223 protein-coding genes, 2 tRNA genes and 1 riboswitch (1 of these 226 running past the window's edge) are annotated in these 224,612 nt (G+C 66.7%); of the genes, 82 read left to right on the top strand and 143 right to left on the bottom strand.

The features are described 5' to 3' along the window. Positions 1–127, top strand: partial view of a hypothetical protein gene (locus AC6EKW_RS03410; RefSeq protein WP_273886977.1) — the end only. Its footprint begins 167 nt before the window's first position; the window shows 127 of its 294 coding nt (coding positions 168–294); the start codon falls outside the window, past its left edge; its stop codon occupies positions 125–127. 180 nt (positions 128–307) lie between these two features. Then, positions 308–1,312: a CPBP family intramembrane glutamic endopeptidase gene (locus tag AC6EKW_RS03405; RefSeq protein WP_498513705.1), complete on the top strand. Its 1,005-nt coding sequence runs from the start codon at positions 308–310 to the stop codon at positions 1,310–1,312. 81 nt (positions 1,313–1,393) lie between these two features. On the opposite strand, the gene AC6EKW_RS03400 is transcribed toward AC6EKW_RS03405, so the two are convergent. After that, the gene (locus AC6EKW_RS03400) at positions 1,394–1,693 is read right to left on the bottom strand and encodes a helix-turn-helix domain-containing protein (RefSeq protein WP_273886975.1); all 300 of its coding nucleotides are present in this window, start codon (positions 1,691–1,693) and stop codon (positions 1,394–1,396) included. Between the two features lie 15 nt (positions 1,694–1,708). Next, positions 1,709–2,581: a deoxyribonuclease IV gene (locus AC6EKW_RS03395; RefSeq protein WP_498513704.1), complete on the bottom strand. Its 873-nt coding sequence runs from the start codon at positions 2,579–2,581 to the stop codon at positions 1,709–1,711. A gap of 88 nt (positions 2,582–2,669) precedes the next feature. Between AC6EKW_RS03395 and AC6EKW_RS03390 the strand changes: the two genes are divergently transcribed. Beyond that, positions 2,670–3,137, top strand: coding sequence for a hypothetical protein (locus AC6EKW_RS03390; protein ID WP_273886973.1), 468 nt, complete (start codon positions 2,670–2,672; stop codon positions 3,135–3,137). 89 nt (positions 3,138–3,226) lie between these two features. Next, positions 3,227–3,835 (top strand): rhomboid family intramembrane serine protease, encoded by a 609-nt coding sequence (locus tag AC6EKW_RS03385; protein WP_273886972.1) that lies wholly within the window; start codon positions 3,227–3,229, stop codon positions 3,833–3,835. On the opposite strand, the gene yidD is transcribed toward AC6EKW_RS03385, so the two are convergent. The 5 genes from yidD to AC6EKW_RS03360 form a co-directional block, all read right to left on the bottom strand. Continuing rightward, positions 3,828–4,058: a membrane protein insertion efficiency factor YidD gene (yidD, locus tag AC6EKW_RS03380; RefSeq protein ID WP_273886971.1), complete on the bottom strand. Its 231-nt coding sequence runs from the start codon at positions 4,056–4,058 to the stop codon at positions 3,828–3,830. The genes AC6EKW_RS03385 and yidD overlap by 8 nt on opposite strands. 93 nt (positions 4,059–4,151) lie before the next feature. Then, entirely contained in the window at positions 4,152–4,994 is an 843-nt protein-coding gene (lgt, locus tag AC6EKW_RS03375) for a prolipoprotein diacylglyceryl transferase (protein ID WP_498513703.1), read from the bottom strand. A gap of 25 nt (positions 4,995–5,019) precedes the next feature. After that, positions 5,020–7,062, bottom strand: coding sequence for a penicillin-binding protein 2 (mrdA, locus tag AC6EKW_RS03370; protein ID WP_498513702.1), 2,043 nt, complete (start codon positions 7,060–7,062; stop codon positions 5,020–5,022). 126 nt (positions 7,063–7,188) lie between these two features. Continuing rightward, positions 7,189–7,719 carry a hypothetical protein gene (locus tag AC6EKW_RS03365; protein ID WP_273886968.1) on the bottom strand — a complete coding sequence of 177 codons (531 nt, stop codon included), beginning with the start codon at positions 7,717–7,719 and terminating at the stop codon, positions 7,189–7,191. Beyond that, complete coding sequence (locus AC6EKW_RS03360; protein ID WP_273886967.1) at positions 7,716–8,249, bottom strand: CPBP family intramembrane glutamic endopeptidase; 534 nt, start codon at positions 8,247–8,249, stop codon at positions 7,716–7,718. The genes AC6EKW_RS03365 and AC6EKW_RS03360 overlap by 4 nt, the downstream gene beginning before the upstream one ends. Positions 8,250–8,415: 166 nt before the next feature. Here AC6EKW_RS03360 and AC6EKW_RS03355 point away from each other — a divergent pair, with 166 nt between their 5' ends. Next, on the top strand, positions 8,416–9,771 hold the full coding sequence (locus tag AC6EKW_RS03355) for a phosphomannomutase/phosphoglucomutase (RefSeq protein WP_273886966.1): 1,356 nt from the start codon (positions 8,416–8,418) through the stop codon (positions 9,769–9,771). Between the two features lie 48 nt (positions 9,772–9,819). Here AC6EKW_RS03355 and AC6EKW_RS03350 read toward each other — a convergent pair whose 3' ends face one another. The 4 genes from AC6EKW_RS03350 to AC6EKW_RS03335 form a co-directional block, all read right to left on the bottom strand. Continuing rightward, positions 9,820–10,473 carry a BON domain-containing protein gene (locus tag AC6EKW_RS03350; RefSeq protein WP_498513701.1) on the bottom strand — a complete coding sequence of 218 codons (654 nt, stop codon included), beginning with the start codon at positions 10,471–10,473 and terminating at the stop codon, positions 9,820–9,822. Positions 10,474–10,597: 124 nt separating this feature from the next. Beyond that, complete coding sequence (locus tag AC6EKW_RS03345) at positions 10,598–11,404, bottom strand: DR2241 family protein (protein WP_498513700.1); 807 nt, start codon at positions 11,402–11,404, stop codon at positions 10,598–10,600. Continuing rightward, the gene (locus tag AC6EKW_RS03340; protein ID WP_498513699.1) at positions 11,388–12,155 is read right to left on the bottom strand and encodes a CbiX/SirB N-terminal domain-containing protein; all 768 of its coding nucleotides are present in this window, start codon (positions 12,153–12,155) and stop codon (positions 11,388–11,390) included. The genes AC6EKW_RS03345 and AC6EKW_RS03340 overlap by 17 nt, the downstream gene beginning before the upstream one ends. Before the next feature lie 99 nt (positions 12,156–12,254). After that, a complete protein-coding gene (locus AC6EKW_RS03335; protein ID WP_273886962.1) occupies positions 12,255–13,139 on the bottom strand; it encodes a triphosphoribosyl-dephospho-CoA synthase in 885 nt (294 codons plus the stop codon). An 86-nt stretch (positions 13,140–13,225) separates the two neighbouring features. On the opposite strand from AC6EKW_RS03335, the gene AC6EKW_RS03330 reads away from it, so the two are divergent. After that, complete coding sequence (locus tag AC6EKW_RS03330; protein ID WP_273886961.1) at positions 13,226–14,398, top strand: carboxylate-amine ligase; 1,173 nt, start codon at positions 13,226–13,228, stop codon at positions 14,396–14,398. On the opposite strand, the gene AC6EKW_RS03325 is transcribed toward AC6EKW_RS03330, so the two are convergent. Then, positions 14,370–14,516: a hypothetical protein gene (locus AC6EKW_RS03325; protein WP_273886960.1), complete on the bottom strand. Its 147-nt coding sequence runs from the start codon at positions 14,514–14,516 to the stop codon at positions 14,370–14,372. The two genes, AC6EKW_RS03330 and AC6EKW_RS03325, sit on opposite strands and share 29 nt — an antisense overlap. A gap of 21 nt (positions 14,517–14,537) precedes the next feature. Then, positions 14,538–15,347 (bottom strand): hypothetical protein, encoded by an 810-nt coding sequence (locus AC6EKW_RS03320; RefSeq protein WP_273886959.1) that lies wholly within the window; start codon positions 15,345–15,347, stop codon positions 14,538–14,540. A 241-nt stretch (positions 15,348–15,588) separates the two neighbouring features. Here AC6EKW_RS03320 and AC6EKW_RS03315 point away from each other — a divergent pair, with 241 nt between their 5' ends. From AC6EKW_RS03315 to AC6EKW_RS03300, 4 genes are all read left to right on the top strand, one after another. Continuing rightward, positions 15,589–16,920 carry a glutamine synthetase family protein gene (locus AC6EKW_RS03315; RefSeq protein WP_273886958.1) on the top strand — a complete coding sequence of 444 codons (1,332 nt, stop codon included), beginning with the start codon at positions 15,589–15,591 and terminating at the stop codon, positions 16,918–16,920. A gap of 182 nt (positions 16,921–17,102) precedes the next feature. Further along, positions 17,103–17,747 carry an MBL fold metallo-hydrolase gene (locus AC6EKW_RS03310; RefSeq protein ID WP_498513698.1) on the top strand — a complete coding sequence of 215 codons (645 nt, stop codon included), beginning with the start codon at positions 17,103–17,105 and terminating at the stop codon, positions 17,745–17,747. Beyond that, a complete protein-coding gene (locus tag AC6EKW_RS03305; protein WP_498513697.1) occupies positions 17,744–18,259 on the top strand; it encodes a MogA/MoaB family molybdenum cofactor biosynthesis protein in 516 nt (171 codons plus the stop codon). The genes AC6EKW_RS03310 and AC6EKW_RS03305 overlap by 4 nt, the downstream gene beginning before the upstream one ends. Further along, on the top strand, positions 18,259–18,519 hold the full coding sequence (locus AC6EKW_RS03300; protein ID WP_273846277.1) for a hypothetical protein: 261 nt from the start codon (positions 18,259–18,261) through the stop codon (positions 18,517–18,519). Before AC6EKW_RS03305 ends, AC6EKW_RS03300 begins: the two co-directional genes overlap by 1 nt. Here AC6EKW_RS03300 and argH read toward each other — a convergent pair. Beyond that, entirely contained in the window at positions 18,516–19,913 is a 1,398-nt protein-coding gene (gene argH, locus AC6EKW_RS03295; RefSeq protein ID WP_273886955.1) for an argininosuccinate lyase, read from the bottom strand. The genes AC6EKW_RS03300 and argH overlap by 4 nt on opposite strands. 937 nt (positions 19,914–20,850) lie before the next feature. Here argH and AC6EKW_RS03290 point away from each other — a divergent pair. Continuing rightward, the gene (locus AC6EKW_RS03290) at positions 20,851–21,759 is read left to right on the top strand and encodes an HD-GYP domain-containing protein (RefSeq protein ID WP_498513696.1); all 909 of its coding nucleotides are present in this window, start codon (positions 20,851–20,853) and stop codon (positions 21,757–21,759) included. Between the two features lie 26 nt (positions 21,760–21,785). On the opposite strand, the gene AC6EKW_RS03285 is transcribed toward AC6EKW_RS03290, so the two are convergent. After that, positions 21,786–22,199, bottom strand: a complete 414-nt coding sequence (locus tag AC6EKW_RS03285) for an iron-sulfur cluster assembly scaffold protein (protein ID WP_498513695.1) — start codon at positions 22,197–22,199, stop codon at positions 21,786–21,788. A gap of 15 nt (positions 22,200–22,214) precedes the next feature. Beyond that, positions 22,215–23,090 (bottom strand): sulfurtransferase, encoded by an 876-nt coding sequence (locus AC6EKW_RS03280; protein ID WP_273886952.1) that lies wholly within the window; start codon positions 23,088–23,090, stop codon positions 22,215–22,217. 133 nt (positions 23,091–23,223) lie between these two features. Here AC6EKW_RS03280 and cofH point away from each other — a divergent pair, with 133 nt between their 5' ends. After that, positions 23,224–25,599, top strand: a complete 2,376-nt coding sequence (gene cofH, locus AC6EKW_RS03275; RefSeq protein ID WP_498513694.1) for a 5-amino-6-(D-ribitylamino)uracil--L-tyrosine 4-hydroxyphenyl transferase CofH — start codon at positions 23,224–23,226, stop codon at positions 25,597–25,599. Positions 25,600–25,608: 9 nt separating this feature from the next. Then, positions 25,609–26,049 carry a hypothetical protein gene (locus tag AC6EKW_RS03270; RefSeq protein WP_498513693.1) on the top strand — a complete coding sequence of 147 codons (441 nt, stop codon included), beginning with the start codon at positions 25,609–25,611 and terminating at the stop codon, positions 26,047–26,049. A gap of 3 nt (positions 26,050–26,052) precedes the next feature. Here the strand turns inward: AC6EKW_RS03270 and AC6EKW_RS03265 are convergent, their stop codons facing one another. Beyond that, positions 26,053–26,670: a YesL family protein gene (locus tag AC6EKW_RS03265; RefSeq protein WP_498513752.1), complete on the bottom strand. Its 618-nt coding sequence runs from the start codon at positions 26,668–26,670 to the stop codon at positions 26,053–26,055. 119 nt (positions 26,671–26,789) lie between these two features. On the opposite strand from AC6EKW_RS03265, the gene AC6EKW_RS03260 reads away from it, so the two are divergent. Together AC6EKW_RS03260 and mctP are read left to right on the top strand one after the other, a co-directional pair. Beyond that, positions 26,790–27,044, top strand: coding sequence for a DUF3311 domain-containing protein (locus tag AC6EKW_RS03260; protein ID WP_498513692.1), 255 nt, complete (start codon positions 26,790–26,792; stop codon positions 27,042–27,044). Positions 27,045–27,054: 10 nt separating this feature from the next. Continuing rightward, the gene (gene mctP / locus AC6EKW_RS03255; RefSeq protein WP_498513691.1) at positions 27,055–28,629 is read left to right on the top strand and encodes a monocarboxylate uptake permease MctP; all 1,575 of its coding nucleotides are present in this window, start codon (positions 27,055–27,057) and stop codon (positions 28,627–28,629) included. Here mctP and AC6EKW_RS03250 read toward each other — a convergent pair. From AC6EKW_RS03250 to cofD, 11 genes are all read right to left on the bottom strand, one after another. Beyond that, complete coding sequence (locus AC6EKW_RS03250) at positions 28,626–29,684, bottom strand: TIGR03668 family PPOX class F420-dependent oxidoreductase (protein WP_498513690.1); 1,059 nt, start codon at positions 29,682–29,684, stop codon at positions 28,626–28,628. The genes mctP and AC6EKW_RS03250 overlap by 4 nt on opposite strands. 4 nt (positions 29,685–29,688) lie before the next feature. Beyond that, positions 29,689–30,360: a queuosine precursor transporter gene (locus AC6EKW_RS03245; RefSeq protein ID WP_498513689.1), complete on the bottom strand. Its 672-nt coding sequence runs from the start codon at positions 30,358–30,360 to the stop codon at positions 29,689–29,691. Between the two features lie 178 nt (positions 30,361–30,538). Next, entirely contained in the window at positions 30,539–31,117 is a 579-nt protein-coding gene (gene cysC, locus AC6EKW_RS03240; protein ID WP_273886944.1) for an adenylyl-sulfate kinase, read from the bottom strand. A 50-nt stretch (positions 31,118–31,167) separates the two neighbouring features. Continuing rightward, entirely contained in the window at positions 31,168–32,343 is a 1,176-nt protein-coding gene (gene sat, locus AC6EKW_RS03235) for a sulfate adenylyltransferase (protein ID WP_498513688.1), read from the bottom strand. Beyond that, a complete protein-coding gene (locus AC6EKW_RS03230; RefSeq protein WP_273886942.1) occupies positions 32,340–32,693 on the bottom strand; it encodes a hypothetical protein in 354 nt (117 codons plus the stop codon). Before AC6EKW_RS03230 ends, sat begins: the two co-directional genes overlap by 4 nt. A gap of 2 nt (positions 32,694–32,695) precedes the next feature. Next, positions 32,696–33,889, bottom strand: a complete 1,194-nt coding sequence (locus AC6EKW_RS03225; RefSeq protein WP_498513687.1) for a Coenzyme F420 hydrogenase/dehydrogenase, beta subunit C-terminal domain — start codon at positions 33,887–33,889, stop codon at positions 32,696–32,698. A 4-nt stretch (positions 33,890–33,893) separates the two neighbouring features. Then, a complete protein-coding gene (locus AC6EKW_RS03220) occupies positions 33,894–35,519 on the bottom strand; it encodes a nitrite/sulfite reductase (protein WP_498513686.1) in 1,626 nt (541 codons plus the stop codon). Beyond that, a complete protein-coding gene (locus AC6EKW_RS03215) occupies positions 35,506–36,264 on the bottom strand; it encodes a phosphoadenylyl-sulfate reductase (RefSeq protein ID WP_498513685.1) in 759 nt (252 codons plus the stop codon). The genes AC6EKW_RS03220 and AC6EKW_RS03215 overlap by 14 nt, the downstream gene beginning before the upstream one ends. A 234-nt stretch (positions 36,265–36,498) precedes the next feature. Beyond that, positions 36,499–37,233 (bottom strand): coenzyme F420-0:L-glutamate ligase, encoded by a 735-nt coding sequence (cofE, locus tag AC6EKW_RS03210; protein WP_498513751.1) that lies wholly within the window; start codon positions 37,231–37,233, stop codon positions 36,499–36,501. Positions 37,234–37,238: 5 nt separating this feature from the next. Further along, the gene (gene cofC / locus AC6EKW_RS03205) at positions 37,239–37,823 is read right to left on the bottom strand and encodes a 2-phospho-L-lactate guanylyltransferase (RefSeq protein ID WP_273886937.1); all 585 of its coding nucleotides are present in this window, start codon (positions 37,821–37,823) and stop codon (positions 37,239–37,241) included. Further along, on the bottom strand, positions 37,820–38,833 hold the full coding sequence (gene cofD / locus AC6EKW_RS03200) for a 2-phospho-L-lactate transferase (protein WP_498513684.1): 1,014 nt from the start codon (positions 38,831–38,833) through the stop codon (positions 37,820–37,822). Before cofD ends, cofC begins: the two co-directional genes overlap by 4 nt. A gap of 33 nt (positions 38,834–38,866) precedes the next feature. On the opposite strand from cofD, the gene AC6EKW_RS03195 reads away from it, so the two are divergent. The 5 genes from AC6EKW_RS03195 to AC6EKW_RS03175 all read left to right on the top strand — a co-directional run bounded on the left by AC6EKW_RS03195 (position 38,867) and on the right by AC6EKW_RS03175 (position 42,497). Continuing rightward, positions 38,867–39,607: a lipoate--protein ligase family protein gene (locus AC6EKW_RS03195; RefSeq protein ID WP_498513683.1), complete on the top strand. Its 741-nt coding sequence runs from the start codon at positions 38,867–38,869 to the stop codon at positions 39,605–39,607. A gap of 160 nt (positions 39,608–39,767) precedes the next feature. Beyond that, positions 39,768–40,322 (top strand): hypothetical protein, encoded by a 555-nt coding sequence (locus AC6EKW_RS03190; protein WP_498513682.1) that lies wholly within the window; start codon positions 39,768–39,770, stop codon positions 40,320–40,322. A 120-nt stretch (positions 40,323–40,442) separates the two neighbouring features. Further along, on the top strand, positions 40,443–41,060 hold the full coding sequence (locus AC6EKW_RS03185; RefSeq protein WP_498513681.1) for a MarC family protein: 618 nt from the start codon (positions 40,443–40,445) through the stop codon (positions 41,058–41,060). 43 nt (positions 41,061–41,103) lie between these two features. After that, positions 41,104–41,823: an esterase/lipase family protein gene (locus AC6EKW_RS03180; RefSeq protein WP_498513680.1), complete on the top strand. Its 720-nt coding sequence runs from the start codon at positions 41,104–41,106 to the stop codon at positions 41,821–41,823. A gap of 32 nt (positions 41,824–41,855) precedes the next feature. Further along, positions 41,856–42,497, top strand: coding sequence for a flavin reductase family protein (locus AC6EKW_RS03175; protein WP_498513679.1), 642 nt, complete (start codon positions 41,856–41,858; stop codon positions 42,495–42,497). Positions 42,498–42,558: 61 nt separating this feature from the next. On the opposite strand, the gene rbsK is transcribed toward AC6EKW_RS03175, so the two are convergent. Both rbsK and AC6EKW_RS03165 read right to left on the bottom strand, forming a co-directional pair. Next, the gene (gene rbsK / locus AC6EKW_RS03170; RefSeq protein ID WP_273886929.1) at positions 42,559–43,476 is read right to left on the bottom strand and encodes a ribokinase; all 918 of its coding nucleotides are present in this window, start codon (positions 43,474–43,476) and stop codon (positions 42,559–42,561) included. 6 nt (positions 43,477–43,482) lie between these two features. Continuing rightward, the gene (locus AC6EKW_RS03165) at positions 43,483–44,379 is read right to left on the bottom strand and encodes a hydroxymethylglutaryl-CoA lyase (RefSeq protein WP_498513678.1); all 897 of its coding nucleotides are present in this window, start codon (positions 44,377–44,379) and stop codon (positions 43,483–43,485) included. A 132-nt stretch (positions 44,380–44,511) separates the two neighbouring features. On the opposite strand from AC6EKW_RS03165, the gene AC6EKW_RS03160 reads away from it, so the two are divergent. After that, positions 44,512–45,753 carry a Tm-1-like ATP-binding domain-containing protein gene (locus AC6EKW_RS03160; RefSeq protein ID WP_498513677.1) on the top strand — a complete coding sequence of 414 codons (1,242 nt, stop codon included), beginning with the start codon at positions 44,512–44,514 and terminating at the stop codon, positions 45,751–45,753. Then, a complete protein-coding gene (locus tag AC6EKW_RS03155; RefSeq protein ID WP_273886926.1) occupies positions 45,750–46,580 on the top strand; it encodes a phosphoenolpyruvate hydrolase family protein in 831 nt (276 codons plus the stop codon). The genes AC6EKW_RS03160 and AC6EKW_RS03155 overlap by 4 nt, the downstream gene beginning before the upstream one ends. On the opposite strand, the gene AC6EKW_RS03150 is transcribed toward AC6EKW_RS03155, so the two are convergent. The 12 genes from AC6EKW_RS03150 to AC6EKW_RS03095 form a co-directional block, all read right to left on the bottom strand. Next, positions 46,577–48,106 (bottom strand): amidase, encoded by a 1,530-nt coding sequence (locus AC6EKW_RS03150; protein WP_498513676.1) that lies wholly within the window; start codon positions 48,104–48,106, stop codon positions 46,577–46,579. The genes AC6EKW_RS03155 and AC6EKW_RS03150 overlap by 4 nt on opposite strands. A gap of 69 nt (positions 48,107–48,175) precedes the next feature. Further along, positions 48,176–48,442 (bottom strand): hypothetical protein, encoded by a 267-nt coding sequence (locus AC6EKW_RS03145; protein WP_498513675.1) that lies wholly within the window; start codon positions 48,440–48,442, stop codon positions 48,176–48,178. Between the two features lie 227 nt (positions 48,443–48,669). After that, a complete protein-coding gene (locus AC6EKW_RS03140; RefSeq protein WP_273886922.1) occupies positions 48,670–49,380 on the bottom strand; it encodes a Crp/Fnr family transcriptional regulator in 711 nt (236 codons plus the stop codon). Between the two features lie 113 nt (positions 49,381–49,493). Further along, the gene (locus AC6EKW_RS03135) at positions 49,494–51,464 is read right to left on the bottom strand and encodes an acetyl/propionyl/methylcrotonyl-CoA carboxylase subunit alpha (protein WP_498513674.1); all 1,971 of its coding nucleotides are present in this window, start codon (positions 51,462–51,464) and stop codon (positions 49,494–49,496) included. Then, the gene (locus tag AC6EKW_RS03130) at positions 51,461–52,261 is read right to left on the bottom strand and encodes an enoyl-CoA hydratase-related protein (RefSeq protein WP_498513673.1); all 801 of its coding nucleotides are present in this window, start codon (positions 52,259–52,261) and stop codon (positions 51,461–51,463) included. Before AC6EKW_RS03130 ends, AC6EKW_RS03135 begins: the two co-directional genes overlap by 4 nt. Further along, positions 52,258–53,133, bottom strand: coding sequence for an MBL fold metallo-hydrolase (locus AC6EKW_RS03125; protein ID WP_498513672.1), 876 nt, complete (start codon positions 53,131–53,133; stop codon positions 52,258–52,260). The genes AC6EKW_RS03130 and AC6EKW_RS03125 overlap by 4 nt, the downstream gene beginning before the upstream one ends. A 3-nt stretch (positions 53,134–53,136) precedes the next feature. Further along, positions 53,137–54,744, bottom strand: a complete 1,608-nt coding sequence (locus AC6EKW_RS03120) for a carboxyl transferase domain-containing protein (RefSeq protein WP_498513671.1) — start codon at positions 54,742–54,744, stop codon at positions 53,137–53,139. 1 nt (position 54,745) lies between these two features. Continuing rightward, positions 54,746–56,374 (bottom strand): acyl-CoA synthetase, encoded by a 1,629-nt coding sequence (locus AC6EKW_RS03115; RefSeq protein WP_498513750.1) that lies wholly within the window; start codon positions 56,372–56,374, stop codon positions 54,746–54,748. A gap of 35 nt (positions 56,375–56,409) precedes the next feature. Continuing rightward, complete coding sequence (locus tag AC6EKW_RS03110) at positions 56,410–56,757, bottom strand: DUF1330 domain-containing protein (RefSeq protein ID WP_273886916.1); 348 nt, start codon at positions 56,755–56,757, stop codon at positions 56,410–56,412. Between the two features lie 84 nt (positions 56,758–56,841). After that, positions 56,842–58,524, bottom strand: a complete 1,683-nt coding sequence (locus tag AC6EKW_RS03105; RefSeq protein WP_498513670.1) for a YhgE/Pip domain-containing protein — start codon at positions 58,522–58,524, stop codon at positions 56,842–56,844. Positions 58,525–58,623: 99 nt separating this feature from the next. After that, on the bottom strand, positions 58,624–59,253 hold the full coding sequence (locus AC6EKW_RS03100) for a TetR/AcrR family transcriptional regulator (RefSeq protein WP_498513669.1): 630 nt from the start codon (positions 59,251–59,253) through the stop codon (positions 58,624–58,626). 78 nt (positions 59,254–59,331) lie between these two features. Next, positions 59,332–60,510 (bottom strand): acyl-CoA dehydrogenase family protein, encoded by a 1,179-nt coding sequence (locus AC6EKW_RS03095; protein WP_498513668.1) that lies wholly within the window; start codon positions 60,508–60,510, stop codon positions 59,332–59,334. A 136-nt stretch (positions 60,511–60,646) separates the two neighbouring features. Between AC6EKW_RS03095 and AC6EKW_RS03090 the strand changes: the two genes are divergently transcribed. Genes AC6EKW_RS03090 through acs form a run of 3 tightly spaced genes read left to right on the top strand, consistent with a single transcriptional unit; the run spans position 60,647 to position 65,773 of the window. Next, on the top strand, positions 60,647–61,624 hold the full coding sequence (locus AC6EKW_RS03090; RefSeq protein WP_498513749.1) for a PPOX class F420-dependent oxidoreductase: 978 nt from the start codon (positions 60,647–60,649) through the stop codon (positions 61,622–61,624). A gap of 5 nt (positions 61,625–61,629) precedes the next feature. Next, positions 61,630–63,744, top strand: coding sequence for an MMPL family transporter (locus AC6EKW_RS03085; protein WP_498513748.1), 2,115 nt, complete (start codon positions 61,630–61,632; stop codon positions 63,742–63,744). A 58-nt stretch (positions 63,745–63,802) separates the two neighbouring features. After that, positions 63,803–65,773 carry an acetate--CoA ligase gene (acs, locus tag AC6EKW_RS03080; protein WP_498513667.1) on the top strand — a complete coding sequence of 657 codons (1,971 nt, stop codon included), beginning with the start codon at positions 63,803–63,805 and terminating at the stop codon, positions 65,771–65,773. Here acs and AC6EKW_RS03075 read toward each other — a convergent pair. The 4 genes from AC6EKW_RS03075 to AC6EKW_RS03060 all read right to left on the bottom strand — a co-directional run bounded on the left by AC6EKW_RS03075 (position 65,770) and on the right by AC6EKW_RS03060 (position 68,446). Continuing rightward, complete coding sequence (locus AC6EKW_RS03075; protein ID WP_273886910.1) at positions 65,770–66,702, bottom strand: lipid kinase; 933 nt, start codon at positions 66,700–66,702, stop codon at positions 65,770–65,772. The two genes, acs and AC6EKW_RS03075, sit on opposite strands and share 4 nt — an antisense overlap. Positions 66,703–66,774: 72 nt before the next feature. Next, positions 66,775–67,035, bottom strand: coding sequence for an HPr family phosphocarrier protein (locus AC6EKW_RS03070; RefSeq protein WP_273886909.1), 261 nt, complete (start codon positions 67,033–67,035; stop codon positions 66,775–66,777). A 60-nt stretch (positions 67,036–67,095) separates the two neighbouring features. After that, positions 67,096–67,773, bottom strand: a complete 678-nt coding sequence (locus AC6EKW_RS03065) for a class II aldolase/adducin family protein (protein ID WP_273886908.1) — start codon at positions 67,771–67,773, stop codon at positions 67,096–67,098. A gap of 205 nt (positions 67,774–67,978) precedes the next feature. Continuing rightward, complete coding sequence (locus AC6EKW_RS03060; protein WP_498513666.1) at positions 67,979–68,446, bottom strand: VOC family protein; 468 nt, start codon at positions 68,444–68,446, stop codon at positions 67,979–67,981. 65 nt (positions 68,447–68,511) lie between these two features. Here AC6EKW_RS03060 and AC6EKW_RS03055 point away from each other — a divergent pair, with 65 nt between their 5' ends. Continuing rightward, a complete protein-coding gene (locus AC6EKW_RS03055) occupies positions 68,512–69,687 on the top strand; it encodes an MFS transporter (protein WP_498513665.1) in 1,176 nt (391 codons plus the stop codon). On the opposite strand, the gene AC6EKW_RS03050 is transcribed toward AC6EKW_RS03055, so the two are convergent. The 4 genes from AC6EKW_RS03050 to AC6EKW_RS03035 all read right to left on the bottom strand — a co-directional run bounded on the left by AC6EKW_RS03050 (position 69,684) and on the right by AC6EKW_RS03035 (position 72,325). Beyond that, positions 69,684–70,142 carry an MOSC domain-containing protein gene (locus AC6EKW_RS03050; RefSeq protein WP_498513664.1) on the bottom strand — a complete coding sequence of 153 codons (459 nt, stop codon included), beginning with the start codon at positions 70,140–70,142 and terminating at the stop codon, positions 69,684–69,686. The two genes, AC6EKW_RS03055 and AC6EKW_RS03050, sit on opposite strands and share 4 nt — an antisense overlap. A gap of 4 nt (positions 70,143–70,146) precedes the next feature. Further along, positions 70,147–70,812 (bottom strand): SOS response-associated peptidase, encoded by a 666-nt coding sequence (locus tag AC6EKW_RS03045; RefSeq protein WP_498513663.1) that lies wholly within the window; start codon positions 70,810–70,812, stop codon positions 70,147–70,149. Positions 70,813–70,897: 85 nt separating this feature from the next. Further along, complete coding sequence (locus AC6EKW_RS03040) at positions 70,898–71,221, bottom strand: hypothetical protein (RefSeq protein WP_498513662.1); 324 nt, start codon at positions 71,219–71,221, stop codon at positions 70,898–70,900. A 33-nt stretch (positions 71,222–71,254) separates the two neighbouring features. Further along, on the bottom strand, positions 71,255–72,325 hold the full coding sequence (locus AC6EKW_RS03035; RefSeq protein ID WP_498513661.1) for an NADH:flavin oxidoreductase/NADH oxidase: 1,071 nt from the start codon (positions 72,323–72,325) through the stop codon (positions 71,255–71,257). A gap of 177 nt (positions 72,326–72,502) precedes the next feature. On the opposite strand from AC6EKW_RS03035, the gene AC6EKW_RS03030 reads away from it, so the two are divergent. Next, entirely contained in the window at positions 72,503–73,372 is an 870-nt protein-coding gene (locus AC6EKW_RS03030; protein WP_273886901.1) for a class E sortase, read from the top strand. A gap of 10 nt (positions 73,373–73,382) precedes the next feature. On the opposite strand, the gene AC6EKW_RS03025 is transcribed toward AC6EKW_RS03030, so the two are convergent. The 26 genes from AC6EKW_RS03025 to AC6EKW_RS02900 form a co-directional block, all read right to left on the bottom strand. Continuing rightward, positions 73,383–74,039, bottom strand: coding sequence for a sortase (locus AC6EKW_RS03025; RefSeq protein ID WP_273886900.1), 657 nt, complete (start codon positions 74,037–74,039; stop codon positions 73,383–73,385). Between the two features lie 60 nt (positions 74,040–74,099). Next, on the bottom strand, positions 74,100–74,498 hold the full coding sequence (locus AC6EKW_RS03020) for a hypothetical protein (RefSeq protein WP_498513660.1): 399 nt from the start codon (positions 74,496–74,498) through the stop codon (positions 74,100–74,102). A gap of 87 nt (positions 74,499–74,585) precedes the next feature. Beyond that, on the bottom strand, positions 74,586–75,395 hold the full coding sequence (locus AC6EKW_RS03015; RefSeq protein ID WP_498513659.1) for a heparan-alpha-glucosaminide N-acetyltransferase: 810 nt from the start codon (positions 75,393–75,395) through the stop codon (positions 74,586–74,588). A 59-nt stretch (positions 75,396–75,454) separates the two neighbouring features. After that, on the bottom strand, positions 75,455–75,958 hold the full coding sequence (locus tag AC6EKW_RS03010; protein ID WP_498513658.1) for a GNAT family N-acetyltransferase: 504 nt from the start codon (positions 75,956–75,958) through the stop codon (positions 75,455–75,457). A gap of 1 nt (position 75,959) precedes the next feature. After that, the gene (locus AC6EKW_RS03005; protein ID WP_498513657.1) at positions 75,960–76,922 is read right to left on the bottom strand and encodes a cation diffusion facilitator family transporter; all 963 of its coding nucleotides are present in this window, start codon (positions 76,920–76,922) and stop codon (positions 75,960–75,962) included. Next, a complete protein-coding gene (locus AC6EKW_RS03000; RefSeq protein WP_273845958.1) occupies positions 76,919–77,299 on the bottom strand; it encodes an ArsR/SmtB family transcription factor in 381 nt (126 codons plus the stop codon). Before AC6EKW_RS03000 ends, AC6EKW_RS03005 begins: the two co-directional genes overlap by 4 nt. Before the next feature lie 78 nt (positions 77,300–77,377). Continuing rightward, complete coding sequence (locus tag AC6EKW_RS02995) at positions 77,378–78,016, bottom strand: hypothetical protein (RefSeq protein ID WP_273845955.1); 639 nt, start codon at positions 78,014–78,016, stop codon at positions 77,378–77,380. A gap of 495 nt (positions 78,017–78,511) precedes the next feature. Beyond that, positions 78,512–79,213, bottom strand: a complete 702-nt coding sequence (locus tag AC6EKW_RS02990) for a cation diffusion facilitator family transporter (RefSeq protein WP_498513656.1) — start codon at positions 79,211–79,213, stop codon at positions 78,512–78,514. After that, positions 79,210–79,563: an ArsR/SmtB family transcription factor gene (locus AC6EKW_RS02985; RefSeq protein WP_273845948.1), complete on the bottom strand. Its 354-nt coding sequence runs from the start codon at positions 79,561–79,563 to the stop codon at positions 79,210–79,212. Before AC6EKW_RS02985 ends, AC6EKW_RS02990 begins: the two co-directional genes overlap by 4 nt. 65 nt (positions 79,564–79,628) lie before the next feature. Next, on the bottom strand, positions 79,629–81,158 hold the full coding sequence (locus AC6EKW_RS02980; RefSeq protein WP_498513655.1) for a multicopper oxidase family protein: 1,530 nt from the start codon (positions 81,156–81,158) through the stop codon (positions 79,629–79,631). A gap of 39 nt (positions 81,159–81,197) precedes the next feature. Then, positions 81,198–81,434 (bottom strand): SHOCT domain-containing protein, encoded by a 237-nt coding sequence (locus tag AC6EKW_RS02975; protein WP_498513654.1) that lies wholly within the window; start codon positions 81,432–81,434, stop codon positions 81,198–81,200. A gap of 93 nt (positions 81,435–81,527) precedes the next feature. After that, complete coding sequence (locus AC6EKW_RS02970) at positions 81,528–82,664, bottom strand: sensor histidine kinase (RefSeq protein WP_498513653.1); 1,137 nt, start codon at positions 82,662–82,664, stop codon at positions 81,528–81,530. Next, positions 82,661–83,344 carry a response regulator transcription factor gene (locus AC6EKW_RS02965; protein WP_273845938.1) on the bottom strand — a complete coding sequence of 228 codons (684 nt, stop codon included), beginning with the start codon at positions 83,342–83,344 and terminating at the stop codon, positions 82,661–82,663. The genes AC6EKW_RS02970 and AC6EKW_RS02965 overlap by 4 nt, the downstream gene beginning before the upstream one ends. 15 nt (positions 83,345–83,359) lie before the next feature. Next, complete coding sequence (locus AC6EKW_RS02960) at positions 83,360–83,824, bottom strand: hypothetical protein (RefSeq protein WP_273886888.1); 465 nt, start codon at positions 83,822–83,824, stop codon at positions 83,360–83,362. 42 nt (positions 83,825–83,866) lie between these two features. Continuing rightward, a complete protein-coding gene (locus AC6EKW_RS02955) occupies positions 83,867–85,243 on the bottom strand; it encodes an NADH-quinone oxidoreductase subunit N (RefSeq protein ID WP_273886887.1) in 1,377 nt (458 codons plus the stop codon). Further along, complete coding sequence (locus AC6EKW_RS02950; RefSeq protein WP_273845930.1) at positions 85,243–86,715, bottom strand: complex I subunit 4 family protein; 1,473 nt, start codon at positions 86,713–86,715, stop codon at positions 85,243–85,245. Before AC6EKW_RS02950 ends, AC6EKW_RS02955 begins: the two co-directional genes overlap by 1 nt. Before the next feature lie 12 nt (positions 86,716–86,727). Then, positions 86,728–88,473, bottom strand: coding sequence for an NADH-quinone oxidoreductase subunit 5 family protein (locus tag AC6EKW_RS02945; protein WP_498513652.1), 1,746 nt, complete (start codon positions 88,471–88,473; stop codon positions 86,728–86,730). Next, entirely contained in the window at positions 88,470–88,778 is a 309-nt protein-coding gene (nuoK, locus tag AC6EKW_RS02940; RefSeq protein WP_273845926.1) for an NADH-quinone oxidoreductase subunit NuoK, read from the bottom strand. The genes AC6EKW_RS02945 and nuoK overlap by 4 nt, the downstream gene beginning before the upstream one ends. Continuing rightward, positions 88,778–89,278 carry an NADH-quinone oxidoreductase subunit J family protein gene (locus tag AC6EKW_RS02935; RefSeq protein WP_420542017.1) on the bottom strand — a complete coding sequence of 167 codons (501 nt, stop codon included), beginning with the start codon at positions 89,276–89,278 and terminating at the stop codon, positions 88,778–88,780. The genes nuoK and AC6EKW_RS02935 overlap by 1 nt, the downstream gene beginning before the upstream one ends. After that, a complete protein-coding gene (locus AC6EKW_RS02930) occupies positions 89,275–90,174 on the bottom strand; it encodes a complex I subunit 1/NuoH family protein (protein WP_273845922.1) in 900 nt (299 codons plus the stop codon). The genes AC6EKW_RS02935 and AC6EKW_RS02930 overlap by 4 nt, the downstream gene beginning before the upstream one ends. Then, positions 90,171–91,829 (bottom strand): NADH-quinone oxidoreductase subunit D-related protein, encoded by a 1,659-nt coding sequence (locus AC6EKW_RS02925; RefSeq protein WP_498513651.1) that lies wholly within the window; start codon positions 91,827–91,829, stop codon positions 90,171–90,173. The genes AC6EKW_RS02930 and AC6EKW_RS02925 overlap by 4 nt, the downstream gene beginning before the upstream one ends. Next, the gene (locus AC6EKW_RS02920; protein WP_498513747.1) at positions 91,826–92,188 is read right to left on the bottom strand and encodes an NADH-quinone oxidoreductase subunit A; all 363 of its coding nucleotides are present in this window, start codon (positions 92,186–92,188) and stop codon (positions 91,826–91,828) included. Before AC6EKW_RS02920 ends, AC6EKW_RS02925 begins: the two co-directional genes overlap by 4 nt. Before the next feature lie 168 nt (positions 92,189–92,356). Next, positions 92,357–92,566, bottom strand: coding sequence for a copper ion binding protein (locus tag AC6EKW_RS02915; protein ID WP_273845917.1), 210 nt, complete (start codon positions 92,564–92,566; stop codon positions 92,357–92,359). Between the two features lie 27 nt (positions 92,567–92,593). Then, positions 92,594–92,905 (bottom strand): metal-sensitive transcriptional regulator, encoded by a 312-nt coding sequence (locus tag AC6EKW_RS02910; RefSeq protein ID WP_273845916.1) that lies wholly within the window; start codon positions 92,903–92,905, stop codon positions 92,594–92,596. Between the two features lie 3 nt (positions 92,906–92,908). After that, complete coding sequence (locus tag AC6EKW_RS02905) at positions 92,909–95,392, bottom strand: heavy metal translocating P-type ATPase (protein WP_498513650.1); 2,484 nt, start codon at positions 95,390–95,392, stop codon at positions 92,909–92,911. Between the two features lie 71 nt (positions 95,393–95,463). After that, positions 95,464–96,045 carry a class I SAM-dependent methyltransferase gene (locus AC6EKW_RS02900; protein ID WP_273886882.1) on the bottom strand — a complete coding sequence of 194 codons (582 nt, stop codon included), beginning with the start codon at positions 96,043–96,045 and terminating at the stop codon, positions 95,464–95,466. Between the two features lie 75 nt (positions 96,046–96,120). Between AC6EKW_RS02900 and idi the strand changes: the two genes are divergently transcribed. Further along, positions 96,121–96,696: an isopentenyl-diphosphate Delta-isomerase gene (idi, locus tag AC6EKW_RS02895; protein ID WP_273886881.1), complete on the top strand. Its 576-nt coding sequence runs from the start codon at positions 96,121–96,123 to the stop codon at positions 96,694–96,696. Here idi and AC6EKW_RS02890 read toward each other — a convergent pair. From AC6EKW_RS02890 to AC6EKW_RS02845, 10 genes are all read right to left on the bottom strand, one after another. Next, positions 96,693–97,535, bottom strand: a complete 843-nt coding sequence (locus AC6EKW_RS02890) for a phosphosulfolactate synthase (RefSeq protein WP_273845911.1) — start codon at positions 97,533–97,535, stop codon at positions 96,693–96,695. The two genes, idi and AC6EKW_RS02890, sit on opposite strands and share 4 nt — an antisense overlap. A gap of 17 nt (positions 97,536–97,552) precedes the next feature. Further along, positions 97,553–98,920 carry an MmgE/PrpD family protein gene (locus AC6EKW_RS02885; RefSeq protein WP_498513649.1) on the bottom strand — a complete coding sequence of 456 codons (1,368 nt, stop codon included), beginning with the start codon at positions 98,918–98,920 and terminating at the stop codon, positions 97,553–97,555. After that, on the bottom strand, positions 98,917–99,387 hold the full coding sequence (locus AC6EKW_RS02880; RefSeq protein ID WP_498513648.1) for a carboxymuconolactone decarboxylase family protein: 471 nt from the start codon (positions 99,385–99,387) through the stop codon (positions 98,917–98,919). The genes AC6EKW_RS02885 and AC6EKW_RS02880 overlap by 4 nt, the downstream gene beginning before the upstream one ends. Positions 99,388–99,405: 18 nt before the next feature. Next, positions 99,406–100,023 carry a DsbA family oxidoreductase gene (locus tag AC6EKW_RS02875; RefSeq protein WP_498513746.1) on the bottom strand — a complete coding sequence of 206 codons (618 nt, stop codon included), beginning with the start codon at positions 100,021–100,023 and terminating at the stop codon, positions 99,406–99,408. Between the two features lie 214 nt (positions 100,024–100,237). Continuing rightward, the gene (locus AC6EKW_RS02870; RefSeq protein ID WP_273886879.1) at positions 100,238–100,714 is read right to left on the bottom strand and encodes a hypothetical protein; all 477 of its coding nucleotides are present in this window, start codon (positions 100,712–100,714) and stop codon (positions 100,238–100,240) included. A gap of 113 nt (positions 100,715–100,827) precedes the next feature. Then, on the bottom strand, positions 100,828–101,274 hold the full coding sequence (locus tag AC6EKW_RS02865; protein WP_273886878.1) for an RrF2 family transcriptional regulator: 447 nt from the start codon (positions 101,272–101,274) through the stop codon (positions 100,828–100,830). A 128-nt stretch (positions 101,275–101,402) separates the two neighbouring features. After that, entirely contained in the window at positions 101,403–102,386 is a 984-nt protein-coding gene (locus tag AC6EKW_RS02860; protein WP_498513647.1) for a golvesin C-terminal-like domain-containing protein, read from the bottom strand. Positions 102,387–102,487: 101 nt separating this feature from the next. Then, complete coding sequence (locus tag AC6EKW_RS02855) at positions 102,488–102,694, bottom strand: hypothetical protein (RefSeq protein ID WP_273886876.1); 207 nt, start codon at positions 102,692–102,694, stop codon at positions 102,488–102,490. Positions 102,695–102,841: 147 nt separating this feature from the next. Then, the gene (locus AC6EKW_RS02850) at positions 102,842–103,606 is read right to left on the bottom strand and encodes a 3-hydroxyacyl-CoA dehydrogenase (protein WP_273886875.1); all 765 of its coding nucleotides are present in this window, start codon (positions 103,604–103,606) and stop codon (positions 102,842–102,844) included. A gap of 119 nt (positions 103,607–103,725) precedes the next feature. After that, positions 103,726–104,391: a glycerophosphodiester phosphodiesterase gene (locus AC6EKW_RS02845; protein WP_498513646.1), complete on the bottom strand. Its 666-nt coding sequence runs from the start codon at positions 104,389–104,391 to the stop codon at positions 103,726–103,728. Between the two features lie 309 nt (positions 104,392–104,700). On the opposite strand from AC6EKW_RS02845, the gene AC6EKW_RS02840 reads away from it, so the two are divergent. From AC6EKW_RS02840 to AC6EKW_RS02825, 4 genes are all read left to right on the top strand, one after another. Then, positions 104,701–105,705, top strand: coding sequence for a LacI family DNA-binding transcriptional regulator (locus tag AC6EKW_RS02840; RefSeq protein ID WP_498513645.1), 1,005 nt, complete (start codon positions 104,701–104,703; stop codon positions 105,703–105,705). A 96-nt stretch (positions 105,706–105,801) separates the two neighbouring features. After that, positions 105,802–106,605, top strand: a complete 804-nt coding sequence (locus tag AC6EKW_RS02835; RefSeq protein ID WP_498513644.1) for an ATP-binding cassette domain-containing protein — start codon at positions 105,802–105,804, stop codon at positions 106,603–106,605. A 1-nt stretch (position 106,606) separates the two neighbouring features. Next, positions 106,607–107,653 (top strand): ABC transporter permease, encoded by a 1,047-nt coding sequence (locus AC6EKW_RS02830; protein ID WP_498513643.1) that lies wholly within the window; start codon positions 106,607–106,609, stop codon positions 107,651–107,653. After that, the gene (locus tag AC6EKW_RS02825; protein WP_498513642.1) at positions 107,650–108,714 is read left to right on the top strand and encodes an ABC transporter substrate-binding protein; all 1,065 of its coding nucleotides are present in this window, start codon (positions 107,650–107,652) and stop codon (positions 108,712–108,714) included. The genes AC6EKW_RS02830 and AC6EKW_RS02825 overlap by 4 nt, the downstream gene beginning before the upstream one ends. On the opposite strand, the gene AC6EKW_RS02820 is transcribed toward AC6EKW_RS02825, so the two are convergent. Next, the gene (locus AC6EKW_RS02820) at positions 108,711–109,403 is read right to left on the bottom strand and encodes a phosphatase PAP2 family protein (RefSeq protein WP_498513641.1); all 693 of its coding nucleotides are present in this window, start codon (positions 109,401–109,403) and stop codon (positions 108,711–108,713) included. The genes AC6EKW_RS02825 and AC6EKW_RS02820 overlap by 4 nt on opposite strands. A gap of 244 nt (positions 109,404–109,647) precedes the next feature. Between AC6EKW_RS02820 and AC6EKW_RS02815 the strand changes: the two genes are divergently transcribed. Both AC6EKW_RS02815 and AC6EKW_RS02810 read left to right on the top strand, forming a co-directional pair. After that, positions 109,648–110,739, top strand: a complete 1,092-nt coding sequence (locus AC6EKW_RS02815; protein ID WP_498513640.1) for an MGDG synthase family glycosyltransferase — start codon at positions 109,648–109,650, stop codon at positions 110,737–110,739. Then, positions 110,736–111,590, top strand: coding sequence for a hypothetical protein (locus AC6EKW_RS02810; protein WP_273886872.1), 855 nt, complete (start codon positions 110,736–110,738; stop codon positions 111,588–111,590). Before AC6EKW_RS02815 ends, AC6EKW_RS02810 begins: the two co-directional genes overlap by 4 nt. Here AC6EKW_RS02810 and AC6EKW_RS02805 read toward each other — a convergent pair. Beyond that, complete coding sequence (locus AC6EKW_RS02805; protein ID WP_498513639.1) at positions 111,556–112,677, bottom strand: MGDG synthase family glycosyltransferase; 1,122 nt, start codon at positions 112,675–112,677, stop codon at positions 111,556–111,558. The two genes, AC6EKW_RS02810 and AC6EKW_RS02805, sit on opposite strands and share 35 nt — an antisense overlap. Then, positions 112,664–114,094, bottom strand: coding sequence for a metallophosphoesterase (locus AC6EKW_RS02800; RefSeq protein WP_498513638.1), 1,431 nt, complete (start codon positions 114,092–114,094; stop codon positions 112,664–112,666). The genes AC6EKW_RS02805 and AC6EKW_RS02800 overlap by 14 nt, the downstream gene beginning before the upstream one ends. Positions 114,095–114,201: 107 nt before the next feature. On the opposite strand from AC6EKW_RS02800, the gene AC6EKW_RS02795 reads away from it, so the two are divergent. Then, positions 114,202–114,540, top strand: a complete 339-nt coding sequence (locus tag AC6EKW_RS02795; protein ID WP_273886869.1) for a 4a-hydroxytetrahydrobiopterin dehydratase — start codon at positions 114,202–114,204, stop codon at positions 114,538–114,540. Between the two features lie 58 nt (positions 114,541–114,598). Here AC6EKW_RS02795 and AC6EKW_RS02790 read toward each other — a convergent pair whose 3' ends face one another. The 6 genes from AC6EKW_RS02790 to AC6EKW_RS02765 form a co-directional block, all read right to left on the bottom strand. Then, complete coding sequence (locus AC6EKW_RS02790; protein WP_498513637.1) at positions 114,599–115,174, bottom strand: type 1 glutamine amidotransferase domain-containing protein; 576 nt, start codon at positions 115,172–115,174, stop codon at positions 114,599–114,601. Between the two features lie 84 nt (positions 115,175–115,258). Beyond that, on the bottom strand, positions 115,259–116,242 hold the full coding sequence (locus tag AC6EKW_RS02785; protein ID WP_498513636.1) for an aldo/keto reductase: 984 nt from the start codon (positions 116,240–116,242) through the stop codon (positions 115,259–115,261). A gap of 86 nt (positions 116,243–116,328) precedes the next feature. Continuing rightward, positions 116,329–117,261, bottom strand: a complete 933-nt coding sequence (locus tag AC6EKW_RS02780) for an aldo/keto reductase (RefSeq protein ID WP_498513635.1) — start codon at positions 117,259–117,261, stop codon at positions 116,329–116,331. Continuing rightward, entirely contained in the window at positions 117,258–118,223 is a 966-nt protein-coding gene (locus AC6EKW_RS02775) for an aldo/keto reductase (RefSeq protein WP_498513634.1), read from the bottom strand. Before AC6EKW_RS02775 ends, AC6EKW_RS02780 begins: the two co-directional genes overlap by 4 nt. Before the next feature lie 16 nt (positions 118,224–118,239). Beyond that, complete coding sequence (locus tag AC6EKW_RS02770) at positions 118,240–119,115, bottom strand: aldo/keto reductase (RefSeq protein ID WP_273886864.1); 876 nt, start codon at positions 119,113–119,115, stop codon at positions 118,240–118,242. Between the two features lie 38 nt (positions 119,116–119,153). Then, positions 119,154–122,288 (bottom strand): alpha-mannosidase, encoded by a 3,135-nt coding sequence (locus AC6EKW_RS02765; RefSeq protein ID WP_498513633.1) that lies wholly within the window; start codon positions 122,286–122,288, stop codon positions 119,154–119,156. A gap of 129 nt (positions 122,289–122,417) precedes the next feature. Here AC6EKW_RS02765 and AC6EKW_RS02760 point away from each other — a divergent pair, with 129 nt between their 5' ends. The 3 genes from AC6EKW_RS02760 to AC6EKW_RS02750 all read left to right on the top strand — a co-directional run bounded on the left by AC6EKW_RS02760 (position 122,418) and on the right by AC6EKW_RS02750 (position 125,209). Then, on the top strand, positions 122,418–123,992 hold the full coding sequence (locus tag AC6EKW_RS02760) for an acyl--CoA ligase family protein (protein WP_273886862.1): 1,575 nt from the start codon (positions 122,418–122,420) through the stop codon (positions 123,990–123,992). 12 nt (positions 123,993–124,004) lie between these two features. Then, a complete protein-coding gene (locus AC6EKW_RS02755) occupies positions 124,005–124,793 on the top strand; it encodes an enoyl-CoA hydratase (protein WP_498513632.1) in 789 nt (262 codons plus the stop codon). Positions 124,794–124,885: 92 nt separating this feature from the next. After that, the gene (locus AC6EKW_RS02750) at positions 124,886–125,209 is read left to right on the top strand and encodes an ATP-dependent Clp protease adaptor ClpS (RefSeq protein WP_273886860.1); all 324 of its coding nucleotides are present in this window, start codon (positions 124,886–124,888) and stop codon (positions 125,207–125,209) included. A 4-nt stretch (positions 125,210–125,213) separates the two neighbouring features. On the opposite strand, the gene AC6EKW_RS02745 is transcribed toward AC6EKW_RS02750, so the two are convergent. Further along, positions 125,214–128,294 carry a PAS domain S-box protein gene (locus tag AC6EKW_RS02745; RefSeq protein ID WP_498513745.1) on the bottom strand — a complete coding sequence of 1,027 codons (3,081 nt, stop codon included), beginning with the start codon at positions 128,292–128,294 and terminating at the stop codon, positions 125,214–125,216. On the opposite strand from AC6EKW_RS02745, the gene AC6EKW_RS02740 reads away from it, so the two are divergent. Then, positions 128,256–128,378, top strand: a complete 123-nt coding sequence (locus AC6EKW_RS02740; RefSeq protein ID WP_273887100.1) for a hypothetical protein — start codon at positions 128,256–128,258, stop codon at positions 128,376–128,378. The two genes, AC6EKW_RS02745 and AC6EKW_RS02740, sit on opposite strands and share 39 nt — an antisense overlap. A gap of 232 nt (positions 128,379–128,610) precedes the next feature. Here the strand turns inward: AC6EKW_RS02740 and AC6EKW_RS02735 are convergent, their stop codons facing one another. The 5 genes from AC6EKW_RS02735 to AC6EKW_RS02715 are packed head-to-tail and all read right to left on the bottom strand — an operon-like array spanning position 128,611 to position 134,888. After that, positions 128,611–129,789 (bottom strand): acetyl-CoA C-acyltransferase, encoded by a 1,179-nt coding sequence (locus AC6EKW_RS02735; RefSeq protein ID WP_273886859.1) that lies wholly within the window; start codon positions 129,787–129,789, stop codon positions 128,611–128,613. Positions 129,790–129,799: 10 nt separating this feature from the next. Next, positions 129,800–132,166 (bottom strand): 3-hydroxyacyl-CoA dehydrogenase/enoyl-CoA hydratase family protein, encoded by a 2,367-nt coding sequence (locus tag AC6EKW_RS02730; protein ID WP_498513631.1) that lies wholly within the window; start codon positions 132,164–132,166, stop codon positions 129,800–129,802. Beyond that, positions 132,163–132,669, bottom strand: coding sequence for a DUF4442 domain-containing protein (locus AC6EKW_RS02725; protein ID WP_498513630.1), 507 nt, complete (start codon positions 132,667–132,669; stop codon positions 132,163–132,165). The genes AC6EKW_RS02730 and AC6EKW_RS02725 overlap by 4 nt, the downstream gene beginning before the upstream one ends. Continuing rightward, on the bottom strand, positions 132,662–133,072 hold the full coding sequence (locus tag AC6EKW_RS02720) for a PadR family transcriptional regulator (protein ID WP_273842602.1): 411 nt from the start codon (positions 133,070–133,072) through the stop codon (positions 132,662–132,664). Before AC6EKW_RS02720 ends, AC6EKW_RS02725 begins: the two co-directional genes overlap by 8 nt. Before the next feature lie 19 nt (positions 133,073–133,091). Continuing rightward, positions 133,092–134,888, bottom strand: coding sequence for an AMP-dependent synthetase/ligase (locus tag AC6EKW_RS02715; RefSeq protein WP_498513629.1), 1,797 nt, complete (start codon positions 134,886–134,888; stop codon positions 133,092–133,094). A gap of 142 nt (positions 134,889–135,030) precedes the next feature. Here AC6EKW_RS02715 and AC6EKW_RS02710 point away from each other — a divergent pair, with 142 nt between their 5' ends. Continuing rightward, the gene (locus tag AC6EKW_RS02710) at positions 135,031–136,233 is read left to right on the top strand and encodes an acyl-CoA dehydrogenase family protein (RefSeq protein WP_498513628.1); all 1,203 of its coding nucleotides are present in this window, start codon (positions 135,031–135,033) and stop codon (positions 136,231–136,233) included. Positions 136,234–136,344: 111 nt separating this feature from the next. Beyond that, positions 136,345–137,367, top strand: a complete 1,023-nt coding sequence (locus tag AC6EKW_RS02705; RefSeq protein ID WP_273886854.1) for a zinc-binding dehydrogenase — start codon at positions 136,345–136,347, stop codon at positions 137,365–137,367. A gap of 81 nt (positions 137,368–137,448) precedes the next feature. On the opposite strand, the gene AC6EKW_RS02700 is transcribed toward AC6EKW_RS02705, so the two are convergent. Next, entirely contained in the window at positions 137,449–138,330 is an 882-nt protein-coding gene (locus AC6EKW_RS02700) for a sigma-70 family RNA polymerase sigma factor (RefSeq protein WP_273886853.1), read from the bottom strand. Positions 138,331–138,606: 276 nt separating this feature from the next. Then, entirely contained in the window at positions 138,607–140,478 is a 1,872-nt protein-coding gene (locus AC6EKW_RS02695; RefSeq protein WP_498513627.1) for a transketolase, read from the bottom strand. 138 nt (positions 140,479–140,616) lie between these two features. Between AC6EKW_RS02695 and AC6EKW_RS02690 the strand changes: the two genes are divergently transcribed. Both AC6EKW_RS02690 and AC6EKW_RS02685 read left to right on the top strand, forming a co-directional pair. Next, entirely contained in the window at positions 140,617–141,111 is a 495-nt protein-coding gene (locus AC6EKW_RS02690; RefSeq protein ID WP_498513626.1) for a GFA family protein, read from the top strand. Positions 141,112–141,261: 150 nt separating this feature from the next. Beyond that, a complete protein-coding gene (locus tag AC6EKW_RS02685; RefSeq protein ID WP_498513625.1) occupies positions 141,262–142,554 on the top strand; it encodes an aldose epimerase family protein in 1,293 nt (430 codons plus the stop codon). Between the two features lie 36 nt (positions 142,555–142,590). Here AC6EKW_RS02685 and AC6EKW_RS02680 read toward each other — a convergent pair whose 3' ends face one another. From AC6EKW_RS02680 to AC6EKW_RS02670, 3 genes are all read right to left on the bottom strand, one after another. Beyond that, entirely contained in the window at positions 142,591–143,958 is a 1,368-nt protein-coding gene (locus AC6EKW_RS02680) for an RtcB family protein (protein ID WP_498513744.1), read from the bottom strand. 64 nt (positions 143,959–144,022) lie between these two features. After that, on the bottom strand, positions 144,023–144,436 hold the full coding sequence (locus AC6EKW_RS02675) for an archease (protein WP_498513624.1): 414 nt from the start codon (positions 144,434–144,436) through the stop codon (positions 144,023–144,025). A 46-nt stretch (positions 144,437–144,482) separates the two neighbouring features. Beyond that, on the bottom strand, positions 144,483–144,944 hold the full coding sequence (locus tag AC6EKW_RS02670) for a hypothetical protein (RefSeq protein WP_273886847.1): 462 nt from the start codon (positions 144,942–144,944) through the stop codon (positions 144,483–144,485). Between the two features lie 176 nt (positions 144,945–145,120). Here AC6EKW_RS02670 and AC6EKW_RS02665 point away from each other — a divergent pair, with 176 nt between their 5' ends. The 4 genes from AC6EKW_RS02665 to AC6EKW_RS02650 all read left to right on the top strand — a co-directional run bounded on the left by AC6EKW_RS02665 (position 145,121) and on the right by AC6EKW_RS02650 (position 150,144). Beyond that, positions 145,121–146,851, top strand: a complete 1,731-nt coding sequence (locus AC6EKW_RS02665; RefSeq protein ID WP_498513623.1) for a sensor histidine kinase — start codon at positions 145,121–145,123, stop codon at positions 146,849–146,851. Between the two features lie 67 nt (positions 146,852–146,918). Next, positions 146,919–147,620, top strand: a complete 702-nt coding sequence (locus AC6EKW_RS02660) for a response regulator (RefSeq protein WP_273886845.1) — start codon at positions 146,919–146,921, stop codon at positions 147,618–147,620. 80 nt (positions 147,621–147,700) lie between these two features. Next, positions 147,701–149,182, top strand: a complete 1,482-nt coding sequence (locus AC6EKW_RS02655) for an ABC transporter permease (protein ID WP_498513622.1) — start codon at positions 147,701–147,703, stop codon at positions 149,180–149,182. A 5-nt stretch (positions 149,183–149,187) separates the two neighbouring features. After that, positions 149,188–150,144, top strand: coding sequence for an ABC transporter ATP-binding protein (locus tag AC6EKW_RS02650; protein WP_498513621.1), 957 nt, complete (start codon positions 149,188–149,190; stop codon positions 150,142–150,144). Here the strand turns inward: AC6EKW_RS02650 and cydB are convergent. The 16 genes from cydB to AC6EKW_RS02570 all read right to left on the bottom strand — a co-directional run bounded on the left by cydB (position 150,141) and on the right by AC6EKW_RS02570 (position 172,611). After that, entirely contained in the window at positions 150,141–151,172 is a 1,032-nt protein-coding gene (cydB, locus tag AC6EKW_RS02645) for a cytochrome d ubiquinol oxidase subunit II (RefSeq protein ID WP_273886842.1), read from the bottom strand. The two genes, AC6EKW_RS02650 and cydB, sit on opposite strands and share 4 nt — an antisense overlap. Positions 151,173–151,174: 2 nt before the next feature. Next, a complete protein-coding gene (locus AC6EKW_RS02640) occupies positions 151,175–152,665 on the bottom strand; it encodes a cytochrome ubiquinol oxidase subunit I (protein ID WP_273886841.1) in 1,491 nt (496 codons plus the stop codon). Between the two features lie 136 nt (positions 152,666–152,801). Beyond that, positions 152,802–153,617 (bottom strand): SPW repeat domain-containing protein, encoded by an 816-nt coding sequence (locus tag AC6EKW_RS02635; RefSeq protein WP_273886840.1) that lies wholly within the window; start codon positions 153,615–153,617, stop codon positions 152,802–152,804. Continuing rightward, a complete protein-coding gene (cydC, locus tag AC6EKW_RS02630) occupies positions 153,614–155,350 on the bottom strand; it encodes a thiol reductant ABC exporter subunit CydC (RefSeq protein ID WP_273887084.1) in 1,737 nt (578 codons plus the stop codon). The genes AC6EKW_RS02635 and cydC overlap by 4 nt, the downstream gene beginning before the upstream one ends. 5 nt (positions 155,351–155,355) lie before the next feature. Then, the gene (gene cydD / locus AC6EKW_RS02625) at positions 155,356–157,086 is read right to left on the bottom strand and encodes a thiol reductant ABC exporter subunit CydD (RefSeq protein WP_498513620.1); all 1,731 of its coding nucleotides are present in this window, start codon (positions 157,084–157,086) and stop codon (positions 155,356–155,358) included. 63 nt (positions 157,087–157,149) lie between these two features. After that, complete coding sequence (locus AC6EKW_RS02620; protein ID WP_498513619.1) at positions 157,150–158,934, bottom strand: glycoside hydrolase family 15 protein; 1,785 nt, start codon at positions 158,932–158,934, stop codon at positions 157,150–157,152. Continuing rightward, positions 158,927–159,292 carry a hypothetical protein gene (locus AC6EKW_RS02615; protein ID WP_498513618.1) on the bottom strand — a complete coding sequence of 122 codons (366 nt, stop codon included), beginning with the start codon at positions 159,290–159,292 and terminating at the stop codon, positions 158,927–158,929. The genes AC6EKW_RS02620 and AC6EKW_RS02615 overlap by 8 nt, the downstream gene beginning before the upstream one ends. Next, on the bottom strand, positions 159,289–159,789 hold the full coding sequence (locus AC6EKW_RS02610) for a hypothetical protein (RefSeq protein WP_498513617.1): 501 nt from the start codon (positions 159,787–159,789) through the stop codon (positions 159,289–159,291). The genes AC6EKW_RS02615 and AC6EKW_RS02610 overlap by 4 nt, the downstream gene beginning before the upstream one ends. Further along, positions 159,786–160,781 (bottom strand): SDR family oxidoreductase, encoded by a 996-nt coding sequence (locus tag AC6EKW_RS02605; protein ID WP_498513616.1) that lies wholly within the window; start codon positions 160,779–160,781, stop codon positions 159,786–159,788. The genes AC6EKW_RS02610 and AC6EKW_RS02605 overlap by 4 nt, the downstream gene beginning before the upstream one ends. Positions 160,782–161,050: 269 nt before the next feature. Then, positions 161,051–161,959, bottom strand: a complete 909-nt coding sequence (nrfD, locus tag AC6EKW_RS02600; protein ID WP_273886834.1) for an NrfD/PsrC family molybdoenzyme membrane anchor subunit — start codon at positions 161,957–161,959, stop codon at positions 161,051–161,053. Next, complete coding sequence (locus tag AC6EKW_RS02595; protein ID WP_420542019.1) at positions 161,956–162,720, bottom strand: 4Fe-4S dicluster domain-containing protein; 765 nt, start codon at positions 162,718–162,720, stop codon at positions 161,956–161,958. The genes nrfD and AC6EKW_RS02595 overlap by 4 nt, the downstream gene beginning before the upstream one ends. A 137-nt stretch (positions 162,721–162,857) precedes the next feature. After that, positions 162,858–166,076, bottom strand: a complete 3,219-nt coding sequence (gene fdh, locus AC6EKW_RS02590; protein ID WP_273886832.1) for a formate dehydrogenase — start codon at positions 166,074–166,076, stop codon at positions 162,858–162,860. Positions 166,077–166,200: 124 nt separating this feature from the next. Continuing rightward, positions 166,201–166,638, bottom strand: a complete 438-nt coding sequence (locus AC6EKW_RS02585) for a PPC domain-containing DNA-binding protein (RefSeq protein ID WP_273886831.1) — start codon at positions 166,636–166,638, stop codon at positions 166,201–166,203. Further along, positions 166,639–169,716, bottom strand: coding sequence for an FAD-binding and (Fe-S)-binding domain-containing protein (locus tag AC6EKW_RS02580; RefSeq protein WP_273886830.1), 3,078 nt, complete (start codon positions 169,714–169,716; stop codon positions 166,639–166,641). Between the two features lie 15 nt (positions 169,717–169,731). Further along, the gene (locus tag AC6EKW_RS02575) at positions 169,732–170,820 is read right to left on the bottom strand and encodes an enolase C-terminal domain-like protein (protein ID WP_273886829.1); all 1,089 of its coding nucleotides are present in this window, start codon (positions 170,818–170,820) and stop codon (positions 169,732–169,734) included. Further along, positions 170,821–172,611, bottom strand: coding sequence for a thiamine pyrophosphate-requiring protein (locus AC6EKW_RS02570; RefSeq protein ID WP_273886828.1), 1,791 nt, complete (start codon positions 172,609–172,611; stop codon positions 170,821–170,823). A gap of 231 nt (positions 172,612–172,842) precedes the next feature. Between AC6EKW_RS02570 and AC6EKW_RS02565 the strand changes: the two genes are divergently transcribed. The 5 genes from AC6EKW_RS02565 to AC6EKW_RS02545 all read left to right on the top strand — a co-directional run bounded on the left by AC6EKW_RS02565 (position 172,843) and on the right by AC6EKW_RS02545 (position 176,149). Then, entirely contained in the window at positions 172,843–173,919 is a 1,077-nt protein-coding gene (locus AC6EKW_RS02565) for a lysylphosphatidylglycerol synthase transmembrane domain-containing protein (protein WP_273886827.1), read from the top strand. Positions 173,920–174,118: 199 nt separating this feature from the next. Then, positions 174,119–175,018: a manganese catalase family protein gene (locus AC6EKW_RS02560; protein ID WP_273886826.1), complete on the top strand. Its 900-nt coding sequence runs from the start codon at positions 174,119–174,121 to the stop codon at positions 175,016–175,018. A gap of 126 nt (positions 175,019–175,144) precedes the next feature. Further along, positions 175,145–175,279, top strand: coding sequence for a hypothetical protein (locus AC6EKW_RS02555; RefSeq protein WP_273886825.1), 135 nt, complete (start codon positions 175,145–175,147; stop codon positions 175,277–175,279). After that, positions 175,280–175,693 carry an AhpC/TSA family protein gene (locus tag AC6EKW_RS02550; RefSeq protein ID WP_498513743.1) on the top strand — a complete coding sequence of 138 codons (414 nt, stop codon included), beginning with the start codon at positions 175,280–175,282 and terminating at the stop codon, positions 175,691–175,693. It begins immediately after the preceding gene. A 24-nt stretch (positions 175,694–175,717) separates the two neighbouring features. Then, a complete protein-coding gene (locus AC6EKW_RS02545; RefSeq protein WP_273886824.1) occupies positions 175,718–176,149 on the top strand; it encodes a hypothetical protein in 432 nt (143 codons plus the stop codon). A 5-nt stretch (positions 176,150–176,154) separates the two neighbouring features. On the opposite strand, the gene AC6EKW_RS02540 is transcribed toward AC6EKW_RS02545, so the two are convergent. From AC6EKW_RS02540 to AC6EKW_RS02525, 4 genes are all read right to left on the bottom strand, one after another. Further along, positions 176,155–176,724 carry a DUF924 family protein gene (locus AC6EKW_RS02540; protein ID WP_273886823.1) on the bottom strand — a complete coding sequence of 190 codons (570 nt, stop codon included), beginning with the start codon at positions 176,722–176,724 and terminating at the stop codon, positions 176,155–176,157. Then, the gene (locus tag AC6EKW_RS02535) at positions 176,717–178,660 is read right to left on the bottom strand and encodes an APC family permease (RefSeq protein ID WP_273886822.1); all 1,944 of its coding nucleotides are present in this window, start codon (positions 178,658–178,660) and stop codon (positions 176,717–176,719) included. Before AC6EKW_RS02535 ends, AC6EKW_RS02540 begins: the two co-directional genes overlap by 8 nt. Positions 178,661–178,699: 39 nt before the next feature. Beyond that, positions 178,700–178,863: riboswitch (cyclic di-AMP (ydaO/yuaA leader) on the bottom strand. A gap of 337 nt (positions 178,864–179,200) precedes the next feature. Further along, the gene (locus AC6EKW_RS02530) at positions 179,201–180,082 is read right to left on the bottom strand and encodes an alpha/beta fold hydrolase (RefSeq protein ID WP_273886821.1); all 882 of its coding nucleotides are present in this window, start codon (positions 180,080–180,082) and stop codon (positions 179,201–179,203) included. A gap of 55 nt (positions 180,083–180,137) precedes the next feature. After that, entirely contained in the window at positions 180,138–181,031 is an 894-nt protein-coding gene (locus AC6EKW_RS02525; protein ID WP_273886820.1) for an ornithine cyclodeaminase family protein, read from the bottom strand. A 139-nt stretch (positions 181,032–181,170) separates the two neighbouring features. Between AC6EKW_RS02525 and AC6EKW_RS02520 the strand changes: the two genes are divergently transcribed. Further along, positions 181,171–182,235, top strand: coding sequence for an alpha/beta hydrolase (locus AC6EKW_RS02520; protein WP_273886819.1), 1,065 nt, complete (start codon positions 181,171–181,173; stop codon positions 182,233–182,235). Continuing rightward, complete coding sequence (locus tag AC6EKW_RS02515) at positions 182,232–182,993, top strand: haloacid dehalogenase type II (RefSeq protein WP_273886818.1); 762 nt, start codon at positions 182,232–182,234, stop codon at positions 182,991–182,993. Before AC6EKW_RS02520 ends, AC6EKW_RS02515 begins: the two co-directional genes overlap by 4 nt. On the opposite strand, the gene ahbA is transcribed toward AC6EKW_RS02515, so the two are convergent. Further along, positions 182,941–183,996: a siroheme decarboxylase subunit alpha gene (gene ahbA, locus AC6EKW_RS02510; RefSeq protein ID WP_273886817.1), complete on the bottom strand. Its 1,056-nt coding sequence runs from the start codon at positions 183,994–183,996 to the stop codon at positions 182,941–182,943. The genes AC6EKW_RS02515 and ahbA overlap by 53 nt on opposite strands. 94 nt (positions 183,997–184,090) lie before the next feature. Further along, positions 184,091–184,759: a uracil-DNA glycosylase gene (locus AC6EKW_RS02505; RefSeq protein ID WP_498513615.1), complete on the bottom strand. Its 669-nt coding sequence runs from the start codon at positions 184,757–184,759 to the stop codon at positions 184,091–184,093. A 67-nt stretch (positions 184,760–184,826) separates the two neighbouring features. Between AC6EKW_RS02505 and AC6EKW_RS02500 the strand changes: the two genes are divergently transcribed. The 3 genes from AC6EKW_RS02500 (at position 184,827) to AC6EKW_RS02490 (ending at position 187,207) form a co-directional block, all read left to right on the top strand. Then, positions 184,827–185,561 carry an amino acid ABC transporter ATP-binding protein gene (locus tag AC6EKW_RS02500; protein WP_273886815.1) on the top strand — a complete coding sequence of 245 codons (735 nt, stop codon included), beginning with the start codon at positions 184,827–184,829 and terminating at the stop codon, positions 185,559–185,561. Between the two features lie 88 nt (positions 185,562–185,649). Beyond that, the gene (locus tag AC6EKW_RS02495; RefSeq protein ID WP_273886814.1) at positions 185,650–186,456 is read left to right on the top strand and encodes a basic amino acid ABC transporter substrate-binding protein; all 807 of its coding nucleotides are present in this window, start codon (positions 185,650–185,652) and stop codon (positions 186,454–186,456) included. A 22-nt stretch (positions 186,457–186,478) separates the two neighbouring features. Next, positions 186,479–187,207: an amino acid ABC transporter permease gene (locus AC6EKW_RS02490; protein WP_273886813.1), complete on the top strand. Its 729-nt coding sequence runs from the start codon at positions 186,479–186,481 to the stop codon at positions 187,205–187,207. 28 nt (positions 187,208–187,235) lie between these two features. Here the strand turns inward: AC6EKW_RS02490 and AC6EKW_RS02485 are convergent, their stop codons facing one another. The 4 genes from AC6EKW_RS02485 to AC6EKW_RS02470 form a co-directional block, all read right to left on the bottom strand. Next, positions 187,236–187,574 (bottom strand): hypothetical protein, encoded by a 339-nt coding sequence (locus AC6EKW_RS02485; protein WP_273886812.1) that lies wholly within the window; start codon positions 187,572–187,574, stop codon positions 187,236–187,238. Between the two features lie 108 nt (positions 187,575–187,682). Continuing rightward, positions 187,683–189,002 (bottom strand): protein kinase domain-containing protein, encoded by a 1,320-nt coding sequence (locus tag AC6EKW_RS02480; RefSeq protein WP_273886811.1) that lies wholly within the window; start codon positions 189,000–189,002, stop codon positions 187,683–187,685. Positions 189,003–189,101: 99 nt separating this feature from the next. Beyond that, positions 189,102–190,763, bottom strand: coding sequence for an ABC transporter substrate-binding protein (locus tag AC6EKW_RS02475; protein WP_498513614.1), 1,662 nt, complete (start codon positions 190,761–190,763; stop codon positions 189,102–189,104). Positions 190,764–190,854: 91 nt separating this feature from the next. Beyond that, a complete protein-coding gene (locus AC6EKW_RS02470; protein WP_498513613.1) occupies positions 190,855–191,304 on the bottom strand; it encodes a hypothetical protein in 450 nt (149 codons plus the stop codon). Positions 191,305–191,493: 189 nt separating this feature from the next. Here AC6EKW_RS02470 and AC6EKW_RS02465 point away from each other — a divergent pair, with 189 nt between their 5' ends. Next, positions 191,494–192,147: a hypothetical protein gene (locus tag AC6EKW_RS02465; RefSeq protein ID WP_498513612.1), complete on the top strand. Its 654-nt coding sequence runs from the start codon at positions 191,494–191,496 to the stop codon at positions 192,145–192,147. After that, entirely contained in the window at positions 192,147–193,124 is a 978-nt protein-coding gene (locus AC6EKW_RS02460; RefSeq protein WP_498513611.1) for a golvesin C-terminal-like domain-containing protein, read from the top strand. Before AC6EKW_RS02465 ends, AC6EKW_RS02460 begins: the two co-directional genes overlap by 1 nt. Before the next feature lie 51 nt (positions 193,125–193,175). Here AC6EKW_RS02460 and AC6EKW_RS02455 read toward each other — a convergent pair whose 3' ends face one another. From AC6EKW_RS02455 to AC6EKW_RS02435, 5 genes are all read right to left on the bottom strand, one after another. Next, the gene (locus tag AC6EKW_RS02455; protein ID WP_498513610.1) at positions 193,176–194,537 is read right to left on the bottom strand and encodes a choice-of-anchor P family protein; all 1,362 of its coding nucleotides are present in this window, start codon (positions 194,535–194,537) and stop codon (positions 193,176–193,178) included. 199 nt (positions 194,538–194,736) lie between these two features. Next, entirely contained in the window at positions 194,737–195,837 is a 1,101-nt protein-coding gene (locus AC6EKW_RS02450; RefSeq protein ID WP_498513609.1) for an ABC transporter permease, read from the bottom strand. Then, a complete protein-coding gene (locus AC6EKW_RS02445; RefSeq protein ID WP_498513608.1) occupies positions 195,837–196,796 on the bottom strand; it encodes an ABC transporter ATP-binding protein in 960 nt (319 codons plus the stop codon). Before AC6EKW_RS02445 ends, AC6EKW_RS02450 begins: the two co-directional genes overlap by 1 nt. 300 nt (positions 196,797–197,096) lie before the next feature. Further along, complete coding sequence (locus AC6EKW_RS02440) at positions 197,097–197,735, bottom strand: response regulator transcription factor (RefSeq protein WP_498513742.1); 639 nt, start codon at positions 197,733–197,735, stop codon at positions 197,097–197,099. 17 nt (positions 197,736–197,752) lie between these two features. Then, positions 197,753–199,012 carry a sensor histidine kinase gene (locus AC6EKW_RS02435; protein WP_498513607.1) on the bottom strand — a complete coding sequence of 420 codons (1,260 nt, stop codon included), beginning with the start codon at positions 199,010–199,012 and terminating at the stop codon, positions 197,753–197,755. Between the two features lie 330 nt (positions 199,013–199,342). Here AC6EKW_RS02435 and AC6EKW_RS02430 point away from each other — a divergent pair, with 330 nt between their 5' ends. The 7 genes from AC6EKW_RS02430 to AC6EKW_RS02400 all read left to right on the top strand — a co-directional run bounded on the left by AC6EKW_RS02430 (position 199,343) and on the right by AC6EKW_RS02400 (position 206,953). Further along, entirely contained in the window at positions 199,343–200,518 is a 1,176-nt protein-coding gene (locus AC6EKW_RS02430; RefSeq protein ID WP_498513606.1) for an MFS transporter, read from the top strand. A gap of 43 nt (positions 200,519–200,561) precedes the next feature. Beyond that, the gene (locus tag AC6EKW_RS02425; protein WP_498513605.1) at positions 200,562–200,993 is read left to right on the top strand and encodes a peroxiredoxin; all 432 of its coding nucleotides are present in this window, start codon (positions 200,562–200,564) and stop codon (positions 200,991–200,993) included. Between the two features lie 11 nt (positions 200,994–201,004). After that, positions 201,005–202,606, top strand: a complete 1,602-nt coding sequence (locus tag AC6EKW_RS02420; protein ID WP_498513604.1) for an amidohydrolase — start codon at positions 201,005–201,007, stop codon at positions 202,604–202,606. 187 nt (positions 202,607–202,793) lie between these two features. Further along, a complete protein-coding gene (locus tag AC6EKW_RS02415; protein ID WP_498513603.1) occupies positions 202,794–203,786 on the top strand; it encodes a thiamine pyrophosphate-dependent dehydrogenase E1 component subunit alpha in 993 nt (330 codons plus the stop codon). A 10-nt stretch (positions 203,787–203,796) separates the two neighbouring features. Beyond that, positions 203,797–204,816, top strand: coding sequence for an alpha-ketoacid dehydrogenase subunit beta (locus tag AC6EKW_RS02410; RefSeq protein ID WP_273888863.1), 1,020 nt, complete (start codon positions 203,797–203,799; stop codon positions 204,814–204,816). Between the two features lie 29 nt (positions 204,817–204,845). Continuing rightward, positions 204,846–205,937: an acetoin dehydrogenase dihydrolipoyllysine-residue acetyltransferase subunit gene (locus AC6EKW_RS02405; RefSeq protein ID WP_498513741.1), complete on the top strand. Its 1,092-nt coding sequence runs from the start codon at positions 204,846–204,848 to the stop codon at positions 205,935–205,937. Next, positions 205,934–206,953: an ATP-NAD kinase family protein gene (locus tag AC6EKW_RS02400; protein WP_498513602.1), complete on the top strand. Its 1,020-nt coding sequence runs from the start codon at positions 205,934–205,936 to the stop codon at positions 206,951–206,953. Before AC6EKW_RS02405 ends, AC6EKW_RS02400 begins: the two co-directional genes overlap by 4 nt. On the opposite strand, the gene AC6EKW_RS02395 is transcribed toward AC6EKW_RS02400, so the two are convergent. Then, positions 206,950–208,074 (bottom strand): acetamidase/formamidase family protein, encoded by a 1,125-nt coding sequence (locus AC6EKW_RS02395; protein WP_273888860.1) that lies wholly within the window; start codon positions 208,072–208,074, stop codon positions 206,950–206,952. The genes AC6EKW_RS02400 and AC6EKW_RS02395 overlap by 4 nt on opposite strands. A gap of 133 nt (positions 208,075–208,207) precedes the next feature. Between AC6EKW_RS02395 and AC6EKW_RS02390 the strand changes: the two genes are divergently transcribed. Next, positions 208,208–209,902: a VanW family protein gene (locus AC6EKW_RS02390; protein ID WP_498513601.1), complete on the top strand. Its 1,695-nt coding sequence runs from the start codon at positions 208,208–208,210 to the stop codon at positions 209,900–209,902. A gap of 7 nt (positions 209,903–209,909) precedes the next feature. Here AC6EKW_RS02390 and AC6EKW_RS02385 read toward each other — a convergent pair whose 3' ends face one another. The 3 genes from AC6EKW_RS02385 to AC6EKW_RS02375 are packed head-to-tail and all read right to left on the bottom strand — an operon-like array spanning position 209,910 to position 211,513. Continuing rightward, the gene (locus tag AC6EKW_RS02385; RefSeq protein WP_273888858.1) at positions 209,910–210,698 is read right to left on the bottom strand and encodes an SDR family oxidoreductase; all 789 of its coding nucleotides are present in this window, start codon (positions 210,696–210,698) and stop codon (positions 209,910–209,912) included. Positions 210,699–210,701: 3 nt separating this feature from the next. Next, on the bottom strand, positions 210,702–211,154 hold the full coding sequence (locus AC6EKW_RS02380) for a hemerythrin domain-containing protein (protein WP_498513600.1): 453 nt from the start codon (positions 211,152–211,154) through the stop codon (positions 210,702–210,704). Then, the gene (locus tag AC6EKW_RS02375; RefSeq protein WP_498513599.1) at positions 211,151–211,513 is read right to left on the bottom strand and encodes a cupin domain-containing protein; all 363 of its coding nucleotides are present in this window, start codon (positions 211,511–211,513) and stop codon (positions 211,151–211,153) included. Before AC6EKW_RS02375 ends, AC6EKW_RS02380 begins: the two co-directional genes overlap by 4 nt. 158 nt (positions 211,514–211,671) lie before the next feature. Here AC6EKW_RS02375 and ric point away from each other — a divergent pair, with 158 nt between their 5' ends. From ric to AC6EKW_RS02350, 5 genes are all read left to right on the top strand, one after another. Continuing rightward, positions 211,672–212,376: an iron-sulfur cluster repair di-iron protein gene (ric, locus tag AC6EKW_RS02370; protein WP_498513598.1), complete on the top strand. Its 705-nt coding sequence runs from the start codon at positions 211,672–211,674 to the stop codon at positions 212,374–212,376. Continuing rightward, positions 212,373–212,594 (top strand): hypothetical protein, encoded by a 222-nt coding sequence (locus AC6EKW_RS02365; RefSeq protein WP_498513597.1) that lies wholly within the window; start codon positions 212,373–212,375, stop codon positions 212,592–212,594. Before ric ends, AC6EKW_RS02365 begins: the two co-directional genes overlap by 4 nt. 2 nt (positions 212,595–212,596) lie before the next feature. Continuing rightward, positions 212,597–212,908 carry a metal-sulfur cluster assembly factor gene (locus tag AC6EKW_RS02360; RefSeq protein WP_498513596.1) on the top strand — a complete coding sequence of 104 codons (312 nt, stop codon included), beginning with the start codon at positions 212,597–212,599 and terminating at the stop codon, positions 212,906–212,908. Positions 212,909–213,009: 101 nt separating this feature from the next. After that, the gene (locus AC6EKW_RS02355; RefSeq protein ID WP_498513595.1) at positions 213,010–213,246 is read left to right on the top strand and encodes a 4Fe-4S dicluster domain-containing protein; all 237 of its coding nucleotides are present in this window, start codon (positions 213,010–213,012) and stop codon (positions 213,244–213,246) included. Between the two features lie 66 nt (positions 213,247–213,312). Next, the gene (locus AC6EKW_RS02350) at positions 213,313–213,582 is read left to right on the top strand and encodes a 2Fe-2S iron-sulfur cluster-binding protein (RefSeq protein WP_273842796.1); all 270 of its coding nucleotides are present in this window, start codon (positions 213,313–213,315) and stop codon (positions 213,580–213,582) included. A gap of 7 nt (positions 213,583–213,589) precedes the next feature. Here the strand turns inward: AC6EKW_RS02350 and AC6EKW_RS02345 are convergent, their stop codons facing one another. Next, the gene (locus tag AC6EKW_RS02345; RefSeq protein WP_498513594.1) at positions 213,590–214,273 is read right to left on the bottom strand and encodes a hemerythrin domain-containing protein; all 684 of its coding nucleotides are present in this window, start codon (positions 214,271–214,273) and stop codon (positions 213,590–213,592) included. Further along, complete coding sequence (locus AC6EKW_RS02340; protein WP_498513593.1) at positions 214,266–214,655, bottom strand: cupin domain-containing protein; 390 nt, start codon at positions 214,653–214,655, stop codon at positions 214,266–214,268. The genes AC6EKW_RS02345 and AC6EKW_RS02340 overlap by 8 nt, the downstream gene beginning before the upstream one ends. 33 nt (positions 214,656–214,688) lie before the next feature. On the opposite strand from AC6EKW_RS02340, the gene AC6EKW_RS02335 reads away from it, so the two are divergent. The 10 genes from AC6EKW_RS02335 to AC6EKW_RS02290 all read left to right on the top strand — a co-directional run bounded on the left by AC6EKW_RS02335 (position 214,689) and on the right by AC6EKW_RS02290 (position 224,441). Beyond that, on the top strand, positions 214,689–215,933 hold the full coding sequence (locus AC6EKW_RS02335; RefSeq protein WP_498513592.1) for a tellurite resistance/C4-dicarboxylate transporter family protein: 1,245 nt from the start codon (positions 214,689–214,691) through the stop codon (positions 215,931–215,933). Positions 215,934–216,107: 174 nt separating this feature from the next. Next, positions 216,108–219,749: a nitrate reductase subunit alpha gene (locus tag AC6EKW_RS02330; protein ID WP_498513591.1), complete on the top strand. Its 3,642-nt coding sequence runs from the start codon at positions 216,108–216,110 to the stop codon at positions 219,747–219,749. After that, positions 219,749–221,374, top strand: coding sequence for a nitrate reductase subunit beta (narH, locus tag AC6EKW_RS02325; RefSeq protein ID WP_498513590.1), 1,626 nt, complete (start codon positions 219,749–219,751; stop codon positions 221,372–221,374). The genes AC6EKW_RS02330 and narH overlap by 1 nt, the downstream gene beginning before the upstream one ends. Next, complete coding sequence (narJ, locus tag AC6EKW_RS02320) at positions 221,371–222,003, top strand: nitrate reductase molybdenum cofactor assembly chaperone (RefSeq protein WP_273888848.1); 633 nt, start codon at positions 221,371–221,373, stop codon at positions 222,001–222,003. Before narH ends, narJ begins: the two co-directional genes overlap by 4 nt. Continuing rightward, positions 222,004–222,810: a respiratory nitrate reductase subunit gamma gene (gene narI, locus AC6EKW_RS02315; RefSeq protein WP_273888847.1), complete on the top strand. Its 807-nt coding sequence runs from the start codon at positions 222,004–222,006 to the stop codon at positions 222,808–222,810. Beyond that, positions 222,803–223,432, top strand: coding sequence for an SDR family oxidoreductase (locus AC6EKW_RS02310; protein WP_498513589.1), 630 nt, complete (start codon positions 222,803–222,805; stop codon positions 223,430–223,432). Before narI ends, AC6EKW_RS02310 begins: the two co-directional genes overlap by 8 nt. Before the next feature lie 114 nt (positions 223,433–223,546). Continuing rightward, a tRNA-Asp gene (locus AC6EKW_RS02305) sits at positions 223,547–223,620 on the top strand. Between the two features lie 11 nt (positions 223,621–223,631). Continuing rightward, positions 223,632–223,704, top strand: a tRNA-Phe gene (locus AC6EKW_RS02300). A 196-nt stretch (positions 223,705–223,900) separates the two neighbouring features. Continuing rightward, the gene (locus AC6EKW_RS02295; RefSeq protein WP_498513588.1) at positions 223,901–224,236 is read left to right on the top strand and encodes a transposase; all 336 of its coding nucleotides are present in this window, start codon (positions 223,901–223,903) and stop codon (positions 224,234–224,236) included. After that, the gene (locus AC6EKW_RS02290) at positions 224,223–224,441 is read left to right on the top strand and encodes a transposase (protein ID WP_498513587.1); all 219 of its coding nucleotides are present in this window, start codon (positions 224,223–224,225) and stop codon (positions 224,439–224,441) included. The genes AC6EKW_RS02295 and AC6EKW_RS02290 overlap by 14 nt, the downstream gene beginning before the upstream one ends. The last annotated feature ends 171 nt before the right edge of the window (positions 224,442–224,612 follow it).

Genomic DNA, 224,612 nt, shown 5'->3' with positions numbered 1-224,612 from the left:
CCTCACAGGCCACCTGATCGAGCTGGCGCGCCGGGCGGACTCGCTGGAGGATTACGAAGCAGCCCGAGATCGAGAGCTGGGACCGCTCCTCGAGGTGCTCGAGAACGTCGAACAGCGTGACGCCTGAGAAGGCGTTATCAAACCGTTACCCGGTGGTAACCCGCGTGTAATTCGGATCGGGGAGAATCTTTTTGGGCCATCGATCCCCCTCCGGCCCGGAAAGAGCGGCCGGCCCGCAGGCGAGCGGGCCGGCCGTCTTCGTGTGCTAACCTTTCCCAGGTGCACCCCGAACCGATGGAGATCCTGGATGACGACCGTCTCCAACCTGATCGCAGCCCTCATGGTCGGCGGGCTCGCCCTGTGGGCCCAGTGGGCCCGCAAGAGCCGGGCCGCCGAGATATCCCTCTGGGTTCTCATCCTGGCCCTCTCCTTCCTCACCCTGCTGGTCGGCGTGTTGCTCGTGGTCACGAGCGTCTCGGGCGCGGCCGCGTCCATCGTTCCGGGGCGTCTGATCCGGCTGGAGACCATCGGGATGCTGGTGGCCGGCGTGGCGGGGCTCGGCCTGTGCGTCCCCCCGCTGCTGAAGATACTCGGCAGGAGCCGGGGAGGGAAGTGGTCAGAGCCACCGGTCTTCCTCGCCCTGTGGCTCTTCGTGATGGTGCTGTTCACCAACAACCTGGTCGGAATCCTCGGTTTCGAACAGGTCACGAGCCTCGGGGCACGCTCGCTGGGTGAGGGAGCACGCCTCTCACCGACCACCGTACTGGGAACGGAGCTGCCGTTCGTGATCGTCGCCGTCTGCGGCGTCGGCCTCGGGGTCCGGCGCAACCTGCGCCAGACGCTGGCACGCCTCGGGTACGGGAACCTGAGCCTCAGAGGTCTGGCGGCCGCCGCGCTGTTCGTGGTGGCGGCCCTCGCGCTCTCCCCCGTGGCGGATCGCGTGTTCACCCTGCTGCAGCCGGAGCTCAGCCGACGAGTCGGGCATCTCTCCACGAGCCTCTTCGGGACCGGCGGGATGTCCCCCTCGCAGGCCGTGCTCTTCGCCCTGCTGCTCGGCGTAGGTGCCGCGCTCGGCGAAGAGACGCTCTTTCGCGGCGCGGTGCAGCCCGTACTGGGGATTCCCCTGACTTCGGTGCTCTTCGCCTCGATGCACCTCGAGTACGGCCCCTCGGTGATCCTCATCTACCTCTTCCTGATCTCGTCCGGGCTCGGCCTGCTGCGACGCCACTTCAATACCACGACGAGCTTCACGGCGCACGCCGCCTACAACACGCTGAGCGTGCTCATCCCCTACTTCCTCGGTAGCCCGTGATGAGCGGCGCCGGAGGCGGGCTCACGAACCCGGGACGGCACAGGGCAGGGCTCTACAGCCCCTGCGACAGGAGCTGCGGTCTCAGGCGGCGGCGAGGGACTCCGTAACGGGGAGCACGGGAGCGGGCTCCAGCGCGACCGCTATACGGACGAGGAGGTCGCTCACCTCCATCTCGAGCCCGTGGGCCACGCTCTCGAGCACTCGAGAGGAGGGGTCCTTCTCCCCCCGCTCTATCTCCGCCAGGTAAGAGACGGAGATATGGGAACGCTCGGCAACCTCGCGCAAGGTGAGGCCGCGGGCGTTGCGCTCGGCGCGAAGGGTCTCGCCGATCGCCGCGAGAAGGTCGGTTCTCTCCCGCCTGGGTTGCATCTCCACCTTCATGGGCCAATTCTAACTTTAGCCGGACCGTTTTGGCAACTCGCGGGCGAGCCGCTTCACCAGGCGCACCTGTCCGATGTCCACCTCGGACGTCGCGTAGGGCGTCTCCATCACGACCGGTATGCCAGGCAGACCTGCGAGCAACCCCCGCCACGCCTCCAGTGGCACCCGGCCCTCCCCTATGCGCCGGTGCCCATCCCGGTGGCTCCCGCGGGCGTTGGCCGCATCGTTGAGGTGCAGGAGCACGAGCCCATCCCCGAAGAGCCCCTGCATCTCCGCCGCGAGCCGACCTGCAGCCCCGGCATTCGAGAGGTCGTACCCGGCGGCGAAGGCGTGCGCCGTATCGACGCAGACCCCGACCCCGGCCCGCCGGGCCACGAGCGCGAGCTCCGACAGCGAGGAGCAGAGCTGGGTTCCCGCCCCGACGGAGTTCTCTATCGCGAGGTCGGCCGGAGAGGGCGTGAGCCGCAGAGACTCCTCCCGCGCCCTCTCGAGGCCCTCCACGAGCCGCTCCAGAGCCCGTTCATTCCCCTCCCCACCGTGGCTCCCGCAGTGGACCACCACCAGCTCAAGTCCCAGACTTCCGGCGGCGGCCAGCTCGAGCGCGAGCGCCCTTACGCTGCGTTCCCTCAGCGCGTCGTCGCGGGAGGAGAGGTTGATCAGATACTTCGCGTGCGCAACCGCCGGCCGGATCCCGAGCCGCCGTAGACCACGCACGAAATCGTCCGCGTCGGACCTCTCCGCGGGCGCCGCCCACGACTGAGGGTTGGAGACGAAGATCTGCAGCGTCTCCAGCTCCATCTCCCGCGCTCTCTGCAGGGTCTTCGAGAGCCCGCCGGAGGTCGGCAGGTGCCGGCCCACCCTGACCGTCCGTTCCTTCGAAGATCGCATGCCGGGATTGTACCGGCCTGAACATCACCCTTCGGCAGATATAATCCTTTCGTAGAATCAGCGAGAGACCCCAAGGAGCGATCCTGAGATGGCAGTCGAAGGCAAGGTCGCCAAGATACTCACCAACAACGAGATCGTCATAAACCGCGGCAGCAAAGACGGGGTCAAGCCGGGGATGCTCTTCGAGATCTTCTCACCCGGCGGCGAAGAGGTGTGGGACCCGGACACCGGCGAGACGCTCGGCACCGTGGAGGACGTGAAGGCCAGAGCCGAGGTCACCGAGGTCAAGGACCGGCTCGCCGTCGCCCGGCTGCAGGGCCCGATGACTCCGTTCGGAGATCTGGGCGAGATGCAGGAGAACCTGCAACGCATCTTCAGCCAGATGTTCGGCGAGAACGTCCAGGTACAGAGCTTCGGGACCAGCACGGGCGACGAGGACGACCTGGAATCGATGCTCGGCGGCCCCCTCAAAGACCTCTCCAAGGTACAGGTCGGTGACGCCGTGCGTGAGGTCGGACGCTCCGGGGGTCGCAGCGGCCGCTTCCCCGGCTTCTAGGGGAGGGAGACATCCAGCGTCTGCCCGCAACGACGGCCCTCATCGGGGCCAGCGTCCTGGCCTACCTCGTGGTGGCCTACCTGGGAGCGGTGCGTTACGGCTACCCGCTGAACGCGGGACTCGTCACCCAGCCGCCGCAGGTGCTCCGGGCTGGCGAGCTGCTCCCGGCGCTGGTCGCACAAGGACAGCTCTACCGGCTGTTGACGAGCATGTTCCTGCACGCAGGGCTCGTCCACATCGCCCTCAACATGCTCTCGCTCTACTTCCTGGGCTCTTTCGCCGAGCTCTCCTTCGGAAGGGTCCGCTACTTCGCCATGTACCTCCTGAGCGGCCTCGCGAGCGGGATAGCCTACCTCTACTTCGGCGGCTTCGATACGGCCGTGGTCGGGGCGTCCGGAGCCATCTTCGGTCTGGTCGGCGGCATCCTGGGTTACGCACTGCGGCGCGGAGCCTTCTCCTGGGAGAACCCCGTGGTGCGCCAGCTCATCATCCTCACCGTGCTCAACCTCTGGATCGGCTTCTCCATCCCCCACATAAGCAACACGGCGCACATCGGGGGTCTGGTGGGTGGGGCCCTCTACGGCTGGCTCATGGCTCCATCGCTCTACGCGAGAAAACCCGGGAGGACGGCGCTCCCGATCGTCGCCGTCCTCGGGATCGAACTCCTGCTGCTCGGCCTCTGGCTCTTTTCTACTTGACCGGGTCGTAGCCGCCCTTGCAGAACGGGTTGCAGCGCAGGAGACGCCAGACTGCCATGAGAGTCCCTTTGAAGGGACCGTGCTTGCGAATCGCCTGCACGGCGTACTCCGAGCAGCTCGGGTAGAAGCGGCACGACGGCGGGAACGCCGGCGAGACGAACCGCTGGTAGAGCCTGATGAACAGTATGAGGATACGCCCTATGAGGTCGGCCACGAACTTCACGATTCTTCCAGATGAGTATACCGCGGGCCAAGCCCCCCAGGGATACGCGAAACGCTATGGTGCCATAGCGTTTCGCTCTGGCTCAGGACTTCCTCACCCCCCCTGCTTCTCCCCCGCCCCCTTGCCGGAGCCCACGGTGTGCCGCAGGAAGATGACCAGCGAAAATCCTATCACCAGGGCGGCGCTCACCAGCAGGTTGCCGCTTATCCCCCCGACTATCGGGAACTCGGTGTCGACCCGCATCATCGTCGTGAAAAATCGCCCGAAGGAGTAGAGAACCACCCACAGGAAGAAAACATCCCCCTTCTTGAGGTTCCACCCGGAGCGCCGGGCGATCCACAACAGCGTGAGCCCGACGAAGAAGTCCCACACGGACTCGTAGAAGAAGGTGGGTTGAAACGAAGTGTAGTGGGCGTACTGGGGCGGTCGGTACTGCGGGGCTATCCTGATCGCCCAGGGCAGGTTCGAGGGGTGCCCGAAGAGTTCCTGGTTGAAGTAATTGCCCCAACGTCCTATGGACTGGGCGAAGGCGAGCCCGGGCGCGCCGGCATCCACGAAGCGCAGCAGGTCTATCTTGCGCCGCCAGCAGAAGAAGGCCAGCCCCACCAACCCTCCGGCGACCGCCCCGTATATGCCGAGGCCTCCGTCCCAGATCTCGAAGACCCCGGGGAACGGATGACCCCGGTAGAGCTCGTAGTCGGTCACCACATGGTAGAGCCTCGCCCCGATGAGCCCGGGTATGATCACGTAGATCAACGCATCCAGGGCGACCTCTCTGGGGTATCCCCGCCGCTCCAGCTCCTTGCCCCCGAGCCAGGTCGCGACCGCGACGCCCAGGGCGATGAACAACCCGTAATAGTGCAGCGTCAGCGGCCCGATGTGGAAGACCGGAGAGGGAGGACTGGGGAAGGACAGTAGCAAGATCGTCGGCATCATCGGCGTGAGATCACCCCTCTCGTCATCAATCCTGCGGTGGAACGCTGGTCTGGACCGGGGAAGACTGCTGGCTGGACGTGCCCTTCTGAGAGACACCGTAGTAGTACTCGAGTATGTTGCGTACGGCCACATCCGCCGTCCCCTCGCCGTTGCCCCCGTGCTCGACCATCACCAGCACGATGAGCGGCGGCTTGTCGTGCCTCCCGGCGGCCCACCCGACGAACCACCCGACCGGGTCCCCGCTGGTCTGTCCGGTCCCGGTCTTCCCAAGCACCTTGAGCGGGGAGTTCGCGAACTGCGGCCCGGCGGTGCCACTCGGACCCGTCACCATCGCGAGGCCCTGCTTGATGGCCGCCAGATCCTGCTGGCTCACCCCCACCTTCCCGACCGGCTTGGGGTCTATCCTCTTGACGACCTTGCCGTCCTGGTTGGTGATCTCGAGGCCGACATGAGGCCTCACGAGCGTTCCACCGTTCTCGATCGCCGCGTACGCCCTGATCAGCTGCAGCGGCGTCACCTGGAGTCCCCCCTGACCTATCGCGAGGTTGACCCAGTCGGCCTCGGTCCAGGCCTCCGGGTTCTTGACCCCTACCTGCTTCTGGTACTCCTTCTTCCACTGGCTCGTGGGCACGAGCCCGGCCGACTCCCCGGGCAGATCGACGCCGGTCCTCTCGCCGAATCCGAACCTGCGGTAGAAGTGAGGCAGCAGGTTGACGTCGTTGGTCTGGTTCCAGATACGGTCCGCGACCATGTAGAAGTACTTGTCGTTGGAGTCCCCGAGCGCCTGCGCGAGGTCTTCCGTACCGTGGGTGGTTCCGGTCCCGTCGAACTCGCGCCAGCTCTGCCAGCAGCCGTTCGTCCAGCCCGTGGGACGCCAGCAGGCCCCGGTGTCGGTGTAGGTGGTCTGGGGCGTTATGGCGTGGTAGAAGAGCCCGGCGAGCCCGGTGAACGCCTTGAACGTCGAGGCCGCGGGATAGGTTCCGGCTATCGCCCGGTCGGTGAAGGGCGAGTTCGCCTGCGGAGACATCAGATACTTGTACTCGGCGAGCTTCTTGCTCCCGGTGATCCCGCCGGCGAAGAGCTCAGGGCTGAAGGCTGGACGGCTCGCCAGCGCGAGGATCTGACCGTTCTCGGGGTTCATGGCGATGACCGCCCCTCCCGTCCCGGCGTAGCCGGCCGCCCGAGCCCGCTGCATCGCGCCCTCGAGCTCCTTCTCGGCGACCTGTTGCAGCCCGGCGTCGATGGTCAGCTTGAGGTTGTCCCCCGGCTTGGGTTCCTTCACCGCGACCGGGGTGGGTGAAGAGGAGGAAGAGCCGCTAGGGACCACGCGTCCCATCGCGTCTATCTTGTCCCCCTTGCCCACGATGCGTCCCTGCGCGTCGACGTTGTACTTCTCGTAGCCGGGTTTGCCCCGCAGGTAGTTGTCATACTGGGCCTCGACCCCGGAGAGCCCGACGATCGCGTCGTTGGGCAGCCCCTTGTACGGCCCCTTTCCGACCTCGTTCGGCGGGATCGAACCGACATACCCGATCACGTGCGCGGCGAGGCTGCCTTTCGGATAGTTGCGGATGAAGTCGTCGGTGACCGAGACGCCGGGGAACTCGCTGGAGTGCTCGCTGATGTAGATGACGGCGTCCTTGCCCACGTCCTGCTTGACCGGGATCGGGCTGTAGACGTCGTTGATCTTCTTGGCCGCATCGTACCGGGCGAGCACGTCCTTGGTGTTGGCACCCAGAACCTCGGCGAGTTTCTTGAGGTGAGCGCGCGAGATCTTGGCCGGGACGACCGTGACGTTGAGCGCGGGCTTGTTGTTGGCGAGAACGTGGCCGTTCCTGTCGTAGATGACGCCACGCTCGGCGGGGATCTCGACCTTGCGGGTCGAGGTCATCTGGGAACGGGAGTAATACTGCCGCCCGGTCAGGACCTGCAGGTACCAGAGCCTCCCCACGAGCACGATGAAGACGAGCGCCACGATGAAGGCGAGCGAGACCACCCGCACCTGCATCCGGCCCTTGGGGACGGCGGGGACCTGCTCGCGCCCTTCTCTGTCACCCCACCATATACGCAAAGCCCTGCCTCTCGCCTCCCGACGATCTCAAGAAAGATGGACCGGAGCCCACCTAAGCTTACCAGCGGCGGACGGACGATCAAGCATCACACCCCTATACGCGCCCTCCGCGGCGCAGGTTGCACCTCACCGGACGAGGAAACTCTTCCGCGCTTCTCCCCCTCCGGCCGAGCGCACCCTGACCTCGTACAGGCCCTCCGGCAACTTCCCGGAGTTCGACGAGACGACGAAGCGCAACACCCCCGAGACCCCCCGCCCCGCCGCGTAGAGCTGCCTGGAAGGCTGGCCGCGCACCCGCAGCCCCGTGGACGAGAGGCGCGAGAGGAGCGGTCCGCTCGTCTTGCGCGTGACGCTGGCCTCGACCCCGCCGCGCCCGGAGACCGAAAGGTCTCTCACCACGACGTAGACGTAGACTTTGCGCGGCCGGGTGCGGAAAAGGTCGGTATCGGGGGGTGGGTAGGCCCGGTCCTGCTCGCTCACGCTTATATCCGCGAACCCACCCGAAACGCTCTTCGTCTTCGCCGGGAGCTGTCCTTCGAAGAGGCGCCCGGCGAACGACCAGGCTCCGAGCACGAGCAGGGCCACCAAGACGAGCGCCGGCCATCGGCGCCCCTTCCTCCGTCTGCTTCCCACCCCGGTCTGCGGGAAACCCCTCACCGGTTCCACCTCGTCCGCTCGAGCTTCCACAGCGAGAGCATCACCCCGTTGTGCAGGGCGTGCGCGACCATCGGGGCCAGCAGCCCTCCCGTCGCCAGATAGAGCCAGCCGAATACGAAACCCGCGAGGGATGCCCACAGCGCCCAGGGCAGAAAGCGCCATCCCGGACCGAGGTGCATCAACCCGAAGATCAGGGAAGCCCAGACGATCCCGACCTCGGGCTGCAGAGCGCCCCTGAAGAAAGCCTCCTCCCCGACCCCGGAGAAGAGCGCGGTGGCGATCAGACCGCGCAACTTCACGCCGTCGATCAGACCCGGCGCCAGCTCGTCCGCCAGCGAGCGGAAGACCGGGACGAACCGGTAACAGAGCAACGCGGCTCCCACGGTCCCGGCGGCGGAGAGCGTCCCGAGCAGCAACGACCGGCCGGGCTCCCCGACGGGGAAGACCTCGTACCCCCGGTAGGCCCGCCACGAAAGCGCGACCACGAAAAGCGCCGCGTAGGCGACCGCGGCGCGCTCAGCGAGCCGCATGCCCCGCGACATCCCGGGCCGGGAAGCGATCGTCGGGTGGACGCATATCTTCTCATTGTATTTCACGAAACGCCCCCCGGGCCTCGTGCAGGAGAGCCCACGAGCGGGTATCGTACGTCTCGCAGGCAAACGGAGCGCGGCCGAGAGCCGGAGGTACGAGAGGCAGATGGACGAATCGATCTTCAAAGCGTACGACATCCGGGGCATCTACCCGGACACGCTCGACGAGAACGTCGCCCGCGACATAGGCCGGGCCTTCGTCAACTATCTGGGGCTCTCCGGGGCGCGGGTGATAGCCGCCCGGGACATGCGGCTCTCGGGCGAGGCGCTGGAGAAAGCGTTCATAGACGGGGTGACCGAGGCCGGAGCCGACGTGCTGGACCTCGGTATGATCTCGACCGACGCGCTCTACTTCGCCGTCGGGCACCACGAGGAGCCCGCCGGAGCCATGGTCACCGCCTCGCACAACCCCAAGGAGTACAACGGGTTCAAGCTGTGCCGCGAGAACGCCATCGCGCTCTCCGGCGAGGAGGGTCTCTACCAGATAAGGGATCTCATACTCTCCGGCAAGATACCCGGACCCTCGGAGGTCCGGGGCTCCGTCGAGCACGGCGACATCACACAGGAGTACGCCAGGCACTGCCTGAGCTTCATCGACACCCGGGGCCTGAGGCCGCTCAAGATCGTCGTGGATGCGGGCAACGGGATGGCCGGCAAGATGCTCCCCCCCATCTTCGAGCACCTCCCGTTCGAGGTGGTCCCGATGTACTTCGAGCTCGACGGCTCCTTCCCCAACCACCCGCCGAACCCCATAGAGCCCGAGAACATGCGCGAGCTGCAGGAGCGGGTCCTCTCCGAGGGGGCGGACTTCGGGGCCGCCTTCGACGGCGACGCCGACCGTTGCTTCATCGTGGACGAGAAGGGCCGCACGATCTCCGGAGACCTCCTCGCCGCGCTCGTCGCCAAGAACGTCCTGGAGAAGGAGCCCGGTGCGACGATCATCTACAGCGCGGTCTGCTCGAAGGCCCTGCCCGAGCTGATAGAGCGCGAGGGCGGAAGGGCGATCCGAACCCGGGCCGGCCATTCGATCATCAAACCGCAGATGCGCAAGCACAACGCGGCCTTCGGCGGGGAGCACTCGGGCCACTTCTACTTCCGCGACAACTACTTCGCCGACTCGGGGATAATCGCGATGCTCACCGTCGCCGAGCTCGTCGCCCGTCAGGAGAAGCCCATCTCCGAGCTGCTCGCCCCGATAGACCCCTACGTTCGCTCCGGGGAGATCAACTCCGAAGTCGAGGATCAGCAGGCGGTGCTGCAAAGGGTGGAGGAACACTACGCCGGCCGCGAGGGCGCCAGCATAGACCACCTCGACGGTCTGACGGTGGACTTCGGAGACTGGTGGTTCAACCTGCGCCCCTCGAACACCGAGCCTCTCCTCAGGCTCAACGTCGAGGCGAAGGACCGCGAGGTGATGGAGCGCGAGCGAGACCGGCTGCTCGAGATGATCCGGGGAGGCTGAGGCGGGGGTTCGGTCCCCCCTCACCTTCTCCGCCTCCGTCGGGAGGCCTCATGAAGACCGGTCGGACTCCTCTCCACCCTTCTGCCGGGTGGGGGCCTCCGGGTTCACGGTGATGAGGTTGCGCACCTCGCGCACCCCCTCGGTCGACGCGGCGATCTCACCCGCAGCCTGTCGGGCGTTCTCGGAGGGTGCCTCGCCGCGCAGCTCGGCCACGCCCTCATCGACCTCCACGTTGACCCGCGCCATCGTCGCGGTGCGCGGATCCTCTCCTATCTGGGTGCGGATGCGCTGCTCGACGCTCTCGTCCCGTCCCGTCGCCACCTCCGTCCGCGGGCGGCGCTCCTCGCCGACGAGCGGCCCCTCCGAGGGCTCCGAGTAGCTCCGCCCGGCCCCCGTCCGCGCGGGGGACTCCCCGACGGTGACGCCAGAACCCCAGCGCTCCGCGCCGGAGGTCCCGGCCTCGCGGCTCTGGATACCGCCGAAGGAAACCTCGGGACCTCGCCTGCTCCTCCTCGAACGGAAGATCATGACACCGGCCGCGAACCCCACGAGCGCCGCGAGCCCGTAGCGCAGAGCTCCGCTCCCGGCGAGGCCGCCTCTCCCGCCGGGGTTCCCGATCACCCCGAGATCCACCCTGGAGAGGCGGCGGGCCATCCCCGTGCGCCGCGGCCCCGGGGCGAACCGCGCGGCTCTGTCCTGCATCCACCCCACTCTCCTTAAGGCTCTGGACTTGCCGCGCCTGCTCCTGACCGCCAACTTCGGCACCTCCGCTCTAGCCGCTTCATGCCCTCAAGATAGGAGATACCCGCAGCGGGAGGGTCGAAAACTAACGCTCCCCGCGCAGCTTCGGGAGCAGGGTGAGCGCCCGGTAGCGCAGGCGGCGTCTGTTCAGAGGCTTCTCGAACTCGGCCTCACGCGCCAGGGCGAGCCGCCCCTCGGCCCCGGCCTCGACCAGGGCGGTCAGATCCTCCCTCTCGCTCGGCGTGAGCGTCCCTTCGGTGGTCTCTTCCTCCCGCTCGAAGTAGCGGATGCGGCGGGCGAACGAGATGAAGACGCTGCACGGCTCCGGGCAGGGTATCTCTCCCCCGCCGCGGTCCATCTCGAGCGGAACCCCGTCGTCCACGTCCCACAGGGTGCGCTTGAGGCAGACCTCGTCTCCGCAGCAGGCGCGGGCGGCGTTCTGCACCGCTTCGTCCGAGAGGTGCCGCACCCGCTCGTAGATCCCGCTCTGCCGCGCGGCACTCCGGCGGAAGCTGGTCGTCTTCAGCCTCCCCTCGCGCAGGAGGTACCAGTGCGCCACGCCGGCGGGGTAGAGGTAGTTCATCGCCCGCACGAGCTGACGTTCGTCACGCAGCCGGAGCACCCACCCGCGGCGCAGGTTCGGCGCGCTCTTGAGCGGACGGTGCTCCCCGGAGGCGGTGAGCCGGGCTATCTCCCGTGCATCCCCCGGGTCCGAGAAGGCCTCCAGATCCTCGCTCTCCCGGTCGTCCACGTGGCGCACCTCGAACCCTCCCCGCGGCAGGGCCCGCACGACGACCTGCCCGAAGACCCTTCCCTGCGGCTCCTCCCTCACCCACCCGGCGAAGGCCCGGCGGGAGGAGACCGCGACGTTCTCCTCAGGATACGCCGGCAATCGTTCCCTCGCTCTCCATCTCGCGGGCTCGGGCCACGATGAGGTCCGCCATCGAAGGATGGGTGCCGACCGGCTCCCCGTAGAAGATGGTCCGATCCGGCCGGTGGGTCACCTCCCCGGTGAGCTCAAGGTCGGCGGGGATCGTCTCCCGGGTGTGCCAGCCCTCGGCGACGAAGACCGGGATCAGGATCACGTTCTCCGCCTCCACGGTGGAGACCACCCGGCCCACCTCGGGCTCCTGGTCCAGGAACGCCACCTCCACCCGGTCGTAGGCGCCACGTTCGCGGATGCGCCCGGCGTTCAGGTAGATGACGCTCGAAGACTTCTGGTTGAGGTCGGTGCCGTGCCCGAGGAGGACGAGCGCCGTGCGTCCCTCGCACCGCTCTTTGCCGCGCATGAGGTCGTCCACCCGTTCGAGGATCACGTCGGCCATCCTCTCGAAGGTCCCGAGAGGGCCGGCGTAGTAGATCGTCTTGCCGCGTCTTTCGGTGACGGGCCCCTCCAACCCGAGCTCCCTCGGGATGACCTGCTGGGTGAAGTACCCCTCGGAGATGAACGCGGGCACGACGTAGACCTCGTCGCTCTCGACGAGGTCGAAGACGTGGCGCATGGAGGGCTCCTCCTTCCAGAAGCACTCCACCACCTCGTCGAAGGCCCCCTTTCGCCTGATGCGCTCGGCGTGCTCGTACACCGGGCGGCTCGAGTCGCCGTTGAGGTGAGATCCGTGCCCGACTATGACAAGCGCCTTCATCCGTCTACCAAGTCCTTCCCGTACGTCTCCCATCCGGGTTGCACCAAAATTCTAGGCCAAGGAGCGCGGCGGCGGGGCAATCAGGGTCGCAAACGCCTCCTAGCGCTGCCGGGCCGGCTGCAGCCGGTAGCTCAGCGCCTCCGGACCGTGCTCCAGGCTCACCATGAACGCGGCCGCAGCGACGAGGGACTCGGTGGCCGTCGGGGCGAGGCGCGAGTCCGCACGCAGCGCGCCGTCGAGGTTGTTCACCGCCTGCAGGCCCCTGCGGGAGTAGACCCCCCCGCTCTTCTGGACCCCGCGGGCCATGCGCGAGACCTCCTCCGCCTCCCGCCGGTTCGCCCGGGCGGCGACGTCGAGGTCTGGGACCTCCGAGAGCACCTCCAGGTAGGTGTGCACCAGCGCCGCCCGCGCCGAATCGGCGCGGGAGAGGGCGGAGAGGAGGACGTTCCGGGCGAGCTGACCGCTGATCTCGAAGTTCCGGGCGTACTCCCGGGCGAGGGGATCCCGGTCGGCGGCGAACCGCACGACCTCCCGCAGGGTGGTCTCCTCGCCGGCTTCGAGCGAGATCTGGACGGCCCCCGCGAGCGCTCCTCCGGACCCGGAGACCGAGAGAGCCCGCGCGAAGGCCAGCAGGTCCTCCCGCCCGAGACCGCGCAGCACCGAGCGCAGCGGCTCCGCCCGCAGCGCCGCCCGGGCCAGCGGAGCGAGAAACCCTCCGGCCCTCGGGTCCGCGTACCCCGCCACCCGCCGCGAGGCGAGGACGGCCTCCAGTACGGTCTGTCCCACGCCCCGTGCCCCGGCTCCGGCCACCGCCTGGCCCACCGCGGGTGCGGAGAGCATTCTGCTCTCGTGCGCCACCCCGGCGTCCGTGTAGCGGGACCCCACGCCGGGCATGGGCGCGCTGTAGACGAGGGTGAGGGCGACCATCGCCCCGGCGGCGACGGCTCCCTCCGGAACCCGGCTTACGTCCTCCCGTTGCGCCAACGCCACCTCCCCTCGAGAGAGCCACACGCCATTAATTCTAACCCCGGTCCCCTCGAGCCTCCGGATAGCTTAATATACGGTCCACGATGAGAGACCAAAACAGAGAAGAGGCGCCCCTCATCCCGGAGGACGCCTTCGAGACCGGGGCACCCGAAGGAACGGTCGGGGCGGAGGAGGAGCTCTGGCTGGCCGATCCGCAGACGGCGAAGCTCGCGGGAGGGGCTCAGAACATACTCGCCTCCTCCCCAGAAGGCCACTTCACGGGCGAGCTCATCGACTGCGAAATCGAGAGCAACACGGGCGTGCACCGCGAGGCTCACGGGGTGGCCCGGGACCTCGTCGCCCGCCGAAAGGAGCTCTTCGACCACGCCGAGAGGCTCGGGAGGATGCTCGGAGCGAGCGGGACGCACCCCCTCGGCGACTGGCGGGAGCAGGAGATCATAGACAAACCCCACTACCAGCGGCTGAACCGGCTCCTGGGGTGGCTGATCCGGCGCAACAACACCTTCGCGTTGCACATCCACTACGCCGTCTCAGGACGCGGCAAGGTCGTCTACCTCTTCAACCGTCTCAGGGAATACGTCCCCCACTTTCTCGCCCTCTCGGTGAACTCCCCGTTCTGGCAGGGCGAACACTGCGAGATGCTCTCCAGCCGCATCCTGATCTTCTCGCGCTCGATGCACCGGGCCGGGTTGCCGGAGCCGCTCTCCTCGTGGGAGGAATACGTCTCCTACGTGGACTTCCTCAAGCGTTCCGGCACGATAAACGGGCTACAGGAGATCTGGTGGGACGTGCGGCCTCACCCGAGACTCGGCACGATAGAGTTCCGCGCCCCCGACACCCAGACCGATCCCCGCCGCTCGGAGGCCCTCGTCGCGCTCGCCGCGGCGCTCTGCGACCGCCTGTGCGCCGAGTACGACTCGGGCGAGATCAGGCCCATCCGCCCGGTGCGGGAGATCGAGGAGAACAAGTGGAGCGCCCAGCGCTACGGTCCCTACGGGACCTTCGTCGACCACGACACCCACCTCTCCGTGGAGACGAAGAAGGTCCTCTACCACCTCGTCTCCGAGCTGGAGAAGGACGGCCGGCGCGACCTCTCCGGGGTGTGGAGGCTGCTCGACGAACCGACCGAGGCCGAGCGCCAGCTCGAGGTGTGGCGTGAGAGCGGCTCGGCCGAGGAGGTGGCGCAGGAGATCGTCCGGCGCACCCGCGAGGCCACGGAAGGCTACGCTAGCGGCGGCGCAGGCGGCGGTTCATGACCCTGAGCGCCAGGTGCATCGCCGTGCGGCGGACGCGCTGGCTTCGCACCAGGGTGTAGACGACCTGCCGCCCGAGCGGGCTCCTGAGTATCCTGACGGCGATGCGCAGCTTGCCCATATCTCCCTATCCTCTCTCGCTTCAGCTCGTACGGTCTATCTCGGCGTGGTAGCGGCTCCCGAGCCTGCCGCCCAAAAACCCGCCGAGCAAGGCTACCACGACGGCGCCGGCGATGGCGCCGATGCCGGGACCACCCGCTCCGAGAAGCGTGTTGAGCCCCGGGAGCACCCTGCCCTCGATGAGTCCGCGGAGCGCGCTGCCGCCGCTCGAGGGCAGGAAGGGCCCGGCGGCCGCGACGATGAACGCCACCACCACGCTCCAGAGGAGCGTGACCACCCCGTTTATCCCGCCGTCGAAGCGGGCGAGCCGCCCGGCGACGTACCCCCCGAAGAAATAGGTGAGGAACAGCAGCGCCGCGACGACGGCGCTGCCAGCGATGGCGGTGTTGCTCGGGGGCCAGGAGACGCTCGCCGGGAAACCCAGCGGCCGCAGCACGAATCCGGCGACGTAGGAGAGAACCGCCCCGGTCACGGCGCAGAAAACGAACCCCAGGAAGCTCGCCAGCCAGTCGACCCCGCCGTAGAGCTCCTTCAGGCGCTCCTCCCTCTCTTCGAATCCGAACCGGTACGACGCCGGGCGGGGAGCGGCGGGCGGGACCTCGGCCGTATCCCCCACGGCCGGGCGCATCACCCGGGTCTCACCCTCTCCTCCGGAAGAGCTCGTCGGCCTCCGGTAGGGCCTCTCCCACTCCTCGGGTTCCATCCGGCGGGTCGCCCCCGGATCCTGCGGCGGGACGCCACGCCGGGTCTTCTCGGTATCCTCGGATGGATCCTCCCCCAGCGGGCCAAGCCGCCGGCGCCTCTCGGGATCTCTGCCTGGCCCCTCGCTCATCTCTAGCCTCGCGCCTCCTGGTCTTCGAACCCTCTCAGGTCTATGGATTCTAACCCGCCCGGTGAACACGGTATCCTTAGCAGGTGCGGCCCGGGCGGGCCACGGGTCATCTTTGGACATCAGGACAAAAATCCCGCGCCTTCCCGCTCTTCAGATTGTACGCGCGGCTATATCCTTCGCCAACGGCCTCGCCTAAGATTCGTCCGTCGAATGGAAAAGTGCTCGATTCGGAGGAAAAACCATGACAGTCCAGACCCGTGAAGACGTTCTGAGGATCGCCGAGGAACGCAACGTACAGTTCATCCGGCTATGGTTCACGGACATACTGGGGACGCTCAAGAGCTTCGCGATAACCCGCGACGAGCTCGAGGACGCCCTCGACGGGGGGATGGGCTTCGACGGCTCCTCGATCACCGGCTACCAGGACATAGAAGAGTCGGACATGATCGCGATGCCCGATATCTCCACCTTCAAGATCATTCCCTGGAGCCCGCAGGACACGCCCACCGCCCGCATGATCTGCGACATACAGACCCCGGACGGCGACCCCTACGTCGGCGATCCGCGCTACGTTCTCCGGCGGGCGCTCGAGCGGGCGAAGGAGATGGGCTTCGACCACTTCTACGTCGGCCCCGAGCTGGAGTACTTCTACTTCAAGAGCCAGGACAACCCGGAGCCGCTGGACTACGGTAGCTACTTCGACCTCACCACGCTCGATGCGGCGACCGCGCTCAGGCGGGAGACGATCTTCGCGCTGCAGAGCCTGGACATCGACGTGGAATACTCGCACCACGAGGTGGGCGTCAGCCAGCACGAGATAGACCTGCGCTTCGACGACGCCCTCAAGATGGCCGACACCGTCATGACATACAAGACGGTGGTGAAGGAGATCGCCACCAACCACGGCGTCTACGCGACGTTCATGCCCAAACCCCTGCGCGACTCCAACGGATCGGGCATGCACACCCACCAGAGCCTCTTCAGCGGGGACCGCAACGCCTTCTTCGACCCCAACGACGAGTACTTCCTCTCCAAGGAGGCGAAGTCCTTCGTCGCCGGGCAGCTCAGGCACGCCCGGGAGATCAGCATAATCTTCGCTCAGTACGTCAACTCGTACAAGCGGCTGGTCCCGGGGTACGAGGCGCCGGTGTACATCGCCTGGAGCCGCCGCAACCGCTCGGCCCTGGTACGGGTTCCGCTCTACCACCCGGGCAAGGAGAAGGCGACCAGGGTCGAGATCCGCTGCCCGGATCCCGCCTCCAACATCTACCTCGTCCTGGCGGCGCTCCTGCACGCTGGGCTCGAGGGGATAGAGAAGGGCTACGAACTGCCCGAGCCGATGGAGCGGAACCTCTACCACCTCACCCCCGAGGAACGGCAGAAGCTCGGCATCAAGAGCCTGCCGGCGGATCTCGGCGAGGCGATCCGTGAGGCGGAGAACTCGGAGCTGCTCTACAAGACGCTCGGTGATCACGTGTTCAACCGCCTCTTGAACCTGAAGCGGGAGGAGTGGGAGGACTACAGGATCCAGGTAACCCCCTACGAGCTGCAGAAATTCCTTCCGATCCTCTAGAGAAACTCGTCGGACGTTTCAGACTGGGAGGGGGCTCGAGCCCCCTCCCAGTCTCTCTGCGCGGGACAGGACCGAAGCGACTGCTCTTTTACCATATAATCTACGCGGCTCGGTGACGGCGGAGAGATAGGAGGACGTTTGGTCCGCATCACGATCACCCGGCGCGTACCGGAGAGGACTCGATGATCCTGGAGAAGCTGACGGTCGGCCCCTTCCAGGAGAACTGTTACATACTGGGAGACGAGACCTCCGGCGAGGGAGTACTCTTCGACCCAGGAGACGAGGCGACCCGGATAGCGCTCGCCGTCGAGAAGACGAACCTCGAGATCTCCAAGATCGTGATAACCCACGCCCACATAGACCACGTGGGGGCGGTGGCCGCGATGGTAGACGAGTACGGCTGCCCGGTCTTGATGCACGAGGAGGCCGAGCCGATGCTCCAGCAGCTCCCAGCCCAGGCGGTCATGATGGGGCTCAGGTTCGGCAAGGTACCGCAGGTGGACGAACACATAGCCGACGGAGAGAAGGTCTCCGTCGGGAACCTCTCCTTCGAGGCGCTCTACACACCAGGACATGCCCCGGGGCACCTCTCCTTCTACTGCGAGCAGGAAGGCCTCGTCCTCTCGGGGGACGCGCTCTTCGCAGGCAGCGTGGGGCGGATCGACCTCCCCGGCGGCGACGGGCAGCTCTTGATGCGTTCGATCCAGGAGCGCCTGCTGACCCTCCCGGACGAGACGCGGGTCTACCCGGGGCACGGCCCGTCGACCACCATAGGGGACGAGAAGATCGGGAACCCTTTCCTGCAGGGAGGGGGACTGCTCCGATGAGCGAGAGCGTAAGCCGGCACCGGGAGGCGGCCCCGCAGAAGGTGAGGGTCGCCGTACTCACGATAAGCGACACCCGTACGAAGGAGACCGACACCGGCGGAGACACCATAGAGGAGCTGCTGCTGGGCGCCGGGCACGAGGTCGTGCACCGTCAGATAGTCAAAGACGAGGCGCACCAGATACGCTCGACGCTCACCAGCCTGCTCGCCCGCGCGGACGTGGACGCCGTGATCACCACGGGCGGGACCGGCATCTCGGCCCGCGACACCACCTACGAGGTCGCGAGCCGCATGATCGAGAAGAAGCTCGACGGGTTCGGGGAGATCTTCCGGATGCTCTCCTACGAGGAGGTCGGGGCGGCGGCGATCCTGAGCCGCGCCGTCGCCGGCGCCGTCGGAGCAAAATTCCTAGCCTGCCTGCCTGGCTCGCGCAACGCGGTGAAGCTCGCCACCGAGAAGCTGCTCGCACCCGAGATCGCACACGTCGTCTTCGAGCTGAGGAGGCACACCTGATGGAAGAACGCGAACCGCTCACACCGGAGACGGAGGCTCTCTGGCGCAGGCTCTGGGAGATGTGGCAGGAAAACGACGAGGACGACGTGATCCTGGACTCCTCGCGCCTGGAGGATCTCGAGGACGAGATCCCGGAGCTCGAAGGCCGCATAAAGACGGCGCTGGCCTACCTCCAGCGTGCCCGCTACATCCAGTACCGCACCGGGGTGAGCGAAGGGGAGCTCACCCCGGTCGTCTTCGACGTTTACGAGCCGCGCTAGCGCGCGGTCTTCTGCTGCAGCAGCTCCCTGGCGCGTCCCAGCTGCTCCTCGACCGAGGTCGGGGAGGTGGATCCTCGCGAGGACTTGTTCTCGACGCTGCCACGCGGCGTGAGGAGGTGTCCGGGGAATTCCCCGAGCGCTGCGTGAAAAGAAGCCAGCTCCTCAGGGGTCAGCTCCTGCAGCGAGAGACCCCGCTCCTCGCAGCGGCGCACGATCCCACCGACCACACGATGCGCCTCCCTGAAGGGAACCCCGCGAGCGGCGAGAAAGTCCGCGAGCTCGGTCGCGAGCGCGAACCCGCCGGCGGCCTCCTGCATCCGCCCGGCGTCGAAGCGCGCGGTCCGCAGCATCTCAGGCAGCACCCGCAGCATCGCGAGCACGCTATCCACGGCGTCGAAGATGGGCTCCTTGTCCTCCTGCAGATCCTTTGAGTAGCCGAGCGGGAGCCCCTTCAGCACGACGAGCAGGGCGTTCAAATCCCCGATCAGGCGCCCGGCCTTCCCGCGCATGAGCTCGTAGGCGTCGGGGTTCTTCTTCTGCGGCATGATGGAGGAGCCCGAGGAGTAGGCGTCGTCGAGCGTGGCGAAGGCGAACTCCTGGCTGGTCCAGAGCACCCACTCCTCGCCGAGGCGGGAGAGGTGCACCCCGAGCACCGCGCAGGCGTACAGCAGGTCGAGGGCGAAATCCCGCTCGGAGACGGCGTCGAGGGAGTTCAAGAGCGGCTCCATCCCGAGCTCCCGGGCGGTCAGCCCGGGATCGATCCGGTGCGGGGTGCCCCCGAGCGCGGCGGCCCCGAGGGGCGAACGGCCCGCCGCCTCCCGGGCGGCCTCCAGGCGCCGAAGATCCCGGGAAAACGCCCAGAAGTGCGCGAGCAGGTGGTGCGGGAGCAGAATGGGCTGGGCCCGCTGCAGGTGGGTGTAGCCGGGGAGCATTGTGTCTTTCTCCCTCTCGGCCACCTCGACGAGGGCCGCCATCGCTTCCAGCAGGCCGCGGATCATCTCTTCCGCCGCATCCCGGCAGAAGAGATGCAGATCGAGGGCCACCTGGTCGTTGCGGCTGCGCCCGGTGTGCAGTTTGAGCGCGACGTCGCCCACGAGCTCCCGCAGCCTGCGCTCTACGGCGGTGTGCACGTCTTCATCCTCTATGGACCAGGAAAACTCCCCCCTCTCGAACTCGCTCATCACCTCCTCGAGACCCCGCACCAGAACCTCCGCCTCCTCCCGGTCCAGTATCCCCCTCTCGCCCAGCATCCGGGCGTGGGCGATGGAGCCCCGGATGTCGTACGGCGCGAGCCGCACGTCGAAAGGAATGGACGCGTTGATCCTCTGGAAAGCCTCAGCCGGACTCTTCCCGAACCTCCCGCCCCAAAGCGGGCTTCTCTTCTCCTCGCTCATGAGCCGCAGTTTATCCCAAAGGGCGACCACAAATGGGCCGATCAGCCCTGTATGACGCTTTGTATGCCTGTTAGCCTTCCATCTGGTCAAACCGGTAGAATAATGTTCGTAAAAGTGCAAACGTGGATAGAAGGGGGGTGAAACAACATGCAGAACGCTCAGTGGCGCCTCAACGCCTGGTAGACGACCGGCCTCACAGTAATCGTTGGATAAAACCACCCAAGCTTAAAGGAGGTGCAAAATGCGGAAAGTTCAGCTTCGTCTCAACGCTTGGTAGTTCAAATAACAAAACCAAGCGGTTAAAAACCGGAATGGAATCGGGGTAGCTCTAGACGCAGAGCATTTGGTGCTTTATGATGTCTGTTTGTGAATGAAGCATCAAAGTTTCTGTGGGAGGATGGGAGTGCCTGAAAATCAGGCCAGGCCCCGAGCTACCCGTTGGTATATTTACGGTTTGGTTGCTGTTTCAATGGCTGCCTTGGGTGGCTGGGTCTATGACTACAATGTCACCTTTAATTGGGCAAGCATTTTGATCAGTGGAATACTCGCGGCAGTGAGTGTAGTCTCCTTGCGGCTGCCAGTGAGTTTCAACTTTGGCAAATCCACGTTTGACGCCGTTGATGTTGCGATCTTAGTTATGCTCGTTCTGGGTGGTCCCTTCTACGCACTATTAGTTGCTATACCTGCAATGTACTACAAAGATCGCCTGCGTATGCTGTTTAACGCTTCATCGCTTACGCTGGAGATCTTGGCCGCAGGATGCGTGTTCAACTTCTTTTCAAAACCTTTGCTTTTCAATCCGAGTCTTGACGATTCGATTGTGTACGGCGTAATCGGAGCAGGTTTCACACTATATACCGTGAATGCTTTGGTTGGCTCTACTCTACTTTGGATAAAGTACGAAACTTCAGCCACGCGGCTTTTCCTAGATATCGTCTTGCCGCTCGTACCCGCTGGTGTAGTCTCTATTCTCACCACCTTTGCCACCTCCTACGCGGCGATCAGGCTCGGGCCCGTGGCGGCGATAACGCTCTTTGGCGGCGCGGCACTCTCGCTGGGACTGATGAGCTTCACCGTAAAGCGTCAGCAGAGGCTCGCGGAGCTGGAGGAGGAGAACGGTCAGCTCAGGGAGAGGACCGGCGAGCTGGAGCGCAGCCTCTCCGAATCGCACCTGGACTTCGCGTGGCGGCTTCTCGAGAGCCTGGGACGCAGGGACGGGTACACCGCGAGGCACGCGGCGGCCGCGGCGGTGTACGCAACGGACCTCGCGGAAGAGTTCCGGATGGATGACAGGACCGCTTCCAGGCTCCGGGTGGCGGCGCTTTTGCAGGACGTGGGGATGGTCTCGGTGCCCGAGGAGGTCAGTGTCGCGCCACCGGAGAGGCTGAACGAGCTCGGCAGAGAGAAGCTCGAATCGCACCCGGAGGAATCGGAGAGGATCCTCTCTGGAATACCGGGGATGGATGCAGCAGCGAAATGGGTGAGGTGGCACCACGAGCGGGTGGATGGAACAGGCTACCCGGATGGGCTGCGTGGAGAATGGCTACCGCTCGAAGCCAGGATACTCGCGGTGGCCTCGCACTACGCCTCGCTGGTTCTGGAGCGCAGAAATTCTCCGGCGCTCGATCCCTCCGAGGCACGCCGGGAGATCATCGCGCTCTCCGGTCGGGCCTTCGATCCTCTGGTGGTGAGGACGCTGCTCAGGGTTCTGGATCAGAACGGCGAAGATTACGCCTCCGCCACCGGAGAGCGCTTCGCGGGTGCGCTCTCTGATATGGATGGCGGCCCCATCGAGAAACACGGGGGTCTCAGGGTGATCGGAGGTGGCAAAACCCCGGCCTCCTGAGGGGGCTGGCCGGTCCATCCCACGCCTCAGCTCACCCGACTGCTTCGTCTGGCTTCTTCCTCCCGATACTTCCTTATGGCGGCCTTGAGGGTGCTCAGGCCTAGTGTGGCGTTGCGGGTTCTGCTCCCCACCACGTCCCGACCGACGCGGTCTATGAACTCGTCGTAGTCGAGCGCGAGCACCTGGTCCATGGTGAGGCGTTCGCGCATCACGAGGTCGAGCGCCATGCTGGTCGCGCCCATGCTGATCGTATCTCCCTCGCCGGTGAACGAGAGCGCCTCTATCTCGCCCTCACCCCCTCCCTTGAGGTAGATGACGACCGATCCCCCGCACTCCGGGCTGCCACCGGGCACCGCGACGTCGGCGTCGGGGAGAACCCCCTTGTAACGGGGGTTCTCCCTGTGGTCGACGAGAGCTTTTATGCGGCCGTTGCGGTCCAACGCGCTCGCGCGGGGCTAACGCTCTATGGGCGCTCTGACGGCATTGCCCCACTCAGTCCAGGACCCGTCGTAGTTCCTCACCCGCTCGTAGCCGAGCAGATACTTGAGCACGAACCAAGTGTGAGAAGAGCGCTCCCCTATCCTGCAGTACGCTATCACGTCGTCTCCTGAGCTGAGGTGAGCCTCTCCCTCGTAGATCTCCCTGAGCTCCTGCGCGCTCTTGAAGGTACCATCGTCCCGCACGGCCCTCGCCCACGGTACGTTCGCCGCTCCGGGGATGTGTCCTCCCCTCAAGGCTCCCTCCTGCGGGTAGTCGGGCATGTGCAAAAGCTCCCCCTTGTACTCCCCGGGGCTCCTGACGTCCACAAGCGGCCTGCCCGCCTTCACGTGCTCTTCGACCTCGGCTTTGAAAGCCCTTATCTTCGTGTCATCCCTCTTCGGGGTGGGATAGTCAGCTCTGGGGAAGGTGGGCACCTCCTGGGTCATCTCCCTGCCCTCGTCCTCCCACTTCTTCCTTCCCCCGTCCATTATCGCCGTGTTGGTGTGCCCGAAGAGCTCGAAGACCCACAGCGCATAGGTCGCCCACCAGTTGTTCTTGTCACCGTAGAAGATCACCCTGGTCTCGGGTGTGATCCCCTTCTCGCTCATCAGCGAGGCGAATTTCTCCGGATCGAGGTAGTCGCGGATGAGGGGATCGTTGAGGTCCTCGACCCAGTCTATCTTCACCGCGTTTGGGATGTGCCCCACCTCGTAGAGGAGCACGTCCTCGTCGCTCTCTACGATGCGCACGTTCTCGGTGTCGGAGAGGTGATCCGCCACCCACTGGGTGGTGACCAGCTTCTCCGGATGGGCGTAGCCCTTCTCGCGTATCTGCTCTTCGACCTCGGCCATCTTTCTCGAATTCCTCCTTCTTCCATTTAGCGATCCGTGCAGGTCCCATTGTAGAACATATCCCGATAAATTTTGTCGGATATGGGGAGAGTCGATGTAAGGGTGGAGGCTCCGGGTTTATACTGCCCAAACCATGGAGGAGATTCACGTATACAGGGAGCTACTGGAGAGAGCGGCGGAGGCCTCGCTCGAGGCAGAAGAGGCCAGGGTGCTGGCGCGAATGGCCGTGGAGGATCCCGAGCCCGCGATGGCAGCGGCGGGGCGGGTACGAGACCGGGCGTACGGTCCGCGGATCTCGTACTCGCGCAAGGTCTTCATCCCGCTGACCAGGCTGTGCCGGGACAACTGCGGCTACTGCACCTTCGCCCATCCACCGCGTAAGGGAGAGAGGGCCTACCTCACGCCGGAGGAGGTGCTCGAGATAGCCCGGGATGGGGCCGAAGCCGGGTGCAAGGAGGCGCTCTTCACGCTCGGGGACAAGCCGGAGAAACGCTATCCTGAGGCCCGACGCGAGCTCAGGGAGATGGGCTTCGAGACGACCGTGGAGTACCTGGCGCACTGCTGCGGGCTGGTGGCCGAAGAGACCGGGCTCCTGCCGCACGCCAACCCCGGCGTGCTCTCGGAGGAGGACGTACGGCTGCTGCGAGGGGTGGCCGTCTCGCAGGGGATCATGCTGGAGGAGGTCTCGGGGAGGCTGCTGGGCCGGGGCATGGCTCACTGGGCCTCGCCGGACAAAGTGCCCGAGAGACGGCTCGAGACGCTCGAGGCGGCGGGGAGGCTCGCGGTGCCCTTCACGACCGGGCTCCTCGTCGGGATCGGGGAGAGCCCCGAGGAGCGGGCGGAGACTCTGCTCGCGATCCGCGAGGTGCACGAGCGCTACGGGCACATCCAGGAGTGCATCGTGCAGAACTTCCGGGCCAAGCCGGGGACCAGGATGCAAGACGCACCCGAGCCTTCTGAGAAGGAGATGCTCGCGGCGATAGCGCTCGCCCGGCTCATCCTGCCGCCCGAAGTCACGGTGCAGGCCCCGCCGAACCTGGCCGACGACGAGGCCGGGTACCTGAGGTACATAGACGCCGGGATCAACGACTGGGGAGGCGTCTCCCCCGTCACCCCCGACCACGTCAACCCCGAGCGGCCCTGGCCGCACCTCGAAGAACTCGAACGGGCCACCGGTAGCAAGGGATATCTGCTCCTCGAGCGGCTCGCGGTCCACCCACGCTACGCGCTTGAGGCGGAGCGGTGGGTTGACGAGGCCCTGAGGCCGAAGGTCCTCGCCGGGATGGACGCCGAGGGCTTCGCGCGCGTGGAGAGCTGGGCCCCGGGCAAGGACGAGCCGGTGCCGGAGAGGACGCTCGAGGAGATGAGAGGCCGGAGGCCCTCCCGGATGCGCCCCGAGTTCGTCGCCGCTCTCGCCGGGGCCGGGGAGAGGGATCTGGACGAGGAGGAGATAGCGCTGCTCTTCACCGCCCGCGGTCGGGAGCTGGCGGAGCTGTGCCGGGTTGCGGACGAGCTCAGGCGGGAGGTCAACGGGGACGTGGTCACCTACGTGGTGAACCGCAACATCAACTACACCAACCAGTGCTACTTCCGCTGCCGCTTCTGCGCCTTCTCCAAAGGACCGAAGTCGCTCAATCTGCGCGGCGAGCCCTACCTGATGGATGCCGGGGAGGTCGCGCGCAGGGCACGCGAGGCCTGGGAGCGGGGGGCGACCGAGGTCACGATGGTCGGGGGGATACACGGCAGGTTCACCGGCCAGAACTACCTGGACTACCTGCGGGCGGTGAAGGACGAGGTACCCGGGATGCACGTCCACGCCTTCACGCCGCTCGAGGTGTGGCAGGGGGCGCACACTCTGGGCATCTCGGTCGATGAGTTTCTGGTGCGGCTGAAGGAGGCCGGTCTCGCCACACTCCCCGGTACGGCGGCCGAGATCCTGGACGACGAGATACGCAGGATCATCTGCCCGGACAAGATCAACACCGCCCAGTGGGCGGAGGTGATGCGCAAGGCGCACGCGATCGGGCTGCGCTCTACCTCGACGATCATGTTCGGCCACGTCGACGGGCCGGTGAACTGGGCCCGCCACCTGCTGGTCCTGCGCGAGATACAGGCCGAGACGGGTGGGTTCACCGAGTTCATCCCGCTCCCGTTCGTGCACATGGCGACGCCCCTCTTCCTGCAGGGCCGCTCGCGGAGGGGCCCGACCTTCGCCGAGACGGTGAAGATGCACGCGGTCGGCAGGATCGCGCTGCACGGCTACATAGACAACGTGCAGGTCTCCTGGGTCAAGCTGGGTGTCGAGGGGGCGAAGGCGTGCCTCGAGGCAGGGTGCAACGACCTCGGCGGCACGCTCATGAACGAGAGCATCTCGCGCTCGGCCGGGGCGAGCCACGGGCAGGAGATGCTCCCGGAGGAGATGGAACGCATGATCCGGGAGATCGGACGCATCCCGCGCCAGCGCAACACGCTCTACGGCGAGCCCGAACGTCACGTGAAGGCGTCATGAGGAGGCGTCGTGGGCCGCTTCAGGAGGTTTTTGAGGAGGTTCTCGGGGGGTGATGAAGAGGGTCGGGGAAGCTCCCACCTGGGAGGCCTCACCGACGAAGAGCTCGAGAGGATAGGCACCGAGGAGGATCCCCTCGCGGACTACGAGGAGGCCCTCCGGCGCAACTTCGAGGCGATGGAGGCCGAGGGGCGGGGTGACGTGGAGCGGGCCATTTTGCTCTACGAGCAGAACGTCGCGGAGCGCTTCGTCGAGAGCCATCCCTACGAGAGGCTCGCCATGATCTACGAGCGCCGGCGGCGGTACGCCGAGGCCCTGCGGGTGACCGAGAGCTTCATCGAACTCGCACGGAGCGGGACGATGCCGCGCGGCGCGCAGAGGTCCGCCGACCGCAGGCTCGCTGGCTTCGAGGAACGGGCCGAACGCTACCGCAGGATGCTCGGTTCGGGGTGAAGCTCAGCGGTCTTCCCCATCCCGTCCCCTGATCCGCTCCACCTTCTCGAAGGTCCTCTCGCAGAGCCGGTAGACCAGGTAGGAGCCGACGCTACCCGAGACGAATATGGAGAGCGGGAAGAAGACGAACGCGGCGGCGGCGAGGATCAGCACCAGCAGGCAGGCGAGGGTCACCAGAGGACCGGTCATCGAGAAGAGGAGCGCGTTCCTTATCACGAGTGACCAGCGGGCCTCGAAGTTGACGATGACCGGGAAGATGTAGACCAGCGTGAAGACGTACAGGAAACAGACTACGAAGAGGACGACGTAGAGGATCTCGCTTACCGGGGATCCCATCCCGCGCACCACGGCGAAGTCGACCGCGAGGATGACCCCGACCAGCGCCCAGAGAAAGCCGATCCAGGTACTCTGACGGAAGTTCTCCCGGAAGAACGAGAAGAAGGAGCCGGTCACCCCGGGCTCCCTCCCCTTCACCCACTCCCGCACCACGCCGAACATCGCCGCCGTGGAGGCCGGAAACGTGATGACCAGGGTGCTGCAGACCAGCCAGAGCAGGTTCAGATAGAGAAAGTTGGCGCAAACCTCGAGCGCCCGGTACCATCTGCTCTCCAGCATGTTCATGCTCACACAGGCTACCTTTCAACCGGCGGCTCCACCACCCCCGGACGGCGTTCATTTGACAAAGATCTCCCGAAGTGGATAAAGTACGCGCGTTGGTGGGGTGCGGTGCCGGTTCATCCATGCGCTGCATACACGAATCTTTTGCAGAGAAGGGGGTCGATCTGGTGCGCAACGGACGTCCAAGAAGCGAGAACCGCGACAAACGCTGGTGGAATCTGTTGCTCCTATTACCATTCCTTGGTCTCCTGTTCCCGCAGCTGTACGCTTCGGATGCGCCACGGCTGTTCGGCTGGCCGTTCTTCTACTGGTACCAGTTCGTCTGGCTGTTCATAACGGCGGCCATCGTGACCACGGTATACCGGGCGACACGCTAGGGGGTCTGCAATGCCGCACACCTTCGACCCGGTCGCGCTGACGGTCTTCGCGATACTCTTCCTGCTGGTCACGGTGGTGGGGTTCGTCGCCGCCCGCTGGCGCAGGGGAGACCTCGGGCTGCTGAGCGAGTGGGGGCTGGGTGGCCGACGCTTCGGGACATGGGTGACGTGGTTTCTGGTCGGCGGGGACATCTACACCGCCTACACGTTCATCGCGGTGCCGGCGCTGGTCTACGGCGCGGGCTCGACGGGCTTCTTCGCCGTTCCCTACACGATCCTGGTCTTCCCGATCCTGTTCTTCATCTTCCCCCGGCTGTGGTCGGTGGCGAAGAAGCGCGACTACATAACCCCGGCGGACTTCGTCCGGGGACGTTACGGCAGCGGGCTCCTGGCGCTCATCGTGGCGTTCACCGGCATACTCGCTACGATGCCCTACATAGCGCTGCAGCTCGTCGGGCTGCAGGCGGTCATCGCGGCGATGGGCATCGGCGGCAGCAGCTCCGCCCTCGTCAACGACCTGCCGCTCATCATCGCCTTTATCATCCTCGCCCTCTACACCTACCAGAGCGGGCTGCGGGCCCCGGCGCTCGTGGCGGTCGTGAAGGACCTCACGATCTACATCACCGTGATCGTGATGGTCATCTACATCCCGTACAGGCTCGGGGGCTTCGGACACATCTTCGACGCGGCGGCCGCCGAGCTGCCCAAGCACAACCCGCCGGGCACCCTGATCCCCAGTGCCTACAGCGGCTACTCCTCGCTGGCGTTGGGCTCGGCGTTCGCGCTCTTTCTGTACCCGCACGCGCTCACAGGCGTCTTCAGCGCCAACTCGGGTAACGCGATCCGGCGTAACGCCACCCTGCTCACGGCCTACTCGATAGCGCTGGCGATCATCGCGCTCTTCGGGTACATGGCCATCGCGGCGAACCTGAAGCTCTCGAGCCCGAACTTCGCCGTTCCGGACCTGGTGCTCAAGTTCTTCCCCTCGTGGTTCGCCGGGTTCGCCTTCGCGGCGGTTGGGATCGGAGCGCTGGTCCCGGCCGCGATCATGTCGATAGCCGCGGCGAACCTGTTCACGCGCAACATCTACCGCGAGTACTTCAGGCGTAACATCTCCGACCGGGAGGAGTCGCAGGTCGCCAAGATCGTCTCGCTGATCGTCAAGGCCGGGGCGCTGGCGTTCGTCATCGGCATCCCGACACAGTACTCGATCAACCTGCAGCTCCTCGGGGGTATCTGGATCCTGCAGACGCTCCCGGCGGTTGTCCTCGGGCTCTACACCCGATGGTTCCACCGTTGGGCTCTCGCCCTCGGCTGGCTGGTCGGGATGGCGGCCGGCACCGCTATGGCGGTCTCGCAGGGGTTCTCCTCGATCTACCCGCTCTCGATCGGGGGCTTCAGCCTCTCGGCCTACGCCGGGCTCTACGCTCTGGTCGCCAACCTGGTGGCGAGCGTGGTGCTCACGCTGGCTTTCCGGGCGCTCGGTGCCCCAGAAGGCGAGGACGAGACCGTTCCGAGAGATTACAGCGACCTGGAAGTGGCAAGGGAAGGTGGGAAAGAGCCCGCGGAGGGCCTGGCCCACTAGAGATCCCGGAAGATCACGAGCTCATCGAGCGCTTTTCTCGTACGCCGCCGGGGTGGATCCCCGGCGGCGTACCCGAAGGTCAAGAGGGCGTGCGGGAGGAGGGATTCCTCCAGACCCAGCGCTTCCCTGACCGCTCCGGGTGAGAAGAGCGGAGCGCAGATCCAACCGCCGTCCAGCCCGAGGTCGTAAGCTGCGAGCAGCATGTTCTGCGCGGCCGCGCCGAGCGACTGCACGGCCATCGTGGTCTCGCACCGCTGTCTCTCGGGATCGGGATAGCGGTCGAGCTCCTCCAGGTACAGACACAGGAGCACGAGCACGGGGGCACCGAGCAGCCGTCTCTTGGAACCCTCGAGCCTCCTCTCGACCACCTCGGGTCCCTGCCCGTCCATCTCGAGCGCCCGCCGCCACTCCTCCCCCATCGCCTCGGCGAGCCGCCGCTTCGTCTCCTCCTTCCTCAGTAGAGCGAAGCGCCAGGGCTGCCTGCCGTGCGGGGAGGGGGCCCAGCGTCCGGCCTCGAGCACCTCCTCCACCATCCACCCGGGGACCCCCTTGTCCAGGTAGCGTCGCACCGAGCGTCGACCGCGCAGGGCGTCGATGAGGTGTCCATCCTCCGGCGGCTCATCCAGAGCACCCCAGGACGAGACCCGCTCGGGAACGATCCGGATGACGGGGTTGTCCTCTATCCTCATGCGCTCGTACTGGTGGTATTTGCCGCGCAGCAGGCGGATGGCGGCAGCATGTTCTTCGGCCCCGGGTTCGACGAGCCCGGCTTTCCCACGCACCATGACGTACGCGAGCAGGCTCCAGTCTTCGTCGTAGCGGTCGGCGACGAGCGCGACCCGCGGGTTCTGCAGGATGTTTTTGACCCGCTTGAGGCGGGTTGGGGGGACCTCCTTCGGTTTTTCGTCCAGCGCGATGTAGATGTGCTCCCCGTCGAAGGCGAAGCAGACCGGGACGGCGTGCGGGGCGCCGCGCGCGTCGGCGGTCGCGAGACGCGCCACCCGCCGACGCACGAGGAAGGCGGCTGCTTCGGCGGTGAGAACGGCCGGGCTCATCTCTTCATCTCCCGATCAGGAGCGGGTTGAAGCGGGTGTCGCGATCGTAGACGTCGAGGCCTTCGACACGCTTGAGATACCCCACGACGAGGTACGTCAGGGGGGTGGCCACGATCTCGTAGGCGCTCTTGAAAAGCCACTGGGAGACGATCGCCATCACCAGAGCGTGCGCGGGTATCGTGGCGGCGAAGGCGACCGAGACGAAGATCGCGGAATCCAGCCCCTCCCCCACCACGGTCGAGCTTATCGTGCGGCTCCACAGCCAGCGTCCCTCCGTGAGCACCTTCATCCGGGCCATCACGAAGGAGTTGGCGAACTCCCCCACGAGATACGCGAGGAAGGAGGCCCCGAGAAGCCGCGGCGTGTAACCCAGGATGCGTTCGTAAGCACCCTGCGCGTGCCAGACCGGAGCCGCGGGTAGCACTCCCCCGACCCAGATCGCCGCCACCGCGAGCAGGTTGCACAGAAACCCGAGCCAGATCACGCGCCGCGCCGCCGAGTACCCGTACACCTCGGTGAGTACGTCCCCGACGATGTAGCTGACCGGGAAGAGCACGACCCCGGCCGGCAGCACCAGCCCGAAAATCCCGACGAGCTTCACCGCCGTGACGTTCGCCGTGATGAGCGTGGTGACGAACACCGCCACCACGACCACGAACCACGGGCTGTATCTCATGCCACCAGAATCAGACGTCTCTTCGGACAGCGGCATCCTTCGACGGTCGACCTCCAGGAAACGGGAAACATGGCTCATATAACCATACACCCGACAACGGCGTCAATCCCGAGGCCGGCCGGTGCATGGCGGGAAAAAAGAGGAGCGCGGGAGGGCCCCGCCGTCCGGAGCGTCGCCTTCAGCGAGTGCCGCTGAGCGTCTGCACGGGCCTGAGATATCCTCTCTCCTCGAGGTAATCGATGACCCGGCGTGCGCTCTCCTGCGGGCTCTCCTGGGCGGTCTTTATGTGCAGCTCCGGGTTCTCCGGCGGCTCGTAGGGGTCTGAGACGCCGGTGAACGCCTTTATCTCGCCGGCGAAGGCCTTCTTGTAGAGGCCCTTGACGTCGCGCTCGGCGCAGACCTCCACGGGAGCGTCCACGTACACCTCTATGAAATCCTCGCCTATGTCTTCCCTGACCCTGTTGCGCGCCTCCCGGTAGGGGGAGATGGCGCTGACGATAACGGCCACCCCGTTGCGCGTCAGCAGATTCGCCACGAACCCTATCCTGAGGACGTTGGTGTCACGGTCCTCCTTGGAGAACCCGAGCCCCTTGGAGAGGTTCGTCCGGACGATGTCCCCGTCGAGGACCTCGACCTTGCCCAAACGCAACCTGAGCTCCCGCTCGACTATCTCCGAGATCGTCGTCTTGCCGGCCCCCGAGAGCCCGGTGAACCACAGCGTGAAACCGCGATCCCTGTCGTTACTCCCGTCCTGCACTCGAAAAACCTCCCTCCTGCGAAACTTCCTTCCGTAGAAATGCCCCGACCTCAGCCGTTCATGCCCTCGACCAGGATCTCGACGACCTCGGGCCTGGAGAACTCCGGCGGCGGGTACTCCCCACGTCTGAGCATCTCGCGTACCTTGGTGCCGGAGAGCATGACGCGCGACTCGTCGTCGTGCGGACAGGTCTTGGTGGTGGCCATCCCGCCGCAGTTGAGGCAGAAGAATGCGTTCTCGAAGAGGAGCGGGGTTATCTCTATCTCCCCCTCCTCGAACTCCTCGAAGATGTGGTGTGCGTCGTAGATGCCGTAGTAGTTGCCGGGGTCCGCCGGGCTGCGGCCGATGATGAAGTGGGTGCAGCCGTAGTTCTGACGGCAGATGGCGTGGAAGAGGGCTTCGCGCGGCCCGGCGAAGCGCATCGTCGCCGGGTAGACCGCGAGCACGGTGCGATCCTTCGGATAGTAGCGCTCGAGCAGCACCTCGTAGGAACGCATCCGCACGTCCGCCGGGATGTCCTCCGCCCGCGTCTCCCCGACGAGCGGGCTGAGCAGGAGCCCGTCGACGGTCTCGAGCGCGCTCTTCTGGATGTACTCGTGCGAGCGGTGGATCGGGTTTCTGGTCTGGAAACCGACGACCCGCCTCCAGCCGCGGGAGGCGAAGATCTCCCTGAGCTCCGCGGGTTCGTGGTAGTGCTCGGGGAAGGGCCGCGGCGTGGGCTCGTCCACGAGCAACGTGACCTTGCCGCCGAGAAGCACATCACCCTGCCGGAAGAGGTTGGCGACGCCGGGATGCTTCTGGTCCGTGGTCTGGTAGACCTCTTTCGCCTCCCGCTCCTTGTCGTGGTCGAAGACGTCCTCGACGGTCATCGAGGCAACCACCCGTCCCTCGCCGTCGGCGAGCGCTATCTCCTCCCCTTCCGAGAGATCCCGGGCCTCCTCCCGGCTCACCGGCAGGGTGATCGGTAGCGGCCAAGCGACGCCGTCCGCGAGGTGCATGTTCTCGACGACGCCCTCGTAGTCCTCGCGGGTCATGAAACCCTCCAGGGGTGAGACGACGCCGGTGGAGATCAGCTCCACGTCGGAGAGCTCCCGAGGCCCGAGACGGACCTTCTTCAACCTGGACGCCCGCTCTATCGCTTCCTCCCGCTCTTCCTCGGGGAGCCGGCGGTCTACGAGCACCCCGCCGTGCGGGGCTATGGTGGTGTAGCTCTGCTCCGTCTTCACCTGCAAACCTCCTCTGCCTCGGTTCTCTTCAGGGAAGACCGCGCCTCGGGTGGGATGCGCCTCAGAACCCTGCCGGCGAGCCCGGAGGCACAGTGCTCCCAGACGTGCTCACCGAAGACCCAGAGCCGGACCTCCGGTGCATACCCCCGCACGATCCGCCCGAACCTCTCGCGGTCCATGCCCACCGCGCCGAGCCGGGCTCCCCAATGTCTCCACAGATAATCCGCGAGAAAATCCCCCTCTTCCACGAGCCTCTCGCCCTCCGACGGCCGGTCTTCGAGGAGCTGCCGGATCTTACGCCTGAGCTCCACCGGCTCCTCCGGTACGCCGAGCACCCCACGCGTGTCCATGCTCAGTACCTCACCGCGTCGTGCTCGACCGGTGCACGGTCGGTCCCCGCATAACCATTCAGGTGCTCCTCGTAGTCGATGAACAGGGGAGCATCCGGGTCGAAGGCGCGTTTGAGGCTCTCGAACGCGATTCTCTTGTCCAATTCGTTCAGCTTATACAAAGCCTCCGGCTTGTCAAGCTCGCGCAGCTCGAGCTTCTCCCGGGCATGCTCGAAGGCCTCGAGCCCCTCCTCGCTGCGGATGAGCACCGAGGAGTACCCGTCGGCGCTCCCGACGCTCCCGACGGAGATGTCGGCGGCCCGCCCCATGAAGTCGGCGCACTCGTCGCAGCCTTTGAGCGCCGCGCCGTGGAAGTGCTTTATGGACTCCTCGAGGATCGTCTCGCCCGCGTGGTCCTGCAGGATGAGCTTGCCCCGGATCACATCGACCCGCCCCACCTCGTCGAGGTCTATGCCGCGTTCCTCGCTTATCTCCTGCAGCATGAGCTTCTCGTAGTTGAAGCTCTTGGTGCACAAGAGCGCTATCGTCAGCACGACGGCCTCGACCCGCGAGGACCCCCAGTTCCAGGGCCTGGCCTGCATGGCCTTTATGCCCTCTATCTCGCACGGGGTCCCGACCACGGCTATCCTCGGGTTGGGCGGAAGATCATAACCCTTGAAGTCAAGGTGCCCGAGCGCGAGCGTCTGGTTGTAGAAGCTGCCGGCGCACTCGCGGACCTCCTCCGGGGTGCGGGCGAGGAACGCCTCCCCCTTCCAGGGCTCGGTCTCGCTCTCGCGCGCGAGGAGCACCCCGTCTATCTCGCCATCCTCGAGCAGCGAGGTGAGGATCGCGGTGACCACCCCGCCGTCCTGCACGCCGGGGACGTCCTCCCTGAGCCGGGCGGTGTAGCTCTCCTCGACGCGCCCGAGCCCGTCGATGCCGTCATCCACGCCGGTTATCTTCCAGATCGCCTCGTGGCGCATCCCGCCGCGGGGGCAGAAGTCCCAGCACAGCGAGCAGCCGGTGCACATCTTGACCAGCCTGGGCAGATCGTCCTCCGCGATACCGATGGAATCCGAGGGGCAGGCGGCCACGCACGCCCCGCACTGCACGCAGCGGTCGGCGTCTATGACCGCTTTCTCAAGATCCCAGAACCAGACCTTCCCGGGAGCCTCATCGATGTCGTTCATCATCTCCCGGATGTCGAACCCGGCCATCCTTTCAGCCAGCCTCCCCCCGGATGATCGCCCTGAGCTCGGCGTTGGGTTTCCTGCGGGCCCACTGGTGGAAGCGCTCGCCCCCACGCCGCTCCTGCTGGAAGCGCCGCAGCAGACGCTCGAGGGCCTCGGGAACCCCGTCCGCCGGCCTGGCCCCTTCGACCCAGTCTATAAAGGCTGCATCCGCCCCGAGAGAACCGCCGAGGCCGATGTCCACCCCCTCGACGATACCGTCCTCCGTCTTGGCGGTCTCTCCCCGAAAGCCGATGTCCGCGATCTGGGGCTGGGCGCAGGAGGCCGCGCACCCGGAGAAATGCATCCGGATCACGTCCTGCCCGACCCCATCGCCGAAGCGTCGATCCATCTCGCGCGCCCACTCGACGGCCCGGATCTTGGTCTCCACGATCGCGAACCGGCAGAATTCGCTCCCGGTGCAGGCGACGACCCCGCGCTCGAAGGGTTTGGGGTCCGGTGAGTAGCGCTGGAGGAGCTTCTCCTCGAGAAGTTCCTCCAGCCTCTCCTCCGGTACGCCGGTGATGATGAGGTTCTGGTCGTTGGCGAGCCGGATATCCCTCCCGTACTCCTCCGCGAGCCGCCCGGCCTCCTCGAGATCCTCCCCTCTCATCCGACCCACGACGACGTTGAGGCCGACGTAGTAGCACCCGTCCTTCTGCTCGTGCACGCCCAGGTGGTCGCCCCGGTATCTCTTCGTCAGCTCCTCCCCGGCCGGCTCGAGCTCGAAGGCGACCCGGCTCTCGAGCTCCTCCCGGAAGCGCTCGGGGCCGAGCTCCTGCACCAGGTAGCGCATCCGGCAGGTCCAGCGGTTCTCGCGGTTGCCGAGCTCCCCGAAGAGCTGGGCGATGCCGCGCGCCACCTCGACCGCGTCCTCGGGCCTGACGAACACGTCTATGTCGGAGGCCATCCTCGGCCCGTCCCCGAGCCCTCCTCCGACGCGCACGTTGAACCCGAGCGTGCCGTCCTCCAGCCGCGCCGGGACCATCCCGATGTCGTTTATCTCCGCCTGCGCGCAGTCCTCGACGCAGCCGGTCACGCTCATCTTGAACTTGCGCGGCAGGTTGGCATACTCCCGGTTCCCGACGAAGAAGTCGGTTATCGCCCGTGCGACCGGGTAGGCGTCGAAGGCCTCCTCCCGATCGAGCCCGGAGACCGGGCAGCAGACCACGTTGCGTGCCGAGTCCCCGCACGCCTGCACGGTGGTCATCCCCACCTCCTCCAGACGGCGCCAGATCTCGGGGATCTCCTCTATCTGGAGCCAGTGCATCTGGATGTCCTGGCGGGTGGTGATATCCAGGAAATTGTTGCCGAAGTGGGGGTTGGGTTCGGGCCCGGTGGCGAAATCCTGCGCGATGCGCCCTATGACCTTCGCCTGCTCGGGCGTGAGCCTGCCCCCGGGCACCTTTATGCGCTGCATGAAGTTGTTGCCGCCCTGGTTCTGCGGGTAGATCCCGACCCACTTCAAGCGTTCGTGTTCGCCGGGGATCTCATCTATGGCCCCAACACCCTTCTTCGAGTAGACCTCGAGCACGGCCTCGCGCACGTCGAGCGGATGGCGCTCGAGCTTCCACCGCTCGACATCGTTGAGCCTCTCGTTCTCCCTAAGAATCCGCACGGCGCACCTTCCCGTTGACGATGTGTATCCCGCACTCGGTCTTCTCCATCCCGGGCCACCTGCCCGCCCGCTCATCCTCACCTTCGGAGACGGGGCGGGTCTGCGGAGCACACCCTATGCTCCTGTACCCCCTGCCGAGAAGCGGGTTGAGCGGCAGATCATGCTCCTCGACGTACCGCATCACCTCATCCCGGCTCCAGGCCGCGAGCGGCGAGATCTTCACCACCCCGAAGAACTCGTCCCACCCCACCACCGGGGTGTCGGCCCTGAATGGCGTCTGATCCCGCCTTATCCCGCTGACCCACGCGTCGTAGTTCTCGAGGAACCTCTTCTGCGGCTCGACCTTCCTTATCTGGCAGCAGAGGTCCGGCGAACAGCTCCTCATCCTCTCCCCGTAGCGCGCGACCTGCTCCTCCACGGAGAGCTCGGGCCTCACCACCTCCAGGCGCAGAGAGGGATAGCGCGACATCGTCTCTTCCCTGAACCTGACGGTCTCTTCGAAGAGAAAGCCGGTATCCAGCGTAAAGACCGTGGCAGACTCCGTGATCCTGGAGAGCATGTCCAGAAGTACGATCCCCTCGGCCCCACCGAAAGACACCGATAGCGCGAGCCTCTCTCCGAACCTCTCGGCAGCCCAGCGCAGCACCCGCTGGGGACTCTCGCCTTCGAGTTCGCCCCCCTCCCGCAACAGCTCCTCACGGTCCAAAACCGGGCTCGTCTGCTTGGATACCCGCGCTTCAGGCATAGAAATCCTCCCTACAAAGGCAGTGCTTGGGTGTCGACTGAAAGAAACCTGCCGGAGCGATGCGGTCTCAGCCGCGAACGCTACATCGCCCGCGCATTCGCCGCAAACCCGGCCCCCCAGCCACCAGAGGAGTGCTCCGCTCTTCGGCTCCGTATCTCACGCGAAAAATACTAGGCTACGAACCCCCGGCCGTCAATAAAAAACACGATAAATTTTGTCGGATTCGGAAAATTTCTATCTGAAGAGGTCTCTGCCGGGGTCCATGACCATCTCGGAGGCGGCGCCTTCGCCCGGCGTGTACGGGAAGCCGCGCACCAGGGCTGCGGGCACGGCGGCGGTCTTCCCCATCACGAGCTCGGCGGCGGCGGCGATCTCGTCGGCGGAGGCGAGGACGCTGGCGGAGAGTTCGTAGCCGTAGGGGTCGCGGTGGCCCCGGTAGTCCGAGAAGGGCTTCATCCCGGAGAGGCCGATGGCGACGTTGGTTATGCCGTTCCTCCAGGGCCGGCCGAAGGAATCCGAGACGATGACCGGGACGTCGATGGCGGTACGCTCGGCGATCCGGTGACGGATCCGGGCGGCAGAGGCATCGGGGTCGAGGGGGAGCAGGCATACGACTTCCTCTCCGGGGACGTTCGAGGCATCGACCCCGGCGTTGGCGCAGACGAAGCCGTGGCGGGTCTCGGAGATGATGAGCCCGCGGTCCATCCGGACGATGCGCCGGCTCTCGCGCAGGACCGCCTCGATCTGGCGGGGATCTTTGCCGTGCTCGGCGGCGAAGCTCTTCGCCAGTGGCGAGGGCTCGACGGTTCGCAGGTCGAGCAGCCGTCCCTCGGCCTTGCTCACCACCTTGTGCGTGACGACGAGGATGTCCCCCGGCGTGATCTCGTCTCGTACGGCCGCGCAGAGCAGGGCGGCGAGATCGTCGCCGGGGTGGATCTCCGGGAGCCCTTCTACCGGGATTATGGAGATGCCGCTCAAGAGACCAGCCGCTCCAGATCCGCCGCGGTATCGAGGTCGAAGGAGAAGTTCGGGCGCTCGCAGACCTCGACGGGAAGCCCCCTCCCCCGCGCGAGACGAAGATGCCGGGCGAAGCTACCCTCCCCGAACGCGAACGGCATGGCATCCGGAGGGCGGAGCAACAGCGCGTTGGTGCCGGTGCGCGCGCGGTCCGGGGCGATGACGACCGGAGCCCTCCCGGCGGATCGGAGCAAAACCCCGACATCGTCCGGCTGCAACAAGGGAAGATCGGAGGGGAGCACGAGCAGGGAGCCGGCGCCCCCGGAGAGCGCCCACGCCCGCGCCTCCTCGAGCGCCGGGTTCAGGCCTGCGCTCCTCTGGTGCAGGGGGTGGGCACCCTCTTCCCCTGCGACCCCGAGCACCCCCTCGTCCGGACTCACGACGCAGACCGGCCCGATCTCAGCCCCTCGCAGGGCGCCGAGGACCCGCCGCAGGGTCCTCAACGTCAGGGCGGCCCGCTTCTCCGCCGGCAGCACGCCACCGAGCCGGCTCTTCGTTTCGCGTAAGTCCTTGACGGGTACCGCGGCGAAGATCGGCTTCACGCGCGCAAACTCCCGCAGAAGTCGAGTACCTCCCCGGCGAGCCTCGCGCGATCCTCCTCCGAGCGCATCACGGCATCCGTGACGAGAACCTCCATCCCGAGATCTTCTATACCGGCCCGCTCCCTCTCGTCGGCCCGATCTACCACCATCCCCCCCACCACCCCCTCGTACTCCCGCGCGACGCCGAGCGCCGAGGCCTCCCTGCCCAGCGAGGACATCATCCTGTCGGCGGGACCCTTCAGCGCCCGGCCCCCGACGAGCGGGCTCACGGCCACCTTCGGCGCACCGCTCTCCGTGAGAGCACGCCGCATACCGGGCACGGACAGGATGGGCCCGATGCTCACCACCGGGTTGGAAGGGCATATCACGACGGCGTCCGCCGCCGAGATGGCATCCTCAACCTCCCGGCTCGCCCGGGCCTCCCCGATGCCGCGCAGCTCCACCCCGAGCACCTCGTCCTTTTGGGCGCGTCGGACGAAGTACTCCTGGAACTCGAGCTTCCCGGCGGACGTGTAGAGCAGCGTCGAGACCGGCTCGTCGCACATCGGCAGGATTCGGCCGGGCACGCCGAGCGCGGCAGCGAGGCGGGCGGTCACCTGCGTGAGCCTCTCCCCTTCGCGCAGCAGGCTCGTGCGCAGCACGTGGGTAGCGAGGTCTCTATCACCGACCCTGAACCAGGCGTCCTCCCCGTAACGGGAGAGCATACCCAGCGCACAGAACGTATCGTCCATCACGCCCCAGCCGGTCTCGGGGTTGGCGATCCCGGCGAGGGTGTACATCACGGTGTCGAGGTCCGGGCAGATGCGAAGGCCCCACAGCCAGAAGTCGTCGGCGGTGTTGACCACGACGGTGAGCTCTCCCGGGGTGAGAACCGCCTGCAAGCCCGAGGCGAGCTTCGCCCCGCCGACCCCCCCTGCGAGCGCCACGACCTTCACGACGGCTCCGCTGTGATCCTCCGCATCGTCACAGGCTGCTATCTTAGCACCGGAGGAGAACGCAACCTTCAGCAAAGAGCCGGAGCACCGGAAGAAGAGAGGAGCAGGATGGAGATCATCGCCGCCGGTCGGCTCGAGACCCCGGAAGAAGGGTTTGGGCTGCAGCAGGCAATCCTCGAAGATGTGGGCGCAGGAAGACGCCCTCCGACGGCCCTCCTCTGGTCCTCCGGTCCCTTCGTCGCCGCCACCCGTCCCGAGGCCCGCAGGGAAGGTTTCGCCGCGGCCGTCAAGACCGCATCGGCTCTGGGGTTCCCCACGCTCGTGCGCAACTCCGGGGGCGGGGCCGTCGCCGCGAACGAGGGGACGCTCTCCTTCTCGATCACGTACGCCGTGGAAGACCTGCGCAGCGGGCTCTACGAGCGCTACGCGGAGCTTTCCTCCCTCATCGTCGGCGCGCTGCGTCGCCTCGGGATCGCGGCGGAGACCGGTGAGGTCGAGGGGGCGTTCTGCCCCGGCGAATACTCCGTCAGGGTAGGGGACCCGGGCGGCAAGAAGGTCGCGGGTCTGGCCCAGAGGGTGACCCGGCACGCCGCACGGGTGGAGGCGCTGATCCTGGTCGAACGCACGCGGGAGCTCGTCCCGGTCCTGGAAGCCTTCTACGGGGCGCTCGGCCTCCCCTTCAGGCCGGGAAGCATCGGAGATCTCCCCGTGGGCGCCGCGGAGGTGAGCCGGGCCCTCGTGCGGGAGGTCGAACGGCGCTACGGCGCGCTGCGGTCCCCCCTTGAAGAGGAGCTCGCGCACCGGGCACGCTCGCTGTCCGGCACGTGGAGTCCGGCGGCGTTATCCTGAAGTGGAGGAGGCGGAAAGGAAGGAAAGATGAAGCAGAAGGAGCGGGAACGCGAGGAAAACATAGAGCCGGAGGAGGAGCTGGGGACCATCCTGCTCCCCGAGCCGGAGCAACAGCCCGAGGAGGAACCGCAGAAGAACGCCTCCTGAAGCAAACCCGGCGATGACCTCCAGGATACCCGTCCTCGGCGTCCGACACGTCGGGGTCCCGCGGTCCCACGCCGAGCCGGAGTTGAGGCTCGGGCGTGGTCAGGGTGCGATAGCCCCCGGCGAGGTGGCGGTGGCCACCTGCCGCCCCTACCCGCTGGAGAAGCTCCTGAGCGCCCTGCGCCCGCTCATGCCGGCGCTCGTCCCCGAAGAGGCGGGGGTGCTCCTCACGCCTCACACCTCACCGGCGCGCGAGTGCGTGTGCGGCATCTACGCCTACAACGAGATCGGGGAGAGGTTCAGGGACACCTACTTCTGCGTGTATCTGGGGTGGGGACGCGTCTACCACGGCAGACACTACTGGAGGGCACAGTACGCAAAGCCCCTCGCGCTCGGCAAGCTCGGCCGTCCCGAAAGGTACGATCCGGCTGGGAGGCGGGCCGCCTGGATAGAGAGGCTCGCACGGAGGTACGACATCCCGCTCCTGCCGCTCGACCGTCTGTACCGCTACGTGGAACACTTCGGGCGGTGGCCCGAAGAGCCCGGAGCGTACGAGAGGCACGACGGCTGACCGGTCGGCGATAGCCAGCAGCACCGGCGGCAACTACGCGCTCGGTCTCCCCGCGATCACGGCTCCCGTCCTAATCGGGGTGGCAGAGAGCACCCGGATCGGGGATATAATCGCCGTGGTATGCTCGCGCTTATCTTCAACTCTCTCGTGACACTTCTGGTGGTGGTCGACCCGCTCGGACTCGCGCCGGTCTTCGCCGCGCTCACCCGTGGTGCGCCCGAAGGCTACAGGCGACAAGCCGCCGTACGGGGAACGCTTCTCGGCGCGGCCATACTCTTCGTCTTCGCTTTCATCGGAGACGGGCTGCTCGCGGCGCTGGGGATAGGCATGCCGGCCTTCAGGATAGCTGGTGGCATCCTGCTGTTTTTGACCGCGCTCGACATGGTCTTCGGGCATCCCCTGGGCCACCCGTCCCAGAGCCAGGACCAGGAAGGGCAGGTGATAAAGAGCGATATCTCGGTCTTCCCCCTCGCCATCCCTCTCATCGCCGGTCCGGGAGCCATAACGACCGTTCTCCTCTACACGGGAGGGCGTAGCCTGCTGGAGACGGCGGCCTTCCTCGGCGTGCTCACGCTCGTGCTCGCCCTTGTCCTGGGGTCCTTGCTCCTGGCGCCGAGGGTGATGCGCCTGTTCGGCGAGACTGGTTCGGACGTGATCTCGCGGATACTCGGGGTGCTGCTCGCGGCGCTGGCCGTGCAGTTCGTCCTGGACGGGTTGCAGGCCGTGCTTCACCCTTAGGGGGAGAGAAAGCCCACAAACCAACGTATATACTCCGTACGGTATGAGCGGAGATCCGATAGTCGTGGTCGGTGGGTTCATGTCGTGGCCGTGGAGGTACAAACCCCTGGCCCGGGCGCTCCGGGAGGTCTCGGGCTCGCCGGTCTACGTGGTGCCGATGACGCCGCTCGACTGGATGATGGGCGCTTTCCGGGGCTTCGGCCAGCTGGTCTTCGCGATCGGCCGGACGGTAGATCGGGCCTTGCTGGAGACCGGGGCGGAGAGGGTCACCCTCGTCGGGCACTCGGCCGGGGGCATAGCGTGTCGGGTCTACATCGGCGGGGATCATCCCTACGGGGGAAGACGTTACTCGGGACACCGCAGGGTCTCGCGCCTCGTCACGCTCGGCTGCCCGCACGTGGTGGCCGACAAGAGGGGCCTGGCGACGATCGCGGAGGTCAACCGGCTCTTCCCGGGGGCGCTGCACAAAACCGCAGGTATAGACTACGTCTCCGTCGTCGGGGTCGCGGCCGACGGCTCGAAGTCCTTCCGGGCGCGCCGGCGCTACGAGCGTGTGACCGACGATGGTCGGGTCAGCGGGGACGGAGTGATCCCCATCTCCTGCGCCTTCCTGCCCGGTTCAAAGAGGATAATGCTCGATGGCGTCTTCCACCACGTGGGCCTGGGACGCTGGTACGGCTCGGACCCGGAGACGGTCGCGCTGTGGTGGTACGGTGAGTCCCCCGGGCGAACTCCTCTTGCGGAGGACGGAAGCGCGCGGTAGCCTCGAACCAGCAAACGAAGATCGGAGAGCCATTGTCCCAGGGAAACGATCCTGGAAGCAGGAAGAGAGAAGACCCACTCTGGGAGATCCTTCCCCCGGAGGGTTCCTCGCTGCGTGAGGCGATGCGCCACTTCCCCACGGGCGTCACCGTACTCACCACCGGTCGCGGAGAGCGGGCCGAAGGGATGACGGCGAACGCGGTGATCTCGGTCTCCCTCGACCCTCCCCTCATGCTGGTGAGCGTGAACCGGCAGGCCAGGATCCACGACCGTCTGCAGGAGGAGGGCTACTACGCCCTGAACCTCCTGGCCGACGACCAGGAGGGCCTCTCGAGGCTGTTCGCCTCCCCGGAGAGATCGAGCGGGCTTCAGGCCGTGAACTCACTCGGCGGCGGTTACGGCTCGACCGGCGCTCCCCTGGCAGCCGGGGCGCTCGCCGCGATAGAGTGCGAGATAGAAGCGGTCTACCCCGGAGGCGACCACGACCTCTTCCTGGGGCGCGTCGTGGGGGTGAGGCTCGGCGATGTGCGCAAAGGACCGCTCGTCTACCACGAGGGAACCTACCCCTCCCTGAGACCCACACCCTCCCCCGCAGAAGGGCCGGGGGCGTTCGTGGACGCGGTGCGCGGCTACGACGCCCGGGTGAGCGGCCTGCGCCGCAGAAAGCGCCGCTGAGGATAGACGGCGCGGCTCGCCGTCCCCTGTTTCGAGAACATACCCACCTCCCTCCGCAGGCTCATCCCCCGGATGCGAGCGAGATCACCTCGGACGATGAAGGCAGCGCGCTTCTAGCCCCGGGCCGGGTGACGGTGATGGCCCCCGCGGCAACCGCGTAGGAGACCGCCTCCTCCAGCGTGTCGTCCGCAGCGATGCGGGCGGCGAGCGCCCCGACGAAGGCGTCGCCGGCCGCGGTGGTGTCCACCGCCTCCACCCGGGGGGCCGGGACGTGGCGTACATCACCGGGGGCGGCCACGACCGCCCCCGAGGCGCCGAGCGTCACCACCGCGGAACCGGGACCGCGGGCGAGGAGTTCTCCGGCCGCCCGCGAAGCTCCTCCGACGCTCTCGACCTCGCGCCCGAGCAGGAAGGCCGCCTCGTGCTCGTTGACGACGAGGACGTCGGTCGAGCGCAGCAGGTCTTCCGGGATACGGGACGGCGGGGCCAGGTTGAGCACGAACCTGGCCCCGCTCTTCCGGGCGAGGCGGGCCGCCTGCTCGACGCAGGCGAAGGGTATCTCCATCTGGCAGACGACGACCGAGAGCCCGCCGAGACGTCGCCAGGCCAGGTCCACATCGGTGGGGCTCAGGACACGGTTCGCACCGGGGGCCACCGTGATGGCGTTCTCCCCGTCCGGGGTGACGGTTATGAACGCCGTGCCGGTGTGAACGCCCTCCGCGGAAGAGACCAGGCTCGTGTCAACCCCGGTCTCCCCCAGCTCCCGGACGAGCTCCTTCCCGAAGGCGTCGTCGCCCACGCGGCCGAGGAAGGCGACCCGCGCGCCGAGCAGGGCAGCGGCTGCGGCCTGGTTGGCACCCTTGCCCCCACCGTGCAGGGAGAGCTCGGCGCCGGTGACCGTCTCCCCGGGTTGCGGCCGGCGCTCGACCCGGAGCACGAAGTCCTGGTTTATCGAGCCGACGACCAGAACATCCGGCACGGGAGGCTACCCCGCGGCCCGGGCGAAGGCACCGGCCCTGTAGAGCTGCCCGGGAAGCTCCCTGCCCAGGTGCACCGAGAGCCAGCCGGCACAGGAGATCAGACGCTCGAGGTCCAGCCCGGTCTCGTACCCCATCCTCTGCAGGAGGTACGCGAGGTCCTCGGTGGCTATGTTGCCGGTCGCGCCCGGCGCGAACGGGCAGCCACCGACGCCCCCGATCGAGGAATCGAGCACCGAGACCCCGGCCTCCACCGCGGCCAGCGCGTTGGCGTACCCGGTGTTGCGGGTGTTGTGGAAGTGGCACCCGACGACGGGACCGAGGCCCAGGACCTCCCCGAGCAGGGCCCTCACCTGCGCGGGCGCGGCGACGCCTATGGTATCGGCGAGCACCAGCTCGTCCGGCCCGGCGGCCGCCACCTCGCGCGCGAGCTCCACGACCCGCTCCTGCGGCACGGTGCCCTCGAAAGGACACCCGAAGGCTACGGAGAGGGTCACCGAGACCCTCACCCCGTCGAGCCGGGCCCGCTCCACCAGATGGAGCGCGAGGTCGAGCGCTTCCTCGACGGTGGTGTTCTGGTTGTGCCTGGCGAACGATTCGGTCACCGGCAGGGCGTAGCGAACCTCGTCGACACCCGCACCGAGTGCCCGCTCGTAACCACGCTCGTTCAGAACCAGCCCGCAGTAGAGTACGCCGGGCTCACGCACCAGCGAGGAGAAGACCTCCTCGGCCCCGGCCATCTGCGGTACCAGATCCTCGTTGACGAAGCTCGCCGCCTCTATCCGGCGCACGCCGGCGGAGACCAGCCGCTCGCATAGCTCGGCGCGTATCTGCGGACGCAGCACGGTCTTCTCGTTCTGCAAGCCGTCGCGTGGTCCCACCTCCACGACTTCTATGTGGCGCATCGGATTCACTCCTCTCACCCGGACTCCCCCTGAACTTATATCACAGGATGCTGACCCATCGTTCAGCGGCAAGATACACCATGAAAGCAGGGATATACTGACGCGGACCACACGACGGGAAGAGGAGGGTGGATGGCGACGGTGGTTCTCGTGGGAACGCTGGACACCAAGGGAGAGGAGTACGCTTTCCTGCGCGAGCGGCTGCGGGAACTCGGGGTGGACGTGATCCTGGTGGACGCCGGGGTGCTCGGCGAGCCGAAGACGTCCCCGGACATCCCCCGCGAGGAGGTGGCCCGGGCCGCTGGGACCAGCATAGAGACGCTGGCCGAGGCGGGAGATCGCGGTGCGGCCGTCGGGACGATGTCGCGCGGGGCCGGAGAGATCGTGCACAGGCTCCACGAGGAGGGGCGGCTCGACGCGGTGCTCGGGCTCGGAGGCTCCGGAGGCACCTCGCTCGTGACGGGTGCGATGCGAAGCCTGCCGGTGGGCGTACCGAAGATCATGGTCTCCACGATGGCCTCCGGCGACACCCGCCCCTACGTCGGGGCGTCGGACGTAACGATGATGTACTCGGTCGTGGACATCTCCGGGATCAACCGCCTCTCCGCCCGCATACTCACCAACGCCGCGGCTGCGGCGGCGGGCATGGCGCGCGCGGAAACTCCGCAGGGGACCGGCGAAGACCGCCCGCTCGTCGGGGCAACGATGTTCGGGGTGACGACGCCCGCGGTCGAGGCGGCCCGGGAGCGGCTCGAGGAGCTGGGCTACGAGGTCCTGGTCTTCCACGCCACCGGGACCGGCGGGCGCTCGATGGAGGCCCTGATGCGCGACGGCTTCATCACCGGCGTTCTGGACCTGACCACCACCGAGCTCGCCGACGAGCTAGTCGGCGGGGTGCTCTCCGCGGGCCCCGACCGGCTGCAGGCGGCGGGCGAGCTCGGGCTGCCGCAGGTCGTCTCTCTGGGCGCCTTGGACATGGTCAACTTCGGGCCCAGGGAGACGGTGCCGGAGCGCTTCCGGAACAGGAGGCTCTACGAGCACAACCCCACGGTCACCCTGATGCGCACGACCCCCGAAGAGTGCGCCGAGCTCGGCAGGACGATCGCCCGCAAGTTGAGCGCAGCGCGGGGCCCGACGACCCTGTTCGTCCCGCGCGGCGGACTCTCCGCCATCGACCGCGAGGGGCAGCCCTTCCACGACCCCGAGGCCGACGGGGCGCTCTTCGAGGCCCTGCTGGAGAACCTCTCCGGGAACGTCGAGGTCGTCGAGAGCGAGGCCGACATAAACGACCCCGCTCTCGCGCGAGAGATGGCCGAGAAGCTGGACCAAAATTACAGGTCGTGGAGGAATGAAGAGCAGAAGGAGACAAGATGAAAAGAGAAGAGGCGCTCGCACGGCTGCGGAAAGAGGTTGAGCGCGGCAGGCCCATCATAGGGGCCGGGGCCGGCACCGGACTCTCGGCCAAGTGCGCCGAGGCGGGCGGGGCGGATCTGATCATCATCTACAACTCCGGGCGTTACCGGATGGCCGGGCGCGGTTCGCTCGCCGGGCTTCTGCCCTACGGGGACGCCAACGCGATAGTCGTCGAGATGGCCTCCGAGGTGCTACCGGTGGTGAAGGACACGCCGGTCCTCGCGGGGGTCTGCGGCACCGACCCGTTCAGGCTCATGCCAGGCTTCCTGAAGCAGCTCAGGGAGATGGGTTTCTCCGGGGTGCAGAACTTCCCCACCGTCGGGCTTTTCGACGGCAACTTCCGGCAGAACCTGGAAGAGACCGGGATGGGTTTCGAGCTCGAGATCGAGATGATCCGGGAGGCCCACGAACTCGACCTCCTGACCGCGCCCTACGTCTTCGACGAAGAGCAGGCGCGCAGGATGGCCGCCGCCGGGGCGGACGTTTTGGTCCCTCACATGGGGCTCACCACCTCCGGGACGATCGGGGCGAAGACCGCGCTCTCGATCGAGGAGGCAGCCCGCAGGGTGCAGGCGATGCACGACGCGGCGAAGGAGGTGAACGAGGAGGTGCTCGTCCTCTGCCACGGCGGCCCGATCGCCACCCCCGAGGATGCGGCCTACGTGCTCGAGAACACCAGCGGGGTCGTCGGCTTCTTCGGGGCCTCCAGCGTGGAGCGGCTGCCGACGGAGGTCGCGATCACCGAGAACATGCGGCGCTTCAAGGGGATCGCACCGGGCTCCGTCTAGCGCGAGGGGGGCGTGTAGGCCCCGCTCTTCTCGAACGCCCGCGCGGCGCGCAGCACGGTCTCCTCGTCCCACCTCCGGCCTACGAGCATCATGCCCACGGGCAACCCCTCCGAAACCCCGCAGGGAACGTTCATCGCCGGGTGCCAGCTCACGTCGAAGGGGGCGGTGTTCGGGATCATCTCGAGCCCCCGGGCTATGATCTCCTCGCGCGGGGCGTCCGGAGCGGGTATCTCCGTCGCCTTCATCGGGAGCGTCGGCATCAGGAGCAGGTCCACCTCCCCGAGCGCCGCGTCGTAGGCGGCCCTGAGCCTGCGCGCCAGGTTCTGCGCCCTCGCGTAGTAGCGCCCTCCGTAGCGCTCGCGCACGTACTCACCGAGGAGCATCGTGAGCTTGACGGTCTCGGAGAGTTCGTCCGCAAGCAGCCGCCTGCCCCGCCCGTAGACCTCGAGCAGCGAGGTCGGGTAGTGACCGGACCAGTTGGTGCCGAGCGCGTTGCCCTTTACCATGAGCTCGGTCGCTCCCTCGATGGCGATACCGTTCCAGATGTGGATCCCGTCGCGGTGCATCGGGATGGAGATCCGGCGCACCTCCGCCCCGAGCTCGCTGAACCTCTGCGCCGCGCTCCGCACCGTCTCGTCCACGTCTTCCTCGGAGAGGCCGGGTAGGCCGAACCCCTCCTCGACGACGCCCACCCGCAGGCCCTCCACGCCCCTCTCCAGAGCTCCCAGATAGTCCCCGACCCGCACGTTCCTCTGGCGCGGGTCGAGCCCGTCCTCCCCGGCGACCACCGCGAGGAGCAACGCCACGTCGTGGACGCTGGCGGCGATGGGGCCGGTGTGGTCGAGGGTGAGCTCTATCGGGAAGATCCCGGTGTAGGGGACCAGCCCGTAGGTGGGCTTGAGGCCGTAGGTCCCGCACCAGCAGGAGGGGATGCGTATAGAGCCTCCCTGGTCCCCGCCGATCGCCATGTCCACCTCTCCGGCGGCGACCAGCGCCGCGCTCCCGCTCGACGAACCGCCCGCCGAGCGGGCGTGGTCGTGGGGGTTTCGCACGGGTCCCGTGTCCGAGGTGTGGCTCCCCCCGGAGAAGCAAAGGTGCTCGCAGACGGCCTTGCCCGCTATCTCACCCCCGGCGTCCAGGATGCGGGTGACGATGGTCGCGTCGAACTCGGGGACGTACCCCTCGAGCGTGGCCGATCCGTTCATCATCGGCACCCCGGCGACGCAGACGTTGTCCTTTATCGCGAGACGCTTCCCATAGAGGGGGCCGCTCCCGACGCCTTTTATCGAGCACCTGTAGTACCAGGCCCCGAGAGGATTCTCCGCGGGGTCGGGGCGGTGGCCGCCGCTCCTGGGGTACTTCACCCGGCGTACGGGCTCGGCCAGCTCGTCGAGCCTGCGGTACGAGGTGGAGAGCGTCGCCTCCATCAACGCCGCGAAAGAGGCCGCGTCTTCCCTCTCCAGATGCAGCCCGAAGCGGCCTCCGATCTCCTCTACCTGACCGACCGAAGGCTTCCTGCTCACCATGTGTACCGGTCCTCCTCTCCCGCCACTCGCACTCGCAGGCAAGCTAGCAGAGAGCTGGCGCCGGATCAACTAGTTCCTCGCGGTCACCGCCTCTCTTTCATCGTCGGCTTTCGCGATGCGGCCGTCCGTTCCGCTCGCATCCCTCCCTCCCGCGACGGCGAGCAGCCTCTCCCGCGCGTCGAGCAGGATCTCCGTGACCTCCTCCGTCAGACGTTCGTCACGACCGCGTGAGGCCCGCGTCCTGGCGAGCGCGAGATCGAGCAACTCCACCGCGTCCCTGATGGTCCCGTCCAGGATCAGATAACCCTCGCAGCGACGAAGTCGCGGAAGACTCATGACCTCCACCTCTACCCTCTCTTCCGAGATACGTACCGGAGAGGTCCGGCGTCCCGCCTCATCTCCTCTCGAGGCGGGACGCCGGACGCACCGGCTCGGGCGTTGCGACGACGCGAATCTCAAAGGGGGTCGACGCCCTCATATTATGCCTCAGGAATTCCATAATTCACGTATCCGGGGATACAACACGGTGCGCTCCGCAGCGGGGGAAGAACACCCGATGCAACTCACGGGAGATCCTGTGGGAGCCACCCGGCGACGCGTCCCAGCGCCGGGAGGTCCTTCACCCGGATACGCCTGCGGCGCACCTCTATCATCCCGGCGCGTCGCAGGTCGCCGAGCGCGTTGGTGACGGCCTCCCGGTTCGCCCCTATCATCGCGGCCAGCTCCCTGTGGGTATAGGGTGTCGCGACCTCGTAGACGCCGCCCTTGACGACCCCCTCCCCCTCGACCAGCCGCAGGATGGAACTCGCCAGCCGGGAAGGCACGTCTTTGAGCGCGATCTCCGCGAGGCGCTCCTCCTGCGTCCCCAGCCTCTCGCCCAGCAACTCGACCAGGCGAAGTCCAACCTCCGGGTGAGAGAGGATGAGCTCCTTGAGATCATCCCTGCCGAGCACGCTGATCTCCGACGGCTCGGCGGCCTCGGCGAAGGAGCCGTGTACGCGTTGGGCGGTGAGCGGGATCTCCCCGAAGACGGTCCCCTCCCTGACCACCGCCAGCGTCAGCTCGCGGCTGCCGACCATCCTGTAGACCCTCATCCTCCCCCGCCGGAGGATGAAGAGCGCCTCGCTCCGCTGGCCGGGGGAGTAGAGGACCTCCCCCCTCTCCAGCGCTACGTCCTGCAGGCGGCGGCCGAGCTCCTCGACCTCCCGCCGGGAGAGAGGCTCGAGGATGTCCGTGAGGGAGAGCAGCCGCGCTTTCTCTTCCGGACCGCCCAAGTCGCTCTCACCCTTTCTACACCGGATCCCGGGTTCACGTCCGATCCCCGACGCCCCGGCATCCTCTTCCGGCGACCACGCTCCCTACAAAGGATACCAGCGCGCCGGCCGGGTCAACCCCCTTCCCGCTCCATCTCCGCCAGCACCGCCCCTCCCGGGACGACCTCACCCTCAGAGAACGGGATCCTCTTCACCCTGCCGGCGTACGGGGCGGAGACCGTCTGCTCGGTCTTCATCGCCTCGAGCACCAGCAGCGGCTGCCCTTCAACGACCTCTTCGCCCTCGGCGGCGAACACCTTGATCACCGTGCCCGGCATCGGGGCGGTGAGGCTGGTACGGCCGGAAGCGCCGGTCCCGCCCCCGCCGTCCGCCCGGAGCGGTTCCGGCCGTACGAACCGGTAGCTCTCCCCCTCCAGGGAGACGAAGAGCGCGCCGCCGTCCTGCGCGAAGCTGCCCCGAAGGATCTTCCCGTCACAGGAGGCGCTGATGCGTCCCTCAGCGACGCGCACCTCCTCCAGGAGGCTCACCTTCCCGTCCGACTCGACCCGCAGCGCCCCACCCGCGGCACGCCGCACCCCGACCCTGCGCTCCTCCCCTTCGAGCAGGTAGCGCAGCTCCCAGCCCCCGCCGCGCCAGGGACCGGAATCGAAAGGATCGACGCCGCCACGAGGAGAAGACGTCTCGGCGGCGGCCGCGAGCAGGACGGCCTCCTCGGGCACCCGGCGCGGCCCGGTGGGCGCACCGGTGAGCCCGTGCTCCTCCAGGAAAGAGACGTGGGTCTCCCCGGAGAGGAAATCCGGCTCCGCGGCTATCCTCCTCAGCAGCGGCAGGTTCGAGGCGGGCCCCAGGATCGTGTAGTCCGCGAGCGCCCGGCGCAGCCTCCTCACGGCCCGCCTGCGGTCCGGAGCCCAGACGATGAGCTTGGCGAGCATCGGGTCGTAGTTGAGCGGCACCACGTCCCCGGCCTCGAACCCCGCGTCGTTGCGGATGCCCGGGCCTTCGGGAAGCTCGCAGGCGAGCAGCTCGCCCCCCGAGGGCAATCCGGCCTCGTCCTCGGCGTAGACGCGGGCCTCTATCGCCGAGCCGCGCAGCGTGATCTCCTCCTGGGAGACCGGGAGGCGCTCTCCGGCGGCGACGGCGATCTGCAGGTGCAGAAGGTCCATCCCGGTCACGAACTCGGTCACCGGGTGCTCGACCTGCAGCCGGGCGTTCACCTCCAGGAAGTAGAAGTTCTCCCCGTCGAAGAGGAACTCCACGGTGCCCGCGTTGTGGTAACCCGCCTCGCGGGCGAGCCGGACGGCCGCGGCGCAGACCTCCTCGCGCTTCTGCGCGTCGAGCGCCGGGGATGGGGCCTCCTCGACGATCTTCTGGTGGCGGCGCTGGATCGAACACTCCCTCTCGTAGAGGTGGATGACGTTGCCGTGCTTGTCGCCGATCACCTGCACCTCGATGTGCCGCGGGCGCTCTATGAGCTTCTCCAGGAAGACCGAGCCGTCCCCGAAAGCCGAGGCGGCCTCCCTGCGGGCGCTCTGCACCGCCTCCGGGAACTCCTTCGGGTCCGCGACGGCACGCATCCCGCGCCCACCGCCGCCGGCGGAGGCTTTGATCAGGACGGGGTACCCGATCTCGCGGGCCGCCCCGGCGAGCTTCTCGTCGTCGGCGTCCGGGTCCATGAAGCCCGGCACCGTCGGAACCCCGGCCCGCTGCGCGAGCTCCTTCGCCCGGGTCTTGAGGGCCATCGCCTCCATCGCCTCCGGCGGCGGCCCGACCCAGACCGCCCCCGCCTCCTCGACCGCCCGGGCGAAAGCGGCGTTCTCGGAGAGGAAGCCGTAGCCCGGGTGCACGGCGTCGGCGCCGCTCTTGCGGATCACGTCGGCGATGCGCCCTATGTTCAGGTAGCTCTCGGTCGCCGGAGCGGGGCCTATCGGGTACGACTCGTCGGCGAGCCGCCGGTGCAGGGAGCCGGCATCGGCCTCCGAATAGACCGCCACGGTCCTGATACCGAGCTCCCGACAGGCCCGGATGACGCGCACGGCGATCTCGCCCCGGTTGGCGACGAGCAGCTTCTCGAACGGCGGGTTCAACGGCTCACCTCCTCCCTCCACGCGGGCTCGCGTTTCTCCAGGAAAGCACCGAGCCCTTCCTGCCCCTCCTCTCCCCCGCGCAGCCGGGCGATCCAGCCCGCCATCCTCTCGGTCGCCTCCTCCGGATGCTCCTCGAGCTCGCGCAGGAGCTCCTTGGTCGCCGCGAGGGCCCTGGGCCCCCCTTTGAGAAGCCGGGAGACGGCCCGCTCCGTCGCCTCGTCGAGAGCCTCCGCGGAGGACACCTCGTGTACGAGCCCGATCTCCCGGGCCCTTCCCGCGTCGAAGCGGGAGCCGCTCAGGAAGAGCTCCCTGGCGTGGGAGATGCCGATCTTGCGCACCACGAACGGGGCGATCGTCGCCGGGGAGATCCCGAGCCTCACCTCGGTGAAGGCGAACCAGGCATCCTCAGCCGCGACGACCAAGTCGCAGGAGGCGACGAGCCCGCACCCGCCGCCGACCACGGCCCCGAAGACGCGCCCGACGACCGGTTTGGGGCAGCGGTCTATCGCCCGGTACATCGCGGCGAGACGCCTCGCGTCCTCTACGTTCTCCTCGTGGGAGAAGCGGGCGGTCTGGCGCATGTAGCCAACGTCGGCCCCGGCGCAGAAGGATCTCCCCTCCCCGGAGAGCACGACGACGCGCACCTCCTCGTCCCGTGCGGCCTCCTCGAAGCAGGAGGTAATCTCCCCGATCAGTGCCGGGTTCAGAGCGTTGTGCACCCGCGGCCGGTCGAGCAGGACGCGCAGCACCCCGCCGTCTATCTCGAGCCGCAGGTTCTCGTAGCCCAAGGTCTTCAATCTTCCTCCTCCCAGGCGTCCAAGAGCAGGGTATCGTAGGCGAAGGTGAGGTTCATCCCCTCGCCGCGCAACTTCTCCTCCACCTCGAGCAGATCGCCGTAGGAGAGCCCGTCCATCTCCTCGATGTGGGTGAGCACGGTGCGCCTCGCTCCGAGCCTGCGCACGATGCCGAGCGTCTCCTCGAAGGTGGCCTCTATCTTGAGCACCGGGTGACCCTCGGGGATGTGCCGCTCTCCCGTCAGAGGATCGAACTCCGCCAGCCCCTTCGGCAAGACCGCCAGGTCCAACCCCCGCACCGGCTCCGGTGGGTCCCAGCCCTTCAGCTCGTCCGGTGCGACGAGGGCGCGGCGTTCCCCCTCCTCGACCAGGAAGGCGTAGACCCCGTCTTCCGCCAGCTCTATCGGGGTGATGCGAAACCCGTTCGTCTCGATTTTTTCACCTTCCGCGAGCTCTATCAGCCGCACCACCCCGTAGACGTCCTCAAGGAAGGAGAGGTGCTCCCAGCTCCCCAGATACCTGCGGAAGTCGCGGGCGACCTTCTCCGGCAGGTAGACCTCGGTGAGCCCGCTCTCCGGCGGGCGTCCGAGCCAGTCCTGGTTCATCGTCTCGAAGAGGCGGCGGCCCATCACGTGGTCCGGATGCCAGTGGGAGTAGATGCAGCGGCCCACCCGCTCGACGCGCGAGCGCTCGAGCTCGAGCTTTATCTCTTCGGGCGTGTCGACGAGCAGGTCGGGACCGTGCAGGTAGAGCGCGGGGCCCATCCTGCTGTAGGGGACGCCCTTCAACCGCGCCTCCTCGCACACCCGGCAGCGGCACAGGGGGCGCGGCGTGGTGATCGCACCTCCCGTCCCGAGGAACTCCACCCGCAGCATCGCCTACATCCTGAAGACGCCGAAGGTCGTCTCTCCGATGGGGGCGTTCGCTGCGGCCGAGAGCCCGAGCCCGAGGTACGTCCGGGTCTCGGCGGGGTCTATCACGCCGTCGTCCCAGAGGCGGGCGGTCGAGTAGTAGGGGTTGCCCTCCCGCTCGTACTTCTCGAGGATGGGCCGGCGGAACTCCTCGCGCTCCTCGTCGGTCATCGTCCTGCCCTCGCGCCGCAGCCCGTCCTCCCGCACGGTGGCGAGCACGTTCGCCGCCTGCTCGCCGCCCATCACGCTGATGCGGGCGTTGGGCCACATCCACAAAAAACGCGGCGAGTAGGCCCTGCCGCACATCCCGTAGTTGCCCGCCCCGAAGGAGCCGCCGATGATCACGGTGAACTTTGGCACCGAGGCGCAGGCGACGGCCATGACCAGCTTGGCCCCGTCCTTGGCGATCCCGCCGTTCTCGTACTGTTTCCCGACCATGAAGCCGGTTATGTTCTGCAGGAAGACGAGCGGGACGTGGCGCGAGGAGCACAGCTCGATGAAGTGCGCCCCTTTGAGCGCGCTCTCGGAGAAGAGGATGCCGTTGTTGGCGAGGATGCCGACCGGGTGTCCGAAGATGCGGGCGAAGCCGCACACCAGCGTCTCGCCGTAGAGCGGTTTGAACTCGTCGAAGCGGCTCGCGTCGACGATGCGGGCTATGACCTCCCGGACGTCGTAGCTCCTGCGGTAGTCCTGCGGGACGATCCCGTAGAGCTCCTGTGGATCGTAGAGGGGCTCCTCGGGGTCCGCCACCTCCCACGGGAAGCTCTTCTTGCGGTTGAGGTTCGAGACGATCTGACGCACCAGCGCGAGCGCATGCTCGTCGTTCTCGGCCAGATAGTCGGCGACGCCGGAGATGCGGGCGTGGACGTCTCCCCCGCCGAGCTCCTCGGCGGTGACCTCCTCGCCGGTCGCCGCCTTGACCAGCGGCGGGCCGCCGAGGAAGATCGTCCCCTGCTCGCGCACGATGACGACCTCGTCGCTCATCGCCGGGACGTAGGCCCCACCGGCGGTGCAGCTGCCCATCACGGCGGCGATCTGGGGGATCCCCTTCGCGCTCATCCTGGCCTGGTTGTAGAAGATGCGCCCGAAGTGGTCGCGGTCGGGGAAGACCTCGTCCTGCATCGGCAGGTAAGCCCCGCCGGAGTCGACCAGGTAGATGCACGGCAGGTGGTTCTGCTCGGCGACCTCCTGCGCCCGCAGGTGCTTCTTGACCGTCATGGGATAGTAGGTACCGCCCTTGACGGTGGCGTCGTTGGCGACGATGACGCACTCGGTCCCCTCGACCCGCCCGATGCCGGTGACGATCCCGGCCGAAGGGACCTCCCCGCCGTACATCCCCCAGGCCGCGAGCGGCGAGAGTTCGAGAAAGGCCGTCCCCGGGTCGAGGAGCCGCTCGATGCGCTCGCGCACGAGCAGCTTGCCGCGCCCGGTGTGCCTCTTTCGGGCCCGTTCGCTCCCGCCGCGGCGCACCTCTGCGGTCCTCGCGTGCAGCTCCTCGACGAGCGCCTCGAAGGCTGCCCGGTTGTCCTCGAACTCCCCGGTCTGCGTATCCGCGAAACTCTTCAGCTCTCCCATCTCACCTCACGCTCTTCTTCTCGCTCTCACGCTCCCGCAGGACGTTGCGCCGGATCTTGCCGGTGGTGGTGAGCGGCAGCTCGGAGACGAACTCTACCTCGCGCGGGTACTCGTGGGCCCCGAGCCTCCTGCGTACGAGCTCTTTCAGCTCCTCCGCCAGACTCTCGTCGCCCCCGCCGTCCCTGGTCACCACGAACGCCTTGACCACCTGCCCGCGCACCTCGTCCGGCTTTCCGACCGCCGCGGCCATCAACACCCGCGGGTGACTTACGAGGGTCTCCTCGATCTCGGTCGGTCCGATCCGGTAGCCGGAGGAGTTGATCACGTCGTCCTCCCGCCCGACGAAGCGGAAGTAACCCTCCTCGTCCATCGAGGCGAGATCTCCGGTCTTCATCCATCCACCGGCGAACTTCTCCTCCGTCGCCTCCTCGTTGTTCCAGTAGCCGATCATCATCACCGGGTCGGGACGCCTCACCGCGACTTCCCCCACCTCGCCGGGACCGAGAACGTCCCCGCCCGCGCCGACCACGGCGACCTCGTGCCCGGGGACGGCGCGCCCCATCGAACCGGGCTTCACCTCCATCACGGAAGAGCAGTTGGAGACGATGAGGTTGCACTCGGTCTGCCCGTAGAACTCGTTTATCGTGAGGCCAAGCTCCTCGCGCCCCCACTCGAGGGTCTCCTCCCCGAGCGGCTCCCCGCCGCAGGCGAGGCTCTCGAGCTCGATGTCCCACCGCTCGCGGGGATGTTCGACGGCGCGCATCATCTTGAGCGCCGTCGGCGGCAGGAAGACGTTCTTCACCCCCCAGCGTTCCATGAGGTCGAAGGCTCGCTCGGGATCGAAACGCCCCATCCGGCAGGAGAGCACCGGGAGCCCCCAGTGCAGCGCGGGGAACAGAACGTCGAAGAGCCCCCCGATCCAGGCCCAGTCCGCCGGCGTCCAGAACATGTCCCCCGGCCGGGGGGCGAGCTCGTGCGGCAGGCTCACCCCCGGCAGGTGCCCGGGGAGGATCCTGTGCCCGTGCAGGGCGCCTTTGGGCGGCCCCGTGGTCCCGGAGGTGTAGATGATGATCGCGGGCTCGTCCGGCGCGGTCGCGACCGGCTCGAAGCGGCGGGAGGCCCGCGCGAGGAGGTCGTCGAAGCGCTCCGCTCCGGCTCCCTCCCCGTCGACGAGCACGACGTGCTCGAGGGCGGGGAGCTCCCGGCGCAAATCGGATGCGACCTCGAGGTGCGCCTCGTCGGTGACGACGACCCTGGCCCCGCTGTCGGCGAGGCGGTAGCGCAGCGCGTCCTCCCCGAAGAGCGCGAAGAGCGGCACGGCGACCGCGCCCATCTTGTAGGCGGCGATGTGGGCGACGGCGAGCTCGGGCCTCTGCGAGAGCAGCACCGCGACCCTCTCCCCCCTCTCGACCCCGAGCCCCCTGAGCGCGTTCGCGAACCGGTCGGAGGCCTCCTTGAGCTCCCGGAAGGTCCACTTCTCGGCCGTCCCGTCCTCCCGGTCGTGGATTATGGCGATCCTCCCCGCATCCCAGGCGTGCCGGTCGCAGGCGTCCACCCCGATGTTGTACGTCTCCGGAAGGGCCCACGCGAACGAGCGGCGAAGCTCCTCGTAGGACGTCCTGCGCGGCATCCGGGAGGAGAGCCGCCCGAAGAAGTCCTCGTGGATCACCGCTCCTCTCCCGCGGAGCGAGCCTCCCGGAACACGGGACGCAGATCATCGAGCTTCTCGTAGGTCCACCAGAGGTAGTTCTCGGTCCCGCCCTCGCGCAGCGGGTGCAGATCTTCGTTCTCCGGATCGTCGAGGAACGCCTGGAAAGCTTCCTTCGAGGGCCACTCGACCAGGATCATGACCCGTCGCGGCCGGACGTCCGAGCCGTCCAGCCCGCCGTCGAGCTTCCCGAGCGCGACTACCTTCCCGCCCTGTTTCTCCACCGCCGCCACCGACCGACGAGAGTACTGCAGATAGAGGTCGTTGTCTGCCAGATCGAAGAGGTTGAGGGCGTACAGGGACATCCGAACACCTCCGGGATCGATCGCATTGCGCCCTCATTATCCTACCCGAGAGAACGACCGCGTTCGCAAAATAGAGCGCCCCTCCTACCTGGAGGGTTCCGTCCGCACCACCGCGATGGCGTATCCGAGGACCGCCGCCCCCAGCGCATACGCTCCGAGGACCCACAGCGCCCCCTCCAACCCCGCGGCCATGCGACCTCCGTAGAAGAGCAGCGCCCGCAGACCATCGACGGCGTGCCGCATCGGCAACCACTCGGAATACACCTGATATGCTCCCGGCAAAGCCTGGAGCGGCTCGAATCCCCCGGAGGACACGAGGCCGAGCAGGATGTTCCCGATCAGGCTGAGCACCAACCCGGCGTACCCGAAGGCTCTCGCCAACACGAGCGTCACGAAGAGCATCGAGGAGGTGCAAAGCACCAGGAAACCATAGACCTCTCCCACCCCGACAGACCTGTGAGCATCGAGGAGACCAAAAGCAACCGCCACCTCTACGGCGGAGAACGCCCCCGAGAACGCGGCCCCGAGCAACAGCCAGGCCGTCCACCGCCCGGCGCTGGAGACGGGACCGCCCGGGATGCGGGAAGGGACCGTGTATACGGCGGCCGCCCCGATCACGCCTGCTATGCCGGCGAAGAACGCGAGGAAGAAGGGCATCCCCCCGGCCCCGGAGTTCTTCCCTACCCCCACCACCTCCGTGACGTCGGCCCGGACGGGATCCCCGACGACGGTCGCGAGCTCCGGCGGCAGGGACACGCCCTGCTCTCCGGCCATCTTCACGAGACGCTCGCCCGTCTCTCGCGAAACACCACTCACGAGCCCGAGCAAGATGTTCGAGGCGATCCTTCCTCCCTGCCCGGAGGCGGGATTGGTGAGCACCTCGATCTTCGCGGGTTTCGGCGGAGCCGGGAAGGTCGCCGCACCGCCGCTCACCTTCGCTTTCGAGATCTTCCCCCTGACCGGGTCGGCGACGGCGGAGACGGCCCCGGGCGGGACGTTATTCCCCATCTTCCTAACGTTCCGCAGAACCCGCTCCCGGGTCGCTCCCGATACCGAATCGACGATCTTGGAGAAAGCGCTCTCGATCTGCGCGGTCACCGCCGGCCTGACCCGCGGGTTCGTGAGGAGCTCCATCTCCGCCGCCTTCGGGGTCGCCCCTGCCCCCACGGCGGCCGAAGTCGACACGCCGGCGAGCTTCTTGGAGTAATCCGGTGGTATGACGACGGCGGCGTAATACTTCCCCTCCCGGAACCCGCGAAGGGCCGCCCCGAGCCCGTCCACCTCCCTCCACTGTACCTTCGCCGCCGAAGGTCCGCGGGAGACGAGCCGGCTCACGACCTCTCTACCGAAGTTGATCCTGCGCCCCCCAAGAGACGCCCCCTCGTCCTCGTCCACGATCGCGAGCGGCACCCTTGGCGGGCCAGCGATCCCCGCCAGGCGCGCCGTATAGTCCCTCGGGATCACGACAGCCCCGTAGAACCTGTCGTCCCTGATCCCCTCGATCGCTCCCTCCCGGGTGTCCAGCCGCACCCACTCGACCACGTTCCCCGCCGGTGAATGGGACCCGGTCAGCCGGTCCACGATCTCCTTCCCGAGATCAACCTCCTTCGATGCCACCCTCCCACCCCGGTCTTCGTTCACCAGCGCGATCGGCAGCCCGCTCAGGTTCTTCTGCGGGCTGATCACCGCGGCGAGATACAGGAAACATACGATCCCGAGAACCACCACCAGCCCCGCCAGAGCACCCCACGTCCGGCGTTCTTTCAATATCCCTATACACCACCCCTCTCCTTCGAAGCTCCTCCTTCAATTACAGAACCGTACCGTTTGGTTTGATTTCGAGTCAAAAAATTCCTTCCATTAGGTTCAGGTGGCGGCCTTCAGGTACGTATCGACCACGGCGTGGACCTTTTCGTCCGGAAGAGACTGCGGAGGTTCGGCGGGGTCGAGCAGAGCGTCGAGCAGGGCGTAGGTAGCGATCGAACCGACGAGCATTCTGGCGGCGACCTCGGGGTCGGGAACGGAGGTGAGCCCTCGTTCGTTGGTACGAGCGAGGAGCTTCGAGAAGAGTTCGATCCCCCTCTCCGGGATCGTGGAACGGAAGAGGTTCCCGAGTCCCGGGAGCCGGGGCGCTTCGGCGATGATTATCCTTAGCAGGGCGAGGTACTCCGCGCTCATCATGATCCCGGCGACCCCCCTCAGCCGTTCGACGAGAACCTCCCGCAGCTCTTCCTTCGTACCGACCTCCAGATCCTCCAGCCCCTGCAGCGGAGCCTGCGGCCCTTCCATGACGAGCTGGCGCAGCACGTCCACCAGCAACTCCTCCTTGCTCGCGTAGTAGGCGTAAAGGGTCTGCTTCGAAACCCCCGCCTCGGCAGCGATGTCGCTGGTGCTGGCCCGCACGAACCCCCGCTCCAGGAAAACCCTGCGCGCCCCCGCGCGGATCTGATCCCTCTTCGCCCGTGCCCGCTCTTCTTTCCGCGTCTCTACAGTCACCACCCTCCCAAGAACCGTACCGTTCGGTTTGATTTTAGAGGTTTCCGGAGGTTCCGGTCAAGCGGCCTTCGGCCGTCCTCACTTCGAGGCTGGTATGCCCCCCTCTTCCTGCAGCAGGCTGCGGGCGATGATCTGTCGGTTTATCTCGGAGGTTCCCTCTCCGATCTCGTTGATCTTGACCTGTCGCCAGTAGCGGGCGACGGCGCTCGTCTCCATGAAGCCCTCGCCGCCCCAGATCTGTACCGCCTGATCGGCGGCTCTTTTGGCCGTCTCGGAGGCGAAGACCTTGGCCATGCTCGCCTCGCGCGAGAACGGACGCCCCTGATCCTTGAGCCAGGCGGCCTTGAGAACCATGTTGCGGGCGAGCTCTATCTCCATCGCCATGTCCGCGAGCTTGAACTGGATGGCCTGAAACTCGGAGATCGAACGCCCGAACTGCTTCCTCTCTCTGGCTCTTTGTATTGCTTCATCGAAACAGGCCTGCGCGAGCCCGACGGAGAGAGCACCGACAGCGACCCGCCCGCCGTCGAGGGTGGCGAGGAACTGACGCAAACCCCTCCCACGCTCGCCCAGGGTGTTCTCCTCGGGGACCCGACAGTCGTCGAAGTAGAGGGGGTGCTGGTCGGCGGCGCGCCAGCCGGTCTTCTCGTAGGAAGGCCCGCGGGTGTACCCGGGTGTGTCCTGAGGCACTATGATCGCGGTGAGCTCCGGGCGTCCGTCCTCGCGGGTCCCGGTGCGGGCGATGATCGTAACGCCCCCGGTGATGTCGGTGCCGGAGTTGGTGATCCACTTCTTCGATCCGTTTACGACCCAGTGCCCATCCTCGAGCCTGGCGGTCGTCCTCGTCCCACCGGCGTCGGTCCCGGCCTCCTCCTCGGTGAGCCCGAATGCCCAGAGCCTCCGGCCGCCCTGGATGACCTCACCCAGATAGTGCTCCTTCTGCTCCTTCGTCCCGTAGGCGACCAGAGGGGCGCAGCCGAGCGAGATGTGCGCCTCCAGCGTGATCCCGACCGAAGTATCGGCCCGGCTGATCTCCTCCAGGACCATGTTGTAGGCGACGAAGTCCCCCCCACTCCCTCCGTACTCCTCGGGTATCGTCAGCCCGAGAAACCCCTCCTCGGCCATCTGGCCGACGATGTCGTACGGGAAACGCCCCTCCCGATCCAACGCCGCCGCTTGCGGCTTTACAACCTCATCCGCGAACTCCCGCGCCTTCTCCCTCCAGGCCCGCTGCTCAGGTGTCGGATCGAAGTCCATCAGCCCTCCTGGTATCTGCACTCCACCTCGATGAGTTTAGCAGCAGCAGTTCCCCGGGACTCGCAATTTATCTCTGTGTTTAGTTTTCTTTGTTATCGAGCAAAATGTGTAAAAGGTCCGGGAGGTGATCTTGAAGATGCGGGGTACGCTCGAGGGTTTCGGTGTACTGGATGGTCACGACTACATGAACCTTACGACGTTCCGGAGGAGCGGGGAGCCGGTTCGGACGCCGGTGTGGTTCGCGAAGGACGGGGAGAAGCTCTACGTGTACACGGGGCGCGCAAGCGGGAAGGTCAAAAGGATCCGCAACTACGGGGGTGTGATCGTCGGGCCGTGCGACAGGCGTGGGAGGCCGCTCGGTCCGGAGGTTGCGGGCGTGGCCCGCCTGCTCGCGGCGGAGGAGAGCGCGCATCCCGAGCGCCTCCTGAGGGAGAAGTACGGGGCTCAGATGCGTCTCTTCCGCGGCGCGCAGCGGCTGTTCGGGAGGAGTGGGGCTCAGGTGTACCTCGAGATCACCCCGGCCCCGCCGGACGACCCCGTAAACGAGCGCCTCGCGGAGCGGAACGCCCCGGGACGGGCGCCGAGGTCAGCACGCTACCGCTGGTACCACGCCGCCGCCTTCGGGCTCGCGGTGAACGCGGTCTCGGCCGCGCTCTCCCGCCCGGATGACGGAGAGCGGCGGCAGTACGAGGAGCTGCGCCAGGCCCCCTTCGCCCCGCCCGGGTGGGTCTTCGGACCGGCCTGGACGACAAACAACATAAGCCAGCTCTGGGGCGACCTCAGGCTCCTGAACCTGCCCGAAGACACACACGACCGCCGTCCGCTGCTCGCCCTGCAGGGCGCGAGCTGGGCGCTCTACGCCACCTTCACCTGGGCGTACTTCAGGAAGCGAAGTCCCCTGCTCGCGCTCGGATGGACCTCGGCCTTTCACGCCCTCACCCTCGGCAGCACGGTCCTCGGCCTTCGGGTCGACCGCCGCTTCGCAGCCTCACAAGTCCCTATCCTGATCTGGCTCTCCATCGCAACGCCCACCGCGGCTTACCAGGCACTGTACAATCCCGACCCCCTCTTCGGCACCCCGGCGCCACTGCCGGAGACATCCTCCGGCCGGTGAGCGCCATGGGACCTCGAGGGCGAGCGACGTCGGGTGGTGGACGAGGAGGGTTTGGGGCTCTGATCTCGTTCGCCGCCGGACGGCGGACGAAGTGGTTCGTGCTGGCGGTCTGGGTGATCGCGGCCGGCATCACCGGGCCTTTCGGGGGCAGGCTCCCCTCGGTGGAGAAGAACGACCAGTCGAGCTTCCTGCCGGCGAGCGCCCAGTCGACGCAGGCGTTGGAGTTACAGAAGCGATTCTTCGGGAAGAACCAGCCGATACCGGCGGTGGTCGTCTTCCGACGGGCGGATGGGCTGACGCGCTCCGACTACGAGAAAGTCATGCAAGATCGCCAGGCGGTGGCGAAGCTCGGCACCAGGGGGATCGGAGCCCCCTCCCCGCCCGTACCCTCCAGGGACGGCAAGGCGCTGCTCTTCACCGTCCCCATAAAAGCATCGAGCGACGATCCGTCGGTGCTGCAGAACGCGGTCTCAGCGATCCGCCGGACCGTCGAGAAGGATACCGGGGGGCTCGCGGTCGCGGTGACCGGCCCGGCGGGGTTCACCTCCGATCTCGTGGAGGTCTTTGGGGGGATAGACACCAAACTGCTCTTCGCGACGGCGCTCGTGGTCGCGGCGCTCCTGCTCCTCACCTACCGCAGCCCGTTTCTGTGGCTTCTGCCGCTCGTCTCGGTCGGGCTTGCCGAAGGAATCTCGCAGGCCGTCTACTACGGGCTGGCCGGTGCAGGGATCACCATCAGCGGGCAGACGGCCGGGCTCGCCACGGTGCTCCTGTTCGGCGCCGGGACCGACTACGCGCTGTTGCTCGTCGCCCGCTATCGGGAGGAGCTGCGCCGGCACGAGGACCGGCACGAGGCCATGGCCTACGCGCTCAGGCAGGCCGGTCCGGCCATCCTCGCCTCCGCCGGCACGGTGACGATAGGGCTTCTGTGCCTGCTCGCCTCCGAACTCAACAACAACCGGGGGCTCGGTCCGGTCGGGGCCGCGGCGGTGCTCCTGGCGCTGCTCGCGATGCTCACGGCCCTGCCGGCGCTGCTGCTCGTGCTCGGGCGGGGGGTCTTCTGGCCGTACGTCCCGCGCTACGGGACACCCTCGCGCGAAGAGGCGGGGGTGTTCTTCAGGCTCGGGCGCACAATCTCCGCGAGGAAGAAGTTCGTGTGGGTGACGACCGCCGTCGTGCTCGCGATCCTCGCGTTCGGGCTCGTCAGGTTAGACACCGGCCTCACCCCGCAGCAGGGCTTCCGGGGCAAAGTCGACTCTGTAGAGGGTCAGAAGCTTCTGGCGAAGAGCTACCCTGCGGGTGCGAGCGCCCCGGCGACCGTCGTGGTGCGCCCGGCGGACAGGGCAAGGGAGGTGCGTGAGGCGGCGCGGAAGGTCGGGGACACCTCGCGGATCGGGCCGATAGAGAAGAGAGGCGGCGTCGCCCGCTTCGACGTCACGCTCTCGTCCGGGCCCTACTCGCAAAAATCCTTCGGAGCGGTAAAGGAGCTGCGGGAGAAACTCGGCAAGATAAACGGGGTCGAGGCCTACGTCGGCGGCACGACCGCCCAGCAACTCGATACCCGGCAGGCAGCCGCGCGGGACAGCGAGGTGATCGTGCCGCTCGTCCTGCTCGTCGTGCTCGTAATACTCGGCCTCCTGCTGCGCTCGGTCGTCGCCCCCGTAATCCTCATAGCCACGGTGATCCTCTCGTTCGCCGCGGCGCTCGGGGTGAGCGTGGTCGTCTTCGAGTCCCTCTTCGGCTTTCCGGGGATAGATCCCTCGCTGCCGCTCCTGGCGTTCGTCTTTCTCGTCGCGCTCGGGGTGGACTACAACATCTTCCTCGTCGCCCGGGCGCGTGAGGAGGCCGGGCGTCACGGTACCCGGGAGGGCATGCTCCGGGCGCTCGCCGTCACCGGCGGGGTCATCACCTCCGCCGGGATCGTGCTCGCCGCGACCTTCTCGGTGCTCGGGGTGCTCCCGCTCGTCGTGCTCACCGAGATCGGGTTCATCGTCGCCTTCGGGGTACTGCTGGACACCCTGGTGGTACGCTCGGTCCTGGTACCGGCGATCGTGATGGACGCCGGGAAGAGGTTCTGGTGGCCCTCGAACCCGGAGGAAGACCGTAGCCCCCGGTATTGACAGGGTCCGGTCGGGAGGTAACATGGGCGCCGGACGAAAAGAGAGGGAAAGGGATACCATGCCAGAAGCGGACGGGGCGTACGAGATCCGGGGCATAGCCGAAGCCAGGCTCTACCCGCCGAACGAAGCCCTGAAGGCCCAGAGCCCCTTCAGGGACGCCGGGGAAGCCGGAGAGTTCATCGAGTGGGCGCGCAGGGACCCGGACGCGTACTGGGCTCGCATCGCCTCGGAGCTCGAGTGGTTCACGAGCTGGGACACCGTCAGGCAGGGTGAGCTCCCGGAGTTCCGCTACTTCGTCGGTGCGACCTCCAACGTGAGCCACAACTGCCTCGACCGGCACCTGAAGCTCGGCCGCAAGAACAAGGCGGCGTTACTCTGGGAATCGGAGGACGGCCGGCGGGAGGTCTGGACCTACCAGCAGCTCCACGACGAGGTCAACCGGCTCGCGAACGCCCTGAAGGACCTCGGGGTCGGGCGGGGGGACGTCGTCGCGATCTACATGGGCAACATCCCGGAGGTCTTCGCGAGCGTCCACGCCTGCTACCGCATCGGGGCGCTCTACAACATCATCTTCGCCGGATTCTCCACCGACGCCGTACGCCAACGTCTGGAGGACTCGCATCCCAAAGCCGTCATCGTCGCAGACGCAACCTCCCGGCGCGGGCGCGAGGTGCCGCTCAAGCGGACGCTGGACGAGGCGGCGGAGGGCATCGACTCGATCGAGGCCGTCGTCGTCGTGCCGCGCGCGGGCGCGGAGGTGACGCTCGTCTCCGGGCGGGACCACCTCTACCCCGATCTTTTGCGCACCGCATCCCGCTGGTGCCCGCCGGAGCCCATCGAGGCGAACGAGCCCGGCTTCATCATCTACACCAGCGGCACCGAGTCCAGGCCCAAGGGTGTCGTACACTCCGGGCTCGGGTTCCTGGTAGGGACCTACGCCGACGTCAAGTGGTCCATGAACCCGCAGGAAGACGACGTCTACTGGTGCACGGCGGACGTCGGATGGCTGACCTTCCCGATCTGGTCGCTCGTCGGCGGGCTCGCGCACGGGGTGACGATGGTCGTCTACGAGGGTGCGCTCAACCACCCGGACCCCGGCCGCATCTACGAGGTCGCCGAGCGCTACCGGGTGAGCAAGATCTTCACCGCCCCGACCGCCCTGCGCATGCTGCGCGGCGCCGGGGAGCGGTGGCTCGAGGGACGCGACCTCTCCGAGCTGGACCTCATCTCGCTCGTCGGCGAACCGATAGACCCCGAGACCTGGCACTGGGTCCACCAGGTCGTCGGACGGGGACACGTCTTCGTCAACAACACCTACGGGCAGACCGAGACCGCCACGGGCTGGACCTCGGCGCTCGTCGGGATAAGCGGCGCGAAGCCCGGCTCCTGCGGGCAGGCGCTCCCCGGCTATACCGCCGAGGTCGTCGACGAGCGCGGGGAGCCGGTCCCGCCCGGCACCCAGGGCTACCTCACGATCACCAGACCATTCCCGTGCCTGGCCCGCACGGTGTGGGGTGACCACCAGCGCTACCTCGACACCTACTTCAAACGCTTCCCGGGCCGCTACTTCTCGGCGGACGCCTGCGTGGTGGACGAGGACGGCCACTACTGGGTCACCGGGAGGGTCGACGACGTCATAAACGTCAGCGGCCACCGGCTCGGGACGATGGAGATAGAGGCCGCCCTGCTGAACCACCCAGACGTCGCCGAGGCCGCGGTCATCGGCGTTCCGGATCAGACGAAGGGGACGGTGCCGGTCGCCTTCGTGCTGCTGCGCGCGGGGGCCGAACCGAAGGAAGGCATCGAGGAGGAGCTCGAGCGGCAGGTCGTCGATCACGTGGGGCCGATCGCGCGCCCGGCGGCCATCCACGTCGTGAGCGCGCTCCCGAAGACGAGGAGCGGCAAGATCATGCGCCGGCTCCTGCGTGAACTTATCGTCGACGGCAGGGTACGCGGCGATACGACCGCGCTCGAGGACCCGGAGTCGGTGAGCGTACTGGAGAAGGAGCTCCCCGCGAAGAGCGGCTAGCGGTCGCGGCGGGCGGCCTTCGATCCCGGCGGCACGAGGACCCTGAGGGCATCGCGCTCCACCCTGAAGGTCTTGGGTGTGGAGGAGACTATCTCACCGTCGACGTTTATCCGCTGGACGGGGTCGGTCTCGAGGTGGACCTCCGTCGTCTTGAAGTGGCTCACCCCCTCCTCGCGGATGAAGTCGCCGCTCTTCAGGTAGAGGGCCACCCCGAGCAGGTCACGGTGCCGCATGATCTCGATGACGCAGACGTCCAGCGCATCGTCGTCTATCTCGGAGTCGGGGGCGACGATGAACCCCCCGCCGTAGAACCGGCCGTTACCCACCGCGACCTGTAAGAGCCGCTCGAACTCCACCGGCTCATGATCTCCTTTCGGGAAGGTCAACCGGGCCGAGAACGGCTCGTGACGCAGGAACGCCCGCACCGCCGCGAGCGGGTAGGCCAGTGCACCGGCCCGCTTCTTGAGCCGGGGCGAGAGGGCCTGGGTCACCTCGACCCCCATCCCGACTGAGGCGACGTTGACGAAGTAGTCGTCGCCGGCGACCCCGAGGTCCACGTCGACCACCTCTCCGTGCACCACGACCCTGCAGGCCGCCTCCACGTCCTGCGGTATCTCCAGCGTGCGGGCGAAGTCGTTCGCGGTTCCGAGAGGCAGCAGCCCGAGCACCGTCTCCCTTCCGGCCAGGAAGTCCACGGCCGAGCTGACCGTGCCGTCGCCACCACCCAGGATGAGCAGCTCGCACCCCTCCTGGACCAGCTCGCGCACCGTCTCTGGCAGACGAGCGGGGTCTTGCAGAGGGTGGGTCTTCTCCACCCGGAGGCCCATCTCCTCCAACACCTCCAGCGCCCGGAAGAAAGCCCGCTCACCATCCCGCGAGCGGGTGTTCACGACCAGCGCAACCCTCTCCGGGTCGAATTCGTTACCCACCGGCTCCTCCAATGCAGGCCCCAGGTACGTCCGGCACCACGTGCCGCCCGCCCTCCGGCGCCTCTCGTCCCCTTACTCTTCCTCGCGGGAGATCAGTTCGACCAGAGCGTCCACGGCCGCCTGCTCGTCCGCGCCTTCGGCTCGTATGGTGATCTGATGTCCTTTCTTCGCGGCGAGCGTCATGAGCGAGAGCGGGCTCTTGGCGTTGGCCTCCTTGCCGTCCTTTATGACTTTTATGTCGGAGACGAACTGCCTGGCGGTCCTGACGAACTGGGCCGCGGGTCTGGCGTGCAACCCCTCGGCCGGCCCCACGGTGGTCTGTCTCTCTACCACTCCGAAAGCTCCTCTCGCACGAAACTACCCTTCATCTATGCGAACGCGTGCGGATGAAGTCTAGCAGAGCGGCGGATCGGCGGTGTCCAGGCCGGGCGAGGGTCCCTCCCCGCCCCCGAGGGCCGCGGTGATCCTCCTCGCCGCCTCCAGGATCTCGTCATGCCCGAGGATCTCTGGCTCCCCAGCGAGCATGGCGCGATAGTACAGCCTGGAGGCTTCTTCCAGCAGGAAGAGGTTCGAGAGGGCATCCTCTGGATGCTCCCCCAGGACGACCGCTCCGCTGCTCCGCACCAGGCACGCCCGCAACCCTTCAGAGAGCTCCTCCTCCACGTTGAGGGCGAACTGCTCCGTTCCGTAGGGAGCGCGCCGCGTGACCGGCACGTGCCCGTCCTCCGAGAGAATCGTGAGCATGGGATGCAGCGGGGGGATCTCCCACCCGAGGCACGCCAGCACCGTGGCATACGGGGGCTGAGCGCAGATCACGGCCCCGGCGACCGGAAGGTTGCGGTAGATGCAGGCGTGCACAAGGGTCTCGGCGGGGGGCGTCAGGTCGCCCTCCAGTACCCGACCATCGCCGTCCAGCAGCAAGAGATCCCGCGGCCACGGCTCACCCTCCCTCCTCTCGGGGGTTACGATGATGGCACCCGCCTCCCCGCGGGCGCTGACGCTCCCGAAGGTACCGGACACCATCCCCACCCCTACCAGCCGGTGGGCCGTATCCAGTATCCCTCTCCGCAACTCAGTGTGGACGAATCCCCCTTCCCATCCGAAGCCGGCCTCGGGGTGGTTCCCGCACGTTCCGGACGATCCGCGCGGCTTCCAGGAAACCGCGACATCCCGGCACGATAACATGTTGTGCTGTAGCTGGCAATCGAAAACCAGCGAAAATCGAGGATTCTCTCCCGCACGAGGGGTGCTGCGGACGTCCGGATCTCCCGGTGGTTCACCCACCCCGGCGGAGGTAGAGTCGGGCGGAGGCGGCTTCGCCGGTCTGGGGCGAGGGCAACGGTCGGAGATCGGAGACCACCGAACGGTCGAGGTGGGAAGCGTGGGGATGGTTCACCTCGATCAGGTTGCCCGCAGGGTCGCGCAGGTAGAGCTGGACGGCACCGTCCGGAAGCTCGTAGACCCCCGAGTAGTAACCTTCCTTCACCCGGACGCCCATCTCCTCCGCCTTCCGGTAGACCCGCTCGAAGTCCTCCACGTCTATCCCGAAGTGGTGGGAGCGGGGAGAGGGGTCTTCGCTCAGGAAGAGGTGAAGCTGCAGGTCGCCCACCCGCAGCCAGAGCACCGGGAACGGGAAGTTCGGGGAGGGGATCTCCTCCATCCCGAAGAGCTCCCGGTAGAAGCGGGCGGATTCTTCCAGATCACGCGCCCCCACGCTCACGTGCGTCAGCCCTCTCGCCCCCATAGCCCTCCTCTCTCGGACCACGGTCGGATTATACGCGGGGAAGCTTTGGAGATACACTGAGGTTCATGGCAGCACCCGGAAGCGGGGAAGGAGCGCGCGGGTTCGTCCGTGACCGGCTCACGTGGGTGGTGTACGTCCTGGTCGGATACTTCTCCTACCTGGAGACCTCCCTCGGGCCCCTCATGCCGTTTTTGAGGTCCGAGCTGGGGTTCGACTACACGGTGGCGAGCCTGCACTTCAGCGCGTTCGCCCTCGGGGGCGTGCTCACGGGCGTGCTCGGCGAACGGGTGAGCACGAGGTGGGGACGCCGGGTGAGCCTGTGGGGCGGCGGGGCGGGGATGGCGGCGGGAGCGGTTCTCCTGGCGGCGAGTCCGGTCACGACGGGGACCATCGCGGGCGCGTTCTTCATGGGTACGGCTGGGTCGCTGCTCCTGATCACGACACAGTCCGTCCTCTCCGACCGCCACGAACGGAACGGGGCGGTGGCCATCACCGAGTCGAACGCCGCGGCGAGCGCCTGCGCGATCGCCGCGTCCCTCGCCGTCGGGACATCCGCCGCCGCGGGTCTCGGCTGGCGGGCGGCGCTCCTGCCCCCGATCCTCGTCTTCCTCCTGCTCTCCCCGAGCGTGAGGCTGAGGATGCCGCGGGAGGAGCCTTCCCCACGCCGAGGGGCCGGAGGGCGGCCTGCCGGGAAGCTCCCGTCCCGCTTCTGGGCCTACTGGGGCGTGCTCTCCCTTGGAGTCGCCATCGAGTGGTGCGTGACCTACTGGGGAGCGGCGTTTCTGAAGGCCGGAGCCGGGCTCTCGAGCGCGGAGGCGGCGGGCGCTTTAAGCGTCTTCCCGGCGGCGATGCTGGCGGGGAGGCTGCTCGGCAGCATCGCCGCCCGCAGGGTCCCCGTGACGACGCTGCTCACGGCCACCCTGACGGTGGCGCTCGTGGGCTTCCCCCTCTTCTGGCTCTCGGGCGGTGAAGTCCCCACCCTCGCCGGGCTGGCCGCGACGGGGCTGGGCATCGGGAGCGTCTACCCGCTCTCGGTCTCGGCGGGGGTCGACTCGTCCTCCCGGCAGTCCAACCGGGCCACGGCGCGCCTCTCCCTGGGTGCCAGCGGGGCGATCCTGCTCGCGCCCTTCGCCCTCGGAGCCCTGGCCGACCGTACGAGCATCGAGGCAGCCTACGGCATCGTCCTTCCCATGCTCGTTTTCGCCGTCGCCCTCACGCTGGTGGCCCGAAGGCTCGGCTAGAGCACCACCGCGTCCCCCTCCCGGATCACACCGTCCTCCAGGATGCGGGCACCGATGCCGCCGCGGTTGCGCAGGGCCCGGGTCATACCGGGTTCGGTGAGCCGTTGCACGTGGCGACACGGCGGGCGCGTGCGATCGTACTCGAGCAGCACCTCCCCGATCCGGAACCGCCGGCGGCGGAGGTCGGAGAGACGGATCCCACGGGTCACGATGTTGCGCCGGTGTTCGCCGTTGGTGACGGAGATGCCCGCCTCGCGTTCTATCTCTTCGAGCGCCTCGGCCTCTATCAGGGTGACCTCGCACACGCCCTCGGGGAAGCGGCTCCAGTATCCGGTGCCCTCGCAGTAGCGGTCTCCCGCGAGCCCCCGGCCGGCCAGCGCCCGAACCTCTCCCACGCGCAGCATCGGGGCGCTGCCGCGCGGGGTCACGTAGATCGCCTCGACCGTCCCGCCCATTCACTCACCCCACCGGCTCGACGCAGGCAGGCCCGTCGTTCGCCGGGTTGTTCACCAAACGGTCCACCGGGTAGGCCTCCAGGGTTTCGCCCTCGTACGGCTTGAGCAGCGGCAGGAGAACGTCCGGGTCGTGCACGGAGACATCCAGCCAGAGATCGTATTCCTCGGGATCGAGGATCACCGGCGTGCGTTCGTGGATCGGGGCGAGGAGCCCGTTCGCGTCGGTGGTTATGATCGTGCAGGAGCGGATCTCATCCGCTCCCCCGCGCCACACCTCCCAGAGTCCGGCGAAGGCGAACGGGGAACCGTCGCGCATCTTTATGTAGTAGGGTTGCCTGCCGCCATCCTCCTTCCTCCACTCGTAGAATCCATCCGCGAGGACGAGGCAGCGGCGGCTGCGGAAAGCTCGTCGGTAGGAGGGCTTCTCGGCCACGCTCTCTGCGCGCGCGTTGATCATGCGGTTACCTATCCCGGGATCGTCGGCCCAGGAGGGTACGAGCCCCCAACGAAACTTCTCGAGCCTCCTCGTCTTTTCCCGGAGGACGACCGCGGCCACCTCGCGCGAGGGCGCTATGTTGTAGCTCGGAGAGAGTTCGGGCAGCGGCCCCGGGAGGTCGAACTTCTCGGCGAGCTCTTCCACGGGCACCCTGAGCGTGTACCTTCCACACATCCTCACCCACCTCTTCTACATCTTTAGCAGGGACACCCGGAGAAGATAACAGGAGAACGCGCCTCTCCCCACCCCGAAGCTGCTCCTAGCGCGGTCGGGAGCGGGTGAGAAGAAACTCGAGCGTGCTGCGGGTGCCATCCGGGGATCGAACCTCCTCCCGGAACGCCCACAGGAACACGGTCTCCGGCTCCACCCGGCTCGACCGCCGCACGGCGTGCAACCTCCCGCCCCACCGCAGGACGGCCTCGGCGGCGGTCGCGGCCGCCACCGTCGCCAGCGCCCTGCCGGTCGGGGTGCCGAGCACGGCCCGGAGCCCGGGGAGCAGACGCCTCCCGGAGGGCAGTGAGGCGCCCCGGCGCTCCAGGACACCCCTCCGGGGTCTCCGGTCTTCGTGGGAACTCTCGCCCATCACACCGATTCTCGCACCCGGCGCGGCCTCACGCTACCCGCGGGGCTTCGCCCGCTCGTACTGGGACGGCCAGGGGACGTCCACCCCGAGCTCAAGCGCGGCGTGCAGCGGCCAGTACGGATCTCGCAACAGCTGGCGGGCGAGCAGGACCGCGTCCGCCTTGCCACCCGCGACGATCTCCTCGGCCTGCTCCGGCTCGGTGATGAGCCCGACGGCACCGGTCATCACCCCAGTCTCCCTGCGCACCACCTCCGCGAAGGGGACCTGGTAGCCGGGCCGAACCTCGATCTTCGCGTTCGGCACGGCACCTCCGGAGGAACAATCCACGAGGTCCACGCCGATCTCCTCGAGCCTGCGGGAGAGCTTGACCGAATCCTCCAGGCTCCATCCACCTTCCACCCAGTCGGTGGCCGAGATACGCACGAAGAGCGGCAGCTCCTCGGGCCAGATCTCTCGCACCGCCTCAGCCACCTCGAGCGGCAGTCGGACCCTGTTCTCGAAAGACCCCCCGTACTCGTCCTCCCGCCGGTTGGAGAGCGGGGAGAGGAACTGGTGCAGCAGGTAGCCGTGCGCCATGTGCAGTTCCACGACCTTGAACCCCGCCTGCAGGCTGCGCCTCGCCGCCCGCGCGAAAGACTCCACGACATGCTCGATGTCCTCCCGCGTCATCTCTCGCGGCATCGGATAGCCCTCCGCGAAGGGCAGCGGGCTCGGAGCCAGCGGCTGCCATCCTCCCTCCTCCCGGGGGATCGGAGAACCACCCCGCCACGGAGCATCGGTCGAGGCCTTGCGTCCGGCGTGTCCGAGCTGTATGCCTGGGACGGCGCCCTGCTCAAAGACGAAGCGGGTTATGCGGGAGAAGGCCCGTACGTGGTCGTCCGACCACATCCCGGTGTCCCAGGGGCTTATACGCCCCTCCGGGCTCACGGCCGTGGCCTCGGCGATCACCAGCGCCGCGCCCCCCACGGCCCGGGACCCCAGGTGCACGAGATGCCAGTCGCCCGGCATCCCATCCTCGCACGAGTACTGACACATGGGGGAGACGAAGATCCTGTTCTTGAAACGAATCCCGCGTATCTCGAGCGGAGAAAACAGCTCGCTCATGTCCGGCTCCTTCTCATATACGACTCACCGATCAAAAGGTCTTCCATGGGCCCTCAAAGTTCGAGCCCCGCAGGGATTCTACGACTTCGGCGGTGGTTCCGGTGTGATCTCCTTTCCGACCCAGGACGCCCGCAGCCGGCTTGCAGCCGCTTCACCGGACGGGATAGAATCGTCCACATGCATGGGAGAAGGAGAGAACGCCGCATCTTCACCCGCAGAAGACGCCGAAGGACGGGTCTGGGTCTGCTCCTCATGCTGGTTCTGGTGGCGGTCGCGGGGGTCGTCGCCTTCGGTCTCAACGTCCCCGGGCACGACACGGGCCAGAAACCATCACCTAAGGGCGAAAACACGCAGGCATCGGTCAAGCCCGCGAAAGGAGACGCCCCGCGAAGCCAGGCCCGCACCGCGAGTGAAGCCGGTGGAGGGAAGACGACCCCACGCACCTCCGGGCGAAAAAGCAAGCCCCAGGCGAAAGAACGAGCGGCCAAGAAACCCTCGCATCCCGTCAAAAGAAAGGAAGCCCGGGCCTCGCGGGGCTCCGTCTGCGGACCTACGCCGCCGAAACCGCCGAACGACGCCCTCTACCTGACGGTGCCCAAACTGGGCATCTACGGAGACACGGTCACCAACAGCGACTCCGAAGCCGCGCTGAACCAGGGGGCCATAAAGCTCCCCCCGACGGGGTTCCCCTGGCAACCCTGCGCGAACACCTACATAGTCGGGCACCGCATAGGGTACGCCGGCACCCAGAGCTACTACCAGTTCTACAACCTTCCCTCCATGCAGCCGGGGGATGAGATCATACTCACCGACGCCAACGGCACCCGCTACATCTACCGGGTGACGCGCGTCTTCGCGGTGGGCCCCTACGACACCCGCTACACCTACCCGGTCCCCGGCAAGAACCTGGTGACGCTGCAGACCTGCATCACCTCGCTCAACGACTGGTGGACCATAGGCCCAGCGATGTACAACGACTCTCCCAACCTGGACCGCCTGCTGGTGCAGGGAGAGCGGGTGGCGATAGAACCCGGCTCTCCCCGCTGACCCCGGAACCTCAGGCGGGATTCGTGCTCTTGGCCCTGATCGTCTTGACCAGCTCCGCCCGGACGATCAGACGCTCCGTGTAGTTGGGGAGGGTGCAGCTCTGCAGCGTGAGTATGCTCTTGCCCCGCACGGGCCTGGTGACCCAGATCTCGGTCGGATAGACGGCGAACTTCTTGTAGACTTTGTAGACGTACTCGTTGCCGTTGGCGTCGGTGACGTAGACCTTGTCCCCCTTCTTCAGGTTGTTGAGGTCGTAAAAGGCGAGAAGGCTCTTCGTCCCGACGTAGCCGAGCCGGTGCCCGGCGATATACACGTTCGCCCCTTTCTGCCAGGGGAACCCCGTTCCTTTTATGTGTATGGCCACGTGGTTGTTGAGGGCCTGGTTGTTGGTGCTCCTCGCAGTCGGCACCAGAGCGTTCTTGACCCGGCTCATCGCGGGGATGGTCAGGTGCAGGTTTTTGTTCTTGGGAACCTCGATGCCGGGAAGGGTGCCCCGGCTCGGGTCCTTCTTCTGCACCAGCGGAATGCTGAAATTGCCCGCCCGGGGATGCTTCACCACCCCACCGGCGTTGACGTCCGTGCCGAAGAAGTTGAAACCGAGCAGCCCTACACCGGCCAGGATCAGGGCGATGCTCAGAGTCTGCAGGACGATCCTCTTGACGTTCATCTCTTCGAGTACACCTCCATCTCTCAGGCGTAGGGAAGCCACCTCCACGCAGGAGGCAAGCTACAGCCTGAAAACCTGGAGTGCCGGTGGTGAAGGTCGCTGGGGTAGAGCCGCCGCGAGAACCGGGATTCTCTTTACGGCGGAGACGGGAGAAGCCCGCCCGAAAGAACCGTTCCGCCGCAACAGCATACCCAGCGCGGTGCAGAAGGAGAGCGAGAGCAGCGTGGCGAGCAGCCCGAGACCCTGCAGCAACCCCTGATCCTGAGGGGCCTCCCTCTGCAGGAGGCCCGGGGCGGCGTGATCATGAGCGTGCCCCAGGGCCTGCCGCCCCCCCGAGCCGACATGGTGGGCAACGGCCTGCTCGGCGTGCAGGACCCGCGGGGAGACCCCGAAGAGGCAGCTCAGGCTGGCGAGGAGGATGAAGAGCAACCCGGCCCCGGTCAGCCTCGGCGAAGGCATCCCGACCTCCTCCCTCTCCACGAGAGTTCTGCGTACGCTGCCATCACGACAAAGTTTACCCCAATCGCAGCGTGATCTACGCGCACCCTATACCGTGCCCGGGCTCACCACCCCGAAGGCCCACAGAAGCGCGATGATCACCGGCTGGTGCACCAGGTAGATGAAGAGGGTGTGCCGCCCGACGAAGGCGAGCGGACGCATCGGGCGCGGCGCCTGCCCGAGAGGCTTCACGTCCCGTCGCCGCAGGTAGAACGTGTTGCCGACGAAAAGCCCGAGCAACACCACCCCGAACCACGGCAGCAGCGCCCTGTAATCTGCCATGTACACCCCGGCGGGCAGAACGCCGAATGGGGCGAGAAGAAATCCCCAGACCCCCGGCAGTACGAACCAGCTCTGGTCGGCCTGGATGAAGGCCCCGGCCGCGACCACCGAGAGCCCGAAGAACAGGTTCGTCCAGCGCCGCCGCAGAAAGGGATAGGCCAGGACGATAGAGGCCCCGAGCATGTGCAGTATGCCGAAGATGACGACCCCCGCTCCGAGGAGCCAGAAGACCACCGTTATCCCCATGCCGTAGCCGAAGATCCTCAGGCCCCGCCGCAGATACTTCGGGAAGAGGTTCGCCTCCGGTCCCACCTTCATGCGCGCCCTCTGGTGGCTCAAGGCGAGCGAGAGCCCGGCCAGAAACACGAACATGAAGGCGCTCGTATCTGCGAAGTTGCCCCAGAACATGCCCACCGCGTTCACGGGATAGCCGGCGAGGAAGTCCAGATCGTAGACGAAATGGTAGGTGGCGACCAGGACCATGGCGATCCCCCGCACCACGTCGACATCCCAGAACCTACCCCCTACCTTCCCGGCGAAGGCCGCGCTCTCGGACCCCGGTCTGCTCTCCTCCAATCCCATCACCGAGATATTGCCACAACCAGGCCGACGGGACAGGCGTCTCACGGGGAAGATTACGATGCCTCCCGGAAACGTTCCCGAAGCACGGCGTACCGGACCATCCCCCCGAACTCCTCGCGCAGCTCCATCCCGAGCCGCTCCATCATCCCCCTCCAGGCACGCCGGCGCGCACCGGTGTGGCTCCAGATCTCCTCGAGCCCGAGCTCTTCGAAGCCGTATCGCAGCACCTCCCGGCAGGCCTCGGGGGCGAGGCCCATGCACCAGTACTCCTTCGAGAGCGCGTAAGAGAGCAGGATACGCCCGCCGTCCGCCGGTTCGAGCCCGCAGTGCCCGATGAGCGCGCCGTCCTCGCGGTGGACCATCGCGAGCTGCCCGAGACCGCGAGGATAGAGACCCAGCCACCTCTCGAGGGCCGCCGCCACGCCGTCGCGATCAACGCCCCCCGCCCAACCGAAACCGCGGGTCGTCTCCTCGGCATCGAGGCGCGCGAGCGTATCCAGCTCCTGCGGCGAGAACTCCCTGAGAACGAGCCTCGGCGTAACGAGCTCCACGAGCACCTCACCTCCTCCGCGCGGGCGCGACCTCGACGACCAGCCGCCCGAGCTTCGGCATCGCCTCCCGGACGGCCTCCCGCAACCGCCGCTCCACCTCGCGCGCCTCTTCCAGCGTCATCGCCGGCGGCAGCAACACGCACACCTCCGAATGGACCCGATGCCCGACCCAGCGGGCCCGGACACTCTCCACACCCTCGACGCCGGGCACCCTCCCGCAGACCCGGCCTATCGTCTCGGGGATCTCCGGCTCTATGGCGTCCATCATCCGGCGCCACATCGAGAGCGCCGAATCCCTGACGATGAACAGGATGGCGATGGTGATGAGGATGCCCACGATGGGATCCACGACCGGGTACCCGAGCCAGACTCCCCCGGCCCCGACGAGCACCGCGAGCGAGGTGAACCCGTCCACGCGGGCGTGCTGCCCGTCGGCGACCATCGCGGCGCTCCCGATCTTCTTCCCCACCCCGATGCGAAACTGCGCCACTAACTCGTTGCCGAGAAAGCCGATCACGGCGGCGAGCGCGACCCACCCGACGTTCGAGACCTCGGAGCCGTGGATCAGACGCTCAATAGACTCGTAGGCGGCTACGCACGCGCTGAAGAAGATCACCGCGACGATCGCCACCCCCGCAAGATCCTCGGCCCTCCCGTAGCCGTAGGTGTGTGCACGGTCAGCCGCTTTCTTACCGAGCGCGAACGCGAGCCACAGCGGCAGCGAGGTGAGCGAATCCCCGAAGTTGTGGATGGTGTCGGCGAGCAGCGCGACCGAGCCCGAGAAGACGACCACCAAAAGCTGCAAGAGCGCGGTGAGCATGAGCCCCACCAGCGATATCTTGAGCGCCCTTATGCCCTCCTCACTCGCCTCGAGCGCCTCGTCCACGCCTTCGTGGCTCTCGTGCGCGTGCCCGAACGGAAGAAGATGCGAGAGCAGGTGCACGATGCCTCCGTGCTCGCGGCCGCTCAACGGCGCCTCCCCGGCTCGAACAGCCGCGCGTGGTCCACGTGATAGAGCGCCTCCCGGAGCAGTACCCCGAGGTGGTCGTCGGCGAGCGCGTAGAAGGCCCTCTTGCCCTCCCTGCGCCGCCGCACCAGCCCGAGGTCCCTGAGCACCCTGAGCTGATGGCTCGTCGCGGACCCGCTCATCCCGACCACCTTCGCCAGCTCTCCCGCCGTGAGCTCGCCGTGCTCCAGCAACGCGAAGAGCGCCCTCACCCGCGTCGGGCCGGAGAGCGCCCCCATCAGGCCCGCGATCCTCTCGTCCACCCGACCCATCTCCCCGCTCAAGACGTCCCGCGGCTCAAGCAGCCGCTCCCCCGGCGAAGCTTCCCTGAAGTGCGTCATGAGAATGATTCTCTCACATCTGAAGAATTCTTCAAATATGATACGGAGGCAGGGTTTCGACCCTGCCTCCACCCTGGACTAGTCGCCGGGCGGGAACTCGTAAGACGCGGGAGGCTTGCCCTTCATCTTGCCGATTACCAGCGCTATCTCCTCGTGTTCTTTGATCGGGACCTTGCGAGGATCCCCCTTGTAAAGTTTGCCGTCGACGTAGACGCGGAGCGGCTCTGAGCGGCTAACATCGAACGAGAGAACTTTGTTCCTGGAGAGCGGAGCACCCCAGATATCGAAGAAGTCGCCCAGGGTGTAGGTGCGCTGGACCGGGGATTCGACGTGGATTATGCCGCTGGAGTCGTGGGTGTGCAGCCAGTAGATGCACTTTCCGGGGATGCCTATCTGGGAGGGCACCCTGACCTTCCTGCCGTTGGCGAAGATGTCGAGGTGGGCGTGGATGTGGAAGAGGAGCTGCTCGCTGGTTGCGCACTTTATCCCGTCTATGGGCTGGCCTGTGCCCCCGTTGCTATTGAAGTTAGCCTGAGGCTCGTAGGGGTTGGGGCGTGAGAGCCAGGCCAGAGCGCCGACCATCGCCGCGACGACGATAACCACGACCACCGCTACCGTTCCGAGCCCGATCGATCTGGTTCCGTTCGGGTTCCTGCGTTTTACCGAAGCACGCTCACCCGTACCGCGGTTCCGGCCCCGGCTGTCGTTCCTGCTCAAGTTTTTCTCCTCTTGGGATCGTGGAACCACCTCGCACTCGCAGGCGACGCTCGCCTGCGGGTGTATTGCAATCGTCTCTCTTAGACAGTTGTGAGGAGGTTCCAGGGAGGGAGCGGATCTGGGGCGAGGTAAAACTCTGCGGGTGGCCTCTGATCTGCTGGCCACCTCCCGCAGAATACGGCGAAGGCGAAAACCACGACGGAGGCGGCGAGGACCGCCACCGTAGCGCAGGAAGCCGGACAGGCGGCGGAAGACGCGTGTGGCGGCTGCTGGCATCCGTCCGGACCGCATCCTCCACCCGCCGACTGCGGGTGGAACGACACGAAGACGACCAGCAGGGCCGCCAGCACGACGGCGTATGTGCGGCACAAAGTCAAATCTTATGGATTATCCCACGAACCACCTTGCTTCGCCGCCGCACGCTTCTTCGAAAACAACAAAGCGCCGGTCGCACGAAACCACCCGAGACGTAACCCCTTGTGCACCAGATTTCGGTCATCGCGCTCGAAGAGTGCGGCCATCCTCGCGGCGATCAGGCCCTTCCCCGGCGTAGCAGCCGCACTGCTCCCCACGCCAGGACTCCAGCCCCTCCCTCACCGCAACCCCCGCGATCACGAGCGCCGCCAGAGGATCGGCCCACCACCACCCAAACAGGGCGTTGGCTCCGAGCCCGATCAACAACGCGGCGGAGAGGTAGGCACAGAGCATGTTCTGGGTGCCCTCGCCCTTGACCGCCGCCGATCCGAGTTCCTCACCGACTCGAGCCTTCGCCCGGGCAAGCGGCGGCATGATGAGCAGCGTAACGACGGACAACCCCATCCCTACCCAGCTCGTCGCCGGATGCTCCTGCAGCAAGAGCGTCCTTCCGGACTCGATCCCGACGTAAGCCGCGAGCAGGAAGTAGCTGAGCCCGATCATCCTCTGCGCCCTCCTCTCGGCACCCTCCGACGAGATCCTTCCGGAAGCGAACCTCCAGAGGATGACGATCCCGGCGGCCGCCTCGATCAGCGAATCGGCTCCAAAGCCGATCAGGGCTATGGATCCCGCCACGATCCCCGCCCCGATGGCCACGCCGGCCTCTATCCCGTGCCAGACGAGCCCCAGCCGGGCCAAAAGCCTGGCTCTCTTCACCAGACGCATCCGCTCCTCTACCCCCTGCAGGGGCCCTCGCCCCACCCGGACCGGCCGCCCGCTCACACCCCGATCTCCTCACCAAGCACAGCCGAGAGCAGCGAAGCCCCGCGCTCCGTGAGCGAGTACATGACCATCTTCCCCTCACGCCTGGAGCGTACCAACCCCAGCGAACGCAGCACCCGAAGGTGGTGCGAGACCAACCCCTGCCCGCGCCCCGCTATCCAGGACAGATCGCACACGCAGAGCTCCCCGGCCTCCCCGAGCGCCGCAGCCAGCGTGAGCCGCGTCGGGTCCGAGAGAGCCCTGGCCCTCCCGGCGGCCTCCTGCGCCCTCTTCTCCGTCAGTAGCTTCTCGCGAATCGCCTCCGCCCTCGGAGCATCCACGCAAAGCAGTTCGCACCTGTCATCATTCATATCTACATTCTAACAAATGTAGATATATCCGGGCAAGCGCCACGGGAGGCGGGCTCGAGGGATTCTTACACCCTGACCACCCGCATCATGCCGGCCTCCATGTGGTAGAGGTGGTGGCAGTGGAAGGCCCAGTCTCCGGGGTTGTCCGCGTACCAGTCGACGGCGAACCTCTGCATCGGGTCGACGATGGCGGTGTCCTTCAACGGTCCCCTTCCTGTACCGTTGTCCACCTGGAAGGAGTGTCCGTGCAGGTGCATCGGGTGGGGCATCATGGACATGTTCATGAACTCGAAGCGGATATGCTTGTTCCTTCCGGCCGTGATCGGGTCCGGTGTGGCGTTGGGTCCCGGATGGAAGGACTTCCCGTTGATCCTCCAGACGTAGCGCCGCTCGTTCCCGGAGAGGGTGACGGGTGTCACCTGATCCGGGCTCCCGGAAGGCAGGTCGACCCCAGAGGCTGCCCTGAGCATACCGTACAGGAGGAGCTTCTTTCCCAACTCGGGCGGCTTCTGGCCTGCCGGTGGAGCGGAGCCCGAGCTTCCCCGGTAGCGCAGGATCGCACGTCCCATCTTCTCCGTCCCCTCGGCCTGTGCCGCGAGCTGCCAGACACCCGGGTTGTTCGCCTCGACGATCACATCGTAACGCTCACCCGGTCCGATCCGCAGAGCGTCGACGTCTACCGGCTCGACCGGCTGCCCATCGGTGTGTGTCACGGTCATGCGATGACCGGCAAGGGCCACCCTGAAGATCGTCGCGCTCGCCGGGTTGATGAAGCGCAGCCGGAGTCGCTCCCCGCGCTTCACCATGAGCTCCTCGGGAGAATCCGGGGGTTTGCCGTTGATCAGGTAGTAGGGGTAGACGATATCCGGCGTCCACTGGCGGGGTTCGCTCCCGCCCCCCATCCCGGACATACCGCGCATGCCCCCACCCATGCCTCCCATACCTCCCATACCTCCCATGCCTCCCATACCGCCCATCCCGATCATCGCGCTCCCTCCGGACTTGAGGCGCTTCATCGCGTCCTCGGGAGTACCCCGCACCCCGTCGAGCCAGTCGTCGAGCATGAGCGTGTACTCGCGGTCGTAGGAGAGCGATTCCTTTTTGGGCTCGATGACGAGCGGACCGTAGAGGGCGCGGTCGAGCTGGAGCCCGACGTGGCTGTGGTAGAAGTAGGTGCCGGAGACGGGGACCGTGAACTCGTAGACGAACTCCCCCCCCGGCTTTATCGGCTTCTGGGTGACGTACGGGACACCGTCCATCCCGTTGGGGATGGGGAGCCCGTGCCAGTGTACCGTCGTACCCTCCGGCAGAGCGTTCTTCACCTTCACCCGAAGCCGCTCTCCCTCTTTTACCCGGATCTCGGGCCCCGGCAGGTTTCCCCCGTAGGTCCAGGTCTTCACCCGGCGCCCGCCGATCCTGACCTGTGCCGGCGAGACATCGAGCGCGTACTCTCTGGTGCCGGACGGAGCAGGGGTAGTGCGGGAGGTGCCGGCGCCCGCTCCGGAACCCGAAGATCTCCCGCAGGCACCCAGGACGAGGGCCCCCGTCCCCAACCCCGCAAGCCCGAAGAACTCCCGGCGGCTCAGCTTAGCCATCTTCACACACCACTCTTTCCTTCCAGTCCCCGTTCGTCATCAGACCCTCTTCCCGGACTTCTCCCTCAGCACCCTCAGCGAATCCCTGTACTCTTCAGTAGTGATCTCGCCGCGGGCGAAGCGCTCCTCCAGGATCTCTTCCGCTCTGTCCCTCCGCGGGTAATCCCCGTCACGCGAGATCGGGAAGGCCCTGGCCAAGGCCCATACTACGAGAGCTATGACGCCTATCAGGAGCAACGCCGGGACGATCATCCACACGAATCCGAACCCGCCCATCATGATTGTCGTACCTCCGTTTGTCGTTTTGTCTCACGAAGAGAATGTAGTACGCGCAGATCAAGCACCGCTCGAGAAAAGATCAAGCCTGGATCAAGATTCTCTCCGGGGAGCCACGGGCAGGGTGAACTCGAAAGCCGCCCCCCTGCCAGGACCGGCGCTCTCGGCGTGTATCCTGCCGCCCATCGCTTCGACGAGCGTCCGGCAGATGGTGAGCCCCACCCCGACCCCGCCATTCTCGCGCGATCGGGAACCCTCCACCCGGTAGAACCGCTCGAAGAGGTGCGGCAGATGTTCGGGTGCTATGCCCTCCCCGGAATCGGTGACCCGGAAAGACACCTCGTCCTTCGCCTGACGCGCCGACAGGGAGACCTCGCCTCCGGACGGCGTGTACTTCAGCGCGTTGGAGAGCAGGTTGTCCAGGACCTGCACGACCCGGTCCCGGTCGGCGAGCACCGGCGGTAGATCCTCAGGGACGGAGACCTCCATCCTCACGCCCTTCTCCGCGAAGAGCGGCCCGAGGAGACCGGCGGCCTGCTCCACGACCTCCCTTGGCGAGACTTCCCGCAGGTGCAGGGGGATTCCGCCGGCCTCCGCCCGGGAGAGCTCCTGCATCTCGTCCACCAGACGGTGCAGACGGCCGGCCTCGGCGCGCACTAGAGACCAGGTCTCCTCCGAGGGTTCGACCACACCGTCGATCAGCCCGTCCATGTACCCCTCGATCACCGTCAGAGGAGTCCTCAGCTCGTGGGAAACGTCGGAGATGAGGTCGAGCCGGCGCTGTTCGGTGGCCTGGAGGGTCCGGGCCATCGCGTTGAGGCTCTCGGCGAGCTCACCGAGCTCGTCGTCGCCGCGCACGGGTACGCGTTCGTCGTAACGTCCGGCCGCTATGCGGCGTGTCGCCCGGCTCATCGCCCGCAGGGGACCGACGATCCTGCGCGCAACGAACATCCCCGTCACTGCGGCGACCGCTATCGCGGCGACCGCCGCGACGGCGAGCGAGTAGAGGAGCGTACGCGCGAAGGCCCTAAAGACGGAGTCCATCATCTGGCCCATGCTCATCATGTGTGAGGGACCCATCGGACCCTGCATGAGGTTGCCGAAGAGCAACGGCGCCACGACAGAGACCGCGACCAGGAAGGTCAGCGTCCCCACCAGGGCCACGACCAGGTGCGAGGCGAAGAGCCTGGGCAGCAGACCCCGGAACCCCATCCGGGAGGGACCTCTCATCTCCTCATCCTGTAACCCACGCCGCGCACCGTCTCTATGTAACGCGGATGCGCAGCGTCCTCCCCCAGCTTCTTGCGCACGTTGGCGATGTGCACGTCCACCACGTGATCATCCCCGAAATACCCCTCGCCCCACACCCGTTCCAGAAGCTGCGCGCGGGAGAAGACCAGCCCGGGACGGGAGGCGAGCGCCGCCAAGAGATCGAACTCTATCGCGGTGAGTGCGATCTCCCTACCCCCAAGACGCACCTCGCGCCTGGAAGGGTCGATGCTGAGCTCACCGACGCGCAGAGGCTCCTCCTCCGGTCCCGTCCCGGAACGCGGCCTGCGCAGCATGGCCCTCACGCGGGCGACCAGCTCACCCGGAGAGAAAGGTTTGGGCAGGTAGTCGTCCGCTCCGGCCGAGAGACCGACGATACGGTCCGTCTCCTCGACGCGCGCAGTGAGCAGGATCACGTAGGCATCCGAGAAACGCCGCAGCCTGCGCAGCACCTCCAGGCCGTCCAGCTCCGGCAACATCCAGTCGAGGACGACGACATCGGGCCGGACTTCACCCGCGATATCCAGCCCGGCCCTGCCGTCGAAAGCCTCGTACACCTCGAAGCCTTCCCGCTCCAGGTAGGCCCGCAGGAGCCTCACCAGGCTCCTCTCGTCCTCCACCACCAGCACCCTGACGCCCATGGGCGGAGCCTCGCTCTACCCCCTGCCGACCGGACAGGCACGCTCGCCCTCGAGCCGGCGATAGAGGGCATAGAGCAACATCCCCACGGAGAAGAAACCGAGCAGCGGCTGGATCGGAGCGAAGTAGGTGAGCGCCCCGCTCGCCCCGAGGGCCAGCACGACGAGCTTGTTGCACACAGGACATCCTATGGCGAACACCGAGAAGATACCGCCGAGCAGTCCCCCTTCGGTGCCGGACCGTCCGGAGACGGGCGCGGGGTTCACGTAGGTCGCCAGCAGCAACCCCCCCAGCACCGCCCCGGCCACCCAGAACGTGTAGTCCCACCACGTGGCCGGTATCATCCGGTGGTAGATCGGGGTGCTTATCAGGCCGGTGGGAACACCGGAGACCACCAGCCAGACGAGACCCGCGAGCGCGGCGACGGCGTAGCGCCGCGCCTGCCAGTTCCTCAGATCCGAGAAGACCTCCATCCGACTCATCTCTGAAACTCCTCCGAATAGTGCATCGAACGGTCCTCCAGTCTATACCACCCGTCCCAGCAGGACCTGCGCCGCGATCCCGATGGCTGCGGTGGCGAAGAAGGCCACCCCCCAGACCGCGACGACCAGCGGCGGAGAAGCGGGGGCCTTCTTGGGCTCCCGGAACATGGGGACGACGACCCGCAGGTAGACCCCCAAAGAGAGCACGCTGTTGAGGATCGCCACCACCGCGAGCCACGTATAACCGGCGTCTATCGCCGCCCCGAACAGGAGGAACTTCCCGACGAACCCTGCGAGCGGCGGCACCCCGACGAGAGAGAACAAAAACACCACCATCGCCCCGGCCGCCCACGGCGAGGTCCTCCACAACCCGGTGAAGTCTCCGATGCGCCTCCCCGCCTGCAGGACCACGGCGAAGGCCCCGAGGTTCATCGCGGCGTAGGCGGCGGCGAATACGACGAGGGAGCGCGTGGCCAGTGCTCCCTGCCCCACGTCCACGATGCCGAGCAGGAAGTACCCGGCCTGCGCTATCGAGGAGTAGGCGAGAAGTCGCACGATCCTCTCCTGCACGAGCGCCGCCAGGTTGCCGTAGGTCATCGAGAAGGCGGCGAGGACCCCCACCACCAACTGCCAGGCGACGAGCCCCTCCGGCAGGTCGTGCACGACCTGGGCGAGAGCGAAGATCGCTCCGACCTTCGGCACTATCGACAGGAACGCCGCGATCGAGACCGGAGCGCCGTCGTAGGCATCGGGTGCCCAGAAGTGGAACGGGACGTAGGACGCCTTGTACCCGAGCCCCACCAGGACCGCGACCAGCCCGAACGCCGCCGCGAGCGGGTATCCCTTGAGTGAAGGGAGCTCGGAGAGCAAAGTCGAGCCTACAGCTCCGTACCAGTAGGTGAGGCCGAAGATCATGACCGCCTCGGCGACCGATCCGAAGACGAAGTATTTCATCGCCGCCTCGGTCGCCCGGTCGTCCCTGGGGTAGGCCACCAGGGCGAAGGACCCCAGGCTGGAGAGCAGCACGCCCAGCACCAGGAACATCACATCCCCCGCTCCAGCGAGCATGATCGCCCCCAGCAACGTGAAGGCGAGCAGTGCGTAGACCGTACCCTCGCGGTCGGTGCCCCCGACCTCGCGGCGGGCGAGCACCGCGACGAAAGCCGTCGCGCTCGAGAGCACGATCACGGCCCACAGGCTCAGGGAGTCCACCCGGTAGGTCCCGGTAAAGACGCTCGTCTGCGTCCCCAGGAACGCCACGGCCAGACCCGCCGCCGAGAAGAGCCCGACCACCGTGTAGACGAGCGCCACCTTCGGCAGACGTAGCATCTCGAAGGCGAGCGCGCCCACCGCCGCCCAAAGCACCGCGAGCTGAGGCGCGAGCAGCGTGAGATCGTGCGCCATCCGGGCGAGCGACATCACAACCCCATCGCCTTCGTCGTATGGTGTACGACGCCGAGGATCAGGGCCGGGTAAACCCCGACCACGATGGTCAGAGCAAGGAGCGGCGCCGTCGCCAGGACCTCTCGCACCCCGAGATCCCTCATCCCCTGCAGCCACCCGTCGGGCCTGCCGAAGAAGGAGACCCGTATCGCGCGCAAGTACAGCCCGGCGGTCACGGCGATCCCCACCAGCGCGACCGCCGCCGCGACCGGGTACACCCGGAACGAGCCGAGAAAGATCTGGAACTCCGCCGGGAAGTGGGCGAGCCCCGGCAGCCCGAGCGAGGCGAAGGAGAAGAGGACGAAGAACCACCCCAGCGCCGGCGTGACCCGCAACAGCCCGCCGAAGGCGCCCATCTCGCGCGTGTGTGCCCGTTCTTGCAACGCACCGACCACTAAAAACAACGCGCCGGTCACGAGCCCGTGGCTCACCATCTGCAGCACGGCCCCGTCGAGCGCGAGCGTCCTCACCTGCGCGCTCGTTGCCGCAGCGGCCGCCGCGACGGCCAGGAAGACGTAGCCCATGTGGTTGACGCTCGTGTAGGCGACGAGCCGTTTGAGGTCCTTCTGGGCCAGGGCGGCGAAAGCCCCCCAGAGAGCGCTGACAACCGCGATCCCCGCCACGTAGGGGGCCGCGACCCGGAAGGCGTCGGGGGTCATCTGCAGGGCGAACCGGATCAGACCGTATGTCCCGATCTTCAGCAGGACACCCGCCAGTATGACGCTGCCCGCGGTCGGGGCCTCGGTGTGCGCCAGCGGCAGCCAGGTGTGCACCGGGAAGATGGGGCTTTTGATCGCGAACGTGACCAGCATGGCGAGAAAGGCGAACGCGGCCGCAAGCCCCGTCAGGGGCGGTGAGGCCACGAGCTTCTGCACGTCGAAGGTGTGCGGGCTGCTCCCGGCGTAGAGGACGAGGATCGCGAGCAGCAAGGGCAGGCTCCCGAGCAGGGTGTAGAGGAAGAACGTGATCGCGGCGCGCCGGCGCTCCTCGTAACCCCAGCCGTAGATGATGAAGTACATCGCGACCAGCGTGACCTCGAAGAAGACGTAGAAGAGGATCGTATCCAGAGCGACGAAGACCCCGATGCACGCCGTCTCCAGCAGCAAAAACAGCGCCACGTAGGAGCGGGCGTCCCTCTCGACCCCGACGGAGAAGACCAGGGCCAGGAAGAACAGCACCGCCGTCAACAGCACGAGCGGCAGGCTTATCCCGTCCACACCCACCCGGTAGGCCACCCCTATCGAGGGCATCCAGGAGGCCTCCTCGACCTGGGAGAACCCCGCCCCCGAGACGCCGCGCACCCACATCAACCCCGACCCGGCCAGCGCAAGCCCGGAAGAGACGAGACCGATGGCGTGCGCGCCGCGCGGCGGGATCTTGCGCAGCACGACCAAGAGCGCCGCTCCCAGAAGCGGGACGAACAGGGTCACGGAGACGACCGGGAACACCAAAACCTCCTCCTACAGGCCTCTCATGGCTTCGACCGCGAGGAACACCAGCAACAGCGCCATCCCGCCCGCCGCGAGCGCGAGCTCCCTGTGCACCAGCCCGCTCTGCAGCGCGCGGGCACGCTCACCGAGACCGCGGGCGCCACGTACGAGCGCGAAGATCACACCGTCGATCCCACGCTCGTCGGCGACCCGCACCGCTTCGGCGAGCGCGAGCGCCGGTTTCGCCACCAGCGCGTCCACTCCGCCCGCGAGGCGGAACCCGTTCTCTGCGGCCGCGCGCAGCGGGCCGAGCAAACGATCTGCGGTGAAGGTCCATCCCAGAAACAACCCGAGGAAGGCGGCGGCGGTGCCGACGACCGTGGTCACCAGCTCGTCCGGTATCTCCTCCCCGATCAGCCCGGAGAGAGCTCCTTTCAGGAACCCCACGAAGACGGCCAGCACGGTGAGAGAGGCGAGCCCAGCCCACATCCACCGCATACCGGCGACGGGCTCCGCTCTCTTCTCGCCCCGCCACAGGAGCCTCAGGGCGCGTGCGACGTACGCTCCGGTCAGAAGAGCCCCGGCGAGCGCGAGCGGGAGGAGAACGAAGCCGTAGCCGGACTCGTAGGCGGCGGCGACGATAGCGTCCTTGGAGAAGTACCCGGCGAGCGGCGGGACGGCGGCGAGCGCGAGCCCGGCGACCGTGAAGGCGGTGAAGACGAGGGGTCGCTCGCGCCCGCTTCCTCCGAGATCGGAGAAGGATGTCGAGCCCCGGGCGCGCTGGAAGATGCCCGAGCCGGCGAACAGGGCGCTCTTCATCGCAGCATGGGCGGCGAGGTGAAAGAGCGCGGCCGCCGGAAAGCCCGCCCCGAGAGCGAGCAGCATGAACCCGTACTGGCTGGAGGTCGAGGCCGCCAAAAGGCGCTTGAGGTCGCGCTCGGCCACCGCGGTCACGCCGGTCGCCACGGCGGTCACGCCGCCGAGGAGCCCGACGACGAGGAGCACCCCGGGCGAAAGCAGCGGGAAGGTCCGGATCAGGAGTATCGCCCCCGCCGCCACCAGGGTGGCCGAGTGGAGGAAGGCGGTGACGGGGGTGGGCGCGACCATCGCGTCCTGCAGCCAGCCCTGGAGCGGGACCTGCGCCGACTTGCCCGCCGCGGCGAGCAGGAGCAAGATCCCCGCGGCGAAGGCGGCCGGACCACCGACACCGAAAGTCCCGGAGATCTCGCTCGTGCCGGAGCGCGAGATCAGGACGAAGACCGCCACGTAGAGCCCCAGGTCTGCGGTGCGGGTGTAGAGGAAGGCACGGGTGGCCGCAGACCCCGTCCTCCCTTTCTCGTGGGAGAATCCGATCAGGAGGTAGGAGGCCAGACCGATGAGCTCCCACGCCGCCAAAAGCAGGACCCAGTCGCCGGCCACGACGAGCGTCTGCATCATGGCGGCGAAGAAGGACATCTTGGCGAAGAAGCGCACCCTGCCGCGCGCTCCCTCCATGTAACCCACCGCGTAGACCATCACCAGCACGCTCACTACCGCGACGAGCACGGCGAGCATCGCAGTGAGCGGCTCGACCACGATCCTGAGCGGGAAACCCGGAAGCCCGGGCAGCGCCGCGGAGAAATTCGCTCCACCAGCCACCCGGACCAGCGTGACCGCGGCGGAGACCACCTCCACCCCGGCCCCGAGCAGGGCCAGTGCGGCCGGGGCACGTCGGAAGAGAAGGATCGCGACGAGCGCGGCGAGGGGGCCCAGGATGGTGAGGGCGGCTACCGTCATCCCTTGAGATCCTCCGCCTCCTCCATCTCCACCGACCCTCTGGAGCGGAAGCGGGCCGTGCCCACGCCGAAGCCCACCGCCATCTCGAGCGCCATCACGGTCATCACGATGAGGACGAACATCTGCCCGGAGTAGGCTGCGGGGTGCAAAAAGCGCCAGAAAGCCACCAGGTTGACCATCGCCGCCCCAAGCATCAGCTCGACGCCCATCATGATCATGACCAGGTTCGTCTGGGAGAGGGCGCCGTAGAGCCCGATCCCGAAGAGCACCGCCCCGGCGACCAGAGCGACCAGCAGCGTAGCCATCATCGCCTCCTCTCTATGGCTACCGCCGTCGCGGCGATCATCGCCGTCAGGATGGTGATCCCCGCGGTCTCGAAGACGAGCATCGAGCGTCCCAGGAGCTCCTCCCCGAGCGCGGCGACCTGAGCCTCCGGCATGGTGGACGGGCCGACCGGCCCCCACCCGCCGAGCAACGAGACGGCGACCGCGGCGGCCCCACCAAAGATGCCCGCGGCTATCGAGAGGCGCTTCTGGTGCGTCATGTCCATCCCGCCGAGTCCACCCGGGTCCATCATGTACATGACCATGAAGATCGCCATGATCGCCATCTCGGTCGCCATCATCATGATCTGCAGCACCCCCAAAAATTCGGTCTGCATCGCGAGGAACATCGCGCCGATGGCGGCCTGCGAGAACAGTAGCGCGAGCGCCGAGCGGACCATCGAGGAGGTGCGGAAGACCACCACGCCGAACCAGATCGCCGCGAGCCCGAAGAAACCGGTGAAGAAAGCCTGCGCCATCACATGCTCCTCAGGACCAGGGTTATGCCGACCCAGAATATGTTGACCAGCGCGAGCGGTATGCCGAGCTTCCAGCCCCACTCCATGACGTGCTCGCCGCGCAGCCTCGGGACGTACCGCCCGGCCGTGAGCATGGTCGCCGCCACCACGAGCGTCTTCAAGGAGGTCCACGCCCAGCCAGGCAGGAAAGGCCCGAGCCACCCGCCGAGGAAGAAGACCGTGACGGCGAGCGAGAGACTCACCACGAGCACCATGCGCGCCAGACGCACCACCGCGAGCCGCGGTCCTGCGTACTCGGCCTCGATCCCACCCGCCAGCTCGCCCGGCGCGGTGGGCAGGTCGAACGGCGGCAAGAAGCAGACCGCCATCGCCGCCAGGAAGAAAAGCACGAACCCGAGCGGCTGGGTGAGCGCGTTCCAGATCCCGGCCTGCGACTCGACGATGGTGGTCGTGACGAGTGAGCCGGCACGCATCGCCACCGCGGTTATGGGCATGACGATGAGCATGGAGTAGGCGACCAGCTGCCCGAGGAAGCGCCAGCCGGCGACCATCGCGTACGCCCCGTCCGGCCCCCAGCCGGCCATGACGAGCGCCACCATGACGTAAGCGAGCGCGGCGTTGACGGCCAGAGCGCCGGTGGCGAGGTCGGCGATGACGAGGTGCGGCCCGAGCGGGAGCACCGCCGCCGCCAGCACCGCCGAGACGAGGAGCAGAACGGGGGCGGTCTCGTAGAGGACGCGGTCCGGCTTGCGGGGTACGATCGACTCGCGTCCCAGGAGCGCAACGGCGGCCCAGAACGGGCCGGCGAACCTGAGGCGTCCGGTCGAAGTCCATCCCTCGAGCACGGCGACGAGGTACGCCCCGGCGAAGAGCATCACCAGCACGAGGAACACCGTCATCGCGTCATCCCCCACGGTGAGAGGTCGAGCGAGGCAACCCCGGCCAGCGCGTCCGCGACCTCGTGCTCGAGGGCCACATCCTCTACGAGCTGCGCGTGCCGCCCGGAGGGAGTCTCGAGCTCCGCGGAGCGTACCATCCCGTCCTCGATCCGCACGCGGAGCCTCGCCGGACCGCGTGGGGTCTCCACCGTGGCGGCACCTTCTCCCGAGATGCCATCCTGCACCCCCAGCTCGTCCGGCGCCGAGACGGAACCCACGGCCTGGACGATCTCCTGGCTCCGCTCCATCTCGTCGAGGTGCAACATCAGACGAGCGTATGCGTCGTTCCCCTCCTGCACGGCCGGCTCGAAGCTCAGATCCTGGTAAGCTTTCTCTTCCGAGCGGACATCGTAGGGAAGCCCTGCGGCGCGGGAGACCGGCCCCGGGTACTCTGCGGCCCGCGCCGTACGCAGACGTCCGACGCCCTCCAGCCTGCGCCGCAAGAGCGGGGCACCCCGCAGCCTCTGCAGGAGATCCGACAGGTCACCCCACAGCGTCTCTCCCTCACCGGTATCGTCGCGCAGCAGGGCGAGCTGCAGACCAGCGGCCCGCCGATGCAACCACTCGTACCCTATCAGGTACCCGAAGCTTGAGAGCCATCCCAGGTGGCTCACCACCCGCTCGTGCTCCAGCGCCCCGAGGTACGCGGTAGCCCGCGCGGGTTCCACCCCGGCCGCGTTCTCGACGGCCCTGAGGGCGAGCACGCGGTAGGCGACCGGGGAGAGCGGGTCGATCCGGCCCAGATGCTCCAACAGATCGTCCACCGGAACTCCCTGCAGACATCTCCCCCCTCTCCCTACCGCCGACCCGCTCTGAACGCAGGCCACCGTATCGCCGTCGAGCGTGAAGGTGAGTGCGAGCCCGCCGGGAAGCCCGGGGAAGAGCGGACCGAAAGGGACCTCCACCCACTCCATCCTGAGGCCGTCGCCGCTGGGCTGCAGGTCTCTGGTCATCTCGACCATCGACATGAACCCCATGTCTGTGTGGTCCATGTGCTCGTGGCCTCCGGAGCCGTGCTCTCCATGGTCCATCGAACCGTGGTGCAGTTCGCCGGCCTCTTCTTCCTCCTCCTCTCCGTCACTCTCTCCGGAGGAGACTTCGCGCGGCACCAGGTCCATACCACACTTGGGACAAGCGCCGGGCTCCTTCTGCACGACTTCGGGGTGCATGGGGCAGGTGTAGCGGGTCTCGGTCGCCGCCGCCTCCGGTGCGTAATCCTCCACCCCCGGGTCCCAGGCCCCCTCGGCGAACGCCCGGCGCAGCCTCGCCACCGCGGCCGAGAGCGATTCCTGATCCATGGGGGCCGAAACGTCCGGCCCGGGTAGCGGGGAGGCAGTATCGGAACCCAGGACGAGAACGGCCCTGGGCCGCATCATCTGGGCATAGATCACCGAGGCTGCGTCCCGCAGTCCTTCTGGCAGCCCGCCTACGACCACGAGCACGCTGGCGTGACGGGGGGATGGAACCACCCGAAGCCCAGCCGCCCCGAGATCGAGGCCGAAGGCACGCGCGACCTCGGGGCCGGGCACGACGAACGCCGCGAGCTCCTTCGACGAGGCGCGGGCGGCCAGCCGCCTGAGCCAGGACGTCTCCCCCTTGCGCGCCCCGGTGATCACCTGCGCTTCAGCGCCCCCTGGCTCCAGCCGTAGAGCAGCCCCAGGAACAGGATCGCGAGGAACACCCCCATGTCCAGCAGGGCCTCCAGCCCCACCTTCCTGTAGACGACGGCCCAGGGGTACATGAAGGCCATCTCCATGTCGAAGGCCAGGAAAAGCAGGGCGAGACCGTAATACCGGACGTGGTAGCGTACCCAGACCGGCTCGGAGGAGAGCCTTCCGGAAGAGGCGGGGACATCCTTGCCCTCCTCCCGCCGGGGCTTCCCGAAGGAGCGCCCGATCAGGTACACACACCCCACGAGCCCGGCCGTACCCGCGATCATCACCAGGAGCAACGCGTACTGTTCGAGAGGGCTTATCATGAAGTCTCTTCAGGCTTCAGATCGTCCACGGCTCTCGTCTCCTTCCCGGTTTCGGATCGAAGGGTTTTGTACACGTACCCCCTACCCCTATCCACGAAACATCTCCCAGGCACTGAGCGGGGAGATCCGGAGCGTACAACCGAATCTCCCCGCCATTTTCGGGGATCAGGCGACCAGGGTGTAGCCGGCCTCCTCGATAGCGGCCCTCAGGTCGTCATCGGTCACCCGGCTTTCGTCGTAGCGCACCTCGACGGTGCCCTTCTCGAAGTCCGCGTCGGAGTGCTCGACGCCATCGAGCTTGTTCAGCTCGCCCTCGACGGCGGCCTTGCAGTGAGCGCAGCTCATTCCCTCCACGTTCAGGGTTCGCTCGACCATAGCGTCTTCTCCTTTCCCGTCGATCTCCTACACTCTCATGAACCGCTCTACGGCTTCGAGCAGCTCATCGACCTTCTCGTCCGCTTCCCGGCCTCCGCTCTCGATCGCCCGGCGCACGCAGTGGTCGGTGTGGTCCCTGAGCAACAACAGGGCCACCTTCTCCGAGGCGGAGATGAAGCTCGAGATCTGGGTGAGGACGTCGACGCAGTACTCGTCGTTCTCGACCATGCGCTGCACGCCCCGCACCTGTCCCTCGATCCTCTTCAGACGGGCCAGGATCTTCTCCTTGTCCTGAGCCTTGATGTAGCCGTGGGCCTCCTGGCTCTTCGCGCTCTCCATCCGTCAGCCGATCTCCTCTCTGCGCAAGCGAAGCGCGTTGCTCACCACCGTCACAGAGGATAGCGCCATCGCCAGAGCCGCGAGGGCCGGGTTCAGGAACCCGTACTGACCGAGGAACGGGTGCAGCACCCCGGGCGTTCCTCCGCCGCTGAAGACCGGGTAGAGTACGCCGGCCGCCACCGGTATCAGGACGACGTTGTAGGCGAAGGCCCAGAAGAGGTTCTGTTTTATGTTGCGCACGGTGGCCCTGGAGAGACGGATCGCCCGCGCGACCCCGCGAACGTCGCCCGAGATCAGGGTGATGTCCCCGGCCTCCATCGCCACGTCGGTCCCCGTGCCGATGGCGATACCGAGGTCTGCCCGGGCGAGCGCCGGGGCGTCGTTTATGCCGTCCCCGACCATCGCGACGCGTCTGCCCTCCTTCTGGAGCTTCCGGATCTCCTCTTCCTTGCCCTCCGGCAGGACCTCGGCGAGGACGCGGTCCAAGCCGAGCTCCCGGCCGACGGCCTCTGCCGTGCGGCGGTTGTCGCCGGTGATCATGGCAACCTCGAGCCCCATCCGGTGCAGCTCTTCGATCGCCTCTTTGGATTCCTCGCGCACCACGTCGGCGACGGCGAGGATCCCTGCGGGGTTCCCGTCCACCGCGACGAGAACGGGCGTCTTCCCGTCGGCGGAGAGGTCGTCCAGCCGCGGCGCAAGCCCGTCCACGGGAACACCGGCCTCCTGCATGAGCCTGAAGTTGCCCACGAGCACCTCGTGACCGTCGACCCCGGCCCTGACACCGCGACCGGTCGGGGCCTCGAACGAGGTGGGGGACTCCGGCGAGATCCCTCTCTCCTCGGCCCCCCTCACTATCGCTTCTCCGAGCGGATGCTCGCTGTCGCGCTCCGCGGCGGCGGCGAGACGCAAAAGCTCTTCTTCCGTGAAGCCGTCGCCCGCGATCACGTCCGTCAGAACGGGCTCCCCTCGGGTGAGCGTGCCGGTCTTGTCGAAGACGACCGTGTCCACCCGGCGGGCGTTCTCCAGCACCTCGCCGCCTTTGATCAGTATCCCTCGCTCGGCCCCCCGGCCGGTGCCGACCATGATGGAGGTCGGGGTCGCAAGCCCCATCGCGCACGGGCAGGCGATGATCAGGACGGCGACCGCGTTGAGCAGCGCGTGGGTGAAGGCGGGCTGCGGACCGACGATGAGCCAGACGAAGAAGGTGAAGACCGCGACCAGTATCACGGCCGGCACGAACACGGCGCTGATCCTGTCGGCCAACCGCTGGATCGGGGCTTTGGAACCCTGCGCCTCCTCGACCATCCTCATGATCCTGGCGAGAGCGGTATCGCGCCCAACTTTCGTGGCCCGCATCCTGAAGGACCCGCTCTTGTTGATGGTCGCCCCGATCACCTCGTCCCCCTCCCGCTTGGTGACGGGCAGGGACTCACCGGTGATCATGGCCTCGTCCACCGCGGACTCCCCGGAGATCACGACGCCGTCGACCGGGATCTTCTCTCCGGGCCTCACCACCACGACGTCCCCGACAGCGACTTCTTCGACGGGCACGTCGACCTCTTCACCGTCGCGCACGAGGCGCGCCGTCTTCGCCTGCAGCCCGGCGAGCTTCTTTATCGCGTCGCTGGCCCGCCCCCTAGCCCGGGCTTCGAGCAACCTGCCGAGCAGGATGAGGGTGATGATCAGGGTGGAGGTGTCGAAATATACGTCCGCCCTGCCGGCGAAGAGCCCCGGTGCGAAGGTCGCCACCGCGCTGTAGAGGTAGGCGACGCTCGTCCCGAGCGCGACCAGCGTGTTCATGTCGGCCTGCAGGTGCCTGAGGGCCCCCCAGGCTCCCCGATAGAAGCGCCGCCCGAACCAGAACTGGACCGGCGTCGCCAGGATCAGCAGCCCAACGTTCCACAGCTGCCCGGGAACCGGCGGTCTGAAACCGAACATGTGTGGGATGCTCCCGAGCACTACGAGGAGCGTGAGTGCGGCCGCCCCGAGGAAATCCTTCTTCAATATGGACTGCTCTTTACGATCTTCCGGCTCGGCAGAGCCGCCATCCTCCGCATCGAAGACCACCTCGTAGCCGGCTCCCGTGACGGCCCGCTCGAAGTCTTCTCTCCCGGTTTCCCCGGGCAGATACTCCACCGTAGCCCTGCCGGTCGCCAGGTTGACGTTGGCCCCCAAAACCCCGGAAACTCCCTCCAACGCCCGCTCGACCCTGCGGACGCAGCTGGCACACGTCATCCCCCGGACCTCGAAGTCGACCCGCTCGACCGGCACCTCGTAGCCCGCCCCCTGCACGGCCTCGACCAGCGCCCGGGGATCAGGGGCCCCCTCCCCATACTCGACCCGGGCCGTGCCCGTTGCCAGATTGACGCTCGTAGAATCAACCCCGGAGACCCCGGAGAGCGTCTTCTCGACCCTCCGGACACACGAGGCACAACTCATCCCCCTCACCGGAAGAACCAACATCTTCCGCTCTTTGGTCTCGCTCATAGAACTCCTTTCAGATCGGAGCCTCTATTCATATACTATACCCCCCTACCCTATATGTCGAACAAAAATCTCTAGGGTCGGGGGCAACGGAAGACGAAGTGGTAGGGGAAGCCCGCATCGAGGGTCTGGCAGGAGAATCCGGCCGAGGCGAGGAAGGCGCGGCCCTGCTCCGGCGAGAGGGCCTCGTCGGCGGGGGGGCCGGCGTCGCGCTCGACCTCGGCGTTCCAATCGACGACGAGGAGGAAGCCGCTGGGGGTGAGCAGGCGTTGCATCTCGCGCAGGGCCTTCTCTTCGAGCTCGTGCAGGAGGTTGACGGCGAGGATGCGGTCGGCGGAGCCGTCAGGGAGGGGGACGGCATCGTCTGAGATGTGGTGCACGGAGACGTTGGGGAGGTGTTCGGCGGCGAGCCGCTCGCGGAGGCGTTCGATCATCTGGGGGTTCTCGTCTATGGCGTGGACGGTGCCGCGGGGGAGCCTGTGGGCCAGGGGGATGGTGAGCGTCCCCGTCCCGGCGCCGTAGTCCACGACGGTCTCGTCTCCGGCGAGGTCGAGCAGGTCGAGCACCCGGTCGTTGGGCAGGAAGCGCTGGCGCTCCGGCCGGTCGAGGTTGCCCGCCCGGGAGGGATCGAACTTGCGTGGGTGCCTGCGTTCCACGGGGGGAATATAGCAGAAAAGCGCTCCGGGCGTGCTAACATCACGGGATCGCACCACGAAGCAGGAGAGGAGAGGATGGATCCGGCGGAGGGTGCCGAAGAGATCATACTGGTCGACGAGAACGACGAGCCGCTCGGCCCGGAGAGCAAGCTGCGGGCGCACGAGGGCGGAGGAAGGCTGCACCGGGCATTCTCGATCTTCATCTTCGACCGCGAAGGGAGGATGCTGCTGCAGCGCCGGGCGGCGGGGAAGTACCACTTCGCCGGGCTGTGGACCAACGCCTGTTGCGGACACCCCCGCTGGGGCGAGGGACTGGAGGAGGCCGCCCACAGGAGGCTGAAGGAAGAGTTCGGCTTCGACACCGGGCTCGAGGAGGCCTTCAGCTTCGTCTATCGGGCCTCAGACGAAGAGAGCGGGCTCACCGAGCACGAGTTCGACCACGTCTTCTACGGACGCTTCGACGGCGAGCCCGATCCGAACCCCGAGGAGATCGGAGCGTGGAGGTGGGAAGAGCCGCAGGCGGTGCTCGAGGATCTGGAGAAGAACCCCGCCTCTTACACGCCGTGGTTCAGGATCGTCGCCGGGAGGGTAGCAGAAGAGGGGCCGGCGGTCGGCCAGCCCCTCCGGGACGGGGATACCTCCGTCCGCTAGCCCTTGTAGGTGAGGACGCGTCCCCAGGTGCTCTTCGTACCCCACAGGCCACGCCTCAAGACCTCGAGCTGGACTATCTGGGAGTGGTCCACGAAGAGGTTGACCTCCGGGCCGTAGTTCTTGATGTACCACTCGAAGACCTCGGGGTCGGCCGCCTCGAACATCACCTTCTCGAGCCCCAAAGTGTTTATGACCTCGGCGGGCACGTCGGTGCGCCAGGTCTTCACGCTCTCGGTGATGCCCTCGGACTCTATCATGATCAGGTAAGCCCCCGCGTCGATGAAGCGCTTCGCCTGGGCGATCATCCAGCCCGGGTCCTGGGTACCCTCGGCCTCGAGCTCCTCGGCGGTCGTGGTGCCGCCGGCGCCGAACTGGATGCCGACCTCCGGCTTGGCCTTCAGGCCCGCCTTCTGCACCTTGTCCACCACCCGCAGCCAGTCGTCGGTCGGGATGGTGATGAAGCCGCCGGAGATCTCGATGATGTCGAAGCCGACGTCCTTGCAGGTCTGGATGTACTTCTCGACCGCGTCGTATCCCTGGGTGAGGACGGTCTCCATGAACCCGCCGGTCGAGACCATCACGTCGTGCTCGTGGGCGGTCTCTATGATCTCCCGGAGAGCCTGCTCGGGCATCAGGGTGAACGCCCCGCCGGCGAACTTCACCGAGTCTATGTACTGGCCCATCGTCTCGAAGACGTCGGAGAGGTAGCGCTTGCCCATCGCCGCGTAGTAGGGCCCCCGGATCTCGGTGATCCCGCGGGTGCGCGGCTTCTCCTCGCGCTCGTTCATCCGCAGGAAGCCAAAAGCGCTCCCCTTGGCCGAAGCAACGGTCTCGCTCATCCTTTCGTCCTCCTTCCTTACAGTTTCCCTGTGCGGGCGAGGAGTTTCGCGAGCTCCCCGACCTCTACATCCTCCAGGCGTCGTACGGCTTCGGAGATCTCCTCCCTGAGCCTCGAGTCCGCGTGCGGCTCCGCGAGGCGCTCGAACTTCTCCTGCGCCCGCTCCCAGGAGATCGGCCTGGTGAAGAACCCCTCGTAGTCGGACTTCTCCTTCTCGAAGACCTTCCCACCCCGGAGGCGCACCCTGAGCCGCGCGGGCATCTCCCCGGGGAAGCGGGCGCTCAGGTCGTCCGCCGGCCGCACCTCGACCCTCTTAAGGAGATCCTGTACGTCCTTCGCGACGATGCGCTCGGGCCGGTACTGGGCCGGGTAGACCTCGCCGTCGAGGAGGGCGACCGCGAGGAGGTAGGGCAGGCTGTGGTCGGCCTCCTCCTTGGTGCGGACGGTCTTCTTCTCCCCCTCCTCCCCCCCACCGATGATGTTGTAGGCGACGTCGAAGGTCTCGAGCTCGACCGACTCGACGTCCCCGGCGTCTATGCCGTGCTCCTCCCTGAGCTCCAGGATGCCCTCCAGGGCGGACTGGGAGTGGATCTCGGCGTTGTACCGCTTGACGATCGTGCGGCGTACGAGCTCGAGGTCCTGATCCGCCCACCCGGCGTCGAAGCGACCGGCGATCGCGTCCATGAACCCCTTGTTGCCCTCGAAGACCTCCGGCGGCCCGGTGATCCCGCGCGCGGCGAGGAAGGCCGCGTGCGCAGCCATGAACCCGGTGTTCGGGTAGGCGAGGCCCTTCCAGTTGGAGAGCGCCCCGGTGCGGGTCACGCGCAGGGCGTTGTTCGCGGTGCCGCTTATGGCTACGGCGTTGGCTATCCTTTTTGCGTCGAGGCCGAGCGCCTTCGCCACGCCCGCCGCGGCGGCGTAGGCCCCCTGGGTGGTGTGGTCGAAGCCCTTGGCCCGCACGGGCGCGACCTCCGAGAGGCGGCACTGCACCTGGTAGGCGACCGCGAGCGCGACCAGGAGGTCCCTCCCCGTCCTCCCGGCGTACTCGGCGGCGGAGAGCACCGCGCCGAGGTTGTCCGACGGGTGGCAGGTCTCTCCGGGGGCGAGGAACGAGTCGTTGTAGTCCAGGTAGCGGACGAGCGCCCCGTTGTAGAAGGCGGCCCGGTCGGGGGCGGTCCTGCCGCCCCCTATCATGGTCGCGAGCGGGTTGCCGCCGAACTCCTCTATCTCCGCGCGGATCTTCCTCACCGGCTCGCCGTCGAGGGCGCCTATCGCGCACCCCAGAGCATCGAGGATGCGTACCTTGAGCTCCCTTACCGCCTCCTGCGAGAGATCCTCGTAGGAGGCCCCCTCGACGAACCGGGCGAGCTCCTCCACCTGGGTCATGCCCGGACCTCCACAGGACGCGGCTGGTAGCTCCCGGGAACGGCCCGCATGCTGATCGCGAGCCGGTTCCAGCCGTTTATCGCGATGACGGCCATCGTGAGAGCGACGAGCTCCTCCTCGTCGAAGTGCTCCCGCACCCGCCGGTAGACTTCATCCGGGACGTGCCCCTCGGAGACCTTCGTCACCGCCTCGGTCCACTCGAGCGCCGCCCGCTCCCTCCCGGTGTAGAAGGGCGTCTCGCGCCAGGCATCCAGGGCGTAGAGCCGCTGCTCGCTCTCTCCGGCGGCCCGGGCGTCCTTGGTATGCATGTCTATGCAGTAGGCGCAGCCGTTGATCTGCGAGGCCCTCAGCCTCACCAGCTCGAGCAGAGAGTCCTCCAGCCCGCTCCCGCGCACGTAGCGCTCCAGGCCACCCATGGCCTCCACGGCCCCCGGTGCAACCTTGGTGTAGTCTATCCTCATCTGCACACGCCACCACCTCCTTCTTCACTCTACCGCCGCGGCCTCCTCGAAGAGCGTCCTCGTCTCCTCAAGACACCCCTCGCCGCAGCAGGGAAGAGGCCGCACCCCCACCACCCGGTGGTCCTCCATCCTCGGGAAGGCTATGGGGTGCCTCAGCTTCTTCCCGGAGGGGAGCATCACCGTCGGCGTCCCGCGCACCCGGTAACGCTCCACCCCCTCCCTCGCCTCGGCGAGCACGGCCCGGCGCGGCTCATCCCCGGAGAAATCCCGCTCGAAGCGGCTCATCTCGAGCCCGGCCTCCTCGGCGATCTCGAGCAGCACCTCCCTCCTGCCGATGTTGCGCCCCTGGGCGAAGAAGGCCCGTCTCACCCGCAGGTCGTAGTCGTGGCCGGCGTCCTCTCCCTGCTGGAAAGCGCACCAGGCAGCCTCGAAAGCCGGCAGCGTCGTCTCGGGGAAATCATCCCCCTCGTAGGGGTTGAACTCGGCCAAAGGCTCCTGGATAGCCGCTATCCACCACTCCTGCTCGAGCAGCCCGCGGTCGGGCCCTCCGCTCCCGAAGACCTCCAGCGGGAAGGGCTTCTCCACCACCCTCACGCGTCCTTCATACTCGGACATCAGCCTGTGCAGGCGCACGGCCGCGATGTAGCACCACGGTCAGTAGTACTCGGCCCATTCCCAGAGCTCGGCGCCGCTTTTCCCTTCCGTCATCGAGGCCACCTCCCGTCTCTCTGGCGCACAAAGACCTGCTGTTACGGAGAGCGTGCCTGTTCAGTAATTACCCTCCGCAGACGGGCAGGAAACCCAGCAGGAGGAGAAGGGGTTACGACCCCGGAAGTGAGTAGCGAACCGGTGTGGATCAGAGCGCGTTCACCGAGAGCACGACGACTACCACGCTGATCAGGATATCTGCCATCGAGACGGCGAACGAGAGCCCCTGCAGCGAACGACGCCTGGCTGAGATCTCCGCAGCCTCCCGCCGGTCCTCCGCGGCCTCCTCGGCCTCGGCCAGCTCGCGCAGACGGCGCCCGAAGTAGGCCCCGTGGGAGGCAACCAGGAAGAACAGGATGACGAGGAGCGCGTACTCCGCGTACAGAATCCCCCCAAACCCGCCGAAGACGCCGTCGAGGATCGCGAAGAGGAAGAGGAACAGCAGATTGAGCGTCCCGACCTTCGCGTAATAGCCTCCGATGACCGAGCGTACGCCGATGCGCTCGGCATCAGACCACTTCATCGCCTTGAGCGCCGGCGAGACCACCGTGGTCGTGAACACCACCCCGCCAAGCCAGACCCCCGCGAGCAACACGTGCACCGTGTGAACGATAGCCTCGACCATCTCCTGAACCCCTCTGGACCGACTGCACCTCTCTCATCACAATATTACCATCCGCGTAATAGTAAGTGTAGCGGGCGGTGTGGCTGCGATCACCGGCGAGAGGCCTGCATCGCTCAGGTATGCGCCGGGCTGTCCGGGGTACCCAGCGTGGCGGCGTCGGAGACGAAATCCGCCAGGGTCTGGGAGGCGAGGTAGCCCAGGATGGCGTCCTGTCCCTCTTCCCAGGCATCGTGCAGAGCGCAGGGCCTGCCTTCGCCGCAGGCCCTCTCCTCCAATATACAACGGGTCATCTCGAAAGGCCCCTCGATAGCGTTCACGGCGTCGGCGAGCGTGATCTCCTCCGGCGGACGCGCGAGTCGTGAGCCTCCTCTTCTGCCCTCCCGGCTGGCGACGATGCCGCTGTGGGAGAGCTTCGCCAGGATCCTGGCGAGCAGGCGGCGGGGTATCCTGGCCTCCTTCGAGATGACGTCCGCCGTGATGAGCCCACCTTCATCGTGCTGCGCGAGATACACCAGCGCCCGGAGCCCGTAACGTCCCTCGCTTGAGAGCTCGAGCTTCAAGCGATACCCCTCCTCCCTCGTCCTATGCGGAGCCTCACTCGGTTCACCTCCCGACACGCCTCCGTCTTCACACTACTCTGACGCACAGTGTAATGTTTGTCGGCGCTCCTGTCTCCCCGTCTCGGGGGCTAACCTCTGGATCGGGCCGCCCGGGAATCCTCGTCCACCGGCAGGCGCGCCGGTCTGCTGACGGCGAAGGCACGGTGCAGGGTCCTGCCCTGAGCGGCGGAGGTGCCGGTCGGGACCAGACGTTTGTACCCCACGGTGTACTGCGGGTAGATGGGATCGTAGCGCACGACCGTCCCCGGATAGGGGGCGTCGATCATCCTGCCGTCGCCCGTGGCTATGCCGACGTGTCCTATCGTGCCGCTACCGTCGAAGTCGTCGAAGACGAGATCCCCGGGGCCGGGGCTCGAGACCGCGGTTCCGTAGGAGTACTGCGCGGCGGCGGAGTGAGGCAGGTAGATGCCGAAGTGGGCGTAGACCTCCATCGTCAGCCCCGAGCAATCGACGCCCTGCCGCGAATCCCCACCGTAGAGGTACGGCACCCCCAGCCAGGTCTTCGCCTCGGCCAGCACGTCCTCTCCGGTGACGGAACCACCGCCGGTGGCTCCGGCCCCGACGGCGACTATCTTCACGGCGTCCGCGACGATGTACCCGGGAGATCCGGTCCAGCGGGAGAACAGGATGCTGTAGCGATCCCCCGCGTTCATCCTGAAGGTGCCGAGCAACACCCAGCGCCCACCGTTTCTGGTCTCGTCCACCCGCACCCACTCCATGCCCGAGGCGGTCTTTATCCCCACGGGGGCAGAAGGATTGTAGCCCGGGCTCGCGGGCCATCGGGCGTAGACCCTGTAGCTGCCGGAAGCCGGTATCCTGACCCTGAACGCAGCGGCGTCGGAGACCGCCTTCGGGGTGGTGAACCGGTAGTTCGCCCCGTACTTCTGCGGGCTGTAGGAGCTCGTCCCCCAGGCGCTCGAGGCCCGGAAGCGACCCGGGGTCGCGTTGTCCACGACCTGAGAGTAAGAGGCGGCGAGGGCCACGCCCGAAAGGAGACAGAAAAAGAAGGCCGAGGTGACGGCGGCAGCCCAAAAACGTGCGAGACGTCCCATGTACTCCCCCCTCCAGGAAGACCACGCTTCTCTTCTTCAAGAAACCACGCCCATATTATCGGGTGGCGGACGGGGAAACTTAAACCCGCGGGCACACCCGCTCAGGGCTTCGTGTCCGCGATGAAATCCTCGTAGGTGAGCGGCTGGGGCATGGCGGCTTCCTCGCGGCACATCCCTACCTCGGCCATCGCGGCATCCTCGAGCAGACGCTCGGCGAGCCGGGCATATTCCGGACCGAAGTCCCTCACCTCGCGGGCGAGGGCTTCGAGCTCCTCCTGCACCGCCCCGAGGGCGGCGATCCGCCTCAAGCTACGCGCCGGGATCTCTATCTCGCACCTCCGCCGATAGTCTCGGGCCGCCCCTCTCCGACTCTACATCCTCCGCTGGGGAAAGGCATCGCCCATCCAGAGGGTGTTCGACGGGCCACCAGGCCCCTTTTCAACCCCTCACCTCCTCTATCTGGGGGCCATCCTGATCGCGCCGTCGAGCCGGATGACCTCGCCGTTGAGCATCTGGTTCTCGATTATGTGCTTCGCCAGAGCCGCGTACTCCTCCGGCCTGCCGAGGCGCGCGGGGAACGGCACCTGCCGGCCGAGCGACTCGCGGGCATCTTCGGGGAGCGCCGCGAGCATCGGAGTGTCGAAGATGCCCGGCGCGATCGAGACGACGCGGATGCCGTAGCGGGCGAACTCGCGGGCTATGGGGAGCGTCATCGAGACCACCCCTCCCTTGGAGGCCGAGTAGGCGGCCTGCCCGATCTGTCCCTCGAAAGCTGCGACGGAGGCGGTGTTGACGATGACCCCGCGTTCCCCGTCCCGGGTGGGCTCGTTCTCGGCCATCACCGCCCCTGCGAGTCGGATGGCGTTGAAGGTGCCGATCAGGTTGACCTGTATCGTGCGGGTGAACAACCCCAGGTCATGGACGCCCTTGCGGCTCACCACCCGTGCTGCGGGGCCTATCCCCGCACAGTTGATGAGCCCGCGCAGCGTCCCCATCCGCCGCGCCGCCTCGACGGCCGCCTTCACGCTCTCCTCGTCGGTGACGTCGGTGCGGACGAAGGTTGCCCGCCCACCGAGCTCCGAGGTCGTCTTTTCCCCGGCTTCTTCGTTTATCTCGGCGATCACCACGCCCGCCCCCTCACCGACCAGCATGCGCGCCGTGGCAGCCCCGAGCCCGGATCCCCCACCGGTAACGATGAACACACCATCTCTTGTCTGCATCTCTCCCCTCCGTAAGGGCAGCGCCACACATCTCCCTCACCCGCACGGCGAACCGCGCGGACCGCCGATATCATAGCGGTAACGCCCGCGAGAATCCGGATGTGCCGCCGTCGGGCCTGCTACAGGCGGTGCTGCGGGTCGAGTTGCTGCTCGATCGCGTCCGTCGCGATGCCGTCGGGCTCGAGAGAGGCGAGCTCCGAGTAGGTCTCCTGGTCGGGGGCCGTCCAGAGGAACACACCCACCCCGGCACCGCGCAGAACCCTCACCATCTCCTCCGAGGCGCCCCTGTACTCCAGCATCGCCGCATCCGCCCTGCTCTCCCGCACCACCCGGCTCACCTCACGAGCGGCCTCCGCCGCAGATGTCCTTCTCTGCGCGAGCGAGATACCGGTCGCGACCCCCGGCGCCTCCTGCTTGAAACGGGCGATCACCCGGCGGTCCGTGGAGCTGACGAGCGTCCTCTCCAGAAGCCCGTACCGGCGCAGCATCCCGCAGGCCCGCTCCTCCCCCCCGCGCCTCTTCCAGTCGAGGTTGAGGATCATGTCCGAGCCTGCGACCACCCTGAGGAACTGCTCCATGTCCGGCAGGCTTTCGGCCCTCTCTCCTGTGGGCTCATCGTGCGAGACGACGAGCCTTCCGTCCCGGAGCGCCACGACGTCGAACTCCACCGCCCGAGCACCTATCTCCGCGGTGCGCTCCACCGCCGCAAGAGAGTTCTCCGGTCGCCCTTCCCCGTGCGCCCCCCTGTGAGCCACAGCAACCGTCGAATCGAAGGGGAACTCCATCCACACAGCGCGTTCCTGCCCTGCACCAGATCTCCGTGTAAACCTCTCCACAGGGCGGAGAGGATAGCACCAAAATCCCGTTTCAAAGCAGAAGATCGTTCGAAGTCTCACACCGGGAGCCATGCAGGCATACCTTCAGTACACGGTATCACCACAGTCGTATGACACGGGATCAACCACCCATCTCGACTTGGGGAACCCTTTCAGCATCAGAGCTCGTCAATCTGTCGATAGCAACCCCAGGAGAGTTTCGACCAAGCCCCGATGATAAACTTGTCAGCACCCATGAGTGGAGGGTCATCTCGGAACTTGGGGCGGGTTACACTACGCGACGTGGCGCAAGAGGCCGGGGTTTCGATCAAGACGGTCTCCCGCGTGATCAACGGCGAGCGCGAGGTCAATCCGGAGACGGCGGCGAGGGTGTCTGAGGTGGCGGCCAGGCTAGGTTATCGTCCAAACGAGCTTGCCCGCAGCCTCAAGGGTCGCCACACACGTACGATTGGGCTCATGATCGCCGACATCTCCAACCCCTTCTACGCGGCGCTAGCGCGAGCGGTCGAGGAGGTGACCCGTTCTCGCGGGTACACGATGATCCTGTGCGCCTCCTCGGAGGATCCGGAGATAGAACGTGAGTACGTCGAGGTGCTCTCCGGGCGACGGGTTGACGGGCTTCTTTTTGTCCCGGCACCCGGCGACGGCAGCCATCTGCGCAGGGAGCTGGAGGCCGGCCTCCCCATGGTCGCGATCGATCGCCCGGCAGAGGGCATCCGCACCGACACGGTGACGGTCCAGAACGCAGCCGGCACCAGGAAAGCCGTGGAGCACCTGATCTCCCACGGCCACCAGCATATAGCCTTCATCGGAGGCGGCAAACGCCTCCACACGACCCGCAAGCGGCTGCAAGGCTACCTTGAAGCCACGAGAACCACAGGATTGCGAGAATGTTTTCGGCTAGGCTGCAGCACCGCTTCCGCAGCAGAGGAAGCAATGCTCGAGCTGCTCGAAGCTCCCGACCATCCCACCGCCATCTTCGCGGGGAACAACCTGATCTCGATCGGTGTTCTCGAAGCCATCGCCCGTGCCGGACTACGCATCCCCTACGATATCGCCTTCGCCGGCTTCGATGATTTTCCCCTCGCCTCCTCCCTCCGACCTCGCCTCACCCTGGTGCGACAACCAGTCGACGAACTGGGGCGTAAAGCCGCTGAGCTTCTCTTCGATCGGCTTGAGGGAAAGAAATCTTCTTCTCCAAGCCGGATCATCCTTCCCACCCGCCTCATCGTGCGTGAGTCCTGTGGCTGCGTACCTTCCTGATCCGATGCTTGACACGTACGGGGGGCTTGTGATACTGTGCGTTTTGACAAGGTTGTCAATACGGTGGAGAAAGGGAACCCGCGGCGGAGGTAGGTCGTGACGGGTAGTAACCCAGAAAAAGATCTTGTAGGAACTGACAAGGAACCCGTTCTTCAGGTTAGCAGGGTAAGCAAGTCTTTCGGTGCCGTACAGGCATTGAGGGATGTAGATTTCGAGGTCTATCCAGACGAAGTCGTAGCCCTATGCGGCGACAACGGGGCGGGAAAGTCCACGCTCATAAACATCATCACGGGGGTCTTTCCACCGGATTCTGGGGAGATCTTCTTCCAAGGCGAGCGAGTTGAGTTTTCCACGCCGCAGGACGCACGCGAGCGGGGCATAGAAACAGTTTATCAGGATCTTGCCGCCGCCCCGCATCTCGATGCGGTCGCAAATATGTTTCTAGGGCGTGAGAAGTACAGGAAAGGGATTTTGGGACGGCTCGGGTTCCTAGATCACAAGGCGATGAGAAAGGAAGCCGAGGAGCAACTGGAACGCCTCAAAATTCGGGTACAGGACATGCGAAAGCCGGTGAGCACCTTCTCCGGGGGGATGCGCAAGGGCGTGGTGGTGGCCCGGGCAGCGATGTGGGCGAGCAAGCTCATCGTGATGGACGAGCCCACGGCCGCACTAGGTGTCAACCAGGTGAGGGTGGTTCTGGACATAATCCGCAAAGTGAGGGACTCCGGGATACCGGTCATCTTCATCAGCCACAGCCTACCCGAGGTTTTCGAGGTAGCCGACCGCATTGTCGTATTGCGACTCGGGCAGGTGGCGGCCGAGCTAGACCCTGCCTCGTGCTCCATGGACGATGTGGTTGCGGCCATGACCGGTTCGGCTGGCGGTGGAAAGGTGGCCTGAGATGGTGAAGCTGAAAGCCAGGTTGACAAGTAAGGAGGTTGGAGAGCAGAGTCTGCGGCGTTTTGGCATCTCATCGGCGTTCATATTCCTGATTCTGCTCGCGCTGATCGTCATCTTCTCCATCCTGGAGGGCGGAGCGTTCCTGAGCGGCAAGAACTTCATGAACATAGCCGTTGACGCCTCGGAGCTCCTGCTCATGGCCGTCGGGATGACGTTCGTCATCATAACCGCCGGCATAGATCTCTCGGTCGGTGCAACCCTCGTGCTCTCTAGCGTGGTCGCCGCCAACACCATGGTTGCGCTCTCCGGCACTCCGCAGCAGGTGCACCACTACATCTACCCGCACCAAAATGTCGCTATACCGGTGGGCATACTCGTCGGGCTCGCTGTCGGCGTGGTCTGTGGGCTCATAAACGGGCTCGTGATCACGCGCCTCAAGCTGACGCCGTTCATAGCAACGCTAGGCACGCTGGGACTCTTCCTGGGTACGGCCCAGATACTCTCTGGTGGGGTGAACGTTCCCTACGTACCACCGGCGATCCAGTCCCAGATCGGCACGCGCAATCTGTTCGGTATGCTGCCGGTCCCGATCGCGGTCGCCATCGTCGTCGTCGTGATAGCCGCTCTCGCTCTGCGGCAGACCCGCTTCGGGCGCTACACGTACGCCATCGGCTCCAGCGCGGAGGCGGCACGCAAGGTGGGGATAAACGTCGAGCGTCACCTACTCAAGGTATACGTACTCTCCGGCTTCCTCTCCGGGCTCGCCGGGATAATAGACCTCGCCCGGTTCAATACCGCATCTCCGGGGACGCATACCCTTGACAATCTAAATGTAATCTCTGCCGTGGTTATAGGAGGAGCAAGCCTCTTCGGCGGGATCGGGAGCATCCTGGGCTCGGTAGTCGGCACCTTCATACCCGCGGTCCTGCAGAACGGATTCATCATAGAAGGTGTCCAGGCTTTCTGGCAGCAGGCCACCATTGGGGTGATCCTCATCCTCGCGGTCTACATAGACCAGAGACGCAAGAGTGCAGAAGAACGTTCATGAAAGAGGGAGAAAGGAAAGCGATGGAACGCCAGAGCGGTAGGAGAGCCTTCAGTCGGCGGGAATTCCTCGGCGTGGCGGCCGCGGGCGGCTTCGGAGCGATGCTGCTCGGCGGTTGCGGAGGAGGGTCAAGCAGCGGAGCAACGAGCAGTACAGGTAGTGGACAGGCCAAAGCCAAAAAGAACTACAGGATCGTCCTCATCGTGGGCGTCCTCGGGGACGAGTTCTATACCACGATGGGCTGCGGAGCTTCAGCGGAGGCGAACAAACTCGGGGTGGATCTCAAGATACAGGGGCCTAAGGACTTCGACCCCAGCGAGCAGACCCCTATCCTGAACGCCGCCATCCAGTCGAGTCCGGATGCCATACTCATCGCGCCGACGGACAAAACCGCCATGATCGCCCCGATACAGAGCGCGGTGAACCAGGGCATCCCCGTCATAGCCGTGGACACGACGATAAACAAGACGGACATTCTTCTGGCCCACATAGGTTCGGACAACTTCAAAGGTGGGCAGGTCGCAGGAGACGCTCTCGCGAAGGCAGTAAACAAGAAGGGTAAGGTCTTCGTGGTCAACGTCAAGCCGGGTATATCCACGACCGACGCTCGCCAGAAGGGTTTCGAAGCCGCCATAAAGAAGTACCCGAACATCCAATACCTCGGGGCCCAGTACGACAACGACGATCCCACCAAGGCAGCCTCCATAACCTCGGCCGTACTGCAGAAGAACCCCGATCTCGCGGGAATCTTCGGCACCAACATCTACGCCGGGGAGGGCGCAGCCACCGGCGTGCGTCAGGCAGGCAAGAAGGGGCAGGTGAAGATCATAGAGTTTGACGCCTCCCCCACAGAAGTCAAGGACCTCAAGAAGGGAAGCGTGGATGGTCTGATCGCCCAGCATCCCGGGGATATAGGAAGGCTGGGCGTCAAGATGGCCGTAGAGTATCTCGACACCAAGAAGAAGCCGCAGAAAAAGAACGTCACGACCGGCTTCACCGTCGTCACCAGAGGCAACGTGAACGACCCCAACGTGTCGAAATACCTCTACAAGGCCCAGTGCTAGAAGCGCTCCTGCAGGAGCACGAAGGCACTCCCTGTCAGCGAGGCCCAGAATCCGGCGAGCAGGTAGCCGCCGAGCACGTCCGAGGGGTAGTGAACCCCCAGGTAGATCCTGCTGAAGCCGATGACGAGGACCAGCAACACCCCGGCCGCCAGCACGAGCCACCTCCAGCCACCGGAGAGTAGTCGGGCGAGCAGGAGCGCGAGCACCCCGTAGAAGGCCACGGCCATGTCGGCGTGCCCGCTGGGGAAGGAGAAGGAGTGCGGGATCGGATATCCGGGGAAGTGGAAGAGGTGCGGTCTGATCCTCTCCACGGTGTCCTTGACGATGGTGGTGAGAACCATGTCCCCGACGGTGCACACCGGCATGTAGAGGGCATACCACCGCAGACCCCGCAGATAGAAAAGGACGACGCAGACCGCGAGCAACACCGTGACCACCGAGTAATACCCGAGCGTGGTCGCTGCGACCATGAGCCCCTCGATGGAGGGAGAGAACACCCCGTGCACCTCCATCATGACGGCGACGTCGAGAGGACGGGTCACACCGCGGGAGACGACGTAGGCGAGCACGGCGAACGCGGCGAGTAGAAGGAGGGCCGAGGCCCCCAGGAAGGAGGCACCCCACGCATCACGCCCCCCGCGGCGGGTATGCCGCGGCCCACCTCTGCCGCCCGCTCCCTTCGGGTTCATCCTCTCAGGTTATCAGAGAGGAGTAAGAGGTGGATGAGAGTACGCTCAAGAAGACGGAACGAAGAGCGAGAAGGTGCTTCCATCGCCGGGAGTGCTCTCGAACTCTATGCTCTCACCGCGGACCTCGGCCCGAACCCGGCCGCTCTCACGTGCCTCTCACACCTCCCGGATATCCTATTATTCCTTGCGGAAACGTGTAAACGCCTGGCAAGGGCGCGGCGAGAGAGGAACCCGGATCCGCTCGATGACCCAAGGACACCACATACTTATACTCACCGCCGGGGCGGGAGGAGGGCACAAGGCCGCCGGTGAGGCCCTCTCCGGCGAGCTCGCCTCAGCCGGGCACCACGTCCTCGTCGAGGACGGTCTGAACCTCATGTCCGGGTGGATCGAACGGCTCGCCGTGAGCTCCTACCGGAAGGGCCTCACGAGGGGCTCGACCGGTCGGCTCCCGACATCGTGGGGGATGGCCTTCAAGGTCACCTCCAACCGACACGGGTCGCGCATGATCCACCGTCTGACGAGCAGCCCGGCTTTCACGAAAGAGCTGCGGGCCCTTCTGCGCTCGTCCGCCCCCGACCTCGTGGTCTCGACCTACCCGCTCGTGAGCGCGGCCGTGGGCCGTCTGCGCAGCAGTGGGGAGCTTCCCTGCCCAGTCGCGGCGCTCATCACGGATTACGGGGCGCACCCTCTGTGGGTCGCCTCGGGCGTGGACCTCAACCTCGTCCCCTCCCGCATCTCGGCCGGTCTGGTCGAGCGAGCGGGTGGCAAGGCCCTGGCGGTGCGCATCCCCACACGCGCGTCGCACGCCAGGGTAGACCGCCGAAGGGCGAGAGATGACCTGGGCGTCCCGCAGGAAGGGGCGTCCGTCGCCCTGATCTCGGGTGGAGCCTGGGGAGCCGGGAACCTGGGGGAGACGACCCGCACAGTGCTTGGGTGCGGCTGGCATGCAATCGTGGCGACCGGCGGAAACGAGGCACTGATGAGACGCCTGCGGGATCTGCTGGGGGGCGAGGAGCGCGTGCTCATCCTCGGCTGGCGCAAAGACATGGCGCAGGTGATGGCGGCCGCGGACTGTCTGATCCAGAACGCCGGCGGGATGACGGCCCTGGAGGCGATAGACCTCGGCGTGCCGCTCGTCTCCTTCGACCCGATAGCCGGCCACGGCGAGTACAACGCCAGGATCATGGAGGAGGCTGGGGTGGCGCTCTGGGCGCGCGACACGAGGGCTCTCGAAGAGATACTCACCGCCGGACATCCCCCCGCCCCGCAGCGCGAAGAGGGCCTGCCCTCCGCTGTCGAAGCCCTCGAAAACCTCCTGGCCCGCAGCCGATGATAGTCGGCATCGTGCTCATCGTCGCCTCGACGCTCGCCTACAACGCCTCCGTGATCCTGCTCGCCCTCGCCGCCCGCAGGAGCCGCGGGGGCGGTGCCTCGCTCGCGGTCTCCGCGGGCAAACGCTCCTCGGGCATCGCCGGGATAGCGCTGGACGTCGCGGGCTGGGTGTTCGAAGCCGCCTCTCTGACCTTCATCCCGCTGACGCTCGCCCGCATCGTGAGTGCGGCCGGGCTGGGGTTCCTGCTGCTTCTCTCCAGCCTCGCCCTGAAAGAACCGCTCGGGAAGGCCAAGCTCGCAGGGGCGGTGCTCCTGGTCGCCGGGCTCTCGGCAGCCGGCGTCTTCCCTCCCTCCTACGGTAGCGCATCTCCCACACCCTGGGAGTGGGCCGCGCTCGTCGCGTCCGCCGGCGCCGTGACCGCAGTTCCTTACGCGCTGCGCGGCGGACGGGCTCCGGCGCGCCCGCTCCTGTTCGCGATCTCCTCCGGCGTCTCCTACGCCCTCTCCGGAATCCTCACCAAGGGCCTGATCGACCTCCTGCCCCAGAACGCGGGTCTGGGAGACCTCCTGCCCCCACATCTGATCGGCTCCGCCCTCCTCCTCGCCGGGCTCATAGCGGCGAGCGCCGCGGCGTTCGACGCCCAGCTCAGAGCCCTGCGCGAGATGGAGGCTTCGATCGCCGCCCCGGTGATACTCGCCCTGCACACGGTGCTCCCCGTGGCCGTGGCTCCTGCATTCTTCGGGGAGGCCTGGCCCTCGGGGACCATCCCTCAAACCATACTCGGAGCCGGGATCGTCCTCACCGTCGCCGGGGCGCTCACCATCTCCGCCAGTTCGCGCGGAGTGCGCTGAGAACGTCCGGTGCCGCCGGGAGCCGCTCCACGGAAGGAGGATGCACGGCCCTCTCGAAGGTGCGCCCACGGATGATCGCCTCCAGCTCACCGGCCGACCGCGCCCAGAGGGCGACGCCGGCCCGCTCCATGGCGCGGGCGTTTATGGCGCCGTGGCCGGGTATGGGCCGGTAGAGGAGCACGGGGAGCCCAAGGGCGGCCGCCTCCAAACAGGTGACGCCTCCAGCGTTCTGGACGAGGAAGTCGGCCGCGGACATGAGGAGCGGCATCTCCTCCGTCCACCCGACGATCCGTACGTCGTCCCTCCCCGCGTACTCGTGCTGCAGGCGTCTCCTCAGCACCTCGTTGCGCCCGGTCACCGCCACGACGTGGCACGCCCGTGTCCCCGCGACGGTGCGCACACAACCCGCCAGGTCCCCTATCCCCCACGCTCCACCGACGACGAGCGCGACCGGAACCCGCAGCGGCAGGCCGAGTGTCCGCCGGGCCTCCTCCCGCGAGAGAGGTCGCCGGAAACCCTCCCGGAGCGGCATCCTCACCACGGTCGCCTTCCCCCCCGCCCGCTCGACCATCCCGGCCGAGACCTCCGAGGCTACGAGGTGGACGTCCAGCGCGGGCGAGACCCACATCGGGTGCACCCCGTAGTCGGTCACGAGCGCTGCGACCGGCACCGTGATCCTGCCACGCCGCCGCAGGTGCCCGAGCGCCGCCGTGACGAGCGGGTAGGTAGAGACGATGAGGTCGGGAGACGTAGTACGGACCACCTCGAGCAATCTACCCCCGAAGAGTGCCCCGACCAAGACCCTGACCAGGTCCGCGGTCCCCCGGAAGGAGATCGTCCACAGGAGCAGCGCCAGAGGACGCGGCAGGTGTCGCACCTGCCCCACGTACATCCCGCCGAGCCGTTCCGCCGGCACCGGGCTCATGATCTCGAGCCCGTCGCGCAACTCCACCTCCCAGCCCGCCCGCCCGAGCTCCTCCCCGAGCGCCTCCCCGGCCACAACGTGACCGCTCCCCACGGCGGCCGTGAGGATGAGGACGCGCCCGGCGGGAGAGCCGTCCGGCCCGGTCTCTCTACCCTTCGCCAACCCTCCTCCCCACCGCTCCGAAGTCGGCGAAAGTCTCGGCGGCCCCGAGCAGACGCGGTTTCGCCCCCGGAGCGGGCTGACGGGGCCTCTTGCCGAAGGTGGCCAGCCGCTCCAGCCGGGTGAGTTGCAGGGCGGTGGGCTTGGGATGCTGCCAGAGCTCCACCCTGAGCCTGGTCCCCCGCACGAAGACCCTCACGTGGGTGAGCATGAAGGTGGGAACGAAGACCGGCGGCCCCTTCAGCCAGGCCCGAATCGGGGTGAGCCAGCGCAGCCAGCAGCCGCTGTTCGCGACGATCGTCCGTCGTCCATCGTGCCGGTCGAGCACCCTCAGATCGGGCGTGTGGGTATGACCGGAGACGAAAGCGTCGATGTGCGGGACGTCGCGGTCGAGCATCGGAGGGCGTCGGCCCTGGACGACGAGCTCGTCTATCCGCTGCTCCTGGGACGGCCCGACGCCCGAGTCCGTATTCACCTCGTGCATCGCCGAGACGAACCGGCGCAGCGTACGCCCGAGCAACAGCACCAACGCGGCGAACAGAAGCAACGTTATGCTGACGAAGAAGACGGCATCCTTTATGGCCGCATCCACCCTGGGAACGAGCAGGTATGCTTTGTAGAAAATCCGAGGCGCATCATCCGAGACCGTGGAGAAGAACGCCGCGGCCCGGTAGAAGAGGTAGAGGAGCATGAAGGGAAGCATGAGCTTCCCGGTTATGCTCCCCAGCACGTTGTAGAAGTACTTGCTCGACATCCACTGCGGGATCGCCGAGAGCGGACGGACGTCCCGCATCTCCGAGAGGTCGAGGTTGCGTGAGATCCTGCCGAGGGGTACGATCCGGCGCTCGAAATCCCGTACGATGTGGAAGCCGAGCGGGGTGCTCAACGGCGAAGAGTAGTCGTCCACGCGGTTCGGGGGGTCGAACTGATCCCCGTGCTCGCAGTAGACCGTATACCGCTCCCCATCCCTCCCTCGCAGCCCCACCAGGTAGGAGAGCGCGAACTCGTCCACCCCGATCCCCTCTTCGAGGCTACCGCGGGCCCTCTCGTTCCACCACACCTCGGCGTCGTGGTTGCCGGGCAGATACACGATGCGCCGGTCCTTGGACCGAGAGAAACGGCGCAGCGCCTCGAAGAGACGCTCGTACTCGGGGCGTTCGAGGATGATCCCGGCCCGGTCCTTTCCCGCGGCCGGCTCTCCGACCAGCAGCAGATCAAGGAAATCCCCCGCGAGGACCAGCTCGACCGGCCCCTCGTGGGTGGAGATGTCCTCGACGAGCTGGGTGAGTTCCTCCGCGGCCTCGAACCCGTCGCACCCGGGGTCCCCGCCTATGTGACAGTCCGAGACGAAGACGACCAGCGCATCCTCCCCGAGGACCTTCACCCGGTCCTCCAGAAACCTCTCGTCTTCCGCACCCATTGCTTGATCATTTTAATCTTCGTTATGAAGAATTCGGTAAGAAGGTGAACCCCGGGGCGAACGGGTATATATGATCCCTGGTGGAGCGAGCAAGAGGAGGTGCCGAGATGTCCGACCTCGCGAGCAAGACGTGCGTGCCCTGCAAGGGCGGGACCCCGCCGCTCAAAGGTAAGGAGCTCGAGGAGCTGGCCCGGCAGGTCCCGGAATGGGAGGTGGTAGATGAGCACCACCTGCGCCGGGAGTTTCGCTTCGAGGATTTCCAGCAGGCGCTCGAGTTCGTCAACCGTGTCGGCGAGCTGGCCGAGGAGCAGGGGCATCACCCGGACATAAGCTTCGGTTGGGGTCGGGTGGAACTCACCGTCTTCACGCACAAGATCGACGGGCTGACCGAGAGCGACTTCATCTTCGCCGCGAAGGTGGACCGGCTCCCCGGAGCTTCCTCGTAGCAGAATTAGAGGGGCTTCCATCCGGGAGCCCCTCGTCGCCCTCATCGGGTTTTACCCCTCAAACGCTCCGCGTCTGAGCCTCGTGCCGGCCTTCGGCGAACTCCTCGATGACCTTGGAGCAGAAGGCCTCGAGATCACCCGGATGGCGGCTGGTCACGAGCCCGCCGTCGGTGACGACCTCCTCGTCGACCCACTCGCCCCCGGCGTTGCGGATGTCCGTTTTGATGCTCCAGTAGGAGGTCAGCCTCCTGCCACGCACCACGTCGGCCTCGACCAGGGTCCAGGGACCGTGGCAGATCACCCCGACCGGCTTGCCCTGCTCGAAGAACGACCGCACGAAGCCGACCGCCTCCTCGTTTGCACGCAGCTGGTCGGCGCCGACGCAGCCGCCGGGGACGACGAGACCGTCGTAGTCCTCGGCGGAGACCTCGGAGAACGTCCTCTCGACCGTGAAGGTATCTCCGGGCTCGGTGTCGTGGTTCATCGTCTGAACGTCTCCGGTCTCGACGCCGACGACGTCGACGGACGCCCCGGCCTCCTCTAGTGCCCTCTTGGGCTCGGTGAACTCGACCTGCTCGGTACCCTTGGGCGCGAGCAGTATCGCGACCTTTTTGCCCCGAAGCTCTCCTGCCACCCTTATCAGCTCTCCTTCCGGGTTCGCCCGATCTACCAGAGAGAGCGTTACCCGCAGGGTGCGGCGGCTAAACAGAGACGCAGATTACCAGAGGTGGTGTACCTGCGGCCGGATGCTGCGGTCGTAGACCTCGCGGATGCGGTCCATCTCCTCGATGGAGAGCGGCGGCATCTCCGAAGCGGCGAGGTTCTCCTCGAGCTGGTCCGGGCGTTTGGCACCCGGAATGGCGCAGGAGACCTCGGGGTGCATAAGGATCCAGCGCAGCGCGAGCTGGGCCAGGGTGTATCCCTCGGGCACGAGCCCTTTGAGCTCCTCGGCGGCGGCGAGCCCGGTCTGGAAGTCCACCCCGGAGAAGGTCTCTCCACGATCGAAGGCCTGCCCCTCGCGGTTGAAGTTGCGGTGGTCGTCCGGGGAGAACTCCCTGTCCGGGCGCATCTTGCCGGAGAGGAGCCCGCTCGCGAGCGGCACGCGCGCGATCACCCCGACGTTCCGCTCGGAAGCGAGGGGGAAGAACTCCTCGGACGGCTTCTGGCGGAAGATGTTGAAGATGATCTGGACGGTCTTCACACCGGGGTAGTCGAGGGCTAGCTTAGCTTCCTCGACCTTCTCGACGCTCACCCCGTAGTTCTTGACCACCCCCTGCTCCACCAGGCGATCCAGCGCCTCGAAGGTCTCGTCCTGGGTGTATACGGCGGTCGGCGGGCAGTGCAGCTGCAGCAGATCGAGGGCCTCGACCCCCAGGTTCTTCAGGCTGCGCTCGGCGAAGCGGGCGAGGTTGTCGTAGGTGTAGCCTCCGGCGGTGTGTGGGTCGAGGCGCCGCCCGGCTTTGGTGGCGACGAAGATCTCCTCCTCGCGCTCCGCGAGGAGCCTGCCCAGAAGCCGCTCACTCCTGCCGTCGCCGTAGACGTCGGCGGTGTCGAAGAAGTTCACCCCGAGGTCCACCGCGCGGTTGAGGGTGGCGTAGGACTCCTCGTCGTCCACCTCTCCCCAGTCTCCCCCGAAGGCCCAGGTCCCGATGCTCACCTCCGAGACCCGCATTCCGGTCTTTCCAAGCTCACGATACCTCAAATCCGCACGTCCTTTCTCCCTCTAACACAACACGATCCAACCCCCGAAGAGGTTAACAGCGACAGAGGATGGTATCCAAGGCGAGATCAGAAGCCAGCGGCATCCTCCAGATCGTCCCAGAGTGCATCGGGGATGGGGGTGGCGGCGAGCTCGAGGGTGGCCCTGACGTGTTCGAGGCTGCTCACGCCGACGATGGTCGAGGCGATGCGGCTCTCGCGCAGGGAGAACTGGAGGGCTGCCGCGGCGAGCGGCACGCCGGCCTCGCGGCACACTTCGGCGATGCGCCGGGCGCGCTCGAGCAGCCGTGGCGGGGCTTCGGAGTAGGCGTAGCGGGGGTATTCCTCCGGGCCGCGGGCGAGGATACCCCCGCCGTAGGGCGCCGCGTTGAGGACGGCCACCCCATGCGAGGCCGCCACGTCCAGCAGAGGAGCCGCGCTCTGGTCGAGGAGGGTGTAGCGGTTGTGGGTTATGGCCAGCTCGAAGCAACCGGTCTCTACGTAGCGGATCATCATATCCACCGGCCCTCCAGCGACGCCGAGGTGCTCTATTACGCCTTCGTCCTTGAGTTCCATGAGGGTCTCGACCGGCCCTCCTTTCGCCATCGCCTCCTCGAAGGTGGTGTGCTCGGGGTCGTGGAGGTGGACGATCTGCAGCCTGTTCAGGCCGAGGAGCCTGAGGCTGCGCTCGACGGAGCGGCGCATCTGCTCCCCCGAGAACTCCCCCGTGGAGAGGTCGCGGTCGGCCTTGGTCGAGAGGACGAAACCCTCCGGGAGACCACCGCGCTCCTTCAGGGCGAGCCCGATGCGCCGCTCGCTCTCCCCGTCGCCGTAGGAGGCCGCGGTGTCGATGAAGTTGACGGGGCCGCGGAAGATCTCGCGCAGCGTGGCGAGCGCCTGCTCTTCGGATACACCGTATCCGAAGGTCTCGGGCATGCTCCCTAAAGGAGCGCAGCCGTAGCAGAGAGGGGTGACGCGCAGGCCCGTCCGACCCAGCTCGCGCGGCCGCAGGGCGCCGCTCAAGGGTTCTCCTTCAGGAAAGACTCTATGCGGGAGAGGTCCTCGTCCGTAAGCGTGAGATCCGCCGCGCCGACCACGCCGTCCACCTGCTCCGGGCGGCGTCCGCCGACGATGGCCGCCGTGACCGCCGGGTGGCGCAGCGTCCAGGCGATGGCGACCTCGGCCGGAGAGTACCCCCCGTGGTCTGCGCCGATCTCGCGCAGCAGTTCCACCAGCGCCAGGTTGCGCGAGAGGCGCGGTTCGTTGAAATCGGGGGCGCGCTTGCGCCAGTCGTCGTCGGGCATGTTCTCGACGCGCTCGCGGGTCATCCGGCCCGAGAGGAGACCGCTCGCCATCGGGGAGTAGACGATCACGCCGATGCCGTGATCGCGACAGTACGGCAGGATCTCATCCTCTATCCCGCGGCGGATGATCGAGTAGGGCGGCTGCAACGTCTCGATGGGGGCTATCTTCTGGCAGCGCTCCATCTGGGAGACGTCGAAGTTCGAGACCCCGATGTGGAGGACCTTGCCCTCCTCCTTCAGCTCGGCCATCGCCTCCCAGCCTTCCTCGATGTCCTCTTCGGGCTCGGGCCAGTGGATCTGGTAGAGATCGATCGCGTCCACCCCGAGACGCCTCAGGCTGTCCTCGCACTCCCGCTTTATGGAGTCCTTCTTCAGGCTGCCGTAGACGTTGCCCCTCTCGTCCCAGCGCCGCTCGCACTTGGTGAAGACGTAGGGCCTCTCGGACTCGGGGATGTCCTTGAGGGCGCGGGCGACGAGCTCTTCGGAGTGGCCGAGGCCGTAGACGGCGGCGGTGTCGATCCAGTTGATCCCCAGTTCGACGGCGCGCCTTATCGCCCCGATAGCCTCCCCATCGTCCTGGGGCCCCCAGGCGGCCGCCCACCCGCTCCCGCCGATGGCCCAGCTCCCGAAGCCTATGGGGGTTATCTGCATACCGGTCCTGCCGAAAGCACGTTTCTCCAAAATCACCTCCAAACCTCTAGATCGGCATCTCGATGAACGGCGAGGAGTAGTCCGGGGCCCGCAGAAGGACGTCCTCCGCGTCCATCCGGCTCATCCTCTCACGCTCGGCGGCTATCATCTTCGGTACGAGCCGCACGTCCCCGGCCATCGCTATCCCTGTGATCTCCTCGTGTGAGAGCACCCACGAGACGGCCGCGTCCACGTGACACTGCTCGTCGAAAGGCTCGTACCAGGTCGCGTAGCGCTGCCCTTCCAGCGGACGGTCACCCTGCCAGTTGCGCCGCGCGATCGTCTTTATCGTCATCAGGGCGGCGTCCTGCCGCCTCGCCTCGGACACGAGCGCTTCGAAGTCGCGGCGGAAGCCATCCTCGGTGAAGAGAATGTAGTTCCAGGGTGTGAGCACCGTCTCGAACGGGAACCGCCTGAGCGCCTCCAGGTGGGTCGCCGGGGCACCGTTGCCGTGACCGGTGATGCCGATCGCGCCGACGATCCCCTGCTCGCGTGCCTCCACCGCGGCTTCGAGCGCTCCTCCCGAACCGGTGACCCGGTCGAGGTCCTCCAGGTCACCTACGGCGTGCAGCTGGATCAGGTCTATCCTCTCCGTCCGCAGCCGGTCGAGCGAGGCGTGGATGTCGCGCCAGGCCCCGTCGCGGTCGCGGGCCTCGATCTTGGTGGAGAGGAAGATGCGGTCGCGGATCTCGGGCATCCAGCGTCCGTAGTGGAGCTCCGAGTCGCCGTAGTCGGGGGCGGTGTCGAAGTGGTTCACCCCGGACTCGAGGGCGAGCGCGATCGAACGGTCCGCCTCGTCGGGGTCGACGCGTGAGAGCGCCGCTCCCCCGTAGATGAGGACCGAGTTCATCCTGCCGAGTCTGCCGAGCCTCCGGTACTCCATCCTGAAAACCCCTTCCCTCGTGTGGTCCGCGGGGTATCTTACTCCTTCGACAGCCCGATGCGCAGCGTCACCACCTCGAAAGGCCGGACAGAGAAGCGCACCGCATCCCCTCTCACATCCAGCTCCTCCCCGGGCTCCTCAAGCAGGTTCGCCCGCCGCACCCTCTCGACCGGGACCCCGAAGCGCAGAGCGCACTCCCCCCTCGCCCCGTGCGGCTCGTAGAGCCTCAAGATCAGCTCCTCCCCGTCCCCGGCGAGCTTCAGGCTCCCCAGGGCGAGCTCCACGCCCTCGACGCCGCAAAACGAGAAAGCATCCGGCAACCCTCCACCACCGGAGACGACGAAAGAAGGGCTGTTGAGCCAGAGCGCCTCCCGCACCACCCCGGACTCCGTCCAATCCCCCCGGTGCGGCAGGAGAGAGAAGGTGAAGCGGTGGCGGCCCTCGTCCGCGAGCGGGTCGGGGAACAAGGGGCCGCGCAGCAGGCTGATCCCGAGCACGTTACCCTCGGCGCTGTGGCCGTAGCGCCCGTCGTTGAGCAGCGCCACCCCGTAGCCTGGCTCGGAGAGGTCCGCGAAGCGGTGCGCCGAGACCTCGAAGCGCGCCGCGTCCCACGAGGTGTTGCGGTGGGTCGGACGGTGGTGCGCGCCGAACATCGTCTCGAAGGTCGCCTCGTGGCTGCGGACCCTCAACGGGAAGAGCGAGCGCAGCAGCACCCGCCGCTCGTGCCACTCGACCTCCGTCACGACGTCTAAACGCCGCGATCCCGCGAGGAGCCGGTAGGTCTGCACGATGCGTGAGCTCCGGAAGCGGCGCCGCACCCGCACCGAACCCCGCAGGGGCCCCTCCTCGACGACCTCGATCCCCTCGACCCCGCCGACCTCCTCCCCCTCACGCCCGTAGTCCTCGTCTACGTCCCACGCCTCCCACTCGCGCGGCTCGTCGGTGTAGGCCCAGAGCTGGTTGCCCCGCCCGTCGAGCACCTCCCGCCCGACCTTCCGGTCGAAGACCCGCCAGAGCGTGCCGTCGGTCCCTACCTCGGCCCGGATGATCTCGTTCTCGAGCACGAACCGCCCGTCCTCCTCCGAGGCCCGGACGGTCGTAGAGGGCTTTCGGAAACCCGCCCCGCCGCGGCGCAGCGTGACCCATCCGAGCGGCGGCACGAGCCGCTCCGGGTCGCAGACCAGCACCCCCTCCTCCACCCGCTGGGTGGGCAGGGGCTCCCCTTCCAGCTCGACGCCCTCGTCGAGATCCGGGACCACGACCGAGAGAGGACGGGGCCACACCGAGGCGTTCACGACCCTCGAGGTCCCGTCCCCCGCCGGACCGCCGAGCGCACCGTCGCGTACCTCCTTTGCGGTCTTCACCACCCCCTCGAGCTGCGGCACGGCCTCATCGTAGACCTCGTGGATCGAAGAACCCGGCAGGATGTCGTGGAACTGGTTGAGCAGGAGGGTCTTCCAGGCCCGCTCCAGCTCTCGCGCGGGGTACTTCTCCCGCCCCAGCGCGTGTGCCACGGCGCGCAGAGCCTCGGCCTCCACGAGCCGGTGCTCGGCCTCGCGGTTGAGCTTCTTGATCCGACCCTGCGTGGTGAGCGTCCCCCGGTGCAGCTCCAGGTAGAGCTCCCCGACCCACCTCGGGAGCCCCTCGCGCGGCAGCGAGGCGAAGAAATCCTCCACGCGGGTCATCCTCAGGCGTGGAAGGGCGGGGAATTCCTTCAGGCGGGCGTAGTTCTCGAGCATCTCCTCGCTCGGCCCCCCGCCGCCGTCGCCCCATCCGAACGAGAAGAGGCTCTCCGGATGGTACCGCTTGCCCCGGAAGTTGCGCCAGGTCCCGAGCAGATCGTGCGGGGTGACGTTTCCGTTGTAGTCCTGGCCGGGGTTGTCGAAGTGGTGGGCGAGGACCGTCGTTCCGTCGAGCCCTTCCCAGAGGAAGAGGTCGTGCGGGAAGCGATCGGCCTCGTTCCAGTTGAGCTTGTAGGTGAAGAAGCCCTCGATGCCGGCTCCTTTAAGGATCTGGGGCAGCGCGGGGGAGAACCCGAAGGCATCGGGGAGCCAGGCCACCTTCGAGCGCACGCCGAATCTCTCCTCGAAGTAGCGCTGCCCGTAGAGGAGCTGGCGCACCATCGACTCGCCGCCCGGTATCTGGCAGTCGTTCTCCACCCACGAGCCGCCAACCGGCTCCCAGCGTCCCTCCGCGACCCGCTCCCTGACCCGCTCGAAGAGCTCGGGGTCGTCCTCCTCGATCCAGGCGTAGAGCTGCGCCGAGGACTGGTTGAAGGTGAACTCCGGGTAGCGATCCATCAGCGAGAGGACGCTCGCGAACGTCCGGCGCCCCTTGCGCCGCGCCTCCGCCACCGGCCAGAGCCAGGCCAGGTCCAGGTGAGCGTGTCCCGTCAGCGCCAGGCGCCCGGCCGGCGGGTGCCCGGCCTCGATCTCTTCGATCCTCTTCGCCAGGAGCCTCCGCGCCCGGCGTACGGCCTGCCGCGCCTCCGGCGGGAGCGGGGTGACACTCCCTGGATCCTCCGGCAGGCTCCACGGGAGCCTCTCCCCGGCGGAGGAGTACCTCCTGAGGTGACGCGGAAGGAAGACGTCCGTCGCCGTGGGCCAGCTCCCGGCGAGAGAGGCGAACGCCTCCTCCGCCGCGTCCAGAAGCAGCGGCACCGCGTCGTGCTCCCCGAGCTGCCTCGCCGCTTCCAGCGAGACCCAGAGGTCCCGCTCGAGGCCCCGCACCTCCCTCTCGGGCACCACGAGCGCGGCGCGTTCGATCCTGGGCTCCGGAACCATCTCGCCCCAGACGCCGTGCGGGACGACCTCGGCCTCGATCTCTATCCTCTCTCCGCCGCGAGCTTCATCGGTCACCCGGAAGCTCGTGTGGTACGGGTTCAGGCCACCGCTCGCGCCGGTCGAGAGCCGCACGAACCCCTCTCCCCCGAGCCACAGCTCGACCTCGACCGGCTCCCCGACCCACTCCAGCGGCACCTCCACCTCGGACGAGAGGCTTACCGGAAGCGCGACCTCCGGCCAGAAATCCCCGAGGCTCACCTTCTCGATCCTGCCGTTCCCGGTAGAAAAACGCCAGACCTCGATGTTCCGCTCCCTCGCGTTGCGCCAGAGGCGAAGTTCCCCCGCGCGGCGGTGCAGCCTCCCGAGCCGGCGCTCGTCCTCTTCTCTCAAGACCTCACCCTTTCCTCCGGTAACGCACACCAGGACAAGATAACCCACGAGATAGAGATCCGCGGAGTGCGGATGAATTCGGGCGAGCATATACTGTGAGCCGAGAAGAGTTGGGGAAAGGAAACGTTCATGCCTCAGGAGAAGGTCTACCGCAGCGAGCTCACGCCGGTGAGCTTCCTCAGGAGGAGCGCCGCCCTGTTCCCGGAGAAGACCGCCGTGGTGCACGGAGAGCGCCGGTACACCTACCGCGAGTTCGGGGAGAGGGTAGACAGGCTCGCCTCCCGGCTGCGCCGGGAGCTCTCCAGGGGCGACCGGGTCGCCTTCCTGTGCCCGAACATCCCCGCGCTGCTCGAGGCGCATTTCGCCGTGCCGCTCTCGGGGTGCGTGCTGGTCGCGATAAACACCCGCCTCTCCAAGGGCGAAGTCGGCTACATCCTCGAGCACTCGGGGGCGAGGGTCGTCTTCTACGACGCGGATCTGGAGGGGCTCCTCGCAGAGGCGGGCGGGATAGAACGCGTGCGCGTGGAAGACACCGGGGGGCCGGAGGACCCCTACGAGGAGTACCTCTCGGCGGGCTCGCCGGAGCCCCTGCAGCCGGTGCTGGAGGACGAGGAGGAGACCATCTCGATAAACTACACCTCCGGCACCACCGGGAGGCCCAAGGGAGTGATGTACACCCACCGCGGGGCGTACCTGTGTGCTCTGGGGAACGTCATCGAAGCCGGGATGGGCTACGATACCCGCTACCTCTGGACGCTCCCGATGTTCCACTGCAACGGCTGGACCTTTCCCTGGGCCGTCACGGCGGCGGGAGGCATCCACGTGTGCCTGCGGAGGGTCGACCCCGAGAAGATCTGGGACCTCTTCGACGAGGAAGGGATAACCCACTACTGCGGCGCGCCGACCGTCCAGATAGGGATAGCCAACCACGAGAAGGCCCACCGCCTCGATAAGCCGGTCCGGACGGTCGTCGCGGGAGCCCCGCCCTCTCCGACCCTCATAGAGAGCCTGGAGAACATCAACATCCAGCCGCTGCACGTCTACGGCCTCACCGAGACCTACGGTCCGATCACGGCGTGCGTGCGGCAGGATGGGTGGGAAGATCTCACCACCGAAGAGCGGGCCCGTCTCGTCGCCCGCCAGGGGCAGGGATACGTGACCTCCGAGGAGGTGCGGGTCGTCGACGAGAAGATGAACGACGTCCCGCGCGACGGGGAGACGATGGGCGAGGTCGTGATGCGCGGCAACATGGTCATGAAAGGCTACTTCAGGGACGAGGCGGCCACCGGAGAAGCCTTCCGGGGCGGGTGGTTCCACTCCGGGGACGTGGCGGTGTGGCACCCGGACGGCTACGTCGAGATAAGGGACAGGAGCAAGGATGTGATCATCTCCGGCGGCGAGAACATCTCGACGATCGAGGTCGAGCAGGCCGTCGTGAGCCACCCGGCCGTGCTCGAGTGTGCGGTCGTCGCGATCCCGGACGAGAGGTGGGGCGAGCGACCGAAGGCGTTCGTGACGCTCAAGAAGGGCAGAGAGGCCACACAAGAGGAGATCATCGAGCATTGCCGGGGGCGTATCGCCCGCTTCAAGGCTCCCGCGAAGGTCGAGTTCGTCGAGGAGCTGCCGAAGACGTCCACCGGCAAGGTGCAGAAGTTCGTCCTGCGCGAGAAGGAGTGGACCGGCAGGGAGAAGCTCGTCAACTGAGGAGGTAGAGAGATGCTCGGCGAGAGGACCTACGAGAACATCCTGTACGAGCGCGAGGGAGACATCGCCCTCGTCACGATGAACCGCCCCGAGAAGCGCAACGCCCTCTCCATGGCGCACATGCGCGAGCTCACCGACTGCTTCCGCAGGATAGGCGAGGAGCGCGAGGCGCAGATCGTCATCCTCGCGGCCAACGGCCCGGCGTTCTGCTCCGGTCACGACCTCTCAGAGATGATCGGACGCACCCCGGAAGATTACCGGCGCATCTTCGAAGTCTGCACCGAGCTGATGATGACGATCCGCTCCATCCCCCAGCCGGTCATAGCCCGGGTACACGCGACCGCGACCGCCGCCGGCTGCCAGCTCGTCGCGACCTGCGACCTGGTCGTCGCCTCCGAGGAGGCCCGCTTCGCCACCCCGGGGGTGAAGATAGGGCTCTTCTGCTCGACCCCGATGGTCGCGCTCTCCCGCTCCGTAGGGCAGAAGAAGGCGATGGAGATGCTGCTCACGGGAGATTTCGTCCCGGCCGAGGAGGCGAGAGAAGCCGGGCTCGTGAGCAGGGTCGTCCCGGCGGAGAGGCTCGAGGAGGAGACCCGCGCGCTGGCGGAGAGGATCATCGAGGCGAGCCCGCTCGTCGTGGGGCTCGGCAAGCAGGCGTTCTACCGGCAGCTCGAGATGCCAACCGAGCAGGCCTACGCCTACACGAAGGAGGTGATGTCCTTCAACGCCACCTTCGAGGACGCCCAGGAGGGTATGTGCGCCTTCCTTCAGAAGCGCCGTCCGGAGTGGAAGGGCCGCTAGAGCCAGCCCTGCACGGACACCCCTGGCCAGAGCGCCTACAGGGCATTAAGATACGTCGCTGGAGTCGTAAGCCACGCAAAGCATGGTGCGCGATGACGAATACGACCACGAAACCGGCAGAGAAGGAGCAGAGCAAGACCCGCGGGATGCCCCCGTACAACGTGGTCCTGCTGGATGACGACGAGCACAGCTACGAGTACGTGATCACGATGCTCGGGGCCATCTTCGGCTACCCGCCGCAGAAGGGGTACGCGCTCGCCAGGGAGGTGGACACCGCCGGGCGGGTCGTGGTGGCGACGACGAACCTCGAGCAGGCGGAGCTGAGGCGGGACCAGATCCAGAGCTTCGGCCCCGATCCGCGCATCCCGCGCTGCAAAGGCTCGATGTCCGCGGTGGTGGAACCCGCCACGCGGTAGTCCCTCACCAGCGGGGACCCGACCGCAGCAGCTCCTCCGCTCCGGCGGCAGAGAGGAGCCCGGAGAAATAACCGCCGCGGGCGAGGTCGCACCCGGCCTCACGCAATCCTTCGAGCCGGGCGGCGCTCTCGACCCCGTCGGCCAGCACCAGAAGGCGGGCCGCGTGCGCCGCGCGTACGACGCCGGAGAAGAACCCTCCGGCCTCTTCCAGCCCCTCCAGGCGCGCCGCGCCGATGACGAGCTGCTCGGCGGGGAAAGGCTCCGGAGCGTCCCCCAGGTCCAGGCTGTCCACCGCGACCCGGGCCCCGCACTCCCTCAGACGACGGACCGCCTCCACGCCCTCCGGATCTTCCCGTACCGCCGCGCTCCCGGAGAGCTCGATCACCAGCCCGCCGGGCCCCGGCCCCTCCTCCCGCAGGATCTCCACACCATCCCGGACCAGCCCGGGATGGCGCAGGAAGCGCGCCGGGAAACAGATGTGCAGGGGGATCGGATCTCCGCGGCGGGTCCCGGCCCATCCTCTCACCCGTCGGCAGGACTCGCGCAGCATCCAGCGGCCGAGCTCGACGATCAGCCCGCTCTCCTCAGCGGAGGAGGTGAAAGCCTCGGGGCCCAGCACCCCCCGTTCCCGGCTACGCCAGCACAGGATCGCCTGCATCCCGCCGATCGATCCCCCCTTCAGTTCGACCACCGGCCGGTAGCAGACCTCGAACTCCCCCCGTTCGAGCGCCCGCCGGAGGTCGCGTCCGGCCCCGGGACGCGTCGCCGGACGCCCCTCCTCCGGCTCCGCCCCGAACACCTGGTGTCCGGCCTTCCCGCGAGCCTTCGCCCGGTACATGGCCATGTCCGCCTGCCGCAGGAGCTCCAGCGGCTCCTGCCCGGCGACCCCGGTCGCTATCCCGACGCTCACCCTCACCGGCCATCTCAGCCCGCCCAGCTGGATCGGGGTCCCGAAGCCCTCCTCTATGCGCCGGGCCACCCCGACCGCCTCCTCCTCATCGGCCTGCTCGAGCAGCACCGCGAACTCGTCGCCTCCCAGACGGGCGATCAGGTCCCGCGGTCTCAGCCGGGACCGGAGCCGCTCGGCGACCAGCTCGAGCGCTCTGTCTCCCCAGTCGTGCCCGAGCGAGTCGTTTATGACCTTGAAGTCGTCGAGGTCCATGAAAAGCACCGCCACCCGGGAACCATCGCTCCCGGAGCGGGAGAGAGCCCGCCGTAGCCGGTCGATGAAGAGCGCCCGGTTCGCGAGCCCCGTCAGCGGGTCGTGGAACGCCTGGTAACGCAGGCGTTCCTCGAGCTTCCTGCGTTCGCTCATGTCCTTGACCACCGCGAGCGTGCCGACGATCCGACCGGAGGAGCCGCGATAGGGACCGGCGCTCACCTCGACCCACAGGTACGAGCCGTCCTTGCGGCGCATCCTGATCTCGTACCGCTCCGAGACGCCCTGCATCCGACGCTGGTTGCGCTGGAGCATCGTCTTCTCATGCCCGGGGTCGAGCAGGAGCTCGTAGGCTTTGCGGCCGAGGATCTCCTCCTGCTCGTAACCGCTCAGCTCGGAGAGCCGTGGGTTGGCGTAGAGGATCACGTCGTCGGCGTCGGTGATGATGAGCCCCTCGTCCATGCTCTCGACCACGGCGCGGAACCGCTCCTCGCTCTCCCGGAGGGCCTCCTCGGCCCGCTTGCGGTCGGTTATGTCGAGCAGGATGCCCTGCCAGAGCCGACCGCCCACTCCGTCGTCCTCCAGCCGCACCGCCTTGTCCAGGACCCACACCACCGAGCCGTCCCTGGCGATGAGCCGGTACTCCTCGCTGAACGGCTCCCCGGTCCTCTTCGAGTAATCGTCGGCGGCGAGCACTCTCTCCCGGTCCTCCGGGTGCAGCCTCTCCCGCCAGAGGTCCCGGTTCGGGTCCAGCCACTCCTCGACGGTGTAACCGGTGAGGTCCTCTATCTGCGGGCTCGTGTACTCGGCGATGTTGGCGGCCGATCGTACCTCCTGGTCGCGGTCTATGTAGGTCACCGCCGGGATCTGCTCTATGAGCGTGCGGTAGCGGGACTCGGTCTCCCTGAGGAGGAGCTGGTTCTTGCGCAGCTCCTCCTCCATCCGCTTCCGGGCGGTCACGTCGTGGAACTGGGTGACGAAGTACAGCGGCTCACCGCCATCTCCCCGCACGAGCGCAGCGTCGGAGATCGCCCAGATGACCTCCCCGTCCTTGCGCACGTAGCGCTTCTCGAGGAGTAGCCGCTCCGGCCCGCCCTCCTCCAGCATCCTGCGAGCCCTCTTCCGGCTCTCCTCCAGATCGTCGGGGTGGGTGAACTCGAAGGATCTCCTCCCGACGATCTCCTCCTCTTCGTAGCCGAGCATCTCGCACAGCGCCCGGTTGACCCTGAGATAACGGTTGTCCAGCCCGACGATCGCCATCCCGCTGGAGGAGTTCTCGAACGCCCCCCGGAAACGGGCCTCGGCCTCCTCGTGCCCGGTGATATCCCGGATGACGCCCGTGAAGATGGTCTCCTCACCGTCGTCGGCCACCCCGATGCTCAGGCTCACCGGGAACTCTTCACCATTTTTGCGCCGCCCGAGGAGCTCGAAGGAGCCCCGGCCCACCATGCGGGGCTCCCTGGTCCTCAGGTAGCGCGCGAACCCCTCCCTGTACGCCCGGCGGAAGCGCTCGGGGATGAGAATCTCCAGCGGCCGACCGACGACCTCCCCGGCTTCGTAACCGAAGATCCTCTCCGCCACCCGGTTGAAGAGGCGGACGATGCCGTCCTTGCCCACGACGACCACGGCGCCCGGCACGGCGTCGAGCACGGAGCGGGTGATCGTCTCCTCTCTCCCCGGCTCCCGTTGCGGTGCTCCAGCGGGGGCGCGCAGCGTCAGGGCCAGACCCTCCATCCCCCCGCGCAGGGAGCTCACCGCGACCTCGAAGCCCGGCCACGAGCCGTCGGAGCGGCGCAGTCGGAGCCTCCGGACGCCCCCCGGGTACCCGGAACCGTCGAGCATCTCCCGCACCGAGGCCGCATCCTCGGGGTGGACCATCTCCCGCAGATGCCGTCCCACCGTCTCGTCCGGCCTCCACCCGAGCAGGCCGCCGGCGGAGAGGCTCTGCGCGAGGATCTGCCCGGCGGGAGAGAGAAGAACGACGGCGCCTGCATCGCCGGGCACGGGTGAGGTATGGCCCGATGAGTTCCTTCTCCCCCCAGCCCCCAACAAGGATTCTTATTCCCTCACGCCCTCATCACCGAGGATACTCGACTTGCACCGCCATGCTTCATGTACTCTCCGGCCACAACCGGAGTCCTGCGGGCATTCTAGATCACTTCCGGGGCCGCCGCGACCCCGGCAGGAGGCGAAGGGGCGGGGAGTTCTCCCCGCCCCGCAGAGAAAACCGACTGCCGGACCGCTACTGCAGGTTCTCGAAGACGCCCGCGGCGCCCATCCCGCCGCCGATGCACATCGTGACCATCCCGTAGCGCGAGCCCCGCCGCTTCATCTCGTGGATGAGCTGGATGGTGAGCTTGGTGCCGGTCGCACCCATCGGGTGGCCGAGCGCTATCGCCCCACCGTTGACGTTGGTCTTCTCCAGATCCAGGCCGACCTCCCGGATGACGGCGAGCGCCTGCGCCGCGAAGGCCTCGTTGAACTCGATGAGGTCTATCTGATCGAGCGAGAGCCCGACCTGTTTCAAGACCTTCGGGATCGCGACCGTGGGGCCTATGCCCATCACCTCCGGTCTCACCCCGCCGACGGCGAACCCGAGGAAGCGAGCCAGGGGCTCGAGGCCCCGCCGCTCGGCCTCCTCCCGCTCCATGACGACGACCGCCGCCGCGCCATCGCTCCGCTGCGAGGAGTTACCGGCCGTGACGGTCCCGCCCTGCTGGAAGACGGGCTTCAGCTTCGCGAGCGCCTCGGCGGAGGTGTCCCGGCGCGGCCCCTCGTCACGCCTGAAGGTCGTCTTGTGGTGGCGCACCTCCCCGTCGTCGTCGACCCAGCTGAAGGAGACCTCGAGCGGTACGATCTCCTCGTCGAAGAGCCCGGAGTCGACGGCCTTCGCGGCGAGCGTGTGGCTCCTGAGGGCGAACTCGTCCTGATCCTCCCGGGAGACGCCGAACTCCCTGGCGACCTGCTCGGCGGTGAGGCCCATCCCCATGTAGACGGCCGGGTTCGTCTCGACCAGCGCCGGGTTGGGGGCGAAGTTCGGCATCTCCAGCGTCGAGGACATGTGCTCGACCCCGCCCGCGACGATCGTCGTGGCATGTCCGACCATGATCCTCTCAGCCGCGATCGCGATGGTCTGCAGCCCCGAGGAGCAGAAGCGGTTGACGGTCTGCGCCGGCACGCTCTCCGGCAGGCCGGCGCGCATCGCCGCGAGCCGCGCGATGTTGTACCCCTGCGTCCCCTCGGGCATCGCGCAGCCGTAGATCACGTCCTCTATCTCCTGCGGGTCGAGCCCTTCCGCCCGGTCCACGGCCGCGCGTATCGGCGCGGCCGCGAGATCGACCGGGTGCATCTCCCTGAGCGTCCCCCGCGGCGCCCGGCCGACCGCCGTGCGCGCCCCGGAGACGATGACCGCTTCCTTCATCCTCCACCTCCTAGTTTCGGACCGGCTTCCCGGTCTTCAGCAACCCCGCTATCCGCTCCTGCGTCTTCTCGTTCCCGAGCAGATCGAGGAAAGCCTCTTTCTCCAGCGAGAGTATGTACTCCTCGGTGACCCACTGCGGGCCGGTGATGTCCCCGCCGGTCATCACCCACGCGAGCCTGGAGGCTATGACGCCGTCGTACTCGGTCGCGTAGCGGCCCCACTGCATGGTGCGCACCGCGAGCTCGAGCGCGGCGCGGGCGGCGGGCCCGGCGGCGTAGACGCTCTTCTCGCGAACGGGAGGAACGTATCCGTCGGCGAGCTCGAGCGCCTCCCTTTTGGCCGCGTGGACGAGATGGTCCGCGTTCATCACGACGCGGTCGTCTTCATCGAGGAAGCCGAGCTCGCGCGCCTCGAGCGCGCTGGTCGAGGCCTTCGCCGTCGCCATCGTCTCGAACGCCCGCTGCAGATAAGGCAGCGGCGGTACGGAGGACGAGGTGATCTCGCGCGAGACGAGCCTCCTGACCATCTCCTTGGTCCCGCCCCCGGCCGGGATGAGGCCGACCCCGGCCTCCACCAGGCCCATGTACGTCTCGCCCGCGGCGACGACGCGGTCGGAGTGCAGGCAGATCTCGGCCCCCCCGCCGAGCGTCTGCCCGTGCGGGGCGGCGACGACGGGCTTCGGGGCGAAGCGGAAGCCCATGAGCAGCCCGTGCAGTGCGTCGATGCTCCGCCCCACCTCCTCCAGCGCGCCGTTCTTCACGGCGTGGGCGATCTCGCCCAGGTTCGCCCCGACGCAGAAGTTGCGCGCCTCGCTGGCGATGACTAGCGCCCCCCAGCGCTCGCTCTCGAGCTCCTCGAGCGCCCGGTAGCCCATCTCCACCACCTTCTGGTCGATGGCGCTCGCCGGGGAGTGGATCTCGTAGCAGAGCACCCCGTCCCCGAGGTCGAGCAGGCTCGCCGAGTCGTTGCGCGCGATCTCCCCGCCCTCCTCGCGCAGGGCACCGAGCGATATCTTCAGCGGGTCCTCGCGCACCGGCTCGTAGCGCTTCGAGAGCGGGCTGTACTGCAGCTCCTTCGTGCCCTCCTTCCTGTAGAAGCTCTCGTTGCCGGAGGAGAGCATCTCCTCGACCCAGCCCGCGACCTCGATGCCGAGCGATCGCATCCGCTCTGCGGTCTCCCTGACGCCGAGGAGGTCCCACGTCCGGAAAGGCCCGGCCTCGTGTCCGAAGCCCCACTCCATCGCGTGGTCCACGTCCTCGAGGGTGTCCGAGATCTCGGGCACCCGCCGCGAGGCGTAGGCGAGGTCGGGAAGGATCGTGTCGCGCAGCATGCGGGCGTGGCGATCCTCGTCGGCCTTCCGCATGATGAAGCGCAGCCTCGCCCCGAGATCCCCCTGCTTCCACGCCTCCTCCGCGAGCGGCACCTCCGGGTTCTTCGGCGGTTCGTACTCGAAGGTCTCGAGGTTCAGGACGTCGAATACGGTCTTCCCGTCGCGCTTCGTCCTCCTGTAGAACCCCCCGCCGGTCTTGATGCCGAGCAGGCCCCTCTCCTGCATCTCCTTGAGAAGCGGCGGGACTTTGAGCTGCTCGCGCGACTCGTCCTCCGGGACGAGCTCGTAGAGGTTCTCCGCTACCCCGACCGCGATGTCCAGCCCCACCTGGTCCATCAGCCGGAAGGTCGCGGTCCTGGGGCGTCCGATCAGGGGACCGGTCAGCGCGTCGACCTCCTCGATCCCGAAGCCGTTCTCGAGGAAGTAGCGGATCGAATTCATCCCCGAGAAGCTGCCGAGCCGGTTGCCGATGAAGTTGGGGGTGTCCTTGGCGATCACACCGCCCTTGCCGAGAACGCGCCCCCCGAAGGTGCGCACCTCCTCGACGAGCGCGGGGTCGGTGTCTCCGGTCGGGATGATCTCGAGCAGCTTCAGGTAGCGCGGCGGGTTGAAGAAGTGGGTCCCGAGGAAGCGCCTCCTGAAGCTCTCGCTGCGGCCCCCGGCGATCTTGTGCAGCGGTATCCCGGAGGTGTTCGAGGAGAGGACGGCCCTCTCCGGCGCCAGCTTCTCGACCCTCGCCCACAGCTTTTGCTTGGGCTCGAGCCTCTCCACTATCGCCTCGACCACCCAGTCGGCCTCGGAGAGGCGCCCGAGGTCGTCCTCGAAGTTCCCGAGGCGGATGCGCTCCGCGACCCGCCCGCTCATGAGCGCCGCGGGCCGTGCCTTCCTCATCCGCTCGAAACCGGCCTTCACGACAGCGTTCCTGTCCTCGCCTTCCGCGGCGATGTCGAGCAGGTCGACCTCGAGCCCGGCGTTCGCGCAGTGGGCGGCAATCGCCGCACCCATCGTCCCGGCCCCGAGCACCGCTACCCTGCGTATGTGTCTCATCTGCCTCCTCCTGGCTGATCCTGCGACCGATCCCCTGCGGAGACCGGCTTCTTCCTCACGTAGACGGTCTTCTCCACCCGGGCGTGCACCCCCCCGGCGGCATCCCTCAGCTCCACGGGGTACGTCCGCTCCACCGGCGCCCCGCCCTCCGCGGCCCTCCGGACGGCTTCGACCTCCTCCCCGCTCAGCCGGAAGCGGGCGTAGAGCGTCTCCCGGCCGGGCTTCTCGTAGAGGACCTTCGCCGCCCGGTCCCAGACTATGTACCCGCTGCCGAGGTTTTTGATGAGCATCAGCGCGTAGAAGGGGTCCACCGCGGCGTAGATGCTGCCGCCGAAGATCGTGCCGAAGTAGTTGCGCGTGCGCCATCCGAGCGGCAGCCGGATCTCGACCTCCCGCCAGTCGCCGGAGATGCGCACGACCCTGCCTCCCGTCCCCCGGTAGGCGGGGTAGAAGTTCATCCCGATTCTGAAGAGCCGGCTCGCGAGCGACTCCGGTTCAGCCATAGATCTCCTCGTGCAGCCGCTGCGCCACCTCTATGACCCGCAGCAGATGCTCCTCGAAGCGCTCTTTTATCTCGGCGTACTTCTGCTCCCCCCTCGGGGTGATCGTGTAGAAGCGCCGGCTGCGGGTCTCGGGTTTCTCCCACTCCCCAACGATGTACCCCTTCTCCTCCAGACGCCGCAGGAGCGGGTAGACGGTGTTCGGCGAGACGCTCATCGACCCACCGGAGAGCTCCTTTATCTGCTGGATGATGCTGTTGCCGTACTCGGGCTTCCTGCGGACGAAGTGCAGGATGAGAAGCGGGAAGATGCTGCGGGTCTTGACCTCGCTGAGCAGTATGTCCCGCGGGCTCGCCGGGGCCTTCCCGGCTCTCTTCCCGCTCCCCGTGGTGGTCGTATCGGGCATCCTCCCCCTTCCTCGGAGCCTACGACTGGTAGAGGCTCTCTATCTCCCTCGCGTAGCGCTCGCGCACCACGTGCATCCTGACCTTGAGCGTCGGGGTGAGCTCCCCCTCCTCGACCGAGAGCTCGCGCGGCAACAGCGCGAACTTCTTGGGCCGCTCGTAGGGGGCGAACCGGCGGCAGGCCTCCTCGATCTCCCGCCCGACGATCTCCCGGCAGCGCTCGTCCTGCGCGAGTCTTTCCCCGCCGTCGTCCACGCCGAGCGTCCGGCGCACGGCGTCGTAGTCGGGGACGACGAGCGCCGCGACGTATTTCCTACCGTCCCCGAGTAGCACGGCCTGCAAAACGTGGGGCTGCGCGGCGATCGCCGCCTCGACCGGCTCCGGGGCGACGTTCTTCCCCGTGGAGAGCACGAGGATGTGCTTGAGCCGCCCGGTGACTCTGAGGTGACCCTCCGCGTCGAACTCTCCCATGTCCCCGGTCCGGAACCACCCGTCTTCGGTGAACGCTTCGCGGGTGGCCTCCTCGTCGTCGAGGTAGCCGCCCGTAACCCCGGGACCTTTCACCTGTATCTCCCCTTCCTCCGAGATCCTGACGGAGGTGCCGAAGATGGGCCGCCCGACGGTCCCGAAGCGCGGGACCGGAAGCCGGTTGCAGCAGATGACGGGCGAGGTCTCGGTGAGACCGTACCCCTCTACTATCCTCACCCCGCAGGCGTAGAAGAACTCGCCGACTTCCTGCTCGAGCTTGGCCCCGCCGGAGACGAAGCAGCGCACCCTGCCACCGGTGGCCTCGCGCACCCGGCGGTAGACGAGCTTATCGTAGAGCGCGAGCCGGGCCCTGAGCAGAGCCCCCGGCTCCCGCCCCTCTCTCTCGAGGCGGTACTTCTCCCTGCCGGCTTCGACCGCCCGCTCGAAGAGGGCCCTGCGCAGCGGCCCGCCCGATTCTCCCTGCTCGCGCACCCGCTCGTACATCTTCTCGTAGAGCCGGGGCACGCAGAGCATAAGGGTGGGCCTCACCTCGCGCAGGTTCTCCGGGATCTTCTCCATCGACTCGGCGTAGTAGGTGGTCGCGCCGACGTACAGCGAGAGGAACTGGCTGCAGGTGCGCTCGAAGACGTGCGAGAGCGGCAGAAACGAGAGGAAGACGTCCTCGCGCACGACCGGGAGCGCATCCCGGATCCCCTCCAGGTTGGAGAGGATGTTGCCGTGGGTGAGAACGGCCCCCTTCTGCCGCCCGGTGGTCCCGGAGGTGTAGATCACCGTCGCCACGTCCTCCCGACGCAGAGAGCGCCAGCCCTCCTCCCAGGCATCCCCGAGCGGCTCCTCTTCCCCGAGCGCCTCGACCTCCCCGAAGGAGAGCACCCCAGTACTCCCCTCCATCGAGACGAGGTGCGAAAGGCCCTCCCCAGCCTCCCTCACCTTGCGCAGCAGCTCCTCCCCCTCGACGATCGCCACGCCCGCACCCGAATGCCCGAGGATGTACCCGATCTGCTCTTCCTCCAGCGTCGGGTAGACCGGCACCACGACGCCCCCGAGGCTCTGCACGGCGAGGTCACCGATCGGCCACTCCGGACGGTTGCCCGAGACGATCGCGACCCTCGACCCCCTCCCGACCCCGAGCCGGGCGAGACCCGAGGCGAAGCGCTCCACCCGCCGCCAGAAATCCCCGTAGCTCAGAGGACGCCACTCTTCCCCCTCCCTGCGCACGAACGCAGCCTTCTCCGGATCCGTCACCGTCCTCTCATACAGCGTCTCGACCAGCGCCGGTCTCTTCTCGCCCCCGACGTAGGTCGTGCCAGCCTCCTGCTCCTTCTGCATGTGACAACCTCTCCCTGACCCTGTAGAATGTTGTCATAGATGATAATAACACGTATGATAGTTTCAAGGAACCCTGCTGGTCTGCGGGGGCGTGGTAGAGTGATCTGTCGACGAGAGAGGATCGCGAAGGAGGAGAGTTCCGGTGATTGCTGACGTATCCGGCTCGTTGGGGACCGATTTCTACCTTCTGGACGAGTTGCTCACGGACGAGGAGCGGCAGGTCCGGCAGAAGGTCAGGGACTTCTGTGACCGGGAGGTCATCCCGGTCATAAACGAGTACTGGGACAAGGCGGAGTTTCCGTTCCAGTTCGTGGAGAAGTTCGCCGAGCTCGGGATCGCGGGCACCAGCATAAAAGGCTACGGGTGTCCGGGGATGAGCCACGTGGCCGAGGGGCTCGTGGGAGCGGAGCTCGCGCGGGGGGACGGGAGCCTCAACACCTTCTTCGGGGTACACTCCGGGCTCGCCATGGGTTCCATCGCCATCCTCGGCAGTGAGGAGCAGAAGCAGCACTGGCTGCCGCAGATGGCGCGGATGGAGAAGATCGGGGCGTTCGCGCTCACCGAGCCCGAGCACGGCTCCGATGCGGTCGCGCTCGAGTCGAGCGCCGTGCGCGACGGCGATCACTACGTCCTCAACGGGCACAAGAAGTGGATCGGGAACGCCTCCTTCGCCGACGTGATCGTCTTCTGGGCCCGCGACGCAGAGGACGAGCAGGTCAAGGGTTTCCTGGTCGAGAAGGGAACCGAGGGGCTCTCGACGAGGGTCCAGACCGGCAAGACCGGCAAGAGGGCCGTCTGGCAGGCGGAGATCGAGCTGAAGGACGCCCGGGTTCCGGCCGAGAACAAACTCGAGCACGCAAACTCCTTCAAGGATACCTCTAAGGTGCTCACCGCGACCCGCTACGGCGTGGCCTGGGAGGGTGTGGGGCACGCCGTAGCCTGTTACGAGGCCGCGCTGCAGTACGCGAAGGAGCGCAAGGTCTTCTACCGGCCCCTCAACACCTACCAGCTCATCCAGAACCGCCTCGCGAACATGCTCGCCGAGCTCACCCACATCCAGCTGATGTGCCTCAGGCTCGGCCAGCTCTTCGACCAGGGCAAGATGACCGAGGGAATGGCCTCGCTCGCCAAGATGAGCGTCGCCAGGAAGGCCAAGCAGATCTGCGCCGACGCCCGCGACATCCTCGGCGGCAACGGGCTCCTGCTCGAATACCTGGTAGGCAAGCACCTCGCCGACATGGAGGTCGTCTACACCTACGAGGGCACCGATATCGTGCAGTCCCTGATCGTCGGGCGCGAGATAACCGGTGTGCAGGCCATAGCGCCGAGCCGCAGGGGTCAGTAAGGCTTTGCTCTTCCGGCGCCGGGGCGTCCTGGAGGGCGCCCCGGCGGTTACTCTTCTCCCGCCTCCGGGCAATAATGTGTGGCGTGACCTTTCCACGAAGAGGGAGGATGCATGAAAGCAGTGATCCTGCGCGAGCTCGGAGGTCCGGAGAGCCTCGCCTACGAAGAAGCCCCCGACCCCGAACCCGGCCCCGGCGAGACGCTCGTCAGGTTGCGCGCGGCAGCTTTGAACCGCCGCGACGTGTTCGTGACGCGCGGGCTCTACCCCGGCGCGAGGGCCGAGGCCCTGCCGGTCATACTCGGCTCCGACGGCTCGGGCGAAGTCGTGGCGCACGGGAGCGAGGATGCCGGCGGGCTCCCGCCGGAGGGGAGCGAGGTCGTTATAAACCCCGCACTCTACTGGGGAGATGACGAGCGCATACCGGGCAGGGACTACCGCATCCTCGGGCTGCCGGACGATGGCACCTTCGCCCAGCTCGTAAAGGTACCCTCGGAGAACGTCTTCGAGAAGCCCGCCCATCTCACCCACGAGCAGGCGGCGGCGGTCCCGCTCGCCGCGCTGACCGCGTACCGGGCGCTCGTGACCCGGGGCAACCTACAGCCGGGCGAGACCGTCGTCATCCCCGGCGTCGGGGGCGGCGTCGCCACCTTCCTCGTGCAGCTTGCCTCCGCCCTTGGCGGGCGCGTCTTCGTCACCTCCTCGAGCGCAGAGAAGGTAGAGAAGGCGAGAGAGCTCGGCGCCGAGGGCGGGGTCACCTACGAGGACGAGAACTGGTCGCGCACGCTGCGCGAGATGACCGGGGGCGTGGACCTCTCGGTCGACTCGGTCGGCGGGGAGGTCTTCGACGCGCTGCTCGCGCTGGCCAGACCGGGGAGTCGGATCGTCACCTTCGGGGCGACCGCGAGCCCGAAGGTCTCGCTCACGATGCCCCGCGTCTTCCTCAAGCAGCTCGACGTGCTCGGCACCGCCATGGGTACGAACCGCGAGTTCGAGGCGATGCTGAAGCTCTACTCCGAAAAGGGCCTCGAGCCGCTGCTGGACCGCACCTTCCCGCTGGAGGAGACGCCCGCGGCCATGAACCACATGGAAGAGGGCAGCGGGATGGGAAAGATCGTGCTCGAAATTCCCTCCTGATCTCCTGGAAGCGTAAAAGCCGCAGCACGAAGAGAGGGGCCCCTGGCGGGGCCCCTCTCTTCGTCTCTGTTGGATCGACGCTCAGGCCGCGGCGCTGCTCGACCGCTTCGTGCCGTTGCCGCCGAACTCGCCGGCCCGCAGCATCTGCTCGGCCTCACGCTGCAGCTGCCGCACCCGCTCGCGCGAGACCCCCAGCTCGTCCGAGAGCTCGGCGAGCGTGGCCGCCTTCCTGTCGTCGAGGCCGTAGCGACGGATCAGGACGTAGCGGTTGCGCTCGGGCAGGCGCCGGATCATCTCACCGATGCGCGCGGCCTCCATGCCCTGCACGACCCTCTCCGGGGTGTTCGAGGCGGCCTCGTCCTCGATGAACTCCCCGATCTCGGAGGCGTCCTTCTCCTGGCTCAAGGGCTGGTTGAGGCTCGTGGCGTCGGGCATGGCGCTCTTCACGTCCCGCACCTCTTCCGGCGTCCAGCCGACCCTCTCGGCGACTTCCTCGTCGGTGGGCTCCCGCTCGAGCTCGGTGGAGAGCTCGTTGTACGCCCGGGCCATCTTCCTTATCTTCTCGGTCATGTGCACCGGGACGCGGATGGTGCGGCCCTTGTCCGCGACCGCCCGCTGCACGGCCTGACGCACCCACCAGGTGGCGTACGTCGAGAAGCGGTAGCCCCGCTCGGGGTCGAACTTCTCGACCGCCTTCATCAGCCCGATGTTGCCCTCCTGAATAAGGTCCTCGAAGGGTAGACCCATCCCCCGGTACTTCTTCGCGACCGAGACGACCAGCCGGAGGTTCTTCTCTATCAGCTTCTGACGAGCCTTCTTGTCCCCCTTCTTCGCCCTCCTGGAGAGCTCTATCTCCTCCTGATGGGTCAAAAGGGGACCGGTGTCTATGTGCGCGAAGTAGCTCGGGAGCAGCCCCGGAGCCTCTTCCCTGTTTACCGTCCGACGCTCGTTCGCCTTTTCCATCTTCCCTCCTCGTGGTATAAAATCTCTGTCCGACCAACTACTGCTACTTTTACCCGCGGGAGCCTCCCGCGCAACCCTTTTTGCCTCTCCAAAAGAGAAGGAGATCACATCCCGCCCGTACCGACCGTCCTCGGGCTTTTTCTCGGACCTTCTCTGAAGTGGTGAGGGGGCTTTCTGCTCCTCCGGAAAAAGGAATTATACTCGTTCGTATTCGCTTGTCAAATGGACGTGGGAAGCTCCTCTATAGAGGAGCTTCCCACGAGGATGTCCGATGGCTCAGAGCCCGGCGAGTTCGCGGACGGCCGCGGCGATGCCCTCGGCGTCTATACCGGCCTCGTGCAGGAGCTCGTCCGGGGTACCGGAGCCCGGCATGTTCCTGACGGCGAGATGCCGGAGCTGCAGGGCGTCACCGTCCTCCGCGAGCGCCGAGAGTACGGCCTCGCCGAGGCCGCCTTCGGGATGATGGTCCTCGGCGACCACCAGCCTGCCACCGGTGACGCGGACGGCCTCACGCAGGGTGTCGGCGTCGATCGGCTTCACCGAGTAGGCGTCTATGATCCTGACGGGGATGCCGCTCTTCTCGAGCTCGTCGGCGGCCTCGAGGGCTTCGTGCACCGTTATTCCGGCGGCGACCACCGCTACGGCGTCTTCGTCGGAGGACCGCAGGACCCTGGAGCCGCCGACCGGGAACTCTTCATCCGGGGAGTAGATCACCGGGGTATTGCCGCGGGTGGTCCTTATGAAGCTGATGCCCTTCGTGTCGGCCATCTCGGCGACGAGCTTCGCGGTCTGGTTGGCGTCGCAGGGATAGAGGACGGTCGAGCCGTGCACCGCGCGCATCATCGCGATGTCCTCGAGCCCCATCTGCGAGGGGCCGTCCTGACCGATCGAAACACCCGCGTGCGAGCCGCAGAGCCTGATGTCCCCCTCGGAGATGGAGGCCATCCTGATGAAGTCGTAGGCTCGGGTCAGGAAGGCCGCGAACGTGGAGGCGAAGGGCGCGTATCCACGCACGTTGAGCCCGAGGGCCGCCGCGATCATCTGCTGCTCGGCGATGAACATCTCGAAGTAGCGGTCGGGATGGGCCTCGGCGAACTCCTCGGAGTGGGTCGAGTTGGAGACCTCGCCGTCGAGTGCGACGACCTCGGGACGGGCGGCACCGAGCGCCTTCAGCGCCTCGCCGTACGCCTTGCGGGTCGCCACGGAGGAGCCGACTTCGTAGGTGGGCAGCTCCAGGGCGCCCGAAGGAGCCGCGCCGCCGTTCGTCGGATCCGTCTCCGGTTTGTTCACCTCTACGACGATGTTCCCCTGGCTGCCTATCTCCCGCAGCGCCTCTTCTTCCCGCTCGGGGTCGAGCGGCTTGCCGTGGAAGCCGTTCTTGTCCTCGACGAAGGAGACGCCGCGCCCTTTCCTGGTCCTGGCGATGATGAAGGTCGGCTTCTCCTCCTGTTCCAGCGCTTCGGCGTAGGCGCGGTCTATCTGCTCGACGTCGTGGCCGTCTATGGTGATCGTATGGCAGCCGAAGGCGCGGGCGCGGGCCTCGTAGTGCTCGCCGTGCCAGCCGTCCATGGTCTCGCGGGTCTGCCCGAGACGGTTCATGTCCAGGATGGCGATCAGGTTGGAGAGCCTGTAGTAGGAGGCGTGCTGCAAGGCCTCCCACATCGAACCCTCGGCCATCTCCGAGTCGCCGCAGAGCACCCACACGTGGTAGGGACGCTTCTCGAGGTATCTGCCCGCGAGAGCGACCCCGACGCCTATCGGGAGACCCTGCCCGAGCGAGCCGGTCGCCACGTCCACCCAGGGGATAGCCGGGGTGGGGTGCCCCTGCAGCCGGCTCCCGAACTTGCGGAAGGTGAGAAGCTCCTCGTCGGTGATCGCACCGGCCGCCTTGTACATCGAGTAGAGCAGCGGCGAGGCGTGGCCCTTGGAGAAGATCAGGTGATCGTTGCCCGGGTTGTCCGGATCGTCGAAGTCGTAGACGAGGTACTTCTCGAGCAGCACCGCCATGAGATCCGCCGCCGACATCGACGACGTCGGGTGCCCGGAGCCCGCCGCGTGGCTCGCCCGCACGGAGTCCGCCCGCAGCTGCTGCGCCAGGGCGTGCCAGCGCTCGGCTCTTACGGCCGTCGTGCCCGTCTGAGATGTCACGTCGCACCTCCCGCTTCTGGTCCTGATACCCGCACTATACACTCAATGGTTTATCTACCCGCCGGGACGGGCAGCGAAAACCCAGCAAAACACAGGCTACCATCAAAGTAAAGGAGGATCCGAAAGGAGAGAAGACGAATGAAGCTCACAGGTTCCTGCCACTGCGGGGCGGTGCGGTTCACCGTCGAATCACAGAGTCCATACCCGTATCAGGCGTGCTACTGCAGCATCTGCCGCAAGACGGCCGGTGGCGGCGGCTTCGCGATAAACCTCGGCGCGGATTACCGTACGCTCGAGGTCGAGGGCGAGGAGAACGTGAGCACCTTCCACGCCAAGCTCTACGATCCGGAAGACCCGCAGAGCTACGAGGAGAGCCCCGCCCGGCGACACTTCTGCGGCCGCTGCGGGAGCGCCCTGTGGCTCTACGACCCGCGCTGGCCAGAGCTGGTGCACCCCTTCGCCTCGGCGATCGACACGCCGCTCCCGAAGCCCCCGGAACGCTACCACATCATGCTCGACTTCAAGGCCCCATGGGTCGAGGTGCCGGAAGGAGAGGAAGATCGGCACTTCGAGAGGTACCCGGACTCCTCGCTCGAGGAGTGGCACCGGCACCACGGCCTCTACGACGCCTGAGTCACCTCCCCGACCGAGAGACCCCAGGCGCCGAACACACTACCAAAGCGCACTCCGTTCGAAGAGCGGGGCCATGATGTCATATGTTGTTTGATTCGCCTTTCGTCTTGTGCTCTAATGTTGGAAGGTGGAAACGAGGGAAGGGGAGAGATGGAGGGCGGTGTCAGGTCCGGATCGGCTGGTTTCAGCCGGAAAGATTTCCTGAAGGCCGGAGGTTTCGGGCTCGCCGGTGCGGCGTTTCTCGCGGCCGGGACCCCGGCGGAGGCTGCGCGTAAGGTATCGGCTACGCCCCGGCACGGGGGCGGGCACCATCACGGGGGGAGCCTCGGCGCAAGTCGGGAGCTCTGGGGGAGCGCGCACGGCGAGGACGTTTATCTGTACACGCTCACCAGCGGTCGGCGGATGACGGTCAGGATCTCGAACTACGGCGGGGTGGTACAGTCCATCTGGGTGCCGGACCGGGCGGGGAGGGTCGAGAACGTGGCTTTGGGCTTTCCGAAGCTCGAGGACTACGTCAACGACTTCGAGAACCAGCCCTGGCCGGCCGAGGGAGGTTCGGGGGACACGTACTTCGGGGCGATCATCGGTCAGTATGCCAACAGGATCGCCAACGGCGAGTTCACGCTCGACGGCAAGACCTACCACCTGCCGCAGAACAACGGCTCCAACACGCTGCACGGCGGGCCCGACTCCTGGAACACCAAGGTGTGGGACGCAAGCACCGGGAGCGGGAAGGATTACGTGGAGCTGGCCCTGAGCCACACCTTCCCGCCCGACTTCAACGGGTTTCCCGGTCAGATCCGGGCGACGGTGACCTACAGGCTCACCCGGGAGAACGCGCTCTACATACACTACGAGGCGAAGAACATCTCGGAGACCGACACGGTCATAAACCTGACCAACCACACCTACTTCAACCTGACCGGGGAAGGCTCAGGGGACGTCTACGACCAGCTGCTCAGGATCAACGCCGACCGCTACACGCCGATAGACGAGAGCCTGATCCCAACCGGAGAGCTCGCTCCCGTCGCCGGCACACCGTTCGACTTCCGCAGGATGAAGCCCATCGGGCGCGACATCCGCGACGGTGACCCCCAGATAACCATAGCCCACGGCTTCGACCACAACTTCGTGCTGAACGGCTCGGGCACGCGGTTGATCGCGGTCGCCGAAGATCCGCGCAGCGGGAGGGTCCTCCTCACCTACACCGACCAGCCCGGCGTGCAGTTCTACACGGGGAACTTCCTCGTCGGGGATCTGGTGGGCACCGGCGGCAGGACCTACCGGCAGACCGACGGGTTCACGCTCGAGACCCAGCACTTCCCCGACTCACCGAACCAACCGGGCTTCCCCTCGACGGTGCTGCGGGCCGGGGACACCTTCACCTCGACGACCGTCTACAGGTTCGAGACCGCGGGGCGCGGGCTTTCGCACCACCGCTAGGCTCCACCCGCGCCGGGCTACGCCTGGAGCCCGTGGTCATCCCTTCACCACGATCATGGGCCTCAGGCGGGCCACCTTCTTCCCGATACCCGCCGCGTCGGTGACCTCCACCACCTCGGCCGCGTCCTTGTAGGCCTCGGACATCTCCTCGTCGACGGTGGCGCGTCCCGCCGCGCGCACCAGGATGCCGCACCTCTCCAGTTCCCCTATGAGATCACGGCCCCGCGCCGCCTTTTTGGCCCGGCGGCGGCTCATCCTGCGCCCGGCCCCGTGCGCGCTCGACCCGAAGGTCTCGCGCATCGCGCCCTCGGTCCCGGCGAGCACGAAAGAGTAGCGCCCCATGTCGCCGGGCACGAGAACGGGCTGCCCATAGGAGCGGTAGCGTTCCGGGAGCTCGGGGTTTCCCGGGCCGAAAGCCCGGGTCGCGCCCTTGCGGTGCACCAGAACCCTCCTTCCCCCGTGCTCCTCGAACTTCGCGTTGTTGTGCGCCAGGTCGTAGAGGACGCGCAGGGACCCGCCGAAGCCGGTCCTCTCGAAAGCCCGGCGCACGTGGTGGGTTATGAGCTGGCGGTTCGCGAAGGCGAAGTTGGCCGCGGCCGCCATTGCCCCCAGGTAGGAGCGTCCCTCCGGGCTGTCTATGGGCGCCGCCGCGAGCTGCCTGTCGACCAGCTCGATGCCGTACTTCGGGGCCACATCGAGGAAGCGCTCCACGTAGTCCTGGCAGACCTGGTGTCCGAGCCCGCGCGACCCGGAGTGGATGAGGACCGTCACCCTCCCCTCCTGCAGGCCGAACGCCGGGGCCGCCTCCCGGTCGTAGACCTCGTCGACGTACTGTACCTCGAGGAAGTGGTTCCCCGAGCCCAGCGTCCCGAGCTGGGAAGCCCCGCGTTTGTAGGCCCGCTCCGAGACCGCCTCCGGATCCGCCCCCGGCAGCATGCCCCGGGACTCGACGTTCTCGAGGTCGGCCGGATCCGTGTAGCCGCGGTCCACCAGAGCCCGCGGCCCCTCGTGCAGGATGGCGGAGAGCTCCCTGCGGCCAAGCCCCAGGTCTCTCCTGCCCCTCCCCACGCCGGAGGGCACGGCCGCAAAGAGGGCGTCCGCCAGCTCGCGGGCCCGGGGCACGAGATCCTCGCGCTCGAGGTCCGAGACCAGGAGCCTCACCCCGCAGTTGATGTCGAAGCCGACCCCGCCGGGGCTCACCACGCCCTCTCCCCCCGCTTCGAAGGCTGCGACCCCACCGATGGGGAAGCCGTACCCCCAGTGGACGTCCGGCATCGCCAGCGCCGGCCCGACGATCCCCGGGAGCGTGGCCACGTTCTCGAGCTGCTTCAGGGAAGCGTAGTCTTCGGCGGCGAGATCCGAGAGGATCCTCTCCGAAGCGTAGAAGATGGCGTCGACCCGCATCGCGCCCTCGCGCGGTATCCGGTACCTGTTCTCGGAGAGCCGCTCGAAATCCACCGCAACCTCCTCAAACGTCGAGTATCACCCGGCACCTCCAGAGGCCCCCCTCCCTTACGACCTCGAGCCCGTGGAAGGTGACGCTCTTGATCTCACCGATCCAGCCCTGCTCCTCGACGTCCAGCGCGCTCCCGCGAAGCCGGGCCCGGAGAGAGCAATCCTCCATGTCGAGCCGGAGGGAACCGTCGGCGGGGACGAAACCCTCCTCCTGGACCAGGTACAACAGCTCGCTCAGCCACCGCACGAGCAGCACCTCGAGGTCCGGCCCTTCCAGCTCGACGGTACGCAGGCATCCGCCGCCCTGTGGAGGCCGCTCGAACATCAGGAGCAACACACCCCGCATGGCCTCGAGAAACAACCCCTCAAGGCTCTCGGCCGCGGCCTCGAAGCCCACGTCCGCCGTGTGGTCGAGAATCCTGATCATGGCCGCCCGAAAGACATTCCTACCACAGCCCCCGGGCACGTGCCATCTAGCGCCGGATCACGTTGGGGAACGGCGGCTCGCCGAGCTTCCCCCCCACGTACCCGCCGAAGAGATCGGCCAGGAAGAGGCCCAGCGCCGCCAGAAGTTCCCTCCCGGAGAGCCCGAAGCTCACCGGCGGGAGGGCTACGGCCCCGATGAAGTATCGCCCGAAGCCTGAGAGTATGAGCGCCAGGATCACCCCCAGTACGAGCCCAAGGACGGCACACATCGCGCCGTTGAGGCCGCCCCGGCGCGGCGCCAGCCTGCTGGCCGCGAAACCACCGGCGAGATAAGCCAGAAACCCGGCGACGAGCGCGACCACCACCACGGCCGCCGAGAAGCCCCCGGATGCCGGCGCGACACCCGTAACGGCGACGTAGAGCGCCCGCAGCAGGCGCTCCAGCACCCCCCCGCAGACCACCGCGACGGCCCATCCGAGCAGCATCGCCGGGAGGCTGATCTCCTTCATCCTCAAAACCCGCCTCCAAAGGGTCTCAAACGAAACCCTCCATGACGCCAGCTCCTTCTCGGTACCATTCTCCTCCCGCCGGCTTAACCTTCCGTAAGGAAGGGTTAGCTTTCGGTAAAGTTTCGGTAAAAGTCTGTGAGAAGTGGCAATCGGTCCGGTTCCGTTAAAATCGTTTCATGCGGCTCGGGTTCAGGATCTCTCTGACGCTTCTGGTCTCCCTGGCTGTCGTGCTCTCGGTCGGGGTGTTGCTGCTGTACGGGTTGCCCACGATCCAACGCCGGGTCGCCGAGCACGCCAGGAAAGTCACGCTGGCGCAGGCTGCCGCCACGGCGGACGCCATAACCGGCAATACCGGAGGTCAGTGGCACGCCATGCTCAGCGAGAAGAAAAACGCCTCCCACCTTCCTGCCCGCCCGAACCGGCTCCTGCACCGGACCATCAACCTCTATGCACGCCCGGGGGAGACGAAGGTCCTCGTGGTCAACCGTGCGGGAAACGTCGTGGCGAGCGAGGGGAAAGCGGACTTCGAGGCCCCTGCAACCCTCATCCGCACGGCGGCCTCTGGGAAGCGGCTCTTCCAGGAGATCGAGGGCTACGACGTGGCCGTCACCCCGATCTTCTACCGGGACCGGCTCGAAGGCGGCGTGGTGCTCGCCACCGGCGGCTTCGAGAGCACCTTCGACCAGATCCTGCTGCGCAGCTCGCTCGAGGCGGCCCTCATCTCGCTCATCGCGAGCGGGGGCGTGGCGCTGCTCCTCGCCACGGTCATGGGCCGCAGGGTCGAGCGCCTCGCGCTCGGCGCGCGCTCGATAGCGGGCGGGGACCTCTCCTACCGGCTGGTTCCGGACCACGGCGACGAGCTGGGCGAGCTCGCCAGGACCTTCAACGAGATGGCCGACAGGCTCGAGGAATCCTTCGAGACCCTCAGGCGTGGAGAAGAGAACCTGAGAACCATACTCGACAACCTGAGCGAGGGCGTGCTCGCCGCGACCTCCGACGGGAAGATCACGTTCGCCAACCGGGCGGCCCGCCGAGTGCTGGACACCGACGCAGGAACCGTACCCGACCCCTGGGAAGATTTCGATCTCAGGGAAGCGATAGCCCGGTGCGCCGGAAGCGAAGAGCGCATCGAGGCGATGGTGCAGGACGGGGAGACCTTCATGCGGGTCAACGTCGTACACATCTCCGGCTTCTACGGAGACGGCGGGGGCGCCCTCGTCGTGATGCAGGATCTCTCCGAAGGACGCAGGCTCGAGGTCAACCAGCAGCGGTTCATAGCCAACGCCGCCCACACGCTGAAGACCCCGATCACCACGATAGTCGGCGCCGCCGAGCTGCTGCTCTCGGGCGACGACGAGGACCCCACCGTACGGCGTCGGCTGTTGAACCACATCTTCAACGAGAGTCGCAAGATGCAGCAGCTCTCCGACACCCTGCTCAGGATGGCCCGCACCGGCTTCGAGGCGGACCGCCCGAAGCTGAGAAGGACGGACCTCGAAGAAACCGCACGCTCGGTGCTCTCCCAGATCTCCCCGCTAGCGGAGAGGATGGGTATCGATCTCACGCTCACCGGCGAAGCAGAGCCGGTGCTCGCCGACGCAGAACGTCTCGAACACTCGCTGCTCATCCTGCTGCAGAACGCGATCAAACACTCCAGCAGGGGAGACGTGGTCACGCTGCGCCTGCGAGGACGCTCCGTGAGCGTCGAGGACGAAGGCGAGGGGATAAGAGACGAGGACCTGCCGCACGTCTTCGAGCGGTTCTACAGAGGGTCAGGGAACACCGAGGGATTCGGGCTCGGCCTCTCGATCTGCAAGGAGAACGTGGAGGCGATGGGCGGCCGGATAGAGATCTCCTCCGAGGAGAACCGCGGGACCGTGGTGACCCTCAGCCTGCCCCCGCCGTAGTGTGGGCGGGCTTTTCCGGCTACAATCCTCGAAACCGTATGTTCCACGAAGACCAGCGGGATGGTGGATGCAAAAGGTTCTCATAGTCGAGGACGACCCGGCGGTGAGGGACGTGGTGGTGCGTGCCCTGCAGAGGGAACGCCTCGAGACCGAGGAGTTCAGAGACGGCGAGTCGGCCCTGGAGTACCTGCACGAGGGCGGCCGGTGTGACCTGATGATCCTGGACATCATGCTCCCGGGCATGGACGGGGTCGAGCTCTGCCGCCGGGTGCGCGCCGAGAGCGAGGTGCCCATAATCATGCTCAGCGTCCGGGACGACGAGACGAGCGTCGTGGTGGGGCTCGAGGTCGGGGCGGACGACTACGTCACCAAGCCCTTCTCGCCCCGACAGCTCGTGAGCCGGGTCCGGGCGCAGCTCAGGCGCCGGGAGATGGACCGCCACTCCTCCGGCCCCGAAGACGACGTCCACCGGCTCGTCTTCCCCGGCCTGGAGATAGACCTCTCGCGTCGGCTGGTCACCGCGGATGGAGAACCGGTCGAGCTCACGGCGAAGGAGTTCGATCTCCTGGCGCTGCTCGCCTCACACCCCGGCAGGGTCTACACCCGTGAGCAGATCATGCGCCATCTGTGGGGCGGGGAATTCTTCGGCGAGGCCCGCGCCGCCGACGTGCACATCCAGCACATCCGCCACAAGATAGAGCCCGACCCCAAGAACCCCCGCTACGTACAGACGGTGCGCGGCGCAGGCTACAGGTTCACCGAGGGCTGACCCGAAAATCCATCCGCAGCCGGCGGGCAGGGTTATCATGCGGGTGTATGGGCCGCCTCCGGCACCTGGGTGACTCTCGGTTGCGCCTCGGCGCGGTGACCTCCAAGGAGGTCGGGATGCTCCTGCGCCAGCCCAGGCTCCTCGCGGTGCTGTTGGCGGGGCCGGTCCTGATCATGGTGGTCTTCGCCCTGAGCTTCCACTTCACCCTCGGCAAGCCGCGGGTAGCGGTCGTCGTGGAGCCTGGAAGTCCGGGGGCCAAGCTCTTCGAAGAACTTCGGAAACGGTTCGAGTCCCGGGTCGACGTCGCGCTCGTGACGCAAGACGAGGGCCGGGCCGAGCAGCTGCTGAGGAACGGCAAGCTCGACGGGGTGGTCGTCGTCCCACCGAGGCCGCTCGACCGCATACGGAGCGGTAAGCACGCCACGCTGAAGGTCCGCTACCGCTCGCAGAACGAGCTCTTCGGCTACGTGGTTCCGAGCCGCGCGAGCGCCCTGGTCCAGAGCCTGAACCGGCTCTTCGTCAGGAGGCTCCTCTCGGACGAGCTGAGCGCCCTGCGCTCCTCACGCGGCAACCTCGACGCGCTGAGCACGGAGCTCGAAGAGGCCCGGAGCCTGGAACGGACCCTGTCCTCCCCCCAGACCCGCCGCACCACGAACCAGCTCCGCTCAACCCTGAGCGACCTCGAGGGTACGCTGAAGGCGATCGAAGGGATAGCCCCCGACGGGCTGCACGACAGGGTCGCCGGGGCCCTGAGGCAGGTGCGCAGCACCGAGAAGCTCCTGGGCCGGGTACAACGCCTCGAACATCAGGCTCAAAAGGCGAAGGAGAACGGAACGCTCTCCAGGCTCGATGAGCAGCTCTCGCTGCTGCGGCGGGCCACCTCCCGGATACCACCCGACGTCTCGGCGAAGCTTTTGGTCTCCCCGCTCAGGCTGGACCTGAAGAACGTCGCCCGCTTCCAGCCGACGATCGTGCAGTATTACGCGCCCGGCGTGCTCTCGCTCCTGGTGCAGCACGTCGCGCTCAGCCTGGCCTCGCTCGCGATCGTCCGGGAGTACCTGGGTGGGTCGAAGGAACTCTTCGACGTCTCCCCGCTCAGGGACTCGGAGCTCCTCTTCGGGAAATTCCTCACCTACGTCCTGAGTGCGCTCGCGGCGAACGCGGTGGTCGCCGCCGCCCTCATCTGGTACCTGCACCTGCCCGTGAGCACGAGGGCGCTCGAGAGCCTGGCGACCTCGATGGTGCTGGTCGCACTCTCCTCGGTCGCGCTCGGGCTTCTGCTCTCGGTCCTGGTCAGGAGGGAGATACAGGCCGTCGAGATCTCGATGCTCGTCCTCATCGGAAGCGTCTTCTTCGCCGGGTTCCTCTTCCCGTTCCACATGATAAGCGGTCCGGCCCGCGCCGTCTCCTACGTCCTGCCCTCGACCTACGGCATAGACGCGATGCAGAGCGCGCTGCTCGACGGACGGTGGTTCTCGGTCCGGGATCTCGCGGCGCTCGTGGCCCTGACGCTCATCCCTCTCGCGCTGGCGCTCTCCCTGCTGCGGCGCAGGAAGGTCTGAAAGCCGTGCCGGTGGTCGAGGCGGAGAACCTCTCCAAGCGTTTCGGGCGCAACGCCGTGCTGCAGAAGGTAGACCTCGCGGTCGAGAGCGGGGAGATCTTCGGGCTCATCGGCCCCTCCGGCTCGGGCAAGAGCACCCTGATCCGAACCCTCACCGGGTACTACCCGCCGAGCGGGGGCGGGGTGCGCCTCTTCGGAGAAGACCCGGCGACCTTCGGACCGGACGAGCGGCGCCGGATCGGCTTCATGCCGCAGGGGTTCGTCCTCTACCCCCAGCTCTCCGTGAGACGCAACCTCAGCTTCATCGCCGGGATATACGGCCTGGGGTTGCGCGAGCGGCGCAGGCGCGTGCGTGAGGTGCTGCAGTTCGTCGAGCTCTGGGACGCCCGCAGGCGACGGGCGGCGAACGTCTCCGGGGGGATGCAGCGGAGGCTCCAGCTCGCCGCCGCGATGGTACACCGGCCGGAGCTGATGTTCGTGGACGAGCCCACGGCGAACCTGGACCCCATCCTGCGCAACAAGCTCTGGGAGCGCTTCGAGGCCCTGCGCGACGAGGGGAAGGTGATCATCGTGAGCACCCAGTACGTAGAGGAAGCCGGCCGCTGTGATCGGGTCGGGCTGCTCTCGGGGGGAAGGATGATCGCCGCCGGAACCCCCCGGGAGCTGCTGCGCCAGGCCTTCGGCGGCGAGATAGTGCGCCTGGAGCTCGGAGGAGACATCGGTCGGGCCGGAGGGTACCTGCAGGCTCTCGAACGCCTCGGTCACGTCTCGGACATAAACAGGTTCTCCGCCGGCGGCAAGACGAAGACGATCATCCGCCTCATCGTCGACGATGCGGACCCCGTGCTGCCGGAGGTCTTCCGGGCCCTGCAAGGGGCGGAGGTCCTCGCCGCCGACGTGCACACCCCTTCCTTCGACGAGGTCTTCGTCAGGCTCGAGGAGAGGGCCGGAGAAGCAGGCTAGACCTCGACCCTCCCGCGGAACATCCGGTAGATGATCGCGAAGTAGATGCAGGCGAGGAGCAGCCCGAGCCCCCAGGCGATCAGGCCGACCACCAGGCTGTGGTGCGGGGCGGAGGCGTTGTAGATCGTCAGGCTGCGGGAGGGGTCGACGGCGGGCAGTACCTTGGGGTAGATCGCGAAGGCCGTCGAGGACATCATCCCCGCGATGTACGCGCACGAGCCGCCGAAGGAGAGCCCGTCACGCCCCTTCGCCAGGGCGTACCCCACCGTCAGGATGCCCCCGATCGCCGCCGCGGGGAACACGAACCCCCAGGGAGCGCTCTCGAAGTGGGAGAGGCGCTGCGGCAGCAGGTAGAAGGTGAGCGGCGTGGCGAGCGCCGTGAGCCCGACGGTGGCCACCCAGAAGGCCCCGGCGAAGATCCTGCTGCTGTTGCGAAGCCCTCCGGTGGTCTTCATCGTCAGGTAGGTGGTTCCGTGCAGGATCACCGCGCAGAGCGCGAGGAGCCCGATCATTACCGTGTACCAGTCGAGGATGCCGGGGTTCTTGCTCAAGGGGTGCAGAGGATCGGTCCACAGCGACTGGAAGAAGTACTTCCCGCCCCGCCCTATGGGGACGCCGCGCATCACGTTCGCGAGCGCCACACCGAAGAAGAACGGCAGCAGCAAGCTGCCGAGGAAGAAGACGCCGTCCCAGAACGAGCGCCAGAGATCGTTGTCGAGGAGATGTCGCATCTCGAGCCCGACCCCCCGCAGGATCAGGAGCCACAGTACGACGAAGACGGCGAGGTAGAAACCGCTCATGCTCGCCGAGTAGAGCAGTGGGAACGAGAGGAAGAGCCCCCCGCCGGCGGCGACCAGCCAGGTCTCGTTACCATCCCACATCGGCAGGATGGCCCGCTGCACCGCCCGGCGCTCCTTGTCGTCCTTGGCCACGAAGGGATAGATCGCGCCGGCCCCGAGGTCGAAGCCGTCGAGCAGGACGTACATGGTGAGGATGAAGGCTATGAAGATGAACCAGATCGTCTGCACCGCTACCCCCTTACCTTCTCCTCTCGTCCACTCTCGATGGGCTCCTCCCTCCTACGCTCCTGCAGCGCCCTCCGCCCGGGGATTATCTCCCTTATCTCCTTCTCGAGTCTTTCGACGTCCTCGCTCTGCGGAGCCTCGGGTCCCTGGTGGACCTCCTTGAGCACCACGATCACGTAGAGGACGCTCAGGAGCAGGAACAGCCCCGCGAGCCCCGCGATCGTGAAGTAGACGTTACCGGCGTTGACCAGCCGGGACGCCCCCTGGGCGGTCTTCATGACGCCGTAGATGATCCAGGGCTGCCGCCCGGACTCGGCGACGACCCAGCCGACCGTGTTGGTGATGAACGGGAAGGGCATTATGAGCAAAAGGAGCCAGAGCATCCTGCGCGAGCGGAAGAGCCTCCCGCGCCAGAGCAACAGGGCCGCGAGCAGCATGACCGCGGCGAAGATGGTCCCCAGCCCCACCATGATGTGGTAGCTGTAGTAGACGAGCGGTACGTTGGGCCAGAGGCTGCGCGGGAACGCCTCAAGCCCCTTCACCGTCGCCTCGAACGACCGGTAGGAGAGAAAGCTCAGGATCTTGGGCAGCTCGATCGGGTTGTCTATACGCATCGTCTGCAGGTTGGGCTGTCCGATGATCGTGAGCGATGCCCCCTTCTCGGTGTGGAAGAGGCCCTCGGCCGCGGCGAGCTTTATGGGCTGCTTCTCTGCCAGCGCCGCGGACTCCATGTCCCCGCTCGGGTAGATCATCCACAGCGAGGAGGCGAGCCCGGCGATGACCCCGAGCGTCACGAAGAGCTTGCCGAACTGCACGTCGCGACGGGAGAGCAGGTAGAATGCTCCGATCCCGGCCATCGCGAAGGAGGCGGTGACGACGGCCCCGCCCATCACGTGGATGTACTGGTGGAACATCCAGGGGTTCAGGAAGAGCTTCCAGAAGTGGACGAGCGCGAGGTTGCCGTCGGGGAGGGTGCGGTAGCTTATCGGGTTCTGCATCCAGGCGTTGACCGTGAGGATGAAGTAGCCCGAGGCCCAGCTCCCGAGGAAGACCATGAAGGCCGAGAACCACCTCACCTTCTTCCCGAAGGCATCCCCTCCGTAGAGGTAGAGCCCGAGGAAGGCCGACTCGACGAAGAAGGCGAAGACCCCCTCGAGCGCGATCGTCTGACCGATGACCCCGCCCGAGACCGTCGAGAAGACCGCCCAGTTGGTCCCGAAGCCGAACTCGAGCGGGATGCCCGTCACCGCCCCGATGACGAACGCCGGGGCGAAGAGCCTGACCCAGAAGTCCGCCGCCTTCTTGTAGAACTCGTGCCCGCGCCTGAGGTAGAGCGTCTCGAGCACCACGATGAGCAGGATGAGCCCCATCGTGAGCTGCGGGTAGAGGTAGTGGTAGATAAGGTTGAACCCGAACTGCCAGCGGTGCAGAAGGACCGTGCTGCTGGTGTCCTGCAGCGCGAGGACCGGATGCACACTCATCAGCGCGGCACTCATTCAAGACCTCCTGTGGAGCTTCGGCGGGCGGTGATCCTCACGGAGGACTCCGCCTCTCTTTCGGTGTCCTCGGCGTTCTACCGCATCCCTCCAGATCAGAGTATATGCAGCACCGGATGTCACCTGGTGAGCTCTTTTACTCTCTGTCCTGCGCTGGGCGAATTCCATCACGAGGTAAAGGATCAGCTCCGGTCCGCGAGGATATACGCCTCTCTCCGCCGAGGAACGAGAAGCCCGCGAGCATGAGGCCGATGCAGATGTGGAAGACCTCGGGAAGGATGTTGTACTGGCCGTGCACCGCGTTGTACTGCATGAAGAACGGGACGATGAAGACCCAGGCCCCGGCGACGAGCTCGAGGAAGCGCAGCCGTCCGAGGGAGGGCCAGAGCGCGAGGAACGCGACGGCGGCGAGGATGGTCCCGGTGATCGTGTCGCTCACCCCGGCGGGCGTCCCGGCGTACCCGACGACGTAGGGGGACATCGCGAACCACACCCCGAAGAGGACCGCAGCGAGCCGGGGCAGGCGGGCGAGCGCCGGACGGGTGTCCGGCTCCGCCCCCAGAGCACCTTCCGCCGAGAGCCCGCTCAGCGCGAGCGCGAGCGCCGCGGAGAGCAGGCACCAGAACGACCAGCCTCCGGCGACGAGCGGCTGCAGGATCGCGAAGACGACCCCTGCGGCCGAGTAGAGCGTCGCGAGGGCGAAGAGGAGCCTTCCTGCACTCCGGCGTCCGAGGAACGCGGAGAGGAGGATGCCCGCCGCGAAGACGACGACACCGGCGGCCGAGTAGGGCAGCGTCGGAGGGTAATCCGTAACGGCGGTGGCGTACCGGGAGAAGAACGGATCCCAAATCCCGGAGAGCGCCCCGGTGAGATAGAGCAGCACGTACAGGGAAGAGCCAACCCCCGCGAGTGAGACGAGCACCCCGGCAGCAACCCGGTATCCTCCTGTCATCTTCGACCTCCCGTCGCCAGCATCGTGCTCTGCAGAGCGTACATCCTGCCGTAGAGCCCTCCGGAGGAGAGCAGTTCCGCGTGGGTCCCACGCTCGACGATGCGCCCGGATTCGAGGACCAGGATCTCGTCCATCAACTCCATCCCGACGAGCCGGTGGGTGATCATGAGCACGCTCCTTCCCTCCATCGCCTCCCGTATCGCACCGAGGAGCTCGGCCTCGGTTATGGTGTCGAGGTTGGCCGTGGGCTCGTCGAGTACGAGCACGGGAGCGTCCCGGATGAGGGCGCGCGCCACGGCGAGCCGCTGCCGCTCCCCGCCGGAGAGCCGAAGCCCCTGCTCCCCGACCCAGCTGTCCAGCCCGTCCGGGAGTCGCCGGACGAGCTCGTCGAGCCTGGCCACGGCGAGCACCCGCGAGATCTCCTCGTCGGTAGCCTCCGGGGCAGCCAGAAGCAGGTTGCGCCGGAGCGTACCGTTGAACAGGTGGGTGTCCTGCGAGATCAGGGAGATCCTGGACCTGAGGTCCTCCTGCGCGAGATCCCGCACGTCCTGACCTCCGAAGAGGACCTCCCCGGCCTCGGGATCCCACAGACGCAGGGCGAGCCGGGCCACGGTGCTCTTCCCCGCCCCACTCGGCCCGACGATCGCGACCCTCCCGCCGGGGGGAAGCTCGAAGGAGAGGTCGTGCAACACCTGGGGCTCACCAGGAGCGTACCGAAAGCTCACGTTTTGGAACTCGAGCGAGGTGTCCTCCGGCATCGGAGATGGAAGGGCGGGATCGTTGACCTGCGGCTCCTCGTCCGCGACCTCGAAGATGCGCTCCGCCGCCTCGCGCGAGCGTCCCAAAAGCCGGAAGGCCTCCCCGAGCGGGTTTATCGCCTCGAAGGCGCCGAGTACGACGAGCGCGAGGAACGCCAGGTAGACCCCGCGCACCACGCCGGAGGTGACGAGCGGGATCGCGAGCACGAGCAGAACGAGCATGGCGAGGTTGGAGAGGAGCTCGCCCAGAGCGTTCTGCAGCCCACCGACGAAGGCCATCCTGCGCTGGACGCGCGAGAGAGCCCCGTTCACGGCCGCGATCCGCCGCCCCTGCTCCTCCTCCGCTCCGAAGGCGAGGATATCCTGCACGCCCTGCACCCCGTCGACGATGAGCGCGCCGAGCTCACCACGCAGCCTCGCCTCCTCCCTTCCGTAGCGGGATGCGAGGGCGTTCACCAGAACGGGGACCCCGACGCCCGCGGCGAGCAGGAAGGCGAGCGCGGCGAGCGCCAGAGCCGGCGAGAAGATCCAAAGGAGCGCCACCGTCCCCGCGGTCGTCGCCGCCGCGACCAGCATCGGCGAGAAGACGCGCAGGTAGACGTTCTGCAGCTCGTCGACGTCCTTCACGAGCCGGTCGAGCAAATCCCCGCTGCGGCGTCCCCGCAGTCCGGCCGGGACGAGCGGCTCCAGGCGCGAGTAGAACCAGGTGCGCAGCCCGGAGAGAAGGCGGAAGGTCACGTCGTGCGAGACGAGCCGCTCGGCGTAGCGGGCGAAACCACGCGAGACGCCGAACAACCGGACCAGGTAGATCGGCACGCTCAACGCCGCGAGCTCAGGTCTCAGGGCCGCGGCGGCGATGAGGAAGGCGGAGAGCGCCAGGAGCCCGACGTTGCTCGCGATGGTGGCCACCCCGAGCGCGACCGCGAGCGCGGCCCTGCGCCCGAAGGGACGCAAGAATCCCGCCAGGCGCAGCATCACCCTCACGGTCGGACCTCCTCCGGTGCACCGACGAGCTCCGCGTAGAGCCCACCCCGGCGCACGAGCTCCTCGTGCGTCCCCTGCTCCACGACCCGCCCCGCGTCGAGCACGACGATGCCGTCCGCCCGGTAGACGGTATTGAGACGGTGGGCGATGACGAGCGTGGTCCTGCCCGCCCTCAGGCGCTCGACTGCCTCCCTTATCGCCGTCTCGCTCTCCGGGTCGAGGCTCGAGGTCGGCTCGTCCAGGATCAGGACGGGTGCGTCCTTGAGGAAGGCGCGGGCTATCGCGATGCGCTGCGCCTCCCCGCCCGAGAGACGGGCCCCCCGCTCGCCGAGCTGCGTGTCGTACCCATCGGGGAGCGTCCGGATGAAGCCGTCCGCCCCGGCGAGCTCGGCGGCCCGCTCGACCTCCTCGCGGCTCGCCCGCGGGCGGGCGAGCCGGATGTTCTCCAGGACGCTGCCGTAGAAGAGGTACGGTCGCTGCGGGACGAGGGAGACGTGCTCGCGCCAGCGCGCGGCCGGGAACTTCGAGATCGGGGTGCCGCAGGCGAGGATCTCGCCCTCCTCGGGATCGAGGAAACGCAGCAGCAGGCTGGCGAGCGTGCTCTTGCCCGCGCCGCTGCGCCCGACGAGCGCCGTCGTCGTCCCGGGCTCCAGGGTGAGGTTCACCTTCTCGAGCGCCGGCCGCCGGGCGTCCGGGAACGAGAAGCTCACGTCCTTCAACTCTATGCGGGGTGCTCCGGCCGGTGGCTCCCACCCCGCTTCGCCTCCGCTCCGCTCCGGGAGCGGGGTGTCCAGGATCTCGAAGATGCGCTCAGCCGCCGCCTTGCCCTCCATCCCGGCGTGGCGGCTCGTCCCGAGCTCGCGCAGCGGGCGGTAGAACTCCGGGGCGAGCAGGAGCACGAGGAAGGCCGGCTGGAAGGCTATGTCCCCCCGCAACAGGCGCACGCCGAGCTCGACCGCTATGACCGCGATGGCGATAGAGACCATGAACTCCAGCACCAGTCCGGAAGCGAACGCGTAACGCAGCACCTTCATCGTCCTGCGCCGGAAGGCCTCTCCCACCCGCTCGACCGTCCTGCTCTCCTCCCTGCTGCGCCCGAGCGCCTTCAGCGTGGGGAGCCCCTGCAGGACGTCGAGGAAGTAGGCGCTCATGCGGGAGAGCGTCTCCCACTGCCGCTGGATGTGCCTCTCGGAGTACTTCCCGACGGCGACCATCAGGATCGGGATGATCGGGGCGGTCGCGAGCAGCAGCAGAGCGCTGATCCAGTCGACGGTGAAGAGATACCCGGCTATCGTGAGGGGGACGAGGGCGCTCAGCGCGGCCTGAGGCAGGTAGCTCCCGAAGTAGGCATCCAGCCGCTCTATACCCTCCACGGCCGTCGAGGCGACCTCGCCGGTGCTCTCGTTCCTGGTGTAGGCCGGTCCCAGGCGCACCACGTGCGAGAAGAGCCTCTCCCTGAGAGCGCTCTTGACCGCTATCGCACCCCGCCTGCCCACGACCTCCCGGCCCCAGGCGAAGGCCGCGCGGGCCACCACCGCGCCGAGCAGGAGCACCAGGGTGAGGGTCACCTGCCTCAGCGTCCCGCCGCCGAGGAAGACCCGCGAGACCGCCTCGCTTAAAAACCGCATCTGCAGGATCGTCGCGCCGGTCCCCGCGAGCCCCAGCAGGACCGCGAGCAGGAGGAAGATGCGAGCCGACTTCACCTCTCTGAAGAGCCTGGCATCCATCTATGAATGGGTTATACCCCCTGCGGCATGGTCTCCCGGTGAAAGGTTTCCCGTGGAGCCCCTCTATCCCTCCGAGATGGCGACGGCCGCCGAGATGTGGGCCAGGTGGGTCAGAACCTGCGGGAAGTTGCCCAGTAGCTCGCCGCTTTCGACATCGTACTCTTCGGAGAAGAGCCCCAGGTCGTTGCCCGTGGCGAGGGCCCGATCGAAGACTTCCTGCGCCTCGTTGGACCTCTTCTGGCGGGCTAGACACTCTGCGAGCCAGAAAGAGCAGGCCAGAAACGCCCCTTCCTGCGGGTTTCCCGGGAAGCGTCTTATGAGCCCGTCGTCGTCGAGCTCCCTTCGGATGGCGTCGGTGGTACGGACCATTCGCTCGTCGTCGTAGTCGACGAAGCCGGTCTCGGGCAGAAGGAGCAGTGCCCCGTCGAGGTCCTTCGAGCCGAACGCCCGAACGAAGACGCCGCGCTCCTCGTCGTAGCCGTCGCTCTCTATGGCCTCCCGGATCTCTTCGCGCACCTTCCGCCAGCGGGTGGTCGGCGCCCGCCGCATGCACTCCTCGGAGAGCTTTATTCCCCTGTCGAGCGCGCACCAGCAACCGGCCTTGGAGTACACGAAGTGCTCGGGGTCCCCGCGCTTCTCCCAGATCCCGGCGTCGGGCTCGCTCCAGCGCTCGGCGGCGGTGTTCACCAGGTCCACGATGAAGCGCCAGTAGTCGTCGTCGGGGGAGTTGCCCCTCTTGTGCCAGCGCCAGGAGAGCTCCAGCAGCTGCCCGAAGACGCCGAGCTGCATCTGTCCGGCGGCGAGGTTGCCCACCCGCACGGGTCTGGCACCCCGGTATCCCTCCAGGTGTCCGAGCTCGCGCTCGACGAGCGTCCTCTCGCCCCCGACGCCGTACATTATCTGCAGCTTGCGGGCGTTGCCGGCGGCGCTGCGTTCGATGAAGCGTCGGAAGGCGTCCGCCTCTTCTTCGAACCCGACCTCGGCCAGGGAGCGCACCGAGAAGAAGGAGTCCCGGATCCAGCTGTACCGGTAGTCCCAGTTGGCGCTACCTCCAGGGATCTCGGGCAGCGAGGTGGTCGCCGCCGCGGCCACGGCGCCGGTCATCTCGTTCATCAAAGCCTTTATGGTGATCGCCGAGCGCAACACCCCGGGCCGGTAGCGGCCCTTGAAACGCATGCCTGAGGCCCACCCACGCCACCACTCCACCGTCTCCTCCAGACGCCGGTCGAGCTCTTCTGCACCCGGCGGCTCCGGGAGATCACGGTCGAGCCGGGCCGGGGGGACGGAGAGGATCGAGAGATGCACCCGATCCCCGGCGTGAACGTCGACCTTCGCCGAGATCTCGTCCGTATCGGAGATCCCTACGTCAGCGTCGGAGTGGATGAGCAGACCATCGTTGCCGCCTATCGCGGAGAAGAGCCGGGCTCCTTCCTGCCGGATCCAGGGATCTATCTCCCCGTAGTCGAAGCGGGGGGCGACCCGGATCTCGAGCTCCACGTGCCCGCGCACCCCCTCGACAATCCGTACGATCTGGCGGTGCTCCTCCTCGCTCGCGGGCATGGCGAAGAAGTCGTAGAGGCGCACCTCCCCGCCGCCGGTGGTGAAGGTGGTCTCGAGGACGAGCGTCTCGTCCAGATAGCGCCGGGAGACGTCCCATTCGTCCCCCGTGGGGCTTATGGAGCAGAACCCTCCCCTCTTCCGGTCGAGGATCCTCCCGAAGCAGCTCCCGGCGTCCACGCGCTGGATGCAGCACCAGTCCATCGAACCCGAGCGCGAGACGAGCGCTGCGGAGTTGCTGTCGGCGATGAGGGCGTAGTCGCCTATCGGCGGGTATCCTTCATCAGGCATCGCGCACCTCCCGAAGCCCGCCCGCCGCGAAGAGCGCGGCTACGACCGCGTCGGTCGCGGCGATCCTGCGGTGTCCGCTGTCGAAGGTAGCCAGCGCGACCATGCTCAGCGCGTGCAGCGCGTCGGCGGCCGCCCCGGCAGCGAGCAGCGGTCGGCCTCCGCTCCTCCCGACGACCGCGGCCTGCACCAGGTGGCGTGCGCCCAGGATGCGAGCCCCGATCCTGGAGGGACGGTCCGCCTTCCCTCCGGAGACCATCCGGACCAGCGCCCCGGGGAACACGAGCAGCGCGGCCCCGTAGGCGATCCTCCCCACCTCTGCGGCCCGCGAGGCTCCGCTCAACCTGCAACAGTATCTCAACCCTCTTCCTCCTCTCCGGAACGATCCCCTCGCTCCCTTGCCGATGCTCCGTCCTCACCGCGGTCCCGCAACGTCTCCGCCACGCTCATCTCCAGCGCGAACGCGAGCAGGTACCCCACGGTCGCCAGAAACGCCCCCACGGGCCACGCAAGCGACCGGTGCTCCAGGAAGCGCCCCGTGGCGAGCGCCGCCGTGAGCCCGAGCCCCACCGAGAAGACGCTTATCGAGCTGCCGAGAGCCTTCACCTGGCTCGGCTCGTCCTCGAGCCCGTGCCGAAACAGCCCAGAGACGGCGGCCTCCACGAGGGCGAACCCCATCACGGCCCCGCCCCCGAACCCGAAGACGTCCGCCGCTCCCGGAGATCCCCAGGCCGCGCTCAGGATTCCGAAAGACCCCGTTATCGTCACCGAGTAACCGTAAGCGGAGGCGTTGTTGCGGGCGGAGGCACGCAGACCACGCCGGTAGCGCCTTCCGAACTCCCCGCCGTCCAGGCTCACCGCGACCGCAGCAGCGCGTAGAGTCCTGCGAGACCCGCAACCCCCGCGGCGAGGAGCGCACCACGATGGGTCGTTGCCCACAGCTGCGGGCTCCTCTCGTGTGCCATGCCGTCGAAGCGTCCGTGGGCGCCGGCGTCGCCCGGAACCGGCTCGAAGAGGTTGGAGGGCCGGTCCGGGTCTGCGGGCTCGTCGGTCTGCTGCGAGTCGTACCCGGTCCTGGCCAGATACCAGTCGCCGAAGCCGGGGAGGAACTTGTTGCCCTCTATGGTCAAAACGGCCGAGAGCCCGACGTACAACTCGCGCCTTCTGTGATGGGCGGCCCAGTAGACGCCCCGGGCCGCCACCTCCGGCTGATAGATCGGGGGAACGGGCTGGGGTTTGTTGGGCATCTTCGACTCGCAGTGATCGAACTGCGGGGTGTTGAGCCCCGGCAGTTGCACCATCGTCACGTGCACGTTGCTGCCGTCGTGTTTGAGCTCGACCCTGAGCGAGTCGGTGAACCCCTTCATCGCGTGCTTGGCACCACAGTAAGGGGCCTGCAGGGGTATGGAGCGGTAAGCCATCGCAGAGCCCACCTGCACGATGGTCCCCCTATCGCGCGGGAGCATCCTCTCAAGCGCCACCTTCGTCCCGTAGACCGCCCCCAGGTAGGTCACCTCCGTCGCCCGCCTGAACTCCTGCGGGGTGATCTCCTTGAACGGCGCGAAGACGGTGGTCATCGCGTCGTTGACCCACACGTCCACCGGGCCGAGCTCCCGCTCGACCCTCGAGGCCGCCTCCTCCACCTGCTCGTAATCGGCGACGTCGGTCGGGATCGCGAGCGCCTCGCCCCCGGCCGCTTCGACGTCCTTCACCGCTCCCTCGAGGCCGTCCGTGCCACGGGCGAGAAGCCCGACCTTCGCCCCGTGCCGGGCGAACTCGCGGGCCACCGCCCGACCGATCCCGGCGGAAGCCCCGGTGACGACGACCACCTCCGCGTTATCGTGCTCCATCTCTCGTCTCCTTCGTCTGCCAGCCACAACGACGGAGCATGCCGGGAAGGCAGCTTCCCGGCATGCCTCTTATCAGTCTCCCCACCCGGCGTAAGCATCCTGTAAAGTTTTGCGAAAGGCCGGTAAAGATGGAGCAAACTTCTCCCCCGACAGATCATCCGCAACGGGGACGATCCCCGGCACGGGGGTCAGGGGAAGGCGCTACGCGCTCATCGGGCCCGACCAAGAGAACGAAGCGCCCTCACCCTGCGCGAGACACGCAAGAAAAGTTACAGCCCCTTCCTCCTGCGCCGCTCGCGCTGGTGTTCGACGGTATATCTCGGGTCGCGTGCGGACTGGAAGCCGGCCTTGTACACCGACCACCGCTCGCACAGGGCGCCGGCGAGGATCATGGCGCCCCCGGCCACGGCCGCCGCCCGGTTCTTCCCGCCCGCGAGCCCGAGCACCGCTGCCCCGGCCCCAGAGAGCGTGGTCGCGAGCTTCGAGTACCGTCCGGCCTCCTCCTTCTCGTAGGGTTCGGCCAGAAGCCTGCCCAGGCGGCGCTTCATCAGCTCCGCGGCCCCTATCTCGGCGAGCACTCCCCCGACGGCGAGCCTGCGGGCCGGGGCGGCCTCCCCCACCGGCGTGAAGACCGCCGCGCACGCCCCGGCGCTCGCCGCCGCGCCCGAGGCGAAGACGAGCGGGAGCTCCTTTCTCGCCTCGTGCCAGACCGGGACTGAGGTGTCCGCGAAGAGAACGGCGGTGTAGGTCGCGAGCGGGAGCCCGAGCAGGGCCGCGGCCCCCTCGAAAAGGGTGCGGGCACGCGGGAATACGCCGAACACGTCCGAGGTCGCCGCGATCCCGGAGGAGAGCCCGAACGAGGAGAGCACCCAGGTGCCGATGGACATCGGGGAGGTGGGCTTCACGACCCGGAGCATGTTGAGGAAGCGTTCCGGGCGTCCGAGGTCGGAGATGAGGAGCACCGGGCTCACCATCGCCCCGCCCAGGGCGGCGAGGCGGGCGCTCCTGGCGAGCCTCTGGTTGCCGGAGAGGTCGGCGGCCAGCGCCAGCGGCGCCGAGGCCCCGGCGAGCCCCCCGGTGAAGAAGTACCAGGGGATCTCCCAGGTCCACACCGGTTCCTTTATGACCGGACGTCCGTAGTAGGAGTCCGTGCGCCGGCCGTTGCGTTCCTCGCTCATCTTCCACCCCCTATGAACGCGGCGGCGACTCCGGCGGCGAGCGCCCCGGCGGCGAGCGCCGCCGCCCCCCACAGTCTCCCGAGCTTGCGGGTCACGACCTCCGGGTCGGGCGGTAGCCCGTAGACCTCGGGCTCGTCCAGCAGGAGGAAGAAGGCCCCCATCCCGTACTCCTCTTCGTTCGCTCCGTAGAGGCGGGCCTCCTCCACGCCCGCCTCGTGCAGCATCTCCAGACGCCCGTTGGCCTTCTCGCGCAGCTCGTCGAGAGGGCCGAACTGGATCGAGTCCGTCGGGCAAGCCTGGGCGCAGGCGGGCTCCATCCCGCCCTTGAGGCGATCGTAGCAGAGCGTGCACTTCCAGGCCCGCCCGTCATCCTCCCTCCGGTCGAGCACCCCGAAGGGGCAGGCCGGGATGCAGTAGCCGCAGCCGTTGCACACGTCCTCCTGCACGACCACGGTGCCGAACTCGGTGCGGAAAAGGGCCCCGGTCGGGCACACGTCGAGGCAGGGCGCCTCGGTGCAGTGCTTGCAGACGTCCGAGGACATCAGCCACCGGACGTCGCCGTCGGCGTCCGGGACCTCGGTGGGGATGCGCTGCTCGATGAAGGCCACGTGCCGCCAGGTGTTCGCCCCGAGCGAGCTGGTGTTGTCGTAGGACTCCCCGGTAAGCTCCCCGATGACGTCGGGGACGTCGTTCCACTCCTTGCAGGCGACCTCGCAGGCCTTGCACCCGATGCACACGCTGGTGTCGGTGAAGAAGCCCATCCGGGGCCTCTCCTCCCCGTAGTAGCGCTGCCCGAGCGGGATCAGCGGTCGGGTCTCGGGGGTCTCGTGCCCCTCGATGTTGTAGGCGTCGGAGACGCCGGGCCTCCCGGACCCGGGGATTATGTGGCTGGAATCGCTCAACGTCTGCCTCCTCCGTCGTGGCTCTCCGCGCGGCGCCGGTAGTCCTCGACGAGCTCGACGAGCGCGCGGCCCCGAGGCTTCCGGCCGGGCCGGATGTCGCAGGTCGCGGCCTTGTACTCGCCGATGTGGACGTTGGGGTCGAGCGCCAGGGCGAGCAGGTCGTTGGCCGGGTCCCCCGTCACGAGCCCCTTGCTGCCCCAGTGGTAGGGCAGACCGATCTGGTGCACCACCCTCCCCTGCACCTTCATCGGCTTGATGCGGTCGGTGACGAGCACCCGCGCCTCTATGGCGGTGCGCGCGGTGACGATCGTCGCCCAGCCGCCGTTCTCGAGCCCGACCTCGCGCGCGAGCTGCGGGGAGACCTCGCAGAACATCTCCGGCTGCAGCTCGGAGAGGTGCCCGATGGTACGGGTCATCCCGCCGGCGGTGTGGTGTTCGGTGAGCCGGTAGGTGGTGAAGACGTACGGGAAGACCCGCGACCCCGAAGGGTTGTAGGGGTTGTCCGGGCGCGGGAACTGCTGGCGCACCGGGTTCGACTGCTGGGAGTAGAGCGCGTTCTCGAACGGGGACTCGTGCGGCTCGTAGTGGGTGGGGAGCGGCCCGTCGGTGAGCCCGGCGGGCACGTAGATCCAGCCGCGCCCGTCGGCCTGCATGATGAACGGCTTGTCGCCGCGGATGGCGTCCTCGGCGACGGCCCCCTCCTCGGGGACGTAGTCGGGGCGCTTGGTCGCGGCGATGTCCGGCACGTCGTAGCCGGTCCACCTGCCGTTCTCCTCGTCCCACCAGACGTACTTCTTGCGCTCCGACCAGGGTCTGCCCTCGGGGTCGGCCGAGGCGCGATTGTAGATGATCCTGCGGTTCATCGGCCACGCCCACGCCCACTCGGGGGCGACGTAGCTCTCCTGCTCCCAGTAGGGCTTCTTGCGCGCGGCCTGGTTCACCTCGTCGGCGTAGACGCCGGCGTAGATCCAGCAGCCGCACGCGGTCGAACCGTCGTCCTTGAGCGGCAGGTAGCTCGGCAGGGCATCCCCGTTCTCGTCCCAGCCGCCGATCTCGCGCAGCACGGCCTCCGCGTCGGGCTCCTCGTGCGGCCCTTTGGTCGGGTAGTCCCAGGTGAGGTCGAGCACCGGGCGGTCTTTGGGGTCGTCGGAGCCGGCGAGCTTCTCGCGGATCTTCCGGCCGAGATGGTACATGAACCACAGCTCCGAGCGGCAGTCGCCCTCGGGATCGACGGCCTTGAAGCGCCACTGCAGAAGGCGCTGGGTGTTGGTGAAGGTCCCCTCCTTCTCGGTGTGGGCCGCCGCCGGCAGGAAGAAGACCTCGGTCTTTATCTCCTCGGTCTTGAGCTCCCCGGTCTCGAGCTCGGGGGCGTCGTACCAGAAGGAGGCCGTCTCGACCTCGGTCATGTCGCGCACGACCAGCCAGTCGAGGTTCGCGAGCGCCAGCCGCTGCAGCTTGCCGTTGGCCGCCCCTACGGCCGGGTTCTCGCCCATCACGAAGAAGCCCTTGCACCAGCCGTCGATCATGCCCATGAGCGCCGGGTAGATCGAGTGGTCTCCCGTGAGGCGCGGTAGATAATCGAAGCAGAAGTCGTTCTCGGCCGTCGCGGCGTCGCCCCAGTAGGCCTTGAGCAGGCTCACCATGTAGGCGCGCATGTTCCCCCAGTAGCCGCTCTTGGCGGCGTTGCGCTCGACGTAGGTGTCGAGGTCCTGGTGCGCGTGGGCGTGGGGCATCGGCAGGTAGCCGGGGAGGATGTTGTAGAGGGTGGGGATGTCGGTCGAGCCCTGTATGGAGGCGTGCCCCCGCAGGGCCAGTATCCCCCCGCCCGGGCGCCCGATGTTGCCGAGGAGCAGCTGGATGATCGAGGCCGCCCGGATGTTCTGAACCCCGTGGGTGTGCTGGGTCCAGCCGACCGCGTAGCAGAACGCCGAGGTCCTCTCGCGCCCGGAGTTCTCGCAGAGGGTCTCGGCGACCTCCAGGAATCGCTCCTTCGGGCAGCCGCAGATCTCCTCGACTTTCTCCGGGGTATAGCGGCTGAAGTGTTTCTTCAGGATCTGGAAGACGCAGCGGGGATGTTCGAGCGTGGGATCCAGCTCCGGCGGCTCCCCCTCGACCCCCAGCTCTCCGGCCTGCGCGTAGTGCGCCTGCTCGCCGGTCACCCCGCCCTGCTCGCGCTGACCGGCGGCGCCGTGCACGGTCGTCCCGGCGTACTGCCAGGTCTCGGTGTCGTAGGCGCCCTTCTCGGGGTCCCATCCGGAGAAGAGCCCGTCGAGGTCTTCGGTGTCGGCGAACTCTTCGTTCACGATCACCGGCGCGTTGGTGTAGTGGACGACGTAGTCCCTGAAGTAGCGTTCGTTCTCGAGGATGTAGTTGATGATCCCGCCGAGGAACGCGATGTCGGTGCCGGCTCGGATGGGGACGTGCAGGTCGGCGACCGCGCTCGTGCGGGTGAAGCGGGGATCGACGTGCATTATCTTCGCACCCCGCAGCTTGGCCTCCATCACCCACTGGAAGCCCACGGGGTGGTTCTCGGCCATGTTGGACCCCATGATCAGGATGGAGTCCGCGTTGGCGAGGTCCTGCTGAAAGGTGGTCGCCCCGCCCCTACCAAACGAGGTCCCGAGACCCGGGACCGTGGAGGAGTGTCATATGCGGGCCTGGTTCTCGATCTGTATGGCGCCGAGCGCGGTGAAGAGCTTCTTTATCAGGTAGTTCTCTTCGTTGTCCAGCGTCGCCCCGCCGAGGTGGGCGAACCCCAGCGTGCGGTGCAGGGGGCGGCCTTCCTCGTCGGTGTCTTCCCAGGTCTCCTCGCGGGTCTTTATGACCCGGTCGGCGATCATGTCCATCGCCGTATCGAGGTCGAGCTCTTCCCACTCTGTGCCGTAGGGCCTGCGGTACTTGACCTTGTACTCGCGCGTGGGGCTCTGCACGAGGCTGCGCGAGGCAGAACCCTTCGGGCAGAGCCTGCCGCGGGAGATGGGGCTCGCCGGGTCACCCTCGATCTGGGTGATCTTCCCGTCCTTGACGAAGATGCGCTGCCCGCAGCCGACCGCGCAGTACGGACAGACCGACTGAACCACCCGATCCGCCGTCCGCGTGCGCGGCTCGAGGTCCCGCTGGCGCCGGGACTGCGCCGCCGGCCCGAGCCCCCACCTGTCCGCGCCCTTCGCCTGCCGGAGCACGGACCACTCCGGGATGAAGCTGCGTATGCCCAAAGGCTCTTCCTCCTCTTCTCGAAGAAGCTCGTTTTCGCGCCGGGGCCGGATGAGCCGCCCCTCGGCCCTTCACAGGCTCTCGTTTCATTCTAAGCGCAGAGGCCCGTCAGGCAAAGCCTCTTCCCTACTGCGGACTGAGAAGGGCCAGGCCCGTCTCCGGGTCCGTCCGGCGCCTGAGGTGCTCCGGGGACTCGATGACGGTGACCTCCAGGATCGGCCTCGCGTATCCCCGGATGAGGTGTCCTCCGCGGGTCGATCCGTCCCGCCGCCCGACGACGGCGTGGGCGTGCAGGCTGGGCTCCCCTCCGGAGAGCGCGATGTCCCCCACGAGCGAGAGCACCTCGACCTGCTCTTCGACCGGGATCTCCTCGTATTCCTTCCTCTCCACGTCGAAGTAGCCCAAAGTGGCCCGCGAGAAGGCCCCTATCGCGGTGAGGCTCGCCGCGTCGAGCCGGTTCTCCTTCGCGAAGTCCGTGATCCCCTCGACGACCTCCTCGCCCGGCTCGAAGGCGAGGACGAAGGTCCTCTGCCCCCGCTGCTCGTGCACCTGTCTCGCCTTCATCTACGCCCTCCTCCTCAGACCCCAGGCTATCGCGGCCGCAGCGGCGATGCCCCCGGCCGCGGCGAGCGCCTTCACGCCCGGCCCGCCGTCGTCGAGCACCACGTCCGGGTAGGCGCGCTCGGGATAAGCCCCCCCCGGCCCTTCCTCACCATGGTCGAGGGCCATCTTTATGACCTGCGCGAGGTGCAGCGGCCGACGGTCGGTCCCCTGCTCGACCTGCGTCTTGCAGGAGAAGCCGTCGGCGATGAGCAGCGTCTCGCCCCCGGCCTCGCGGACGGCCGGAAGGAGCCGCCGCTCCCCTATCCGCATCGAGATGTCGTAGTGGTCGCGCTCGAATCCGAAGGACCCCGCGAGCCCGCAGCAGCCGGAGTCGAGAACCTCGTAGTCGAGCCCGATCCTCCGCATCAGCTCCACGTCGGCCTGGGTCCCGATCACCGCCTCCCCCTGGCAGTGGCTGTGGAAGATCGCCTTTCGGTCGAGCTTCGGGGGGACGTAGTCTTCCTCGACGAGAAACTCGCTCAGCGTGCGGGTGTTCTTGACCAGGCGGTTCGCGTCCTCGTCGTGGGGCATCATGTTCGGCAGCTCGTCGCGGAAGGCCGCGGCGCAGCTCGGCTCCACCACGACCACCTTGATGCCTTCCCGCACGTACGGGGCGAGGGAGTCGACCAGCCGCCGCAGGAACCTCCCGGCCGTATCGAGCATCCCGTAGTCGTAGAGCGGCCGGCCGCAGCAGAGCGCCTCCTGCGGCACGAGCACCCGGTATCCCGCGGCCTCGAGGACCTCGACCGAGGCCTTCATCGTCTCCGGATGCAAAAAGTTGTTGAACGTGTCGGGGAAGAGCACCACGGGCGGCCCGTCGGTGTGGCGCGGCGTGTGCTCCCTCATCCAGTCCTTGAAGGTCCGGGTCGCGAAGGGGGGCATCTCGCGCTCCGGGGCGATCCCGCCGAGCCGCTTGACGAGTGCGCTCACCCCCGGTGTCTGGGTGACGAAGTTGGCCAGGCGCGGGGCGTACTGCGCCAGTCGGGCGTGGAGCATGATGAGCCCCATCGTATAGGCGTACGCCGGGCGCAGCCTCCCTTTGTAGTATTTGGAGAGGAACTCGGCTTTGTAGGTCGCCATGTCCACGTGGACCGGGCAATCCCCCTTGCACCCCTTGCACGAGAGGCAGAGGTCGAGCGCGTCGAAGACCTCCTGGCTCTTGAAGCCGTCGGTGATCGTCTGCCCCCGCAACATCTCGTGCAGGATGCGGGCGCGGCCGCGCGTGGAGTGCTCTTCCTCCCTGGTGACCATGTAGGAGGGGCACATCGTGCCGCTCGAGGTGTCCCGGCACCGGCCGACCCCTACGCAGCGCAGGCTGGCGTTGGCGAAGCTGCCACCATCTTCGAGGTAGGCGAAGTGGGTCTTCGGGTTGTGCGGGTCGTAGTCCGTGCCGAGGTTGAGGTTCGAGGTCATCGGGTTCGCATCTATGACCTTGCCGGGGTTCATCTTCCAGTCCGGGTCCCAGATCGCCTTGAACTCCCGGAACGCCTGCATCAGCTCCTCGCCGTACATCTTCGGCAAAAACTCCGCCCGCTGCTGACCGTCGCCATGCTCACCCGAGAGAGAACCACCGTAGCTGGTGACGAGGTCGGCCGCCTCCTCCATGAAGGCCCGCCAGTTCGCAAGGCCCTCGGCGGTCTTGAGGTCGAAGTCTATGCGGCAGTGGATGCACCCATCGCCGAAGTGGCCGTAGAGGGCTGCATGGTAACCATGTTTGTCCATCAGCTGCTTGAAGTCGCGCAGATAATCGCCAACCTTGTCCGGGTGGACGGCGGCGTCCTCCCAGCCCGGCCAGTGCTCGCGCTCCCCCGGGATGTGGGCCGTCGCCGCGAGCCCCGCCTCTCGGACCTCCCACAGCTCCTGCTCCTGCGGCGGCTCGTCCAGGAGCTTCATCGAGGGCGGAGCGCCGCCGCTGCGTAGTTTTTCCATGAGCCTTCTGGCCTTCTCGTCGCTCTCCTCGGTGCTTTCACCGCCGAACTCGACCAGGAGCCACCCGTTGCCCTCGGGGAGGATCGAGACCTCCCTCTCGTGCATGCCCTTGATCAGCATGTTGTGAACCAGGCGCTCGTCGATACCCTCGAGCCCTATCGGGCCGGCCTCGAGTATCTCAGAGATGTGGTCCCCGGCCTCGTACACGCTCGGATAACCGAGCACGAGCAGCGAACGGGCCGGCGGGCTGTGCACCAGCCGCACCTTAGCGCTGAGTACGGTGGCCAGCGTGCCCTCGCTGCCGACGAGGGCCCGGGCGACGTTGAACCCCTTCTCGGGCAGCAGCTCGTCGAGGTTGTACCCTGAGACCCGGCGTGGTATCTGGGGGTAGCGCTCCCGGATCAAACCTGCGTAGCGGTCGCGCAGCTCCCTCAACCTCCGGTAGATCTCGCCTTTTCGCCCTCCCTCCGCGATGATCTGGTCGAGCTTCTCCTCTTCGTTGCAGCCCACGGTCATCCTGGTGCCGTCGTAGAGCACCACGTCCATCTCGTAGACGTTGTCGGAGGTACGACCGGCCATCACGGAGTGTATGCCGCAGGAGTTGTTGCCGATCATGCCGCCGAAGGTCGCCCATTTGTGGGTGGAGGTGTCGGGACCGAAGGTGAGGTTGTACTGCGGCTCGGTGATGTCGGTGAGCTGGTCGTGGACGACGCCGGGCTGCACGCGGGCGCTCCCCATGTCGCCGGGCCCCTCGTCGGGGTCGATCTCCAGGATCCGGTTCATATACTTGGAGAAATCGAGGATCACGGCGACGTTGGTCGTCTCGCCGGAGAGGCTCGTTCCCGCGCCTCGCGAGAGCACCGGGGCTCCGTGGCGGCGGCAGACCGCCATCGTCGCCAGCACGTCGTCGGCGTCCTTGGGCAAGACTACACCGAAGGGGACCTGCCGGTAGTTGGAGGAGTCGTGGGCGTAAGCGGCGCGGGTTCCGGCATCGAAGCGCACCTCACCCCGCACCCTCTCGCGCAGCTCGGCCTCGAGCGCGAGCGTGTTCAGGTTGAGGCGCTGGCGTTCCGTCAGGCGCCGGCCTCCGTCGTGCAGCATGTCCGTCATATCTCCCCTTTCCCTCTATACGGAGTACTTCTCTGCCGCGTCCCGCCGCAGCTCGAGCCCGAGGCCGGGCCGGGAAGGGTCGGGACGCAGACATCCCCCCTCGGGCTCGAGCGTCCCGTCGAAGAGCATCCGCTCGATGCGCACGTGGTCGTGGAAGTACTCCAGGTGCAAGAGCGTCTCCATCGCACAGCAGGCGTGGGCCGAGACGGCCGGGGCGCAGTGGGCGGAGAAGGGTATCTGACGCCCCTTGCAGATGCCGTCGGCCCTGAGCAAACTCGTGATCCCGCCGCAGCGGGTCACGTCGGCCTGCAGGATGTCCACGCATCCTGCGAGATCGAAGAGCTGCGGCAGGGTCCACTCGTACTCCCCGGCGGCTATCGCGAGCCCCGCGGGCCCGTGGTCGCGCAGCATCCTCATCCCCTCCCGATCCTCGGAGGAGACCGGCTCCTCGAGGTAGGTGATGCCCTCCCCGGCGAACCACCCGGCCCAGTAGAGGGCCTGCTTGCGGGAGTAGGCGCCGTTGGCGTCGACGAGGAGCTCCACCCCGTCCCCGATCGCCTCCCGCGCCGCCCTCACCCTCTCCGGGTCCTCCTCCGGTTCTCTGCCCACCTTCATCTTCACCCGCGGGATGCCCTCCGAGGCCCACCCGCCGAGCTGCTCCTGCAGCCTCTCGAGCGTGTAGGAGGTGAACCCGCCGCTGCCGTAGACCGGGACCCGCTCGTGGAAGCGGGGCAGGACGTCGGCGAGCGGGAGGCCGAGCAGTTTCGCCTTGAGGTCCCAGAGCGCTATGTCCACCGCGGAGACGGCCATCGCCCCCACCCCGGGCCGCCCGGCGTTGCGGATCGCAGAGTGCATCTCCTTCCAGACGGCGGGCGGGCTCATCGCGTCCGAGCCCTCCGCCACGCTCCTGAGCTTGGACTCTACGAAGGTGCCCACCGAGACGTCGCCGTAGGTGTACCCGAAGCCCCTCTCGCCACCCCCGGAAACCTCGACCAGGATCATGGTCGTCGAATCCCACTCGAGGGTCCCGTCCGACTCCGGAGAGTCGGTCGGCACGGTGTAGGCGGAGACCTCGAGGCTCCCCACCTTAGCCTCCGGTGCCATCTACTCGCCCCGGCCAGAGAGGAACTCCTGCAGCTTGCCCTTTATGGACTGCCGGACGATCTCGCCGCGTGCCGGATCTCCCCGGTAGAGCGCCTTGAAGATCCCCTGCGCCTGCTCGAAGCGGATGTGCGGCGGCAGCGGCGGCACTTCCGGGTCGGTGATGGCCTCGTAGAGCACCGGCTTCCCGGAAGAGAGGGCCTCGTCCCACGCCGGGCCGACGTCGTCGGGGTTGTCCACCCTGATCCCTTTGAGCCCGAGCAGCTCGGCATATCCGGCGTAGTCGAAGTCGGGCAGAACCTGCGAGGTCTCGACCTTGGGGTCGCCCTCCATCACCCGCTGCTCCCAGGTGACCTGGTTGAGGTCGTCGTTGTGCAGGACCAGGATGATGCACCGCGGGTCGCTCCAGCGCTCCCAGTAGCGGGCGACGTCGATGAGCGCGTTGATCCCGATCATCTGCATCGCCCCGTCGCCGAGACAGGCGATGACGGGCCTGTCAGGGTTGGTGAACTTGGCCCCGATGACGTAGGGGACCGCCGGGCCCATCGTCGCGAGCGTCCCGGAGAGCGCCGCCCGCATCCCCTCGCGCAGCTTCAGGTGGCGCGCCCACCAGTTGGTCGCCGACCCGGAGTCGGAGGTGAGGATGCACCCGTCGGGGAGCTTGGGGGAGAGCTCGTGGAACACCCTCTGTGGGTTTATGGGGTTGGCACCCTCCATCGCCCGCCGCTCGAGGATCTCCCACCACTCGGCCACACCCTTCTCGATCTCTTCGCGCCAGGAGCGGTCCTCCTTGCGCTCGAGCATCGGGATGAGGGCCCGAAGCGTCTCCTTCGCATCCCCGACCAGGTTGACCTCCATCGGGTAGCGCATCCCGATGAGCCGGCCGTCTATGTCTATCTGCACCCCCCTGGCCTGCCCTACCTCGGGCAGCCACTCGGCGTAGGGGAAGCTCGACCCGACCATGAAGAAGGTGTCGCAGTTCTCCATCATGTCGTCGGAGGGTTTGGAGCCCAAAAGCCCTATCGGCCCCGTGACGTAGGGCAAATCGTCGGGGAGCACGTCGCGGCCGTTTAAGGCCTTGGCGACCCCGCAGCCGAGGATCTCCGCGACCTGCTTTATCTCTTCGGCCGCGCCCCTCGCGCCCTGCCCGACGAGCATCGCGACCTTCTCCCCGGAGTTGAGAACCTCCGCGGCCCGCTCGAGGTCCCGCTGCTGCGGGACGATGCGCGGCATGGTGATGTCGGTGCTCGAGTAGGTCGCCCCGTGGGTCCGCGGCGGCTCGGAGTACTCCATCTCGGCGACGTCGTTCGGGACGATCACGCAGGTCACCGTGCGCGAGGTCTTAGCGATCCGGTAGGCCCGGTCTATGAGGTGCCCGATCTGGGTCGGCTCCATGCAGTACTGCACGAACTCGTGCGCCACGTCCTTGAAGAGCGTCTGCAGGTCGACCTCCTGCTGGTAGTCGCTCCCCAACGACATCCTCTTCTGCTGCCCGATGATCGCCAGAACCGGCTGCCGGTCGAGCTTGGCGTCGTAGAGGCCGTTGAGGAGGTGTATGGCCCCGGGTCCGGAGGTCGCCATGCACACCCCCACCTCGCCGCTGAACTTGGCGTGGGCGCTCGCCGCGAAGGCAGCTACCTCCTCGTGGCGCAGCTGGATGAACTCCGGGTCGTTGTCCGCCCGGTTGAACGCCCCGAGGATGCCGTTGATCCCATCCCCCGGGTAACCGTAGATGCGCTTTACATCGAGCTCTCTTAAGCGCCTGAGTATGAAGTCTCCCACCGTCTCGGCCAACGCGGGTCCTCCTGTTTTCGGGTTCGCTCCCCACCACGCGCCGGTGGTGGCATACAGGATGATTATTTCCAGGGCCGGTAAAGCAGGGATAAAGTTCTGTGAGCCTCCGGTAAAGAAGCGTTAAAAACCTCTTCATGCCAGGGCGTATCCCCGATCACTTCCGCGGGGAGATGGAGAAACGGTGGTACGATTCACCGGAAATCCGGCCATGCGAAAGTCCGGGAGGGACGGGTGAAGAAATCGCTGCTCAGCATCCTGCTCGGGCTGCTCTTGAGCGCCGCGGGTGTGATCGTCGCGGCCCTCAGCGTCAAGGGATCGCTCAGGATAGTCGAAGTCTGGCCCATAGTCGTTGGCGGTCTGGTCACGCTCACGGTGTGGATCGTGCAGGGCACCGCCCTCGCCGTACTCTCACGCAACGACGTGGAGGCGAACCCGGTCGCGGAGCGGCACCTCCTGGGACTTCCCATACTGAAGACCACCCGCGTCTACCTGGTCACCCAGGCGGTCGGCGCGATCACCCCGTTCGCCGGCGGGGAGGTTGCGGCCCAGATCATGGAGCTCAAACGCCTGGGGCTCCCGGCGGACAAGGGCAGCGCCGTGGCGACCGTCAAGGCGATAGCGAACGTCACCTCCCTCGCCATCGGCGCCGTGATCGGCCTGTTCTTCGTCTCCCACGTCCCGTTCGTCGGCAGGGTAGAGGCCAGGGCCCATCAGGCCCAGAACGCCGGCATCCTGTGGCCTCTGGCCGGCGTCTTCGTCGGGGTGGTCGCGCTGCTCGCCGCGGGCGGCTTCGCGGTGCGCCGCTGGAGGAAGAGGCGCGAGCGCCAGCGTGACGGGCACGCCGCAGAGCACTCGACCCTCTCCTCCTTCAGAGAGCGCCTCGCCAGATTCTTCCGCAACTACAGGGACGACCTCCTCCTGCTCTGGCAGGACAACCCGAAGGGCGTTGTCGCCGCCTTCCTGCTCATGGCCGTCTTCTGGCTGCTCTACCCCCTGCTCGGAGTGCTCGGCCTGCTCGCCGCCGGATGGTCCGGGGAGCACTGGATAGCCGTCTTCACCGCCCAGTACATACTCTTCCTCGTCATCCCCTTCGCTCCTACCCCCGGCAACAGCGGCGCCGCCGAGGTCGCATTCGTCGCGCTCATGAACGCCTACGTCGGCCACGGCTCGCTGCTCGCCGGCGTTATCATCTGGCGCTTCCTGAACCACTACTCCGAACTCATCACCGGAGCTCTGCTCGCCGGACCCAGCATCTGGGACGACATCAAAATAGCCCGGGAAGAGCTGGCCTCCGAGAAATCCGATTGAACAAAACCAAGAACTGTTATTGTTTTCACAATTTACGTTCGGCCGGCATTTTCGGGCCTCTTCGCTGGGGGTAGAATGCGCCGCCTGGAGATGGAGGCGAGAAGAACGGAGGAGGTGATCCACGGGAAGGTGTGGAGGTGACGATCGGCCTTTCGTGGAGAATCCGGAAGACCCACCTGGCTAGAAAGGGGAGGATCGCATGTATCTCCGGATAGACAGGCTGCAGGTGGAGCTGCCGATGCCGGAGGAGCCCGATCCCAACGCCGCGGCGGCGGTGCAGGAGCTTCTCGGCGGGCGTTTCGGCGAGATGTCGACGCTCATGAACTACACCTACCAGTCGTTCAACTTCCGGGGGCGCAAGAAGGTAAAGCCCTATTACGACCTCATCGCCAACATAGCCACCGAGGAGCTCGGGCACATCGAGCTGGTGGCCGCCACCATAAACAGCATGCTCACCGGCGCCGCCGGCGAGACCGAAGACGGTCATGCGAACCCGACGGGCACACCCCTCTCCGGGCTCACGGGCGTACGCAACACCCATCACTTCATCAACAACGGGGCGGGAGCCCTCGCCGCCAACTCGATGGGGCAGCCCTGGCAGGGTGATTACGTGTTCAACTCCGGCGACCTCGTGCTCGATCTCCTGCACAACTTCTTCCTGGAGAGCGGGGCGAGGATGGGCAAGATCCGCGTCTACGAGATGACCGACCATCTGGTCGCCCGCGCGATGCTCGGGTATCTGCTCGTGCGCGGTGGAGTGCATCAGGTAGCCTACGCCAAGGCGCTCGAGGAGCTCACCGGCGCCAACGTCACCAAGATGCTCAACATCCCCAACATCCCCAACTCCGAGTTCCCGGAGACGAAGAAGTTCCTCGACTCGGGCGACCACCGCACCCTCTACCGCTTCTCGCCCGACGACTTCAAGGACATCGACAAGATCTGGAAGGGCCCACACCCCGACGACGGCCAGGAGGTCAGGGTGCAGGACGGCCCGCCGGAGGGCGGTCAGCCGGCCGATCCGCCGGAGGAGCCCAACGTCTACGCGCCGGGTTATCATCCGGGAGAGCTCGCGGAGATCGCCCAGCGGCTCCTGAGATAGCGCCGGGAAACCGGTGGCTGTGGGGCGGCGCGGAAGGCCTTCCGCGCCGCCTTCGTACGTTCTTCCACAGGCTCGGGCGCCGGAGCGGATAGAATCGCACCTGAGGACAACGGAGAAGGAGGCCGCGTGGCGGAGACCGGGGACAGGATAGAAGACTTTGGAGAGGTGACGTTCACGCGCACCGACGGGACGGAGGTGAACCTCACCGAATTGCACGGTGGCCGTCCTCTCGTCCTCGCCTTTCTGCGGCACCTCGGGTGAATATTCTGCCGCCGGTGGGTCGCGCAGTTGCGCGGCGGGAGAAGAGAATTCGAAGAGAGAGGAGCCCGGGTGGTGCTCGTGAGCATGGCAGCTCCACCACAGACCGCCGAGTTCTGCGAGAAGATGGACCTGTCCTTCGAGTGCCTCTGTGACCCGGAGCAGCACGCCTACCGGGCATTCGGGCTCAGGCGCGGCGACATCCTGGAGGTCGCCGGCCCGCGCAACTGGGGCAGCGGGATCCGGGCGATGCTCGAAGGACACCGGCAGGGCCCCACGGCCGGAGATCCCATGCAGTTGCCCGGGGCCTTCGTCTTCGACGCCTCAGGGAGGCTGCGCCTGGCGCACTACGCCAGCGCCTCGGCGGACAACCCACCAAACGAGGCGCTCCTCGAGGCGCTCGACGGTGGCTGGTAGAGGAGGCTCGGGGGCAGGGTCTCCTTGAATGACGCGCTTCAGAAGGCGCAAGCCTATCTGGACATGCTCTCCGGGGAAAGCATGGAGCTCGCCTGGGGTCGGAGAACAGATCAGGATCGGTACAGGATAATGCTCGCCGCCCTACTCTTCGGGGACGAATTCGAGCGTCGCACCCGGGACGGACTACCCGCCGACGAGCCGGGAGAACGCCGGCTCCTGATGGACATCATGAGCGCGGTAGTGGAGCGCTTCGCGGACCTGGAGAAGCTGGATCGGGAAGAGGCCGCCGCCTTCCTCGGGGATCTCACCAACCGCGACCACATACTGGAGCTCGACGAGGTCATCGAAACCTTCGAGCAGGAAGGCGGCCAGAGGAGCCTCGACGAGGTGTTGCGCGAGGTCGTCGAGCGGCGGAAGGAACGCCGGGCCTGGGCCCGGCACTGGAGCTCCGGCTGAAGACGTCAGAAAGGAGCTCCGGGTCCCGAGAGAAACTCCAGCTCTTCCGGCGTCGAACGCCGGCCCAGGATCTCGTTGCGGTGCGGGAAACGTCCGAAGCGTGCGATCACCGCCTCGTGCCTGAGCGCGTACTCCAGCACCTCGGGTCTGCCCAACTCCTCTTCCAACACCCGGAACAGCCTGACCGAGAGGCGCTGGTCTTCGAGGTCCTCGCTGTGCTCGAAGGGCAGGTAGACGAACATCCTCTCCAGCGGGGTGAGGAGACGGTCGAAGCCCCTCTCGAGCGCCTCGCGGGCGACCTCGCGCGCCAGGTGGTCGGTCGCGTAAGAGCGAGGCTCGCCCCGGAACATGTTGCGGGGGAACTGGTCGAGCAGCAGGATGAGGGCGAGGGCGCCGCGGGGCGTCCCCTTCCAGTCTCCGAGCCCGCCGGCAGCCGCCAGCTCGTAGTCGGCGCGGAACCGTTCGCTCACCTCACGGTCGAAGTCCTCGCCACCCCCGAACCACTCCTCGCGGAACTCCCGGCTCTCCCCGAACCAGAAGCGCAGGATCTCCTCCCGGCGGTCCAACTCATCCACCGACGTGTATCGCGGGACGTTTCCCAGGGTCGGGCTCCGCCTCGCGCAGCACCTCGCGGGTCACGGGCGGGATGTCTCCCTCGCCGAAGAGGATGTAGCGGACCAGGTAGACCAGGGGGTTGCCCTCGGTCCAGCCGAAGTAGCAGTGAGGCTTCGCGCCGGTCTCGTCTCTCAAATACAGCAGGAAGGCAGCTATCGCGTTCGGGACGCTCGAGCTCTCCGCCCGCAGCACCCGGTAGCCGTCCACCCTCACCCCTCTCACCTCCATCACGTCGGTGAACTCCGAGGGGTCGGCCACGTCGACCTCCAGGAACAGAACCGGAACCTCCCGCGGGATGTGGTTCGCCTCCCGCTGTTCACGCTCCTTCAGCTCGTACTCGCGACGGTCGCCCGCCTGCCGGCGGTTGGCGATTATGTGGATCTCACCCGAGGAGAGCGCCTCTTCGATGAACCTCCAGGCAGCCTCGTCCAGCTTTATGTCCTCCTGTCGCAGCTCTGTCGAGCGCAACGCCCGGGAGACGAGGGAGACGAAGATGATCGCCGCGATGAACAGTATCGAGATCACGATCCCGTTCGGCTGGGAGCGGATGTTCTCGACGTCGGCGTAGAGCATCACCAGGGTTATGAGCCCGAAGACGAGCGTCGGCCTGTGCCTGCGCTGCCGGCGCATGGCGACCGTCACGGCCAGAGCGGCCGAGGTCATCATGATCAGCACGCCCGTCGCGTACGGACCGCTCTGCGCGTTCACCCCGGCGTGGAAGGCGAGCGTTATCGCGAAGGCTATCGCGCTGAAGACGAGCACCATCGGCCTTACCGCCCGCCCCCACTCCGGGGCCATCCCGTAGCGCGGCAGATAGCGGGGCACGATGTTCAAAAGCCCCGTGAGCGCCGAGGCTCCGGCGAACCAGAGGATCGTGATCGTGGAGATGTCGTAGATCGTCCCGAAGGTATTGCCCATGTACTGATGCGCGAGGTAGGCGAGCGCCCGGCCCGCGGCCTTGCCGCCCGGCTCGAACTCTCTGTGCGGGATCAGGACCGTGGTGACGAAGCTCGTCGTGATCAGGAAGAAGCTCATGATCAAAGCGGCCGTGGTGAGCATCTTGCGGGTGTTGCGGATGCGTCCGGCGGGCCGCTGCGGGTCGTCGCCGGGGTCGCCCTTCACGAGCGGCATCATCGAGACGCCGGTCTCGAACCCCGAGAGTCCGAGCGCGAGCTGCGGGAAGACCAGAAACGAGACGACGACCATGTCGAGCGGGTTTCCGTAGCCGTGCAACAGGGCGTCCTTCCAGTGGGAGAGGTACGCCGGGTGCTGGAGGATCATGTAGAAGCCGAAGACGACGATGAGCAGGTTGAGGAAGAGGTATGAGAAGACGAGCACGATCGCGATGCCTATGGCCTCGCGGAACCCTTTGAGGAAGACCCCGCCGAGGATGGCGAGGAGCACGAGCGTGATCGCCGTCTCTTTGTCGTGCAGGAAAGACGGCACTATCGGGTTCTCGGCCAGATGCGTCGCACCGTCGGCAGCGGAGAGGGTTATCGTGAACATCCACGCCGTGCCGACGAACCCGAGCAGGCACAACACGAAGATCTTGCCCTTCCAGAACGAGAGCAGGTGCTCGAGCATCGCGATCGAGCCCTGCCCGTGCGGGCTGTGGTAGGCGACCCGGCGGTAGGCGGGGAGCATCCCGAAGAGCGTGAGCAGGACGATGAACATCGTCGCGATCGGCGAGAGCGCTCCCGCGGCGAGTCCTGCTATGCCGGGGATGTACCCCAGCGTCGAGTAGTAGTCCACCCCGGTCAGGCACACCACCTGCCACCAGGGGTGCTGCTCGCGGGCCTCCTTGATGTGCGGCCCCTGCATCTCCTCGATACGGTTCTCGAGCAGCCAGGTGCGGAACCGCGAGGAATGTCCCTTGGAGCGAGTGGCCCTGATCATCTCGGAAGGCTGCAGGCGGGCCGCAAGGTGATTCGCATCATTCCCTTCCTCTCGCGCCTGCGGGGTTAGCTGTCGGGTTCGGACCGGAAGAGAGAAGCCCTACGCCGTTGCGGCGATTCACCCCGGGGAGGACCAGCCGTCCTACCCCGTGGTTCCCCCGTCCCCCGGCTCTCCGACGGCCGGAGGTTCGGCGAAGATCTGATTTTTCGTCCATGGCTCCCGGAGGTATACCCCCGCACCAGGGGGTTGTCAACCGGGCGGCACGGTTCGGGTGGTGGCGCATCGGGAGGAAGGTGCGTGTTTGGTCAGCATGTAGCCACAGGAGACGGATACGTCGTTTCTGAGGAGAACAAACAGAGCCCGCTGGCCTCCGGGCGGCCGCGCCTTCGGCCGGGAGGGCATATACCCGCTCGCGGCGCTGGCGACGCTCTTCGCCCAAACCGAGTGGTACGCGAGCGCCGTTCTGATCCTCGTGCTCTCGGCCGCGGCGGTCTACCACCTCGTCCTGCGCACCCGCCGCCGCAAGGCCAAAGGCCTGCTCTAGCGCGTCCAGCCTTCGAGGAGCACACCGGCCCACCGGCCGACGGCCGGCTCCCACATGAGCGTGTAGTGGTTGGTGTCCTCCAGGAGGATCGACCCTCTCACGTCGAACGAGTCCTCCATCTGACGTCGCACTTCCTCGGGGATGAGCGGCGCGCTCCCCGGGAAGAACCCCTCCGCTGCGCGCACCAGCGCGACCGGGCACGAGATGCGGCTCATCTCCGCGGTGGTCAGCGCCGAGCGGGCAACGTCCTCCGCATCCTCCGTACAGGCCACTAAAGAGGCCTTGGGCCGGTAGCCACCTTCGACCTCCTCCAGGTCGTAGCGGTAGTAGTCGGCGAGTTCCGGTGGCAGATCCCGCATCGTCACCCCCTCTTCCGGATACCAGAACCGGAGGTAATCGTCGGGGCTCTCGAAGTTCATACGGAGCCGGCTGAAGGAGCGGGCGAGCCCCTCGGAGACCCCGCCGGAGAGCTCTTCCCGCCCCTCCACCCGCGGCCAGCCACCGTCGAGGAGCACGAGCGCCCGCACCCGTTCGGGGTGCGAGAGCGCCACCCTCTGCGCGACGAACGCCCCCATCGAATGGCCGGCGAGCGTGGCCCGCTCCAGACCGAAATGGTCTAGCACCCGCACCACGTCGCGCGCGTGGGCCTCGAGCCCGTAGGAGCCGGGACCGGGCTTCTCCGAGTCCCCCCGGCCCCGCAGGTCCACCCCGATGAGCGGCCGCCTGCCGGCGAGACGCCTCGCGAGCGCGTTGAACGAGCGGTGTTGCGCGCTTATCCCGTGCAGGCACACCACCGGGTCGTCTCCTTCCCCGGATCGCCAGACGGCGAGTCCGACCTCGCCGTGTACCAGCTCTCTCCGCCAAAGATCAGACGTCACCCTCGTCCCTCCCGTACGATAGAGCCCGCACGCGCTCCTCCCCGGCCACACCTTCTCATCCGTCCGACACCCTGCGCCAGACCAGCTCCGCCGTCGCCACGTCCTCCACTGCCAGCCCTACCGATTTGAACAGCGTGATCTCCTCTCCCGACCGCCGACCCGGCTTCACCCCGGCGACGACCTCCCCGATCTCGGCGAAGATCTTTCCGGCGGCCCTCACGTCTCCCGACTCCTGCATGGCGGCCTCCCGCGAGTCCACGTAGAGGGTTACCCGCCGCAGCACCCCGTCGTCCAGCTCCCGCCACTCGGGGCGGGGTGCGCCGACCGCGTTCACGTGCGCTCCCGGCGAGAGCCATTCCCCGAAGAGCACAGGATCGGGCGAAGTCGTCGCCGTCACCACCACGTCCGCCCCCCGCACCGCCTCCTCCGCCGAGGACGCTGCCACGATGCCGTGCTCCTCGGCGAACGCCCCGGCCCGGCGCGGGCTCCACACCCTCACCTCACGGAAGTCGCGCACCAACCCGAGGGCCTTCAGGTGGCTGCGTGCCTGTGCGCCGGCCCCGAGGATCGCGAGCACAGCTGCATCACGCCGGGCGAGGTACTCCGTGGCTACTGCAGAGACCGCCGCGGTGCGCACCTCGGTTATGAGCCGCCCGTCCATGCTCACCAGCGGCTCACCGGTCTCGGGCCTGAAGAGCAGGATCTCGGCGTGGTGGGTCGGAACCCCCTCGTTGTGCGGGTACAGCGAGACCAGCTTGGCTCCGAGCGCGCTCCCGGTGTACGCGGGCATGACGCCGAGAAAGCCCCGGTAATCGGAAACCGGGACCATGACGCGCCCGGGCTGTACCACCCTACCGCCCGAGAAGTCCGCGAGGGCGTGCTCCATCGCGGAGATCACCTCTTCCATGCTCAGGAAACGCCCGACATCCGCCTCATCGAGCCTCAGCACCAGAGTCTCCCCCTTCCGAGCCCCGCCATACGGGCATGATGCCACCCTTTCGGACCGGCTGCACCCCGAGGACCGGGCGCATGGCAATCCGCGCCGCTAAACTTCTTCCATACTAGAGACCACACGAGGAGGAGAGACGTTGCAGGGCAACCCGCCGCTTCTGGAAGGCGTCCGTTCGAAAACCGTACAGACCCCCCGCCTCCGCACACACCTGCTGGAGAGCGGCCCCGAAGAGGGGATACCGGTGCTCATGATCCACGGGAACGTCTCCTCCTCGCGCTTCTTCGAGGAGACGCTCGCGGCCTTCCCGCAGGGCTTCCGTGGCCTCGCCCCCGACCTCAGGGGCTTCGGCGATTCCGAGGTCGCACCCGTGGACGCCACCCGCGGCCTCAGGGACTTCTCCGATGACCTCTTCGCGCTGGTCGAGTCACTCGGGCTGCGGGGAGCGCGGCTGCACCTCGCCGGCTGGTCCACGGGGGGCGCGATCGCGCTGCAATACACCATGGACCACCCGCGGGAGGTCGCCTCGATCACGCTCATAGACCCCATGTCACCCTACGGTTTCGGGGGAACGAAAGACGAGAGCGGCACACCCTGCTGGCCGGACTTCGCCGGCTCCGGAGGCGGGACCGCCAACCCGGAGTTCGTCCGCCGACTCTCGGAGGGCGATCGCACGGACGAAGACGAGAGCTCCCCCCGCAACGTCCTGCGCCGCTTCTACTTCAGGCCCACCTTCGAGCCGGAACGGGAAGGGGTCTACCTCTCCTCGATGCTCTCCACCGCAACCGGTGAGGACAACTATCCCGGCGACCTCACCACCTCCCCCAACTGGCCCGGTCTCGCCCCCGGCGGGCGCGGCGTCAACAATGCAATCTCGCCCAGGTACTGCGACCTCTCCGGTTTCGCCGGGATCGAACCGAAACCACCCGTGCTCTGGGTGCGGGGCGCGGACGACGAGATCGTCTCCGACGAATCGCTATTAGATTTCGGGACCCTCGGACGACTCGGGGCCGTCCCGGACTGGCCGGGTGAGGAAGTCTACCCCCCGCAACCGATGGTCTCGCAGATGCGCGCCCTCCTCAGAGACTACGCCGCCGGGGGCGGCTCATTCCGGGAAGAGGTCATCGAGGACTGCGGACACTCCCCGCACGTCGAGAAGCCGGGCGCGTTCAGGGATCTCTTCTTCGGTTTCATCACCCGATGAAAGAGATCAGGGCGCTCGCCTTCGACGTCTTCGGTACCGTGGTCGACTGGCGCGCCTCGATCATCCGCGAGGGCGAATCCCTCGGACGTAGGAAGGGCCTCTCGGTGAACTGGGCCGCCTTCGCCGACGCCTGGCGCGCCGGCTACCAACCATCGATGGAGCGGGTGCGGCGAGGTGAGATCCCCTGGACCAACCTCGACGGCCTGCACCGGGCCCTGCTCGAGGAGCTCCTGGAGAAGTTCGGGATCGAAGGTTTGGACGAGGCCGAGAAGGACCACCTGAACAAAGTCTGGCATCGGCTCGCCCCCTGGCCGGACGTTCCGGAGGGTCTCGCGCGCCTGCGAGAGCGCTACGTGCTCGCCACCCTCTCCAACGGCAACGTCTCGCTGTTGGTCGAGATGGCGAAACGGGCCTCCCTGCCGTGGGACCTCATCCTTTCGGCCGAGCTCGTCCGGCGCTACAAGCCGGACCCGGAGGTCTACCTGATGGCCCCCCGGCTGCTCGACCTGGAGCCGCAGGAGGTGATGATGGTCGCCGCCCACCCCGACGACCTGCGCGCCGCCGCGGAAGTCGGGCTCGCCACCGCGCTGGTGCGGCGGCCGCTGGAGTTCGGGCCCGGCAGGAGCTTCCGGATACCGGAGTCCGGCTTCGACCTCGTCGCGGGAGACTTCGTGGAGCTCGCGCAGAGGCTTCTCGGACGAGAAGCTACCGCAGGACCCCGGCGTAGAGGCGCTCCCAGGCCTCCATCTCCGGGGTGAAGTAGCGCACGCGGGTCTTCTTGTACTCGCGGGTCGAGTAGAGCGAGTCGTACTCGGTGATGCCGCTCTCCTCGGACATCGCCTTGAGCACCGCCTCGCACTCATCCTTCGAGCGGCCGTGGACCATCGAGAAGATCGAGTACGGCCAGTCCTCGTAGGTAGGCCGCTCGTAACAGTGGGAGACCGCCTGGTAGCCGGCGAACTTCATCCCAACCTCGTCCACCCGCTCCTTGGGCACCTTCCAGACCCCCATCGCGTTCGCCCGGAAGCCGGCCTTGCGGTGGTAGAGTACGGCCGCGAAGCGCCGCATGATCTTGCGGGCCTTGAGATCCCGCGCCCGATCGAGCAGCTCGGCGGGCTCCATCCCGGCCTGCTCCGCCCACAGATCGAAGGGTCGGGGGGTCAGCGGCAGGTCCTCCTGCAGGATGCGGATCGCCGCCTTGTCCTCCTCGGTTATGTTGCGATCCGCCGCCTGGCGGTCGTTCTCCCCGTAGGCCGGGGCCTCCTTGCGGGCCGTCGCCCCCTCCTTCATGTCCAGCGTCACCCCGATCTTGAACAGCTTCAGGGTGGGAAGGATGCGGGTCTTCTCCGCGCCGCTGATCCTGTGCAGGACCTCCACGGTCCCCTCCAGTCCGAGCCGGGAGTCCGGCGGCACGGCGACCGTGTACCAGAGGTTGAACTCGTTGTCCCTCTCGTAGTTGTGCGAGACGCCGGGGTGGGAGTTTATGGCTTTCGCCCCCTCCTTCAGGTGCTCCGGAGGTATCTTGGAGGCCACCAGGCTCGACTCGTACCCCAGCACGCGGGTGTCGAAGATCGCGCTCATCTGCCTTATGACCTTGGTTCTCTTTAGCGCCTCGATGCGCCGGATCACGTCGTGGTCTGTCAGCCCGATCCTGGCCCCAAGCTCCGCGAAAGGCTCTCTGACCAGCGGCAGGTCGCGCTGGATGAGGTTGAGAAGCTCTTTATCCGCCGTATCCATCATGCGAGACGTCGTGCTTATCAAGGCTGCAGATCCCTCTCAAAACGTTTCTCCCTTTGCAAGCAGATAATATCAGCCCGTACTCGGTCAGGACCAGTAAAATTTTTACCCTGCGCTTTCAGGCCCGCCGAGCTTCGATGGCCTTCAGGTACTCGGCGTGAACGGCCTGGATGTCCTTCCAGACCAGCCGCTTGGTCTGTTTGAGCTCGTCCCCGTGCTGGCGCAGGACGTAGGCCGGGTGGAAGGTCGCCATCGCCTTCGCGCCGAAGGCCTCGTACCAGCGCCCGCGGTCGCGGGTGATCCTGAAGTCCCTGTCTATTATCGTCTTGGCCGCCGGTCCGCCGAGGCACAGGATGATGTCGGGTTTTATAGCCTCGATCTGGGCCCGCAGGTAGGGGTTGCAGGCGTTTATCTCCGCGGTCCGGGGCTGCCGGTTTCGCACCCGCCCGTTCTCCTCGATGGTGGCGCGGCACTTGACGACGTTGGTCAGGTAGACGTCGTCGCGGGTCAGGTTCACGGCGGCGAGTATGTCGTCGAGCAGCTTGCCGGCCCTGCCGACGAACGGCAACCCCGTGGCATCCTCGTTCTCGCCCGGCCCCTCGCCGACGAGCATCAGCGGCGAGTAGGGGTCTCCGCTCCCGAAGACGGTGTTGGTGCGTGTGCTCGCGAGGTCGCACTTGGTGCAAACCGAGACCTGGCGCGCCAGCTCGGCGAGCCGCTCCTCGCGGTCCTCTCCTCCTTCCGCAACGTCGAACAGGCTGTCCACCGGACCTCCAAGCGTAGCCAAGCCATCTTCCACTATGGTACTCTACGGGCTGTCGATCCGCTCCACACAGGTGATTGCCAGCCAGAGGATGAGCATAATAGAACTGCGCAGGGTGAACAAGTGGTTCGGGGACTTTCACGTCCTCGAGGACATCGACTTCTCGGTGGAAGAAGGCGAGGTCGTCGTCATCATCGGCCCCTCGGGTTCCGGCAAGAGCACCCTGCTCCGCTGCATAAACGCCCTGGAAGAGATAACCAGCGGGGAGCTCGTGGTAGACGGCATCCCCGTACACGACAGGAAGACCAACATAAACCGCCTGAGGAGCGAGATAGGCTTCGTCTTCCAGCAGTTCAACCTGTACCCCCACATGAGCGTGGCCGAAAACGTGATGCTGGCGCCGATGAAGGTGAGAAAGCTCTCCCGCAAACAGGCCTCCGAGCGCTGCTCGCGCCTGCTCGAACGGGTCGGGCTCCTCGAGAAGATCGACAAATACCCGGCCTCGCTCTCCGGAGGCCAGCAGCAGCGGGTGGCGATAGCCCGCGCTCTGGCGATGGAGCCGAAGATCATGCTCTTCGACGAACCTACGAGCGCCCTGGACCCGGAGATGATAAAGGAGGTGCTGGAGGTCATAGCCGACCTCGCCCGCGGGGGGATGACGATGGTCATAGTGACCCACGAGATGGGGTTCGCGCGCCGGGTGGCGGACAGGGTCGTGTTCATGGACGAGGGGCGCATAATCGAGGTGGGAACCCCTGCCGAGGTGTTCCAGAACCCCAGGAGCGAGCGCACCAGGCGCTTTTTGGACCAGATACTCTACGCGTAGCCCTGCACCGGCTCTTGCATAGTGCACGCCGAGCATGTTAACTATCCTCCTCCCCGACGGATAGTCCGTGGAAGAAAGGACGAAAACGATGAAGAAGATCTTCCTGATAGTACCGGTGCTGCTTCTCGTCTTCGCGCTCGTGGCGGGCTGTGGAGGTGGATCCCAGGGCGCGAAGAGCACTTCCTCCGGCGGCGCGCAGGCTGCTCCCAAGCAGATCAAGGTAGCCTCGGACATCGCCTACCGGCCGTTCGAGTTCACCAAAAACGGCAAACCGGTCGGCTTCGACATAGACCTGATGCGCGCGATCGGCAAGAAGGCCGGCTTCACCCCGCAGTTCCAGAACGTCACCTTCGACGGCATCATCCCCGGCCTCGGCAACAACCTCTACGACGCGGCCATCTCCGCGATGACCATAACCCCGCAGCGGGAAAAGAGCGTGGACTTCTCCAAACCCTACTTCAACTCCGACCAGTCGCTCATGGTCCGCAAAGGCTCGAAGATAACCTCCATCGACAACATCGGCAACGCCACCGTCGGCGTACAGCTCGGGACGACCGGAGCGATCGAAGCCAAGAAGTTCAAGAAGCAGGGCAAGATCAAGGGCAACATAAGGACCTTCGACACGATCACCGACGCGTTCAACGCGCTGGAGAACGGGCAGATACAGGCGATCATCAACGACTTCCCCGTCTCGGCCTACCGGGCGAAGACCAGCGGGGGCAAGCTCAAGGTCGTGCAGACCTTCCCGACCGGCGAGCAGTACGGGATAGCCTTCCCCAAGGGCAGCAAGCTGCGCCCGAAGGTGGACAAGGCCCTGGCCGAGATCAAGAAAGACGGCACGTACACCAAGATCTACGAGAAGTGGTTCGGCCAGAAGCCGAAGCGGATACCTTAGGGACAGGGATCGGAGTACCCGGATGAACCTCTTCCTGGCAGCCCCGATACAGTTCGAGCCTCAGCTGTTCAACCCGGGCAACCTGCAGGACAAATACTTCAACTTCAAGATCGTCGCGCACAACTGGGACACGCTCTGGCAGGGCACGGTGATCACCCTCGCGCTGGCGCTTCTGGCCGAAGTTTTCGGCATAGCGCTCGGGCTGCTGCTCTCGCTGCTCAAGATAGCGCGCACGCGGGTGCTCAGCCTGCCGGCGCAGATCTACATAGACGTCTTCCGCGGCACGCCGCTTCTGGTCCAGATAATAATCATCTACTACACGACCCCGAACATCGGCATCAGGATCAACAACCTCTTCGTGGCCGGCCTGATCGCGCTCTCCCTCAACAGCGCGGCCTACGTCGCGGAGATATTCCGGGCCGGGATACAGAGCATCGACAAGGGTCAGATGGAAGCTGGCCGCGCCTCGGGGCTCTCCTACGCCCAGACCATGCGCTACATAATCGTGCCCCAGGCCTTCCGCAGGACGATACCGCCGCTGACCAACGAGTTCGTGACGCTGGTCAAGGACACGTCTCTGGTCTCGGTGATAGGGCTCGCCGAGCTCCTGCGTGCGGCGCGGGTGGTGCAGTCGAACACGTTCAACGGCACGCCGCTGATAGCGGCCGCCCTGATCTACCTGGCCGTCTGCCTGCCCCTGATCTACCTGACCAACATACTCGAGCGGCGCCTCAACAGGAAGACCGCCTGAAGGGGCGGGAAGCGGAGGCTGTATGGCCTCACGCGTCCTCTCCGCCCCCTTCCTCGTCCTCCTCCAGGCTCACGACCGGCGTACCGAGAGAGAGTCCCTGGCTCTCGATCAGACGCCGCTCGGAGGTGTACGCCTGTACCATCATGACCAGCTCCAACCGGTCGCGGTCGAGGGGCATGCTCCCTTCCTGCTCCTGCTTGACGAGCTCCTCGCCCTTCACCTCGAGGGTGCGCTCGAGCTCGCCGATCTTCTTGCGCATCTTGAGCCTGCCGCCGGGGGTCAGGCGCAGGAAGAGCCGGTTCTCGGGTCCGCGCACGGGGTAGACCCAGGCGCTCCTGAGCCAGGACTGCAGTATCTCGTTCCTCATCTCTTCTTTGCTCTTGAGTTCCAAGGGGATGAGATCCTCCTGTCATGGTGTTCTCTCACCACACACTCTAACCCCTGGCGGGCACAAACTCTACCAGAGGAGTGTATCTCAGTAGGTGGGCTGGGGCAGGACCTTCGGCGTCGCGTAGACGGTGACCGTCGATCCCTCGGGTGCCCGGGTTCCCATGGCGGGCCGGGTGGCCCAGGTCACCCCGCGGTTGGCGAACCCCGCGTGCTGCTCGTAGACGAAGCGGACCTTGAAGCCCCGCTCCTCGAGCACCCTCTGCGCGGCGTAGTCGAAGTAGGCCCGCATGTCCGGGACGGTGACGTACGTCACCCGCGGACGCCCCCGCGCCGTCTTCTGCTCTTTCGCCGGGGTCCGTGCCACGCTTCGTTTCTGCTGCCCGCCCACCCCCGCCTTCTGGGGCCCGGAACCTCCGGATGCCGCGGCCGCCGTGTGATCCGACCCGGAGGTCGGCTGTATGAGGCTGGCGGCCAGGGAGACCCCGCCCCCGAAGACCAACAGCACGGCCAGCGAGGCGGCGGCGAGCATCCGCCTCCCGCGCAGGAGCTGCCCTCGCAGACCGCCCGTGGGCTGCGATTCCAGGAGATCTCGCAGCATCTCCTCGGCCGAGGCGTACCGGTCCGACGGGTCCTTGGAGAGGGCTTTGAGGATCACGGCCTCCGTGTGGGCGGAGATCTTCCTGTTCATCTGCCGGGGCGGCCGGGGGGGCTTGCGGAGCTGATCCCGCATGATCTTCTTGAGGCTGCCGTTGAACGGGGGACGCCCCACGAGGCAGTGATAGAGGAGCACCCCGACGGCGTAGATGTCGCTGCGGGGCGTGGCCTCCTCGCCCCGCAGCTGTTCCGGGGACATGTAACGTGCGCTGCCGACGATCTCCCCGCTCTCGGCACCCTCGTCCTCGAGCATGCGCGCGATGCCGAAGTCCGCCACCTTCACCCGACCATCCCAGGTGGAGAGCACGTTCTGCGGTTTTATGTCCCTGTGGATGATCCCGCGTCCGTGGGCGTAGGAGAGCGCCCGGAGCACCTGCACCGCTATGTTCTTCGCGTGCTGCTCGCTCAGACGGCCGCGCCGCTCTATAAGCTTCCCCACGTCGTTGCCGTCGACGTACTCGGCGACGATGAAGGGCAGCTGCCCGTCCCGGTAGATGTCGTAGATGCGCACGATGTTCTCGTGGTCCAGGGAGGCCATGGCCCTGGCCTCCTGCCGGAAGCGCACCCTGAAGGTGGCATCCTCGGCGTAGGCCTCGCGCAGCGTCTTGAGCGCGACCAGACGGCCGAGCACGGTATCCTCGGCCCGGTAGACGACGGCCATGCCCCCGGAACCGATCGTGCTCTGGACCCTGTAGCGCCCCACGAGGGCGCTCTCGAGCCCGTCATCCAGCGCTTTACCGCCTCCTGACATCCATCCTCCCTGGAAGGACATTATATCCGCCCGCTCCCGGTACCGCCGCAGGATACCACCCGCACCCCCAAAATGTAGGGGCCGGCTGAAGTCCGCCCGTCAGCTCCGCTTCAGGTACCACTGGGCGTAGAGCGATCCGGTCCACACCGGGTGCACTCTGAAACCGCCTACCTTCGGCGAGACGAAGTCGTACTCGACAGGGTAGTAGAGCGGGACTATGGGATCGTCGGAGAGGATCTGGCGCTGGATCTTCTGGTAGAGCGCGAGCCTCTTCCTGCGGTCGAGCATGTACTGTGCCCGCTCCAGCTCCCGGTCGACCTTCGGGTTGGAGTATCTGGAGTAGTTGTTGGCCGGGATCTGGTCCGAGTTGAACAGGATGTCGAGGAAGTCCGAGGGATCCGGGTAATCCTGATACCAGTTCGCGAGCCCGGCGTCGGTCTTCCCTGCCTTGGTCTGGCTGAGATACTCGCTGAAGGAGACGTTCCTTATGGTGGCGTCTATCCCGACGTCCGAGAGATTCTGCTGGATCACCTGCGAGATCCTGTCCCCGTCGGGGTCCTTCGCGGTCCAGAAGTCGAGCGGCGTACCTTTCTTGAACCCCGCCTCCCGCAGCAGGCTGCGGGCCTTCTCCGGGTCGTAGGGATACCCTTTTATGCTCGGGTCGTAGCCGGGCATGTTGGGCGGCAGGATCTGGTCCGCCACCGTGGCCCGGCCGTTTATGACCTGAACGACGCGCTTTTTGTCTATGGCGTACTGCAGCGCCCGGCGTACCCGGGGGTCGCTCCAGGGCTCCTTTTGGGCGTTGACGTAGAAGTACTCGAGCACGTTGAGCGTGCCGTGCTTTATGTAGTCCTTCCACTTGGGGTTGTTCATCACCGCGGCGAAGTCCGAGGAGGGGATGCCTCCCCCGGCCACTTGAGAAGAGCCCTGCTCCACCCGCAGAAGGGCGACGTGCGGATCCACGCCGATGGAGAAGTCTATCTCGTCCAGCCTCGCCTCCGTGGTCTCGGGTCGGCCCGAAGGGTTCTTGTAGTCGTCGTTCTTCTCGAGGACGAGCCTCGCCCCTCTCTTCCACTCTCCGAGCTTGAAGGGACCGTTTGCCACGACATGCCCGGCGAAGTCCGCCCCGTACTTCTCGACGGCCTTCCGGGGCACCGCGGAGGCCGAAGGAACGCACATGGTCTGCAGGAAGACCTGATCCGGCTTCTCCAGGTCGAACTGCAGCCGGTACCTCGAGAGCACCTTTATCCCCTTTATGCCGCCCCTGGGCCTCTTCTGGTAAGCCTTCGCCCCGACGATGTTGGTGTAAAACCCGGTCACCGGGCTCTTGGTCTTCGGGTCCATTATGCGCTCTATGGCGTACTTGAACGCCGCCGCGTCGGTCGGCTCGCCGTCGACGAACTTTATCCCGGGCCGGATGTCGAAGACGTACCGCCTGCCCCCGTTCTCGGGCTTGGGAACCGCCTTCGCCGCCCAGGGTACGAAGCCCTTCCCGCTCGCATCGTAGGTTATGGGCGTGAGGAACATCGCGTGGATGAGCGGCCAGCTCACGAAGTCGTAGGCGAGCGCGGGGTCGAGCGTAGGGGGGTCGCTGTCCAGGCTCGTCTTGAGCGTCCCGCCGCCTTTCGCCCGACCTCCTTGATTCCCCCCACCACAACCCGAGGCCCCAAAGAGCATAACCCCGGCGAGCCCGAGCCCACCAGCCTTGAGGAAGCCCCTGCGATCGATCGAATCCCGGGGTGCTCCGCCGCTCGCTCCCATCTCTCCTCCCCACAAGCGTTCTCCGGACGATACCCGGAAGCATACAACAGGCTTGACGGATTTGGAACGGCAGGAGCCTCCAGTCCCGGCCCTAGGCGGTACCCCTCCCCTCGAACCACGACCTGCCCCGTCCCAGGATGGGCTCCAGGAAGATCTCACGCCCGACGAGAGAAACTTCGAGCGCGTCGTTCAGCTCCAGATCGACGGGAGGGTCGAGCGAGACCATGGCACACCCCCTGCACGGCCCGGAGAGCACCGAGACCAACTCCCCGGCCCCGGTCTTGCGCGCCCGCCACCCTTTCTCCCCCCAACGCCCGGCGAACCCCACGGCTCTCTCCTCGGCGCTGAACACCGGCAATACCGCATCGCCCCCGCCGAGTATCCCGGTGAACACCTCCATACGACCGGGCATGTACCTGACTATGAGCCAGTAGTACGGTATGCGTCCCAGAGGCCGGCCTCCGGCCGGCCTCAGCGTACGGGCCATCTCTCTCATCCGCACCGCCTTCCTCTTCTGCCGCAGCCGACGAAGCAAGCTCATGTTATCTCCCCCACTCCCCCGACGCAGCATGCCGGAGAACATTCTTAATGGAGAGTTAATCTCGTATAACAGCTCTCCATCCGTTCGCAAAGTATGTGTCCGAAATGGGGAGCGCCTGTTAAGAGTTGTTGATTCGAGGTCCTTTTCTGATGTATATTGGCCGCGATTGCAGCGGACCTGGAGGGGAGGATGGGCTTTTCCAGGCAGTATCAGGGCATAGCCGAATTCCGGTCGCGCCTTTTCGGGCGCAAGGAGTTCCTGAAGCTGGGTTCTTCGCTCGCTGCGGGGGCGCTCCTCGTTGGGGCGTTACCCGAGAAGAGCGCGGCCCAGACGACATCTCTTTCGGAGATCGAGCAGGAATTCGCCCGGGCGGCGAAGAGATACGGGGTTCCGGTCGAGTTGCTTTTGGCGATGGGCTACGTCAACACCCGCTGGGAGATGCCTTCGCCGGCGGCCAACCGCTACCAGAAAGGCAACCCGGACGCGCGCGGCGTCTACGGGGTCATGGCGCTCGTGCAGAACCCGTCGTCCGACACGTTGAGCGCGGCTTCGAGGCTCACCGGCCTCTCGCAGCAGAGCCTCGTCTCAGACCGCTTCTCAAACATCCTCGGCGGGGCGGCGCTGCTCGCCTCCTCGCAGGGCAGCGCGAGGCCCGCGACCCTCGCCGGCTGGTACGGGGCGGTCGCCGGCAACGGTGGAGGCGGGATAAGCTACAGCGCCACGGCGGGGGTCGGCGGGGGTGAGCTCTACGCCACGCAGGTCTTCGGGACGCTCCAGAGCGGGGCCTCGAAGATGATCAGCACCGGAGAGAGCGTGACGCTCGCGCCGCAGGAGGTCTCGTAATGGGTGCGGACTACCCCTACGCAGGCTACTACCCAGCGAGCACGGCGAACTACACCCCCGCAAACCGCCCCACCGACTACTCCATAGACATGGTCATAATCCACGTCACCCAGGGCTCCTGGTCGGCCACGATAAACTGGTTCGAAAACCCCGCAGCCCAGTCCTCGGCCCACTACGTGGTGCGCTCCTCCGACGGCTACATAGGACAGTCGGTTCTCGAGAAGGACATCGCCTGGCATGCGGGCAACTGGTACTACAACGAGCACTCGGTAGGGATAGAGCACGAGGGCTACATAGACGACCCGTCGTGGTTCACGGATGCTATGTACCGCTCTTCGGCGAGGCTGACGGCGTATCTGTGCGAGAAGTACAAGATAGCGGTAGACCGGCAGCACATAATCGGGCACGACGAGGTACCGGACCCGAACAACCCTGGTCAGTACGGAGGAGCTGACCATCACAAGGACCCCGGGCCCTACTGGAACTGGGACCTCTACATGAGCTACGTCGCCCAGTACGCCGGCTCGGCTACGTCCGGCGGCGGGAGCGGCAGCATAAACTACAAACGCGTGATAGACAACGCGGACGACACCACCTCCGGTCGCTTCAGCGCCTCTGGCAACTGGCGCTGGAGCTCGTGGAACCCCGAGCGCTATTACTGGAACTACCGCTTCACGACGCCGAAGGCGGTGAACGACACCGCGAAGTATCGCTTCGATCTTCCCCAGAGCGGAAGCTACGACGTCTACGCCTGGTGGCCGGCGAACCGCGGATACAACAACTCGGTCCCCATCGGGGTGCTCACCACCTCCGGCTGGAGGTGGGTGCGGGTGAACCAGCGCAAGAACGGCGGCCGCTGGAACCACCTCGGCACCTTCGACATGCCGGCCGGCGATCAGTGGAACGTGCTCATCTCCCGCTGGACGGCGGGCAAAGGATACATCATCGCCGATGCGATCAAGATAGTGGGCAGGTAGAGGGGACGGCCGACATCCAGACCGTCCCCTCCGCAGAGGCTCCTCCGCCGGCTAGAACCGGTAGGCCTTCGTGTCGGCGTGGGCGACTATGATCTCGGTCCCGACCGGGATCCCGAGGAGGTTCTTCGTCGTCACGTAGACGTGCAGCCCGTTGACCTGCGTCCTCGCCTTCGAGGTCGGTTTCGGGATGATCTGCTGGTTTATCACCACGTAGCCGATCCCCGGGAGGCTTATCTTGGTGTTGGGGCGGACGTTCACGGGGAGAGGCAGGCCGAGCACCCTGAGGTTCGCGAACCGGGAGCCCGCCGTCGAGCTCGTGCGCACCCCTTTCCTGTAGGTGTCCTGCGCCGCGGCGGTTATGGCGTCGGCCCGGATGATCCCGCCGAGCAGGTTCACACCGGCGACCTTCGCGCTCGTCTTCGCAACACCACCGCTCACGAGCTGTCGGCCGTAGGCCGTGGTATCCCCGGCCCCGAGCGAGAGGATCTTGCCCGCACCGACACCGCTGACGGTATTGCGCTTGACCTTGCCTCCCGTACCCTGACAACCGACGAAGACGAAGGCCGCGCGCCCCACCTGGTTGGCGAGCAGCGGGCTACTGGTCTTCGCGTAGGCCGCATAGGCCTGCCCGCCGAGGTTGGCCCTGGGCTGGGTGCGCGAGAAGCCGCTCGCGGCGTGGGCTACCACTATCCTCGCCCCCACCGGCAACCCGAACTTGTTGTTCCTGGTCACCACCACCGTGAGCATGTCCACCGAGATCCGGCCGGCCTGCCTGCCGTTGCCGCCCTTCTGGACGTGCTTGAGCTCTACGTATCCTATGCCGGGCAGGCCGACCTTCGAGTTGGGAGAGACGTTGGCCTTCACGGGCTTCCCGGCTATCCTGAGGTTCACGAGCCTCGACCCGCGCGCGTTGCTCGTTATCTTCTTCGTGTTTGCGGAGGTGTTCGCAACGGCTTTTATCGCGTCGGCCCTGATGAGCCCCTTGAACAGACTCACCCCCGCGACCTTGGAACTGTTGTGGACCGCGGCGGAGGTCGCGCCTTTCCTGGCATAGACCGTGCTGCGGGTCACGCCGGCGCTGAGCACCCTCCCGTTAGCTGGGGCTTTGACGCTGTCGACGGTGTTGGAGAGCGTCTTCCCGTTGGTGCCGTTGCACGGACAGGGGATGAAGGCCGAACGACCGAGGGAGGTCGCGACCGGCCCCGCCTTGGCGTTCGCATAGGTTGCATAGGCGTTGCCCTGGAAAGAACCCTTGATCAGGGCAGCCGCACCGGCTCGCCCCACGGAGAAGAACAACGCGAAGACGGCGATGAGAACGCCGGAAAGAACGATGGCCAGGAGCCTCGTCGGAGCTCCCCTGGCGGTGTGGGGGTCGGCCCCGCGCACCGCGACATGCTCGACTGATCTCCTCAAGAGAGATCACCCCTTTCCTCGAACAGAATTATGATGCAAGGTCTTCCATGTGGGTATCGTTCAGCCCATGATCCCGAAAACCTCCTTTCAGCATGGTCTGCACATTACTCTTCGGCAGCAATCGCTGCTAACTTTAGCGACCATGAAAAACGAGGAGCGAACATCGCTCCCCGCCGAACGTGTCGTCCCAGGAGAAGGTTCAGCCCGCCCCGGGCTCCCAGCGGAAGAACCTGACGGCGAGGACGAGGCCCATGAGCGCGGTGGCGAGCAGCGCCGCCGCGTCGGTCCACAGGTGGGCGAGGGAGGTACCGTAGACCATAGCCCGGCGCAGCCCGTCGGCCAGATAGTAGAGGGGGAGGATCCGGGCCACGGTCTGAAGCCACTCCGGGGCCTGGGTTATGGGGAAGAAGATCCCGGCCAGGAAGAGCATGGGGAAGGTGATCAGGTTACCCAAAGTGTTCGCGCTCTCGACCTTGCGCGAGACGCCGGCGACGAAGAACCCGATGGCGAGGAAGGCGAGCGCGCCGAGGACCGAGAACACCCCCACGCCCACCGCTACCTGGGCGATGTCCCCGCCCACGCGGAGGTCGAAGAGCGCTCTCGCCATCCCCAGCAGGATCGCCACCTGGAAGAGCACCACGAGGAGGTTGGAGACGATCCTGGCGCCGATGAAGCTCATCAGGGGGAAGGGCGTGACGCGTATGCGCCTGAGAACGCCCCGCTCGCGCAGGGCCACGAACGCCGCGGCGAGCCCGATGACCCCGTTCTGCATGATGCTCATCGCGACGAACCCCGGCACCAGATAGTCGATGGAACTGAGGTGGTGCCCCTGCACCCCGCGGGTGATGACGGAGACGAGCTCCGGTCCCCGATTCACGCCCCGGTTGAACCGGTCGGCGATCTGCTGGATCGCGGCGGAGACCGCCTGCGCGGTGGAGAGCCTGGAGCGGTCCACGTAGGAGGTCACGTGCAGCGGCTGGCCCGGCGAGGCGTGTGGCGGGAAGACCAGCACGGCGTCCACGTCCCCCTGCTCGAGCTTCTGGAGCTCGGCTTTACGGTCCCCCGAGCGCTGAACCTTGAAGAAACTCGACTTCTGCATCGCCTTCGTCATCTGGGCGGCGATGGGCGTAGAGTTGCCGTTCACCACGCCGACGGTGACGGTGAAGTTCGAACTCCTCCCGAAGAGGAAACCGAAGAGCAGGATGAAGAGCGCCGGGAAAGCCAAAAGCCAGAAAAGGGCGGTGCGGTTGCGAACCTGCATCTTGAGGTTGGCCCCGACCATGGAGAGGAAAGCTTTCATCAGTCGCGCAGGCTCCTTCCCGTATAGGCGATGAACACGTCCTCGAGGTTCGCGCTCCGCACCGAGAGGTTGCGCAGGCGCGCCCCGTTCTCCGAAGCCAGACGCATCAAGCCGACGATGGTGTCCTGGGCGTTGCTGGTCCTGAGGCGCAGGTCGTCCCCCTCGCGCTCGACCCCACGCACCTCCGGCAGCCCCTCCAGTCCCCCCATCGGCCCGTCGATCGTCACCAGAACGGTGGCGTCCATATCGAGCGAGCGGATCAAAGCAAGAGGGGCGTCGCAGACGAGCACCCGACCGTGGTCCATCACCGCGACCCGGTCGCACAGCTCCTCGGCCTCCTCCATGTAGTGGGTGGTGAGCACAACCGTGCGACCCTCGGAGCGGATCTCACGCACCAGCTCCCACATGTTGCGCCGGGCCTGTGGATCCAGACCCGTCGTCGGCTCGTCGAGGAAGACCACCCGCGGGTCGTTGACCAGCGCGAGCGCCACCGAGAGCCGCTGCTGCTGGCCGCCGGAGAGCTGATCGACCCGAGCATCCTTCTTCTCGGTGAGCGAGACCATCTTCAAGAGGTGCCAGACGTGCTCCCTGGAGCCGTCCACGCCGTAGAGGTCAGCGAAGAGCGCGAGCGTCTCCTCGACCGAGAGGTAGTCGAAGAGCGCGGTCGTCTGCAGCTGGACCCCGATGATCCTCTTGAGTTTGCCGGGCTCCCGGACCGCATCATACCCCGCGACCTCTATCTCCCCGTCATCGGGCTTCCTCAGACCCTCGATCATCTCCAGCGTCGTCGTCTTGCCCGCACCGTTGGGGCCGAGGATGCCGAAGACCTCACCCCGGTAGACCGTCAGGTCCACCCCGTCCACGGCGACGACCCCCCCGTATCTCTTGCGCAGGCCCCGCGCCCGGATCACCTCCTCCCCCAGGGTATCCGTGTCCCGGTCCTTCCGCGCAGCTTCCATGCGAACCTCCTCCGCATCGGCGTTCCGCAACCTCCCCGGATGCTAACCGCGGACGGCAAAAACGACATCGGACGAAAGGACGATTTGGGGGAAGCAAGCCCCCTTACCAGGGTCATGTGCCCTCTGGGCGGGCACACCCGAGCGGCAGGCGATCGAGGTTCTCCGGCCGCGCTCCGACTCATGGAGATACGTCCCGTTCACCGGTCTACCCCGCCCGCCGATTTTCTGGAACCTACTCCAGGAGGTTACCCCCGCGCAATCTGACAGCCGGCGGACGAGAGCGAGTCCCGAGCCCTCAGCTCACGAAACCTCGATCCAGCCACGCTCCGCCGCGTAGAGTGCGGCCTGGGTGCGGTCCCGGAAACCGAGCTTGCGAAGTATGCTCGAGATGTGGTTCTTGACCGTACCTTCGGTTATGTACAGGGCGCGGGCGATCTCGCGGTTGGAGGCCCCGGAGGCGACGAGCCTCAGCACCTCCATCTCCCGCTCGGAGAGCACCTCCGAGCCAGAACGAGGGGCCACCCCCTTCGAGAGACGCCCGATCTCGGAGATGACCTTGAGCGTGATCGGACCATCCAGCACCGCCTCGCCCCGGTACACCTTCCTTATCGCAGCGGCGAGCTCCTCCGAGGGCACGTCTTTGAGGATGTATCCCTTCGCCCCCGCCCGGAGCCCTCGGAAGACATAATCGTCGTCGTCGAAGGTGGTCAGGATGATCGCCGCGACCTCCGGATGTTCCCGCCCGAGGCGTTCTATGAGCTCTATCCCGTCCATCCGGGGCATCCTCACGTCCACGAGCATCACCTCCGGCCGCACCCGCGGAATGCGTTCCAGCGCCTCCACCCCGTCGGAGGCTTCTCCGACCACCTCCACTCCCTCCTCGAGCTCGAGCAGCGTCCTCAAGCCTTCTCGCATGAGCGCCTGATCTTCGACGATCATCACCCGCACAGGGTCGGTCACGATCCTCCTTCCATCACGGGGAGCTCGACCTCGAGCGCGAAGCCGCCTCCCGGCGCGTCACCCGCCCTCATGACGCCCCTCGCCGCCTCGACCCTCTCACGCAACCCCGAGAGGCCGAACCCGCCGACGGGCTCGCCGCCGACGCCCCGTCCATCGTCCATCACCGAGAGGCGTACCCGCTCCCCTCTCGTATCCAGCCTCACGTCGACCCTCCCGGCTCCGGAGTGTTTGAAAGCGTTGGTCAGCCCCTCCTGCAGGGTCCGGTAGAGCACCAGCTCCGTCTCCCGAGGCAGGGGGCGCCCCTCCCCGGTGACCTCGAAGGAGACCGCGACCCCCGCGTCCCGAAACTCCCGTACCACATCGTCCAGCGCCCCGAGGCCCGCCCGCCGCTCCACCGCCCCGGGCCTCAAAGCCCGCACCGCCCTCCGGGCCTCGGAGAGCGCCTCGCTCGCCGCTCCCTTCGCCCGCGCCACAGCCTCGGCCGCCCGGCCGGGATCGCGGGAGAGCAGCTTGGACGCGGCCTCGAGCTGGACGTTGACCACCGTCAGATGGTGGCCGACGGAGTCGTGGATCTCACGGGCCAGCCGGTTCCGCTCCTCCGAGACGGCGAGCTCCCGTGCCTGCTCGGCGTAGCGCTTGAGCTCCGCGTGCGCAGACTCCAGCTCGGTGAGTAGTTCCTGCGTCTCCACCTGTTTCTTCATCGACTCGACCGCGAGCGTGCAGATCCCAACGACGAAAGCGAGTGGCCAGCTCCAGGAAGCCGCCTGCTCCAGCGCCCAGAGCACCCCCTTCTGGGGGTACGCCCAAAGAAGGTCCCCGGACAGCAGAAGCATGATGAACCCCGCGTATACCATCCCCCACCGGAACCCGAACACGAAGACCCCGTTGGCCACTGCGGCGTAGAAGAAACCCGTCGAGAAGCCAAGCCCCGTCATGTGGACTATCAGGAAGGAGACCAGTGCGAAGGCGGGAATCGTGAAGAATCCGACCCCGCCCGCGTCGCGCTTCTCCCAGGGCATGACCCTCATAAGGAAAGCGGCGACCAGAAACGCCGCCGTCACGGGCAGCAAACCGAACTCGTGCTTCCCAAAGAGGTAGAGCGTATAGGTGACCCCCACGTACGAGAAACCGGTGATCCGCATGAGCAGCGCTCCCCGGCGCCCCTCGGGGCCCACCCGACAGAACCAGCCTCGGGGAGGTCCGGCCCCCGCCCGAACCTTCTCCTCGACACCGCCTTTCGTAAAGCCCGTCCGCAAGAAAACCCGTCTCCTCCGTCAGTACATCCTACCCAGCTCGATCCTCCGCCGCATGTGCCGCAGGTCATGGAGAGGCTCATATTACGTTCAGCGGTGCTCGAACCCGCACGCCCACGCAGGATGATCGCTGGACGAGAGTCCGTTCGTCCCAAGAAGCCCGGTGGTCCGGTTCCCGGAATCCAATCGAGTCGCCCGAGACCCAGGGGATCGAGATCCGTCAGGCTTCCATCTGCCAGAGCGCGCCGATCCACCTAACGAATGCCGCCGCGACGATTGACCGGCGGGCATCCGCCGGGGCAAGGACACAACACCGAGATTTTCGGCTCCTTCATGGGTAGAGTAGTGGCGATGGAGCGCGGAGTAAAGGGACACGGAGAGGAACGTCTGCTCACCCACCCGGTCGCTCTCCTCATCCTCTCGGCCTTCGCCTCGTTCTTCGGTTATCAGCTCCTGCTCTCCGTAATCCCCCTCTACGCCGGAAGGACGGGCGGCAACACGGGCGCGGGGCTCGCCACGGCGCTGTTCATGCTCTCGACGGTCCTGACGCAGATCCAGATGCCGCGCATCCTCCCCCGCCTGGGTTACCGGCTATCTCTGGTGTCCGGGCTGGTGTTTCTCGGGCTCCCCGCCCTCGCCTACCCCTTCACCGAGGCGTTAGTCCCGGTCCTCACCGTGACGCTCGCACGGGGCGTTGGCTTCGGTATCGTAACCGTGCTCTTCTCCGCGCTCATCGCCGAACTCGCACCCCCTGGACGACGGGGCGAGGCGATGGGCGTACTCGGGATCTCCATCACGATCCCCACGATCTTCTGCAACTCCCTCGGCCTCTGGCTCGCCCACCACGCCGGCTACGGGGTCACGTTCCTCCTGGGTGCCGTTCCACTCCTCGGCATCCCGGCGGCAGCGGCGATCCAGGCGCCGGCCCCCAGGACCAAGGAGCAAACCGACAGCTTCTTCGTGGGGCTGCGCAGGGGAGACCTCCTGCGGATGATCATCCTCTTCACCACCGGGACGATGGCGCTGGGGCTCTTCTTCACCTTCCTGCCGATCTTCCACGCTGGCTCCGGGGTCTACTCGGCGACCGCCGCGCTGCTCGTCGCCGGAGCCTCCTCCACCCTCACCCGCTGGTGGGCCGGTCGCTTCGGTGACCGCCACGATCCCCGCGCCCTGCTCGCCCCCGGAATGCTCACGGGTGCCATCGGGATAGCTCTGCTGACCTCCGGGGGCCCGCTTCTGCTGTTGGGTGCGCTTCTCTTCGGCTCCGGGCTCGGCGCGGTGCAGAACTCTACCCTGCTCGTCGTGCTCTCGCGCGTCTCCCGCCAGGAGTACGGCCTCGCGAGCGCCCTGTGGAACGCCGCCTTCGACGGTGGGACCGGGATAGGCGCCTTTCTCTTCGGGCTCGTGATCTCCGGCTGGGGATTCCCCCCGGCGTTCTACCTCTGCGCCCTCTCGCTGGTCTGCGCCGCCCTGATCGTACCGCTCGACCGGCGTAGACTTCCCTCCTAGCGGGAAGTATTTACGCGGAGACCACAGAGACAAAGGAGGACGGATGCTGCAGGAAGGCGAGCAGTTCCCCGAGCTGAGCTTCCTCACCGAGGACGAGAAGAGGATCTCGACCGAAGACCTCAAGGGCAAGACCACGGTCCTCTACTTCTACCCGAAGGACGCGACCCCCGGATGCACGAAGGAGGCCTGCGCCTTCAGGGACCGCATGCAGGACTACGAGCGCGCCGGCGTTCGGGTCTACGGTGTCTCGCTCGACCCGCCCGAGTCCCACCGCCGCTTCCGCGAGAAGAACGGCCTGAACTTCCCCCTCCTCACCGACGAGGACGGCAAGGCCGCCCGCTCCCTCGGCATCCTCTCCGAGAGAGGCACGGCGAAGCGGGTCACCTTCGTGCTCGACCCCGAGGGCCGGGTGTCGAAGGTCTACCCGGAGGTCTCGCCCGAGACGCACGCCGACGAGATCCTGCAGAGCCTCTAGGGGCAGACACCGTGCCGGGCGGCCTGATCCTCACCGGGGGACGCCTGATCACCGCCGACCCCGAACTCCCGGAGGCCGAGGCGATCGCGATCATGGGAGGCATCATCGTCGCGGTCGGCTCGAACGCGGACGCCCTGGCCTTCCGGGCCCCGGGCGTAGAGGTGGTCGACCTCAAGGGCCGCACCGTACTCCCGGCCTTCAACGACGCCCACTGCCACCCGATGGCCATCGGGCTCGCCGCCGGTCAGGTGGACGTGTCCCCGGACGAGGCCCCCGATATCGGAACCCTGTTGGGGCGCATCCGGGATCGAGCCGCCTCGACCCCGCCCGGCAGGTGGATCCTCGCCCGCGGTTACGACGACACCCGACTCACCGAACGCCGCCATCCGTCGCGGGAGGAGCTCGACCGGGCGGCGCCGCACAACCCGGTCCTCATCACCCGCGCCTGCCTGCACGTCGGCGCGGCGAACACGCAGGCGCTGCGGGAGGCCGGGATAACCCGCGACACCCCCGATCCTCCCGGCGGCACGATAGACCGCGACTCCCGCGGCGAGCCCACCGGCGTGGTGCGCGAGGCGGCGCTGGAGATGGCGCGGCGCGCGGTCCCAAAGCCCACGGTCGACGAGCTCGAAGACGCCCTGCGGCGGGCCGCTGAGATCTACCACTCCCACGGGGTGACGAGCGTCGCCGAGGCCGGGGTACGCCGCCCAGAGGAGATGGAAGCCTACCAGCGGGTGCGGGAATCCGGCGGGCCCCTCCTCCTGCGGACCTACCTCATGGTCATCCTGGACGAGATGCTGGAGGAGTTCTCCGGAACGGGACTGCGCACCGGCTTCGGAGACGACCTGTTGCGCCTCGGGCCGGCCAAGATCTTCCTCGACGGATCCATAGGCGGCCACACCGCCCGCATGCGCGAGCCCTACGCCGGAGAGCCCGGGAACAGGGGGCTATGGATGCAGGACCCCGAAGAGATGAAGCGGAAGATAAGGCGGGCCCACGCTTTGGGCTGGCAGTGCACCGCCCACGCCATCGGCGACGCCTCGATAGACCTCCTGCTCGACGCCTACGAGGAGGCGCTCGCCGAGAACCCCCGCCGGAACCCCCGCCACCGCATCGAGCATTGCGAGTTCGTGACCGACCCGCAGGTCTTCGACCGGATAGCGCGCCTCGGCTGCGTCCCCGTTCCCGGGACCACCTTCCTGCACGACTTCCGGCCCCTCTACGCCGCCAGCCTGGGCAGAGACCGCCTCCGGTACGCCAACGCGATGCGCTCGTTCATCGAACACGGGATCGTCGCCGCCGCCTCGAGCGATGCTCCGGTGTGCAGCGTGGATCCCCTGCTCGGCATCCGGACCATGATGACCCGCAGAGATTTCGCGGGAGAAGAAGTCTTCCCGGAGGAATCCATATCATTCGAGGAGGCCGTCTACGCCTACACCGCCGCGGGAGCCTACGCCTCCTTCGAGGAGCACATCAAGGGCAGCCTCAGCCCCGGCAAGGTCGGGGACGTCACCGTGCTCGGGGCGGACGCCCGCCGGGTCTCACCCGAGGAGATCCCGGAGGTCGGCGTGGACCTCACGGTGATGGCCGGGGAGGTCGTCCACCCGGCCTGAGCGGGTCTATCGTGCTGGGTCGACGGGGATGGGCGGCGGGGTTGATGACACGCTTCACCGCCGACTTCAACAAGAGAACGTAGCCGTCTTTCGTCTCGTTTCTCATAGCCTGCAAAACGGTCCTTGACACCCTGCATCCTCCCCTATATGGTTGGTTGGTTACGAATTTCGGGGAAAGGAGGGCTCGATGACAGAGGTCGTCGGCACGGGGTCGCTCAGCAGGGAGGACCTCCTCAAAGCCTACCGCACGATGCGTACGATCCGCGAGTTCGAGGAGAGGCTGCACACGGAGTTCGCCACCGGGGAGATCCCGGGCTTCGTACACCTGTACGCCGGTGAAGAGGCGGTCGCCGTCGGGGTGATCTCGCACCTCGGCCCCGGGGACTACGTGGCGAGCACCCACCGGGGCCACGGTCACGCCATCGCCAAGGGCTGCGACGTCAAGGCGATGATGCAGGAGATCTACGGCAAGGCCGGCGGGATATGCAAGGGCAAGGGCGGGAGCATGCATATCGCGGATCTGGACAAAGGCATGCTCGGGGCCAACGGGATCGTCGGCGGCGGGCCGCCGCTGGTCTGTGGTGCCGGTCTCTCGGCCAAGATACGCGGCACGCGGGGGGTCGCCGTCTCGTTCACCGGCGACGGCGGATCCAACCAGGGCACCACTCTGGAGAGCATGAACCTCGCCAACGTGTGGAACCTGCCCGTGGTCTTCATCATCGAGAACAACGGCTACGCCGAGGCCACCTCGACGAACTTCTCGGTCAAGGGCCTGGACATAGCCAAGCGGGCCGAGGGGTTCGGCATACCGGGCGTGGTCGTCGACGGATTCGACTTCTTCGCCGTCCACGAGGCCGCCGGAGAGGCGATAAGACGCGCCCGCGAGGGCGGCGGCCCCTCGCTCATCGAGTGCAAGACGAGCCGTTACTACGGCCACTTCGAGGGCGACGCCCAGACCTACCGCGCCCCGGGTGAGGTCGAGGAGCTCCGGCGCGAGAAGGACTGCCTAAAGCGCTTCTCCGAGAGGGTCGTCTCGGCCGGGCTCGTCGAGAAAGGGGAGCTGGAGAGGATAGACGATGAGGTGAGGAACCTCATAGACGAGGCCGTCCGGGAGGCCAAGGCCGCGCCCGACCCGAGGGCGGAGGACCTCCTCGCGGACGTGTACGTCAGCTACCGGTAAGGAGGCGACCGTGGCGCGCAGCATCACCTTCATGCAGGCGATAAACGAGGCGCTCGCGCAGGAGATGGAGCGCGACGAGCGCGTGATCGTCATGGGAGAGGACAACGCGGGCGGCGCGGGAGCCCCCGGAGAGGACGACGCCTGGGGCGGCGTGATGGGCGTCACCAAGGGCCTCTACCAGAAGTTCCCCGGACGCGTGCTCGACACCCCGATCAGCGAATCGGCTTTCATCGGAGCCGCGGCGGGAGCGGCCGCCTCGGGTCTCAGGCCCGTCGCCGAGCTGATGTTCGTCGACTTCTTCGGGGTGTGCATGGACCAGATCTACAACCAGGCCGCCAAGTTCCGCTACATGTTCGGCGGCAAGGCCGTGACACCCCTCGTCATAAGGACGATGTACGGGGCGGGGATCCGCGCCGCGGCCCAGCACTCCCAGAGCCTCTACCCCATCTTCACCCACATCCCCGGCCTCAAGGTCGTCGTCCCCTCCAACCCCTACGATGCGAAGGGGCTCATGATCGCCTCTATCCGCGACGACGACCCCGTGATGTTCTTCGAGAACAAGGTCCTCTACGCCACCGAGGGCGAGGTGCCCGAGGAGCCCTACGAGATACCTCTGGGCGAGGCCGAGTACGTGCGCGAGGGAGACGACGTCACCATCGTCGCGATAGGCCGGATGGTGCAGATGGCCCAGGAAGCCGCGGAGGCGCTCGCCGACGAGGGTATAGAGTGCGAGATCGTCGACCCCAGAACCACCTCGCCGCTCGACACGGAGACGATCTTCGAGAGCGTCGAGAACACCGGAAGGCTCGTCGTGGTCGACGAGTCGAACCCGCGCTGCAGCCTCGCCGCGGACATCTGCGCGCAGGTCGCCCAGGAGCTCTTCGACGATCTCGAGGCCGCGCCGAAGATGGTCACGGCCCCCCACACCCCACCGCCGTTCTCCCCGGTGCTCGAGGACCTCTACGTCCCCGACGCGGAGAGGGTCGCCGCGGCGGTGAGGGAGGTCACGGGTGCGGGGGCGAAGGCTTGAGCGAGACGCAGCAGATCACCCGCCTCACCATGCCCAAATGGGGTCTCACCATGACCGAGGGAACGGTCGTGCAATGGCTCGTCGGTGAGGGCGAGGAGGTCTCGAAGGGCGACGAGATAATCGAGGTGGAGAGCGAGAAGATCAACAACGCCGTCGAGTCCCCGGCCTCCGGCGTCCTGAGGCGGCACGTCGCGCAAGAGGGCGACGTGCTGCCCGTCGGGGGGCTCCTCGGCGTGATCGCCGACGCCTCGGTGCCGGACTCCGAGATCGATGCCTTCGTCGAGGGGTTCCGCGAGAGCTTCGTCCCACAGGAAGAAGAGGCGGTGAGCTCCGAACCCGAGACCGTCGAGGTCGACGGGAGGGAGATCCAATACCTGAAGATGGGCGAGGAAGCCGCCACGCCGCTCATCCTCATCCCGGGCTTCGGCGGCGACATAAACATCTTCGTCTTCAACCAGCAGACCCTCTCGGCCGAACGCCCGGTCTACGCCATAGACCTCCCGGGGCACGGCGGCTCCTCGAAGGACGTCGACGGCGGGGACCTCGCCTTCTTCGTCCGCACCGTAGCGGGCTTCATGGACGCTCTCGGAATCGAGCGGGCGCACCTGGCGGGGCACTCGATGGGCGGGCTCGTGGCGGCGGCGTTCGCGCTCGAGCATACTGATAGGGTGGTTTCGCTCACCCTGATCTCGAGCGCCGGGCTCGGGGAGGAGATAAACGGCGATTACGTCGAGGGCTTCATCGCAGCGAACCGCCGCAGGCAGATGAAGGACGTCCTCGGGCTCCTCTTCGCGAACCCCGAGCTGGTGAACCGCCAGCTCGTAAACGACGTGCTGCGCTACAAGCGACTCGACGGGGTGGACAACGCGCTGCGCACGATAGCGGAGAACCTCTTCCCCGGGGGACATCAGGCGAACGTGCTCGACCTCGGATCGCTCCGGGTGCCGGTCCTCGCGGTCTGGGGCTCGGAGGATGCGATCGTACCGGTCTCGCACACTGAGAACCTCCCCGAAGGCGCCCGGGTGGAGGTGATCGGAGGCTCCGGGCACATGTCTCACATGGAAGAGGCCGGGAGGTTCAACCGCATCATCTCGGGGTTCCTCGCCGAAGCGGAGCGTTGACGAGCGCAGGCATCATCGCCAACCCGGCCTCCGGACGCGACATCCGCAGGCTCGTCTCCGGGGCCTCGGTCTTCGACAACGCGGAGAAGGGCAACATGGTCTACCGCCTGATGGTGGGCCTCGGCGCGGTAGGCGTCGAGCGGGTCGTGATGATGCCCGGCGCCTCCGGGATCTCGGAGAGCCTCAGGCGCAACCTGCTCGGCAACTCTTCGAGGGGAAAAGCCGCCCAGGCTCTCCCGGAGCTCGAGGTCCTAAAGATGCGGCTGCGCCACGACGCGCGCGACACGGCGGAGGCGACGGAGGAGATGTGCGAGCGGGACGTGTCGGTCCTGATCGTGCTCGGGGGCGACGGGACCAACCGGATCGTCGCCGGGCACTGCGGCAAAGTTCCGCTCTGCCCGCTCTCGACCGGCACCAACAACGCCTTCCCGGAGATGCGCGAGGCGACCGTGGCCGGCATCGCCTCGGGACTCGTCGCGACCGGCCGGGTGAAGGGCGCGCTGCGCCGGGAGAAGCTGCTGCGCGTCGCGGTGAACGGGGCCCAGGAGGATCTCGCGCTCGTGGACGTCGCGACGAGCACCGACGCTTTCGTGGGGGCACGGGCCCTCTGGCGGCCGGCGGACGTCTCCGAAGTCTTCGTCACCCGCGCCTCCCCGGAGTCGACCGGGTTCTCGGCCGTGGCGGGTCTCATCGAACCTGTCCCGCCCGAGGCGCCGTACGGGCTCCACCTGAGGCTCGTCGCACCAGGAGAGGCGAAGATCACCATCCCGGTCCCGCTCGCGCCGGGGCTCGTCGCGCCGGTCGGGGTGGCCGAGTCACGGCGCTTGGAGCCAGAAGAGGAGGTCGAGCTCGCGCCCTTCTCCGGATGTGTGGCGCTGGACGGCGAGCGCGAGCTCGAGGTCTCGGAGCGGGACCGGATTACGGTGCGGCTGGATCCCGACGGACCGTTCACCATAGATGTAGGGAAGGCCATGCGCGAGGCGGCCCTCCGGGGATTGATGAACGGCTCCGGCTAGACGAAGATATCCAGCGGCAGGAGCGCCGAGACCAGCATGTTCGGCACGTCGACGGTCTGGCTTATCCTGAGGTCCACCGCCACGCTGCACAGGGCGTAGGCCTGCTGGCGATCGTAGCCCCGCTCGCCGAGGTGTTCGATCATGTTGAGCAGCGCGTTCTTCGCAGCCAGGGTGATGTCCTCCCCCGTACTCTCCCCGTCCCGGCTCACCCCGATACCGGTGGTGGCGTAGAAGCGGCGCGGGGCGGCGAGCTCGGGCGCGGTGAAGTAGTCGTCGCGGTAGAAGCGCAGGTCGCGGATGCCCCTCCTCTCCGCCTCGCCCTTGTGGACGAAGAAGCGCAGGTGCACCCGGGAGCGCATCTCTATCCCGGTACCGCACGCCTCGCAGTCTCCCTGCGCGTAGTGGATGTCCCCGGTCGAGACGAGCGCCCCTTCCCGGTAGACCGGGATCAGGACGGTGACACCCGGAGAGAGCTGCTTGATGTCCAGGTTCCCCGCGATCTCGCGCGGCGGGATGGTCCTCAGCCCCTCCTCCGCGATGCGTCCGCCGGGGACGGCCCCGGCGGGGTCCGGCGGGAGCGCAAACCCGCCGCGCGAGGCCACCGCCGCCTCCCGCTCGGTGATCGTGCGCCGGAGTTCCGCGCTCGGGGCGAGGCCGAGGGAGGCCAGGTGCGGGTTGTAGCGCAACCTCACGCCGGGGAGCTGCTCGGACTCGGCGTACTCGGTGCCGTTGAGACGCCAGTGGATGATGTAGGGCTCGGTGAACTCGTCGCGCAGGAATCCGAAGCCGGGCACCTCGACGGTGTACCCCCACTGATCCCACGGGTCGGGCTCTATGGCGAGCGCCTTGACCTCCAGCAGGTCTCCGGGTTCGGCGCCTTTGACGTAGACCGGTCCGGTCAGCGGGTGGACGGGACCGAGGTCGAGCCTGCCGACGTCCTCGGCGGTCGAGGCGGGATTGAGCTGCCCGTCGAAGGCGTCGCGGGTCTCATAGATCACGATGTCCCCCGGCTCGACCTCGACCACCGGCTCCAGGTCCTCGTGCCAGCGGTTGTGCCCGGTGTGGGGCTCGTCGGCGAGCTGCTTCGACGGGTCTATCGAGATGACGTGCTCTTCTGGCATCTTTCCCCTCTCATCCTGTTTCCCACGAGGAGCTCATTCTAGCGGTTTTCGGATGATGCAGGACAGGTCCCCGAGCTATAATCGACCGGGGACCAGGCGGCGCGCAGCGAAGGCTCTCGTTCCGGAGGTGTGGGTGGCGAGGCGGATCACGCGTCGGCGCGTCGGGGAGGACGCCCCGGGGAAAGCAGGTCGCCGGCGTCCCCTACGATGGGCGGGTGTGGCCGTGCTCGCCCTGGTTCTGCTCGTACTCCTCGCCGCGGCGGGCGAGTGGTTCGTCTACCGGGGCCGGATCTACCCGGGCGTAAAAGTGGCTGGAGTATCCCTCTCCGGGAGGACACCACGGCGAGCCGCCGACATCCTCCGGCAGCGCGAGGCCGGGATGATACCGCGCGAGATCCGTCTGAAGACCTCGGAAGAGTCGATCCCTCTGGACGCCCGTCGACTCGGCATCGGGATCGATGCCCAAAGGAGCGCCCATCGCGCCTACGAGGTGGGCCGAACCGGCTGGATCGGGGCCCGCATCGCCGGTATGTCCGGGGCGTTGCTCGGCGGGAGCGACCTGGAACCCGCCGTCTCTTTCGATCCGAAGGCTGCCCGCAGGCTCGTGGAGCGGCTGGCCACGCGTCTCGACTCGAAGCCTCGCGACGCTTCAGTGAGCATAGACGGCGCACAAGTCACCATCACCCCTTCGCACGAAGGCTACAGGCTCGACGTCACCGCCACCATGAACGCCATACGCCGTGCCGCGCAGGGCCTGCGCAGCGAGGCCGACATCTCTGGACGCATCCTGCGACCAGCCATCCCCACCCAGTCGGCACGGAATGCGGCCCGCAGGATCAGGACGGCCCTCTCCACCCCGCTCGTCCTGCGGGATGCGGGACACCGATGGACCTTCGAGCCCGCGCAGGTCGCCCGTATGATACGGGTCTCGGCCCACGGCTCCCGGCTGGAGGCGACCGTGAGCGGGAAAGGTTTCGAGCAGGTGGCCTCCGGCATGCTCTCCACCCTCGACGTCCCGCCGCAGAGCGCCTCCTACAAGATCTCCGGCGATACCGTGGAGGTAGTCCCTGCACACGAGGGCCGCAGGATCCGGGAGAAGAAGCTCCTCGCCAAACTCGAAGGAGGGCTCTTCTCGGGACGGCACAGCTTTAGCATCCCGCTCGCGACGACAAAACCACACCTCACCACCCGGGAGGCGCAGCGCCTGAAGCCCACCACGCTCCTCGGCTCTTACAAGACCGACTACACCTGGGACACCGCACCCGGCGAGATGGCCAACTACAGGATCGCCTCGAACGCGGTCAATAACACCCTCGTCGCGCCTGGACAGGTCTTCTCCTTCGACGACAAGACGGAGGGGCTACACTACCAGCCCTCGAAGGTGATCGTGAACGGCAAGGTCAAGGAGGCACTGGGCGGGGGGATGTGTCAGATCTCCTCTACTCTCTACATGGCAGCGAACTACGCGGGTCTCAAGGTCCTCGAACGCCACCCCCACTACGCCCAGCTCCCCTACATCCGGCCCGGCTTCGACGCGACGGTGTGGTTCGGCAGCGGGAGCGGCCCGGACTCCGGCAGGCTGGACATGAAGTTCAAGAACAACACCCCGGGATATCTGCTCCTGAAGGAGTGGGTCGGGAGCGACGGCTACGTCCACGCCCAGATCTGGGGCCGTCCGACCGGCAGGCACGTCACGATGTGGTCGAAGGAGGTCGCCTCGGGTCCCGGCTACACCCGCTGGGTCACCTACAAAAAGGTAACGAAGGACGGCAGGGTCCTCTTCGACGGCGTGCTGCACGTGGACACCTACAAACCCCTGAGCATCTGAACCCGCGCTACAGCGCCCGCACCATGCCCCCGTCCACCAGCACGGCCTGCCCGGTGACGTAGGAGTTCGCCGGAGAGACGAGGAAGGTCGCGAGCCGGGCGAGCTCTTCCGGGGTGCCGTACCTGCCGAGCGGGATCCCGGCCTCGGATCGGGCCTTTGCTTCCTCTGGCGTGATGCCGAGCTCTTTGGCCCGTGCCTCGTCGAGCTGCCTGACGCGGTCGGTCGAGATCCTGCCGGGTCCGATCGTGTTGACGAGTATCCCCTCGGGGGCGAGCTCCGCTGCCAGGCTCTTGGCGAGCCCGGCCACCCCGGCACGGAAGGTATTGGAGAGCACGAGCCCCTCTATGGGCTGTTTTATCGAGGAGGAGGCGATGTTGAGGATTCGCCCGCTCCTGCTCGCACGCAGGTGGGGCAGCGCCTCGCGCACGAGCCGCACGACGCTGAGCAGGTTGAGCTCGAACGCCTCCCGCCAGGCCTCATCGCCGAAGTCCTCGAAATCCCCCGCCGGAGGCCCCCCGGAGTTGGTGACCAGCACGTCGAGCCCGCCGAGACGGCCCGCGGCCTCCGCGACCAGACGCCTCACATCCTCCGCCCGACGGAGGTCGGCCGCGACCCATCCGACCTGGCCCCCGGTTTCCCCGGCGATCCCGGCGGCGGCCTCCTCCAGCGTCCCTTTGCTCCGGCTCGTGATCACGACCCGCGCCCCCTCCGCCGCGAGCTCACGGGCTACCGCCCGCCCGAGCCCCCGGCTGGAGGCCGCGACCAGCGCCCTGCTCCCTTCGAGACCGAGATCCATCGCCTAACCAGCCTCCTCCACCCGACGCCCTATCTCCCCCAGCTGCTCCTCCGAAAGGCTCCGCTCGACGAGCGGGAAGAGCCGGCGCTCCTCGAGCCGGATGTGCCCGTCGAGCCGCTCCCCGATCTCGCTCAGTAAATCAGGGTGCACCTCGTCTCTCTCCACCTGCTCCTCCAGCTCCATCACGAGCCCGCGTATGGTGGCGTGGTCCCGCGCCGTGAGCAAGACGGGCTCGGCTCCGAGATCCCCGCCGTAGCGGGCGTAGACCGGCAAGAGCACCTCCTCCTCGAGCCTGAAGTGCCCGCTCGTCTCCTCCCGCCAGAACGGCAGGAAGGCACGCCCGACTCCGATCCTGGCCTCCACATCCTCACCCGCCGCCCGTCGCAACCTCCTGGCCTGCACGAGCCCCTGATGGTGGTCCTCGGAGAATTTCCTGAGCGCAGGATGCCGCTTCACGCCCCACCCCCGCCGCGTCCGATCCGGATCGGACCCTTCCGACGGTGCACCGAGAGATACGTCACCCCCTCAGGCCCGGCCTCGAACGACCGGCGTGCCCCTTTGGGTACGAAGACGAACCTCCCCGGCCCGATCTCGCACCTCTCCCCCTCGACCTCCACGGTGCCGCTCCCGAAGACCCCGATCACCAGCACATCCACCTCCCCGTTCACGTGCTCCCCGATGCCCCCTCCACCCGGCAACCGCACCAGGTTGGCGTTCAGATCCTCGCTCCCCTCCAGCTTCCAGACCGTCCCCACCCCCGAACCCGCCACACGTCCCAGATCCTCCGAGACCACCGAACCATGACCTCTGCTCATCCCGACCCCCCTCGACGAACGCCTCCAGAGTCCATCTCAGCCATCCTAGCACCGGCCCCGGCGTGTGACCCCTCACATCCCCTCCTTGCACCTACCAACCCGAGACTGCAATATACTATTACGTTTTAAGTGCTGTTTGTTGGAGAAAGAGGTGGAGGATGATGATCCCGCCCTGGAGGAAGGTTGGTGAGCTCGTGGCGGAGGTGCCCGGCCGGTCACGGGTGTTCGAGGAGGTGGGGATAGACTACTGCTGCGGCGGGGATGTCTCCCTTGCGGATGCCTGCGAGGCGGCCGGGGTAACCGTGGAGGAGATCGTGAAGAGGCTGGAGGGAGAAGCAGGCAGGACCGATGAAGAGCCGGACCTCGCGAGCATGGGCATGGGGGAGCTGGTCGAGCACATCGTGAAGGTCCATCACGACTACCTGCGCTCCGAGCTTCCCAGGCTGGAGCGGCTGATCGGGAAGGTGGAGGCAGCGCACGGGGAGAACCATCCGGAGCTCGGTGAGTTGAAGGAAGAATTCGGGCGGCTGCGGGCGGAGCTCGAGGAGCACACCGCGGAGGAAGAGGCTGCGATCTTCCCGGCCGGGGTGAGGCTCGAGCGCGGGGAACCGGCCGGGGTGGAAGGCTCCCTCGGCGGCCTGCTGGGGAAGAGCGTGAGGGAGCACATAGCGACCGGACGGCGGCTGCAGAAGATCCGGAAGCTCACCGACGGCTACCGCATACCGGAGGACGCCTGCAATTCCTACCGGGCGATGCTCGACGGTCTCGCCGAGCTCGAGCGCGACACCCACCATCATATCTTCAAGGAGAACAGCCTGCTCTTCCCCAGGATGAAATCTCGTGAAGAGGAGATGCGCGGATGATGGACGCGAATTTTCCTCAGCCGGTGTGGGCCTGCATGGGGTGCGGCACCTCCTACGACCCGGAAGAGGTCCTCTTCCTCTACTCCGACGAGTCAGGCTCCCGTTGCAGGGAGTGCGGGAGCATCCTTCTCGGGCCCCTGATCCCTGCCGTCATGACCGGTGAGGAGCGCGCGCAACTTCTCGTTGTTTCCGGCGAGCGTATCCAGACAGGAGGTTGAGCATGCAAAAGACCGTAAGCGAAGAGCGCGTCAGAGACCAGCTCAGGACCGTGATAGACCCCGAGCTCGGCCTCGATATAGTCGAGCTCGGGCTCGTCTACGACATAAAGGTGGAGCAGGATGGACGCCACGTCGACGTGACGTTCTCCCTGACGAGCCCGATGTGCCCCGTGGGCGACATGATCCAGGAGCACCTCGAAAACGAGCTGCTCTCCATCGAAGGAGTCGAGACGGTCGACGCCCGCCTCTCCTTCGAACCCCCCTGGAACCCGGACATGATGAGCCCCGCCGCCAAGCTCTTCTTCGGCCGCTAGAGATCACACAACCGCGTGATCCCGGTCATGCAGCCCTTGCCCCGCAAATAAAACGTTACATAATCAGTAATGGTTAGTGGTCGAGGAAGAGAGGAGGCGCGATGCCCTATGTGATCACGGAGCCGTGCATCGGGACGAAGAACCAGGCGTGTGTGGAGGTCTGTCCGGTCGACTGCATCTATGATGCGGGGGATCAGTTCCTGATCAACCCGGAGGAGTGCATCGACTGCGGGGCGTGCGAGCCGGAGTGCCCGGTCGAGGCGATCTTCCCGGAGGACGAGGTCCCCGAGGACATGCGTTCGTTCATAACCAAGGCGCAGGAGTTCTTCTCGTCCTGAGGCGTGGGATGGCGCGGGCGGGGGAGCGCAGGATGCTTCCCCGCCTGCTTTGGTGTGAGGAGGGAGATGGCGAAGACGCACAGGGTAACCTTCAAGAAGAGCGGCATCACCATAGAGTGCTCCGAGGATGAGTACATCCTCGAGAAGGCCGAGGAGAACGGGCTAGACCTCCCCTACGACTGCAGGAGCGGCACCTGCACCACCTGCATGCAGATGTGCCTCGAGGGGGAGATAGACCAGGATCTTGCGTTTGCGATCTCCGACGAGGAGCTTGCAGAGGGATATCGTCTGATCTGCATCGGCAGCCCCCTCTCCGACGTCGTGCTCGACGCCTGAGAGAAACTTACAGGCACCTCTCGAGCAGCTCCCGGCGCTCCTCTTCCGTCGTCACCTGGTCGAGGACGGGATAGAGGATGCTCTCCTCCCTCTCGTCGTGATGCTCGAGCAGCCGCTTGAACCAGTATCCCTCGTCGAAGAGCTCAATCACCCGGCGTCTCATGGTCCCCGGACCTTCGTCCATCAGACGGGGCAGCATCTCTTCGAAGTGGTCGAGGATCCTGATCATCTTGCGGTGCTCGTTGATGTAGAACTTCGGGTCCCCTCCAGGGATCTTCCCGGCACGGGCGTACACCGGCAGCAGGATCTCCTCCTCGACCCTTATGTGTTCTCTCTGCCCCTCGCTCACCTGCTTCAAAAGCTCGGCGGCGAGAGGAATGTCCTGCGCGAGCAGGGCCTCCTGGTGCAGCAGGAAAAGCTCGTTCAGGTGCTCGTGGGTCTCCAGCAGCGCGAGGAAACTCGCCGGCGGCGGCTCGCGACGCGAGAGATCGAGCACCCGTTCGATCTCCCCGACCAACCTCTCCGGCGGGATGCCCCGCTCCCTGGCAAACCCCGCGACCGAACCCGCAGGCGGCTCCTCATCCTCGTAAGATCCGAACCCGTAGCGGGAGAGCACGACCCTCACCGCCGGATACCTCGCAGCGAGCTCCGCTACCGGCGTATCCGGCCCGATGATGGCACCCTCACCCATCTCCACCGTCTCTCTTGGCGATCGTGATGAGACCGACCGACTCCTCGAGCGCCTCAACCCTGTGCCTGACACCCGCATCACACGCCACCAGCGTCCCCGCCCCAGCCTCCATCTCCTCCCCGGCGGACGCAAAGCGCACCCTGCCGCTCACCACGTTCAGGCTGAAAGGCCCCGGCGCCGCATGCTCGTCCAGCACATCCCCGGCACGCATCACCAGAAGAACCACGTTCATCCCCTGCCCCTTGCGCAGCGTGATCGCGTTCCTCCCACCCCGCTTCCACGCCTCCTCGGACTTGAGCCTGCCCGCCTCCTCCTCGATGTCGAACCTCTGTACCGGCCCGTGCAGCGCTCGACCGGATACAGGACGCTCCCTGCCACTCATCTTCCCACTCCTTCCAGACATCCTCACACAACTATGATCATTATAGTAATTCTATCGTCGAACCCTCCAGCCGGGAGAGAATTCGGGCACACCGGCGAGCGGAAAAGGCAAAACGGGGCTACTTCTCCAGGACCTTCGAACACATTCCTTGCATCCTCAAAACCATTACGTTTTCCGAGCCTCTTTTCTGCTCCATCCTCCGTTGCTAGACTAACGGTGGTCGGAATGAGAAAAACGGAATTATCAGAGGCTCTGAGCGGGCTGAACCCGGCATGGTTTTCTCTGGTCATGGCCACCGGGATCGTTGGCATTGCGGCTCACACGCAGGGGATTTCGGTCGTTCCGACGGTTTTGATGTGGGTCAACGTCGTTTTTTATGCTCTGTCGTGGGCAGTCTACATGGCCCGGCTGGTTTTGTTTCCGCGGGACTTCTTCGGAGACTTCCGCAAGCACATGAGGGCCATGGGATACTTCACCGTGGTCGCCGGCAGCGGCGTGTTGGGAACGCAGCTCCTTCTGGTCGGCGGCTACCGTGGCGCGGCTCTGGCGCTGTGGGTCCTGGCGCTCGTGCTCTGGTGTGTGCTCGTCTACGCCATCCCCGCCGCGCTGATCGCGCAGAGGGAAGGGAAACCCGCTCTACAGCGGGGGATACAGGGTAACTGGCTCTTATGGACCGTTGGGACGGCCAGCGTCTCGGTGCTGGGCACACGAGTGGCACCCTCTTTCGGATCAGGGGCGGGCCAGGTGGTGTTCTGGAGCTTTTTGCTCTGGCTCATCAGCGTGATCTTCTATCTGTGGGTCATAGCGATGATCATCCAGCGCCTCTTCTTTTACGACCTTGCGGCAGGGGATCTCGTTCCCACATATTGGATAGACATGGGTGCCTTCGCCATCGCCACGCTCGCAGGAGCCACGCTCCTCTCGTCCCACGTCTCTTCCCCCCTTTTGAGCCATCTCGAGCCCTTCACGATGGGCCTGACGCTGGTGCTGTGGGCCATCGCATCCTGGTGGATACCCTGGCTCTTCCTCATGGGGCTCTGGCGCCACTTCATCCTACGCTACCCCTTCTGGTTCAACGTAGGATGGTGGGGAATGGTCTTTCCTTTGGGAATGTACACCACGGCCACCGCCACCCTCGCCCAGGCCATGCCGTTGCCGGCCATCCTGAAGTACATAGCCGCGGTCTTCGTCTGGATCGCGATCGCCGCCTGGGTGGTCACGTTCGTCAACATGCTGATCACGCTGTGGAGACGACCACTGTCCTCGGGTCTGTCGTGATGCCCGAACCTTAAAACGGAAGTCTCTTCGTGACCTGCATCAATGAAATCCGTGCCCCGCATCACCTGAATAAATCAACGAGATCAAAATACGCAGAAAAAGAATTACCAAACACGTAGCTGTAATATAAACTCTTATCCAGAGTCAGGGTGGCAACGAGAGGAGCATACGCCGATGCCAAGGGCGATCAATCCGTTGCTGAGGGGTCTGCAGTACCTGCGCAGGGGGCAGGAGCGTTCCGGAGGATGGAACGAGGTGAGTGCCCGGGACAGGGGCTGGGAGTACACCTACGAGAACCGCTGGCAGCATGACAAGGTGGTGCGCTCCACCCACGGGGTGAACTGCACGGGGTCGTGCTCCTGGCGGGTTTACGTGAAGGACGGCATCATAACCTGGGAGACCCAGGCGGTGGATTATCCTTCCAACGGTCCGGACTTCCCGGAGTACGAGCCGCGGGGATGTCCGAGGGGGGCATCGTTCTCCTGGTACACCTACTCACCCCTGAGGATCAAACACCCCTATGTGAGGGGGGCTCTGCTCGAGCTGTGGCGCAGGGCGAAGGCCGAGAAGGGTGACCCGGTGGAGGCGTGGGCCTCTATCGTCGAGGATCCCGAGAAGGCGAGAAGCTACAAGATCCGGAGGGGCAAGGGAGGGTTGGTGCGGGCCTCGTGGGAGGAGGTCGTCGAGATCATAGCCTCCGCCCACGTCTACACCGTAAAGAAGTACGGCCCCGACAGGGTCATGGGCTTCAGCCCGATCCCCGCGATGAGCATGGTCTCTTACGCGTCGGGGGCACGCTTTCTCTCGCTCATCGGCGGTGTGATCCCGAGCTTCTACGACTGGTACTCGGACTGGCCTCCGGCCTCGCCGCAGATCTGGGGAGACCAGACCGATGTGCCGGAGTCCGCCGACTGGTACAACGCAAGCTACCTCATAATGTGGGGATCGAACATCCCCATAACCAGGACCCCGGACGCCCACTTCATGACCGAGGCGCGCTACAAGGGGCAGAAGACCGTCGTCGTCTCGCCGGACTACTCCGACCACACCAAGTTCGCCGACCACTGGCTGCCGGCGCACCCTGGCACCGACGGGGCGCTGGCGATGGCGATGGGGCACGTGATCCTCAAAGAATTCTACGTGCAGAGGCAGGTGCCCTACTTCGTGGAATACGCGAAGAAGTACACGGACCTGCCGTTTCTGATCACGCTTGAAGAAGGCGAGGGCGGCGCGCATCTCCCTGGCCGCTTCCTCCGTCTTTCGGACCTGGGTGGCAAAGAGGAGAACGCCGAGTGGAAACCGGTCCTGCTCGACGGCGAAACCGGTGAGGTCACGAGCCCGAACGGCACCCTCGGCACCCGCTACGGGGAAGAAGGAGAGGGTAGGTGGAACCTGGATCTCGGGGGGATCGACCCATCGCTCACCCTGCTGGGCCGCCACCACCAGCTCGTCGAGGTGAGCTTCCCCCGTTTCGATACCAGAGAGGTGATCGTACGCGGGGTGCCTGCCAAGCGGGTCGGGGATCATCTGGTGACGACGGTCTTCGACCTGCTGCTCGCGCACTACGGCGTAAGGAGGGAAGGGCTCCCCGGCAAGTGGCCCGAGGGGTACGATGACCCCGAACCCTACACGCCCAGCTGGCAGCAGGAGATAACCGGTGTGGACTCGGGGAGGGCAGCACGCATAGCCCGGGAGTTCGCCCGCAACGCCGAGAGGACCAATGGCAGATCGATGATAGTGATGGGCGCCGGCACGAACCATTGGTATCACTCGGATCAGATCTACCGGGCCATGCTCACGCTCGTCCTGCTGTGTGGATGTCAGGGAGTAAACGGAGGGGGATGGGCGCATTACGTAGGCCAGGAGAAGGTGAGACCGTTCACCGGCTGGTCGACGATGGCCTTCGCACTCGACTGGAATCGTCCCCCGCGTCACATGGCCGGCACCTCGCTGTGGTATCTGGCCACCGATCAGTGGCGTTACGAGCCGGGCTCTCCGGAAGAACTCTCTTCGCCTACTGCGAAAGGCATGTTCTCCGGCATGCACTTCGTGGATTGTCTCGCCCTTTCAGCGCGCCTGGGCTGGCAGCCCTCCCATCCGACCTTCGACCGCAACCCGCTAGAGATAGCCGAGGCGGCCGGGAGAGAAGGCATCCCGGTCGAGGAGTATGTCGTGAGAGAGCTCAAGGAAGACAGGCTTCACTTCGCCTGCGAGGACCCCGACGCCCCGCAGAACTTCCCCAGGGTTCTGACGCTGTGGCGCTCTAACCTCCTCGGTTCTTCGGGCAAGGGGCACGAGTACTTCCTCAAGCACCTGCTCGGGGTGCCGGACGCAGCGGTGCGCAACGAGGAGACGCCCGAAGAGCTGAGGCCAAAGGACGTGCGCTGGCGCGAGGAGGCTCCGGTCGGCAAGCTCGATCTTCTCGTCACGCTGGACTTCCGCAAGAATGGCTCCTCCATGTACTCCGACATAGTGCTGCCGGCGGCGACGTGGTACGAGAAGCACGACCTCTCCTCCACGGACATGCATCCGTTTGTACACCCGTTCAACCCGGCGATCGACCCGCCGTGGGAGGCCAGAAGCGACTGGGACTCTTTCAAGGCCATAGCGAAGAGGTTCTCCGAGCTGGCGAGGAACCACCTCGGGGTGAGAAAGGACGTGGTGGCCACGCCCCTCATGCACGACAGCCCGGATGAGATCGCACAACCATTCGGTGAAGTCAGGGATTGGAAGAAAGGTGAGTGTGAGCCGGTACCGGGCAAGACGATGCCGAGGTTCACCGTCATAGAGCGCGACTACACCGCCGTCTTCCAGAAGATGTGCTCGCTGGGGCCTCTGGTCGAGGAGCTCGGCATCGGCAGCAAGGGCGTGACATGGAAACCGAAGCTCGAGGTCGACGAGATGCGCCGTCAGAACGGCGTCGTAAGGGAGGGTCCTGCCGCCGGCAGGCCGCGCCTGGAGCGCGCGGATCAGGTCTGCGAAGCCATCCTGGCGCTCTCCGGGACCACCAACGGGCGCCTCGCGGTGGAAGGCTTCAAAGCCTTGGAGAAGCGCACCGGCCTGAAGCTCGTTGATCTGGCGGAGGAGAGAGGCGATGAACGGATAACCTTCCGGGACATAACGGCGCAGCCGCGCAAGGTCATCGCCTCCCCGGAGTGGTCGGGGATGGAGAGCCGCACCAGGCGTTACTCTCCTTTCACTATAAACGTCGAGAAAAAGAAGCCCTGGCACACGCTGACCGGGCGCCAGCACTTCTACCTGGACCACGAGTGGATGCTCGAGTATGGAGAGGCGCTCCCCATCTTCAAGCCACCGCTGGACCTCGGGTACGATGCCCGTTCTCTCGGAGATGGCAGAACCGAGGTTACGGTGCGCTACCTCACCCCGCACTCCAAGTGGTCCATCCACTCCGAGTATCAGGACAACCTGAGGATGCTGGAGCTCTTCCGGGGAGGGCCCGTGGTGTGGATGAGCGTGGAGGATGCGAACAAGATAGACGTCAAAGACAACGACTGGATCGAGGTCTACAACGTGCACGGGGTCATCTCCGCCCGTGCAGTTGTCTCGCACCGGATCCCCGAGGGCACGGCGATCATGTACCATGCCCAGGACAGGCATGTCAACGTGCCCATCTCCGAGGTCAGCGGCACCCGCGGCGGAACCGACAACTCGACGACCAGGATCGTCGTCAAACCCACTCACATGATAGGCGGCTACGCGCAGTTCACGTTCGCACTCAACTACTACGGCCCGGCGGGATCGCAACGGGATACCGTGACCGTCATCCGCAAGCGCCAGAGGGAGGTGGCCTACTGATGCTGGTCAAGGCCCAGATCGGGATGGTGATGAACCTGGACAAGTGCATCGGGTGCCACACCTGCTCCGTGACCTGCAAGAACACCTGGACGAACCGGGAGGGTACGGAGTACATCTGGTTCAACGACGTGGAGACCAAGCCTGGGGTGGGCTACCCCAAAGAGTGGGAGAACCAGGACCGGTGGAACGGCGGCTGGCAGCTGAAGAAGGACGGCAAGCTGGAGCTCAAGGCCGGGGGGAAGCTCAAGAAGCTGGCGAACATCTTCTACAACCCGGACCTTCCGGTCATAGAGGATTACTATGAACCGTGGACCTACGACTACGAGACCCTGACCAGCGCGAAGCCTTCGGCCCACCAGCCGGTTGCAAGGCCTCAATCGAGGATAACGGGGGAGCCGATGGAGCTCGAGTGGGGTCCCAACTGGGAGGACGACCTGGCGGGCTCGCAGGAGAGCGCCCCCCACGATCCGAACATCTCCGAAGACATCCAGGAGCGGGTGCGCATGGAGTACGAGAAGGTCTTCATGATGTACCTGCCGCGCATCTGCGAGCACTGCCTCAACCCCTCCTGCGTCGCCTCCTGCCCCTCTGGGGCGATGTACAAGCGGGACGAGGACGGGATAGTGCTGGTGGACCAGGAGCAGTGCCGGGGCTGGCGCTACTGCGTCACGGGCTGCCCCTACAAGAAGGTCTACTTCAACTGGCACACGGGCAAGGCCGAGAAGTGCACGCTCTGCTACCCGCGCATCCAGAACGGCGACCCGACGATCTGCTCCGAGACGTGCGTGGGGCGCATCCGCTACATAGGCGTTCTGCTCTACGACGCCGACCGGGTCGAGGAGGCGGCCTCCACCCCGGATGAGAAGGAGCTCCTCGACGCCCAGCGCTCCATCTTCCTCGATCCCCACGACCCCGAGGTCATAGAACAGGCGCGCTTCGACGGAATACCGGAGGACTGGATCGAGGCGGCACAGAGATCGCCCCTCTACAAGCTCGCGATCGAATGGGGCGTGGCGCTGCCCCTGCACCCGGAGTACCGGACGCTTCCCATGGTCTGGTACGTGCCGCCGCTCTCCCCGGTGATGAGCCTCATAGAAGACGGCGAGCCCGACCCGGACGCGGTCTTCCCGGCGATAGAGGAGATGCGCATCCCCAACAAGTACCTGGCCAACCTGCTCACCGCGGGAGACGAGGAGGAGATAAAGCGGGTTTTGAGGCGCCTCGCGGCGATGAGGGCCTACATGAGGGAGCTGGACATAGCCGGAGAGGCAGACCCCCGGCTCGCCGAGGATGCCGGTCTCGGCGAAGATCAGATAGTAGAGATGTACCGGCTCCTCGCTATAGCAAAATACGACGAGCGCTACGTGATACCGAAGGCCCACAAGGAGCTCGCCCTGGAGCTCGACGCGCAGGCGCAGGGCGCCTGCGGCCTGGACTTCGCCGGGGGACCTGGAAGCTGCGCGAGCGTGGAAGGCACCCAGAGGAACGAAGCCTTCTACTCGATGAAGGAGGAGCTCGAGGAGAAGGCCCGGGCGATGGGCGGGAGGCTCAAGGCCCCGAACGTCAACTTCTTCCGCTCTAAGGCAGACTTCGAGGCATTCCACCTCAAGGAGGCGGGCGCGTGATCTTCAAGATCATCTCGATCCTCCTGAGCTACCCGGACGAGGAGATGATCTCCTCGCGCGAGGAGATAGCACGGGCCGTGCAGGACCTCGAAGACTCCCCGGCCAGGGAGAGCATAGAACGCTTTCTACTCTACTGGCAGAACACCCCCCCGCTCAAGCTCCAGGCCGACTACGCCGAAACCTTCGACTTCGCGGCCAAGAACACCCTCTACCTCAGCTACTTCCGCTACGGAGACGAGAGAAGGAGAGGGCAGGCCCTCATAGACCTCAAATGGACCTATGCGAAGGCCGGATACGCCGTGGAGAGCGATGAGCTACCCGATTACCTGCCGCTCATGCTCGAGTTCGCAAACGAAGATCCCGAGACAGGTATGAAGCTCCTCTCGGAGTATCGGGCGGGGCTCGAGGTGATGAGGAAAGCGCTCCTCCAGATGCGAAGCCCCTACACCCACCTCATCGACGCCCTGAGGAGCCTCCTGCCAGAGGTGAGCGAGCGGGAGATGGAGGAAGCCAGGGAACTGGTGGCCAAGGGTCCGCCCCGCGAGCTGGTGGGCCTGGAGCCCTACGGCTCGGAGGGACCTCAGGTCCCTCCTCAAAGCAACGTCGTCTTCGACGGGAGAAGAAGATAGATGAACCTGCTCGACAACTTCACGTGGGTGATCTGGCCGTACCTGGCCATGGCATCCTTCGTCGTGGGACACGCGTTCCGCTACCGCTACGACCAGTTCGGATGGACCTCCGAATCGAGCGAGCTTCTCGAGAAAAGATCTCTCAAGTGGGGCTCGGTCCTCTTCCACGTCGGGATTATCTTCGTGTTCTTCGGGCACGTGATGGGCATCCTCATCCCGATCCAGTTCTACCACGCCATAGGTTTCAAGGACCCCTGGTACGAGATACTCTCGCTGTGGGCCGGAACGGCCGCCGGAGCGACCGCGCTCATCGGCATCCTGATCATAAACATGAGGCGCTGGCTGGTGAAGAAGGTGAGGCGCACGACCAAGAGCAACATCAAGTTCTTCATAGACTTTCTGCTCCTGGTGGTGATAGCCATAGGCCTCGTGGTGACGCTCGGTTACAGGATATGGGTCGGGCTTCTGAACATGCCCGGTTCGTCGTTTTTCGGCAGCCCGACCTTCGACTACCGCACCTCGATAGGGCCGTGGGCCAGGAGCCTCTTCTCCTTCGCTCCAGACCCCAACCTGATGTCCCCCGTGCCGGTGATCTTCAAGATCCACATAATCCTTGCTTTCCTGCTCTTTGCGCTGTGGCCCTACTCGCATCTGGTGCACGTGTGGAGTGCTCCGATAGGATACCTGCGACGCCGCCGCATCCAGTACCGCAGCAGAAACCCCGAAGTTGCGATGGCCCAGGCACGTCGCCGGCCAGGAGAGACCACCAGTAAGCTACATGCTGCGGACAGGCAGGAGCTTGAGTAACCTGAAAGACAGGGTGGTGGCGGTGCTCGGAGCCCAGGACGAGCCCGGAACGTCCGTGGCCCTGGCATTGGCCAGGGAGGGTGCGGTCCTGGTCCTCGGCGGGCAGGATCGCCACCGCCTCGAAGCTTTGCAACGAGAGGTCGAGGTCCACGACGGACAGGCGGCGGTCGTGGGTGTGCATCCGGCCAAGCGTCACCATCCGTCACGTCTCGTGGAGACGGCCACAGACGCCTTCGGGGGCCTCGACGCGCTGGTCTTCGCCGTCGAGGCCGGAGCATCCTCGCTCTCCTCCGGAGATCTGGACTCCTGGGAACGGGCGCTGGACGCGGGCCTGAAGGGCTTTCTGTACGCGATCTCAGCGGCCATACCTGCGATACGCGAAAGAGGTGGTTGCCTCATATCCCTGAACAAAGCAGCACCCGATCCGATAACTGCCGCATCTCAGGAGGCACGCGGAGTAATTCTGAGAGAGCTGGCCCGGGAGCTATCCCCGGAAGGGATTAAAACCGGGGAGATCACAGTCGAAGAGGGAGCGGCCTCCGAAGAGGTTGCAAGGGAGGTCATCTCTCTCCTGACCGATGAGAAGAGAGGGTTCTCAACCCGCCCGACGGTACAGGGATGATCGGCTTGCCGAACAGATACACCAGACCCTTCAAAATCCCGTGCGCCCGGCAAAGAGGTGGATAACGCTGATAGAAATTCCTCCCTCAGTTTGTTACACTCTTCTCCGCTGCGCGGGGGCGTAGTTCAGTTGGTTAGAACGCCGGCCTGTCACGCCGGAGGCCGCGGGTTCGAGTCCCGTCGCTCCCGCCGACCAGCGAGGCGGGATAGCTCAGTCGGTAGAGCACGTGACTGAAAATCACGGTGTCCCCGGTTCGATTCCGGGTCCCGCCACTTACAAAAGTCCTGCAAATGACAGGGGAGTAAGAAGGCCTCGGCAGATCGCTGGGGCTTTTACGGTACCTGACTTTACGGTACCTGACAGTTGCCGGAACCAAGGGGTTGCCAGCGTCTATCCGAAGGCCTCGTCCATAGCGTCTGCCAAGATAGTGTCTGGCAGTTTGTGGGTTTCAAGTGAAAAGGGAGACACTTGACCCCGAAAAAGCATGAGGATTTCGAGCACGAGGTGAAGCTGGATGTGGAGCCCCGGGTACGCCAGGGCGTCAAGGCGGGGCTGGAGGAAGTCCTCGAGGAAGAGATGACCCAACATCTGGAAGCCGGCTACCGGAAGGTGACCCCTACCAGGCGCGGGGAGCGTAACGGCCACTACACGCGCACCCTCCTCACACCCGCGGACAGGATCGAGCGCCTTGAGGCGCCCAGAGAAGATAGAGAAGGTGAGTTCGTCACCGAAGTCTTCGAGAAATACAAGCGCATAACCGGGGACATCGAAGAGGAGATGTACCTCTCTTATGGATCTCGGTAAGGAAGATAGCTGGGTCACCGAGGCTTTGAGCCGTGTGAAGGTCGGCAAGGATGCCGTAAGCCGTATCGCCAGAAGGCTCGAAGAGGAACAAAGGGAGTGGCAAGAGCGCTCTTTAGAGGAGAAGGCCTATCCCTATCTCTACCTGGATGCCACTTACCTGAAGGTACGTTGGGGTCCAAGAGTGATGAGCATGGCGCTACCTTGACGTGCGTTGGGGTGGACGAAGAGGGCTTGAGGGAGGTCTTGGCCATCAAGGTAGCGGGCTTCGGAGAAGGGAGCGGCGTACGCCTCGCTGCTGCGAGGTCTCATCGACCGGGGCATCTCCGGAGTGAAGCTGGTAGTCTTAGAGCCACTTGCAATGAGCTTGGTCTGTGAG

This window comes from Rubrobacter sp. M3-4 (assembly GCF_059772285.1).
Note: the sequence above shows the minus strand (reverse complement) of the source record. Positions and strands in the feature narration are given on the sequence as shown.

Excerpts from the sequence above, each read along its gene's own strand:
- AC6EKW_RS03355 (WP_273886966.1), top strand. The coding sequence starts at position 8,416 with ATGGACGAATCGATCTTCAAAGCGTACGACATCCGGGGCATCTACCCG.
- AC6EKW_RS03060 (WP_498513666.1), bottom strand. The coding sequence starts at position 68,446 with ATGGGGGCGAGAGGGCTGACGCACGTGAGCGTGGGGGCGCGTGATCTG.
- AC6EKW_RS03155 (WP_273886926.1), top strand. The coding sequence starts at position 45,750 with ATGAAAAGAGAAGAGGCGCTCGCACGGCTGCGGAAAGAGGTTGAGCGC.
- AC6EKW_RS03230 (WP_273886942.1), bottom strand. The coding sequence starts at position 32,693 with ATGGACACGCGTGGGGTGCTCGGCGTACCGGAGGAGCCGGTGGAGCTC.
- AC6EKW_RS03090 (WP_498513749.1), top strand. The coding sequence starts at position 60,647 with ATGCGGGGTACGCTCGAGGGTTTCGGTGTACTGGATGGTCACGACTAC.
- AC6EKW_RS03035 (WP_498513661.1), bottom strand. The coding sequence starts at position 72,325 with ATGAGCGAGCTGTTTTCTCCGCTCGAGATACGCGGGATTCGTTTCAAG.
- AC6EKW_RS02355 (WP_498513595.1), top strand. The coding sequence starts at position 213,010 with ATGCCCTATGTGATCACGGAGCCGTGCATCGGGACGAAGAACCAGGCG.
- narH (WP_498513590.1), top strand. The coding sequence starts at position 219,749 with ATGCTGGTCAAGGCCCAGATCGGGATGGTGATGAACCTGGACAAGTGC.
- AC6EKW_RS02735 (WP_273886859.1), bottom strand. The coding sequence starts at position 129,789 with ATGAAGGAAGCGGTCATCGTCTCCGGGGCGCGCACGGCGGTCGGCCGG.
- AC6EKW_RS02395 (WP_273888860.1), bottom strand. The coding sequence starts at position 208,074 with ATGCCAGAAGAGCACGTCATCTCGATAGACCCGTCGAAGCAGCTCGCC.
- AC6EKW_RS03185 (WP_498513681.1), top strand. The coding sequence starts at position 40,443 with ATGCTCGCGCTTATCTTCAACTCTCTCGTGACACTTCTGGTGGTGGTC.
- AC6EKW_RS03040 (WP_498513662.1), bottom strand. The coding sequence starts at position 71,221 with ATGGGCGAGAGTTCCCACGAAGACCGGAGACCCCGGAGGGGTGTCCTG.
- AC6EKW_RS03115 (WP_498513750.1), bottom strand. The coding sequence starts at position 56,374 with ATGCCGCGCAGGACGTCCTACGAGGAGCTTCGCCGCTCGTTCGCGTGG.
- AC6EKW_RS02605 (WP_498513616.1), bottom strand. The coding sequence starts at position 160,781 with ATGGAGCACGATAACGCGGAGGTGGTCGTCGTCACCGGGGCTTCCGCC.
- AC6EKW_RS02705 (WP_273886854.1), top strand. The coding sequence starts at position 136,345 with ATGAAAGCAGTGATCCTGCGCGAGCTCGGAGGTCCGGAGAGCCTCGCC.
- AC6EKW_RS02715 (WP_498513629.1), bottom strand. The coding sequence starts at position 134,888 with ATGCAGAAGGAGCAGGAGGCTGGCACGACCTACGTCGGGGGCGAGAAG.
- AC6EKW_RS02910 (WP_273845916.1), bottom strand. The coding sequence starts at position 92,905 with ATGGAGAGCGCGAAGAGCCAGGAGGCCCACGGCTACATCAAGGCTCAG.
- AC6EKW_RS03025 (WP_273886900.1), bottom strand. The coding sequence starts at position 74,039 with ATGAACGTCAAGAGGATCGTCCTGCAGACTCTGAGCATCGCCCTGATC.
- AC6EKW_RS03300 (WP_273846277.1), top strand. The coding sequence starts at position 18,259 with ATGGAAGAACGCGAACCGCTCACACCGGAGACGGAGGCTCTCTGGCGC.
- AC6EKW_RS02290 (WP_498513587.1), top strand. The coding sequence starts at position 224,223 with ATGGATCTCGGTAAGGAAGATAGCTGGGTCACCGAGGCTTTGAGCCGT.
- AC6EKW_RS02730 (WP_498513631.1), bottom strand. The coding sequence starts at position 132,166 with ATGAGACACATACGCAGGGTAGCGGTGCTCGGGGCCGGGACGATGGGT.
- argH (WP_273886955.1), bottom strand. The coding sequence starts at position 19,913 with ATGAGCGAGGAGAAGAGAAGCCCGCTTTGGGGCGGGAGGTTCGGGAAG.
- AC6EKW_RS02815 (WP_498513640.1), top strand. The coding sequence starts at position 109,648 with ATGACCCAAGGACACCACATACTTATACTCACCGCCGGGGCGGGAGGA.
- AC6EKW_RS02535 (WP_273886822.1), bottom strand. The coding sequence starts at position 178,660 with ATGATCAGGGCCACTCGCTCCAAGGGACATTCCTCGCGGTTCCGCACC.
- AC6EKW_RS02915 (WP_273845917.1), bottom strand. The coding sequence starts at position 92,566 with ATGGTCGAGCGAACCCTGAACGTGGAGGGAATGAGCTGCGCTCACTGC.
- AC6EKW_RS02640 (WP_273886841.1), bottom strand. The coding sequence starts at position 152,665 with ATGAGTGCCGCGCTGATGAGTGTGCATCCGGTCCTCGCGCTGCAGGAC.
- AC6EKW_RS02335 (WP_498513592.1), top strand. The coding sequence starts at position 214,689 with ATGATCATTATAGTAATTCTATCGTCGAACCCTCCAGCCGGGAGAGAA.
- AC6EKW_RS02415 (WP_498513603.1), top strand. The coding sequence starts at position 202,794 with ATGACAGAGGTCGTCGGCACGGGGTCGCTCAGCAGGGAGGACCTCCTC.
- AC6EKW_RS02930 (WP_273845922.1), bottom strand. The coding sequence starts at position 90,174 with ATGACGGTGTTCCTCGTGCTGGTGATGCTCTTCGCCGGGGCGTACCTC.
- AC6EKW_RS02825 (WP_498513642.1), top strand. The coding sequence starts at position 107,650 with ATGAAAGAGGGAGAAAGGAAAGCGATGGAACGCCAGAGCGGTAGGAGA.
- AC6EKW_RS03310 (WP_498513698.1), top strand. The coding sequence starts at position 17,103 with ATGATCCTGGAGAAGCTGACGGTCGGCCCCTTCCAGGAGAACTGTTAC.
- AC6EKW_RS02360 (WP_498513596.1), top strand. The coding sequence starts at position 212,597 with ATGCAAAAGACCGTAAGCGAAGAGCGCGTCAGAGACCAGCTCAGGACC.
- ric (WP_498513598.1), top strand. The coding sequence starts at position 211,672 with ATGATGATCCCGCCCTGGAGGAAGGTTGGTGAGCTCGTGGCGGAGGTG.
- AC6EKW_RS03095 (WP_498513668.1), bottom strand. The coding sequence starts at position 60,510 with ATGGACTTCGATCCGACACCTGAGCAGCGGGCCTGGAGGGAGAAGGCG.
- nrfD (WP_273886834.1), bottom strand. The coding sequence starts at position 161,959 with ATGAGCGAGGAACGCAACGGCCGGCGCACGGACTCCTACTACGGACGT.
- AC6EKW_RS03195 (WP_498513683.1), top strand. The coding sequence starts at position 38,867 with ATGGAGATCATCGCCGCCGGTCGGCTCGAGACCCCGGAAGAAGGGTTT.
- narI (WP_273888847.1), top strand. The coding sequence starts at position 222,004 with ATGAACCTGCTCGACAACTTCACGTGGGTGATCTGGCCGTACCTGGCC.
- AC6EKW_RS03325 (WP_273886960.1), bottom strand. The coding sequence starts at position 14,516 with ATGGGCAAGCTGCGCATCGCCGTCAGGATACTCAGGAGCCCGCTCGGG.
- acs (WP_498513667.1), top strand. The coding sequence starts at position 63,803 with ATGCCAGAAGCGGACGGGGCGTACGAGATCCGGGGCATAGCCGAAGCC.
- AC6EKW_RS02690 (WP_498513626.1), top strand. The coding sequence starts at position 140,617 with ATGAAGCTCACAGGTTCCTGCCACTGCGGGGCGGTGCGGTTCACCGTC.
- AC6EKW_RS03245 (WP_498513689.1), bottom strand. The coding sequence starts at position 30,360 with ATGAGATACAGCCCGTGGTTCGTGGTCGTGGTGGCGGTGTTCGTCACC.
- AC6EKW_RS02490 (WP_273886813.1), top strand. The coding sequence starts at position 186,479 with ATGAACCTCTTCCTGGCAGCCCCGATACAGTTCGAGCCTCAGCTGTTC.
- AC6EKW_RS03250 (WP_498513690.1), bottom strand. The coding sequence starts at position 29,684 with ATGAGCCCGGCCGTTCTCACCGCCGAAGCAGCCGCCTTCCTCGTGCGT.
- AC6EKW_RS02450 (WP_498513609.1), bottom strand. The coding sequence starts at position 195,837 with ATGAAAGCTTTCCTCTCCATGGTCGGGGCCAACCTCAAGATGCAGGTT.
- AC6EKW_RS02580 (WP_273886830.1), bottom strand. The coding sequence starts at position 169,716 with ATGACGGACATGCTGCACGACGGAGGCCGGCGCCTGACGGAACGCCAG.
- AC6EKW_RS02885 (WP_498513649.1), bottom strand. The coding sequence starts at position 98,920 with ATGACCCAGGTGGAGGAGCTCGCCCGGTTCGTCGAGGGGGCCTCCTAC.
- AC6EKW_RS02975 (WP_498513654.1), bottom strand. The coding sequence starts at position 81,434 with ATGGGCGGGTTCGGATTCGTGTGGATGATCGTCCCGGCGTTGCTCCTG.
- AC6EKW_RS02960 (WP_273886888.1), bottom strand. The coding sequence starts at position 83,824 with ATGAGTCGGATGGAGGTCTTCTCGGATCTGAGGAACTGGCAGGCGCGG.
- AC6EKW_RS02970 (WP_498513653.1), bottom strand. The coding sequence starts at position 82,664 with ATGAGAGGTCCCTCCCGGATGGGGTTCCGGGGTCTGCTGCCCAGGCTC.
- AC6EKW_RS02480 (WP_273886811.1), bottom strand. The coding sequence starts at position 189,002 with ATGTCAGGAGGCGGTAAAGCGCTGGATGACGGGCTCGAGAGCGCCCTC.
- AC6EKW_RS03350 (WP_498513701.1), bottom strand. The coding sequence starts at position 10,473 with ATGCAGGACAGAGCCGCGCGGTTCGCCCCGGGGCCGCGGCGCACGGGG.
- AC6EKW_RS03405 (WP_498513705.1), top strand. The coding sequence starts at position 308 with ATGACGACCGTCTCCAACCTGATCGCAGCCCTCATGGTCGGCGGGCTC.
- AC6EKW_RS02495 (WP_273886814.1), top strand. The coding sequence starts at position 185,650 with ATGAAGAAGATCTTCCTGATAGTACCGGTGCTGCTTCTCGTCTTCGCG.
- AC6EKW_RS02670 (WP_273886847.1), bottom strand. The coding sequence starts at position 144,944 with ATGAAGGAGATCAGCCTCCCGGCGATGCTGCTCGGATGGGCCGTCGCG.
- AC6EKW_RS03340 (WP_498513699.1), bottom strand. The coding sequence starts at position 12,155 with ATGAAGGCGCTTGTCATAGTCGGGCACGGATCTCACCTCAACGGCGAC.
- nuoK (WP_273845926.1), bottom strand. The coding sequence starts at position 88,778 with ATGGCTACGCTGCTGGTCGCTCTGGTCGCCGGGGCGGTGCTCTTCGGG.
- AC6EKW_RS02685 (WP_498513625.1), top strand. The coding sequence starts at position 141,262 with ATGGAGGGCGGTGTCAGGTCCGGATCGGCTGGTTTCAGCCGGAAAGAT.
- AC6EKW_RS02465 (WP_498513612.1), top strand. The coding sequence starts at position 191,494 with ATGGGCTTTTCCAGGCAGTATCAGGGCATAGCCGAATTCCGGTCGCGC.
- AC6EKW_RS02485 (WP_273886812.1), bottom strand. The coding sequence starts at position 187,574 with ATGAGGAACGAGATACTGCAGTCCTGGCTCAGGAGCGCCTGGGTCTAC.
- AC6EKW_RS02660 (WP_273886845.1), top strand. The coding sequence starts at position 146,919 with ATGCAAAAGGTTCTCATAGTCGAGGACGACCCGGCGGTGAGGGACGTG.
- AC6EKW_RS03395 (WP_498513704.1), bottom strand. The coding sequence starts at position 2,581 with ATGCGATCTTCGAAGGAACGGACGGTCAGGGTGGGCCGGCACCTGCCG.
- AC6EKW_RS03055 (WP_498513665.1), top strand. The coding sequence starts at position 68,512 with ATGGCAGCACCCGGAAGCGGGGAAGGAGCGCGCGGGTTCGTCCGTGAC.
- AC6EKW_RS03280 (WP_273886952.1), bottom strand. The coding sequence starts at position 23,090 with ATGGCCGAGGTCGAAGAGCAGATACGCGAGAAGGGCTACGCCCATCCG.
- AC6EKW_RS03125 (WP_498513672.1), bottom strand. The coding sequence starts at position 53,133 with ATGCTGCGGGTGGAGTTCCTCGGGACGGGAGGTGCGATCACCACGCCG.
- AC6EKW_RS03305 (WP_498513697.1), top strand. The coding sequence starts at position 17,744 with ATGAGCGAGAGCGTAAGCCGGCACCGGGAGGCGGCCCCGCAGAAGGTG.
- AC6EKW_RS03315 (WP_273886958.1), top strand. The coding sequence starts at position 15,589 with ATGACAGTCCAGACCCGTGAAGACGTTCTGAGGATCGCCGAGGAACGC.
- AC6EKW_RS02945 (WP_498513652.1), bottom strand. The coding sequence starts at position 88,473 with ATGACGGTAGCCGCCCTCACCATCCTGGGCCCCCTCGCCGCGCTCGTC.
- AC6EKW_RS02445 (WP_498513608.1), bottom strand. The coding sequence starts at position 196,796 with ATGGAAGCTGCGCGGAAGGACCGGGACACGGATACCCTGGGGGAGGAG.
- AC6EKW_RS02500 (WP_273886815.1), top strand. The coding sequence starts at position 184,827 with ATGAGCATAATAGAACTGCGCAGGGTGAACAAGTGGTTCGGGGACTTT.
- cydC (WP_273887084.1), bottom strand. The coding sequence starts at position 155,350 with ATGCTGCGCCTGGCGGGATTCTTGCGTCCCTTCGGGCGCAGGGCCGCG.
- AC6EKW_RS02750 (WP_273886860.1), top strand. The coding sequence starts at position 124,886 with ATGACGAATACGACCACGAAACCGGCAGAGAAGGAGCAGAGCAAGACC.
- AC6EKW_RS03160 (WP_498513677.1), top strand. The coding sequence starts at position 44,512 with ATGGCGACGGTGGTTCTCGTGGGAACGCTGGACACCAAGGGAGAGGAG.
- AC6EKW_RS02905 (WP_498513650.1), bottom strand. The coding sequence starts at position 95,392 with ATGAGCGAGACCAAAGAGCGGAAGATGTTGGTTCTTCCGGTGAGGGGG.
- cofH (WP_498513694.1), top strand. The coding sequence starts at position 23,224 with ATGGAGGAGATTCACGTATACAGGGAGCTACTGGAGAGAGCGGCGGAG.
- AC6EKW_RS02675 (WP_498513624.1), bottom strand. The coding sequence starts at position 144,436 with ATGATCAGGATTCTCGACCACACGGCGGACGTGGGCTTCGAGGCCGCG.
- AC6EKW_RS02850 (WP_273886875.1), bottom strand. The coding sequence starts at position 103,606 with ATGCAGACAAGAGATGGTGTGTTCATCGTTACCGGTGGGGGATCCGGG.
- AC6EKW_RS02440 (WP_498513742.1), bottom strand. The coding sequence starts at position 197,735 with ATGATCGTCGAAGATCAGGCGCTCATGCGAGAAGGCTTGAGGACGCTG.
- AC6EKW_RS03000 (WP_273845958.1), bottom strand. The coding sequence starts at position 77,299 with ATGACGCACTTCAGGGAAGCTTCGCCGGGGGAGCGGCTGCTTGAGCCG.
- AC6EKW_RS03390 (WP_273886973.1), top strand. The coding sequence starts at position 2,670 with ATGGCAGTCGAAGGCAAGGTCGCCAAGATACTCACCAACAACGAGATC.
- AC6EKW_RS02365 (WP_498513597.1), top strand. The coding sequence starts at position 212,373 with ATGATGGACGCGAATTTTCCTCAGCCGGTGTGGGCCTGCATGGGGTGC.
- AC6EKW_RS03360 (WP_273886967.1), bottom strand. The coding sequence starts at position 8,249 with ATGCGGCTCGCTGAGCGCGCCGCGGTCGCCTACGCGGCGCTTTTCGTG.
- AC6EKW_RS03030 (WP_273886901.1), top strand. The coding sequence starts at position 72,503 with ATGCATGGGAGAAGGAGAGAACGCCGCATCTTCACCCGCAGAAGACGC.
- AC6EKW_RS02870 (WP_273886879.1), bottom strand. The coding sequence starts at position 100,714 with ATGGTCGAGGCTATCGTTCACACGGTGCACGTGTTGCTCGCGGGGGTC.
- AC6EKW_RS03180 (WP_498513680.1), top strand. The coding sequence starts at position 41,104 with ATGAGCGGAGATCCGATAGTCGTGGTCGGTGGGTTCATGTCGTGGCCG.
- AC6EKW_RS02620 (WP_498513619.1), bottom strand. The coding sequence starts at position 158,934 with ATGCCTGATGAAGGATACCCGCCGATAGGCGACTACGCCCTCATCGCC.
- AC6EKW_RS02460 (WP_498513611.1), top strand. The coding sequence starts at position 192,147 with ATGGGTGCGGACTACCCCTACGCAGGCTACTACCCAGCGAGCACGGCG.
- AC6EKW_RS03400 (WP_273886975.1), bottom strand. The coding sequence starts at position 1,693 with ATGAAGGTGGAGATGCAACCCAGGCGGGAGAGAACCGACCTTCTCGCG.
- AC6EKW_RS02345 (WP_498513594.1), bottom strand. The coding sequence starts at position 214,273 with ATGGGTGAGGGTGCCATCATCGGGCCGGATACGCCGGTAGCGGAGCTC.
- AC6EKW_RS02770 (WP_273886864.1), bottom strand. The coding sequence starts at position 119,115 with ATGGAGTACCGGAGGCTCGGCAGACTCGGCAGGATGAACTCGGTCCTC.
- AC6EKW_RS02635 (WP_273886840.1), bottom strand. The coding sequence starts at position 153,617 with ATGACAGGAGGATACCGGGTTGCTGCCGGGGTGCTCGTCTCACTCGCG.
- AC6EKW_RS02820 (WP_498513641.1), bottom strand. The coding sequence starts at position 109,403 with ATGAACCCGAAGGGAGCGGGCGGCAGAGGTGGGCCGCGGCATACCCGC.
- AC6EKW_RS02560 (WP_273886826.1), top strand. The coding sequence starts at position 174,119 with ATGTATCTCCGGATAGACAGGCTGCAGGTGGAGCTGCCGATGCCGGAG.
- AC6EKW_RS03320 (WP_273886959.1), bottom strand. The coding sequence starts at position 15,347 with ATGAGCGAGGGGCCAGGCAGAGATCCCGAGAGGCGCCGGCGGCTTGGC.
- AC6EKW_RS02760 (WP_273886862.1), top strand. The coding sequence starts at position 122,418 with ATGCCTCAGGAGAAGGTCTACCGCAGCGAGCTCACGCCGGTGAGCTTC.
- AC6EKW_RS02330 (WP_498513591.1), top strand. The coding sequence starts at position 216,108 with ATGCCAAGGGCGATCAATCCGTTGCTGAGGGGTCTGCAGTACCTGCGC.
- AC6EKW_RS03045 (WP_498513663.1), bottom strand. The coding sequence starts at position 70,812 with ATGTGTGGAAGGTACACGCTCAGGGTGCCCGTGGAAGAGCTCGCCGAG.
- AC6EKW_RS02720 (WP_273842602.1), bottom strand. The coding sequence starts at position 133,072 with ATGCCCGATACGACCACCACGGGGAGCGGGAAGAGAGCCGGGAAGGCC.
- AC6EKW_RS03050 (WP_498513664.1), bottom strand. The coding sequence starts at position 70,142 with ATGGGCGGGACGGTCGAGGCGATCTACGTGACCCCGCGCGGCAGCGCC.
- AC6EKW_RS02385 (WP_273888858.1), bottom strand. The coding sequence starts at position 210,698 with ATGGATCTCGGTCTCGAAGGGAGCAGGGCGCTGGTCGCGGCCTCCAGC.
- AC6EKW_RS02755 (WP_498513632.1), top strand. The coding sequence starts at position 124,005 with ATGCTCGGCGAGAGGACCTACGAGAACATCCTGTACGAGCGCGAGGGA.
- AC6EKW_RS02405 (WP_498513741.1), top strand. The coding sequence starts at position 204,846 with ATGCCCAAATGGGGTCTCACCATGACCGAGGGAACGGTCGTGCAATGG.
- AC6EKW_RS02740 (WP_273887100.1), top strand. The coding sequence starts at position 128,256 with ATGCCGTCCCACCGTCTCGTCCGGCCTCCACCCGAGCAGGCCGCCGGC.
- AC6EKW_RS02700 (WP_273886853.1), bottom strand. The coding sequence starts at position 138,330 with ATGGAAAAGGCGAACGAGCGTCGGACGGTAAACAGGGAAGAGGCTCCG.
- AC6EKW_RS03260 (WP_498513692.1), top strand. The coding sequence starts at position 26,790 with ATGCGCTGCATACACGAATCTTTTGCAGAGAAGGGGGTCGATCTGGTG.
- AC6EKW_RS03085 (WP_498513748.1), top strand. The coding sequence starts at position 61,630 with ATGGGACCTCGAGGGCGAGCGACGTCGGGTGGTGGACGAGGAGGGTTT.
- AC6EKW_RS02980 (WP_498513655.1), bottom strand. The coding sequence starts at position 81,158 with ATGGCTAAGCTGAGCCGCCGGGAGTTCTTCGGGCTTGCGGGGTTGGGG.
- AC6EKW_RS02845 (WP_498513646.1), bottom strand. The coding sequence starts at position 104,391 with ATGGAGTTCCCCTTCGATTCGACGGTTGCTGTGGCTCACAGGGGGGCG.
- AC6EKW_RS02665 (WP_498513623.1), top strand. The coding sequence starts at position 145,121 with ATGCGGCTCGGGTTCAGGATCTCTCTGACGCTTCTGGTCTCCCTGGCT.
- mctP (WP_498513691.1), top strand. The coding sequence starts at position 27,055 with ATGCCGCACACCTTCGACCCGGTCGCGCTGACGGTCTTCGCGATACTC.
- AC6EKW_RS02585 (WP_273886831.1), bottom strand. The coding sequence starts at position 166,638 with ATGAAGGCGAGACAGGTGCACGAGCAGCGGGGGCAGAGGACCTTCGTC.
- AC6EKW_RS03165 (WP_498513678.1), bottom strand. The coding sequence starts at position 44,379 with ATGCGCCACATAGAAGTCGTGGAGGTGGGACCACGCGACGGCTTGCAG.
- AC6EKW_RS03330 (WP_273886961.1), top strand. The coding sequence starts at position 13,226 with ATGAGAGACCAAAACAGAGAAGAGGCGCCCCTCATCCCGGAGGACGCC.
- AC6EKW_RS02575 (WP_273886829.1), bottom strand. The coding sequence starts at position 170,820 with ATGGCACCGGAGGCTAAGGTGGGGAGCCTCGAGGTCTCCGCCTACACC.
- idi (WP_273886881.1), top strand. The coding sequence starts at position 96,121 with ATGGATCCGGCGGAGGGTGCCGAAGAGATCATACTGGTCGACGAGAAC.
- AC6EKW_RS02860 (WP_498513647.1), bottom strand. The coding sequence starts at position 102,386 with ATGGGACGTCTCGCACGTTTTTGGGCTGCCGCCGTCACCTCGGCCTTC.
- AC6EKW_RS02795 (WP_273886869.1), top strand. The coding sequence starts at position 114,202 with ATGTCCGACCTCGCGAGCAAGACGTGCGTGCCCTGCAAGGGCGGGACC.
- AC6EKW_RS02475 (WP_498513614.1), bottom strand. The coding sequence starts at position 190,763 with ATGGGAGCGAGCGGCGGAGCACCCCGGGATTCGATCGATCGCAGGGGC.
- AC6EKW_RS02430 (WP_498513606.1), top strand. The coding sequence starts at position 199,343 with ATGGGTAGAGTAGTGGCGATGGAGCGCGGAGTAAAGGGACACGGAGAG.
- AC6EKW_RS03145 (WP_498513675.1), bottom strand. The coding sequence starts at position 48,442 with ATGAGTCTTCCGCGACTTCGTCGCTGCGAGGGTTATCTGATCCTGGAC.
- AC6EKW_RS02965 (WP_273845938.1), bottom strand. The coding sequence starts at position 83,344 with ATGGGCGTCAGGGTGCTGGTGGTGGAGGACGAGAGGAGCCTGGTGAGG.
- AC6EKW_RS02340 (WP_498513593.1), bottom strand. The coding sequence starts at position 214,655 with ATGAGTGGCAGGGAGCGTCCTGTATCCGGTCGAGCGCTGCACGGGCCG.
- AC6EKW_RS03020 (WP_498513660.1), bottom strand. The coding sequence starts at position 74,498 with ATGCCTTCGCCGAGGCTGACCGGGGCCGGGTTGCTCTTCATCCTCCTC.
- AC6EKW_RS02425 (WP_498513605.1), top strand. The coding sequence starts at position 200,562 with ATGCTGCAGGAAGGCGAGCAGTTCCCCGAGCTGAGCTTCCTCACCGAG.
- AC6EKW_RS02595 (WP_420542019.1), bottom strand. The coding sequence starts at position 162,720 with ATGGGCTTCTTCACCGACACCAGCGTGTGCATCGGGTGCAAGGCCTGC.
- AC6EKW_RS03150 (WP_498513676.1), bottom strand. The coding sequence starts at position 48,106 with ATGGTGAGCAGGAAGCCTTCGGTCGGTCAGGTAGAGGAGATCGGAGGC.
- AC6EKW_RS02350 (WP_273842796.1), top strand. The coding sequence starts at position 213,313 with ATGGCGAAGACGCACAGGGTAACCTTCAAGAAGAGCGGCATCACCATA.
- AC6EKW_RS03225 (WP_498513687.1), bottom strand. The coding sequence starts at position 33,889 with ATGGCCGGGTTCGACATCCGGGAGATGATGAACGACATCGATGAGGCT.
- AC6EKW_RS02725 (WP_498513630.1), bottom strand. The coding sequence starts at position 132,669 with ATGGCTGAACCGGAGTCGCTCGCGAGCCGGCTCTTCAGAATCGGGATG.
- AC6EKW_RS02515 (WP_273886818.1), top strand. The coding sequence starts at position 182,232 with ATGAAAGAGATCAGGGCGCTCGCCTTCGACGTCTTCGGTACCGTGGTC.
- AC6EKW_RS03265 (WP_498513752.1), bottom strand. The coding sequence starts at position 26,670 with ATGAACATGCTGGAGAGCAGATGGTACCGGGCGCTCGAGGTTTGCGCC.
- AC6EKW_RS02810 (WP_273886872.1), top strand. The coding sequence starts at position 110,736 with ATGATAGTCGGCATCGTGCTCATCGTCGCCTCGACGCTCGCCTACAAC.
- AC6EKW_RS03215 (WP_498513685.1), bottom strand. The coding sequence starts at position 36,264 with ATGCCTGAAGCGCGGGTATCCAAGCAGACGAGCCCGGTTTTGGACCGT.
- AC6EKW_RS02680 (WP_498513744.1), bottom strand. The coding sequence starts at position 143,958 with ATGCGGGTCGACGCCATCTTCTACGCTTCGGAGAGGATCCTCTCGGAT.
- AC6EKW_RS03120 (WP_498513671.1), bottom strand. The coding sequence starts at position 54,744 with ATGGGAGAGCTGAAGAGTTTCGCGGATACGCAGACCGGGGAGTTCGAG.
- lgt (WP_498513703.1), bottom strand. The coding sequence starts at position 4,994 with ATGATGCCGACGATCTTGCTACTGTCCTTCCCCAGTCCTCCCTCTCCG.
- AC6EKW_RS02985 (WP_273845948.1), bottom strand. The coding sequence starts at position 79,563 with ATGAATGATGACAGGTGCGAACTGCTTTGCGTGGATGCTCCGAGGGCG.
- AC6EKW_RS02890 (WP_273845911.1), bottom strand. The coding sequence starts at position 97,535 with ATGAGCGAGACCGTTGCTTCGGCCAAGGGGAGCGCTTTTGGCTTCCTG.
- AC6EKW_RS03110 (WP_273886916.1), bottom strand. The coding sequence starts at position 56,757 with ATGTCCCTGTACGCCCTCAACCTCTTCGATCTGGCAGACAACGACCTC.
- AC6EKW_RS02830 (WP_498513643.1), top strand. The coding sequence starts at position 106,607 with ATGGTGAAGCTGAAAGCCAGGTTGACAAGTAAGGAGGTTGGAGAGCAG.
- cydD (WP_498513620.1), bottom strand. The coding sequence starts at position 157,086 with ATGGATGCCAGGCTCTTCAGAGAGGTGAAGTCGGCTCGCATCTTCCTC.
- AC6EKW_RS02955 (WP_273886887.1), bottom strand. The coding sequence starts at position 85,243 with ATGTCGCTCGCCCGGATGGCGCACGATCTCACGCTGCTCGCGCCTCAG.
- AC6EKW_RS03190 (WP_498513682.1), top strand. The coding sequence starts at position 39,768 with ATGACCTCCAGGATACCCGTCCTCGGCGTCCGACACGTCGGGGTCCCG.
- AC6EKW_RS02470 (WP_498513613.1), bottom strand. The coding sequence starts at position 191,304 with ATGAGCTTGCTTCGTCGGCTGCGGCAGAAGAGGAAGGCGGTGCGGATG.
- AC6EKW_RS02800 (WP_498513638.1), bottom strand. The coding sequence starts at position 114,094 with ATGGGTGCGGAAGACGAGAGGTTTCTGGAGGACCGGGTGAAGGTCCTC.
- AC6EKW_RS02375 (WP_498513599.1), bottom strand. The coding sequence starts at position 211,513 with ATGAGCAGAGGTCATGGTTCGGTGGTCTCGGAGGATCTGGGACGTGTG.